The organism is uncultured Psychroserpens sp., from assembly GCF_947501425.1.
Classification (GTDB): Bacteria; Bacteroidota; Bacteroidia; order Flavobacteriales; family Flavobacteriaceae; genus Psychroserpens.
In genome coordinates, this window is sequence record NZ_CANMVN010000007.1 from 115,344 (window position 1) to 285,568 (window position 170,225).

Genomic DNA, 170,225 nt, shown 5'->3' on the forward strand with positions numbered 1-170,225 from the left:
GAAAAACATTTTCCTTGGGATCATAGCGATCTCAACGAACTCTCTAATAAAATCTCTAAAGGATAAATGTTGAAGTTTAAGCACATATTGTTAATTGTTTTTATCAGTTTTTTTAGTGGTTTAACATCTACTATTCAGGCGCAGTATAACATTCCTCCTAAACCAAATAAATTAAAAGATCAAAAAAGTGTTTATGACTATATTGGATTACTATCAAAAAATGATAGTTTAAGTCTAGAGCGCAAACTCATTAGATACTCTGACACAACTTCAACTCAAATTGTTGTTGCTATAGTTAGTACACTCAATAATGATGATATCACTTTAGTTGGTGCTGAATGGGGGCAAAAATGGGGTATTGGTCAAGCTAATGAAGATAATGGCATACTTATTTTACTCGCTAAAGATGATAGAGAAATAGATATAAATACGGGGTACGGAATTGAATACCGTTTGAGTGATATTGATGCTGAACGAATTATCAATAGAATAATCATACCTGAATTTAAGAATGGTAATTTTTATGGTGGTCTCGACAAAGGAACAGATGCTATGTTTCAAATACTCAATGGTGAATTTGAAGGTACAAGCGATCAGTACTCGACCAGATTTCCATTTGAAATCTTCATTTTTTTGATTCTATTTTTCATCATATTCTTTATTGCTTTAACAAAAAATCGAAAAGATGGCGGCAATAATAGACGTGGTGGTGGCCGTACTAATGGTACCAGCCTTCTAGATGCAATTATCCTCAGTAATATGGGTCGTGGAAGCTACGGAGGAGGAAGCTCAACTGGCGGTATCTTCGGTAGCGGAAGTTCTTCTGGTGGTAGCTTTGGCGGCGGCGGATTTAGTGGCGGCTTCGGTGGTGGCGGATTTGGTGGTGGTGGCGCCTCAGGCAGTTGGTAATCCTAAGTCAAAGATTACCATGAAGACTAATCTCTAAATTGAACCAATTAATCTAAGAAAAAGAAATTGTTTTGTTTAGGCTCACCTTTCGATCCAAGACTATTAAATTTCCAACTAAAACTTAGCATAAAGAACTGTTGCAGCACTGTACTTTGTGAATCTTGAATAAAGTTTTGTGTAGCTCTTCGCCTTGCATTCGTATTTTGATTTAGTAAATCATACACTTTTAATGTTAATACAGCATTGTCTTTCATAAACGAATAGGCTAAGGTAGAATTCCAAAACCATGCACTCCGCTGAAAACCTGGTGCAACATTAGGGTTGTATGCAAAATCTATGTTATTGGTCCATTCAAAATGTTTAGGTAGAAAGGTCGTTAAGTTTAAATCTAGATCGTGTCTAACGAAATCAACATCTTCAAACGTATCAATGTCATAACTATTCTTTGTAAATGTCAATCGGTATCTCGGTCTTAATTCTAGTACTTTTTTCCATGTAAAACGCAAACCTGCACTTGGTGTTAATGACGTCACGTTACTTTTGTATTTCACCTCGTTATTAAAGTTGATATTTCGATTTAAACTTGTTGAAAACCCTAGGTCATACTTTATCGTTCTTAAAGAATCTGCTTTAAAGGTTTTACTGTAGTTGATATTTCCGTAGATATTATAATTTCCGCTAACATTAGCATAAGTTGTAGTACGCTTTAATGTTTCAGGATCCACTATGGTTCTTGACACCACTTGATTATTTTCAAAATTAGCACTCAAATAACTGTATACTCCTGTTTTTTTCTGAAAATCAAATGCGTTGTAACCAGCGTAGATTCTATGTCTGTTAGTAGGTTCTAAATTAGGGTTACCAGTTACAGTATTCAATGGGTTAGAGACATCTTCAAAAGGTTGCAACTGTGTTAAGCTAGGTGGCGAATTATTTAAAGAATAACCACTGTAGATTGATGCTTTTTCACTAAATCTGTAGTTGAAATTTGTTCGTAATTCTAAGGCTTGAAAGCTTCGTTTTAAACTGAGTTCTGGTCTTAGAAAATCCTTATTCTCAAGAGTTCGAAACACATATCGCGTAGTAAAGCTTGTTGACCACTTCTCTTTTCTGTAGGTCAGCTTAACCGATGGTGTACTCTCTTGATTTAAATACTCAAAATCTGTACTGAGGTCAAAATTGAAATCATCAAACTCATTGGTATTAGTATCTCTATCAAAGGTACTTCTCAGACTTGTACGTTTATCATCATTATAACTAAACTGAAAATCTAAAAACAATTCTTTAGCTTTGATGGGCAATCGATAAGTAGATGACAATCTCAACCTTCTAAAACTGGTTTCACTATCCGTAAACTGATCTCTTATGATATCATCATCTGTACTATTAAAAAAGTTGGTTTCTGAGTTTAGAAAATCTTCAGACTCAGTGGTATCATAATCATTGTTCATTGAAAACTTAAGAAAAGCGCCATTTGATCCAAACCGTTTTGTCAAATTAATACGATTCCCGAAATTCTTAGCGGTACTCTCTGTAAACGTAGCTAAAACAGATTGGTTGGTTGGATTATTATCTTCATCTCGTGTTTCTTCATTTTGATCGAAGGCTCTTTTAGATGAAGACCATCTAAATGAAGGGTCAATATTGATTAGAAATGTAGAATCAACTTCAATATCAAAACCTACATTAGCACTATGATTTTCACCTTCGCTTAGAGATTTAGATCTGGAGTCTGAAAAGAAACGCGAATCAGGTAAAATATTCTCTCGCTGCGTTACAGTTTCATTCTCAGAATCGCTAGCAGAAAGAAAATAATCTGCATTAACCTCGAGTTTCTCGCCAATTGCATCGGCATAATTTGCACCAACATTTCTTGACGTTGTAATTCCTTGTCCGCCTCCAAATCCGCGACCATCAATTGAAAAGGAGCCATTACTACTTACACTCATACTACTGGCATTACCAAACATGTTTTGGATTTCTCCAAAACTAAATCCGGGAGAATTAATATTGTTGCCTCCTGCGAGCACACTAATGCGTCTATCGTTATTAAAAAAATTGATCATTCCTGCAAACTCATAGCGTTCATCTGTTCCGGCTCCTGCAGCTACACGTCCAAAGACACCTTTATTGTTTTCTTCCTTGATGGTAAGATTGATGGTTTTATTTTCTTTATCACCTTCTTCTCCTGCAAAGGCTTCAGATTTTGTTTTTGTGTCAGTAATCTGAACTTTCTCAATGATATCTTTTGTTAAATTTCGAGTAGTAATGGTTGGATCATCACCAAAAAAGGGTTTACCATTAACCAGAATTTTGCTTACATCTTTACCGTTTATAGTGATCTTCCCTGCTTCATCGACCTCTACACCTGGTAACTGTTTCAGTAAGTCTTCAACATTCGCATCTTTCTTAGTTTTAAAAGAGGCTACATTAAACTCTAATGTATCCTTTTTTACAGTAATAGGTGATCTGGATTTAATGATAACCTCATCTAAGGCATTACTAATTTCCAATTGAATGGTTTTTAAATCAAAATTCTCTTTGTCAATTGTTATTTGTTTGTAGTAAGTTTTATAGCCTACGTAATCTATAAATAAATTGAGTTTATCATCATAAGTTTCATTAATCAATTCAAACTTTCCGTTTTTATCTGAAATGGTGTACGTCACTAAGCTACTATCTTTAATCCGTTCAAGATATATGGTAGCTGACTCTAGAGGTTCCTTATTATCTTCGGAAAGTATTGTTCCAAAAATTTTAAAGGATTTAGATTGTGAAAAGGATAGTGAAACACTGAGAAGTGCGATGAAAAAAACGATTTTCTTCATGAGGTTGATTGATTGATGGATGATTAATAGTTCTTCTAAAAACGCAAGTAAAGCTATTTTCGTATGAATTTTCTTAATTTTTTTATAAAAGACAGCTTATTCTCCTTCTTCTAAAAAGAATAACTCTTCAACAGGCAATTTAAATAGCTTAGCAATTTTAATTGCTAATAATGCTGATGGCACGTACTTACCCTTTTCGATTGCATTAATAGATTGTCTGCTCACACCTATCTTTTCAGCAAGATCACCTTGTGTCATATTGTATCTTGCACGTTCTATTTTGATATTATTCTTCATTGTATGATCTGTATTTTAAAAAGTTAAATCTGACAATAAAAAACAGTAATGGCGTAAACATATTATAAACTAAGACATCAAAAAAGGTAAACTCATAAATGAAAATTATGGCTAACATTAAGATAATATAATTAAAGATTATTGCCCAAACTAAGGAGTCTTTTCTAAGTTTATAAATGAATTCATCCTCAACTTTTTCTTTGGAAAACCCAACCATAAGTCCACCTATAATAATTGCTATGGCAATGATTTCATCTAAAATACTATTCTCAATGATTTTAAAAAATCCTGATTCGTCATCATTTGAGAAAATGGTATTATCGTTGTAAATGGCCAATACATTTGTTTTTAATACCTCTGATTCAAATTCAGACAGCATTAAAAAAACACCTACAACGAGACCAACTATCAATAAAATCCAACCTGGAATCTTGTATTTATTCGATATTAAATAATTTGATTTCATGAGTTTTAAATTAAAATTACATTACAAAAGTAAACAAAAATTTACAAAATGTAAACTTTACTTTACTTTTTGTAAAAAATAATTACTTTTCACATCAAAAAAAATCGAGCTAAAAGGTATAACGATTAGGTCTTATCGCTTTAAAGTGAAGTGATTCTTAAATGTTCTACCATCTTCTAAGGTAGCTGAAAACCAATAGTCGCTGGATGGAAGTGGTTCTCCATTGAAGGTGCCATCCCAAAAATCAAAAGGCGAGTTTAACGTGTAAAGTAATTTTCCGAAGCGATCAAAAATAAAGACTTTACTATTGGGCTGAAATTGTTCTGATAGTCCTTTTAGTTGCCAAGTATCATTAAATCCGTCGCCATTTGGTGTAAAAAACTTGGGATAACCTATTACAGATACATCTTCTGCTACAACTCCACAATCATTTTTAACATCTTTAATATAAACCGTGTAGATTCCAGCATTGATATTTTGGAATGTATTAGATTCCTGATAAGGACCATCACTACTCACATTAGAGTATTCGTATTCACCCTCTCCAGACACCAAAATACTAATGGAGTTGTTAGAGGATACATCTTCAACAATAATATCTTCTACAGTAGCAATATTGGAAGCCTGTACATTAATAATACGTTCATTGGTACAGCCATCAGGCTCTGTTACTTGAACAGTATAAGTACCAACCTCATTAATTTCTATAGTCATCGTGGTTTCTCCAGTAGACCAGTTATAGTAAAAATTATTAGGAATATCATTCACTATGCCACCACTTAGTGTTATGGTTTCAGGAAAAGTGTTCAGGCAATAATAAATGGTTTCAAAAGTATCATTCAATTGTGGTAAGCCTTTAACCCTTAATGTGACTTCGTTAATACCATAACAATCTGAGTCATTATTAACTCTTGCGAAAATAATTTGTTCATTTTGAACTTCATTGAAATACATATCGGGCAAACTATTTTCTTCTAATAAAGCATCTTCATAAGTGGCATAATACGCTACTGAGGCTCCCAAAGGGGCTCCTGACAAGACTTGATTATCTGCCATAGACAGATCAAAGAATACAAATCCGTCCTCAACAAGATCATCACAAGTTTCAATAACTGCGGTACTACTTCCGGAGACAACAACCTCCAGTGTAACCTCTGCTAAATTTATACAACCAGTTTCTGTATCTACAACTTGTGCATAAATAATTTGCGGATTTAAGGTGTTTGTATAATCGCCTGCATTGATTTGAATCGTTAATTCGACATCTTCATAATACTCAATAGTTCTATTTTCAGTTGTACCACCAGAAATCAGTTCGAAAGAATTATTGATATTGAATGAAGTAATTCCATCCTGAACACTATCATCACATTGCACAATAGTAGTATCAATGGCATCTGGAAGATCAGGAACAGTGACTGTTATTGGTGTTCTCGGACCACTAGCACATCCATCAAAAAGCGGCAACACCCAAAAAGTCGTCGTGCTCTCTAGAAAAACATCATAATTGAGGCCTTCATTCAAAAGCTCTGATGATGACGGTGTTTCATACCATTGAACAGTATCGGTATTAGAAGTTAAGCTTACACTTGCACTACCTTCATTACAAATCAGAATATCGTCATATACTAATTTTGGTGTTATTATAATCGAACTTGCCGACAAGTTAACCTCAGGATCTCCGGGCATACCTCCAAATTCAACAAAAAACCCTCTTGGATAATACGGACTGTCAGGACCTCCTGGATCTCCAGCATTCGGGAGGTCGTTCCATGACCCAATATTACCAATACTAGGATCTGTAATATGAGCATAATCCTCATCGCCGAAATTGTTTGGCTCTCCAGCATTCCAAAATGAAAACTCGTCATTAACAGGCTCACCATTTACCGATCCCATCCAAAATATGGTACCAGCCTCAGGACCAGTAACCCATCTCCAGGTCTCCTCTGCTCCAGCATCACTAGCGCCAATCCAACCTGTTCCCGGACTTTGTTCTCCAGCAAATTGCGACTCCTCCTCAGATGTTAAAGTTGCCAAATATCCTTGCAATCCAAAATATGTAAGATCTTCAGCTGCATTGAGAGCTCCTGTCCAGGTAATACCGTCACTAGGAACATACAGATAATAATGCCCAGTAGATGGTAAGTAGTTAGCATCTCCTAGATTGATTGAGAATAATTTGTCCTGCGTAAAATTAGTTTGAGTGGTTTGAAATGTGACATTACTTATTGCATCTGTAAATTCTGTGAAACTCGCAGGACCTGCTAATGTCAATTTACCTTCGGTCACAGACCAACTTGACGTAATGTTAGGATAGGTTCCGTTTAAAACTAAAAGATCTTGATTGATTGTATATCCTTCGGAAATTTGAACAAACACATTCTCCAAAGTGTTGTCACCAGCATCAGGATCAGAAATAGAAACACTGGTTACAATGTTCATTGGAGCACTTCCGCAGAATTCTTGATTCCCTTCTACAGTAATTGCCGGAGGAACGTTTTGGGCGTAGTTATATTCAGAAATACTGAATATAATGACTAACACCAAAAACCACTTCCATTTCATAATTAAACACCGATTATTTTTTTCGCATATATACACTCACAGGAACACCTGTAAAATTAAAATGTTCACGTAAATTGTTTTCTAAAAAACGTTTATAAGGCTCTCTTACGTATTGTGGTAAATTACAAAAAAATGCAAATTGCGGTTGTGGTGTTGGCAATTGCATAATGTATTTGATTTTTACAAATTTACCTTTGTAAGCTGGAGGTGGATAATTTTCTATGATGGGTAGTAAAACTTCATTAAGCTTACTGGTCTTTATCTTCTTAGTTCTGTTTTCATAAACTTCAACTGCAGTTTCAATAGCTTTGAAGATACGTTGCTTATTCAATACTGAAATAAATACAATTGGCACATCTGTGAAAGGTTCAATTTCTTTTCTAATCACACGTTCAAAATCTCTTGTAGATTTTGTGTCTTTTTCAATAAGATCCCATTTGTTTACCAGAATTACTATTCCTTTACGATTTCGCTCAGCTAACCAAAATATGTTTTGAACCTGTCCATCAAAACCACGAGTAGCATCGAGCACTAACAAGCATACATCGCAATGCTCAATAGCTCTAACACTTCTCATTACAGAATAGAACTCCAAATCCTCTTTTACTTTAGATTTACGTCGTATACCAGCAGTATCAACTAAATTAAACTCAAATCCGAAACGATTGTATTTGGTATCTATTGAATCTCTGGTAGTACCAGCAATATCTGTAACTATATAGCGATCTTCACCAATAAGTGCATTGATAAAAGATGATTTTCCTGCATTTGGACGACCAACTACAGCAAATCTAGGTAGCTGATCTTCATCGTTTTCTTCTTCTTCTTTTTCAGGAAGTGCTTCAACCAAAGCATCGAGCAAGTCTCCTGTTCCACTTCCATTTATACTTGCAATCGTGTAGTATTCACCTAAACCTAGAGAATAAAATTCTACAGCGTCTTCAGCACGTTTATTATTATCTACTTTATTGACTGTTAAAAATACTGGTTTATCGACCTTTCTAAGTAGTCGGGCAACATCCTCATCCATACCTGTTACTCCTGTTTCAACATCAACCATAAAAATGATTGCATCGGCTTCATCAATAGCCAATTCGACTTGTTTATCGATTTCGGCTTCAAAGACATCATCGCTACCTTTAACATATCCACCAGTATCAATTAGAGAAAACTCCTTACCGTTCCAATCACTTTTACCGTAATGCCTATCTCTTGTTACACCACTAACGGCATCAACAATAGCCTCTCGACGTTGGATCAAGCGATTAAAAAATGTAGACTTCCCTACGTTTGGACGACCTACTATAGCAACTATATTACTCATAACTTTTATTTTCCTTCAGGAATAGTCTGCAAAAATACTAAATATGACACGATGCAGCGTAAATTTTACGTTAAACATTAGGTTGTATGTCATGTTTGAATAAAAAATAGTAATTTGAGATACTATATCAAAATAAAAAATGTCAACCGCAACTAATGAAATCGTTTTAAGACCTCGCTTTAAATTTAAGGTCAAGCAAGACAATGAAAGTCTTTTAAAAATATTTGAGGACACAAAAAACACACAACAAAACTTTGTTGTATCGCGTGTAGATGATCATGTATTTATAAAAATACCAAAAGCCAAACAGCATTTTTGGTCGCCACAATTGCATTTAGAAATTAATGAAGACGAGGACACAAAAGGCAGTACTATATATGGCCTTTTTGGACCCAATCCAACGGTTTGGACCATGTTTATGTTTTTTCATTTTATTGTAGCTGGATTATTTATTGGCTTTGGCATCTGGACTTATGTCAATTGGTCTTTAGAGACAGACTATGCCATCCAATTATTTGTGACATTACTCATGATAGTACTTTGGTTTGCTCTATATTTTGGTGGCCGATTAGGAAAAAAAACAGGAATGGGTGAAATGCATGAGTTGCATCACTTTATGCGAGATACCTTAAGAAGTAAAGACATTCATGCTATTGAATAAAAACTGGATTCATCAATACAAAAAGGTCTTAGCAAAAAACACTAAGACCTTAAATAGTAAAAAGTCAATTTTTATTCTTCGTTCTCGTAAATAGAGATGGTTCCACTATCTTCATTAGAAATAATCACCAATGGTTTTCCGCTTGGGCTATTTTCTGCTGAAACTGCTAAAACACCTTCAGGTGCATAATCTGTTGCACGTTGTAATATTTGTACATATTGAGGTGACATTGGATTACTAATATCAAATACCATAACTTGGCTATTGCGTTCAAGACCAACAAATAAAATGGTTTTCTCATTAATTTTTATTACTTCTACAGCTTCAGGCTCTGCTCCTTTATCATCGCTTCTTTTATCTGTTTCATTATCTTCCCAATCCCAGTTAAATCGTTCTGGAGTTTGGCTCAATACAATTTCAGAAATATCATTTCCGCTATCATAAAGTAACCCTCCTGTTGTTGACCATATACTAAATGAACGTGCTCCATAATTGTAGATTTCATCTGTATCACCATCGTTATCTGTATCACCTAATGTAGTTGTAATCTTTAATCTACCTAAGTTCACTTCATTTTGATAATCATTAGATTGTGGGAACACTGTTTCATCTAAAGTCAGATCTTCAACACGCTCTTCTTCACTAAATCCATCATAATCTCTGGCATCACCTTCATTAGCAGAAATAATGTACTCAGTGCCATTTATACTTGTATAAGTAATCGCATCTGGTTGATACATCCCAAAGACTGGCCAATTTTTAAGTGTTTCTTCCTGATCTTTGTCTGATGCATCTATAGAATTCATCGGGTTATTATAATCTTTAAAACCTAATGGATAGATTGCTTCTATAGTTTTAGAAACTAGATTAATTCTTGCAATTCCATTATTCTCCTGAAGGGAGACCCAAGCTGTTTGAGAGTCATCAGATACGGCAATGTATTCTGGTTCCACATCAGTAGCTAAATCTGCTCCTGGACCAAATACTCTAAATCCCTGACTTTCGAGAGTTGCTTCCTGAGCATTGAAAGCTGTAAAATCTAATATAGTTACAGAATCATCATTTAAATCGATAATACTGATTGTACCCATAGGATCAACATCATAATCATCATTAGGCTCACCTTCATTAGCTGATAACAACAAATTTCCATCCTTAGAATAGGTTACCATATCTGGAAGCGCACCTACTGTGTATTGATTTATCATCATTCCTGTTTCAGTATTAAAAACAATAATTTGACCAGGATTTTGCTTTACTGGTGCTTCAACAGCTACTGCCAAATTACCTTCATATACCGACACGCTGTTAGGTGTCCCAAAGGCCGAAATGGATAAAGGAGTTAATAAAACTGGGGAATTTAAATTAGATAAATCATACACCGATATTTCATTACTTTCAACGTTCACAGTAAATAATTTATTGGTATCTGGATCAAAGGCCGAAATTTCTGAAGATCCTTCACCTCCAACATTAATTGTGGACTTAAACTGAAAATTAATTGCAGTTGGTGATGGCGTTGATGCTGAATCATCGTCATCTGCACAACTGCATAGTATTGTTATTAAAAATAATGCTAGAAATCTGTTTAAATGTTTCATGTTTTTTTGGTTTGTTAATTGAACCATAAAAATGAAACAAGCATTTTAAATGAAAGTTAACTTAAATACACTAAACCTTTACGATTTACTTCTGATTGTAACCAAAACGTTTCAGCTGTCTTTGATCGCTTCGCCAATTCTTATTGACCTTTACATACAATTCTAAATGCACCTGTTTACCAAAAAATTGTTCTAGGTCTTTTCTAGCTTCAATACCAACACGTTTAAGAGCACTTCCTTTATGACCAATAATGATCCCTTTTTGAGTATCACGCTCTACCATAATTACTGAACGCATTCTAATAATTTGCTCCTCTTCAAAAAACTCTTCAGTATCAATTTCTACAGCATATGGAATCTCTTTTTTGTAGTGCATTAAGATCTTCTCTCGTATGGTCTCGTTTACAAAAAAACGTTCTGGTTTATCTGTTAACTGATCTTTAGGGTAAAATGCAGGAGATTCTGGTAATAACTCGATAATGCGATTAAATACCTCTTTAACATTAAACCCTTCTAATGCTGAAATTGGAAATATTTCAGCATTTGGCACTTTTTCAGACCACAGTTGAACCTGAGCTTCTAATTGCTCCTGATCAGACTTATCAATCTTATTCAACAGTAAAAGTACTGGTATCTTTGAATTGGTAATCTTTTTGAAAAAGGCTTCATCTTTAAGTTCTTTCTCTCCAATTTCAACCATGTAGATAAGTACATCTGCATCTTCAAAAGCCGATTTTACAAAATCCATCATAGACTGTTGCAACTCGTATGCTGGTTTGATTATACCAGGTGTATCACTAAGAATGACTTGAAAATTTTCACCATTAACAATACCTAAGATGCGATGTCTAGTCGTTTGGGCTTTTGAGGTTATGATTGATAACTTCTCACCAATAAACGCATTCATCAATGTAGATTTCCCAACATTAGGGTTACCAATAATATTTACAAAACCTGCTTTGTGCATAATAATACTTTTTGCAAAGTTACAATCTTTAATGCTTAAAGTCTAATACAGTCCAATTACCTCTAACAACATGACAAAAATCAGGCTTTTTGAACTGCAAAAGCCATAATTTTATAGATATATAATTCGTTGCACTTATGACAGATTTACAAATAGCTAAACGTATACAATTAAAGCCTATAAAAGACATTGCTGAAAAATTTGGAGTCGATCCAGATCGTATAGAAATGTATGGAAAAGACAAAGCCAAATTACCATTATCTTGTATCAATAGGAAGAAGGCAAAGCAAAGCAATTTAATCTTAGTATCTGCTATTTCTCCCACTCCTGCTGGTGAGGGAAAAACTACTATTTCTATTGGGCTATCTGAGGCCTTAAATCAACTTCATAAAAAAACTACGGTTGTTTTAAGAGAGCCTTCTTTAGGTCCGGTTTTTGGAATCAAGGGTGGAGCAACAGGTGGTGGATATGCTCAGGTTTTACCATTAGAGGATATTAATTTACATTTTACTGGCGACTTTTCAGCTATTGAGAAAGCGCATAATCTGTTGGCTGCTATTATTGATAACAATCTTCAAAGCAAAACAAATTCATTAGGTCTTGATCCAAGAACCATTACCTGGAAACGTGTTGTTGATATGAATGACCGATCTTTAAGACGAATCATTGTGGGCTTAGGTGGTACCTCCTCAGGTATACCGAGAGAGACAGGCTTTGATATTACAGCAGCCTCAGAAATCATGGCGATTTTGTGTATTACAAAGGATTTAGGTGATCTTAAGAAACGCCTCGGAAATATCTTCATTGGCTATACATTTAATAAAAAACCTATATATGCCAAAGACCTAAAAGTTGCTGGTGCAATGGCGACACTATTACAACATGCTATTAAACCTAACTTAGTTCAAACCATCGAAGGTAATCCAGCTATTATACATGGTGGACCATTCGCAAATATTGCGCAGGGAACCAATTCAGTTATTGGCACATTAATGGGTATGAGTCATTCGGAATATACCGTTACAGAAGCTGGATTTGGATTTGATCTTGGTGCTGAAAAATTCTTTGATATCAAATGTCAAAGTGCAAAGATTTCTCCAAAAGCAGTTGTACTTACCACGACTATTAGAGCGCTTAAATATCATGGTGGTGTTGATCTAAAATCGTTAGACACCCCAAATGTTGGAGCCTTAAGGCAAGGCTTACCTAATCTTGAAAAACATCTTGAAAACATTAAACAGTTTAATGTCACTCCTATTATTGCGATCAATAAATTTAAAACGGATAGCAAAGAAGAAATTCAACTTATTAAAGATCTGGCAAAAATCAAAAATGTAAGAGTTGCTGTTGCTAATGTTTGGGCAAAAGGAGGTAAAGGTGCGATTGAACTTGCGCAACATGTTATTGATGTTTGTGAATCCTGTGATACAAAATTCACTCCTTTATACGATTGGGATATGGATATTGAAACTAAGATTGAAACTATTGCTCAAAAGATTTATGGTGCCGAACATGTGGATTATAATTCCAGCGCAAAACGTCAATTAAAACAGATTAAAGCACTGGGCTTAGATAATCTACCAATATGCATTGCAAAAACTCAAAAGTCCTTATCAGATAACCCGAAGTTATTAGGTAGGCCTAAAGATTTTATCATCACAGTTAGAGAAATTGAAATTGCCTCAGGCGCTGGATTTTTAATTCCAATTACAGGTGAGATAATGCGAATGCCTGGTTTGCCAGCTCATCCTGCTTCAGAAGGTATTGATATTAGTGACAGCGGAGACATATCAGGTTTGTTTTAATTATTGACGAGGCTTACTGATACCTCTATCATACATCACAATACTACCAGCCACTGACACATTTAAACTCAATTCAGATTTGAATTTGACTAAGAAATGGCTTTTGGCAGTCGCTTTATCAGTCAAACCATGATCTTCGGCTCCAAGCAAATATACGCATCGCCTTGGATGGTGAAATGTTTCCAAATTTTCGGCTTCGTCTGTGAGTTCCACACCAACTATACGAGCACCTTTTGGCAAATGCTTGTAGAATTCCTCAAAATTATCGTAATGAAAATAAGGCATTGATTTGACTGCATTATGGGTATCACAAGCTTGTTTTGCATATCTATTTCCGATAGTAAAAATAAAACTAGCTCCAAGATTTTGCGCAGAGCGCCACAACACTCCTAAGTTTTCTGGCGTTTTTCCATTTTGAATTCCGATTCCGAAGAACTCATTTTCGAAGTTATCAATCATACTACAAAAATATAAAACCTCGTACGTTCAGTAAAAATTAAAACACAATACGATAACCCTTTACTGAAATTTTGTATATATATTTGATTATCAGCTATTACCAAAATCAACTTATGATGCTTTCAAAATATTTCTCACTCAAGTTTTTAGGCACATGTATCCTATTTATCGTTTTAACATCCTTCAGTAAATCTGACCTAAAAAATCCAAAAATTTCAATCATAGATCAAGAACCTGAAGAATTAGTGACTGACGGACTTTACTTTGCTGAATTTTATGATTATATCTATAGAGGTCATTTTGAGAACCTCACCATCAAACGTATGGACGTAGAGTTTTTAATGATATTTGAACAATATCTCAGAAGATTTGGCAGACAATGTCCTAAATTTTTACCTACAAATAAAGTTGAAATAACAGAGTTGGTATGTACAGTAGAAAATGTAACCACTAATGGATTAGGTGTAGAGACCAGTAGGTATTGTGTAGAGTGGGAATGGATAGGAACAGGTATTTATGCTAAGCCAGATCTGTACTATGCCAAAAAAGAAGTTGAGAAACTTCATCAGCAAGATGGTCTTCAGGCTGCTTTTAAAATGATAGCTGATCCTAATGCCTTAGGAAATTCTGTTGATGTTATACACAAGGCCAATGGTTTAAAAAATGATATGGCACAAATCTTTAATCTTAATGCCTGTAATGGATCTGCAATAGAACGGTTTGAAAGTAATCTAAGACTATTTGCTCTAGGCAAACCCTCTATACGAATGACTAAACAAAGTAAATATGCTAAAATGAAAACCTCTGGAGGACCTACAGGATTGCATAACTATAACAAACTCATAAATGACCTAGTTTCGGATCAGTCTAAAACATGGAGCTTCAACAGATATATTAGTGGAAGTATTTCTAATCTGACAATCCACTCAAAGGATAGTCAAGGTAGACCTAAAGACCTCAAAGCGAATTATAATTACAAAGGCTTTGGTAATAGTGCCAAAGGATGGGTAAGAGTTACATTTAAAAACGGACTTCCTGATTGTATGTATTTCTTCGACTTTCCTAATAACTGTAAAACACCTAACAGCAGTATTTTGGCGTCTTATGCGAAAGGTGATTATGCTTTGTAGGTGTTTGTTCTGAATAAGCTTAAAAAAAACCAACCACGAAGTTCATGGTTGGCTTGCTATTAATCAAATATTGTAGGGGCAGAAAACGGGACTACTTGATTAACTATAAACTCAATTTAGTTTTTCTCAAAAGTTAACATATCTGTACCACCATTACCTCCACTAATATCTATGAGCTCTATTCTAGTGGATGATGTAGAAACCACATCCCAGTCGTCATTTAAATCTTCAAAATTATTGCTCTCAGGTACAGGAAAGAATATATTGAAATCAATATCATCATCACTACTACTATCATCATTGCTATTACTATCATCTGTAACAGACCAGGTGCCTGTTAGTGTATTAGAACCATTGGTAGCTACCAGTGACCCATCTGTATTGAACGAAAAATCATATCCTGCAAAGTCTGAGGTTTCATTCTGACCAGAATCGTTAAAGTTTGTGATACGCCATGTACCAGATTCAGCGGTGTTTTCAATTTGAGCTATTTCCTGACTATTATCATTTGGATTCACTACGTCATCGTCATCTGAACAATTAAATGACATTAGTGAAAAGCTAATCATTATCAGAATTCCGAAATAAAGTCCTTTTTTCATGATTTTTATGTTTTAAGTTATGTTGTTTTTAAAGTTTTTGCAGTGTTAAGGTATCGGTTCCTCCACCACCTCCGCTTACATCTTGAATAATTACTTCTGTGCTTGATACAGAAATCACGTCCCAATCTTCATCATTAAATTCTTCGAAAGGTAAATCGGTTCCAAAGTTTATAGCCATTTGGTTACCACCACTAAATACAGTCCAGGTTCCGTTATTGATATTATCACCATTGGTTGCAACAACAGTTCCTGCCATATCAAAGTTTAATTCATAACCACTATAAATAGCTGTCTGGTCATCAGCATCTTCAGTATAGGATGCTACAAACCAAAGCCCATCGACTAAAATTGTTGATAAGTCATCGTTCCCATTACCACCATCAAAAGGAGTTCTTTCAAAAGTTAAGAAATCTTCAGAACCGTCACCACCACTGACATCTTTCAATCTTATAATATCGTTGGTCACTTCCAGAACATCCCAATCATCTGCCAATTCATCTAAAGGTATAGAAGTTCCAAAGTTTAAGTTAAGACCAAGAAGTGTATCGTCACCAGAAGTTGTTGACCATAATCCATTAGTCGTTCCGTTCATATCGGTTGCTGTTGCAGTATTATCTGATGCAAAATTGAATACATAATCGGCAAAATCAGAAGTTTCATCTGTGTCATCAAAGAAATAAGTGACATACCAATCACCATTGGTTAGGGCATTAACCAGAGCTGAGTCGTCAACACCACCATCAGTTGAGCAATCACTCTCAAATTCTAAACGGTCATCACCTAACCTCAAATCTACTTCAACTTCACCTGGCTCCTGTTCTATTTCATGAAGATTCCATGTGTCATTAAAGTCTGGTAGACCTGTAATATCGATAGCTACTGAGATTGAGTTACCAGAACCTGAAGCTGACCAAGTCCCACTAAAATTGTTAGTTCCTTGAACTACAGCTATAGTTCCATCTGAGGCAAATGAGAATGTGTATCCTACATAATTATCTTCAAGATCATCATCATTACGTTCTAACTTGTCAACTGTCCATTCAGAACAATCAGCAAAAACAGTATCAAGGTCGCTGGTTGTACAATTATCACAATCATCGTCATCAAAATCATTATCATCATCTTCATCACAACTATCATCAGCGGTTTCAATGGCTAGTGCCAACTCTTGAATATTGTTAATGGTTTGTGTAGAACCATCTGGATAAATCACTGTTAGAGGGAAATTTATAGTCACTGCAACAAACTCATCTAAATCTTCAATAAAATCATGTAAGTCATTATCATTATTAATAGTAATCGTATTGATCAAGTCGTTATTTTCGTCAAATACAGAAGCTGTTATTGGATATTGAAAATCAATACACTCTATATCATCATCAATTTCATTTTCTCCAATACAGTTGGCTGTAAGCGCTGCTAATTCGGCATCAGAATTAACTTCTACAGTTGTAAAATCAACCAGTATCACTGTTATCGGATAAGATATAACGACCGAATCTACATCATCGTCAAAAAGATCTATGATGTCTTCTATATCCTCATAGCCATCATCGTCATTGATTTCTAAAACAATCCCATTTACAGTTACTGTTACAGGTAATTGTACTGCTAGACAATTAGCACCATCAATGATATTATCATAAGAGCCATCATTTAATGCTAAATTACTCATAAGTATTGCTACTTCTGAATTAGGCTCAATAGTTTCCTCTACAGGTGGATCTATAGCTAGATCGTCTTCCGTTCTACAAGAAGTCATGGATAATAAAATACCAAGAACTAGTAGTAAGATTGGTTTTAATGTTTTCATAATGAATGATTTTAATTTTAAATTCGTTTGTCAATCGGCTTTTAATAATCGCCTCTTTATCCTTAAAACAACTCATTAAAAAAATGTCCCAAGAAAAAATAGATTTTTTTTTATTTATCTTTCTTGTGTAAAATCAAAAACTGAATTCTTGCCAAAATCATTGCATCAAGATATCTGCGACAAAATTCGCTTTTCAAAACTGTATGAAAAGTATGCTCAAACCTTGAGCAATATCTTATTTTACAAGTATGGTGAGCTCTTAAACCCGTCAGATAAGGTACAAGAAGCTTTTATTAAACTATGGGAAAACTGTGCTAAAATAAAACCAGAAACTGCAAAATCTTATTTGTACACAACAGCAAATAACATGATGCTTAATGAGGTAAAACATCAAAAAGTAGTTTTAAAATACCAACAAGTAAAACCTAAAGATTATACAAATGAGTCTCCAGAGTTTATGCTACGGAAAAAAGAATTTCTTAAACGTTTTGAAACTGTATTATCTAGTTTAAAAGAGGAAGAGAGATCTGCGTTTCTACTTAACAAGGTTGATGGTAAAACTCATAAGGAAGTTGCTGAAATTTTAAGCATTACAAAAAAAGTTGCTGAACATAGGATTTATGCAGCTTTTAATAAACTTAAAAATGAACTTGAAGAGCTAAATCGAAAATAATTCTGGGACAATTATAATTTAAGTTGTTTTAAATATATAACAGTAAGTTATGAATAAAGAGCAATTAGTAAAAAAGTGGTTAAATAATGATCTTTCCGACACGGAGTCAAAGGCTTTCAATGTGTTGGAAGATGCCGACTTGTATAAAGAAATCATTGAGGAAGCTCAGCGCTTTAGTGGACATACAAATGCCAAAGTTGCATCCTTTGATGCATTGGATAATAAATTAGTATCCAAAAAAAGTACTTCTATACACTGGATAAAAGTCATCTCTGGTTTAGCTGCTATTTTTGTTGTTGGATTTGCATTATTTACACTAATAAATAAAGACCAAATAAGCTCGTTTGATACTGATGTAGCTCAAAATGAAACCATAACCCTACCTGACAACTCAATCGTTAACCTAAACGAGTTATCACAACTAACATACAATAGTTCTAATTGGGATGAGAACAGGTCGTTAGACCTTAATGGTGAAGCTTTTTTTGATGTAGAAAAAGGAAAACGATTCGACGTGAATACAGAATTTGGTAAAGTAAGTGTTCTGGGTACAGAGTTTAATGTGCTATCTAGAGATAGTATCTTCAAAGTATCTTGTTATGAAGGTTTAGTACAAGTTAGATATAAAGATGATGAAATAAAACTACCAGCTGGCACAGAATTTATTGTATCATCAGGAAAAGGCTTAAAGTTAAATATTGTAATCGCTGAACCTTATTGGCTTAATAATATGAGTGTTTTTGACAATACTTCTTTTACAGAAGTCATTGAGGAACTTCAAAAACAATACAATATTAAAGTACAATATCCATCTGATTTAGATATAAAATTCACAGGTGCTTTTGAGCATGACAATCTAGAAAATGCTCTAAAATCTATTTCAAAACCCCTTAATTTGACCTACACAATTCAGAATACTAACGAGGTCATCATTAAGAATGGGCAAGATTAAACTCTACATATTTCTATTTCTCTGCCTGATTGTCTTATCAAAATCACAAGGACAAAATACTAAGCAGAATGTTCCAATTTTGGAAGTTTTGCAGCAAATCAAAAAGACACATTCAATTACATTTAATTATGAGAGTAGTTTACTAAAAGGAATTACAGTTTTACCAGTATCGCAAGATTTAAGCTTATCAGCGAAGATTAAAGATCTCGAAAAGCAAACTAATCTGATTTTTGATAAGGTCAGTAATCTGGTTTATACCATTTCAAAAGCTATACAACTATGCGGTTACATTAAAAGTTCAGACTTACAACAACCTTTAATGAGAGCAACTATAACAAGTAAGTTTGCATATACAGTGTCTGATGAGAATGGCTATTTTGAAATTGAGCTGAAGTCTCAGAATGAAGTATTGACTTTAAGACACATTGGCTTTAAAACCATTGAACGTCAAGTAAAGCATTTTAATTTAGAAGATTGTGACACAATTACAATGCTAGTTCAGGAGGAAGTTATGTCACCCGTTCTTATTGAAACTTACTTAGTTAGAGGAATTGATAAACGTCAAGATTGGACAACCTCAATCGATTACAAACGGTTTAGTCTTTTACCAGGTCTTATTGAATCTGATGTATTACAAACCGTTCAGGCATTGCCAAGTATTTTGAGTGTTGATGAAACCGTTTCTAACATTAACATTAGAGGAGGTTCTAATGATCAAAATCTAATCCTGTGGGATGATATAAAGATGTACCAAACAGGGCATTTCTTTGGTCTCATTTCAAGTTTCAATCCACAAATGACACAAAGTGCTAATATAATTAATAATGGTTCTGATGTATCATTAACCGATGGAATCTCTGGCACAATTCATATGCAAACAGATAAGCAGATTGATTCAAAATTCAATGGTGTTTTGGGAGTTAATTTTTTAAATGCTGAATTATTTTCTAACATTCCCATTAGTGATAAGTCATCACTTCAGATTGCATCAAGAAAGTCTCTAGATAATATTGTTAGAACACCAACTTACGATGTGTATTTCGATAGGATAACCCAAGACACTGAGGCTGAAACCAATGTTTCTAATGTTACTAATTCTAACCAAAAATTTAATTTCTACGATGCGTCAATACGGTGGCTATATCAACCCTCAGAAAAAGATGTTATAAGATTAAATTTTATTCTTATTAATAATGATTTGGGCTTCAATGAAACCGCTATTATTAATGGAACATCAAGAACGAGACGCAGTAATATCTCCCAAAACACTCTTGCGGCTGGACTTAATTATAAAAGACAGTGGAACGACAAACTATCCTCTACAGTAAATGTTTATAATAATGAATATAAGCTTGAAGCCTTAAATGCCGATGTGTTAAATAATCAGCTACAATTACAGGAAAATATAGTTTCAGAGACGAGCATCAAATTAAATAACAGATATATTCAAAATCAATGGCGCTTCAATCTAGGATATCATTTTACAGAAACAGAAATCATTAACTTGAACGATATTGATTTACCGCGATTTGTGAGACGAGATGAAGAAATATTGCGAGAACATGGCGTTTTTGGTCAGGCTTGGTATCAAAATCCCGACCATAATTTTTTAATTCAAGGAGGTATTAGAGCAAATTACCTCACTAGATTTGAAAAAGTGATTATTGAACCTAGATTGAGTGTAAGACAATCGATTGGAGATCATATTGAAATTGAAGCACAAAGTGAGTTTAAACATCAAAGCACCTCACAGATTGTTAATTTCCAAAATGATTTTTTAGGAATTGAAAAAAGGCGTTGGCAACTAACAGATAACGATAGTATTCCAATCATACAAAGCAAACAAGCCTCTGTTGGTATTATGTACAGAAATAGTGGTTGGTTATTGGATGCCAAAGGCTATTACAAAATTGTTGATGGTATCACGACTCAAAGTCAAAGTTTCACTACTAAATATGAATTTGCTAAAGAAAAAGGAAGCTATAATGCCTATGGTTTTGAGTTTTTGTGTAGAAAAAAATTCGGCAATTTCAATAGTTGGTTAAGTTATTCCTACATAAATAATACTTACACTTTTGAAGCTCTTGAAGATATTGAGTTCCCAAGTAATTTTGACATTACACATTCAATAACTTTTGGAACAACCTTTAGCAACAAATCTTGGAATATCTCAGCAGGAATCAATTACAGAACAGGACAACCTACATCGATTCCTGTAGCTGGAAATGAAATCTTTGATGATGATGTGAATTTTGATGAAGCCAATAATGAACGGTTAATGAATTATTTGAGAATTGATGCTTCAGCCATTTATAAATTTAAAATAAGTAACACCTTCAGGTCAGAAATTGGAGCTTCAATTTGGAACCTTTCTAATAGAGATAATGCTATTAATAATTATTACAGAGTTAATGAAAGTGATGTAGTAAACAGGTTTACACGTTTCTCTTTAGGACTAACTACTAATGCTGTTATACGAATTTACTTTTAAATCATTTTAGCTTTACAAAACATCTTTGATCTCCAGACAATTTAAATTAAAAATTATTATTGTCTTCAAAAGAAAAGCTCCTTGATTTCTCAAGGAGCTTCTTTGTAGCGGGAACTGGACTCGAACCAGTGACCTTCGGGTTATGAGCCCGACGAGCTACCTACTGCTCTATCCCGCGATATTGGACTGCAAATATACAACCCTTTTTTAGTTCTGCAATGATAATATCAAAAAAATAACTCCCAACACTAAGGTGCTGAGAGCTACGACTTTCTAATTTAAAACTCTATATAATTAGTTATCATCCTCGTCTTCCTCTTCATCTAAGGTTACGATAACGCCTTCAGACTTGATATTAATAAAATCATATTGCGCCAAGTTTGGTAACTGTTTTTGTAATTCTACTAATTCACCTTTAAAGTCATTATTTCCAATCAATAACACTTTTAAATTAACCAGATTAGCCATCTCGTTTGGCAACTTTCCGTAAAATGCATTATCAGAAATTACTAATTCTTCAAGATGTACTAAGCTACAAATGGAGCTTGGTAAAGTTCCGAAGAAATTATTATCAAACACACTAAGTTTTTTTAAACCTTTAGCATTAGATAATGTGGATGGTAATTTACCTGAGAACTGATTACTACTTAGCAACATTTCTTTTAGGTTGACTAGGTTACCAATAGTAGATGGTAATTCTCCAGTAATTTGATTATTGTATAATTCTAATGTTTTTAAATTTGATAATTGTCCGATCGATGTTGGAAGCTCACCTCCAATTGCATTCATGAACAATTTTAGTTTTCTCAAAGATTCTAATTCTCCTATTTCATTAGGTAAAGGTGCATTCAACATATTGAATGAAATATTCAATGTTTCCAAAGATTTTAAATTTGAAATCGTTGTAGGAATTGCTCCAGTAATCTTATTTCTAAAAAAATTGATATGTTTTAAATGAACTAGGTTTCCTAATTCCTCAGGAAGTTCGCCTCTAAGGTTATTGAATTCTAAATTAAGCTCAATAACTTTATCGTCTTTTACAACAACACCATACCATTCTTGTACAGGTTTTTCTAAATCCCAAGTTGTTCTCCAAAGATTTCCGTTTGTTGAGTTGTATAAGGCTTGTAAAGCTTCTTTTTCTTCTGTAGATACGCTACCAAAGGACAATAAGGCAACGAAACACATTAATAGTGTAATTTTAGCGGTTTTCATAATAATAGATTGTTTAGGGACAACAATTTATAATCACGAATGTAGCAGAATATCGGATATATGACAATTTTTTTCGATGAAATGCATAGCCGTTCATCGAATAAAAATTTAAATATCTGATTAACAGTAGTTTAACATTTGTCTACTGTTCTATGTTTTGGGCTTCAAAACCCGTAATTTCTTGATTTTCTGTAGTTATATGTAATTGAATAGGATTACAACACACTTCGCAATCTTCAATATAAGTTTGTTGAGACTGAGAGATATCTATAAGCATGGATATGGATTCCCAGCAATATGGACATTGAAAAAAATACTCTTCCATGGTCTAACTTATAGTTCTACATTAAGCAATTCTCCGCTCAATTGTAAGACGGTTAGCTCGGCCAATTTCGCATCATATTTGGCTTGATTTCTACTCAATTCAGAATTCAATAAATTGAGTTGCGCTTGTCTAAATTCGATAGACGTTACTTGTCCGATCTTAAATTTCTCTTGAGTTCGATCAAAATTATTCTGAGCGGTTTTGATATTATCTTCTTGTACTTGATAAATGATTAATTTGTTTTGATAATCATCCCAAGCATTATTAAAATTACGTTCAATATCTATAAGCAATTGTTCTTTCTGTAACTTTTGATTCTCGAGATTAATTTTAGAATTCCTGATTCGAGTTAATGTTCCGCCTCCATCAAATAAATTCCATGTTAAATTGAGTCCGCCAGATAATCCAGTATTGGTGGATACCGCTACGAAAGATGCAGCATTGTTATTATTTTTATTCCAACCGTAGGTCCCGTTAAGACTGATAGCAGGCAATATTTGAGTCGCTTTATTTATTTTGACATCCAATGCACTAATGGCTATATTCTTTTCAATTTGAAGTAGCGAGACGTTATTAGCTTTTGTTTTTGCAAGAAGATCTTCTTTATTTAATTGAAATAAAAAATTAACGTCGGTATCAACATCAAAGAGCTCTGAAAGCTGATTACCAATAATCACATTAAGATCACGCTTTGTATTCTTTAATTGTTGCTTTGCATTTATAAGATTAATACTATCGTTGTTGATATCTACTTCAGCATTCAATACTTCCAGTTTGGTGCTTTGTCCGTAATCAAACTGATAACCAGCACGTGTAAGTCTATCTCTTGATATCACTATAGTTTGCTCCAAAGCCTCTGTGTTTTCTGAAAGCTGAGCTACAGTGTAATAGACTGAGAACAGTTGAAGTATCGTGGTCTCAATAGTTTCGCGGGCTTGCAGTTCAGATAATTGGTATTCTTCTTTTAATTGCTTGTAGTTATACTTTCGCCCTAGCCCATCAAAAAGGATGTAGTTCAAATTTAATGACGCATTATACCGATTACTTTCCGCACCATCTAAAACTGCTACCTCTCCGTTTGTAAATTCAGCTTCTGTATTATCGATGTTATAAACTGCACCTGCATTTCCTGTAAGCGTTGGCAAATAACCGGAGTTAAGAATACTGGTATTATTTTCGGCAACTTCAATAGCATTATTAGCTATTTGTATGCCATAGTTATGCTCTAAAGTAAGTTTGACAGCATCTTCAGTGCTCAATACTTGCTGAGCATTGGCATACATTCCGAAGAAAACTAAAGTATATGTGATATAAATTCTAATGTCCATCGTCTTCTTTTATTCTTTTAATTCAGATTCTGATACGTCAGAAACCTTATGACCTTCATCTAATTTCAATGTCGGTTGTTCTTCTATAAAATGACCCTCGTTTTGTTCTTTGATTGCACGTTCTACTTCCTCTTTGCTTACCTCACGATTGGTCCACAACCATTTTATATTTTTCTTTATATCGTTACTAAATGCCAAAAATAGTGGCAATACCAATAAGGTTAAAATGGTGGCATATCCAATCCCAAAAGAAATAGAAATTGCCATTGGTTTTAGAAATTGTGCTTGCCTACTTTTTTCTAACAATAGAGGTGCAAGACCAGCAATTGTTGTCAGTGAGGTTAGAAAAATAGCTCTAAACCTTGACTTACCAGCTTCACTAAGCGCCATGTCAAATTTCATTCCCTCCTTCAAATTACTATTAAATTTACCTATTAGTACAAGGCCATCATTAACCATAATTCCTATAAGTGCAATGATTCCCAAAAGAGATAATATATTTACGGAAAACCCTAAAAGCCAATGTCCCCATGCCACAGCTGTTAAACTAAATGGCACCAGTAACAGTAATAAAATAGGCTGACTATAACTTCGGAATGTAAATGCTATAGTAACATAAATCAACAATAAGATTACTCCTCCTGCAGACTTCAGAGAGCTTGCTAACTTTGAGGCTTCACGATTTTGACCTTCAAAAGAAGCTGTGATTGTTGGGTATTTAGATTGTAAATCTGGAATGGTATTGTTTCTAATATCATCCAGAATATCTGTAGCACTAGAACTCGGATCTTTAAGATCAGCCGAGATACGAATTTCTCTCTGACCTTCAAGGTGATTTACAGCAACATCACCTCTTTCAATAGTATATATTGCAATATCCTTAAGCGTTACACGCTCTCCAGATGGTGTTTGAATACGCATATCATCTAAGTCATTTATTGATGCGCGATTGTTCCTGTCATAACGAACCCAAACACGTATTTCATCCTGTCCTCTCTGAAAACGCTGAGCTTGTGCACCAAAAAACCCAGAACGCACTTGAGTCATGACTGTTCTGAGATCTAAGCCCAGTAAATAAGCACTCTCTTTGAGCTCCAATCGGATTTCTTTAATACCAGCAGGATCATTATCCTCAACATCTTTAAGGAGGGGATTTTCCTGGAGCACCTGTTTTAATTCTTCTTTAGCTGCTTTGAGTTCTTCAATATTATTACCTAACAATGCTACGGAAACAGGACTACCTCCAAAATTTCCACCAGAACCAAAGATCAATCGCTCTGTTCCAATTACTGGTCCAACCAGTTCTCGTAACCTGTTTGCAACTAATGAGGATTTAATTTCATCAGGTCGTTCTTCACCTGGCAACATATTTATTACTAATTGAGCACTAGAACTACTATTTAGTGTTAAAATGGTATTTTCAAATAACTCTTTATCAGTTCCTGATAAGTACTCTTCAGTAAACTCTTTATTGACTATGAATGATTTTTCTTCAATCATAGAAATGATAGAATCTGTGATTTGTACATTGGTTCCATTTGGCATATCCAATTCTATCGATACACGATCACTGGCAATTGATGGAAACAGCGTCACACCAATAATGCCACCACCTATAGAACCAAATGTCAACACTAACAAGGCAATAAAAATACCGAGTGATAACATTTTGAACTTTAAAACAAACCTTAAAACAGGTCCATAGATTTTATCTCTAAGGTAGCCCATTATACGATCACCGAAAGCATTTATCCCTCTCATTTTGGCGAAAAACTGCTTGATCTTTGATGGGTTATCATCTTTTTTCTGTTTCCTAAGAGCTTTAGAATGTGCCAAATGCGCTGGTAAAATAATAAGAGCTTCTACGAGCGACACTGCCAATGTAAGAATCACAATCACTGAAACTTCACTAAAAAACTCTCCAATTCTACTATCCAGGAATAAGAATAGTGAAAATGCCAATAATGTTGTGACAATGGCCGATACTACAGGTGGAATCACTTCCATGGTACCATCTATAGCTGCTTGAATTGGGGTTTTACCCTTTTCATAATGTTGATATATATTTTCGGCAATAACAATACCGTCATCTACCAAGATACCAATAACGATAATCATCCCAAAAAGTGATAATACGTTGATGGTTACATCAAACTGACCTGCAAACATAAACATTCCTAAAAAGGAAATAGGTAACCCAAAAGCTACCCAAAATGCCAATCGGGTATTAAGAAATACAGATAGAAAAATAAGTACCAGAACTATTCCAAAAAAAGCATTCTCAGCAAGTAAAGCAGTACGTTGATTTAAGGTAATTGATAAATCTCTAACAACGTCCAGTCTAATATTTTCATATTTCTGATTATAAGACTCAATGTATTCTTTTACTTTATCTGCTGATGCAATTAAGTCTTCATTATTGGTACTTGTAACCGAAATATTGACAGACAACTGCTGATTAAAGTAGGTTGCATTTGGTGTTTCTGAAAAACGATCACGCACAATAGCTACATCTTTTAATCGCACTGTTTTACCATCAGAAGTAGCTCGAATAATTAAGTTAGACAGTTCATCACCATAGTACGAACGGTTATTTGCTCTAATCAGATACTCTTCAACATCAGTTTTAATATTACCACCAGTAACCAGAATATTAGAAGTACTTACAGCTTGTGCTACATCGTTAAATGTCAAGTTATAGGCAAGTAAATCTGTTTCATTCACTGCAATTTCAATTTCCTCTGCAGGATATCCAGTGACCTGTACTTGAGATATACCTTCAATAGCTCTTAGATCATTCTCTATTTGACGTCCTAATTGTTTAAGAGTAGATAGCGGTATATTATCTCCACTTAGTGCAAACGAAATGGTTTCTCGGATAGCTTCCTGTTTTGCAACCACCAATGGCTCCATTCCAGTAGGAAATGTTGGCACACGGTCTACAGCATTTTTGACTTCAAGGAGCATGAAGTCAATATTTTCACCTTTCTCAATCTCTACTGTTATGGTTCCGCTATTCTCACGAGATGTAGAGGTAACGCGATCTATCCCTTTAAGACCTTTTAAGTTGTCTTCGATTTGTAATACAATTCCTTCCTCAATTTCCTGAGGTGATGCTCCTGGGTACGTAATACTAACATTGATAATCTTTGAATCTACAAGTGGAAAGAAAGACGACTTTAGTGATAAATATCCAAGAATACCAAACACAAAGAATGCAAAAATAAAGACGTTAACAGCAACGTGATAACGAATGAAATAGGCAATTAACTTTCTCATCTCCTATTCGTTTTTGGTTGATTGGTCTTGTTGTTGTTTTGTTTCAAAAGGCTTAACCAACATACCAGCATAAGCTCCCGGAACTGGTTTTGATAACATGATGGTGCCATTAGGCACATTTTTTAATACGACCTTAGTATCAGAAAAATACACAGGTTTAACATTTATGATATCTAAAATACTATCTCTAACTATATAGATTTGCTCTCCATCTAACATCAAATTTCTATCAACCTCAATAGCATTTTGTTCATCTTTTGCGTTGAGATTAGCTTCCAGATACATCCCCTCTTTTAATGTTTCATCTTTAACTTCAATAAAAGCAGTAATGGTTTGCGTAGTAGCATCAATACTACCATTAACACGAGACACAACACCTGAAAAATTTTGAGTTTTTTCCAGATTGTTAAGTGCTACTTTTTCTCCAACCTTTAACAGGCTTGCATAGCTTTTACTTAGAGCAACTTCCATCTCATACACCGAAGGATCAATATATTCCCCTAATTTTTGTCCGTTTCTAATTAAAGACCCTTCAGTAACTAATGCTTCTGTTAGAATACCTGAAAAAGGAGCTCTGATATTATATTTTGACAACCTTTGTTCTAAATTCTTAACATTATAATAATTTGAGACAATACCACGACCTGTAATAAAATAGTTTTCCTTTTCAGAAGTCATTTCAGGTAACTTGGGTGTTGTTTTATTGAGATCAAAATTATTGAGATAGCTTTGCCACTTCGGAAATACTTCAGGAAAATCCAATCGTAAATCTGGCATTATAGCTGCAATTGAATTGTAAAGATTACTTTTTGAGGATTGTACACTCGCATAATATTCGGAAGCATCAATACGAATTAAAGTCTCACCATTACGATATTCCTGACCAGGCTTAAATAGTTTGCCACTTGAATTAAAGACACCTTGAACTTCAGAGAACAATTCAATACGACGTTTTGCCACCAAACTACCGTTTGCTGGAATTACAATTTGAACTGTCGAATTCTGAACAGTATCTGTAAAGACCGTTTTTATGACTTTTTCCGGAACTGGTTTAGGTTTTTTTTTATTCTCAATCAATCGGTTAGCAATGAAAACAGAGCCAGCAATGAGGACAATTCCTAGTACGGAAAGGATAATATTGCGCATAAATTTATGTAATGGTTAGTTAATTACAGTATAAAAAACAATATAAAAAATTGTGGTACAAAAGTATCTAAATACGAATGGATTGCAGTTAAAAAAAACTTAAAAGAGCATCCTCACAATTTAGGATAAGTCTTCCAATTCGTATTGAATGGTTTCCCAATCTAACATTAGCTGTTTAAGTGTTTCTTTTTTAGCTTGGTAGCGATCAAAAAATGTTTCATCTGCAACAGTAGTATCATAGTTGGTAGCTAATTCAACATCATCTTCTTTGATCTGCTTTTCCAACTGACTTATTTTTGATTCTATATTGCTTAGTTTATTATTTAAAGATTTAAGCTTTTTTTGATCTTCATAAGATTGCTTATTACTTGTTTTAGGTGTCTCTTTTATTACTGTTCGTCGTTCTACCTCTCGCAGGTTTTCAACATTTCGTTGATCTAAATAATAATCAATATCTCCTAAATACTCTTTAATCTTTTGGTCTTTAAACTCATAAACAACATTAGCTAAGCCTTGTAGAAAATCTCTATCGTGAGACACCAAAATTAGTGTGCCTTCAAATTTTTTGAGTGCCTCTTTAAGGACATTCTTTGATTTGATATCAAGATGGTTTGTAGGCTCATCCATCACCAACACATTAAGTGGTTGCAACATTAATTTTGCCAAAGCCAAACGATTTCGTTCTCCACCAGAAAGCACGCGAACATATTTCTCTACTTCATCGCCTCGAAACAAAAAAGAACCTAAAATATCACGTACTTTACTTCGGTTACTCTCATTAGCGGCATCGATCATCGTATCCAAAACCGTTTTACTTCCGTCGAGATATTCGGCTTGATTTTGAGCAAAGTAACCAATCTGTACATTATGACCTAACTTCAAATGCCCTTGATATTTGATTTCACCAACAATGATTTTAGCCAATGTCGATTTCCCTTGTCCGTTTTGTCCAACAAAAGCTGTTTTACTATCACGTTCAATCATGAGATTGATATTGGATAACACATGATTATCATCATAGCTTTTAGACACATTTTCAGCTTCTATCACAACCTTTCCTGGTGTGACCGAAACAGGGAAGTTAAGCGTCATTACACTATTATCATCTGCATCAACTTCAATACGTTCCATACGATCAAGCTTTTTGATAAGAGATTGAGCCATCGTAGCCTTACTGGCCTTAGCTCTAAACTTTTCAATCAGTTTCTCTGTTTGCTCAATCTGTTTTTGTTGATTCTTCTGAGAGGCTAACTGTTGTGCTTTAATTTCATTCCGAAGTACTAAAAATTTAGAATACGGTTTTGGATAATCATAGATTCTTCCCAAAGAAATTTCTATAGTACGATTGGTGACATTATCTAAAAACATTTTATCGTGAGATACAATCACCACAGCTCCAGAATAATTTTTCAAGAACCCTTCCAACCAGATAATAGATTCGATATCTAGGTGATTGGTAGGCTCATCAAGTAATAAAATATCGTTATTCTGTAATAATAATTTGGCGAGTTCAATTCGCATTCGCCATCCACCAGAGAAGGTATCTGTTAGCTTGTCAAAATCTTCACGTTTGAATCCAAGCCCTTGTAAGATCTTTTCTGTTTCGCCTTGATAGTTATATCCTCCAATAATCTCATATTGATGCTGCACTTCATTAAGGTCTACCATTAATTGGTGGTATCCTTCACTTTCATAATCTGTACGTTCGGCTAACTGCGTATTCACATCCTCCATCTTAGCCTCTAAAGCTTTTATCTCTTCAAATGCTTCATAAGACTCTTCCAGGACTGTTCTTCCATAAACAAAATCAATATCCTGTTTTAAAAACCCAAAACTCAAATTCTTATCGGCTGCAATTTGCCCTGAATCAGGCTCTAACTCTTTAGATAAAATTTTAAGCATAGTAGACTTTCCTGCTCCATTTTTTCCTATCAAACCAATGCGATCGCCTGGACTCAATTTGAATGTGATATCTTCAAAAAGAAATTCGCCTTGAAATGAAATAGAAAGGTTATGGATATTGAGCATTTGCTACTTTTGTTACAATAAATTATTTATTAAAGCGTAAATTTGTACTTCATACTTAAAGCGCAAAAGTAATCAAATTTATATCATGTTAAAAGGGACTAAAATTTATAGTATTTTCACAGGAGCATGCCCAAAATGTCATCAGGAGTCTATGTATAAAACTAAGAACCCATATGTATTGAATGATGTATTAAAAATTAATGATCATTGTTCTCATTGCGGCACTCGCTATCGTTTAGAACCCTCTTTTTTCTATGGTTCTATGTATGTAAGTTATGGTGTTGGAATAGCATTTGCAGTTGCTGCGTTTATCATTAGCTATCTCATAATTGAAACGTCCTTATTTATAGCTTTTTTATCAATAGTGGGCGCATTAATTCTCTTTGGTCCGATTATTATGAGACTTTCCAGAAATATATGGATCAACATGTTTATGAGTTATGATAAAACTCTAGTGAAGAAATAATCAGTGTTGAAATCTCCTGATATCAATTTCAGAATCAAGCTCGTCACCCGATTCAATATGTTTAAATAATTGTTCAGCAACATAGGGTGAGATCATGACACCTCGAGTTCCTAATCCATTTAAAACGAATACATTTTTATGTTCTGGATGTGAACCTACTAATGGGCGACGATCTTTAGTTGTTGGTCTAATACCTGCTACTTGATTAACAACTTCAAATGAGCAGCTAATGATCTGCTTTACTTTTTCAATAAGTTCTTCTCTTGCTTTTTCAGAAGTATTATGTGTTTTATCTTTTCTTTCATAAGTAGCACCAATCCAATATAAATCATCTCCTAACGGAACTATAAACACAGAGGATTTCAATATAAAATTCATCTTAAGATCTGGTGCTTTGATGGTTAACATTTCGCCTTTAGTGCCATTGAGTGGTAAATGATTAAAGAATGGGTTGTTTGACAAACCATATCCTTCGGCAAAAACAATATGTTTTGAGGCAATATTTTTGTACTGAATACCATCAGGAAAGACCTCTAACAATTCATACTGAAATCTATCCTCACTGATCATACCATTATCCTGGAGGTAATTCTTATATGACTTTACTAATTGTGTTGTTCTGATTCTACCAGAATGTAAAACCTCACCAAAGCCATAATCTGCCCTTATATATGAATTTGTATTCTGTATCAGCTTAGTGGATAAAAAATCACTTAAAACAGGCTTATCTGAAGCAATAAACCATTCATTTTGTTCTTCAATGGAAGCAAACTTTCTATAAACAGGTAATTTATAATCTAGTTTAATATTTAATAGTGTCTCTAAGAGTTTATATTTTGGTAACGCTAATGCCAACTGAGATTTAGCATTCCAAACTTTAGTAAATCGTTTTAAAATAACGGGATTGTATAAACCCGCAGCGACTTGTGAAGAGTGTTGCGACTGGTTATCAAACACAACAAATGATCGATTAGATGCTCTTAACTGTTCACAGAACGCAATTCCAGCCAAACCACAACCTACTACAATATAATCTACCTCTTTCATGACTGCAAAAATACTGTAAATAAAAAACGCTCACTAAAAATTTAGTGAGCGTTTTTTTTAATTTATGTCTTTACTTAGTAAGACCACATATCTTGTTCGAAGTTTCTGATCTTTTCTTTAATTCGATCAGACTCTAATAACTGCATCAAAGCATTGTCTGCAATATATTCTTTCACTTCTCTATCTCCATATACATTTTCTTCTTTGTACATGTAGCCATTGAAACGTCTTGAATTCAACAAATGATCAAATGTGATAGGCATTGCGCTATTCTTGTTATTAAATGCTTTTCCTTCATGCAAGGCTTCTCTAGCCTCTGGGAAAAACACCCAAAACAATGCATTTGGTACTCTATTTGCTTCATCACTAGAATCAATAAAGTTGATATCTGGAGCCGCTGGAGCGATACCAAGAATTCTATACTTTAATTCTCCATGACGCTTATCAAAATACCAAAGTCCTTTAATTAAGTAAGCACTAATATCAAAAGCTTCAATATTTCTGGTAGTGATATATTCAGGATCTACATAGCCATCAGCATTTAATTGATCATACCCGATATCGAGCGTATCAACTTTAGTTGTGATGTCTTTAAGCTCCTTCATTGTACGCTTTTCAGTAAAGTAAGAATCATTATAAACGTTTTTGATTCTTCCATCTTTTACTGCAGCTATCAACGTATGGTAAAGTGATCTACGCTCTTTACCGATATTGTTAGTATCTACAGGAAAGTACAATGGAAAGTTCACACGTTCATCTAAAACTACTTTTTCCCAAGTCATTTTAGAAAACAGTATGTCTCTATCATCAACATAACCGTATTCTAAAGGCTCGTCATTATCTAATGCTAATTGCGCTTCAGTCTTTTTACCAACTTCTTGAGGCGTTTTAGCATTCAATATGTTTGCCTGAGCGAACACACCAGATGTGAAACACACAGTGGCAATGATTGATAATACATATTTATAATTCATCTTTTATAATTTTTAATTTGGGTTACTAGAAGCTACTTAGTTAGATAATTCTATTACAACTGGTGTTGCAGGTTTGATTATCGGACCATTACTTCTCGACTTAATGTCAAATATCTGGATACCTGCACCACGTTTAGCTTTACGTAAAGCTGCTTTTGCTGCACCATTTAATCTGTTACCAGAACAAGACACAGATGGTTGACCAGGTACTTTAATTTTGAAACTAGTTACTGTTAATGGTAAGTCGAAATCAAAACCGTCTAACTCAGCTGAAACTTTTCCAATCTCAACATTGTTTCTAGGTAATTTACCTTCACTTTGTCCATTAATTTTTCCTGTTGGTTTAGGAATATCTTTAATTCTGAATAATGCTTTATCACCTACCGTTGAACCATCATCAAGTGTAGCTGTAACATTAATTGTGACCTCTCTACCAGAAGTTGGCTTCATCACGTATTTACCCATTCCTGAAGCTGGTCTTAATCCAGCAGCTGTTGCACGTACTTTATTATCAGGTACTCCTGCAAAAGAAATGGTCATTGGGTTATCAACACCACGGTAAACAACGTTCATTTTATCTGCTGAAATTGTAGCAGAATTAGGACGTGGCACAACCACATAGTTACCTTTAATTGGAATATCTAATGGCTTTCCGTCTTCTAAAAATGTGAATTTACCATCAATCTCATGTTCTCCAACACCACCAACGTTAAAATCTAAACGAGCTGCACCAGTTGAATCAATAGCGTTTTCCAAATCTACTGCAGAACCAGATATGCTTAACCCAGTAGGGGTTACATTAGCATATTTACCTAATACTACTTTACCTTGAAATTTTTCACCAGCAAAGAAAGCAGATTTATCAGCAATTACAATCGCTGTATAATTTTTTAGAGATACCGCCTCATCTAATGTGTTTCCTAGGAATACATTAAACATGTTAGCTTCAGTTACCTTTACATCATTCTGCATAGCAGTTAACTTTGTAAATGATGCAATAGCTGGGAAACCTTTGAAATGGTAGTCTAACCAATCAATTGGCTTTCCATCTTTATTTGTAACTTGTTCAGTATTGAATCTTTTTTCAAAGTTCTCAATAGCTTTAACGTATTTTACATCATCACCAATGATATCTTTCACCTTAGATTTATAGCTATTAATCTTAGCCATAACCTCTTCACCTTTCTTAGTCAATTTATCACCAGTAAACCAAGCTTCATCTAAAAGATCGGTTTTGTCCATAGCTTCAAAAGGAAGCTTTCCAGTTTCTGGATCAACAGTATACTTTCCTTTCTTAAGAAGATCGTTCTTTAAAGTTTCAATATACTTGTAAAATTCATCAGAAGCTGCACTTATTTGCTTCGCTTTGTTTGCAGCTGTAGCAAATTCAGCTGGTTTCTCTTCTGCTTTAGTTTCTAAGTTAGCTAGTAACTTTTCATTCATGTCTGCAGTTACCACGTTTGCATCTGCAAACTTAGCTTCCATAAGACCAAAAGCGGATAGTACTTCTTTCGACATGTTCATAGCCATCATTGCAATGAAGACTAAGTACATTAAGTTAATCATTTTCTGCCTTGCAGATAATTTTCCTCCTGCCATTTTTAATTAGTTTTTAGTAGTTAATTAATTGTGTAATTATAGTTCAAAAAACCAATTAGTTTTTGTTCATTGCAGATAACATTCCACCATATACTCCATTTAAAGATGATAGGTTTGATGCTAATGATTGCATTTGTTCTTTTAATTTTTCAGCGTTTGCAACTGATTCTTCATTAATAGCAGCTTGACGATTAGCGCTTTCCATTTGCACTTTGTAAAGACTATTTAAAGATTCCATTTGTGCAGCAGCTAAAGACATTTCTTCGCTGTATTTCTTTTGAGCGTTCATTGCATCTACAGTTGGGCTAATTCCTTTAGCAGCACCTTCAAAGTTTTTGATACTGTTTCCTAAGCTAGCCATTAATTCACCGTCAATTTTAGCTTCTTTTAACATGTTGTCTAATTTCTTAGATAATAATCCTTCAGCATCTTTTGGCTCTTCTTTCTTAGCTTTCTTTGCTGAAGTAGCTCCTCCAGCTAATTCTGGATATACTAAAGACCAATCTAAATCTGATTGCTGTCTTTCAAATGCTGAATATGTAAATACCAAGGCCTCTACAATCATACCAATAGTTAAGATCAATGATCCATAAGGCCAGTGCTGAATTTTAAATAAAGCCCCAACAATTACGATTGCTGCTCCTAGTCCATAGACCATGTTTGTGATTGTGATGTTTCCTTTCTGTGCCATAATTTTGTTTTTTTAGTTTTAAGTCGATTAACTTAAGTAGATTAATGTTTATTTAGTTTAGTTAATTGTTTAATTAGTAGCTGCATTTTTAGTGACTTCTGTTCCCATATAATCCTGAACAGTTCTAAATCCGATGTAACTTCTTGCAGAATCAGCGTATTCGTAATCTCTTGAACTTACTTGTAAGAAGTATGCCACATCTTTCCAAGATCCTCCACGAACTACTTTACGTGTGTTTTCAGGGTTATTTACGTTTGGATTGAACGATGCCATATATTCATATGAAGCTGCATCGTAAGATCCTTGTACCCATTCGGATACGTTACCAGCCATATTATATAAATTGAAGTCGTTTGGCTCGTATGAGTCAGCTTCTACTGTATACAATGCTTGATCTGCAGCATAATCTCCACGAAGTGGTTTGAAATTAGCCATAAAACAACCTCTGTCATTTTTAGCATATGGTCCACCCCAAGGGAATGTTGCTCCTTGAAGACCTCCTCTAGCAGCATATTCCCATTCTGCTTCAGATGGTAATCTGTATGAGTTTACAAAATGCCTTCCTTTTTGTTTTCTGTATTCGTTGTGGTGTAAGGTTCTCCACTGGCAAAAAGCCTTTGCTTGTTTCCAAGACACACCTACTACTGGATAATCTCCATAAGCATCGTGCCAGAAATAATCATTGTGCATTGGCTCATTATAAGAGTAAGAGAAATCTCTAATCCAAGCTGTTGTATCTGGATAAACTTCTACCTCTTCTGTAACTATAACATCTTTACGTCTTAAACTACGATCTTTCGCAGCTTTCTGAATGTCCATATACTTATATTGGAACTTGAATTTTTTAACATCCCAAGTTCTCTGTCCGTTATATGACTCTTCAATTGGTAAATACATAGTGTCCATGACCTCAGCATAGTACTCATCTGGGTAATCTGCCGTATCGAAAATTAAATCAACATCTTTGTTTAATTTACGACCTTCATAACCAGTTGGACCTAGACCACTATAGTTATTGTACATGTACTTTTCGTAAACAGACATATTTTCAGGATCTGAATCCTTGAATGCAAATTCACCAATACCTCCATTTCCTGGAGTCTCACCGATTTCATCAGCCAGAATTGCAAGTTTTGTTCTAAGTGTAGAATCTCTTACCCATTCTACAAATTGACGATACTCACTATTAGTGATTTCAGTTTCGTCCATGTAAAAGGCTCTTACTGTTACGGTTCTTGTAGGAGCATCTTGTACTCCTGCTAAATCGTCGTCTGACTTACCCATAATAAATGCTCCACCAGGAACTAGTACCATACCATAAGGTTTTTCTGGGTGCCATTTCTTTCCTTTAACTCCTACAAGTTGTCCTCTGTCACCAGAGTTACAACTGCTGACTAGTAGGGCTAAAACAGCTGTTAATAAAGCAAACTTCTTAATATTCATAGAAACTCGAGGTTAAATTATTTAGTTGTAATTATGTATTAATTAGTGTCTTGATTTTTTTCAAGGCAGTAAACATATATATATATTTAGTAAAAACCAATTTTTTTTTCATCTTTTTTGCACTTTATCCCCAAAAGTTAACATTTCGTCGATTAAAAAAGCGTTAAAATATTCGATGAAATGCATCTAAAAACTGTTCTTCTTATAGGCTTTATACCATCTTTCTGGTATTTTACCATGACTTGCCTCGACATAATCATCATGCGTGCATGGTAATAACGTATGCTTTTTTAATTTATTATTAACATTTGGTAAAAAAGGTATTTCTATCCACCAGCGCCCAGTTTTTATACTTTTATAAAATATCAACTCATCATCTTCTATTAGCACATTGTACTTCTGATGATTAGCTTCATTAGTAAAATCGTCATCATTAATTCTACAATTAACACCTTCGATAAAATACCATATTATTTGGGAGATTAACATTGGTGTTGCATCTAGTTCGTTCGTCGATTTAAATTCATAGACACCAAATGATGACACCTTATTACTTATACCTGCATATCTTGAAATAGCGCATATCTCTTTTCCATTAAAACCATTTGGAGAATATTTTTGTTTAGCACCTACTTCAGCTGCTCTAACAGACTTCATATCCATAGTAACTATATGCGCATCTCGCATTACTGGTTCCACCATATTAATATTGTGCGTCACCTCTCCTAATCGATACGCTTCAAAATAAAGCTTCTCCATAAGGTCTATTTCCTCTTGAGAATTAAAATAGGTTTGATAACCAACGGCTGAGTAATTAAATAGATTATAAGGTTGCTCTAGAATAATTTTACCAAGAAAACTGTTGTTCTTCATTTCAACAGAGGCATCTCCTAGATCAAAGTTACTGTCAACATTTACAATATTGATCATAGGTGCCATTGTATCATAAGCTCTGTAATTAGCATAAGTCAAATCCTGACTTCCTCCAATGATTACAGGTATGACCTTCTTTTCTAATAAAACTGAAATAATTGTACGAACCGCATAATAGGTATCTTCTATTGTTGATCCTGGAGGAATATCACCGAGATCTGCAATTCCAGTGTGCCAATTTCCTGGAAACAATGCATACAATGAAGTTCTAATGGTGTCGAAACCTAGTTCTTCTCCCATATAGTTAACATCATTTCGGTTTTCCTTAACCCCTATGATGGCTAACTTAACTCCATCTAAATCTGGAATTCCATTTTGAGTAGAATGAATTTTTATCTTTTTGCCGAGCGCTTGTTGCGATAGTAGTTCGTTATGAGCTAATACTGCATCTGAAACAGGAGACAAAAAATTAAAATTCATTATTGTTATTTTTTAGTGGTCGCTTTCTTTTTTGTGGTTTTCTTTTTAGCAGCTGTCTTTTTCTTAGGGGATTTCTTTTCAATATGCGCTTTCGCTTCTTCTAAAGTCATTTCTGAAACATCAACTGTTTTTGGAAGCTCAACTTTTATTTTTCCTTTAATAACGTTATGTCTTCCCCATCTTGCTTTTTCAACGCGAATACCTTCCTCTTCCCAATGATGAATAAGCTTATCTTTTTCCTTTTGAATCTTATCCTCAATCAACTCCACAATATCACTATCTGATAAATTATCCCAGTCGTATTTCTTATTGACATTGATAAACATATTGTTCCATTTTATAAATGGTCCAAAACGTCCTTTACCTTTTTGCACAGGTAAATCCTGATACATATATATAGGTGCATCTGCTTTTTGCTTTTCTTTGATAAGTTCTATTGCAAGTTCCATTTCCACATCCATTGGATTTGTACCAGCCGGAAGTGACACGAATTTTTTCCCAAATTTCACATAAGGTCCGAAACGACCATTGTTGACCTCAACAGGCTCACCTTCGTAAGTTCCTAATTGCTTGGGTAACTTAAAGAGATCCATTGCTTCCTCATAAGTAATTGTGGTTAACTGCTGATCTGGAGACAAACTTGCAAATTGAGGTTTTTCTTCGTCATCTACGGTTCCTATTTGAACCATTGGTCCAAACTTCCCTAAACGTACACTCACTTGCTTTCCGGTTTTAGGATCTACACCCAAAATACGTTCTCCAGATTCACGTTCGGCATTTTCAGCAACGTCTTCAACCCTAGGATGAAAGCCTTTGTAAAAATCTTTCATCATTTTAGTCCAGTCTTCTTTACCTTCGGCAATTTCATCAAAATCTGCTTCAACTTTCGCAGTAAAATTATAATCTAAAATACTTCCGAAGTGATTTACAAGAAAATCAGTTACAATCATTCCGATATCTGTAGGCACTAATTTACCTTTATCACTATTCACTTTCTCCGTCAATGTTTTATCAGTAAGCTGCCCTTGCTGAAGTAACAATTGAGAATACTCACGCTCCACACCTTCATTAGAACCTTTTTCTATGTAGTTTCTATTTTGAATTGTTGAAATTGTTGGCGCATATGTTGATGGTCTACCAATACCTAACTCTTCTAACTGTTTTACAAGAGAGGCTTCAGTATATCTATATGGTGCACGTGAAAAACGTTCGGTTGCTGTAATGTAACTATTCAATAAGGTTTCGTTGACTTTCATGGCAGGCAACATTCCTTCTTGCTCAACATCTTCATCGTCTGTTCCTTCAAGGTATACTTTTAAAAATCCTTCAAAAGTAATGACCTCTCCATTAGCTGTAAATGTTTCTTTATGTGTTGTTGCTGCTATCTTTACATTGGTTCGCTCTAATTCTGCATCACTCATTTGAGATGCTATGGCACGCTTCCAGATTAAATCATATAAACGTGCTTGATCTCTTTCTATATTGACAGAATGTCTCTTAAAATCGGTTGGTCTAATTGCTTCGTGAGCTTCTTGTGCGCCTTTAGATTTCCCTTTATAATTTCTTGGTTTACTAAATTTAGAACCATAAGCATCTTCAATCTCGGCTTGCGCTCCTTTACGAGCTTCATCAGAAAGATTGACACTATCTGTTCTCATATAGGTAATTAATCCAGCTTCATATAAACGTTGCGCATTACTCATTGTTCTACTAACTGAAAACCCTAATTTTCTTGAGGCCTCCTGTTGTAGTGTAGAAGTTGTAAATGGTGCTGCAGGTGATTTCTTAGCAGGTTTTTTCTCGAGGTTAGCAACTTTAAAATCGGCATTTGCGTTTGACTCCAGAAATTTATAGGCCTCCTCTTTAGTTGAAAAATTCTTCGGAAGTTTCGCCTTAAATGTTTGTCCGTCCTCATTAGAGAACTCAGCATCAATCCTATAGGATGCCTTCGGCTTGAAATCTTGAATTTCACGTTCGCGTTCCACAATTAATCTAACAGAAACCGATTGCACACGACCTGCAGAAAGACCGCCTTTTACTTTTCTCCATAAGATTGGAGATAATTCATATCCTACTATTCTATCCAGTACACGCCGTGCCTGTTGTGCATCAACCAAATCATAATCTATTCCTCTTGGATTCTCAATGGCTTTCTTAATTGCCGATTTTGTAATCTCATGAAATACGATACGTTTTGTTTTTGCTTTATCTAAACCCAGCGTTTCAGCAAGATGCCATGCAATAGCTTCCCCTTCTCGATCCTCATCACTAGCTAACCAAACCATTTCGGCTTTTTTAGCAAGATCTTTCAGTTTTTTAACAACATCTTTCTTGTCTTTTGAAACCTGATATTTAGGTTTAAAATCTCCATCGACATCAACTCCTAATTCCTTTGAAGGCAAATCTGCAATGTGACCAAAACTAGATTCTACTTTGAAATCTTTTCCAAGAAATTTCTCTATGGTTTTGGCTTTTGCAGGTGACTCTACAATGACTAAATTCTTCGGCATATATGATTTTTTGAGGCTACAAATGTATGTTAAAAATAAATTATCTTCCTAATTTTAATACATTTCGATTGTATTTTATCTGAAAAACAGATGCATTTATCTATGTTTTTGTCATAAAAAAAGCCTGAAATCCTTCAAGCTATTTTTATATTTTCAAAATTAAAATTATTCATTGTGAATTAATTGTTCGTCCCAATCCTCGAGAGAATATATTACGGTTTGGGTTTCATTACCTAAATAAAACTGATAGGTTTTAAGAAACCCTGCTTCACATGGTTCCTGACTCGAAAAATTTAAACGTAGCAATCTATAAGGAGGTGTTGAATCTGTTTGTAATCCGTCGGTAACAAGATCTGCTTGCCATGTGGACATATCACATCCACTAGCAAAAATAGTAATGGCTATACAATCATCTGTAATCTCTGCATCAATGATATCAAAATTACTTGGAGAGTCTAGTTGAAATAACGTTGCATCGATTATAATTGAATCACCGCACACCTCTTCTGCTGTATCATCGTCAGAATTACAACTAAAAAGCAAAAGACTTAGGATGAGATATACAAGGTTCTTCTTTAGCATTATATTTGGTAGTTTAAAACTAGAATTAGTTAATTTAGAATAAGTGTACTTAAGAGTTGAATAGAATTTTCAGCATCATATTCATATTGATATAAAGCATTAGCCGAAATCATAAGTAAACGATCTTCTAAAGGAATAATATCTCTGCCTTCAACATTATCAAATATCTCAAGTAATTCAAGATCTAAAGGATTGGTTTTATCAAAAACTTTTAACCCAGAAGCACCATCACAAACAAATAAGCGATTATCTTTAAATCCAAGACCGTAAGGACTATCCATCATATGCTGTGCAACTAGAGTTGGATAATATTTATCACTCACGTCAATAACTTCTAACACACTTAATTCTTGACCACATTCATTACCACCTCTTAGTGTTAAATACGCATAATCGCCATCAACAACTACTGGATCACATCCTTGCCAATGACTAAACTCAGACAGAAACTGTGGAGCTGCAGGGTTTTCTATACTATGAATAAACATTCCGTTTGACCCTCCCAAATACAAATAACCATCTGCATGGAACATAGTTTCTATCTCCCAACCAGCATAATTGGTCTGAACCAGATTAGGTTGTGACAAACTAGAAATATCAAAAACATTCATCTCATTGACACCTACAGTATATAAGTAGTCTTCTACAATTTGAAAACGCGCTAAAGACCCACCTACTCCAACATCACCGCTTTCAAATGCACCTGCATCATTTGGAAAAAATACATCTACTGAATTGCTTACCTCCTCTCGTCTTTCTTCAATGGACCAGCCAACAATCACTTGGGTTTCTCTGTCGAAATTACTAAAATCAGCACCTGCAGCGTCATTTGGTATTTGATAATCATATACTGTAAACACTTCCTGCAAACGTTCAACTTCAGTAATGGTATTGACATTTGAAATATCAAATACTAATAAATCAATGGCACTATCAGCAAATAAATAATCGTCTTTAACAGAAATATCCTCATTACCAGGAATATTAATAAAACTTACAGCCTGAGGTGATAGCGGATCACTATTATCAAATATATGGACGCCTTTAAATCTTTCATTGATAAAAATCAAATCCTGATAGGCATAAATCTTTCCAACATCTAAAATAGGTTTAGGAGCCTGAACTTCTACTGCTGTTCGCCATTCAACTTTACTCATGGTTTCAGGAATAGCAATGTTAAATGTTTCATATTGCTTATCATCACTGTTACAGGACCAAAGCAGTATTACGGTTAGAAATAAGGTTAATTTTTTCATTTTAACTGATTTAATTGTAGGTATATGTGATAGATTCTGTGAAGCCTTCAATATGTAATATCACCTCATTCTCATCATTAGTTTGCAATGGCGAGAGATCAAATGAACGTTCCTGACCAATTACAGCTAAGCAGTCTTCATCGTTAGTAAACACGAGTTTTAAAAACCGTTGTGGTGGCGATGATTCAGCAATATCACCAGAGTCAACTAACACCATACTCCAGGTATTACCATCACAGCCACTAGCTGAAATATCAATACTTAAACAATTATCGTTGATCACTACATCCACCACACTGAATTCGTCTGATTCAGCCGATTGATAAAAAGCGTTATCTATAATAGCAATTTGATCACAAGGACTATCAATGGTATTATCCTCATCACATTGTGTATTCATTAATAGTAAAGCAAAACAAATACAGGTTGTAACAATTTTAACGGTTCTCATAAAGTGATTCTTTATATGTAGATGCAAAACTCTTGAAATGGTTGCGTCACAGGTCTTGGATTTCTCCTATGTATTGAATTTCATCCTCATCTTCAAAACCTACAACATCACGATATATAAAATACACAGGTAGATAGACTATAGAAATTGTAAATAGTAATCCTATTCCGCAAGCTATTATCCCTAGCATTCCCAATATTCCCGTGACAAACATTGACCCAAAAGTTATAAGCCACTTCTTAGTTCCTAAATTGAAACTTAATTTTACAATCTCAGTCTCAGTCAATTCTGGGTTATTGGCAAAAACAATAGAAAAAAATGACAGCGGAATAAAAGCATATAAATATGGAATCAAAAATAATGCTTGAGCTACAGAAGCTATTAAGGCATAAATGAGTCCAAGTACAAATACTCTTTTGAGGTGTTCACCTCTAAAAAAATAAAACATATCTCCATTTTGCGTTTCCTTTAAATCAACTTGCCTACACATTCTGTAAAATCCTGCTAACATCCCTAAAGAAAAGGGGGTTAAAATTAATGTTTGAAGGATATTATCAATTGCACTGCTTCCGTAAAAACCAAAAAGACTAAACTCCTCATTCAAATTCACATCATAAGGATTTGGAATAAGTCCAATAGTCACAAGTAAAAATGATATTATTCCTCCGAAAATCATTAGAACTAAAATCATCAAAAATCCCTTTAACCACATTTCTTTGAATAACTTAATTGAGAAATCCAGAATTTTTCCAAAATCTAAATGTTGAGCGTTCCTAATTTTATGTTGAATGTTTTGAAAAGTCATATGATTTAATTTATGTATTAATCAAATGTAACTATTCTAATTAAGAAAAATAACACACTGACACTTTGTCAGATTACTTAAAATTATACTATCTTTGTATGCTTATTGATATAATAAGACTTTCTGAGATTTATGGAGAAAACAATAGATGAAAATAAACAAGGTGAAAGCCTAGTATTAGAACAAAAAAAAGGCAATACTCGTAAGTTATTTATAGAAAGCTATGGCTGTGCTATGAATTTTAGCGATAGCGAAATTGTTGCTTCTATACTTTCTAATGAAGGTTTTAATACCACACAAAGTCTTGAAGATGCAGACCTCGTTTTGGTTAACACCTGCTCAATTCGTGATAAAGCCGAACAAACTGTTAGAAAACGTCTTGAAAAATACAATGCTGTAAAACGTATCAACCCAAAAATGAAGGTTGGTGTTCTTGGCTGTATGGCCGAACGATTAAAAACAAAATTCCTAGAAGAAGAAAAGATTGTTGACCTTGTTGTTGGTCCAGACGCTTATAAAGATCTACCAAATCTAATAGCTGAAGTGGATGAAGGTAGAGATGCTATTAATGTTATTCTCTCAAAAGAAGAAACTTATGGCGACATTTCTCCTGTTAGATTAAATAGCAATGGTGTTACTGCATTTGTTTCCATAACCAGAGGCTGTGATAATATGTGTACGTTCTGTGTGGTTCCATTTACACGCGGTCGTGAACGAAGTCGAGATCCGCAAAGTATTATTGAAGAAGTTAATGATTTGTGGGCTAAAGGTTACAAAGAAATCACGCTTTTAGGTCAGAATGTAGATAGCTATTTATGGTATGGTGGCGGACTCAAAAAAGATTTTGTCAATGCCACAGAGATGCAAAAAGCAACTGCAGTTAACTTTGCGCAACTCCTAGAGTTATGCGCCAAGGCACAGCCAAACATGCGCATTCGTTTTTCTACATCTAATCCGCAAGATTTGACACTGGATGTTATTGAAACCATGGCAAAATATGATAATATCTGCAAACATATTCATTTACCTGTGCAAAGCGGAAGCAATCGTATTCTTAAAGAAATGAACCGCTTGCATACGCGAGAAGAATATTTTGAACTTATCGATAATATTAGACGTATCCTTCCAGAATGTGCTATTAGTCAGGATCTAATTGCCGGTTTTCCTACGGAAACGGAAGAAGATCATCAGGATACCTTAAGTTTGATGGACTATGTTAAGTACAATTTCGGGTATATGTTTACCTATTCTGAACGACCAGGAACATTAGCTGGCAGAAAAATGGAAGATGACGTTCCTGAAGAGACTAAGAAACGTCGATTAGCCGAAATCGTCCAACGTCAACGTGATCATAGTGAAATTAGAACCAAAGAATATTTAGACACTATTGTTGAAGTGCTGATCGAGCGTGAGTCAAAAAAATCAGACCAACAATGGTCTGGACGCACCTCACAAAATATAGTTGCAGTATTTCCGAAGGAACACTACAACATAGGCGATCTGGTCAAAGTAAAAGTAACCGATTGCACCAGCGCAACTCTTATTGGTACAGCACTCGGATATTCTAAGGACAATTAATAAAGAAAGAAACACATGGAATCCATTCAAGCCATAAAACAACGTTTCGGAATTATAGGAAACGATCCAAAACTCAACCGAGCCATTGAAAAAGCAATTCAGGTGGCACCAACTGATATTTCAGTATTAGTTACTGGTGAAAGTGGTGTTGGAAAAGAAAGTATTCCGAAGATCATACACCAATTATCTCATCGTAAACACGGCAAGTATATTGCTGTAAACTGTGGTGCGATACCTGAAGGAACGATTGATAGCGAATTATTTGGTCACGAGAAAGGTGCCTTTACAGGAGCCACACAAACGCGTTCGGGCTATTTTGAAGTCGCCGATGGCGGTACCATTTTCTTAGATGAAGTTGGCGAATTACCACTCACCACTCAAGTACGTTTACTACGTGTTCTTGAAAATGGCGAATTTATCAAAGTAGGTTCGAGTAAAGTTCAAAAAACCAATGTAAGAATTGTTGCAGCAACAAACGTTAATATGTTTGACGCCATTAAAAAAGAAAAGTTTCGTGAAGATTTGTATTACAGATTAAGTACTATTGATATCAATCTTCCACCACTTCGGGAACGCAAAGATGATATTCACTTATTATTCAGAAAATTTGCCAGTGACTTTGCGCTTAAATACAAAATGCCAACCATAAAACTCACGGATGATGCTGTTAATATGCTACAAAAACACCGTTGGAATGGAAATATTCGTCAGTTGCGAAATGTAGCAGAGCAAATTTCAGTATTAGAACAAAACCGAACCATTAGCGCTGCAACATTACAAGGTTATCTACCAAGCGGAGGCAGTAATCTTCCAGCTGTGGTCAATGCTTCAAAAGCAGAAAGCGATTTCAGTAATGAACGTGAGATCTTATACAAAGTTCTTTTTGATATGAAAAGTGACCTCAATGACCTTAAGAAACTCACTATGGAATTGATGAAAAGCGGCAATGTTTCAGACGTACAAAAAGACAATGAAGGTTTGATTGAAAAGATATACGGCACACCTCAAAAGGAATCAACTTCAGAATCATTTGAAGATCTAGAAATACTAGCTATTCCTGAGCAAACCGAAGACCATTACGATCCTGAAGATAAAAATCAGGACAAATATCATTTTGCTGAAGAAATAGAGGAAGAAGAAACCCTATCTTTACAAGACAAAGAATTAGAACTGATTAAAAAATCTTTGGAACGCCACCAAGGAAAGCGTAAGTTAGCAGCTGCCGAATTAGGTATAAGCGAACGCACATTATATAGAAAAATTAAACAATACGATCTTTAACAAAAGTTTATGCGAGCAGTAGAAATATTTAGACTGAGAATGACGTTTGGTCCAAACAGCTCTGAAGCTATCAGAAAAGAAGCTGAAGACCTAATAAACGAAAAACACTATCAAGGTTATCGATTAATTACCACATCCTTTACTATTGAAGGTGGAAAAATTTATGCGTTTATTACAATGAAACGTCCTAATACGTATTAAACAATGAAAACTAAATGTCATACTCAGCGCAGTCGAAGCATCTTAAACATGAAATCTCTAAAGCACCTCTTTTTACTAGTTTGCTTTACCATATTTAGTTGTGGGCCATATTCATTTACAGGTGTTCAGAATATTGATGCTGATACGTTTCAAGTAAATTACTTCCAAAACACTGCCAATCTAATTGAACCAGGTTTTGATCGTGATTTCACTATAGCACTTCAGGAACTCATTCAAAATCAAACAAGTTTGAGTCTTACCAACACCAATGGTGATTTGGTTTATGAAGGAGAAATTATTGAGTATCGCATTTCTCCTCAAACTGCTCAGGCCAACAGCAGAGCAGCTCAAAACAGATTAACAGTAGCAGTAAATGTGCGCTTTTATGATAAAAACGAACCTGATGAAGAGTTTGAACAACGCTTCTCTTTTTTCTATGATTACGCTGGAAGTGAGTTGCTAACTGGTGCTCAAAAAGAAACGGCTCACGAAGAGATCTTTGAACGTCTCACTCAGGATATTTTTAATGCAACTTTAGCAAAATGGTAGATGAATAACGCAGATTTCACATACATACTTCAAAACCCTCAAAACATTACTGGTGAGCAAACAACTGCATTGCACAATCTCACACTGAAGTATCCGTATTTTCAATCAGCACGAGCATTATACCTTAAAGGGCTTAAAAGTAAAGAAAGTTATAAGTATAATCAGGAATTAAAAACAACCGCAGCTTATACTACAGATAGAAGTATTCTGTTTGATTATATTACTTCAGAAACATTCAATCAAAATGAGATCTCTCAGGTTATCAAAAAAAACTCTGAACATCTCAAAACCATCACAGTTAATGAGGCTGATGATATTTCGGTAGATAGAAGTGTCACTATTGATGACGCTTTAAAAGAACACATTAAAAATACTGAAGGTGTTCTGGATCCAAATCTATTTGAGCAAAAGATAAAACCTGAAGAAGTAGCGCACTTCTTATCGCTTCCTGATCACACACCTGAGCAAGTCATCATCGATATAGATGCAAAACATATCGAAGAAACTCCTGAAGAAAAACTACAAATTGGAAAACCTCTAGAGTTTGACAAAGAAGAAACGCATTCGTTTTCAGAATGGCTCAAGATCACGAGTTTTAAACCTATAGACCGTAGTGAAACAGAGCCAATTTCCGAAGAGAAGGAAGACACCCATGAGACCAGTTTAAGTACAGTGAACAGGAAATTTGAGCTTATTGATAAGTTTTTAGAAAGCAACCCTAAGATTATACCTTCTAAAGATACACCAAAAGTCAATTTAGAGACTCAGGATAAAGTGGCTCATGACGGACTCATGACAGAGACTTTAGCCAGAATTTACCTAGAGCAACACAATTACGAAAAGGCAATTCAATCTTATAAAGTATTAAGTTTGAAATATCCAGAAAAAAGTGGTTTCTTTGCAGACCAAATTAAAGCGGTAAAAGAATTACAAGAAAATAATACACAGAACTAATGAATACGTTTACTATATTTTTAATCCTAATCGTCATAGTATCTTTTTTACTAGTGGTAGTTGTCATGGTACAAAACCCTAAAGGTGGAGGATTATCTTCATCATTTGGTGGTGGTGGCACACAGCAATTAGGTGGTGTTAAAAAAACAACAGACTTTTTAGATAAAAGTACGTGGGCTCTAGCCACTTTACTATTAGCATTAATATTAGCATCTAACTTTGCTATTCCTGGTGCAGGTGGATCAGCCGAATCTAAAGTGATTAATGGAAATGAAACACAAACAACAACTCCAGCGATTCCTTCAAGTGACAACACACAAGATGCTGCAACACCAATAGACACTATTGGAGGTTAATTTATAGCATACAGATAAACCTATACTAAATGCCAGCTTTAAAGTTGGCATTTTTTATTTCTGCAACTTTGTCAGTCTCAATATAGCTGGCACATTTTTAGCACAACGCTTTAGCGTTAACAATAAATTTTTAATTAAAAACATACATAACAATGAGCTTAAACATTAAACCATTAGCAGATAGAGTTCTTATAGAACCTATGGAAGCTGAAACTAAAACAGCTTCGGGAATTATTATTCCAGACAACGCTAAAGAAAAACCACAAAAAGGAAAAGTTGTTGCTGTTGGTAAAGGCACAAAAGATGAGCCAATGACTGTCAAATCTGGTGACACTGTTCTCTACGGAAAGTATGCAGGAACAGAATTAAAATTAGATGGTAAAGATTACCTCATCATGCGCGAAAGTGACATATTAGCAATTGTATAAACAGTATTAGGCTTCTGGCTATTAGCCTTTAGCTCTATTCATATAAAAACTATTAAATAACTTATTCTTTTAGCTAAAAGCTAAAAGCTAAAACATAAAAATATGGCAAAAGATATAAAATTTGATATTGAAGCACGTGACGGATTAAAACGTGGTGTAGATGCATTAGCTAATGCAGTTAAAGTAACATTAGGACCTAAGGGACGTAATGTAATTATCAGTAAATCATTTGGAGCACCTCAAGTAACTAAAGATGGTGTTTCTGTTGCAAAAGAAATTGAATTAGAAAACGAGCTTGAAAATATGGGAGCCCAAATGGTTAAAGAAGTGGCTTCTAAAACTAATGATCTTGCTGGTGACGGAACAACTACAGCAACTGTATTAGCTCAGTCAATTGTAAAAGAAGGATTGAAAAACGTAGCTGCAGGTGCAAATCCAATGGATTTAAAACGTGGTATTGACAAAGCCGTTGAAGCCATTACTGAAAACTTAGACAAGCAGTCTAAAAAAGTTGGTAACTCTTCTGAAATGATCAAACAGGTCGCTTCAATTTCAGCTAATAATGATGATACTATTGGCGAATTAATCGCACAAGCCTTTGGTAAAGTTGGAAAAGAGGGTGTGATTACTGTAGAGGAAGCTAAAGGAACTGATACTTATGTTGATGTTGTTGAAGGAATGCAGTTTGACAGAGGTTACCTATCACCTTATTTTGTGACAGATTCTGACAAAATGATTGCTGATCTTGAAAATCCATATATTTTATTATTTGACAAAAAGATCTCTAACTTACAAGAGATTCTCCCAATATTAGAGCCAGTAGCACAATCTGGTCGCCCATTGTTAATTGTTGCCGAAGATGTTGAAGGACAAGCCTTAGCAACTTTAGTAGTCAATAAATTACGTGGTGGTTTAAAAATCGCCGCAGTAAAAGCACCTGGATTTGGTGATCGCCGAAAAGCAATGCTTGAAGATATTGCGATATTAACTGGCGGAACAGTGATTTCTGAAGAAAGAGGATTCTCTCTAGAAAATGCTGATCTTTCAATGTTGGGTACTGCTGAATCTGTAATGATCGACAAAGACAATACAACTATTGTAAATGGTTCTGGGAAATCTTCAGATATCAAAGCAAGAGTGAATCAAATCAAAGCTCAAATTGAAACAACAACCAGCGATTACGATAAAGAAAAGCTCCAAGAACGCTTAGCAAAACTAGCTGGAGGTGTTGCTGTACTTTATGTAGGTGCTGCTTCTGAAGTGGAAATGAAAGAGAAAAAAGACAGAGTTGATGATGCTTTACATGCTACAAGAGCAGCAGTTGAAGAAGGTATTGTTGCTGGTGGTGGAGTAGCTTTAGTGAGAGCTAAAAAAGTACTTGAAAAACTAACAACTGATAACTTAGATGAAACTACTGGTGTACAAATCGTAAACCGAGCAATTGAGTCGCCTCTACGTACCATTGTAGAAAATGCTGGTGGTGAGGGTTCTGTAGTAATCAATAAGGTTTTAGAAGGTAAGAAAGACTTTGGTTTTGACGCCAAATCTGAAACTTATGTTGATATGCTAAAAGCTGGAATTATTGACCCTAAGAAAGTAACACGTATTGCTTTAGAAAATGCAGCATCAGTTGCCGGAATGATTCTTACTACTGAATGTGCTTTAGTAGATATTAAAGAAGAAGCTCCTGCAGGTGGTGGAATGCCACCAATGGGAGGCGGAATGCCAGGCATGATGTAATGGCGAGCAACGAGTCGTTGCAGACGAGTTACTCACTCAAGCATAAAATAAATACTTTTATAGAAAGCCTTTGATGTAATTATCAAAGGCTTTTTTATGTTGTGTTAGTTCTTTATCAATTTCTTTACAATAGAAGAATTGCCTGATTTAATCTTGACGAAATAGATGCCTTTACTTAAATCTACTACAGAAAATTCATTAGTAGTTGTAAGGACTTTTATTTGTCTTCCGTTAATATCCGTTATTACAATTGCATCGATAGGCGCAACAGACTTTATGTTAACGATATCCAACGAAGGATTTGGGAACAACACAACATCTTGTATGTCGACATCAGCTACAGAAAGCGCATCAACAACTTCAGTATTTACTGTATTTGTAAAAATTGGTGGATTAAAATCAAAAAATATAGCGGCATCATTAGTAAACACATCTCCAACCATTGCTCCTGCTTTTGGTTTGATCTTATAAGCTATGTAACCTATTGAACCTGCTTCATCCTGAGAAACTCCAGGCAAACCTATATTTTCAAAAACAAATCTGGCCAGAATAGTATCCTCAATTTCGATACGACCAGAGTGACTCAAACTTTCAACTTGCATGGTCAATACATCTAATTTTGGATCAATTATATTAGTTACCTCAACATTGATAGCTTCAGCATTACCCGTATTTTGAAAACGGATGATGTAATGTAAATAATCATCAGCTTGATCTAAAAGAATTTGATCACCTTCTAAAACACTAATATCGTTAGGATCATAAGCTCCAATGACTGTTTCTTCCAAAACAAACGTATTATCATTTTCTGTGACATCGTTTGCAATCGGATTTATAGAGGCTGTTGATACCAAAACATCACCAATATTAGTCACAGGAGGTGCAAACACGTTAAGGATTATACTTATTGATCGACTTTCAAATGGCGTCAAATTGGAATAATCAAAACTGAGATTGCCAGACGATTGCGTAGTTGGACTTTCAGACGTTGACACCAGTTGCATTTTAGAGGCATCATAAGTTAAGGTCACAGCACCAGAAAGTGTTGTTGTTCCAATATTGTTATAAACCAATTCATACGTTGAGTCAAACCCTGGTCGTGGTTCTCCAACAGGATATAGACTCACATTCAAATCATTTGCTGAGGCGTTTGGTGCCACACAAAAGTTTGCGCCGCTGTCAACTTGATTTTCACCATCAAAGCTTGAAAAGTATAATGGAGGAGATACGGTAAAATAACTTGGCAAACTAGGTGACAATACTGTTGTAAAATCTCCCTGATTAACCGTAGTTGCAAATGTTCCATCAGGATTTGTAAATGTAATAAATGACGCTCCAGCTCCTCCTGAACCTACCCATATGTTTGAGATACCATTGTCACTTGGGCCGCAACCATCAGAATCACTATCATAAGTAATTGTTCCACTTATTTGGTTAGTTAGAATACCTAAATTTCTGTACCATGCGATTTTACCATTATCGCTGGTACTTTTCGTGGAGTAAATAATATCGATTAATCCGTTAGCATCAATATCCTCTGAAAAAATAGAACTAATTCTTTGATCGGTTTCGCCAATATTAATGGCTTCTGTAAATACACCCGAATAATTCTTGTAGAGGTTAATATCTTCATTATCCAAAGACGTTGCATAGGTATTTATAATATCTAAATCGCCATCTGCATCTATATCTAAGACCATCATATGATCTGTCGACAATGATTGATCATCAAGTAACTGAAATACGCCAAAACCACCAACTCCATCTTCATTTTCATACCATCCAAATGGGTCGCTAGTAAGTACATCTAAATCTGAATCATTATCTAAATCTGCTAAAATAACAGTACCATCATTTGTAGAAACAAAGGTCTGAGGAGCACCAAAATTCCCTAACCCATCATTCATGACCCAAGATAAAGGTTCATTAAAAATAAGATCTAAATCACCATCATTATCGATATCTCCAATGTCAAAATCTCTGGCATCATCTATATTACCCACAATAATCTGTTCTGTTCCAAAACTACCTTGTCCATCTAAATTTTCGTACCATGCTATATGATTTCCTACTAACTCAAGTTCTATAATATCCATATCATTATCACCATCCAAATCGGCTACCATGATACGATCTACACTCTCTGAAGTAGTAGAGATAGGAACTTGAGATGTAAAATTTCCGAAGCCATCATTTTGTAACCATTCAATTTTATTATCAATAGTTGAAGAGACCACCAGATCTAAAAAGTCATCACCATCTATATCTTTTGCAATGACATTATTAGCTCCAAAACTATTAGCTGATAGGATTTTTTGTGATTCAAAATCCCCAAAAACACCTGTGTTTTCATACCATCCAATCTTATTATGATCATCTGCTGCAAATATAATATCAGTATCCCCATCGTTATCGATATCAGCAGAGATCACACTTCGAACGCCTTTTAAATCATTAATAATTTCTTGAGAAGGTCCAAAGCTTCCAGAACCTGACATATTTTGATTCCAACTAAACTCATAACCATCGAGATAAAAACATACAAGATCGTCGTATCCATCAGCATTAAAATCGGCTATATTAAACCTAAATCCTGGCTTGGTAAAGTTAATGGAACTAATGACCTGTTCGGCACTAAAGGTTCCTTGACCATCAGTATTTTCAAATAAAACGAGCGCTCCAATGTTGGTATCATCTTCATCTTTAACAAAAGCCACAAGATCTTCATCATTATCGTTGTCGATATCCAAAGCTTGAGCAAATCCTATAAATCCGTCGTAAGTAGAATTAAAAGCGTTTCCGTAGCCAGTAAAATTTCCTGAACCATCATTTCTATAGGCAACCAAACCGTCCCATGTGTTCAGACCAAAAAGATCCATATCACCATCATTATCCAAATCTGCTGTTCTTACAAAGAAGAGTCCGCCAAAAATGTCAAAAATTTCCTGCGGACTACTAAATGTCCCGAGTCCATCTGTATTCTCTAATAAATATCCTTTCTCATCAGGACTTCCGTTTGATGCAAATATCAAATCATTATCCATATCACCATCAAAGTCCTCTGCTCTAATCTCGATATATTGTGTTGTAGGACCTGAAGACGCAAAGGCAATAAGCTGTTGTGCTCCAAAAGCGCCTAAACCATCTGTATTTTCATACCAAGCTATTTTACCATCCAAACTCACAGAAATCAAATCCAAATCAGTATCACCATCAACATCAGCAACCTCAAGGCGAGAAGGCGTATTGATATCATTTAAAATGATATGTCTAGTACCAAAAACACCTAAGCCATTGGTGTTTTCATACCAAACGATAAACCCTTCTAATTCTGTACGTTCAGAAGATAAAACATCTATATCGCCATCATTATCTACATCAGCAAAAGTAAGTGCATTTAAACTTATTAGATTAGTTTCTATAATATGTTCAGCATCAAAACTGCCTAAACCATCGGTATTTTCCATCCATTTTAACGGAAGTGCATAAGGAATTAAATCATCATCACCATCATTGTCTATATCAGCAGAATAAGAAGCTTCCAGAATATATGTTGCACTAAGTGGATTACTTGTACTTAATCCAATGGCATTGGTAGAATCAATAACAGTTTCTTGAAAAACAATCTGCCCAAACACCATTGAAGACATTGAGACGAATATAAAAAAAGATAAAAGTAGTTTTTTAGTCATCATACGTTAGGTTTCCTTAAATGTAAGAAATTTAGTCCATAAATGTTTGAATATTAATAGTGAAAGCAGATTCTTAAGAATTTTTTATAATAAATTTTCTTAGCTTTAAGAAAACTAGCTAATTATGAAAAAAAGTCTTCGTTATGCTTTAGGAGAAATACTAATAGTTATTGTTGGAATCTCTATTGCTTTTAGCCTGAATAAATGTGCCGACAACAAAAAAGACGAGGCACTAAAGACCCAATACTTGCAAAGTATAAAAAGTGATATTGAGGTTGACAAGAAAAATCTAGAAGCCAATTATGCAGCTATTGGAGCTAAAATTCAAAACTTAAAAGAAGTTTTACCATTGATTAATACAGACAATCCAAAAAAGATGACATCAATGAATAAACTCTACAGTGTATTTACATCGTCTAATTTTCATCCTAAAGACATCACTTACCAAACTATGATCAATTCAGGGGATTTTAAACTCATTGATGATTTCGATCTGAAAGCTGCTATCGAAACCCATTACTCTGATTACAAGATCATGCTCAAAGACTATGAACGATTAGATATCATTCATAAAGAATACTTGGGTAAATACATCATCAACAATTCTGATTTTGATGCCATGCGCCAAGGCAAATTTGGCTACAGCAATGAAAAGCAGTTAAAAAACATACTACAGAGTATCAATGGCGCTTTGTATATAAAAATTAATGCCACTGAACGTGGCATTAAAAATTGTGATAGTTTGTTAACTATTTTAAAGATGTATTAATTCTCATGATCATCAACCACCTCTTTATCTCTATACTTACAGCAAGGATGAACTGAATTATAAGCTTCCTCTGTAGCTTTTATTGTTTTGGTATCGTGACCTACTGAAGCTATCTTTTTACTTATGGTTTCCAGATTGGTTTTACGTTCATCAAAAATTAATTTAAGTTCGTGTGTTTTTACATTCCAAATAGCAGATTTAACGCCCTTGGTTCTAATTGCCGCTTTCTCAATTCGCTCTTTACACATTAAACAAACACCATCAACCTCCATAGAGGCTTTTGCATTTTTATTTTGAGCAAAAGTGGCTGTTGCCACTAATAACATCAATATTATAATTATTCTTTTCATGATAGTTGTTTTTAATTTGTCATTCTGAATGAAATGAGGAATCTCTAAAAAGATTCTTCGCTCATGCTCTGAATGACAGTTTTATTTTATTTTAAATCGCAATCCTGCGTAATACATACTTCCAAAAATCGGACCATATACAAATGTGGTATCAAAATTAGATCCAAAAGGGTCATTTGCTCCCAAAATAGGATCAGGCTGTCTCACATTTGTTATATTTTCACCTCCTAAATATACTTCAAATTTAGGAGAAAACACTTTAGTCACCTGAGCATTTAATGTCCCTATGGTAGGTGACTCCTCTGGCAATCTAAATTCTATTGGGTTAGATTGGGTAGATGCAAAACGTTGTTCGCTTAACCAATTATAAGTAACATCAAATTTCCATTTCGCAAATTCACCTTCGGAAACTTCTGTTTCATAAGACGCATTAGCAAAAAAGCGATGTCTAGGTATTAACGGTTTAGACAGACGTCCTGAAGTATAGTCGGTTTGAACATCGTAATATTTATATGCCGTTCTGAAATCAAAACGTTCAAACATATTATAGTTTAACTCTATTTGAAAACTGTTTGCAAAGCTATCACCTTCCAGATTATAGAAGTTCACTTCTTGTGGGTTTTCCCAGTCAATCACGACTTGATTCTTAAAATCAGTTCTGTAAAAATCTAGCGTGACATCTGCTTTTCTTCCGAAGAGATTAAAGCCTTGAAGATAGGAAACACCATAATTCCATGCAATTTCAGGATCTAACCCATAGATATTTCCGTTGGTATTCAAAATATTAATCGTTCTGGAAGTAGCAAATATATTTTGATTTTCAGCAAAGATATTCGCACTCCGTTTTCCTCGTCCTACTGAGGCTCGTAAAGCTGATTTTCCCCATGGTGTGTATCGAACATGCAATCGAGGTGTGATAAATTCACCTAGCAAATTATGCGTATCAAAACGCAAGCCTGCTGTTAAGGTTAACTTATCAAGATTGTCATAAGCATACTCAAAAAAAGCACCAGCTGATCGTTCGCTGCGTTCAAATTTAGCATCTAGTGCAAACTCGTCATAATGATCGTAAGTAAACCCAAGACCTGTTTTGATTTTATGTCGCGAATCACTGATAATAGAATTGTAGATGACATTAGAATACACACTGTTGTGATTGCTATTGTATGTGTTTAACCCAAAATAAGAATCCTGACTATGCGTACTAAATGCAAATTGAATTCCGAGACTTTGCCATGGAATTTCTGGGTTAACATAACCAAACTTGGTTGAGATTTCAAAACGTTCGGTATCAATTTCACTTCCCCAGGCATTGGTGGTCAACCGATCTGTATCTGGATTGAAATCGATTTGACCTGCTTGATTTTGATCGTTTAAATAGCGAACATTAATAAAACTCACGAATCCTTTCTCTGGGTTTGTGTATTGCCAACGATTCATCACATTGACTTGTCGTTTAATAGGTACATCAAGGAAAGAATCGCCATTTTTATCAAACTTTTTGTCTCTAAGGTTCCCATGAAGGTATAAACCTGTACTCCACTTTTCATTCACTTTAGTGTTGACATGTGTATTAAGCTCAAGCCTTCCATTTACTGAACCATAAAGATTGACAAAGAGTTGATCATCTGTTGTTGGCTTCTGAAGCTCTGCATTGATTTGTCCTGCAATACTTTCGAAGCCGTTAACAACACTTCCGGCACCTTTGGTAATTTGAATACTCTCCACCCAAGTTCCTGGAATAAAACTTAATCCATAGGCTTGAGATGCCCCTCGTATGGAAGGTATATTCTCTGTGGTAATTAGAATATACTTACTAGTTAATCCCAACATTTTAATTTGTCGGGTTCCCGTTACAGCATCAGAGAAATTAACATCTATGGACGGATTGGTTTCAAAACTTTCCGACAGGTTACAACAGGCTGCTTTGAGCAATTCGGCACTACTAATTGTACTTACATTTTGTGCATTTAAATACGATTTTGAAGTGGTTTGCTTTCGACCTGTAACTGTGATTTCATCCAAACTACTTGTTGGAGTAAGATAATGCGTTATGGGCTTAGGCGAAGTAATGGTTAAGGTGTCTGTTTTATAACCAACATAGCTAATCACTAATTGCTTATAGCTTGGTTGGTAAGACACACTAAACTTTCCATCAAGATCGGTAAAAGTTCCAACTGACGTATTGAGCCAATAGACGTTGGCACCAACAACAGGTAGGGTTTCGTTATTAGTATTTGCTTCCAATACAATACCTTCTAACTTATCTTGAGATATTGAAAACATTGGAAACAGTAATAGTATAATTACTATATATTTCATTGATTTATTTTTAATTTGACCATACATTGGACTGATAAATGCTCAGTCATTATAAATTCTGGAGTGAATTATAAAATCAAATCAAAAATACCTGATCGAGAACCTGTATGTCTTCAATCAAATTAGGAGGAGAATAATCTTTATGTGGGATAATCTGTTTTGGTAAGCTTTCAAACAGATTTTTGTAAGTGAATAAAAAAGAGGTTACTAAAAACTGCTCATTAAAATCAAGGCTTTCTATTGAATTCGATTTTAAATCGTCCTGACCTTCGACAACTTCCACCTCATCTTTACAGCAGCCATTATTTACAGATTTTTCAGTATCAGAAGCCATTTGCATTCCACATTTTTTCACTTCGGAAAATACCGCAACATCCACTAAATGGTTTCCGCAAAAGTGTTTTTCAACTGTAAAAGACATCGTTGACATCAACAAAAGTATCGTCATCGACATGGAGAATAGTTTATGTAACACCTCTTTAAACATACTGCAAAGTTATAAAAAAGGAAATGATAACCATTTTCTTTATGAAAGATTAACATGTTACTGCTTAAGCTTGTAGTAATAGAATGCTGGCACAAGCAGTAATAAAAAAATGGGTTGAATTAAAAACCTTCTAAAATTAAAAAATAAATAATAGTCATCTTGACTTGGATTAATAACAAAATATAAGAAGAATACCATTAAGATAAGATAGGCAATTACATAAACCAATATCGAAAACTTAACTATCGATTTGTCTTTAAAAAACAGGTATATGATCCCTAAAGAGATGACTGAATTTAACACATAACGCAAAGTGGTATACAACGAAAGTTTCAATATTTCACGACGCGGATAATCCATGCTCAAATAATCACTTTGAAAAAACAATAAGTAAGGGTCATAGAAGAGTTCATTCTCAAAAACTCTAATGAGTACCAATAACCCAAATAAAACTAAAAGCAATATGTAGATGATTGGATTACGCATGTTTCTTTTTCAGTTTTGAAAATCGATTAACCCAAAACATCCATAATAGAAACACCATGCCGTAAATAATCAAGGGGAAAATAACGGTATGCAAAATATCACGTCGCCATGGATAATTATACAAACCAACAGACAGAATAGCGATTCGTATCAAATTGACCGTATAAATAAGTACGCTTCCCGATAAAATATAAATTATAGTGTATTTCAGTTTTCCTGCAAATGCAATAATAAATGAGACAAATAAAATAATAACACTTATCGAATTACAACCTTCTACAACTCTGGCGACAAACTTTTCATTCATGATTAATTTCATGGAAGACTCATTTGGATGTGGAACAAGTTCAACACGATAATCCAGGCTATTTAAAAGCAGCTTACTTTGCTGAGCTACTAAATTGGTCACATAATCTGGATAGTATTTTGAACCATCAGAAAAATCTAAATAAAACTTATAGGCAAGTGTTAACACAAAATATACCGAAAGAAAGGTCAGGATAAATGTAACGACCGACTTATATTTTGTTAGAAGTGCTTTCATTGAAGTTAAAATTATATAAAATGAATCTAGAAATGGCACTTTTTAGATACTTTTACCAAAATTTTTGAAACTTATGACATTCGAAGCCCTCAAACCTCAAGTTGAAACTATAATATCTACAACTTCTAAAACAGTAGATGAGCGATTACTTTCAATATGTGAACTTCTTGAAAACCAAATAGATTACTATAATTGGGTTGGTTTTTATTTCAAAAATGGAGACAAGAATGAGTTAAAACTCGGGCCATATGTTGGCGCACCAACAGATCATACCATTATCCCCTTCGGAAAAGGAATTTGTGGACAAGTAGCAGTTTCAAATGAGAATTTTGTTGTTCCAGACGTTTCAGCTCAGGACAATTATATTGCTTGTAGTATTACTGTAAAGGCTGAGATTGTGATTCCAATTTTTGTTAATGGTGAGAATATTGGTCAAATCGATATCGATTCCAATACACCTGATCCTTTTACTTCGGAAGACGAGCGTTTTTTAGAATTTGTTTGTAAAAAAGTAGCAGAAATATTAAGCTAGACTGCTTTATAAGTTACATTCCAGTCCTAATAGCTTCAACAGGATCTAATCTGGAAGCAGAAAATGCAGGAATCACTCCAGACAACAAACCAATAAAGGTAGACAGAGAGAATCCGAGGAAAATATTATAGAACGATAGTATAAATTCAAAATCAGTAACTGCAGCAGTAGCTGCCAGAGACACAAGCCATACCAAAACTATTCCTATCAATCCTCCTAAAACTGAAAGAATTACAGCTTCAAATAAGAACTGGAACAGGATAAATTTATTTTTTGCACCTAAAGATTTTTGAATACCTATTAGGTTAGTTCTTTCTCGCACACTCACAAACATAATATTAGCAATACCAAAACCACCAACAAGTAATGAGAAACCACTAATCACCCAACCTGCACCATTCATAAATCCGATAATTCCATCAATAAAATCAGTTAGCCCAGATAGCTTATTCACGAAAAAATTATCAGGCTCATCAGCTTTTAATCCTCTGTAAGCTCTGTACTTTTGTTTTAATACCGATTCAAACGCATCAAAATCAATATTCTTTTTTGGTTTAATAATAACCGCTCCTGGCAAACCGTCGGCACCACCATTTTTAAAACGTCTAACGAAATTAGCTGGTACATAGGCGCGCTCATCTGGAGAGTCACCCAATCCACTACCAACTTTCTTCAACACACCTATCACCGACATTTTTCTACCATAAACACGAATGGTCTTACCTACAGGATTAATATTATCAAATAAGTTAACAGCTGTTGCACTCCCTAAAACAATTACAGGAGCACCAGAATTAGATTCAGATTCGGTATAAAAACGACCCTTTTCTACTTTGAAATTTTCAATATCGTAAATGCCATTAGAAACTGGAGTTACCGTAACACCAGATACTGTATTTGCTTCGTATTTCAAGTTTTCTGAACCACCAAAAATGACGTAGGCCATTGCATCATAATCTGTAATATTCCTTTGAATGAATTCAAAATCATTATACTCTACCTGAGGAAAATTTTCACGTTGCCATCGAGGAACTTCTGTAGGACCAAAAGAATATTTGGTAAGGTACATTGTGTTTTTATCTAAACCACTTAACTGATCTTTGATACTTCTATCTAGTGAATCTACTGCGGCAAGTACAGCTATAATTGAAAAAATACCTATGGTTATTCCTAGTAGCGATAAGAATGTACGCAATTTGTTATTTCGTAATGCATTAATAGCAAACGAAAAACTCTCCTTAAATAACCTAAGATAAACGAGCATAGCTTGGTTGATATTTGTAAAATTATAATAATATGACGCAATTGCACCATTATTGTTACATCAATAATTCTCTTATTTTTCTTATTAGACTACATTCCAGTCCGTATTGCTTCAACAGGGTCTAAACGAGACGCAGAAATAGCAGGAATCACACCTGAAATTAAACCTATTAGAGTAGATAATCCAAATCCCAAAAATATATTAGTAAATGAGAGGACAAAAGAAAAATCTTCAACAGCCGAATTGGCAATAAGAGAGACTAACCATACCATGATGACACCTATTAATCCTCCTAAAAGGGACAAAATCACCGCTTCGAATAAAAACTGAAACAAAATAAATTTATTCTTGGCGCCTAATGATTTTTGAATGCCGATTAGGTTTGTTCGTTCTCTTACACTTACAAACATAATATTAGCAATACCAAATCCACCAACTAAAAGAGAAAAGCCACTAATGACCCAACCAATAATATTCAGGGTAGAAATAATACCATCTATAGCGTCTTGTAAACCAGAGATGACACTAATAAAGAAGGAATCTATTTCATCGGGTTTCAAACCTCGCCTACTTCTCATTTTTTGAATTACATCTGCTTTTAATTCGGCTACATCAGCATTATCCTTGGGTTTAATAATAACAATATGATTCATGTTTTTATTATTATCACCATACCGATTTCTCACATAATTAGCAGGTAAAAAAATGGAAATATCATTACTATCACCAAATAATCCTGAACCCTGTTTTTTAACAACTCCAATAACTGTGAATTTTTGACCATACAGTCTGACTTTCTTTCCAATAGGCTCTAATTCTCCAAAAAGAGATTTGGCAATTTCATCTCCTATGACAATAACGGGCTTGCCTGTGCTAGATTCTGACTCACTATAAAAACGACCTTTTGAAAACTGTAAAGCTTGGATATCATCAAACTCATCACTTACCACAACCGTATTAACACTACTTACTGATTTTGATTCATATCTTACAGTCTCTCTCCTAACAAATAACTGATAGGCCACATGTTCTGCACCTGATAATGAGGATTTCAAATACTTGTATTCATTATATGACACTTCAGGAAACTGTAAACGCTTCCACCTAGGCACATCTGTTGGTCCAAATGAAAACTTTGCTAAATACATCGTATTACTATCCAAACCACTCAATTGCTCTTTAATATCTCTATCTAAAGAGTCCACAGCGGCTAAAACAGCGATAATTGAAAAAATACCAATAGTAATACCCAGAAGTGATAGAAATGTACGAAGCTTATTATTTCGCAATGCGTTGATAGCAAAGGAAAAGCTTTCTCTAAATAACCTCAGATAAACAAGCATAGAATAAGATTGGTTTTATAAAATTGAAAGATACTAGGTTTTCAACAATTTATTGTTACAAAAAACTTAAATAAACTGCAATTTCAACTCCTAATAACACTCGATATTATGTATTTTTGGGCTTTAATTTTACAACATAGTTCTATCTTTTGGAACAGCAACGACAACAACACAACAATGAGCAACAACAAAACCATTACATCTGCATTAATATCAGTTTTCAGCAAAGACGGATTAGAACCTATCGTTAGGCAACTTAACGAACAAAATGTTACCATATATTCCACTGGTGGCACTGAAAAATTCATCAAAGATCTAGGTATTGATGTGGTACCAGTAGAAGATGTAACGTCATACCCTTCAATTCTTGGTGGACGCGTAAAAACACTTCACCCTAAAGTATTTGGAGGCATTTTAAATCGTCAAAATAACGAAAGTGATGTCGCAGAACTCGTCGATTTTGATATTCCTCAAATCGATTTGGTGATTGTTGATCTATATCCTTTTGAAAAAACAGTTGACTCAGGCGCTTCTAATCAGGATATTATTGAAAAAATTGATATTGGAGGCATTTCTTTAATTAGAGCTGCAGCTAAAAATTATGCCGATGTTATTTGCGTATCTTCTGTAGATGACTACTCTGAGTTTTTAGAACTATTACAATCTAAAAATGGAGTAACTTCCGAAGGCGATAGAAAACGTTTTGCTGCTAAAGCGTTCAACGTATCATCACACTATGACTCGGCTATTTTCAACTATTTCAATTCAGATCATGAGATTGCTGCTCTAAAAGTAAGCGAGACTAATGGTAAAGTTTTACGTTATGGTGAAAATCCACATCAACGCGGATTTTTCTTCGGAAATTTTGACGATATCTTTACTAAACTCCACGGAAAAGAGCTAAGCTACAACAACCTGCTTGATGTGGACGCAGCAGTAAACTTAATGAACGAATTTAAAGGTGAAGCTCCTACATTTGCCATTCTAAAGCACAATAATGCCTGTGGGTTTGCACAACGAGACACAATTCATCAAGCCTATGTTGATGCATTAGCTGGAGATCCTGTTTCAGCTTTTGGTGGTATTTTAATTGCCAATACCGAAATTGATAAAGCCACAGCCGAGGAAATTCATTCCCTGTTCTGCGAAGTAGTTATTGCGCCTTCATTTTCTGAAGAGGCTTTAGAGATACTGAAAGGCAAGAAAAATCGAATATTATTGATTTTACATGATGTAGAATTCCCTCAAACTACTGTAAGAACTTGCCTCAATGGTGTTTTAGTTCAGGATCGGGATAATAAAACTGATAGCCTTACAGATTTATCTCATGCAACAAACAATAAACCAACGCAAAATGAGTTAGAAGATTTAATATTTGCCTCAAAAATTTGCAAGCATACTAAATCTAACACCATCGTTTTAGCAAAAAACAAACAGTTATGCGCTAGCGGAACAGGACAAACAAGCCGTGTTGATGCACTTAACCAAGCCATAAACAAAGCACAGTCATTTAATTTTGACTTAAAAGGAGCAGTTATGGCAAGTGATGCCTTCTTCCCTTTCCCAGATTGTGTAGAAATTGCTGATAAAGCAGGAATTACTGCTGTAATACAACCAGGAGGCTCAATTAAGGACCAATTAACCATAGATTACTGCAATGAAAATAATTTAGCAATGGTAATGACCGGAACACGCCATTTTAAACATTAATTTTATTACATTTACAACACACCAGAAAATATATACAATAACACCCTCATAATATTAGAATAACGAATGGGATTTTTTGATTTCTTAACCGAAGAAATAGCCATAGATTTAGGAACTGCTAACACACTAATCATTCACAACGACAAAGTAGTTGTTGATAGTCCATCCATAGTTGCAAGAGATAGAATTTCAGGCAAAATCATTGCCGTTGGTAAAGAAGCCAACATGATGCAAGGTAAAACACACGAAAACATTAAAACCATCAGACCTTTAAAAGATGGAGTAATTGCCGATTTTGATGCTTCAGAACAAATGATTAGTATGTTTATTAAAAACATACCTGCTCTCAAAAAGAAATTATTCACACCTGCATTAAGAATGGTAGTTTGTATTCCGTCAGGAATTACAGAAGTAGAGATGCGAGCGGTAAAAGAATCTTGCGAACGCGTAAATGGAAAAGAAGTATATCTTATCCATGAACCAATGGCAGCAGCAATTGGTATTGGTATCGATATTATGCAACCTAAAGGGAATATGATCGTGGATATTGGTGGTGGTACAACTGAAATAGCTGTTATCGCACTTGGTGGAATTGTTTGTGACAAATCGGTTAAAGTTGCAGGTGATGTGTTTACCAATGACATCATCTATTACATGCGAACGCAACACAACCTATATGTAGGAGATCGTACTGCGGAAAAGATAAAAATCCAAATCGGTGCAGCTACCGAAGATTTAGATCTTCCTCCTGAAGAAATGAGTGTGCAAGGTCGTGATCTTTTAACTGGTAAGCCAAAACAAGTTCAGATTTCATATCGTGAAATAGCTAAGGCTTTAGATAAATCAATTTTAAGAATTGAAGATTCTGTCATGGAAACTTTATCACAAACACCTCCAGAACTTGCAGCAGATATTTACAATACAGGTATTTATTTAGCTGGTGGAGGATCAATGTTGAGAGGCTTAGATAAACGTTTGTCTCAAAAAACCGATCTACCTGTTTATATTGCAGAAGATCCTTTAAGAGCTGTTGTACGTGGTACTGGAATTACACTTAAGAACTTACCTAAATTTAAAAGTGTATTGATTAAATAACTGAGAATACCTACTTAACATGCAACAGATTATTAACTTTGTCATTAGAAACAAAACTTTCCTCTTGTTTCTACTGTTGTTTGGTGTTTCCTTAGCTTTAACCATTCAATCACATTCTTATCATAAAAGTAAATTTATTAATTCAGCTAATTTTCTAACAGGTGGTATTTATGAAGGCGCTAGTGGCATTTCAAATTATTTCGATTTAAAAGAACAAAATGAGATTCTACTAGAGGAGAATACAAGATTGAGGTCTATAAAACTCAATACAGCAAACTCAATCGCTACAGACGAATTCGTCATAGATTCGAGTTCTTATAATGGAAGATACAAGATTAACAATGCGAAAATCATAAATAACAACTATTCGTCTTCAAAAAATTACTTAACTATCAATAAAGGGGAGAAAAATGGAATCAAAGAAGACCTTGGTGTAATTACTTCAAAAGGAATTGTAGGTATTATTGACAATACATCAAATGGCTATGCAAGAGTGCTTTCAATACTTAATACAAAAAGTAAAATTAATGCTCAATTAAAAGCCTCTAATCATATTGGTACATTAGAATGGAATGGGAAATCATCACCAACAACAGTACAATTAACCGATATTATAAAGTTTGCTCCTGTTAAAAAGGGAGATACTATTGTAACTGGTGGTGAATCATCAATTTTCCCACAAGGTATTCCTATAGGAACCATTGATAGCTTTGTTTTAGATATTACTGGTGACACCTACACCATCGAAGTCAAGCTATTTAATGATATGACCAATTTATCTCATGTTTATATTCTCGAAAATTTAGATACTAAAGAAATTAAACAGTTAGAAAACCCAACTGATGAATAGCATCAATTTTAATAGTATCATTAGGTTTTTTGTGCTCATTTTAGCGCAGGTTTTGATATTTAATAATATCAACTTCTTGGGTTATGTTAATCCGTATCCTTACATATTGTTCATATTGTTGTTTCCAGTAAACAACAATAGATCGCTCTTTATTTTTATGAGCTTTATGCTGGGATTGTTTGTAGATATATTTTCAGACTCTGGAGGTGTTCATGCAGCCGCCTGTGTAACGATTGCATTTATAAGGCCAGCTATTTTGAAATTTGCCTTCGGAATGGTTTACGAACATCAAAATATTAAATTCAATAATACTGAATTTGGCAATCGAGTGATTTATTTTTCAATTCTAATTGCCATTCATCACTTTATCATGTTTTTACTGGAAATTTTTAACATTTCAAACATAATTTTAGTATTCCAAAAAACGTTATTTTCAAGTACTTTTACACTCATATTTTGTATACTAATCTCAATACTTTTCAGTAATAAACAACGATGAGAAAACTTCTACTTTTATTAACTGTAATTACCGTAGGACTTTTATTTATTGCTCGCTTATTTTATTTGCAGGTCTATAAAAAAGAAACTTATAGTTTGTTTGAGGATAATGCCATTAGAAAAGTCTATGACTATCCTAAACGTGGTTATGTTTATGATAGAAATGGAAAATTATTAGTTGCAAATCAGCCGTCTTATGATGTGATGGTGATTCCTAGAGAAGTTGAGCCACTTGATACATTAGAGTTTTGTGCCTTACTTAAGATTACCAAAGAAGAATTCAAAAAAAAATACGATAGAGCTTATAACTATTCACCTCGTTTACCCTCACCCTTTGTACCGCAATTATCTAAAACTGATTACGCTGTACTTCAGGAGAAAATGAGAAAGTTCGAGGGATTTTACATCCAAAAACGATCACTTAGAGATTACCAGACATCTATAGGCGCTAATGTTTTGGGTGATATTGGAGAAGTTAACAGACGCATCATAGAAAAGAAACCTTACTATAAAATGGGTGACCTCATAGGAAAGCAAGGTGTAGAACTTTCATACGAAGATGTCCTAAAAGGTGTCAAAGGGATTAAGTTTATTCAAAAAGACCGATTTAATAAAGATATTGGCCCTTATAAAGAGGGAAAATTTGATACTTTACCTCAACCAGGAAAAGATATTAAAATAACCATCGATTCTAAATTGCAAGAATATGGTGAATTATTAATGACCAACAAGCGCGGTGGAATTGTGGCCATAGATCCAGCAAATGGTGAGATATTGGCGTTAGTAACTGGACCAAGTTACAATCCAAATTTATTGGTAGGTAGAGAACGAAACAAAAACTTCTCAAGGCTGTTTTTAGACACAATCGCCAGACCAACTTGGGATAGAGGTCTTCAAGCACAATATCCTCCAGGTTCACCATTTAAGGTCATTAATGCATTAATTGGACTCCAGGAAGGGGTTGTTGATGCAGATGACAAAGTCACTTGTAGAATGGGCTATTACTACGGAAGTAGACGACTCACAGGTTGTCATCACCATAAGAGTCCAGTAGATATGAATAACGGAATTGCTCAATCATGTAATGCCTATTTTGTTAGCACTTATCGTAAAATTATTGACAAATATGATGACGCTGGTAAGGGAATGAATATTTGGGCAAACCACGCTAAAAGTTTCGGACTTGGAAATTATCTGGGATACGATTTACCTGTTGGACAAAAAGGCCGAATACCAGACGGTGACTACTATGACAGAGCTTATGGCGATAATCGTTGGGGCTCAACCTATATTGTATCAAACGCTATTGGTCAGGGAGAGGTCGAAGCCACACCAATACAATTAGCAAATATGGCCGCAGCTATAGGAAATCGTGGCTACTATTATACACCTCATATTATCAAGGAGATTGAAGGTGACACAATACCAAGCAAGTATACAACGCCAAAATACACAACCATTGATAAACGTCATTTTGAACCTGTAATTGAAGGGATGTTTGACGTATACAATAAAGGTACGGCTGCTACTCTGCGAATTCCAGGAATTGATATCTGCGGAAAAACTGGAACAGCAGAAAACTTTATAAAGATTGATGGTGAAAAAACACAATTAACTGATCATTCCATCTTTGTTGCTTTTGCTCCAAAAGATAATCCAACAATTGCCATTGCTGTATTTGTAGAGAATGGATATTGGGGAAGTCGATTTGCAGGACGAATGGCTAGTTTAATGATCGAGAAATATATAAAAGGTGAGATTACCAGAACAGATATGGAGCACTGGATCCTAACACATAGTTTAGAGAATGAATACGCTAAACCTTATTCTGGTGAACCCTTTAAAATCAATGGAGAAACCACACTTCAAGTTATTGAAAAAGTTCAACCTCCTAAAGATAACGACCTAAATAATTCAATAAAAATAAATGCTAATTCAACCAATCAAAACTAATGAATCGAGAAAGTCATAGAGGTTTGAAATTTGACTGGATCACCATTGTTCTGTTTCTTCTTTTGGTGGGTTTTGGCTGGCTAAATATCATGTCTGCTTCACATGAAGGTGAAATAACAAGCTATTTTGATATGAGTCAACTCTACGGAAAGCAATTGGTATTTCTAGGATTAACTTTTGTTTTAATTATACTCATACTTTCTATTGAAGCTAAGTTTTATGAACGGTTTGCCAGTATAATTTACATCATTGCTATGCTCGCGCTTGTTGGTTTATTTATCTTCGGAAAAGATGTGAATGGTGCACGATCTTGGTATGGCATTGGAAGTATGACCATACAACCCAGTGAATTTGCAAAGTTTGCTACTGCACTTGCTGTTGCCAAGTATATGAGTGATCTTCAAACTGATATGAACACCTTAAAAGATCAATTAAGAGCCGTAGCTATCATCATTGTTCCTGCAATACTGATTTTACTACAAAACGATGCTGGAAGCACTCTAGTATACTCGTCTTTCTTCTTTGTGTTTTACCGTGAAGGCTTACAACAAATTTATTTAGCTATTGCTTTATCAACTATTATTTTAGCAGTTCTAGGATTAAAATTCGGGATTATTATAACCGGAATTATTGCCGCTGTAATGATCTTCGGAATATATTTCTTCCGAAGAAAAAAGAAAGGACTATCAATTGTTCAATCCGTAGTTATTTTATTGGTTTGTGTCTCTTTTTCAGCAGGTGTGAAATTATTCTACCAACATGTTTTAAAACCACACCAACAAAACAGAATAAGTCTTTGGTTACGATTAGAGAAAGATCCTGCCAAGTTAGAACAGATGAAAAAAGAAGAAGCTTATAATCTCATACAATCTGAACAAGCTATAAGTTCTGGTGGATGGACAGGCAAAGGTTTTCTTCAAGGAACTAGAACTACAGGAAAGTTTGTGCCAGAACAAGAGACCGATTATATCTTTAGTACAGTTGGAGAGGAATGGGGCTTCATCGGCAGTTCGGTAGTTGTGTTATTATTTATGGCACTCATAATTCGAATCTTGTATCTAGCAGAATCTCAAAAGTCCCAATTTAGTCGGGTATATGGCTATGGCGTTGCTTCTATTTTCTTTATACATTTTACAATTAACACTGGAATGGTAATGGGTTTAATTCCTACTGTTGGAATACCGCTTCCCTTCTTTAGTTATGGTGGCTCCGGACTTTGGGGCTTTACCATACTACTCTTCATTTTTGTGAAATTAGATAGTAATAAAATTAATGAATGGTAATAAAAAAAGCTGCCCGTTACAGACAGCTTTTTTCTATTTCAAATTAAAATTTATTTCAAACTACTCAAGCTAGCTTTGATAGTTTCAATCTTGGCTAAAGCATCTGCTTCTTTCTTCTTTTCAGCAGCTACCACTTGTTCAGGAGCACCAGCAACAAAGCGTTCGTTAGATAATTTTCGTTGAACAGATTTTAAGAATCCTTCGGTATATTTCAACTCCTCATTCAGCTTATTGATTTCGGCTTCAATATCAATACTTCCTTCCATTGGAATGAAATATTCATTGGATTTAACACGGAATGTTAATGCGCCATCAATAGAATCTTCGATATAATCAAAACTATTCAAATTACCTAGTTTTGATATGACCTCATCAAAAGTTGTTGGTGCTTTTTCATTATTGACTACCGAAAAACCAATGGCATCTTTAAATGCAATGTTCTTTTGTTTTCTGATGTTTCTAATTCCTGAAATCACTTCAGAAGCAAAATCAAATTCAGCGATAAGCTCATTGTCTATTGGTCTCGTTTCAGGCCATTTAGCAATAATCAAAGCTTCCTCAGGACTACGCTCTTTGATGTATTGCCAAATTTCTTCTGTTAAGAAAGGCATGAATGGATGCAATATTTTTAATATATCTTCAAATATTTCGATAATACTATTTAATGTCTTTGCATCAACAGGTTGTTGATAAGCTGGTTTAACGATTTCCAGTAACCATGAAGCAAAATCATCCCATATTAACTTGTAAGTCGCCATAAGCGCATCACTTAATCGGTACTTACTGAAATGATCTTCAATTTCTGTAATCGTCTTTTGAAATTTAGATTCAAACCACTCAATGGCAATTTTACTAGAGTTAGGTTGCTCAATTTTACTATCAACTTCCCACCCTTTTACGAGTCTGAATGCGTTCCATATTTTATTAGCAAACTGTTTTCCTTGCTGACACAAGTCTTCGTCAAACATCAAGTCATTTCCAGCAGCAGAACTCAACAACAAGCCAACACGTACACCATCGGCACCAAATTGCTCAATCAACTTGAGAGCATCAGGTGAATTTCCAAGTTGCTTAGACATTTTACGTCGTTGTTTATCTCTAACCAATCCTGTGAGATAAACATTTTCAAAAGGCTTTTGGTCTTTATATTCATATCCAGCAATAATCATTCTAGCAACCCAGAAAAACAAAATATCTGGACCAGTTACTAAATCGTTGGTTGGATAGTAGTATTTAATATCTTCATTCTCAGGATTGCGTATTCCGTCAAACACACTTATTGGCCATAACCATGAGCTAAACCACGTATCTAAAGCATCTGAATCTTGCTTAAGGTTTTCAGACTTCAAACTTGGATTACCTGTTTTTTCCTGAGCTAAATTAACAGCTGCTTCAATGGTTTCGGCAACAACAAAATCTTCTTTTCCTTCTCCATAATAATAAGCCGGTATCTGTTGTCCCCAGAGTAATTGGCGAGAAATATTCCAATCGCGAATATTCTCCATCCAATGTCTGTAAGTATTCTCAAATTTCTTCGGAAATAACTTGACCTCACCAGTAGTTAAAACAGCATCTAAAGCAGGTTTTGCCAGATCTTCCATTTTAAGGAACCACTGATCACTTAAGCGAGGCTCTATGACAGCTTTAGTACGTTCTGACGTACCAACCTTGTTCATATAATTCTCAGTTTTAACTAAAATCCCAGCAGTTTCTAATTCTTTAGCAATTGCCTTTCTAACTGTAAATCGGTCTTGACCTTCATAATGCATTCCGAAGCTATTCAACGTAGCATCATCATTAAATATATCAACAACTTCAAGATGATGTTTATCACCTAAAACTTTATCATTTTCATCATGAGCTGGAGTGACTTTCAAACAACCAGTACCAAATTCGATATCTACATACGCATCTTCAATAATAGGCACAACTCTTCCGCAGATAGGAACTATAGCTTTCTTACCCTTTAAATGTGAAAAACGTTCATCATCAGGATTAATACAAATAGCAGTATCTCCAAAAATGGTCTCAGGACGTGTGGTTGCAATTGTCAGTTTCTCATCACTACCTTCCACTTGATACTCTAAATAATAAAGCAGTCCTTGTTTTTCGACATGAATAACCTCTTCATCAGACAATGTGGTCTTGGCTTCTGGATCCCAGTTAACCATACGATATCCTCTGTAGATCAAGCCTTTATTATATAAATCAACAAACACTTTGATTACAGCTTCACTCATGTCATCATCCAAAGTAAATTTTGTACGATCCCAATCACAAGAACAACCCAATTTTTTCAACTGTTCTAGGATGACTCCACCATATTCTTCGGTCCAATCCCAAGCATGCTTTAAAAATTCTTCTCTGGTCAAGTCATTTTTATCAATACCTTGAGACTTTAACTTAGCCACAACTTTGGCTTCAGTAGCAATAGATGCGTGGTCAGTTCCTGGAACCCAGCAGGCATTTTTTCCTTTTAATCGCGCACGACGAATCAACACATCTTGAATGGTATTATTCAACATATGTCCCATGTGTAAGACACCTGTCACGTTAGGCGGTGGAATTACAATTGTATATGGCTCTCTCTCATCTGGTGTAGAATGAAAATAATTATGTTTCATCCAGTAGTCGTACCACTTATCCTCTACTTCTTTTGCTGAATATTTTGATGGAATTTCCATGCTTTGGTATTGTTTTTGCTTTATAGCTGACAAAAGTACTTATATTTCTTTTTTTGCGAAATGATTCAGAGAAATAATGACCAACTAAAACGCTAATAGTGTTAATTATGAGGTCATACAACTAATTTATTTTGCAGAATCCTAAAAAGTAAGTAGTTTTGATAGTATCAATTTAAAATTTAAATGATGAAAAATTTAGTAGTAATTTTATGTGTAGCATTCTTAAGTCTTGGAGCTTATGCACAAGAAAAGGTAGCCAAAATAGAATTTAAAACAGACGTAATTGATTACGGAACAATTGAAAAAGGTTCTGATGGTGTGAGAGTATTTGAATTTACTAATACAGGAAATGCACCTCTTATTATTTCTAATGTGAAGTCTACTTGTGGATGTACTGTACCAAAAAAACCTGAAGGTCCTATTTTACCAGGTGAAACTGGAAAAATTGAAGTAAAGTATGACACTAACAGAGTAAATCCTATTAGAAAAACAATTACTGTAACCTCTAATGCTGATACACCAACTGTAGCTTTAAAAATTAAAGGTTTGGTTATCGATCCTAGTAAAACTAGTGTATTAGAAAAGAAAGATAAAAGTGTGATGGAGCAATTGTAAAAGATTATCCTTCATTAAATTATAAAGAACTCTCTATCAAGGGAGTTCTTTTTTTTTAAAGACATCTTCTAGCTTGAATTGAAAATTGAGTATTTTTTTATCACGCTCTACTTTGAGTCTGATCAGTTTTCCTGGTCGATCTCTAAAGTAATTGACAACATCCTGAAGCTTAATTAGGTGAGCTTCTTTTCCGTTGATACTAATAATAACATCATTTATTTTTAAACCTGCCTTTTCGGCTGGAGACCCCTCTCGAAGTAAGACGATAGTATACGCAGGCTTTAATTTGTATTCGTATGATTGAATAAAGTTAATACCAACTTTGTCTTTATTAGACTGACCATAAGAATCTAATATTTTATTTCTGGTTTGCTCTTTAACAACTCTTAACCCTGTTTGCTCCACCACAATACCACTTCTATTATAGTCAAAAGAAGCTTTAAAATTGCTGTTCTTTTTTAATGTAATCTTAGAATTACCATAGTCAACAATAAGATTGAAACGACGCAAAATTTCGGCAGAAATACTACCATTACGACCTTTGAATTTACGAGCAAAACTAATTGAAGTAGAGTCTGGAAATGCAACATTGACATCACTTAGCTTAAAACTCTTAAGATTTAATGATTTGGTAGTAGATCTCAATCCATAGACATTTCCGCTTAAACCACGTCCTAAAAAATCGTGAAAACTATTGTTATATGACGAGGAAATACCTAAACTATCATCCTCAAATAACCATAACGCATCACTACTTCCCGTATCAATTAGAAGCTTAACAGGAATAGTCTTGTTTCCTATTTCAACTTCTGTATCAATGTAGGGTTTACTATTGTAAAATGAAAGGTTAAAAGATTCGCATTTTTTACACGATTTATATTTGTAAGTCTCTCTCCTATTGAGATTAATATACTTTGATTTATAATTGATTTCAACAACAAAATTCTTAAACACATCATAACCGATTATGCCATGTACTGGCACTCCCAACCTTGGTGTAAAATTTATATTTTGATCAAAAACCACATAAATATCCTGATTGATATTTACCGCATTTCCTATTTTAAAAAAATTATTCTTTGACCTTAAAGCCTTTACAGATTCACCACCACCTAGACCTCTTAGAAAAATAGTTTCTACATTATTAATTTGAAGTGAGTCTGTATTAGTGATATTAAACAAAATAGGTTTACTAACCCCCGAATCTAGAATAAAAGACAACTTAACACCGTTTATCTCAACAGGCAAAACAATAAGATTGTTGATAAGTTGGAATCTTACCTTATCACTTTTCTTCTTAGGCAAATTGAAATCTCCCTGAGCCAATGATGAGCTAAAACAAACGAATACCAGCAGTAATGAAATGTATTTTTTTCCAGTTAAGATCATAAGTATTAGTTCTAAGTTACAAATCTTTATCAAACGTTCTATTTTTACCTCACTTTTTTAAATAAAATTTAAGATTATTTTCAGAACTTTACCATCTAAATTTTAGATCATGCCAATAATTTCTAAGAAAGGGGCCTCAATGCCAGAATCTCCGATACGAAAATTAGTTCCATATGCTGAAAAGGCATACAAAGCAGGTAAAACTGTATACCACCTGAATATAGGGCAACCTGATATCAAAACTCCTCAAGTTGCACTTGATGCAGTAAAAATTCATTCGTTAGAAATTCTAGCCTATACACGATCTGAGGGATCTGAGGGGTTTAGAGAAAAACTGGCCAACTATTATGATAAAAACGGAATTCATGTAAACCATGATGATATTATAGTTACAACAGGAGGAAGTGAAGCCTTGATGTTTGCCTTTGGTAGCATTACTGATATTGGCGATGAAGTCATCATACCAGAACCATTCTATGCTAACTATAATGGATTCTCTACAGCGTCTGGAGTTAAGGTAGTACCCGTTATCTCAAAGATTGAAAATAACTTTGCTTTACCTCCAATTGAAGAATTTGAAAAATTAATCACTCCAAAGACCAAAGGGATTCTTATATGTAATCCAGGAAATCCAACTGGATATCTATATTCAAAAGAAGAAATAAAAAAACTAGCTGCCATAGTCAAAAAACATGACTTATTCTTAATTTCAGATGAAGTCTACAGAGAGTTTGCTTATGATGGTGTAAGTCATTATTCCATACTTCAAGAAGAAGGTTTAGAAGAGCACGCTATTGTTATTGATTCTGTTTCCAAACGCTACAGTATGTGTGGTGCTCGCATTGGATGTTTGGTAACAAAAAACAAAGAAGTCATTAAAACAGCCTTAAAATTTGCCCAAGCTCGTTTGAGTCCGCCAACATTAGCTCAAATAGCTAGTGAAGCTGCTTTAGACACACCACAAAGCTACTTTGACGATGTTATAGGCGAATATGTTGAGCGAAGAAATGTATTAATTGAAGAACTCAACAAAATAGAAGGTTTGAAAGTAGCGAACCCTAAGGGCGCCTTCTATTGTATTGCAGAATTGCCTATTAAAAATTCAGATGCTTTTGCTCAATGGTTGCTAGAATCTTTTGATGTTAATGGTGAAACTGTTATGGTTGCACCAGCTGCAGGTTTTTACAGTACACCAGGTGTTGGTTTAAACCAAATTAGAATTGCTTACGTTTTAAACACAGATAGTTTAAAAAAATCTGTAAATATTCTTAAAGAGGCACTTAAAGTATATAAGGACTAGTGCAAATTCAACACAACATATCTTTAAAATCTTTCAATACATTTGGAATAGATGTCAATGCGAAGCATTTTGCCTCTGTAACTTCTGTTAAAGATCTGAAATCTATCTTTTCTTCTGATGAATATCCTCAGAAATTCATTTTAGGAGGAGGAAGTAACATGCTACTCACCAAAGATATCGATGCTCTGGTTATCCATTTGAACTTAAAAGGAAAGACAATAGTCTCACAACTAGACAATGAAGTTCTTATTGAATGTAATGCAGGAGAGAATTGGCATGAGTTTGTATTGTGGACACTAGACAACAACTTTGGCGGACTCGAGAATTTGTCACTCATACCAGGCAATGTAGGAACAAGTCCTATTCAAAATATAGGAGCCTATGGTGTAGAGTTGAAAGATACTTTCGTATCCTGTAAAGCTCTAAATCTAGAAACACTACAAATAGAAACCTTCAGCAATAAAGATTGTAAATTTGGCTATCGGAATTCTATCTTTAAGCAGCACGCCAAAGGTAAATTCATTATTGTAAGTGTTCTTTTTAAATTAACAACCACAAAACACAAACTTCATACTAATTATGGTGCAATATCATCAGAATTAGAAAAAATGAATATAGAACACCCAACCATTCACGATGTTTCTAAAGCCGTTATTGCTATAAGAGAGAGCAAATTGCCCAATCCAAAAGAAATCGGTAATTCAGGAAGTTTCTTCAAAAATCCAATCCTGTCTAAAAAAGCATTTATTAAGCTACAAGAGAATTTTCCAGAAGTGCCTCATTATAACATTTCAGAAACTGAAATAAAAGTTCCTGCTGGTTGGTTAATTGAACACGCTGGTTTTAAAGGAAAAATCTTCGGAAATTATGGTGTACACAAAAAGCAAGCCTTGGTTTTAGTAAATTATGGAGGTGCAAGTGGTCGTGAAATTCTAAAGCTGTCTCAATTGATTCAAAGCACAGTATTAAGAATTTTTGACATTACTATAGAAGCTGAAGTCAACATCATATAAAACAAAAAGCCTCATAAAATGAGGCTCATGTTCACTACAGAATAGGTTTTGAAAAAGCTATTAATCAATTTTCTTTAAGGAAGAAAAAAATTCTATTCCACAGAAATTATATGATAATGGATTAAATTCCTTTGTTGTTTTTATTTTACTAATTTTACTATCTTAATCATATATACGACTGAAATTCATTTTTAGACGTTTTAAAATTCATTTTTTTTAAATTTTTTTAAATCATTAATTTTTGAGCACTCCTCTAGAAAAACAAATAGTAGAATTATTGTCTAAAGGCGATAAAAGGGCATTGAATCTTCTTTATGAAAATTATGCTGACAGCCTATATGGTGTAATTCTAAAAGTTACTATTAATGAAGAATTAGCTCAAGATGCGCTTCAAGAAACATTTGTAAAAGTCTGGAAAAACGCTCAAAAATACGATTCAAAGAAAGCAAAACTCTTTACTTGGCTTTACCGAATTGCTAAAAATACAGCCATAGATAAATTAAGAAGTTTTAATAATAGATTTGAAAAAGAAGTCCAAATTGATAAATCTAACGTATATATCTTACCAACAGCGAGTTTAAACCAAGATGTAATAGATTTAAAAACGCATGTTGCAAGGTTAGACCAAAAGTACCAAATAGTCTTAAAAGCCTTGTTTTTTGAGGGCATGACTCAACAAGAAGCAAGTGATGAACTAGATATTCCATTAGGTACTATTAAGTCTAGATTAAAAATTGGGTTAAGAGAGCTTAAAAAAATCTACGATCCAGAAATTAATTAGATATGGAAAAAAAATTACATACGTTTCTTCAGTCAGGTCTACTTGATAAGTATGTCCTGGATGAAACATCTGCTTCAGAAAGTCTGAAAGTAGAACATTATATTCAGACCTATCCTGAGGTTGAGCAAGAATATTTAAGACTACAAGATAATCTTGAAATATTAGCAAAAGCTCATTCAGTAGAAGCACCTCAGTTTATCTTGGATAATATCCTTGATGACGTTGAAGAAGATGCCACTCCAATAATAAAGGTTAAGCCTTTTAGACGAAAAACGCCTTGGTATAGCATTGCAGCTAGTATTATTGCTCTTGTCTTTGCTGGCTCTACACTATTGATGTATCAGCAAAACCAATTACTTCTTAAAGAAAACCAAGTTGTGGTAGATGAAATTTTTGATCTTAGAAGTGATATTGACGAAAACAACAAAAGACTTGATGATGTCATGCGCAAATTCATGAAACTCAAAAACACTGAAACTGAAAAATATGTTTTAAGAGGAAATGAACGTGCAAAGGACTTAAAAACTGTAGCTTATATAAATGCAGTTGACAAAACATCAATGATTGATGTGATTTCACTGCCTCAATTGCCTAAAAATCACACCTATCAAATCTGGGCAGAAATGCAAGACAGAATGGTTAACTTAGGTATTTTAGATCCTTCTGAAAGAGAGCTACAATCCATTCCATACATGGAAGACGCTCTTGGATTAAGTATTACTATTGAGCCAAGTGGTAATAAAGATAATACTTCTGAAAGCGCAGTAGCTGAAATTGAATTAAAAAATAGAAACAACTAATGACGTTAGTTATAAAAACTAAAGCCACTTTTAAATATTTAAAAGTGGCTTTTTTTATTCCTATGGGTTTCTAGCTATTTTTTATCAAATAGTACTTTATGAATTAAACCAGCAACTATTGCACCTGCAATTGGCGCCAACCAAAACAACCATAACTGCGCTGTAAATTCTCCTCCTGCAAAAAGCGCCTGACTTGTTGAACGTGCTGGATTTACAGAAGTATTTGATATTGGAATACTAATTAAATGAATTAGCGTTAATCCAAGTCCGATAGCAATTGGTGCAAATCCTTTTGGAGCACCAACATTTGTACTTCCTAAAATGATAAGTAAAAAGAACATGGTTAATAAAAATTCTGCAATTAAAACAGACATCATACTATAACCATCAGGTGAAAGTTCACCATAACCATTAGAGGCAAAGCCTCCAACATCTACAAAATCAGATTTACCAGATACAATTAAATACAAAAAACCTGCTGCTGTAACAGCACCAATTACCTGTACCAATATGTAACCTACCAAATCTTTAGCTGGAAACTCTCCAGCTGACCATAAGCCTAAAGAGACTGCAGGATTAAAATGTCCTCCTGATATATGTCCTACAGCATAAGCCATTGTTAAAACTGTTAAACCAAAAGCTAGTGCAACACCAGCAAAACCAATTCCTAATTCTGGATATGCAGCAGCAAAAATTGCACTACCACAACCACCAAATACAAGCCAAAATGTTCCGAAGAACTCTGCAAATAATTTTTTCATAATGATTAATATTAGTTAGTAAAATTTAAATCGTTAATTATTAGACACTTAAATCTAGTACAAAGTCACATGTAGACATCGATTCTAAATAATGTCCAAACATTTAATGATAAAAAACATTCTAAAATCTGTATCTTTGCTTAAAATTTTTCAAATGAAACTTGTTCTAATCACATTAGTGCTATTAGGTTTAGGCGTAGCAGGAATTGCAATCAAAATTTGGGCTAAAAAAGATGGTAAATTTGCTGGCACATGCGCCAGTCAAAATCCAATGCTTAATCAAGATGGTGAAGCTTGTGGTTTCTGTGGAAAAACTCCAGATCAATTCGAAAATTGTAATGAACCTCAACATTCTTAACTGTTGATGTACGTTTTTGAAATTCTTTTCTATTCATTTGTTGTCATTGTTGGAATTCAAATCATATACTACGGATTTATCTTTGGTAAATTTGCAACATTAAAACAAAAAAAGATTTCTCCTAAAAATCTTCCAGTCTCTGTAATTATATGTGCAAAAAATGAAGCTGAAAATTTAAAGGAAAATCTGCCAAGTATTTTATCACAGGCATACCCTAAGTTTGAAATCGTTTTAATCAATGACAACTCTACAGATACTACTCTGGAAGTTATGCAAACGTTTAAGAGTGAGCATGAGCATATTAAAATTGTTAATGTTAAACCTATAGAAGCATTTTGGGGAAATAAGAAATATGCCCTAACACTTGGTATTAAAGCCGCCAAATACGACACCTTATTATTTACAGATGCCGATTGCAAACCTGTTTCAAAACATTGGATTAGCAAAATGACTGCACCATTTGATACCGAAAAAAAGCTAGTCATTGGTTACGGCCCTTATCAGAAAATTAAAGGATCGCTTCTTAATCTGCTTATTAGGTTTGAAACATTTATGACTGCAGTTCAATATTTTTCTTATGTAAAAATAGGACAAACGTATATGGCTGTTGGTAGAAATTTAGCTTACAGGAAAGAATTATTCTTTGAAGCTAATGGCTTTATGAGTCATATGCATGTCAAATCAGGTGATGATGACCTATTTGTAAATCAAGTAGCATCAAAAAAGAATACAACAATTTGTATTGCAAAAGAAAGTTTTACTGAATCAGCTCCTAAAACAACATATAAATCATGGATTCTGCAAAAAAGAAGACATGTTAGTACCGCATCTCATTACAAACTCAGGCATAAAATACTTTTAGCCTTATTTTATTGTTCTCAACTCCTGTTTTGGTTTTTAGCGACCTTACTTATGAGTTTTATGTTTCGTTGGGAAATTGTTATTGGACTAATTGCATTACGATTTATCATTCAGTACACAACGTTATATTCTGCTGCTGCAAAACTAAAAGAAAAAGACTTGATCTTTTTTGTTCCTTTTCTCGAATTATTCTTGATTCTCTTTCAATTCTTTATATTTATAAAAAATCTCTCATCAAAACCTCAGCATTGGAAGTAAAAGACGCGATAGAAAAGGCTAAAAACAATGATCAAATTGCTTTTAATTTTCTATTAGACACCTTTTGGAACAGCGTCTATGGTTTTCAACTGAAACGTACTCAGAATGAAAATGATGCTGAAGACATTACAATACAAACGTTTTCAAAGGCGTTTGATAAGATTCATACTTACAATGATAAATACGAATTTAAAACATGGTTGATTACCATCTCTAAAAATATTCATATTGATCTTGTAAGAAAGCAAAAGTCTACTATTTCCAGTCGTTCCAATATCAGTGAAGATAATGACTATCATTCAATCATTGACGAATCTCCAACACCTGAGGATAAACTTATTACAGAACAAAATCTAGCCAAGCTACTTAGAGATATAAAACAACTGAAACCACATTATCAGGAGGTTATTAATCTGAGATATTTCCAAGAATTATCTTATAAGGAGATATCTGAATCGTTAGATGAATCTATTAATAATGTTAAGGTTAAGCTACTTAGAGCAAAAAAACTGCTTGCTGAGATTATTAAAACTGAATAATGGCATTTAGTTTAAAAAAAATAGGTCCAGGACTATTATTTGCAGGCGCAGCAATTGGCGTGTCACATTTAGTACAATCCACAAGAGCTGGAGCCGATTTCGGATTTGGATTGATTTGGGCGCTGCTGTTAGTCAACATATTTAAATATCCTTTTTTTCAATTTGGCCCACGCTATGCTATTGCCACTGGCGAAACACTTTTAGACGGTTACAAAAAATTAGGAAAAGGTGTATTAATCGTCTACTTCATCTTAACCTTCGCTACAATGTTTACTATTCAAACTGCTGTAACCATTGTAACTGCAGGATTAGCATCATCAATTTTTGGAGATTATATTTCCACCGAATTATGGACAGTGATCATACTGATTATCTGCTTTGTAATTTTAATTATAGGAAAATATAACTTTCTGGATAAACTCATGAAGTTTATCATTATCACGCTTACAATTAGTACTATTGTATCTGTATTTTTTGCACTTAAGAACGCATCTGGACCAACTTCATTAACTCAGGTATTTCCCAATGCTATGGAGTTTGGTTTCTTAATTGCATTTATGGGATGGATGCCAGCCCCTTTAGATATTTCTATCTGGCACTCGCTTTGGGCAATAGAAAAGCAAAAATCAGAAAAAGAGTTTAGTGTCAAATCATCACTTTTTGATTTTAATGTTGGATATCTGGCCACAATTATTTTGGGACTTGGTTTTATGACCTTAGGTGCATTAGTCATGTTTCAAAGCGGAGATAATTTTAGTGAAAAAGCAGGCACGTTTTCCAATCAACTCATTTCGATGTATACTAAAAGTCTAGGCAACTGGTCGTATATTATTATTGGTATAGCTGCGTTTACAACAATGTTTAGCACAACACTTACAACCTTAGACGCCTCGCCAAGAGCAATGGCCAAAACTACACAACTCTTATTTGGAAATATTATAAAACGTTCTTATCTATTTTGGATCTTGATTCTAATCTCTGGAACGATTCTAATCTTCTTATACTTTCAATCTGAAATGGGATTATTGATTAAGATCGCTACTGTATTATCATTTTTAACAGCACCATTTTACGCCATTATAAATTACCGATTAATTAGCAGCAAGCATACACCAAAAGAATGGCAACCCTCTCTAAAGCTTCATGTTTTAAGCTGGTTAGGCATCTTATTTCTGATAGGTTTCAGCGTCTGGTACCTTACAACATTATAACTTATATTTAAGATTTTACTTTGTATCTTTGCATTCTATAATTATTGCTGATGAATACAGACACCAATTCTATACCAGTTGTTGCTCGTCAACCCAAACCGAAATGGCTTCGTGTAAAACTTCCAACCGGAAAAAAATACACCGAACTAAGAGGGCTTGTAGACAAGTATAAACTCAACACAATATGTACCTCAGGAAGTTGTCCGAATATGGGAGAATGTTGGGGAGAAGGAACTGCTACGTTTATGATCTTAGGAAATGTATGTACACGTTCTTGTGGATTCTGTGGTGTAAAAACCGGGAGACCTGAAACTGTAGACTGGGATGAACCAGAAAAAGTGGCTCGATCCATCAAAATTATGGGAATTAAGCATGCTGTTTTAACAAGCGTGGACAGAGATGATCTTAAAGATATGGGAAGTATCATGTGGAGCGAAACTGTAAAAGCAGTACGACGAATGAATCCTGAAACAACTCTAGAAACCCTTATTCCAGATTTTCAAGGTATTGAACACCATATAGACAGAATTATTGATGTTGCGCCAGAAGTAGTATCTCATAATATAGAAACTGTTAGACGCTTAACCAGAGAAGTTCGTATTCAAGCAAAATATGATCGAAGTATGCATGTGCTTAAGTACTTAAAAGCACAAGGTCAACGCCGAACTAAATCTGGAATTATGTTAGGCTTGGGTGAAACTCGTGAAGAAGTTATAGAAACATTACATGACCTTAGAGAAAATGATGTAGATGTAGTAACTATTGGTCAATATTTACAACCAAGCAAAAAACATTTACCTGTGAAGCAATTTATTCAGCCAGACCAATTTGATGAATATAAGCAGATAGGTTTAGATCTAGGGTTTCGCCATGTAGAAAGTAGTGCCTTGGTAAGATCTTCATATAAAGCGCAAAAACACATCAACTAATGATTCGCGTTGCAATTAATGGATTTGGTCGTATCGGTCGTCGAGTATGTCGATTAATACAAGAGAGAGATGATATGTGTGTTGTTGCTGTTAACGATATCGCAAATGCGAAGACACTTGCACATTTACTAAAATATGATAGTATCCACGGTGTATCCAAACACGATATTTCAGCTACTGAAAATGAAATTATTATAAATGGAAAAGTAATCCCACTTCTTAATCAACATCATCCTAAGGACATTGATTGGACTCCTTTTGATGTGGATTTCGTCATCGAAGCTACAGGGAAATTTAAAACTTCCGAAGTGCTAAAACAGCATATAAACAATGGCGCAAAAAAAGTTATTCTCTCTGTTCCTCCAATTGAAGATGATATCAAAACTGTTGTATTAGGAGTAAACGATAACGAAATTGATGGCTCCGAAGTCATTATTTCTAATGCCTCTTGTACAACAAATAATGCTGCTCCTATGATCTCAGTGATCAATAAACTCTGCGGTGTTAAACAAGCTTATATTACAACTGTTCATTCTTACACAACTGATCAAAGTTTACATGATCAACCACATAAAGATTTGCGTCGTGCACGTGCAGCTGGCCAATCAATTGTTCCCACAACAACAGGTGCTGCGAAAGCATTAACAAAAATTTTTCCCGAGCTATCCGATGTTATTGGTGGTTGCGGCATAAGAGTACCTGTTGCTAATGGTTCTTTAACAGACATTACATTCAACGTAGAAAAAACAGTCACTATAGATCAAATTAATACAGCCTTTAAAAATGCTGCTCAGACACATCTAAAAACTATTTTACAATATACCGAAGATCCTATCGTATCTATTGATATTGTTGGTAATACACATTCATGTATCTTCGATGCCCTAATGACATCTGTAATTGGAAACATGATTAAAATTGTAGGTTGGTACGATAATGAAACTGGTTATTCTAGTAGAATTTTGGATTTAATTTGCAATTTATCGATGAAATCATGACTTTTATCGAATAAATATTTATATTTGTTCCATAAAAGTGGCCAAATATGTCCCAAACTAAATACTACATAGTTGCTTTTTTAATATGTTTTACTTGTGCTATATCAGCTCAAACCAGCGGTGTTGAGGATATTGAAGTACAGAAATTACGTATACAAAACACAATCACTCAATCGGAATTTGATTCTGAAAGAGGCGATTATTTTAATGCCAAAGATAATCTTGAGAAAGCTTTAGAACTAGCTATTAGTATTGACGATAAAAAAAGTCAAGGTATCATCCTTGCCAAAATTGGAAAATTACAATTTACTGTAAATGAATTTGATAAGGCTCTTGCATCCTTAATAAAAGCTGCCGATATTCAGAGAGAACTCAATGACTCTCAAAATCTAGCTGTTACTTACAGTATTAAAGGAGTGCTTCATGCAGGAAAAAAGGAATATAAAAACGCCTTAGAATATTTAAATTCTGCTAAAACACTTTTCGAAGAAGAAGGTTTAGAAATTAATATTCCGGGAGTAACATTAAATCAGGCCAAAATCCATCTTAAATTAAAAGACTACAAAACAGCCAAATCACTTCTAGAGCAAACCATCATCTTAGCAAAAAAGAATAATCAAAATGACATTTTAGCTAGTGCTTTAATCTACAGTGGTAAAGCATTAGATAAATTAGGCAATAACGATCAAGGTATTGCACTTGCAAATGAAGGTTTAGAAATAGCAAAAACTAATAATCTGACAGAGCATATCAATGAAGGCTATTTGACACTGAGTAATATCTACGAAAATGATAAAAACTATCAACAAGCATATGTAAATCTTCAAAGACATGTAAAACTATCTGATTCTATTCTAAATATTGAACGTGTAAATCTATCACCAGAAAAAAGAGCTGAATATTTAGAAACATACAGTGCAGAAGAAATTAAGAAACTACAAACCAAAGTAGAAGAACAAGAATCTGATAGTAACCTCGCAAAGATTACTACCATATTAAGTATAGCTTTAATTACAATATTATCATTGTTAACCTTATCATTATATAAGAACAATAACATTAGATTAAAGTCTAACAACATGCTTCAAGAGAAAAATGATGATTTAATTGAAGCCATGAAACGAGCAGAACTAGCCTCAAAAACAAAAGCTAATTTCTTATCTACAGTAACCCATGAGTTAAGAACACCACTATACGCTGTAACGGGTCTTACTAATATGCTGCTAGAGGAAGAGCCTAACGAAAAACAAATTCCACATTTAAAATCTTTAAAGTTCTCTGGTGATTACCTATTGACTTTTATCAATGATATTCTCCAGATTAATAAAATTGAGGCCAATAAAGTTGAATTAGATCCTGTATTGTTTAATCTTAAAACAAAGGTTGAAAATGTGTGCTCCGCACTTAACAATTCTGCATTAGACAACAATGTCAAAATGCATTACGATTATCAAAAAAATCTACCTGAAACATTTATTGGTGATAACTTAAAAATATCTCAGATACTTATCAATCTCATCGGCAACTCCATTAAGTTCACTAAAGATGGTGATATTTGGGTGAGAGTATATAGTATCTCTAATAAAGGAGATGACTATACTTTGCGCTTTGAAATAGAAGATAATGGTATTGGTATCTCTAAAGAAAAGCAAGACAATATGTTTGAGAGCTTCTCCCAAGGCTCGATACAAATCAATAGAAAATACGGTGGAACAGGTTTAGGTCTATCCATTGTAAAAGGTCTAATTGAAATATTGAAAGGAAAAATCTACCTTAAAAGTGAACTCGGAAAAGGCACAACGTTCTTTTTTGAAATCCCATTAACCTACGCTCCAGAAACTGTTAAAATCGAAAAAGAAGATTATTCTAAAAACATTAGCAAATTGGACATTAGCAACATTAAGATCTTGATTGTTGAGGACAATAAGATCAACCAAATGATCACCAAAAAGATTCTAAATAAAATGAATCTTCAGTGTGATATTGTAGACAATGGAGAAGCAGCTGTAGAAAAAGTCAGAGAGAACACTTATAATGTCGTTCTGATGGATATACATATGCCAGGAATTAGCGGACTTGAGGCCACTAAAATTATCAGAACTTTTGATAAGGAACTGACCATCTTTGCACTTACTGCGGTAACACTTGAAGACAAAATGCATGAATTTGATGAAGCTGGATTTGATGATATCATCTCAAAACCATTTAAGCAGGAAGACTTTGAAAAGAAACTTTACGAAGTATTAGCTACAAATCAAAACTCAACTGCATCTATAAACTAGAACTCAAATACGACAATAGAATCGCATCAAATTCATCTTCCTCGTCTATTTCAAATGAAATAGGCAAATAAAACAATTGTGATGAATGAGATGTAAACTCACTCTGTAATCTTACATAATCCTTTTCGGTAGTTAAAATAACCTCTTTCTCTCTTAAAACTGCAATCTCTGAATTTGAGAATGTATGGTGGTCCTTAAAATTTAAATGCTCAAAATCAATAGATTTCGATTTTAGATATTCTATTAAAGGTAACGGATTTGCAATTCCGGTTACCAAAGTCACTGCTTTCCCTTTTAAATGTTCTAAGGGTAAGCGTTCATTGGCACTACATATCGTTTCAGAATAGGAAATAGCACTAAAAAAAACCCATTGACCCTCTAATGGTTGTAACTTACTTATAATATGATTTTTTTCCGAAGCAGATAATCGATTGGGACACTTGGTTACTAAAATAATATTTGCACGCTTTGCTCCTGCTCTAGGTTCTCTAAGGTTTCCTGTTGGCAAAACTATATCATCACTATATAAATTGTCGTAAACAGTGAGCAAAATATTGAATCCCGCTTTTACTTTTCTATGTTGAAAGGCATCATCTAATAAAATAAGATCAGGTTGCTTATGTTCAATCAATTTTGAAATTCCACGTTGACGATTAGCATCCACACTTACAATCACATCATCAAATTTGTTGTAGAACTGAAATGGCTCATCTCCAATGGTTTTAGCTGTAGCTTGATCATTAGCAATAATAAAACCCGAAGTTTCCCGTTTATAGCCACGACTCAAAATAGCTACTTTATACTGATCTTTAATTAGACGAACTAAATACTCAATGGTAGGTGTTTTACCTGTACCACCAACACTTAAATTACCAACACAAATAACTGGAAGTTCATAAGACTTAGATGATTTCCAACCTAAGTCATAGAATACATTACGTAACCAGGTCACGAAGTAATAAAGAGGAACTATAGGAAAAAGTATTTTTCTGAGTAGCTTCATTAGAACGAAGTTAATATTTTATATTTGTTTTTAAACTTAACACCTAATAAAAATGATTGTTCAAGATGTCATCAATTACCTCGAAGAGCTAGCACCATTACAGTATGCTGAAGACTTTGATAATGTCGGCCTACTTGTTGGCGATAAAAATAATGAAGTCTCAGGTGTTTTAGTTACACTTGATACTTTGGAAGCTGTTGTTGATGAAGCTATTCAAAATAACTGTAACCTCATTGTTAGCTTCCATCCAATTATTTTTAAAGGCTTAAAATCATTAACCGGTAAAAACTATGTGGAGCGAACTGTTCTCAAAGCAATTAAGAATGACATTGCAATCTATGCCATTCATACGGCTCTTGATAATGCATTAAGAGGAGTTAATGATATCATATGTGATACGCTTGGATTGGTCAATAAAAAAATTCTAATCCCGCAAAAAGGCACTATTAAAAAGTTAACCACCTATATTCCCTCTAAAAATGCTAATGCTTTAAGATCTCAACTTTTTAAAGCTGGTGCTGGTAATATTGGAAATTATGACAACTGTAGTTTTAACACAGAAGGTACAGGGACTTATAGAGGAAATGAAAATTCAAATCCTACTCTTGGAAACAAAGGAGAATTACATGAAGAAAATGAAATTCAAATATCAGTAACTTTTAATAAACACATCGAATCTAAACTGCTCAATGCTCTATTTGAACATCATCCTTATGAAGAAGTAGCCTTTGAAGTTACAACATTAGACAACTACAACCAAAATATTGGAATAGGTATGGTTGGTGAGCTTGAAGAAGGGATGCCTACCGAAACATTTTTAGAGTTTGTTAAATCTAAAATGAATGTATCCTGTATCAGACATTCTGAAATCTCTACTAGTTCAATTAAAAAAGTAGCAGTATTAGGAGGATCTGGAAGTTTTGCTATTTCAGCAGCAAAACGTTCAGGAGCCGATATTTTAGTTACTTCCGACTTAAAATATCATGATTTCTTTTCAGCTGAAAACAACATCATATTAGCAGATATTGGTCATTATGAAAGCGAACAGTTCACAAAAAACTTTTTAGTAGACTATCTCTCGAAAAAAATTACTAATTTTGCAGTCGTTTTATCAACGACGAATACAAATCCGGTAAAGTATTTATAATTATGGCAAAAAAAGCTGAAGCATCTGTTGAAGATAGATTAAGAGCACTCTATGATTTACAATTAATCGATTCTAGAGTAGATGAAATAAGAAACGTAAGAGGAGAATTACCTCTTGAGGTTCAAGATTTAGAAGATGAAGTTGAAGGTTTAAATACGAGACTTGAAAAGTTGGCAACTAATCTAGAATTAATTGACGACCAGATTAAATCAAAAAAGAATTTAATTGAAGAAGCTAAAGCACTTATCAAAAAGTACACTGAGCAACAAAAGAATGTTAGAAATAACAGAGAATACAATTCTTTAACAAAAGAAGTTGAGTTTCAGGAATTAGAAATTCAATTGGCTGAAAAACACATCAAAGAATTCAAAGTTCAAATCGAACAAAAGAAAGAAGTCATTGATGAAACAAAAGATCGTCTTAAAGATCGTAAAACACATTTAAAGCATAAACGTGGTGAGCTAGACGCTATTTTAGCTGAAACTCAAAAAGAAGAAGAAGCATTGATCAAAAAATCTGAAGATTTCCAAAAGAAATTAGATGAGCGTTTAGTTAATGCTTATTTACGCATCAGAAATAATGTGAAAAATGGATTAGCTGTTGTACCAATCGAAAGAGGTGCTTCTGGAGGTTCATTCTTTACTATTCCACCTCAGATTCAAGTAGAGATCGCATCTCGTAAAAAAGTAATTACAGATGAGCACAGTGGAAGAATTCTTGTTGATGCACAATTAGCACAAGAGGAAAAAGAGAAAATGGAGAAAATGTTTGCAAAACTATAATCCAAATTCCAATGCATACAAAAGCCTTTATCGTTATTGATAAAGGCTTTTTCATTTTAATAAAACTTTCACAAAGTTGATATTAAGGTTTCTTATCTTTATTCGACCTATTGAAAAAGAAAAAAAAAGATGAAACGATTATTATTTACATTGGCAATAGCCATGCTATTTAGCTGCCAAAACAATGCACAAATTAACGACAAACAACTAGCAGTTATCAATGCAGATCCCATTGAGGTCCCTTTAAAAAACGGTAAGGCAAGAGCCTATTTCGCAAGTGGTTGTTTTTGGTGCGTTGAAGCTATTTATGAAAGTGTAAAAGGTGTAGACGAAGTAATAAATGGCTATTCTGGTGGTTTTACCAAAAATCCCACCTACAAACTTAGCAATACTGGCGCCACTGGACATGCTGAAGCTGTTGAAGTAATATATGATCCAAAGGTTGTAAGTTTTGAAACTTTAGTTGATGTATATTTTGCTTCGCAAGACCCAACTCAGGTTAATGGCCAAGGTCCAGATAGAGGCTCGCAATATCGGTCAATTATATTTTATCAGAACGAAGCTCAAAAAAAGATTATAGAAAACAAAAAAGCACTGTTAGCCAAAGCTTTAGATGCTAAAATCGCTGCCGAAGTCTATCCATTTCAAAAATTTTGGGTTGGTGAAGACTATCACCAAAATTATGAAAGACTAAATCCTGGAAACCCTTACATACGTAATGTTTCAATTCCTAGACTAAATCGGTTTAAAGCAAAAATGCCAAAAGTTCTGAAAGATAATTCTCACTAAATTTTTCTCTTTATCGATAATATTTGGTTATTAATCGACAATAAGTGTATTTTAGCCATTCAGTCATTACTGATTGCCCAAAACTAAAATACATTTATGATGAAAAAAATTACGTACCTACTATGTTTTGTTTTGTTATCTAGCTTTGTAAATGCTCAAACACCAGGTGTTTCGATTTTCAGTAGTTTTCAAAATGAATATATTGAATACATTCCAGGAAACTTACCTATAATTATATCTGTTCCACATGGTGGCGTGCTCCAATCTGGTGAAACTATTGGAGGTGTTTTCTATCCTGATGATGATGCCAACTTACCAGATCGCACATGCAATAACGCAAATACTCAAAGAGATCTCAATACTGTTATACTCGCGCGACGAATTCAAGATGAAATATATGCTCAAACCGGAGGATATGCACATATGATTCTCAATAACTTACATCGATCAAAAATGGATGCAAACATGTCTGTTAGTCAAGGGTCCTGCGGAAATAGTCATGCCGCATCTTATTGGAGTGATTTCCAAAATTTTATTAATGATGCTAGTCAAGCTGTTGAAGCCAACTGGGGAAAAGGTCTATACATTGATTTACATTGTCATGACCATACCGTTCCCAGAATTGAAATAGGGTATAATATTTCAGCTGCCGAACTTAATTCAAGTGATCTTAATGGCACTGCAATCATTGACAAATCAACCATTAAAAACTTAGTGTCAACCAATTTAAACGCTCTTAACCATGAAGAATTGATTAGAGGTGTTAATAGTCTAGGACAATTATTTCAGAACGCTCCCGGAACCTTTTATAACTCCATTGATCCATCAGGTTCGACAACCAGCTATCCTGGTTGTGGCGTATCTTCAGGATATAGAGCCGTACCAAGCAATTCAGATTATGGTGACACCAGTTGTGACGACACGAGACCTTACAGTAATTCTTATTTTGATGGCAACTATTATAATAATCGTAGACACGGTTCTGGAGATGGAACAGGTGGTCCTGCAAGTATTGGTGGCAGTGGGAACATTGATGGTGTGATGCTTGAAGTTAATAGCCGATTAACAGATTTAGGTGCTCCTTATGATTCAAGACCTAATACATTAGAACCATTTGCAATAGATTATGCTAATGTGGTTTTAGAATACCTAAACATACACTATGACAATTTTTCTGAATTTGAATATGCGTCAGCCACCTATGACATCGCAGATACTGATCCTACACCTTCCCTAACCAACGGAATTTCAGGAGGAATGTATTTAAGCTCACCTGCTGGATTAATAATTGATCAAAACACAGGTACAATTGATGTGTCTGCCTCTGCTGTAGGAAATTATACAGTAACATATTCTGTAGGTCCTATATCTGCAATGAGCAGTCCAAATGGATTGTATAATTCTTCACGATCTATTGAAATAACAGATGATAGCTTAAGTGTTTCAGAAGAAGAATCTTTGTCAGTTAGATTATACCCTAATCCAACAACGGGAATTGTAAATTTTGAATCCAACACTCAAATATCTCAAGTAAAAGTATATAGCGTTCTTGGTCAGCGTTTAATGACAAAAGCTATCAATAGCAATCAATCAAACGTTGATTTATCAAACTTAAGAAGTGGATCTTACTTACTGACTTTCTTTATTGACGGACAATCAGCAGGATCAAAGCTAATCGTAAAAAACTAGAGTTTAGTCGCTTTAATTTCAAAAATAAGAGGATACAATTGATCCTTTGTTACATAATTGCCAGATTTGGTTTCTTCCAGGTCTGGCAATACGTTATAGGGACTTTCATCGTATTCATTTAAATACTCTATTTGTAATCCAGCCTCAATAAGTGCATTGATTACTTCACTTAAACCATGATTCCAACCATATTCCTTACTAATCATTTTTGATTCCTGATTAGCATAGGTGCCTTCATACTCTTCATAGATGGCCTCATCTTGCATATATCCATATCGCATTACAGATTTCCCGTCTAGATAATCAAACATCCAAACGATAGGATGAAACTCTACCATATAAAATGTACCTCCTTTTTTTAATCGCTCACCAATCATTTGTCCCCAGGGTTTTAAATCGGGCAACCAACCAATAACACCATAACTGGTAAATACAATATCAAAAGTGTCTTTTATATATGTAGAAGTATCTAATACGTTACATTGTACAAACTCAGCATCGAGATTGAGCTCTGTATTTAATGAATTGGCAAGTGCAATACCCTCATCACTCAAATCTACTCCTGTGCATTTAGCACCTAACCTACTCCAACTCAATGTATCTTGTCCAAAATGACACTGTAAGTGCAATAAAGATTTTCCTTTTACATCTTTTAAAGCATTTAATTCATACGGCATCAATGACGACTTTCCGTTTTTAAAAGCTTCCAAATCGTACATATCACTTTCTGAATGAATTTTTACTTTCTCATTCCATGTTTGTCTATTGACTTCAAAATGATTCTTGCTCATAATTTAAATGTTTATGGCTCTAAAGTAATAATAACTTCGGAAATGTAAAGATTGTCATACCTTTGCAAAAAAACTAATGAAACAACTTCTTACTATTCTATGTCTAGCTACTTTGATGATAGCTTGTAAATCTGAAACAAAAGACCAAAACACAATTTCTGAGACCATTTCCGAAGAAAAAAAGGAATTGACAACACCTGAAAAAATTGCTAAAGCTCATGGTTTTGACTCGTGGAAAGACGTCAACACCATTGAATTTACATTTAATGTAGACAGAGGCGACAATCATTTTGAGCGTAGTTGGTCATGGGAGCCTAAAGAGAATCGTATCAGTTTTTCAAATTCGAAAGACTCAATAATTACGTTTAAAAGAAGTCAGGTAGACCCTATAAATTTAGACTATGATCAGGCATTTATTAATGACAAATACTGGCTACTTGTCCCATTTCAATTAATTTGGGATGAAGGAATAACTATTTCAGATGCCGTAAAAGAAAAGGCTCCTATCTCAAATTCTGAATTAAATAAAATCACATTAACCTACGGAAATGAAGGTGGTTATACACCAGGCGATGCCTATGACATTTATTTTGATAATGATCACATCATCAGAGAATGGATCTACAGAAAAGGGAATAGCAAAGAACCGTCTATGACCACCACTTTTGAAAATTATGAAGACTTCAACGGATTAAAAATTGCTAAAGACCATAAAACAGCTGAAGGAAACTTCAATCTTTACTTTTCAAACATCAAAGTAAATTAAAACAAAATTGATCTAAATCTTAAAAAAATATTAAAGTTAGATATCTCTTGTAATGAGAACATCTAACTCTCGACAAAAGACGTATAACATATAGAATATTCCGCAATTGCGTCCATATATATTCAAGGCGCTTGAACTTTAGAGTTGAAGCGCCTTTTACTTTTTAGTCATACTACAAAAATCAGCCTTTAAACCCATCATTGACATGAGTACCATCGCAATATGGCTTATTGTGAGAAGCACCACATCTGCAAAACGCTGTAGTTTTGTTCTTAGTTTCCTCTTTTCCATCCTTATACGTCACTTTTAAAGTGCCGTAGACTAAAAGCGGTCCATCAGCTAATACCTCCACTTTTGTTTCAAGAGATTCGGCTTCTTTATTCTCTTCGCCATTCATATAATACCCTAAAGCTCCTGAAGGGCAAGCTTTAACTTGTTTTACCAAGGCTTCGGTTGAAGCAGCATCAATCTTAATCCACGGACGCTCTTTTGGCTGAAACACATCGCCTAATCCTTTAACACAAATTCCAGAATGGATACAGGCATCAGGTTTCCAAACTATCGTAACCTCACCGTTAGTATATTCTTTTGTCTTTCCCATATGTTTGTGATTTCTTCTAAAGATACTAAAAAAAGTATTTGTTTTTCATCCCAAAAATGCAGCTTTCAACAGTTTATTACTAGCATAATTATTCTTATTTTTGTTAGACAACATAAAACCAACAGCCTTGTCAAACTATCAATTAGGTCTTGAATTTGCAAAACAACAAGATCAAAATGACGAACTTTCATCATTCAGAACTCAGTTTCATATACCAAAGGATAGCAATGGAAACGAGCTCATATACATGACAGGTAATTCACTTGGTTTACAACCAAAGATCACTAAAGACTACATTGATCAGGAACTTAAAGATTGGGCAAATCTTGGTGTTGAAGGTCATGTTCATGGTTCGCATCCTTGGTTACATTACCATGAGTTTCTTAATGAAACCATGGCCAATATTGTCGGCGCAAAACCTTTAGAAGTTGTGGTAATGAATTCGTTAACAGCTAACCTTCATTTTATGATGGTAAGTTTTTACCAACCTACACCAAAACGCTATAAGATTTTAATTGAAGCTGATGCGTTTCCAAGTGACAAATATGCTGTAGAATCTCAATTACGTCATCATGGTTATGATGACAAAGAAGGCTTGATCTTGTGGAAAGCCAGAGACGGTGAGGAGCTGGCAAACTATGACGACCTCGAATCAATTCTTAAAGACCATGGTGATGAGATTGCGCTTATCATGATTGGTGGTGTCAATTATTATACAGGTCAGTTTTTCGACTTAAAACGCATTACAGATTTAGGACATGCTCATGGCTGTGTTGTTGGATTTGATTGTGCTCATGGTGCTGGTAATGTACAACTCAACCTTCACGACTCTGGAGCAGATTTTGCCGTTTGGTGTACCTATAAATACTTAAATTCGGGTCCTGGAAGTCTGTCTGGCGCATTTGTACATGAGCGACATGCTAACAGAAAAGATCTCAATAGATTTACAGGATGGTGGTCACATAACAAACAAACACGTTTTAGAATGCGTGATGAATTTGATCAATTACCAGGAGCAGAAGGTTGGCAATTAAGTAATCCTCCTATCTTATCTATGGCTGCTATTAGAGCCGCTTTAGATGTTTTTAAATCTGCTGGATTTGATAAACTTTGTAAAAAATCTAAACATCTAACAGGTTACTTTGAGTTTTTAATCAATGCTTTAAACCATAAAGACATAAAGATCATCACACCTGATAACCCAAAAGAACGTGGGTGCCAACTCTCTATTCAAGTCAAAAATGCAGATAAAAGTTTACATAATAAGTTAACTGAAGCTGGTATTATTACCGACTGGAGAGAACCAGATGTTATACGATGTGCACCTGTGCCTTTATACAATTCGTTCATAGATGTTTATGAATTTGTAGAACGTTTGAAAAAGATTCTAAATTAATATGAAACAACAAAATATACTAATCATTGGTGCAGGACTCTGTGGAAGCTTACTTGCTTTGCGTCTAGGTCAACGTGGCTATAACGTCAATGTTTATGAGATGCGTCCAGACTTGCGTAAAACAGATATTTCAGCAGGACGTTCCATTAATCTCGCATTTTCAGATCGTGGAAACAAAGGCATGAAACTCGTAGGCATGGAAGAAAAAGTCAAGGCACTATGCATTCCAATGAATGGTCGTATGCTTCATGACAAAGAAGGAAATACCTTCTTATCAAACTATAGTGGTCGTGAACACGAATACATCAACTCTATATCTCGAGGAGGATTGAATGCTTTACTTTTGGACGAAGCAGAAACACACGAAAATGTCAGTATTCATTTTAATAAAAAATGTTTATCGGTCGATTTTGAACATACTACAGCGCGATTTCAAGACTACGACACCAAAGACGAGTTTATAGAAGATGCAGATGCTATTATAGCAACTGATGGAGCTGGTTCGGCTTTACGAAGAAGCTACTATTTAGAGCGTAAATTTTTATTTAGTTTTTCTCAAAACTATTTAACTCATGGCTATAAAGAGCTTACTATTTTACCTGCGGAAAATGGCGATTATAAAACCTACAAAAACGCCTTACACATATGGCCACGTGGTGATTTTATGGTAATTGCCTTACCTAATTTAGATGGCAGTTTTACAGTAACCTTGTTTTTAAGTTATGATGAAGGAGAATACAACTTCAACAATCTCACAACACCAGAGATTGTTACGGAGTTCTTCCAAAAAGAATTTCCAGATGCCTTAGCTTTAATGCCAAATCTGATTGATGATTTCTTTGATAATCCAACTGCTCCTCTAGGAACCGTTAAATGTTCCCCATGGCATTACAAAGGCAACACATTACTTATGGGTGATTCTGCTCATGCCATTGTGCCTTTTTATGGTCAAGGGATGAATGCCTCCTTTGAAGATGTGGTTGAGTTTGATGCGGTTTTAGACAAGTACGAAGGTGATTGGGAGCGAATATTTCATGAATATGAAAAGACAAGAAAAAAAGATACCGACGCTATTGCAGATCTGGCCATTGATAATTTCCATGAAATGAAAGATCATGTTGCAAATCCAATATTTCAGGAAAAGCGTAAAATTGAAATGGCATTAGAGAAAGCATTTCCAGATGAATACTCTTCAAAATATAGCCTAGTCACATTTAATGAACACATTGGTTACAGAGAAGCCATGTTGAGAGGACGCGCACAAGACAAAGCGATTTTAAATATGCTGGATGATGGTGTGATCTCACCTTCTGATGATTTGAAAGAGCTCCTAGAGACAGTAAAAAAAGAAACCGAAGCAATTTTAGAAGATGACAGAGTTGCTGGATTGAAGTGATTAGTTGTTAGAGAAAAATAATTATTGAAAAAAATGAGATTCTGAAACAAGTTCAGAATGACAAAAAAACAAAGTATGAGTGAAAAAATAGTTACACCAAGAGGTGCCTATCCACATGTAAAACAAGTAGGCGATTTTATTTTTGTCTCAGGAACGAGTTCACGCAGACCAGATAATACAATTGCTGGCGTAGATATTATAGATGACATGGGAACCAAACGCCTCAATATAGAGACACAGACTCGTGAGGTTCTAAAAAATATAGAAAAGAATCTAGCTAAAGTTGGTGCATCACTTAAAGATGTGGTAGATGTCACTTCATTTTTAGTTAATATGAATGATTTCGCGGGATACAACAAGGCTTACGCTGAGTTTTTTGACAAATCAACAGGACCAACACGTACAACGGTTGCGGTACATCAATTACCTCATCCCGATCTGGTGGTTGAAATTAAAGTGATGGCTTACAAAAAATAACAATGGAAGAGCTACGTAAGCTTAAAAATTATGATTTCCATTTTATATAATCAATTAGAATCACTAGACCTTTATTTCGAATAAATGAACATTCAAAACTACATCAACGGCAACTTTCATGATCCTATTCAGGATGATTGGTTAGATAATTACAATCCATCTATTGGCGAAGTATATAGTCAAATTCCTAATTCTTCAAAAGCCGATGTTGAGAATGCTTATATCGCCGCGAAATCAGCTTTCCCTAGTTGGTCAAAAACCACCTTAGAAGAACGAAGTCGTATTCTGATTAAAATTTCAGAATTAATAGAAGCCAACCTTGATCGTTTTGCTCAAGCCGAAAGTAAAGACAACGGAAAGCCTGTCGCTTTAGCCAAAAGTGTTGATATTCCCAGAGCTGCAAGTAATTTTCGTTTCTTTGGAAATGCCATTACTCAGTTTGCCAGTGAAAGTCATGAAAGTGTTGGAATGCAAGCCATCAATTACACCTTGCGTCAACCTATTGGAGTTGTTGGTTGTATTTCGCCATGGAATCTTCCGCTCTATTTATTTACTTGGAAAATTGCACCAGCATTAGCCACAGGAAATTGTGTAGTTGCTAAACCTAGTGAAGTCACACCAATGACAGCATACCTTTTGGGTGAAATTTGTAACCAAGCTGGTTTACCTAAAGGTGTTTTGAATATTGTTCACGGGCTTGGCAGTTCAACAGGTCAGGCCATTATTGAGCATCACGACATCAAAGCCATTTCGTTTACAGGTGGTACAGCTACAGGAGCTCATATTGCTAAAGTTGCAGCTCCGATGTTTAAAAAGTTATCATTAGAGCTTGGTGGAAAAAATCCAAATATCATTTTTGCCGATTGTGATTATGACGATATGTTAAATACAACTTTACGCTCGTCTTTTGCCAATCAAGGTCAGATTTGTCTCTGCGGAAGTCGGATCTTCGTAGAAGCCAGTATTTATGATAAATTTAAAACTGATTTTGTAACTAGAGTGAAACAACTTAAAGTAGGTCATCCCTCTGAAAGCGACACCAATATTGGTGCTTTGGTTTCTGAGCCTCATTTAGAAAAAGTAAAAGACTATATTCAAATTGCTAAAGACGAAAATGGCACCATTCTATGTGGTGGAAACGAAGTTACAGTTAAAGGCTATGAAAACGGTTACTATCTTGAACCTACAGTAATTGAAGTGCCAACAGACGAATGTCGTGTCAATCAGGAAGAAATTTTTGGTCCTGTGGTAACCATCATGCCGTTTAGTAATGAAGACCATGTGTTACAAATGGCTAATAAGGTAAAATACGGCTTGTCGGCAACGCTCTGGACGAATAATCTCAAACGTACGATGCGTATGAGTAACCAACTACAGGCTGGTATTGTTTGGGTCAACACCTGGATGATGAGAGATCTAAGAACACCTTTTGGAGGTGTTAAAGCTTCTGGTGTTGGGCGTGAAGGAGGTTTTGAAGCTTTACGCTTTTTTACAGAAGCTAAAAATGTATGTATTAAATATTAATTTGTGTAATTGACCATATCGTTTACACACTATAACTTTATCATGAAAAAACTAATTACAATTATTGCATTACTGATTATTAACTATAACTACAGCCAAGAAGAGTGGATCAATTTTAAAGGGGACAGTTATACTATAGAGCATCCTAAAAATTGGGAAGTAAATACCAGCGGTGACTATAGCACAAGCTTATTGATATCCTCTGAATTAAAAGAAGATGATCTCTTTAGAGAAAATATCAATTTAATTATTCAGGACCTAAATAAGCTGAATATGAAAATGACCATGGCTGAGTTTGTTGACATCACTAAAAGTCAGTTATCATCCTCTCTCAATGATGGTGAAATTATATCAAGTGAAGGAAATAAAGAACGCCACACTATGGTTGTCAAAGGGAAAATGAACGATACCAAACTAAAATTCAAACAGGTTTATATCTTAAAAAATAACACATTTTACATCCTAACTTTTACAGCATTAGAAGACACTTACGATGATTTCATTACAAGAGGTGACAAAATCATTAATAGCTTCACAATCAAATAATTAATACTCATGAAGGCGACTTTAAAACTTTTATTGATTCTTTACATATGTGTGTCATCAGGTATCACTTTGGCACAGGAGGGCATTTGGTACAAAGCAGATGTTGATTTTAACGAACGCTTGATATTTTCTAAAGACAGTATTTCTGCAGAACGTTACAAAACTTACGGTGTAGACACACCATATTGGGAAAGCAATAGAGCTCTTAAAATAAGTAAGACACTCATTGAAGACAACAGCTCATACATGGTATTTGATCTTCCAGAAGGAGACAAAGCTGGTGGTGTCTTTACAATGATAGATAACAAATATCTTATCGTGCATACACCAAACGAAAAATACGGAACTATTGATATTCTCAAAGAACTACCTGGCCAACAAATACCCCATCGTGTGTACCTTTCTGAACAAGAAGTTAAAAATATAGATAGCTATAAAGGTATAGCAGAACTTACTAAAGAAGATCTTGTGAGCGCTATAAAATTTGTGCAATCTTACGATGCTGATTTTGAAAAAATGCTCGAAAAAAACCCAGGTCTTAAATCGTTTTCACTGTCTAGAATGGCTCAAAATTTATACCATCTAAAACTATATCAATTAGGTTATAACCCTTATGATCTTCCAGTTGAAGGAAATTATTTAGAACAATTTGAAGGAGATGAAGATCTAAAGACCCTTTTTGAAAATAATACGTATTTCCAACTAAGATTTTAAACAACACATATGAACCTAGAACTCAATAATAAATATGCATTAGTTTGTGGTAGTACAGCTGGTATTGGCAAAGCTACAGCTTTGGCCTTTGCAGAAGAAGGTGTACAAGTTACTTTAATAGCCAGAAATGAAGACAAATTAAAAGCTACACTTGCCGAATTACCGCAACATAGGAACCATGATTATATTGTTGCCGATTTTTCTAATCCGATTGAACTGAAAGAGAAAGTTAGCGCGTATATCGCTAATCACCATGGCTTTCATGTATTGGTCAATAATACTGGCGGACCAAAAGGCGGACCAGTTTTTTCTGCGGAAATTGAAGAATTTGAGAACGCCTTTACGCAACATTTAAAATGCAACCACGTATTGGCACAATCTGTTGTTCCATTTATGAAGTCTGAAGGCTACGGTCGTATTATTAATGTCATTTCAACTTCGGTAAAGCAACCTTTAGACGGACTAGGTGTAAGTAACACCATTAGAGGAGCTGTAGCTAACTGGAGTAAAACTCTGGCTAATGAATTGGGACAATTTGGAATTACAGTTAACAATGTACTTCCTGGAGCTACAGGCACTGAACGCCTGACTGAAATCATAAAAAACAAGTCGGTTAAAACTGGTAAAACTCAAGAGGAAGCTGCCAACGCTATGAAAAATGCAGTACCAGCAAAGCGTTTTGCTAAACCTGAAGAGCTTGCTGATGCCATTACATTTTTAGCTAGTGAACGCGCTGCTTATATCAATGGGATCAATCTTCCTGTAGATGGCGGACGAACAAAGTCATTATAAGTCTGAAATTCCATATTTTATTATTAATTTTATTGAATTGACGAATCTGCGTTAAGGATTGAGGTATTGTTGGAGCTCCTTGAAAAGAGCGACTACCGAAAGCCTGATTCTCTGAAACTTTTCGGCCTACGTAGCCACTATGGCGAAGGAGTCTAGTGAAGGAGAAAACGCCCAAAACCATACATTATGAGCAAATTATATCCACCTATAAATTTTAAAGCTTGGATCGAAGAAAACAGACATCTACTTAAACCACCCGTTGGCAACAAAGTGGTATGGAAAGATGGCGACTTTATTGTGATGGTTGTTGGAGGACCGAACAGTCGTAAAGATTATCATTATAATGAAACACCAGAATTTTTCTATCAGATTGAAGGTGATATTACACTAAAAGTCATCGACAAGGGGACACCTAAAGACATTCACATTAAGGAAGGTGAGATCTTTTTATTACCACCAAAAGTACCACATTCACCTCAGCGAGGTGCCAATACTGTTGGATTAGTTATTGAATACCCAAGAGAAAAAGGTGTTCAAGACGCGTTATTATGGTTTTGTGAAAACTGTACAACCAAACTTTACGAAGAAGATTTTACATTAGACAATATTGAAACTGATATGCCTGCCATTTTTGACAAGTACTATGGTGACAAAGACAAACGCAGTTGTCCAAACTGTGGAGAAGTCATGCAACCACCAAAAAAAGTGCAGCTTGAAGACAATTAAAGGTCAAAAAGAATTAAAGCCATCTTTTTAAGGAAGTTATTACTATGGAAAAACGAAAACTACGAATAAACGGTCACTCGCATTTATTACCTTATCCTGAGGAAATACCGCAATTCATGAAAGATAAGGGAATTTTCTGGGTGGATAAAGACCGTAAATTCATGCTTCAAAAAGATTGGAACCGTCCCATTACAGATTCCAGTTTCTTTTTAAATGAAAAGTTGGCCTGGATGGAGCGCTTTAATATTGACCATGCTGTAGTTTTAAATCTGTCACAGCTTTACGGAAATGGCTTACGGGTTGAAGAAATGAAGCAAGCGCTGCGCTTTCAGAATGATTTTAATGCAAAGATCCAACATGATAATCCGAGTAAATTTACTTGTGGTTTTGTAGTACATCCTGGTTTTGTTCGTGGAGCATGTTGGGAAATTGAACGTTGTGTCGAAGAACTTGGCATGCAATTATTATGCTTACCTACGCATTACATGGATACTATTGGCACTTGGCGTTGTATTTTTGACGAAGAAAATGAACCCATTTTTGAATTGGCTAACAAGTACAATTTGGCTGTTGAGGTTCACCCTTATGATGGCGAAAAATTTATTAAACTGGAAAATACATCTTGGCGTTTTCATTTGATATGGATGTTAGCGCAATGTGCAGATGCCTATCACTTTTTAACCCTTAATGGGTATCAGGAAAAATATCCAAATATGCGTACATGTTTTGCTCATGGCGGACAGTTAGCTCAGATTAATCTGGGACGACGTATCCAAGGCTTTGATGGCCGTCCAGATCTTTTTGAAGGCAAGACACATCCAAGGAAAGCCGTTGGGCATCCAAACATATTTTTTGACACCTTAGTTCATGATACTGGTGGTTTACAGCTTTTAATAAAAAACCAAACCTCTAAACAAGTCTTAATGGGATTAGATGATCCTTATCCTTTAGGTGAAATGGAAAGTGAGAAACAATCATCTTATCCTGGAAAAATTTTGGACCTTGCTATTGAACGTGATATTATTACAGAATCTGAACGTGATGCCATCTGGGAAGATAATGTGATTCAATGGCTTTGCGGTAATGATCAGGATGCAAAAGACAAATTAGTAAAGCGTATTTTAGGATAATGTACTTTTTACCTGAAAAATTAGACGACTATGTAGTTGCACATTCTGAAGAAGAACCAGAATTGCTTCAGCAGCTCACCAGAGAGACCTATCAAAAAATATTGCAACCCATAATGCTTAGCGGTCCATATCAAGGTCGAGTGCTTAGCATGATCTCTAAATTGATTCATCCTAAAACCATATTAGAATTAGGAACCTTTACTGGCTATGCCACGTTGTGTTTAGCGGAAGGTTTGCAAAATAATGGGGAAATCCACACAATAGATGTTAACGAAGAGCTTATTGATTTTCAACGAAAATATTTTGATAAATCAGATTATGGAACACAAATACATCAACATTTGGGAAGTGCAATTGATATCATACCAACATTAGATATGACTTTTGATCTGGTATTTATTGATGCTGATAAACCAAATTATTCTAATTATTTTCATTTGATCATTGATAAATTAAATTCGGGTGGTATTATATTATCAGATAATGTCTTGTGGCATGGTAAAGTTGTAGAACCTTTAAAGGATAAAGACATCTCAACTAAGGCAGTATTAGACTACAATACACTCTTAAGGAACGATAAGAGAATAGAAACCGTCTTATTACCCATAAGAGATGGATTAACTATTAGTAGAAAACTTTAAATCTAAGATACCTTAACCAGCTTCATTTCTGGTTTGTTCTCTAAAGACTTTGTTCTTTGTATGTGTTCAGATATGGTTTGAAAAAACTCGTAATTATCAAAAGGCTTGGTCATTACATCATTAAAAGCACCCTTTTTAGGTTGAAATTCACAAAACCAACTCAATTACCAATAAAATGCACTCTAAATCCTACTATTTTAAATAATAAGTCCTCTTCAAAATTTGAAGAGGACTTGCTAAGATATATCATAATATAAGCTTATTGAACCGCTTGCCAAGCATCAATATTACCATAACCAAAACTACTGTTTTTGTATGGATAGAAATCGGCAGATTGCTTCAATCTATTTAACACCTGAGTTCTACTCCAATTAGGATGTCTAGACCAAACTAAAGCAGCTATTCCAGCTGTTGTAGCAGTTGCTACAGACGATCCACCTGTATAACGTCTTTGTCCGTTATAAAACCCAAGAACTGGAGGTGCTTTACTGGTATTATTATCGCCTTCCATTATAATTGTAAAGTCTATTTTGCTTCCACTATGGCAAGTATCACAACGATCGTAATTACTACCATCATCTACTCCTGTTACAGCAACAGTTTCGCTCATAGTGGCAGGAAAAATAACACCAAAGCCGTTGGTAAAGCTTGTAGATGTTCCTCCTGCTGCAAATATTAGTTTGCCTTTACTGTAAGCATATCTCACAGCATCCTTTATATTTCCTATAGACCATACATATCCAATTGACATTGAAATGATTTTAACGTCACTTCTGTTTCCCAATTGCGTTAATGCCTTTGAGACACCTTTTCGCTCGTGATAATCGTTTAATAACACGTCCTCAGTTGCTCTATAGGCAACTAAATTTGCATTGTAAGCTACACCAACAGGCATACCGTTATCATTTCGTGGTGATGCCATTGTAGATCCCATAGCAGTTCCGTGACCACATTTATCATGCGGACCATCATAATTACTGGACCACCACCAATTAGAATCTATAAACGTCCCATACTTTTGAACAAATCTCCCGTTTGAATAGCCATCATTGATTCCTGATGAATTCAATAAACTCTGAGATTGAGATACACCTGTATCAATTAATCCAATTGTTACTCCAGAACCTGTTGATAATCCCCAAGCTTGCTGAATGTTGTGCTCATTAAAATGCCATGATACTTGTGCGTTATTTGGACTTGTGGTCGTATAATGCGCTGGATTGATATAATCAGCATTTTTATCACATCCTGAACTCGATCGTTCACGAACTTCGTCATAGGTAAACAGGTTATATCCATTTGGTTCTAAATAACGAACATCCTTGTGTGATCTTAATGCAATAATGGTTTCTATGTTTTCAACTCCAACATCAATAACCGTTAGAATATCCTGCTCTACAATTTTTAAATCACTTTTACTGATCTTTTCTTTGTCAACAATCAGATCTATCAAGGTGTTCTTTTTTGCTTCTAAAACTGGATCTCTGGTTTCACTAAAACTTTGACCTTCGTTTCCATACCCAATAGTCAAGACTTTTTGACCATGAACTACAGCGCTCCACAAAAAATGAGCATCTTCTTTACTCCAGTCGAAATCACCAGTTGCTCTAATGGTTTCACTAATACGATTATTAATTTGTTGAACTGTTAGGGGTTCTTTTGGAAATTGGTGATCTTGAGATTCGGTTTCAATAATAGCGTCCTCTTTGGCACAAGACACAATGGTAATTGCCATAAGAAGCAATACCTTTAAGTACATTTTTTTCATTTAATATGATTTAGATGGTTAATGATTTTCTAAATATATTAAATTATTAAAATTTAATCGCATTAAAAAATACGATTTCGATAAAATAACAAAGTAAAATGTAAGAATATAATAATTAATGATCTCTACTTATCGAACCTGTAAAATCCTCTAAGTCGTCTTTAACTTTTTTGATTTCTTTAGTAATATCTTTAGTCACATCGGTATTAATCCCTTGTTTTTCTGCACTTTTAGTAATTTCAGTTTTAATATCAGATGAAGCATCTTTAAGCATACGCATACCTTTACCGAGACCTCTTGCGATTTCTGGTATTTTATCTGCACCAAAAACCATTACCACAATAAAGAGTATGAATACCACTTCTGGAGCACCAATGAATAAAAAAGTTGTTAACTGTATCACATTGCAAATATAATGAGATGTTTTGACATTAATTACACAATTAACGATATAAAAAAAGCCGATCTCACAATCGGCTTTTATCTGTTTTGAATCTATAAATTATCCTTTGACTTTATTTTTAAACTTATCAAAGTCACTCTCTTTAACCTCTCTCGGCCAAGAGTTGTTTGATGTATCAATATCAGCAGTTTCCAGTTTAGGATCAACAGTGATAGAGATAATCTCTTTTTCAGATGCTATAGCTTTGCTCACCTCATTGTCATTAAACCTCCATATTTGAGCAGGATAGGTTTCGGTTTTTGAAGTTCCGTCAGCATAAGTAAATTCCACAATTATTGGCATAACCAATCCACCTGGCTTTTCAAATGTAAGGTTATAGAAATACTTAGGCTGCTTGATGTTTTTACGCTCTTCAGGAGTAAAATTATCCATCATGTATTCTTTTAGTGTAGGTGAGTTATCTGCCGATGTCCCTTTGCGTAACTTGTCGTCAAATTCTTCGCTACCTTCTTCAACCAGATATACCAGATCTAAGTCATCTAAGCTTAAATTTCTACTTTCAGCATAGTTTTTTGCATATTGGTTTGGTTCTGAAGACACATAATATTTCTTCACATCTTTTAATCCTATATCTACCCAATCAGTTGTGTAGAACCATCCTCTCCAGTACCAATCAAGGTCAAATGCAGAGGCATCTTCCATAGTACGGAAAAAATCTTCTGGTGTAGGGTGTTTAAACATCCAACGTTGAGCATATTCTTTAAATGCGTAATCAAACAACTCACGCCCCATAACCGTTTCTCTTAGGATATTCAATGCTGTTGCAGGTTTTCCGTAAGCGTTATTTCCAAACTGATATGTGTTTAATCCTTTGGTCATGATAGGAGCAATATAATCTTGATTTCCTCCCATGTACCTTGTTATGTTCTTTGCTGGTCCTCGACGTGAAGGGTATTTATCATCGCCTGGTGATAGAGCATCTGGATACCACTCTCCAAAATCTTGCTCAGCTACATATTGCATGAATGTATTTAATCCTTCATCCATCCATGTCCATTGACGTTCATCACTGTTAACAATCATAGGAAAGAAATTATGACCAACTTCATGAATGATTACACTCATCATTCCATATTTTGTACGATCACTATACTTACCGTTTTCATCAGGCCTACCATAGTTCCAGCAAATCATAGGATACTCCATTCCCTGACGTCTAGCGTGAACAGATATCGCTTTATGATAAGGATAATCAAAGGTCATACGAGAGTATGATTTTAAAGTACTAGCTACAGCTTTTGTCGACCACTGTTCCCATAGCGGATTACCTTCTTTTGAGTATAAAGACACAGCCAAAACATCTTTGTTACCAATTTTTACAGCCATCATATCCCAAATATATTTTCTCGAAGTGGCAAAACCAAAGTCTCTTACATTTTCAGCATATAGTTTCCAAGTTTTCTTTTTGTTAGAGCGTTTTTTCTCTCTGGCTTCTGCTTCTGCCTGAGTTGATATAACTACTGGCTCATCGTATGATTTTTTCGCTTTTTCGTAGCGTTTCATCATCTCACTAGAGAATACTTCCTTTCTGTTTGTTAATTTCCCAGTACCATCTAAAAGATGATCTGCAGGTACAGTGATATTGACTTCAAAATTCCCAAATGGTAATGCAAACTCATCACGACCCCAGAACTGAGAATTCTGCCAACCTTCAACATCATTATACACTGCCATTCTTGGATAGAACTGAGCTATCACATAGTTTCTATTTCCGTCAGGAAATAATTCAAACCCTGAACGTCCACCATCTGTAACGTGGTTATTTATTTGATACCACCATTTGATCTTGAAGGAAAACTTATCACCAGTTTTCATTGGTTGAGGCAACTCAACACGCATCATTGTCTGGTTTATCATATGTGGAAGAGCCTTCCCATCTGTTGTTGTAACAGATTCTACATTAAAACCGCCATCAAAACGCTCACTCATGTATGATGATGCAAATCTTGAAGGTGACAAAGCTGGAGTCACTCTGCTTGAATTAATATCTTTTGAGGGTGAATCTTTTTGTCTCACATTTTGATCCAATTGTACCCATAAATAACTTAACTCATCTGGAGAATTATTGGTGTAAGTGATGGTCTCGTTTCCACTTAAAACAGCTGTTTCATCGTTTATTTCGATATCCATCTTATAATCTGCTTGTTGCTGGTAATAAGCTGGACCAGGAGCACCAGAACCTGTTCTATACATATTAGGGGTAGCAAACTCATCATAGAGTTGCTTAAACTTATTCTGGTTTGTATGACCAGGCTTACGCTCTTGATCTTGAGCCATTGCACTGAAGGATATAAATGCAATAGACAAACAAAGGTATTTTACTAGTTTCATAAACATTATTAAAGGGTTGATTATTTAAAATTTAAATATTGATTTCTGTCTTCTGTTGTAAAAATCAAATTATTAGTTTTTGAGTTTATTTTAGTTTTTACAACATTTTTTTGCTTCGGAAATAGATCAAAAAGAACACTGTTACTTATTTCGATGGTATTAACAGCTTTTATATTTTCTATTTCCAGATAACACACTACGAGATCATTTTCGTATTCTTTTCCTATGAAATTAAATGGTGTGTCTTGAGTATTAATTTTGATTTCAATTTTTTGATTCAGATATTTTTTAATGTATTCATCAACCATTGGATGTTCGTTGATATCTGTAAGTGTGATCTTTTTATCATAGCGTTCTTGAAGTGTATACTCCAAATCTGCTACATCTATTCTTGAAATCATCTGTACTGATTGCTTGTCTTCAACATAGGTTAATTGCATCACACTCACATAATATTTGTGGGCAGATGACAAAAACAAAGGAAACATTAAAGCTAGAAAAGCGACTTTAAAAAATTTCATAACAATCATTAATTCGTAAAAATAGCTTTTTTGATAAAAAACATACTCTAAAAAAATGTTAATAAAATTGATAAAGTTTTTGACAATCAATCTTCCGATAATGGTTCTTCACCATTGTAGAAATATAATTTCTTGAGTAAGAATTCGTAGGTTGTAAAGCTATCATCGCTTTGGCAGAGCTCTTGGAATTTTTGGTCTTCAGCAACATAATAGAAAAAATCTATTTTTAAATGTTCTTCAATTTCCATATTCTCAAAGAGCAAGTCTGAAAACTCAGATTTCATTTTATTCATACAATCAATCTGTTTTTCTAGCATTACAGCTTTCTTGAGCTTTTTAGTTCGTCCTGAAATTTTATTCAAAATCTTATGGATATTAATCCCAACAAATAATGGCGCAATAACAATAGATTTTCCAGCGTCGGCTTCATACAACCTACGTTCTTTTTGTGTCTTAGGTTTTCCTGTATAACCAGGTATTCCTACATCATAAAAATTGATGTCGCGTTTGGCATCACTATTCTCGATATCTGTTAGCAAATTTCCTGTTAACACTTTCCCTACGACTACTTCGTCTAACTCATTAACTCTATCAGTAAGTGTTATGGCTATAAACTTTGAAGCTAAAATAGTTTTAGATACAATAACATTTTTTGGAGTGTATTGTATACTAGAAATAAGTATGGTGTCATTTAATCTGGCAAGTACCTCAAATTCTCCTTTATCGTTAGTAATTGTAAACTCTTGTGCTGTTAGGTTTAACACGTGTATCCCGTCAAGGTCTGAACTTGCAGAGATTTCACCTTTAAGTTCAATGGTTTGGGCATTATAAATTACACAGCTAAGGACTGCAAAAAGAAAGCATAATATGTTTTTAGTCGTCTTCAATTTGGATTTTGAATGCTTTTAGTTTCTCATGTAAGAACTCTAGCATAGCCATTTCTGTTTTTGTGTTACTATACACTACAAAATTTGGATCGTGAGATGCAAAGTAAAAAAATTCTAAGTGTAGTGACTCATCTAATGTATCATTCTCAAAAAGCATTTCAGAATATTTAGATCTTACGGCGTCTAAAGCTTTTAAACGTTTTTCTAGTTTCACTTGTGCTTTTAAACGTTTTGTCCGACCTGTAATCCAATTAATCAAAGGGTTAAGTGGCAATATGCCTCCACCACTATTTGCCTCATACAATCGTCTTTCACTTTGTGTCTTGCGTGGCCCTGTATATCCTGGAATACCAACATCATAAAAATTAATATCACGCTTGACGTCACTGTTTTCAATATCTGATAATAAGTCCCCAGTTAACATTTTACCTACTACTACCTCATCAAGCTCATTGATCTTGTCTTCCAAATAAACGGTCATGGTTTTAGCTTGTAAGATACTATCAGTGATTACAATGTCTTTAGTCTTATATTGAACTGCTGACACTGTAATTGTGTCATTAAGATGCACTGGAATCTCAAACCTACCATAGTCGTCAGTAATGGTGTACTTTAATGCCGTAATATTGATAACATGTATCCCAACAACATCATTACTTGCAACAACTTTACCTGTAATATCTGTAGTTTGTGTAAAAACTTCAGTGGTAAATAGTAACACAAAAAAACATGTAAACCACTTAATTCTTGCCACGTTTCTCTTTTAAGAATGCTTTACTTTTCACATAAAGTACTTCAAGAAACTCTAGCTCTTTTCCATAATTGAGTAGTGACATATCAAAATTTTCGTCATCTTCGACATATCTTATGAACTCCTCGACACGATGCTCGGGAATATCAAAATTATCTATAATAAACTCTGACCCGAAATAATATTTAACTGAACTTACTGGAACATCAGGAACACCTGAAGATTTCTTATCTTTTACTTCACTTCTAAACAATGGAAGCAATAATTGATCTACTACATTAACAATGTTAAGTCCATTTACCATGGTTTGAGATTGGTAATGAATACCCTGATTTTTTATCTTAGATCGATCATCATCTGGAAATTCATATTCATCACTCCTTTTTATACCAAAATAAAGTGCATCTAGTTTAGGGTTAAAGGTTTTTACTGTACCGATATCTGTATTTAAATCTCCCGACAACCCTTTGGTTAACACCAAAATCTCATCTAGTTTATTAATCTCTTCTATCAAAAATACTCGTATACGTTTTGATTCAATAATAGCCTTGTTGACTTGTAAATCAAAGTTTTGATATTGCAAAGCTCTAAACTCAATAAAATCATTAAGTGCCACTTCTATGGTAAACTCCCCCTTTTCATTAGTAATCACGCCTTTGTTTGAAGACGTATTAAATACTGTTATCCCCTCAACATCATTACCTTCAACAATAATTTTACCATCAACCTTTATACGTTGAAATGTCTGAGATGTTACTGTGTAAGACGATAATATTATAAACAGAAGTAGTAGTTTTTTCATAGATGAAATTTTAGTTTAGTAAAGTAAAGACTTGAAAACTTAATTTATTAATAAAGCCTAACTAAACTTTTGTTAAATTAAAGCTTTACCTAAATTTACAATAAATTATAACCAATGAAAAATATTCTTATAGCCAGTACGACAACCATTCATGGTGGTGCTCCACTTGATTATTTATTAGATGAATTAAAAGTTTTTTTTCAAAATACTTCGGAAATTCTCTTTATCCCTTATGCCAGACCTAGTGGAATAACACATGATGAATATACTTCAAAAGTAAATTTGGCTTTTGATAAAATTGGAAAAAAAGTTATTGGAATCCACGAATTTGATGACCCGAAAAAAGCTATAGAAAATGCTGGAGGACTATTTACAGGTGGCGGAAACACTTTTGTTCTGGTAAATCAACTCTATAAAAAAGATCTTATTGAAACTATTAAAGCTACAGTCAAGAATGGTACACCTTACCTTGGTACAAGTGCTGGAAGCAATATTTGTGGTCTAACAATTAATACAACCAACGATATGCCAATTGTATATCCTCCAAGTTTTAAAACATTTGGCTTTGTTCCTTTTAATATCAATCCGCATTATCTTGATCCTGATCCAACAAGCAAACACATGGGTGAAACTAGAGAAACCAGAATTAAGGAATTCCATAAATTCAACACCCAACCTGTAGTTGGTATAAGAGAAGGCAGTTGGCTTGAAGTTAAAGGAGAGACAATTACATTGAGAGGATCATTAGATGCCAGAATTTTCGAATATGATCAAACTCCCTATGAAATAAAATCTGGCTCAGATCTTAGTAATTTAAAATAAAAAAACCTCGTCAATTATGACGAGGCCTTTGAGCGAGAGACCGGGTTTACTTCGACTACGCTCAGCATAAACTTCTCAGCACTATTCCAGAATATTAAACCCATTTTAAACTAAAAAACCTCGTCAATTATGACGAGGCCTTTGAGCGAGAGACCGGGTTCGAACCGGCGACATTCAGCTTGGAAGGCTGACGCTCTACCAACTGAGCTACTCTCGCATTCCGAACGCAAATATAAATATCTTTTTGCTTTAAGTAGCATAGGAATTCATAACTTTTTTAAAAAGTGATAGCCTAAAATCTCAAAGCCTTCATTATAGTAAAACTTATGCGATGGATAGTTTTGAACATAAGTATTCAGCTCAGCAGTATTACAACCTTTGGTTTTGACATATTCATAAATCCAACTCAAAAACTGTTTTCCTAGACCTTTGCTTCGGTAAATATCTTCGATGTAAACATGATCGATCTCCACAGTTTTTCCTGCATAATGTCTAGTACAAAACCACATCCCTGTGACTCCAATAAGCTGGTCATCATCATATATTACAGCACATTCATAGTTTTGAGAGGACATTTCTGTAAAACGTTCTTTTAGTAGATCGTCTGAAAATTTGTAATTGGTTAGTTTTTGAATGAGTGGTATTACACTATGAATTTCCGAAGCTGCTAACACTTTAAATTGAAATGGCATGACTAACTATTTTAAGTGAAGATAAATATTTTGGTTAAGTTTGACGTGAACAGAGCTTCAAAATTACAATGGCTCATCACTTAGAAAAGATTGGCACATATTATGTATTAGTTACTACCTTATGAACAGACAACATTTTATAAAAATAGCATCTTTGGCAGGTGTAGGAATATCGGTTTTTCCGCAGTTAGCTTTTCAAAACTCTGATACCATTATACCTTATGAGGAACTTATTGGAAAAGGCAAACCAAAACTTTTTGGAGATAGTTTTAAACTTAGAAAAGAAGCGTATGATGCGTTTTTAAGACTATCTGCCGATGCTTTAAAAAGTGACATTCGGGTTCAAGTTGTGTCTAGTTATAGAAGCTTTGATCACCAAAATAGAATTTGGGAACGTAAATACAAGAACTATATCGACAGAGGTTTGACTTCAAAAGAAAGTATAAAGAAGATTATAGAATATTCAACAATTCCAGGGACATCTCGCCATCATTGGGCTACAGATTTAGATCTTATTGATGCTAATGTATCTCGACCTCAAAATGTTCTCAATCCCAATCATTTTGAAAATGATGGTTGCTTTTCAAAATTTAAACTTTGGATGGATGAGTATGCCAATGATTATGGATTTTACTTAGTATATACCAAAAAAGAAGGTCGTAAAGGATTTAAATATGAACCTTGGCACTATAGTTACAAACCACTTTCAAAACCATACCTAGACGCCTATCAAAAATTAAATATAAGAGACATTATTACATCTGAACAATTAATGGGATACCATAATTTTTCTGAGGTATTCATCTCTAACTATCTAAACGAAAATATTTTAGATATAAATCCAGAACTTTTGTAAATTTAAACCACACTAATTAACACAATCATGAGAGGAAGATCGTTCAAAATCAGACTTTTAATCGCAGTAGCTGTAATTGCCTTTGCATTTGTAAGGCGCTGTAGCCAACAAGAGGTAAACCCATATACTGGTCGTACACAGGCAATTTCGCTATCCCCTGAGCAAGAAATTGCTATTGGTTTACAAAGTGCTCCAAACATGGCACAACAACATGGTGGATTACACCCTAACAATCAATACCAAGCCACAGTCGATAATGTAGGACAAAAATTGGTCAATAATAGCATTGCTAAGGACACGCCATACAAATACGAATTTCATCTACTAAGAGATCCTAACACTATTAATGCCTTTGCATTACCTGGCGGACAAATATTTATCACTTATGCCTTATTCTCTAAACTAGAAAATGAATCTCAACTTGCTGGAGTTTTAGGTCATGAAATTGGGCATGTTTTAGGAAAACATTCTAATGAACGTATCACAGATTCTAAATTCTGGCAAATTCTAACAATGGGTGCATCTTCTATAGACTTAGGAAGTGTGGCACAACAAGTGGGCCAGGGAACATTACTGAAAAATGGAAGAGAAGATGAACTTGAAAGTGACGAATTAGGAGTTATTTTTATGATTGAGGCAGGATATGATCCAGAGGAAATGATTGGTGTTATGGAAATATTGAAATCGGCCGCTGGTCCTAATCGTGTTCCTGAATTCCAAAGTACGCATCCAGACCCTGAAAACCGTATGGAAAAAATCAGAGAAGTTATAAGAGATTACAAAAAAAACGCATCTTAAAAGATGCGTTTTCATTAACTAACTAACTCAAATAATTGTCTTTTCTATCAGACATTTCTCTTATTTACTTTTTTAAATCGCTTCAAAAACAGTGCTGCTTCATTAGCGTTTGACTTTTCGGCATGTCTTAATGCTGTTAAGCCTTTATCGCAAACCGTATGTATTTCAGAACCTGCTGTTATTAAAACTTTAATAATATCAACTCTGTTGAATTTCGCTGCGTAATGTATTGGTAGCATTCCATTTGATTTTTTGTTGATGTCTACTCCTGTTTTAATGAGTCTCTTGACTTCTGCTAAATTACCAGTGGCAACTGCTTTACAAAGTGGACTTACCTCATTAACATAAACAGTTACTTCATCTGTATTAGAATGTAAGGTTTCGGTTGTTGCATTTAAATTACAAATTGAAAAGCCTAATGCTAAGGCTAAAATTACTGCTGATTTTTTCATGATGAAAGATTTAATTAATTGATTTTTGTTTTTTGATTACACTAAAGAGACGACTTAATTTTCAATGTGTTACATGAAATTTCTTTAATAACATATATTTAACTATTTGTAAACAAATGTGTTAATAGTATCCTAAATTGAATATTCTCATTAACATCTAATATCCATTGACTTAAAAAAATAGTAATTCAAAGTATTTTGTATTGTCAATTTCAAATAAACAGCTTTAAACTTTTATCTTTGATTTTTAATACCATTCAAATGAACAAAAAAGTTATTTTAATGATCCTTGATGGTTGGGGAATGTCTCCTGACCCAAAGGTCTCTGCCATTGATAATGCAAAAACACCTTTTATAGATTCTCTATATCACAACTATTCTAATGCAACCTTAAGAACAGATGGACTCCATGTTGGTCTACCCGAAGGTCAAATGGGAAATAGTGAAGTTGGGCATATGAATCTAGGTGCAGGACGTATTGTTTATCAGGATCTGGTCAAAATAAATCTTGCTGTAAAAAATAACACCCTTAAAGATGAGCAAGTACTTATCGATGCATTTCAGTATGCAAAAGACAATCAAAAACCTATTCACTTTTTAGGTTTGGTTAGTGATGGTGGTGTCCACTCTCACATTAATCATCTATTTGGATTAATTGAAGCAGCTAATAACTTTGGAGTTCAAAACTCGTATGTTCATGCCTTTACAGACGGAAGAGACGTAGATCCAAAATCTGGATTTGGGTTCATTACCTCTTTAGAAACGCATATCAAAGAGACAAATACTAAGCTTGCTTCTATTACTGGAAGGTATTTTGCAATGGATAGAGATAAACGTTGGGAACGTATCAAACTTGCTTATGATGCTCTGGTAAATGGTATAGGTGAACATTCTAACTCAGCAACAGAATCTATAGAAAACAGTTACAACAACAATGTCACAGACGAATTTATAAAACCAATCGTCATGGTAGATAAAGATGAGCAACCTGTGGCACAAATACAAGATGGAGATGTAGTTATTTTCTTTAATTTTAGAACAGACCGCGGACGTGAATTAACCGAAGCCTTATCTCAAAACGACTTCCATGAACAAAATATGCATAAGCTCAACTTGCATTATGTAACCTTAACTAATTATGATGATTCATACCATGGAATTAATGTTGTGTTTAATAAGGACAACTTAACTGAAACATTAGGAGAGGTTTTAGAAAAAAATAATCGAACTCAAATACGAATAGCAGAAACTGAGAAATATCCTCATGTTACTTTTTTCTTCTCTGGTGGACAAGAAAAACCTTTCAAAGGCGAAACCAGAATATTAAGAAATTCGCCTAAGGTTGCCACTTACGATCTAAAACCAGAAATGAGTGCTTACGAATTGAAAGATGCTTTGGTTCCTGAACTAAAAAAAGGAGATGTAGACTTTGTATGTCTCAACTTTGCTAATGGTGATATGGTAGGACATACTGGAGTTATGGAAGCTGCCATAAAAGCATGTGAAGCTGTTGACGAATGTGTGAAAGATGTTATAGAAGCCGCATTAGATAATGGCTATAGTACCATCCTAATTGCAGATCATGGTAATTGCGAAACTATGATTAATGCTGATGGAACACCTCATACAGCACATACTACAAATCCAGTGCCTGTAATTTTGATTGATAATGATAAACCAACAATAAAATCTGGTATTTTAGGTGACATTGCTCCTACTATTTTAAAACTTATGGGCATTGAACAACCCGAAGCTATGACCCAACATTCACTTGTCTAAATAATTTTTAAAAATTGTACATTTACCTTTTTACAACAATTAACTTATGAATTTTCAGGATAAACTTGTCATAGCCATAGATTTTGATGGTACTATTGTTGAAGATGCTTTCCCAAAAGTAGGGAAACCAAGAATCTTTGCCTTCGAAACAATGAAGCGTTTACAACAAGATGGACATCGTCTTATTCTTTGGACTTACAGAAGTGGCTCCAAACTTGACGAAGCTGTTGCATTTTGTAAAGAAAATGGTATTACTTTTTATGCTGTAAATCAAAGTTTTCCTGAGGAAAAATACGACAACTCTGTTAGTCGAAAAATCTATGCCGACATCTATATTGATGACAGAAATATTGGAGGCATTCTAGGTTGGGGAGAGGTTTATCAACTTATTACCAATGAGTCTCCTGACATGTCTTCAGTAAAACAAAAAAAAGGGTTATTTTCTTTTTTTAAGCGTTAATGATTATTATTTCCGGTTAAATCATAATAGGATTTAGCAAGATACTCCTGATGGTCAGGATGAGCAATTTCAACAAGTGCTTTAACTCGTTCCTTAATTGTTCTTCCATAAAGATTCGCCACACCATATTCAGTAACTACATAATGTACATGAGATCTGGTAGTAACAACTCCAGCACCTGGCTTAAGAGATGGCACAAGCCTACTAATACCTTTTCTTGTTGTAGATGGCAATGCGATAATGGCCTTTCCTCCCTCACTTAAAGATGCACCTCTAATAAAATCCATTTGTCCACCAACTCCAGAGTACATTCGTGCACCAATAGAATCGGCACATACCTGACCTGTAAGATCCACTTCAATAGCTGAATTAATAGCTACCATTTTAGGATTTAATTTGATAATTGAAACATCGTTCACAAAATCAGATGAACGCATTTCAACAAAAGGGTTATCATCTACATAATCATATAAACGTTGAGAGCCCATTAAGAACGTGGCCATAGCTCGCCCAGGGTTAACGCCTTTATAATTACCATTAATCACATCCTTTAAAATTAAATCAATGACACCATCAGAAAACATCTCAGTATGCAATCCTAAATCCTTGTGGTTATGTAATCGTGATAATACTGCATTAGGAATATTTCCAATTCCCATTTGTAGCGTACTCCTATCTTCTATTAAATTTGCTACATTATCGCCAATTTGAGTTTCAATAGCTGTTGGTTTTGTAACCGGATGTACTGGCAGAGGCTCGTCACATTCTACAAAAGCATCAATTTCAGTGACATGTATAATACCATCGCCAAATGTTCTTGGCATTTGTTTATTGACCTGAGCAATCACATGGTCTGCATTATCAATGGCAGCTAAGGTGGCTTCAACAGAAACACCTAATGAACAATAACCGTGTTGATCTGGTACAGAGACATGTATTAAGGCTACTTTTATATCAACAATATTTCGTTTAAATAATAATGGAAGTTCACTTAAAAACACAGGTGTATATGAACCATTTCCTGCCTCTAGAGTATGCCTTACGTTTTTTCCGATAAAAAATGAATTGACATGAAAACTATCTGCTAACTTAGGATCTGCGTATGGCGCTTCACCTTCGGTATGCAATTGGCATATTTCTACATTTCGCAATTCTTCATGTCTTGCTGTAAGAGCATTTACAAGAACACTAGGAACAGCTGCTGCTGCATGAATATAAATTTTATCATTAGACTTTACAACTTTTAAGGCTTCTTCGGCACTAACTACTTTATACATTTGGTCATAATTTAGATTACAAAATTACAACAGAAATAGGCTTGAAAAACTGTCTTATATCATATTTTTATAAAATTTTAGAATTATTATAATTAGCTATCTTTGCCACACAATATTTTGAATAATGATTATAGTAAAAACTAAAGAAGAAATTGAACTAATGCGCCAAAGTGCATTAGTCGTTTCAAAAACCTTAGGTATGCTTGCCAAAGAGGTTAAGGAAGGTGTAACAACGATGCAATTAGATAAGCTTGCCGAGGATTTTATTCGTGCTCAAGGCGCAGTGCCAGGATTTTTAGGCTTGTACGATTGTCCGTCTACCTTGCTGTGTAGTGTCAACGAAGCTGTTGTCCATGGTCTTCCTACAGATATTCCTCTTAAAGATGGAGATATTGTTTCTGTAGATTGTGGTGCATTGATGAATGGTTTTTATGGAGATCATGCCTATACATTTGAAATTGGAGATGTAAATCCTGAAACCAAAAAACTTGTTCAGGTAACTAAAGAATCACTCTATGTTGGGATTCGTGAATTTAAACTTGGGAATCGGGTTGGTGATGTTGGTTATGCTATTCAAAATCATTGTGAAGCTCACGGCTATGGTGTAGTAAGAGAATTAGTTGGTCATGGAATAGGTCGTAAAATGCATGAAGATCCTGAAATGCCAAACTACGGTAGAAGAGGTCGTGGCAAGAAATTTATTGAAGGCATGGTAGTGGCCATTGAGCCTATGATTAATGGCGGTACACATCGTGTCAAACAACTTAAAGATGGCTGGACCATTGTTACTCAAGACGGAAAACCTAGCGTTCATTTTGAACATGACGTAGCACTTATTGACGGTAAACCAGAAATCTTATCCACCTTTGCTTATGTGCATGAAGCCCTAGGTATTACATCAGATGAAGAGGATGAATTTAGAAAAGAGGCTTTAGTGCTCTAAAATGAAACGTCTTTTTAAACTTATATTAAATACCATCCCCAGACCTTTATTGATAAGGTTAAGCTACGTTGCTCGACCTATTCTGGCTTTTTTTTTAAGAGGACGTCGATTTACTGACCCGATTGACGGTAGACATTTCAGAAGTTTCCTCCCATATGGTTATGGAGATCAACGCAATAATGTATTGTCACCTTCAACACTCAGTTTAGAACGTCATAGGTTATTGTGGTTGTATTTGAAAAACGAAACAGATTTCTTTTCTGCGGAAAAAAAAGTGTTACATTTTGCTCCAGAACAATGTTTTTTAAAACGGTTCAAAGCACTTAAGCATATTGATTATACCACAACCGATTTGGAATCTCCCATTGCAGATGTAAAAGCAGATATTTGTAATTTACCTTTTGAAGACAACAGTTATGATATTATTTTATGTAACCATGTGTTAGAACACATTCCAAATGATACCAAAGCCATGCATGAATTATATCGAGTACTAAAACCTGAAGGTTATGGCATCTTTCAAATTCCGCAAGACCTTTCTAGAGCGGAAACTTTTGAAGATGATAGTATTACTGATCGTAAAGAACGTGCAAAGATTTTTGGACAATACGATCATGTTCGTGTCTATGGTCGTGATTATTTTGACAAACTCCGTAGTATCGGATTTAAAGTTGAAGAAGTAGACTATACAGATCAACTTTCCGAAGAAGAAATTGACAAGTATTGTCTGGCTAAAGGTGAAATTATTCCTGTAGTTTTTAAGTCTTAACTTTTAGGGAATTCATTTAAATTAAGTGTCTCAAACTCCTTATTCTCATTTTCAAAAATGATGAAAACCTTCAATTCTGGATGCGACTGAAGAAAATGTGACACCTTATCAATTCCCATGGCTTGAAACGCTGTAGCATAGGCATCTGCTGTCATACAATCTTTGGCAATTACAGACACACTAAGAATATTGGTTTTTGTAGGATAGCCTGTTTTTGTATTGATGATGTGAGCGTAGCGATTTCCACTGGCATCAGTTTTAAACTTTCTGTAAGTTCCTGAAGTTGCCATGGCCTCATCAGTCAAACTAATAGCTTTATACACTGATTGCCCACCATCAAAACGCGGTTCGTCTAGTCCGACTCGCCAAGATGTTCCTTTCTCCATATTTTTACCTCGAACACGAATCTCACCGCCTATTTCAACTAAATAGTTCTGAATGCCCTTGCTCTCCAAAAACTCTCCAATGACGTCAACTCCGTAGCCTTTAGCAATAGCATTAAAATCAATAAACGTGTTTTCAGGTTTTTTGATGTTATAAACTGATGTCAATTCCACTTTATGCAATCCAACCGATTTCATTAATTCATTGATTTTTAAACTATCGAGATCTACAACTTCACCTTTCGGACCAAAACTCCAGGCATTTACAACAGCACCAATAGTAGGATCAAATACACCATTAGTCTTACCATAAATATCTTTCGATCTCATTAATACTCTTTTAAAATGATCGTCAATCAAAGTGCTCTCATTCCGGTTGATCCTCGAAATATCAGAATCTGTTATATAGGTTGACATGGATTGATTGATGACATTAAACAAACTATCAAATTGCTTAGTATAGTCTGTTTCAGAAGCATAGATTGTTGAAAATGACGTTCCAAAAACAGGACCAGATATTTTTGTATTCTTTACCTCTTGGATATTACTTTTAGGTGCTTCTTTACAAGAAAAAAGAATGCATAGGATAAGAATGTATGATAGTTGTTTCATCTAATTGAGATTAGTTTCAATGACTTGTATTCCATTATACTCTATAAGATACTCTTCATTAAGGTAAACAGGTAGCTCCTCTCCTTTTGGGTTCCCTAAACCAACACCAGCATATAACACTTTTGCATCTTTTTCCAGAGCGTGTTTTTTGAAAGTCTCCATCCAAATCACATCATAATTATTAGGATTCTGAGGTAACTTTACAGCTCTAACAATTACAAAAAAATACTGACTATTTTTATCTATACAGACAAATTGCGGATGGCGTTTTAATTTACTATTGATAGCCACAAACTCAAAACCACGTTGCTCTAAATCCTTTCCAACATGATTCATTGCCAGGTTATGAAGTTCTTGATCTGATAATGGTTTACTCATATTGCAAAGATACAAACTTGCTACTTAAACCGCACAAATTTTGAACTGCTAAACGTATAGTTGGAAACTGGTATTACAACATCTTTTTTTAGCTGATACCATGGTGAAATTTCTGAATTTTCAAGATTCTTCACAAGGTGTACACTTTGCGCTGGTGTATTCCCTTGAAATAGTAAAAACAACTTCTCCCCTTTATCGTTAACAATCTCATCGCATATCATAACTATGTGACCAGGAGAACCGCCTCTGATGAGCATATCACCAATTTTCAAATCTTTATCATCAATAGATTTGAGTTCATTGAATAAAGACAAAGTTCCTGAGTACATATAGATTAAATTCAAATACTTATAAAAATTAGCTTTTGAATGATCTTTAGATGCTGTTTTATTGAAAGCAACCTTATTACCATTTATTTTTGGACGATAACCTTCAGCATATTTTTGCCACGAGCAATAATGTCCAGAAGTAAAATTAAAGCCTATTTCATTCTTTCTGTTGTTATCCCAAAGGTATTCACTTCTAATTCTAATTAAGGCATCAGCACATTGTTGCAACCCATTTTCAGGAACTGGAACTTCCAGAATTCCTATGTGACCACCTTGCCAGAAATATTCAGAACTGTCATAGTTGATAATTTTACTCCCAAAAGGCTTTAAGTCATAATTCCGCAGGTAAGTTTCAAAACTTCCCTCAGGGTAGGAAACGCGTTTATAGCCTTCAGGTACTTTTACTCGAGATTTGATTGTTACACTATCCTTATTGATTAAACTAGGTGTTTCAAGACTAACTGTAACCACATGCACTGCTTTTTTAACTGGTTTAAGCTGAAATGCTAAAACAACAAGAGACGTCAGAATTAAAAGGATAAATATTGTTTTTTTCATAATTAACTAAACGTCAAAAATATCAGGTTTGTTATACAGTCGACAAAAAAGTGTACATTTAAACTCCCATTCTATCACTTCAACTGCTCTAAATTATCTATCTACTAACAATAGATTGAATTCAATAAAAATTCTAAATATGAAATTGAAAGTAATAATTTTTAATGTAATAACATTAGCATGTACTGTTTCTCTGTTTGCACAAACTGAAGAAGCAAAAGCAATTGAAACCACAAATAAAGCTACCATTGAAGGGCACATCTACTTTTTAGCTGATGATCTACTCAAAGGTCGGGAAACAGGCACACCAGAAAATAAAATAGCAGCTTCATATTTGGCAAATACAATGCGTAGTTATGGTGTAAAACCAAATCCTAAAACTGGAAATTACTTCCAGGAAGTCAATCTGAAACGTGTGTCTCCTCCATCTGAAATAGGTATTGAGATTAATGGTCAGAATATCAAAGATCTTGCTTTAGTAGTGGCTGACCCTATAGTTACTGAAACTGAAGCGGTATATCTAAACTATGGAATGGAGGAGGATTACAAAGGAAAAAATCTCACAGGAAAAGTAATTGTTATTAAAGCAGGAAGCGCAGACACAAAAGATACACGTGCAGCTTTTAGATTACGTAGAGAAAAGCAAAAAATAGCTGAAGAGTATGGTGTTATAGCTATTCTAGAACTATTAAATACTGATGACAATATGTGGAGTTATATTGATCACAATTTCAATACATCAAAACTTACGATTGCCGAAAATGAAGAAAAAGCCAATGATAATAGTAACAAAGTTCCACATGTTTGGATTTTAGATAAAAATGGAATAATGGCTAATGAGCTTAGCACTTCAAAGCAAATTAACACTAAAGTCTCTATTGGAAAAAATATGGAAGAAGCTGTGACCTCATACAACGTTGTTGGTATGGTAGAAGGTACAGACCCTAAACTTAAAGATGAGTTTATTATTTATTCGGCACACTACGATCATGTTGGTATTGGTACACCAGATGCAACAGGAGACACTATTTACAATGGTGCGAGAGACAATGCTGTTGGGACTACAACTGTACTCAGTATGGCAGAAAACCTAGCAAAATACCCAACAAAACGTTCTGCATTATTCATTCTGTTTACAGGAGAAGAAAAAGGACTTTTAGGTAGTAAGTTTTATGTAGAAAATCCCGTACTACCGCTTAAGCAAATGGTCTACTGTTTTAATAGTGATAATGCAGGTTATAATGACACCTCATTAGCAACTATTATAGGATTACCAAGAACAACAGCAGCACAACATATTAAAGATGCTGCTACAACTTTTGGTTTAACTGCTATTGATGATCCAGCGCCAGAGCAAGGCTTATTTGACCGAAGTGATAATGTTCACTTTGCCAGAAAAGGAATTCCTGCACCAACATTTTCCTTAGGATTCTCAGCTTTTAACGGTACAGTCACAAAATACTATCACAGACCAGGGGACGAACCTGAAAGCTTAGATTACGACTACCTATTGAAGTTTTTTAGAGCTTATGTCATGTCTGGTCGACTCATTGGCAATGATTCAAAAACACCTGTATGGACTTCTGGTGATAAATATGAAGCAGCAGGTAAAGCCCTTTATGGAAATTAATGACGTCTAACTTCATGTCGATTATCACACACATTAAAAAGAATAACCTATTTGAACTTGTAACGTTTCTATTAATTATTCTACCTATAGTTAGCTGTAAGCATCAAAACACATTACCAGATCCTCTCGAAGCTGGCTGGAACAACAAAGCAGTTTGTGAAGTCTTAGAAGATAATGACAACATCAGAGTTTTAAAATGTTCCTTTCCTCCTGGTATTGGTCATGAAAAACATTATCACAATCCACATTTTGGTTATACATTAGCAGGTAGTACATTTAAGATTAAGGACACTACTGGGATAAGAGAAGTTCATGTTCCAACAGATTATAGTTTCAGCAAAGATGAAATTAGCACACATGAAGTACTCAACATTGGTGATAGTACAGCTGTATTTTTAATTATTGAATATAAATAATATATGAGCGGATTTGACATTGTAATGGTCATTGCTATCATCCTTTTTGCACGATTAGGTATGCGATTAGTTACAGGCTATATTAAAATGAAAAAGGAGCAAAAAGAAGACGCTCATGAAGATAGCTGATTTCAAATAGCTTTTAAACTATTTACTTTTTTTGTATCTTTTACTTCGGAAAAAGAAAACATCATATCATGCAAACGCCTCAACGCTTAGAAAACGCGATTAAAAAATTATATGTCGCTTTTCATAAAAACGAACTCCATCCTGAATGTTGTAAAAGTTGCGCTGTTGGAAACATCCTCGATTGTACAGATGCTTGGAGACATTTATCAGATGCTCATGGCTCGTTAGAGCTCAATTATATTGGAAAAGTACACCAAGGTTTTGGAAGACGATTTAATGGTTATACGCCTTATGAATTGCTGCAAATTGAAGCAACATTTCTTGAGGCCTGTGGCTACGAATTACCGTTTCATAGGAATAACAAAAGACCTGAAAACCCAAAAGACAAAGACCTACTGTTTAAAGGTCTGTGTCATGTTGTGACATTCCTGTGTCAATTAGACCATGTGCCTAATGTTATGGATTACACAAAACTTTTTGAAGTTGAGAATAACCAACCAAAATATGAGATTGCCTATTAAAATTTAGAAAACATAGATAACAAAAAACCAACTCAATTGAGTTGGTTTTTTATTATCTGAGATTCGTCGCCTACGCTCGGAATGACAATTATAATTAAATGTCACTTAATGAACAACTAGCCCCCGAAATCATCGAATCTAATGTGTTCATCTGGAATACCAAAATCCTCTCCCATTTTTTGAACGGCTTGGTTCATTAATGGAGGACCACAGAAATATAACTCGATATCCTCAGGAGCATCGTGATGGTTCAGGTAATTATCAATTACACAATTGTGAATAAAACCAACAAAACCATCTCCTGCTTCATCATTAATATCTGTTTTAACTTTCCAGTTATCTTCTTCTAACGGTTCAGAAAGCGCCATGTAAAATTTAAAATTAGGGAAGTCTCTTTCCAATTCTCTAAAGTGATCAATATAGAACAACTCACGTTTAGAACGTCCACCATACCAATAGGTTACTTTACGACCCGTTTTTAAGGTTTTGAATAAGTGGTATAAGTGAGAACGCATTGGAGCCATACCAGCACCACCACCAACGTATAACATTTCGCTTTCAGACTCATTGATGAAGAATTCACCATAAGGTCCTGAAATTACAACTTTGTCTCCTGGTTTCTGTGCAAAAATATAAGATGATGCTACTCCTGGATTGACATCCATCCAAGCGTTTTTTGCACGATCCCATGGTGGAGTTGCAATACGAACATTCAACATGATCTCTCGTCCTTCAGCAGGATAAGAGGCCATAGAATAAGCTCTTTCCACTGTTTCATCATTCTTCATCACTAATGGCCAAAGACCAAACTTATCCCACTCTGCCTGAAACTTATCTGGTGTTTCATGCTCTTCTGGGTGAGCAGTGATATCTATATCAGAATATTTTATCTCACATGGAGGAATTTCAATTTGAATATATCCTCCAGCTTTGTAGTTCATATCCTCAGGAATTTCAACTACAAATTCTTTAATGAATGATGCCACATTATAATTACGCACAACAACGGCATCCCATTTTTTAATTCCGAAGACTTCTTCAGGAATGGTGATCTCCATATCTTGTTTTACTTTAACCTGACAAGATAATCGTGCGCCATGTTGTAATTCTTTTCTACTGAAATGGGGTGTTTCTGTAGGCAATGCTTCACCACCTCCTGAAAGGACATGGCATTCACATTGAATACAAGTTCCACCACCACCACATGCAGATGGTAAGAATATTTTTTCAGCTCCTAAGGTCGATAATAAAGTTCCACCAGAAGCTACCTGTATTTCCTTTTCACCATTGATTTTAATGGTCACAGGACCTGATGGTGATAATTTTTGTTTCACAAACAATAATAGTGCTACTAATACCAATGTCACTAGTAAAAAAGCTGCTACTGTTGCTACTACTGTTCCTATTGTACCTGCTGCTAATATCATACTACTCTTCTATTTTAGTGTTGTTAGCTAATTCTTTATTGTTTTCAGTAGGTGTAATAACCTCTACTGTTGTATCTTCTTTGGCTTCTTCGTCACCTCCAGTTAACATTCCACCAAAGCTCATAAACCCAATAGCCATAAGACCTGTGATGATAAAAGTGATTCCTAAACCTCTTAATGCAGGTGGAACACTTGAATATCTGATCTTTTCACGAATGGCAGCAATTGCAAGAATTGCAAGGAACCATCCGATACCTGAACCTATTCCGTAGTTTAATGCTAAACCTAAAGTTGCAATTTCTCGTGATTGCATGAATAATGAACCACCCAAAATTGCACAGTTTACAGCAATTAATGGTAAAAAGATACCTAGTGAATTGTATAATGATGGTGAGAATTTCTCAACCACTATTTCAACTAATTGTACCATGGTTGCGATAGTTGCAATAAACATGATAAATGATAAGAAACTTAAGTCATAATCTGCATACTCAGGTCCTAACCAAGTTAACGCTCCAGGCTGTAACACATACTGATCCAATAACCAGTTAAGTGGTACTGTAATAGCTAAAACGAAAATTACAGCTGCTCCTAAACCTACTGCAGTTGACACTTTTTTAGATACCGCTAAGTAAGAACACATCCCAAGGAATGTTGCAAATACCATGTTATCTATAAATATCGATTTGAAAAATAATTCTACGTGTTCCATATGATATGTATTGATGTAATTCTGAAATGAATACAGAATAACAATTCACTTTTTAATCTTCTACTAATGCTTTATTTCTTGTACGTTGTACCCAAATAATGATACCTACTACTATCAATGCCATTGGTGATAATAACATAAATCCGTTATTCTCATAACCAATAGAATACAACCCTGTTTTTTCAATAGGATCTCCTAATACCGGAATACCTAGTAAGGTACCTGATCCTAATAATTCTCTGAAAAATCCAACGATGATCAATATTACTGCATATCCTAAAGCGTTACCAATACCATCAAGGAATGATCGCCATGGACCGTTACCTAAAGCAAAAGCTTCAAAACGTCCCATAATGATACAGTTGGTAATAATTAAACCTACAAATACAGAAAGTGTTTTACTCAATTCGTAAGCAAAAGCTTTAAGCACTAAATCAACTATAATTACAAGTGTTGCTACAACGATAAGTTGAGCAATAATTCTAATTTTTGAAGGAATGATATTACGCATTAATGAAATAACAACGTTACCAACACCCATTACAAATAGAACTGATATTGACATCACGATTGAAGCTTCAAGCTCTGCTGTAATCGCTAAAGCCGAACATATACCAAGTACCTGAATTGTAATTGGGTTATTATCTGCTAATGGATCTGTAATTAACTTCGCGTCTTTTTTTGAAAGTAGTCCCATATTAATTAGCTTGTTTTTTTAAGTTATCAAAGAAAGGTTTATACAATTTAAGGTCATTCTTAATCATTGCTGACACACCATCACCTGTAATTGTTGCACCTGCAATAGCATCTACCTCATTATCTGTTTTATCGTTATTCTTTGGATCTGCATTTCCTTTTGCTACAGTAATACCTTTAAAGGCACCATTTTCTGTAAGCAAATGTTCACCGTAGAAATCATCCATAAAATAGCGTTGCTTAATGTTTGCTCCTAAACCAGGAGTTTCTCCTTTGTGATCAAAATAAGCACCTTGTACAACCATATTTTCATCCATAGCTACATAACCCCAAATCGCATCCCAAAGTCCTTTTCCGTATATTGGTGCAACGTACACCATTTTACCATCTTTGTTTTTTCCAACAAACAGCGGTAATTTTCTTTCTCCACCATCTTTAGCACTAGCCTGTTGTTTTTTAACATCAATCAGGTAAGGTTCTTGATTTGTTTCGTTGAAATATTCATCACGAGTTTGCTCTTTTAAGACCTTTCCGTTAGAATCAATCGTGATCACTATTTGGTCTTGTACATTAGATGTGAACGCCTCAGGTGCTTTCTCTGTAGAAATGAAAACTGCACTTGTCTCGTCATTATCGTTAATACCCATAGCATACAGAATATTCTGTTGCTTCTCTAATCGTTGATTTTCACTAATTCTAGGTTTTAATGTGGACGCTAAGTAGGCCAACAGTGACCCTACAACCAACACCATACCTATGGCGAAAATTACAGTATATGAATTTTTATCTGTTCTCTTTTCCATCGTTAAGCAGTTTTAACTTTTAGACGTTTCATTCGACGTTTTACATTTCCTTGAACAACATAATGGTCAATGGTTGGTGCGAAAACGTTCATTAATAATATAGCTAAGAATACACCTTCTGGGTAAGCTGGATTAAATACACGAATCATGATAGATATAAAACCTATTAAGAATCCATAGATCCACTTTCCTTTATTGGTTTGTGATGCCGTTACAGGATCTGTAGCCATGTATACCGCACCAAATAAAATACTTCCTATTATTAAATGTTGCCAGAAAGGAACATTCATTAATCCGTAGAATTTGCTTGACTCTCCAATCCATCCTGCATCTACAACACCGTTGAAGATTAATCCCATCACCAAAGCACCTATTAAGGTAGAGACAATAATTCTCCAGCTTCCGATTTTAGTAAAAATCAAGAATAAGGCTCCAATAATAATTAAGAACTTTGATGTTTCTCCAACAGATCCTGGAATTAATCCCCAGAACATGTCCCAATAATCATAAACTACTGAATTGTTTTGAGCATAAGATCCCAAAATCGTTTCTCCTGAAATCGCATCCAGATTTTCTCCAGCTGCAATTGCCTGATCTCTTGCTACAGCACCATGAACCCATACTTTATCACCTGACATCCAGGTTGGGTAAGCAAAGAATAAAAAGGCTCTAATGGTTAATGCAGGATTTAAGATGTTCATTCCTGTTCCACCAAATACTTCTTTTCCAATGACAACACCAAACACAACTGCTACAGCAAGCATCCATAACGGGATATCTACAGGAACAATTAATGGTACTAACATACCAGTAACTAAGTAGCCTTCTTCTACTTCGTGTCCTTTAATTACTGCGAACAAAAACTCTACAGCAAGACCAACACCATAAGAAACAATTACTAATGGTAATACTTGCCATAGTCCGACAATTAAATTATCCAGTGTCCAAAATGTAGACCCTAAAAATCCTGAAGATCTTTCAATCTCTCCTAAAGCTACGTAATGTTGATATCCAGCATTGAACATTCCGAAAATCAAACAAGGCACTAATGCCATGATTACGGTATTCATAGTACGCTTAAGATCATCAGCCGCTTTTATATGAGTTCCATTGTGAGTGGTCTCATTTGGTAAATATAAAAAGGTATGGAGTGCGTTGAACGCAGGTGCCATTTTTTTTCCTTTATACTTTTCTTTTAAATTATGTAAATTACTTTTTAAACCCATTATCCTATCTCTTTAAGCATTAAGTCTAAACCTTTTCTAATAATATCTTGATGTGGCTGTTTAGACACACATATAAATTCTGTTAGTGCAAAATCTTCAGGAGCAACTTCGTACATTCCTAAGGCTTCCATTTCGTCAAGATCCTCATACATACATGCCTTTAGAATTTGCATTGGATAAATATCTAATGGGAATACTTGCTCATAGGAACCAGTAACCACAAAAGCGCGATGCTCTCCATTAGTATTCGTATTTAAATCGTATTTTTTCTTAGGTTGCATCCAAGAGAATGTCAATGCTCTTGAGGTTGATATTTTATCAAAAACAGGTTTGTTCCAACCGAAAAACTCGTAATCGTCACCTTCAGGAATTACAGTAATAACATTATCATAGAATCCAAGACTACCATCTGGCTTTAATTGTTTTCCTGATAATACATTACCTGATATGATACGATCATTACCATCTTTCTCAACACCTTTGTCATAAATCATTGTAGCAACTTCACTACCAATTTTGGTTTTGAAGTATCTTGGTTTCTCTACAGATGAGCCAACTAAAGCCACAATTCGTTCTGAATTAAATTTACCTGTCAATAACAGCTCACCAATTACAACTAAGTCTTGTGCATTGATTGTCCATACAACTTCTCCTTTATTAACCGGATCAATTTTGTTGATATGTGTTCCAACGTTTCCAGCAGGATGCGGACCAGACACTTTATGGATAATTGCATCATTCATACCAGAAAGAGGCGAATTATTAGAACCAATACCAATGTGCACTTTGCCGTCAGTCAATTTAGCTAGTGCAGAAACAGCAGCTTGCAATTCAGCTTCTTTACCTTGTAACACAAAATCAAGATCAGCCGCTAAAGGTGCTGTATCATGTCCTGAAATAAAAATAGCTTTTGGTGACTTTTCAGTGTTAGCAATAACATCGTAAGGTCTTTGCTTGATAAAAGGCCAACATCCTGATGCTAACAAATGAGCTTTAGTAGCTTCAGCATCTGAATTCATATTAAACTTCCCAAAATCTTTATGGGATTGCTGTTTATCTGCCTGAATCTTAATAGCATCGATACGACGCTTAGGACCTCTTAATACTTCTACCACAGTTCCTGAAACAGGTGATACAAACTTTACATCTTCATTTGACTTATCGTAAAAGATAACATCTCCTGCTTGTAAAGTAGAACCTTCTTTTGCTACAAGTTTCGGAATAACGCTGTGAAAATCTTCAGGTCTGATAGTGCAGAAATTACTTATAATGGCTTGTTCAACTGTTTTACCAGCTTCACCAACAAGTTTTATATCCAGACCTTTTTTAATTTTAATGTCTTTTGACATACGCTTTATATTGAAATTAGTTGTCTAAAAATCCGTGCAAATTTACGAATTAATTGAGTAATAAAACAGCATATTAACGAAGTTTGTTATTTTTAAGGGTTCTAAATAAGCTACACAATATTAAGGCATAGATTTTGTTTATCTTTGTACATCAAACTATTATAATGATTAAGAACATCTATTTTTTCCTGTTAGCAATTCTAATCTCATTTCAGGGATTCTCTCAAGTTGAAGAAGTTAATCCACCAAGCTATATCAAAACCATTACTTTCAAAAGTAGAAGTTCTGCACAAGGACAACTGCCTATCTTAAGACTTGGTGAAGAATTTTATCTTGAATTTGATGTCTTAACAACTGATGAGCCAGATTTTTATTACACCATAGAACATTACAATTATGATTGGACAAAATCCAATTTAGTAAAGATGGAATATATGCAAGGATTTGATAATTTTAGAATTGTAGATTATCAAAATTCATTTAATGCATTTCAATTGTATTCACACTATAGACTTCCAATCCCAAACAGGCAAACACGAGCCCTAACAAAAACAGGTAATTATATCATCTCTGTTTTTAATGAGAATGAAGAGCTAATGTTTACCAGAAAATTTATGATATATAAAGATCTTCTTGGTGTTGGTGTAGATATTAAGAGAAAGCGTGATGTACGTTTTATAAATGAAAAGCAAACTGTTGACATTGTTATTAATTCTGGAAGTCTCAATTTAAATAACCCAAAAGAAACAGTTAAAACTTTAATCATACAGAATAACAATCTACACACAGCGATAAAAAATGTTAAACCTCAATACACCATTGGAAAAGAACTCATATATAGATATGTCAATGAAACATCATTTTGGGGTAGCAATGAATTCCTCTTTTTTGAAAATAAAGATGTACGGGCAGCTAATGTTGGTGTTCAATTCATAGACCTTAAAGACATCTATCACAATTATCTGTTTACAGCAAGATCAAGACACGATCAGCCTTACACTTATAATCCAGATATTAATGGTAATTTTTTAATCACAGCAATTGACGCTGACAACGTCGATATTGAAGCAGATTACACAATGATCCACTTCTCATTAGATTATCCTAGACTCACTGATGGTAGTGAAATTTATGTTTATGGTAATTATAACAACTATGCACTTGATGAAGAAAACAAACTCACATTCAATAGTGAAAGTGGGTTATACGAAGTAGCATTTAAACTCAAACAAGGATTTTACAATTATAAGTATGTTGTAGTTGATGCGCAGGGAAATTTAGATGAAGGTAAAATTAGTGGCGACTTTTGGCAAACTGAAAACAACTACAAAGTATTGGTATATTACAGAGATCTTGGAGCTCGTTTTGATCAACTTATTGGTTTTGGAGAAGCTACGTCTGTAGACATTTCTAATTAATCTTTGCACACAACTTGTTGGTAGGTATCATAATTCAGTTTCGTTTTTATAAAACGTCCTGAGGTGTCATCAAACGAACGACAATGCTCAATAGGTTTCGCGTATAAGTGTAAACTTATTGAACGGCCTTGATTAACATTCTTAAGTTTATGAAATCCTATTTTATCATTCATGAATGATATTTGCTTAGGTGCTAATCTTTGAGAGCGCTCTTCTCTTAAATAATTTTGAGTATCTATAGTGTAATACACTTCCTGTAATTCACCTTTCATCATGTACACCCAACAATCTTCACCATCATGACCATGGATTGGCGTTTCTTGTCCAGCTTCCCAACATAATAAAATAAGTTCAAAAACATCATCTCTGTAGATACAGTTTCTCGTATATTTTTCTGAAGACCAACTTTCAACAGGTTGAAAGTCGATACCATCTAATCCAAAACTTCGTAACAAAATACTGTAATCTTCTTTAGAAGATTTCGACAATACATCTATTAAATCTTGAATGTGCTTTGGAGATTTCAATATGAACTATTGATATTTGAGGGTATTTTCATAATTTATCGGAAAATAGGAATAAATTTACAAAACGCCAAAATTTCAGAATTACCACATTTTATGCAAAACGACTTAAACTTGTTTACCGAACTTGTTGAACTCCTGATTTCCGAAGAAAAAAACAATCCAGTAGCAACTCCAATTGATACCAATAAACTTTATAGCACTTTAGATCTTCAACTCAATGATGAACCAAGTATTGATAAAGATTTTATTAGCACATTAAAAGATATCATTAAATCGACCCCAAAAACAGCATCTACCTCATTTTTTAATCAATTATTTGGAGGACGAATAGGTAGAGCAACCTTAGGCGATCTTTTAGCAGTTATGCTGAATAATAGCATGTATACTTACAAGGTAGCTGGACCTCAAGTTGGTATTGAAAAAATTATTCTCAGAACTATTTGCGATATGATCAAATATCCCGAATCTGCAGATGGCACTTTTGCCCCAGGCGGCTCCATGAGTAATTATATGGCAGTTTTAATGGCTCGGGATAAGTACAATCCATTAGCGAGAACCAAAGGTATTTCAAATACAATGACCCTTTACACTTCGGAAGTTTCGCATTACTCAATTGCAAAAAACGCCTCTTTTATTGGCGTTGGAAGACACCAGGTTAGAACAGTAAAAACAAACCTTAAAGGGGAAATGCTAGTCGAAGATTTAGATGCTAAAATCTCTAAAGATATCGAAAACGGATATCAACCGTTTTTTGTTAATGCTACTGCCGGAACTACAGTTTTAGGCGCTTTTGATAATGTAGAAGCCATAAGTAAGGTCTGTAAAAAACACGATGTATGGCTTCATTTAGATGGTGCTTATTGCGGTGCAGTGATTTTTAGTGACACCTATAAACACTTGGTTAAAGGGATTGAACATACAGATTCATTTAGTGTTAATGCTCACAAAATGTTAGGCACACCTTTAAGTTGCTCTATTATTGTAACAAAAGATAAAAAGCATCTTTATGAATCGTTTTCAAATGAAGCAGAATACCTTTATCAAACTAATGATGACGATTTTAACTTAGGAAAAACATCGCTTCAGTGTGGTCGTAGAAATGATGCTTTAAAACTATGGACACTTTGGAAATCGGTTGGAAGTAAAGGATTGAAAACTATCGTTGACCATCAGTTTAAATTAGCAGAGATAGCCCGCAATTACATCAATAATCATCCTGATTACACCTTGTATAGTTTTGAAAACTCTATTTCTGTATGCTTTAACTATAAAAATATTTCAGCTAAAACCTTATGCACGTCTTTGTATGAAGCCTCTAGGCTTATGGTTGGCTTCGGAAATTTTAAAGACCAAAACTTTGTAAGAATGGTGACCATTAATACCGTTTTAAAGGAGAAAGATATCTTAAACTTCTTTAAAACCATTGAAAATTTTGCAAGTTCAACCGATTTATGAAACCATTAATCGTTTAGTATACTTAAATTATGTTAAAAATTTGCTTAATTTTAAAAAAGCAATAAAAATAGAAGGAAAATTAGTTATTTTTGTATGCTATTATTGAGAATACCCCATGGTTCAACAGGTTACAAGCGGCATAAAAATTTCGGTGGAAACATCATTTGAGGGTACATTTTATAAAAACTATAAAGTGCACTTCGCCTTTGGCTATAAAGTAACCATTGAAAATCAAAGTAAAGACTCTGTTCAATTAAATTCGAGATACTGGAGAATTCTTGACGCACTCAACAATGTTGACATTGTAGAAGGCGAAGGTGTTATCGGTAAAAAGCCTGTATTAAAACCAGGAGAATCCCACACTTATAATTCTGGATGTTTATTAACATCTCCATTTGGTGCCATGCAAGGACATTATAATATGGTAAACTTCACGAATACCAATAAGTTTAAAGTCATTATTCCTTCATTTAAATTAAGTGCACCTTTTGCTCTCAATTAATATTAATCATAGTTTCCTAAATATTCAAATCTAAATGTGTCATTCTTTTGATTGATATGAAAGAATTGACAGTTTGAATAGTGAATGAATTGATAAGTGTCGTCAAACTCAAACCCTTTTGATGAGATTTTGTAAACACCATCGCAATCCACATTTCCGTAGGGAGAAATTCGTCTGAAACGAAATTCCTCATGACTTCCAATATGATGTAACTCAAACCAGGCTCCTGCAGCAATTCCACTTAACCATTGTGCATGATCATTTTTTATATCGTTGTGTTTTGGCTCCAACGTTCCAACTAAGCTTGGATTATAATCGGTAAGTGTATCTAAAAATAAGCGTCTATTCTCTTTACTAACCGTTGAATCAAATTCAGAAATCGCTCCTTTATCAGACACGAGATACACATGATCTTCTGTATCTGCAATAACAACATTACCTATAGTGCTTGGCGTAAAACTCTTAGACTTGATAAGTTTAGATTTAATATCGGCATTTGTAACGCTAGCAATAAGACTATCCGTTACAAATCTTGCACAATTACAAGCCTCTTTGATAAAAGCAGCATACCTTATAAATCCTAAATTCTGCATTTTAGTAATATGAGTTCTTGCTTTTTTATAGTCAATAGCATTACAAACTGAAGCATACAAATCGCCATCACCATGAGTAAGTTTTGGATGTGTTCCTAAAAACTTTAGAATCTTATCCAAATTTTTGATCTGATCATTTTCAATTTCAGCTTTCAATGGAAAATTCAACTCAAAATCAGTCTCTCTACCTCTAACACGACCATTAGGTGAGGAAGTTATATATCTACCAAAATCGTGATATTCTAAAACTCCTGTAGACTTATTGATTAAAACCAAAGCTGCATGACCTGCTCTGACATGCTTCTTATTTCCAACAAATAAAAACCTCAGAAAAGGAGAATACCATTCTTCTGCATGAGAGACAATAGTTTCAGGGTAAGCAAGTGTTAGGATTATTCCGTCGTTCATAAAAAAAATATTGACAGCAACTTACAAAAAATTACGCAGTATTTTAACCTTGTTTTAATAGTCCTTTGTCTATTAGTCATCAAAAAATCGTACCTTTGCAGCTTCAAAAGAATAACCAATTTTTAAACTAAAATTTAAGATGGGAAAAGGATTTTTCAACGTACCAGTAGCTATAAATGAGCCTGTAAAATCTTATGCTCCAGGAAGTCCTGAGCGTGATGCAGTTTTAGAGGCCTACCAAACCATGTGGAATACTAAAACTGATGTTCCACTGTATATCAACGGTAAAGATGTTAAGACAGACAATACGAATACCATGTCTGCACCTCACGACCACCAACATGTTGTTGGAACATATCATTTAGCTGAAAAATCTCATGTTGAAGATGCTATTTCCACAGCATTAGAAGCAAGAAAAACGTGGTCTCAGTTACCATGGGAACAACGCGCTGGAATTTTCTTAAAAGCAGCAGAATTAATTGCCGGACCATATAGAGCAAAAATTAATGCTGCAACTATGATTGCTCAATCAAAAACAGTACATCAAGCAGAAATTGATGCTGCTTGTGAGTTGATAGATTTCTTACGTTTCAATGTTCAGTTCATGACAGATATCTATCATGAACAACCAGAAAGCACAAGTGATGCTTGGAATAGATTAGAGTACAGACCATTAGAAGGATTTACCTATGCTGTAACACCTTTTAACTTTACAGCTATAGCTGCAAACTTACCTGCTTGTATGGCAATGATGGGGAATGTAGTAGTTTGGAAACCGAGTGACAGTCAGATTTTCTCTGCAAAAGTCATCATGGATGTATTCAAAGAGGCTGGAGTCCCTCCGGGAGTTGTAAACGTCGTTTTTGGTGATCCTGTTATGATTACTGATACTGTAATGGATAGTCCAGACTTTTCAGGTCTACATTTCACAGGGTCAACATTTATCTTCAAAGAACTTTGGAAAAAAATAGGAAATAACATCCACAACTATAAGACTTATCCAAGAATTGTTGGAGAAACTGGTGGTAAAGATTTTATCGTTGCACATAAATCTGCTAACCCTATACAAGTAGCTACTGCTATTTCAAGAGGAGCTTTTGAATTTCAAGGACAAAAATGTAGTGCTGCCTCAAGAGCCTATATTCCATCAAATCTTTGGGACACAGTGAAATCTCGTGTTATTGAAGATGTAAAATCATTTAAAATGGGTTCCCCAGAAGATTTAAGTAATTTTATAACTGCAGTAATTCATGAAGGTTCGTTTGACAAATTAGCTAAATACATTGATCAGGCTAAAAGTGATGCTGATGCTGAAATCATCATAGGAGGAAATTACGATAAGAGTAAAGGTTATTTTATTGAACCTACAGTTATTGTAACAAAAGATCCAAAATACACGACGATGTGTACAGAGTTATTTGGACCAGTAATCACAATATATGTATATGACGAGGACCAATATTCTGAGACTTTAAAACTTGTTGATGAAACCAGTGAATATGCTCTAACTGGAGCTATCTTGGCAACCGATAGATATGCCATACAGGAAGCGACCAAGGCACTTCAAAATTGTGCAGGGAATTTTTACATCAATGACAAACCTACTGGAGCTGTTGTTGGACAGCAACCATTTGGTGGTGCCAGAGCCTCTGGAACTAATGACAAAGCGGGAAGCGCCCTTAACCTATTGCGTTGGGTGTCGCCAAGAATGATTAAAGAGACCTTTGTAACTCCAACAGACTATCGCTATCCGTTCTTAGGTTAAAATAATTAATAACGATTAAAAAAACCCTCTTACTTAACAGTTTGAGGATTTTTTTTGCTTTTCATCCTAAAACATTCAATAACACTTAATTAACTAAGTGAAACTTTGTATCTTGTTTGTCATAACTATTAATTAATCGATTATGATAAAAAAATACACTTTATTTTTTCTAACCCTCCCTCTTTTCATGCAAGCACAAATTGTAGAATTTGAATCTACTGTTGCAGCTGATTTGAGTGCTTATACAGCAATCGATAATACTGTGACAAGTTTTGCTGGTCTTGGGGAATATGAAATTTTCCTCGATACTGATACTGGCGTCTTAGATAAGCCAATCATTCTTGTGGATGGATTTGACCCAGGAGACACTAGAACTATTCCTGGACTTTATAGTTTATTAGATTTTACTGGATCTCAAGGCAACCAAAATCTTGCCGATCTTGTTAGAGCTCAAGGATTTGATGTGGTAATCTTAAATTTCCCATCTTACTTTAGGCTCAGTGACAATACATTATTAAATATTGATGATGCTACAGATGTTAATGCTGATACTGTTATTGATGAAGCAGATTATCCTGGTAGTACTCTTGTTAATGGTGGAGCTGATTTTATAGAACGAAACTCCATGCTTCTCATTGATCTAATCAACACATTGAATGCAGATAAAGTAGGAGATGAAGAACTCGTTATTATTGGCCCAAGTATGGGAGGTTTGATTTCTCGATATGCTCTGAATTTTATGGAAGAAGACAGTCAAGATCCTGAAACAAGATTATGGATTTCTTTTGACTCACCTCATCTTGGCGCTAATGTGCCTATTGGATTTCAACATCAATTTAATTTTCTAGGTTTTGGCTTAGGTGAAGACCTAAACGTTACAGAGCTTCAAGGTATTGTAAACGGACTTTTGAAGTCGCCAGCTGCAAGACAATTATTGGTAGATCACTTTGAAACCCATTTAGCGTCTGGAAGTGAAGTCTCCTTTGATCCTACGAAATTATTACCTGAGGCGCATCCTTACAGAGGTGTTTTTGATGCAGACATCAATTCGTTGACACCAACAGGATTTCCACAGAGTACAAGAAATGTATCTATAATAAATGGTAGTGGAATTGGTAATGCTTATCAATCAATTGCCGGAACTGATGTTACGTCAGGATTTCCTGTAATATCAGGCACCTTTCAAGACGTTGGACCATCTACTGATGCTACAATTGAAATCAACCTTACACCATCTATTGGATCAACTGCTCAGGTGAGTAGAGTACTAGTTCAGTTTTTAGGATTCATAACACTTTTTGATGAGATAGCTTTCTCTGAAGCACCTACATTTACAAATGGTGTTGATGCCGCTTCAGGAGGACTTTTTGATCTGGGTGCATTTACTTCAGGTCTTGGAGGAGATCCATTAATTGATAATTTCTTATCTGCTTTAATGCTAGATAAATTTAGTTTTATTCCTTCAGTAAGTGGTATGGCTTTAGAGTCTGTTCCTAATGGTGAAGTGAACTGGTTTCACAATATTAATTTGGGTGATCCAGGTAGTTCTGGAGATACAGTAAACAGCACGCCTTTTGTTAACTGGTATATGCCTGATGACAATGAAAATCATGTCTTACTCACAGAACAAAATGTTGCTTTTGCGCTAAGTGAAATTATTCCAGAAACATTATCTAATACTGATTTTGAGAATATCACTTCAATTAAAATTGAACGAAACCCAATTGAAGACGAATTAGCTATACTTAGTAATAAAGTACTTGATAATGTGAATATTGCTTTAGTTGATATTACAGGTAAAATTGTATTCAACTCCAATCAAACATTGGAAAGCCGAACAACACTTCCGTTAAATTTAGATACTGGAATGTATATTCTCAATTTACAAACCAAAGACAATTATAACTACCGAACCAAGATTATCGTAAAATAATCACATAAGCCCTAATGATTTCGTTAGGGCTTTTTTTTTATTCTTTTTTCACTGTAAGTTTTACTGGCGTTTTTCTACAAACAAGTTATGATTATTTCATTTTTCATAATTGGTGTAATTGCTAGTACTGTTGGAGCACTGCCTTTAGGCGCGTCAAATATAGCTGTAATCAATACAACCATTAAAGAGAATACTAAGCAAGCATTTAAAATAGCAATTACTGCTGGTATATCTGAGGTCATACTCTCTTACTATGCATTGCATTGCAATATGGCCGTTAAAGATTTCTTTGACAGAAACATGTGGATTCAAATTGTAATTGTGATCATTTTAATGGTTATTGGCAGCTATCTTATCTTCAAAAGCAAGAAAGAAGAACGCGTTAAGCCTAGCAGACTTTCAAGATCTAAATATGCTACAGGCTTTCTATTAGGTATTTTAAATCCTCCTGTCTTAATTTACTGGATTGTAGCTTTTGGCACCATCAACAATAATAACTTAATACTTTCATTGAGTTCTTCGTTATTTGTACTATTCTTATTTTTTGCAGGTGTTTACACAGGAAAGGTTGCTACTCTATATTTGTATAGTAAGTTTAGTTTGGCTATTAAGAACAGAGTTCAGAATATAACGCTTGTCATTAATAAAGTAACTGGTGTATTACTAATAATCATTGGTTTAGCACAAGCCATAAAACTGAGTTTTTAATAATTTACCTATAGTTTTCCATTCTACCAATTGGGTGATCTTCGTAATAATCCTCAAACGTTTTCTCAGTTGTATAATTATCGGTAAGCACCTTATACACCATAATAACGACAAAAACCTGACCCAAACAAGTTAAGTAAAACACCCAATTTAAGGGCATATCTAAGGCAGCTGCAATTGTTATAGTTATCAATAGCATTGTGGTTAAAACCACATAAAACATCACTGGAAACTTCATAGCATTTTTATTTACAAGATACTAAATAACAGCTATTTGAGAAGTCTGATAAATTATAAAATAAAGTTAATCTTTAGCCAATTGAGAACTTAATCACCAGGCCTTCATTCCCACGAATGTTAAAAACAGTATCATCTTCGAAAATCAGATATTGTCCTTTAATACCAGTAAGTTTTCCTGTATATCGCTGTGCTTTTATGATATTAAGACTTTTGGGTTTTTCAGGGTATTTATGTACAGGAAACACAAGATTAGTTTCAGTGTTTGAGGCTATATAATACTCTAAGGCTTCTTCAGGAATATATTCTTTAAGTCGTTCGCGCCATTCAACCAAGTTTTCATCTTCTATATCATTCTTTAACATTTTTCTCCAATTGGTTTTATCTGCTACGTGATCTTTGAGTGCCACTTCTGTAATTCCTGCAAGATATCGGTTGGGAACTTCAACTATTTCAATAGCTTCATGTGCGCCTTGGTCTATCCACCGGGTTGGCACTTGAGATTTTCGTGTCACACCAACTTTAACATTACTAGAATTAGCCAGATAAACAATATGAGGTTGTAGTTGCACTTTTTTCTCATACTCTAAATCTCTATCTTCTTTATCTAAATGTGCAGTACTTAATTCAGGTCGCATGATCCAGTCTCCAGCTTGAGGAATATCAAAAAAATCGTCTTTACAAAAGCCTTGACGATAAATTGGTTTATCTAATCCACATTTTAAACATTGGTATTTCACAAATTCCATAGTTATCGTTTTATCTAATAACTGATTCATATTCAGGAAATCATTTTCGAGTATTAGATAATATTGGATAGGTTCTGAAAACTCGGTTTCCATTTTTGTTAAAACACCTTGATAAAACATATTAAAAAAAGTATTATTTTTAGTGCTTAAAGATACTATAAAAATGCCGATTCCATTAGTAAATTCTATAGCTTCGTGGTTTTTAAAAAAGCGATTTCATCAAATCGAATTATTTTTAAAATACCCAAATGAAGTTCAAAATGAATTACTATTTCAACTTCTTTCAACTGCAAAGGATACTGAAATTGGTAGGATGTATGACTTTAATTCCATCTCCAGCTATGAGATCTTTTCTGAACGTATTCCAATTTCATCCTATGAGGATTGTCAGGAAATGATTGAGCGATCGCGTCGTGGTGAGCACAATATTTTTTGGCCTAATCCCATAAAATGGTTTGCTAAATCCAGCGGAACTACCAATGCAAAAAGCAAATTTATTCCTGTGAGCACAGAATCTCTTGAAGACTGTCATTATGCGGCAAGCAAAGATTTGTTATGCATGTACCTTAACAACAATGAAGACTCTCAATTATTTACAGGTAAGAGCTTACGTTTAGGAGGTAGTAAAGAACTTTACAAAGAAAACGGAACTGTCTTTGGAGACCTGTCTGCTATATTGATTGACAATATGCCGTTTTGGGCAGAGTTTAGCAGCACACCAAGTAGCAAGGTCTCTTTAATGAGTGATTGGGAAGTAAAGATGCAAGCTATTGTAGAAGAAACGCGTAATGAAAATGTGACCAGTTTAGCAGGAGTTCCATCCTGGATGTTGGTATTACTTAACAATATTCTGGATAGTACAGGAAAAGATAACCTTTTTGACATATGGCCTAATCTGGAAGTCTATTTTCACGGAGGTGTTAGTTTTGTACCCTATGTAGACCAATATAAAACCATATTGCCAAAGTCAGATTTTAAGTATTATGAAATATATAATGCTTCGGAAGGGTTTTTCGCTATTCAAGATCAAAACAACAGTAGCGAGCTTCTACTTATGCTTGATTACGGGATATTCTATGAATTTATTCCAATGGATCATTACGGAACACCTCAGCAAAAAGTTATCCCATTAAGTGAAGTTGAAATTGGTAAAAATTATGCTGTTATCATTACCACAAATGCAGGGCTTTGGAGATACAAAATTGGAGACACTGTAAGATTCACATCTACAAACCCTTATCGAATTAAAGTTTCTGGACGAACCAAACACCATATTAATGCTTTTGGAGAAGAACTAATCATAGAAAATGCTGAAGATGCACTTCGTGAGGTGTGTTGTTCGACAAAGGCTGAAATTGTTGACTATACAGCTGCACCGATTTTCATGAACGGAAAAAACAAAGGGTCTCATGAATGGCTTATAGAGTTCAAAAAACCACCACAGGATATTACAGTATTCAACAAGTTATTAGATGACAAACTAAAATCTTTAAATTCAGATTATGAAGCAAAACGTCTCAATAACATGACATTAAATATGCCTACAGTTCATGTGGCTAGAGAGCGTTTGTTTTATGATTGGCTTAAGCATCACGATAAGCTTGGTGGCCAACATAAGATCCCAAGATTATCAAATAGTAGAGAGTATATTGATGAGTTACTCAACTTAAATTCAATATCCTAGTCCATTCGTCGGTAAAATTCGCAGTATCCCTAAACTTGTCGGATTTACAATCAATTTCATCTAAAAAACATAATAAAAGAAGCCTTTCTAGGTTCTAGGTAATAATTTTAATACATAATTAATCCCAAAATCCCTCACAATGAAAACGCCTATCCTCACGGTGTTTACCCTACTTTTTTGTATGGTATACTCCCCTTCGATTACAAACTTACATTTTAATGGCAATGACCCTAAGCGAGTTGATGAACTCAACAAAAGCGGAATGGAATTTTATGTTTATGATGCTGAAATAAACACCAAGTACTCTGAAATACCTTCAGCTATATTCAGAAATAAGTTAATTATGGTGTCCTCCAAAAAAATTGGTGGATTAGGTAATGGTATTGATAAGTATACCAACGAACCATACACAGAGTTATTTTGCTTAGATGTTGATGCTTATGGTGCTGCAAAAAACCCACTCTTCTTTTCAAGAATCATCAACACGAAGGACAATGAAGGTCAGGTAGCATTCTCACCAGATGAGCAAACCATGTATTTTACCAGAAGTAGTAGAGCGAATTCAAACAATTATCAATTATATAAAGCAGTACTGGAAGAAGATTCTAATGGAAATTGGATCAATGAAACCAAATTACCAATTAGTGATGCCAATTACTCTATAGAGAATCCATATGTATCATTTGATGGCTCAGAGCTTTACTTTTCATCAAATATGTCTGGTACATTTGGAGGATATGACCTCTATGTCGCTCATATTAATCCTGATGGAACTTTAGGACAACCTATGAATCTTGGTCCGAAGATCAACACAAGATTTGATGATAAATTTCCACATCTGTCTAAGGACGGCAAAAAACTATTTTTCTCCTCTAAAGGACATAATGCTATTGGAGGCTTTGATATTTTTGTAAGTTCTATTTCCGAAGATATTAAAACCCCAAGAAATTTAGGTAGCCAGGTCAATTCAAAATCTGACGAGATTGGATTCATGTTTATTAATGACGATCAAGGGTTTTTCTCTTCAAACAAAAAAGATGGTAAAGGTGGTTTTGACATGTATCGTTTTAAAGCGAATGTTATATACCAACAGTTACAAGGAATTGTTGTAAACGACAAAAATGAACCACTGCCAAATACTACTGTTGTATTATTAGATCAAGAAGGTCATGAAATTGAAAGACAAACTACAGGAATAGACGCATTTTACAGTTTCAAAGTTAAAGCTTATGAAAACTATTCTATCAAAGCACTAAAGCGAGGTTTCTCAACTTTCGAATCTAGGTTTTCATCTTATCAAACCGATGCTATTATCTACAAGGAAGTTCTAAAGTTATCGTCTAAAGTGACTTCCGTTGAACGTTAAGAGTTATTATTAAATTAAAAATCCGATGAACTACAAACTACAAATCCACACAACGAGTATTTGTTAGTGTTCATCCAAAACAGGCCTAAGTCATTTTTATTCTGAAATTAATGCAGCTATATTTACGTTGTCTTAAAAAAACATAGAGCTATGTTTCAATTCTGACTCAAACTTGATAAAAATATTCAAAATATTGTTTAGCAATATTAGTTTTTAAATCCAACTAAAAAACCACTCTCGGGAAAGAGTGGTTTCTTATTTTATAAGTATTTTGAAATTCTAGACTAAGACACAGCTTTCAACTTCTTTAGTTTTGTTTTAGTCAATTTACTTTCAGCATAAGCTTTAGTAACATTCAATTTTTTATCATCTGAACTTGGCATTTCAAACATAGCATCAGTTAAGATCTCTTCACATAGTGATCGTAACCCTCTTGCTCCCAATTTGTATTCTATAGCTTTTGTTACAATGTAGTCTAATGCACCTTCAGTAATCGCAAATTCGATCTCATCCATAGAAAACAGCTTTTTATACTGTTTGATAATGGCATTTTTAGGCTCTGTTAGAATTGCTCTTAATGTGTTAGCATCTAAAGGATCCATATAGGTTAATACAGGAAGACGACCAATAATTTCAGGAATTAATCCAAAGTCTTTTAAATCCTTAGGAATAATATACTGCAGCATATTATCAGGATCGGCTATTTCATCATCATGTGATGCTTTAAAACCGATAGCTGCCATGTTCAATCGTTTAGAAATCACTCGCTCAATACCATCAAATGCACCACCAGCAATAAATAAAATATGTTCTGTATTGACTTCAATAAATTTTTGATCAGGATGCTTGCGGCCGCCTTTTGGAGGCACATTAACGGTTGTACCTTCAAGAAGTTTCAATAAAGCCTGCTGCACCCCTTCACCAGATACATCTCTTGTAATTGATGGATTATCACTTTTACGAGCAATTTTATCGATCTCATCAATAAATACAATACCTTTTTCTGCTTTCTCTAGATTATAATCTGCAGCTTGTAGTAATCGTGTCAAAATACTCTCTACATCCTCTCCTACATAACCTGCTTCAGTTAACACAGTAGCGTCAACAATGGCTAAAGGCACGTTAAGCATTCTAGCTACAGTTTTGGCCATTAAGGTTTTACCTGTTCCAGTTTGACCAACCATGATGATGTTTGATTTCTGAATTTCAATATCATCATCCGTTGGTGGTTGTAATAATCGTTTATAATGGTTATAGACAGCAACAGACATCACTTTTTTAGTGTACTCTTGTCCAATAATATATTCATCGAGGAATGCTTTGATCTGTTGTGGTTTTTTGAGCATCAATTCTGAAGATAATTCTGCATTATCAGATTGTTTAGATTCTTCTAAAACAATACCGTGAGCCTGCTCAATGCATCGATCACATATGTGTGCATCCAGACCTGCAATCAACAGATTGGTTTCAGGTTTTTTTCTTCCACAAAACGAACATTCTAATTCTTCCTTTGCCATATATCAATTTAAATTCTATTCAGAAAACTCAACAATGAGATTTCTCGACTTCGCTCGAAATGACAGCAGCTATTTTTCATTTATGAAATTGTATTCACTCCTGTAATTTTCGATATAATTTTTATCCTCGTGATAGCACTTCGTCTATCATTCCGTATTCTTTAGCTTTATCAGCTTTCATCCAGTAATCACGATCACTGTCTTCATAGATTTTGTCGTAATCCTGACCTGAATGCTTACTTATTATTTTATATAACTCTTCTTTAAGCGTCAATATTTCACGTGCTGTAATTTCAATATCGCTCGCCTGACCTTGAGCACCTCCTAAGGGTTGGTGAATCATCACACGAGAATGTGTTAAACCGCTACGCTTTCCTTTTTCACCTGCACATAATAATACAGCTCCCATTGAGGCTGCCATACCTGTACAAATTGTAGCTACATCAGGTTTGATCAATTGCATGGTATCATAGATTCCTAAACCTGCGTAAACACTCCCTCCTGGAGAATTGATATATATTTGAATGTCTTTAGAAGCATCTGTACTTTCCAAAAACAGTAGTTGTGCCTGGATGATATTTGCTACCTGATCATTAATAGCAGTACCCATAAAAATAATACGATCCATCATTAAACGTGAGAATACATCAAAAATAGCAATGTTCATTTGACGTTCTTCAATAATATTAGGTGTTAAAGCGGTAGGATACATACTACTAATAATCTTGTTGTAATATGTACTGCTTATGCCTTGATCTTTTATCGCGAATTTTTCAAATTCTTTTCCGTAATCCATATAATATTTTCAATTTTTTTTAGTGTGAACAAAAAAGCGTAAGACCTATCAGTCTTACGCTCAAATATACTAATTTATACTGTAAACGATTAACTGTAGAACTCTTTTACAAAATTGTCGTAAGTTATTTCTTTTGTCTTTAAGTTAGCTTCAGATTTGTAAAGGTTTAACAATTTTGTACTCATCAATTGTTCTGATAAACGCTTCACCTCATCTTTGTTTGACAAGATACGTGCAGCAATTCCATCTAACTCTTCGTCTGAAGGATCCATTTGACCAAATTGTGCCATTTGCATTTTGATCATCTCTTTAGCATGTGCCTGTAGATCTTCAAACTTCACTTGTAAGTCATGCTTCTCAATTAACTTTCCTTCAATTAATTGGTAACGCATACTCTTCTCTGACTTTTCATATTCTTCTTTAGCTTGCTCTGCATCCATTTCAGTTTCACCTGCAGTTTGCATCCACTTCTGTAAGAATTCTGCTGGCAAATCAAATTTTGTGTTTTCTACTAAATACTCAGTAACATCATTTAATAGTTTTTGATCGCCTTGTTGTGCAAATTGCTTTTCAGAATCTTCTTTGATCTTCGCTTTTAACTCTGTTACAGAAGTTACTACTTTAGGACCAAATAATTTATCAAACAATTCCTGATCTAGATCTGCTAATTCTCTTGAATTGATCTCGTTTATTGTAAACGTCACCTCGATATCTAATCCATGAGCATCCTCATGAGACACTTTTAAAAATGTCATAAGGTCATGATCGTCACTAAATAAACCCTTTGTCTTTAATGTGATTTCATCTCCAACTTTAGCACCAATAAATTTCTTTTCAGTGGCTTTTCCTTTAAATTTATCTAAAGTGATAGTCGTTGAGTTTTCAATTCCTTTCTCTTCATTTTTGAAAACACCAGTAATTTCAGAATCTTTAGCCACTTCAGTTTCAGAAACAATCTTTCCGTATTGTTTTCTGATGTGTTCAACCTGATTGTCTAGCATTTTATCATCAGCAACAATATTATAATGTGTGATTGCTTTTTTACTTTTTAAGTTCACTTCAAACTCAGGCGCTAATCCTAATTCGAACTCAAAAGAAAAGGCATCGGAGTCCCAGTCTAAATCATCTTGAGGTTTTGGTAATGGGTTACCTAAAACGTCTAATTTCTCTTCAGTTAGATATTTACCTAAAGCATCTTGTAAAAGCTTATTCACCTCATCTACTAAAACCGCTTTACCATATTGCTTTTTTACCAGTGTCATTGGCACATGACCTTTTCTGAATCCTGGGATATTAGCCGATTTACGGTAATCGCTTAATATTTTTTCTACTTTATCGCTGTAATCTTCTTTAGCGATGTCTACTTTTACCACGGCATTTAATGCATCGATGTTTTCTCTTGTAATATTCATTGTATCTACTCTTAACCCAAAAGGGCATTTACTTTTATACGTTAAAAAGGGCTGCAAAAATACGACTTTTTTTGCAACCCAACAACAGTTTAAGTGATTGTGTTTGAGTTATTAATTTACCACCAAAGATTATCAACTTGTGAAAAGTATTCCCATTGAGATTTATCATTCTTCGCAAACACGAATAGCGTCTTAGTTCCTCTAAAACGATGTAACACTAATGCATATTTATTATCTTTTCTGTAGTAAGGCTTAGAAATTAAATTTGATAAATAATAGGTCTCTACAAATTTCACATTTGTCACATTTATACTATTCTTTTTCCAATACGATATCTTTCTGCGAGGTTTGATAAACGTTTCGATATCATTTTTTGAAAATAAGCTATCAATTACTTTACATTTTTTATCCCATTTTAAATTACGTTGTGTTCGTATCTCTTTATTATCATTATCAATAAAAGCAGAGTCTTTCTCTTTATCATAAACAAATTTGGAATAAAAAGGTCTATCAAAGAATCTATAATCATAATAATCTTTTAAAAAGTTCTCAGTATTTACCTTTTCATTTAAGTTGTATAATATATCTGTTCCTTCTTTCGTAAGCTCAATGACTTTATTTAATAAAATATAGTCATTCTTATTAGCTTGAGAGTAACTGTTAAAAATCATTAACAGAAACAACATTAATGTACTAATTACAAGTTTTTTGACTTTTTGCATGTTGTGTATGATTAAAGTTTTCATATGCTAATTTTTCTTGAGCTTCATCTTGTTCAGGTTGTGTTAAACTATTCTCAAATATATCATAACCATTTAAGCCTCCCCAAACTAATTTCTTGGCATAAACTAGATTTACTCCCGAAATGTTATTTACATTGCAATATTCAACCAAACTATCTGCAAGGTCATCAATAAAATCGGCATAAATATTATGCATTTCTTGATCAGCTATTTCTTTTTTAGTTGTATCACTGGGGTTGGCAAACCAATCATCTAGTGCGGCATTTAATGTGGTGTAATTAGGATACTCATCTAGTAATGCGTCGTCATGGTATAAGTGGTAAATATGAGCATGTAGTAATTCATGATAAAAAGTCGCAACATAACCAAGATCAGTGGATTGATTTAAATAAGTTTTGTTAAACTCAACATAAATAATGTCTGCATCTGTAACAGCATTTGTATCTGGATTAGGATCAGTTCTAGCACCTGTCTCAGCAGTCATTAAAGGGTTACCCTCACCTATCGCTAAATCCCTCAATATAATGTCATTGGCGCTTGTTTTTAGATATTTAACCTTAATCATATTTGTAAAAGTTGAATTTACTTTTATTAATGATCGAAACAAAACTAATGCTTGACATTCTTTATCCATTCCATTGTAAATAGTCACTAAGGATTCAAAGTCAAGCTCATCATCTTCCTCCAAAGCCTCCAAAGCCTCCTCAGCAAAATCCAAAGCCTCTTGATCAATATCCCCTTGGGCATCAACATTCTCTTGTAAAAATAAGTGAATACTAATTGCCTCTTGAAAATTATTTGATAACCAGCTTATTTCATTAGTAGAAAGATTTAAAACAATATCAAGTTCATCAATAAGATTTGCAGGAATTGTTGAAGTACTCGCACCAGTGTTAACACCGTTTGTTGCTCCTCCACCTCCACCTAAAGGACCTAATGGTGGCTCTATAGTTTCTGAACCCGAATCAAACCCATCATTAGTTTCATAATAAAAATGGTAGGTCTCGGTCCACATATATGAGGGCGTACATTCTTGACCTGCTAGGTGCGTTTCTCCTCCCCAATTACAATAAGTTACACTAATGCTTGTACCTAGCATTCTCGCATGCAGACCATCCAAACTCCCATCATAATCTAAAGGCTCATAGGTGACTTCACCAGAAAACGCGGTACGATTATCTAATGCATAGTCATCTAAATAACCAGGGTTTGGATAGTAAGTTAATATATAGGCACTGGTTGAATCTGATGCTACACTAAATTGTACCACCAGATTACTAAAAGTATCTTCTTGCTGCTGAAACTTAACAATTGGAATGGTATACGTACTAAAGTCATCACCATTGTGAATCGCCATATCTTGATGCTCTAGAATAATAAAATTGTTTGAGGTTTCTAAGGATGATCTCAAAGCAAAATCACTGCTAGGCTTTGAGTTTTTGAGAGATTTCACAAAATCTTTAACCTCACTGTAATCTGAAAGCTTCCCTTTTCTAAACAAGTCGTTGCCTGTGTCTTGAAGATGTTCAGGATTGGAGTCGTCAAAATTATCGTTTTGACAACCATAGATCATAAGCATAATGCCCAATACTAAATAGGTACATTTCAATAGGTGTTTCATAAGTATAAATAGTTTTAAAAATGACACGTTTGTAAATCGAGTTATTTCAACTATTAATTATTAGGGATTATAAATATATAGAATATAATCGACAAGCACCTTGTGTTTGAAAATTATTTTAAAAAAAGAATAGAGACTATTTTTTCTTCTCTTCCTTTAATAAGGAATACGCAATAGATTGTGATATAGATAACAAGATACTAAACAGAAGCGCTGTCCAAAATCCATTGACTGCAAAACCATCTATAAATTGATCGGCTAACAATATAATACAAGCATTGATCACAAATAGAAATAAGCCTAAGGTTAATATTGTAATAGGAATGGTTAAGATGATCAAAATAGGTTTTACAACAGCATTGAGTAATGCCAAAACGATAGCTACAATAAATGCAGCAGTATAACCACTCACAGCAACACCTGATAAAAAATGCGATAGCAACATCACAATTCCTGCGGTAACTAAAAGTCTGATTAATAGATTCATAATACTGTGTTTTTATTTTTGAACTTGAAATAATATAGGTAACGAGTAAGGCACAATTACTGGTTTTCCTCTTTGATATCCAGGTTTAAATGTTGGCAATAGTTTAATGATTCGTTTTGCCTCCTCTTCTAAAGCTGGATGTGCCGCTCTGGTCTGAATAGCGAAAACCTCCCCGTCTTTCCCTATTTTAAAAATAACATAAATACGTTGTCTTCCTGTTAAATTCTTTTGCTTAGCGATATTAGTATTAAAATTAGAACTTACAAATCTGGAGATTGCAATGCTCATACATTTCTTTCTAGCCTTATTACCATAGACTTCTTCACATCCAGGATAAATGGGTACGCGCTCTAATACACCATCAGGAACCTCAGTTTTAGTAAGCACTAAATTTACTTCAGGCTGCTCAGAATTGTCACTTTTAAATTTGAGCTTTTCCACCTTTTTCCCTTTAGCATCATACCTTACCCAAGTTTTATCAAAATTATCATTATCATACGAACCTTTCCATTCTAAATCACCGTTTTCAGTATAGCGCTTTTCTTCACCTTTCTTTATATCATTTAAAATGACACCTTCCAACTGTAATTGACCATTGTCATAATATTGCCTATACTTACCGTTTCTGTAGCCTTTATAATAATTAACTTCCCAAGCTATTTTACCATTAGGATGGTAAGTTTTCCAGAGACCTGATAATTCATTTTCTATATAGTTAGCTTCAATCTTTAGCTGACCATCTTGGGTATACTCTTCATAAAAGCCGTCACCCAACTGCCTCTTATACTTTACGTTTCCGGTTTCGTAGTATCCAATACCAATACTATTGCCTCCTTCTTTTTTAGTTTCATATCTCAATGTACCATCTTCGTAATAGGATTTAGAATTGAGAAGATAGGTTCCATTTGCATATTCGTATTCTTGTAATATTTGTCCGTTTTTATAATAATCCACCCATTTCCCATCACGCTTTTTATTGACATACTGCCCTTCGGTTCTTAGCTCTCCTGTTTTGTAATAATCTTTAAAAGGTCCATCATTGGGTTGAGCATACGACAATTGGCATGCTATTAAAAAAGCACTTAGAGTAAGAATAAATTTCATAAAATTTTAAATGTTAGGTTAAGTTAAAGATATCAGATTTTTATTTAGATACGAAATTTATCACAGCATCATAAAAATCAGATGGATTCTCAGCATGCAACCAATGCCCTGCATTTGATATTGTTTCTATGTCTGCAAGCGGAAAATGCTGTTTGATAAGTTTTTCGTCGGAAGGCATGACGTATTCACTTTTATCGCCTCTTAAAAATAAGGTTGGTTTTTCAAATTTTGAATGTAGTGGCAAGGCTTCACCAACTTCGGAAACGTTTTCTTTCAATGTATCCAGATTGATTCTTAGTGCGAGTTGTCCTTTTTCAATCCAATACAAATTCTTCAGCAAGAACATACGCGTACCCATTTCAGGAACATATTTCGACAATAATTTATCGGCTTCACCTCGACTTTTAATTTCCGAAAAATCTAAAGCACTCAATCCTGAAAGTATGGCATCATGATGCACTGGATAGAATCGCGGACTGATATCTGCCACCATCAATTTTGACACAAGATTAGGATATTCAGAAGCAAAGAGCATGGCTGTTTTTCCTCCCATGGAATGTCCAAGAAGATTTATGTTTTCAAGGTTATGTGCATCACAATACTTTATGAGATCTTCGGCTAAAACTTCGTAATTAAATTGATCATCATGAAAACTCCTACCGTGATTTCGTTGATCTACCAAATGCATTTGAAATCCGGCTTCAGCAAACTTATTTCCCAACGTTTTCCAGTTATCAGACATACCAAGAAAACCGTGAAGTATAATAAAAGGATGACCTTCGCCTATAATTTTTGAATGTAATGTCATTTTATTTTGAATTTAGAAGACCTCTCGACAGCCCTCGATGCAACAGCAAACTTACTTTAAACGTTGTAGATACATTTGAATTACATTTTCGACCCCTAAATATAGACTTTCAGAAACAAGAGCGTGACCAATAGACACTTCTAATAATCCCGGAACATTCTGTTTAAAAAATTGAATATTATCTAAGGATAGATCATGTCCTGCATTGACACCCAGACCTATATCATTAGCTAATTGAGCCGCTTCAGTAAACGGTTCTATAGCCTTTTTATTTCCTAAGCCGTATTGATGAGCAAATGTTTCGGTGTATAATTCGATACGATCTGTTCCTGTAGCTTTTGCACCTTCAATCATGTCTAGAACTGGATCTACAAATATAGAGGTTCGAATACCATTAGATTTAAATTCTGAAATCACCTCAGTAAGAAACAATTTATGAGTAATCGTATCCCAACCTGCATTTGAGGTTAGCGCATCAACAGCGTCAGGAACCAAAGTAACCTGAGTAGGCTTGACTTCTAAAACCAAATCCATAAAGGATTGGATGGGATTTCCTTCCACATTAAATTCGGTATATACCACTGGCTTTAGATCTCTTGTATCCTGATATCTGATATGGCGTTCATCAGGTCTTGGATGAACAGTAACACCTTCGGCTCCAAAACGCTGAACATCTTTAGCAAACTGAACTACATTAGGTGTATTTCCACCTCTTGAATTTCTTAGCGTAGCTATCTTATTAATATTTACACTTAACTTTGTCATAACTTGTATTTGTCTCACAAAAATACAAACAAGTTCATGCATTTTTATGGTTATTTTTAATTAATTTGCACAAGAATTTTAGATCATTATGCCTTTAAGAGAATACATTATTAACGACATCAAACCACTTAACATAAACGATATGGTAAGTGATGTTCAAATGATATTTAACGAGTTGACTTATTCGCACATACCTGTCGAAAATAATGGTACGTATCAAGGTTGCATTTCGGAAACTGATGCGCACTGTTTTGAAGCCACAAAAACGATTGCTGACTGTAACTATGTTCTCGAAGCTTTTTTTGTAAGACCTCATACTAATTGGTTAGATGTTCTTGAGACATTTGCACAAAATAATTGTAATATCATGCCTGTGCTTGATGAACGTAACAATTATTTAGGATATTATGAATTAAGTGATATTATTGGTCTATTTAATGAGACACCATTTTTTGCTGAACCAGGTGGCATTCTAATAGTTGAAAAAGGTGTTCAGGACTACTCCTTCAGTGAGATAAGTCAGATTGTAGAATCTAATGATGCTAAAATTCTTGGTGCTTTTATTTCTAAAATGGAAAGCGATGTGGTACAGATCACTTTAAAAATTGGAAACTCAGGACTTAATGATGTCATACAAACATTTAGACGTTACAGTTATAATATCATATCTGGACATGAGGAAGACACTTATGTTGAAAGCTTAAAAGAACGTTCTGAATATCTCAAGAAATACCTGGACATCTAATTATGAAGGTAGCTATTTATAGTCAATATTATGAAGGAAAATCTTTAAATTCTTTTGAAGATCTTATTGATGTGCTTCAAAAACATGAGGTTGATATATATATAGAGTCAGATTTTTTTAAACAGGCTTGTACCAGTCTAGAAATATCTGAATCTACCAGTACTTTTTCAGAATTAGATGAAAGCTTTGATCTACTGATTAGTGTTGGAGGAGATGGTACGATCTTAAGAGCTGTGACCTATGTTAGAGCATTATCAATTCCTATGGTTGGTATCAATACAGGAAGATTGGGGTTTTTGGCTACTATTCAAACTGATGAAATAGAAACAGCAATAACTCATGTTTTAAACGGAAATTACAAAACCTCTGAACGCACACTACTTAGTGTTGAAACCAATCCTGGAAACAGCGAACTAAAAGAAACAAATTTTGCACTCAACGAAATTGCTGTAAGCCGAAAGAACACGACATCTATGATTACTGTCGAAACACATCTAAACGATGAATACCTTACATCATATTGGGCTGACGGATTAATCATTTCCACACCTACTGGCTCTACTGGCTACTCTTTGAGTTGTGGAGGACCAGTTATAACTCCAGAAGCTAATAGTTTTGTGTTAACACCTATTGCACCACATAATTTAAATGCCAGACCTCTTGTCATTCCAGATGACACCATCATAAAGTTAAAAGTAGACGGCAGAGAAGATCAACATCTCATGTCTTTAGATTCTAGAATAGTTACGCTATCAAATGCCACACTCATTACCATAAAAAAAGCGAGTTTTAATGTGAAACTGGTTGAACTTCTCGACGAAAGTTTTATAGACACATTGAGAAAGAAAATGCTTTGGGGAGAAGACAAGCGTAATTAAGCAGCAAATATGCAATAAAACCTTACAAAATCTGTTTTCTGTAAGACTATTTGCCACAAATTACCGTAGGCAATTCATATTTATTATATTTGCAAACTTTTAAAAATTTATGAGGTATTTAATCTTATTTTTATTGAGTATATGTTTTGCCCAAACTAGCCACTCTCAAATATACGAAGTTGGTGTGTTTGCTGGTGGAAGTAATTTAATTGGTGATGTAGGCCCAACAACCTATATCAATCCAAATACAGCTACTTTAGGTTTATTATTGAAATGGAATCGTAGTCCGAGACATTCATGGAGAGTTTCTGTAATGTATTCAGATTTAAAAGGATATGATGAAAATTCTGATGATCCTAGACGAATTGCTCGTGATTATAGTTTTGATTCTAACCTGCTTGAGATTTCAGCTGGAATGGAATTTACCTTTTTTGATTTTGATTTACACTCAGGAGGATTGAAAGTGACTCCATATTTATTTTCAGGAGTAAGCACTGCCAGACATCCAAATTATTTTTTTGATAATGCTGGTGAATACACTTCTGAAAACACTCATAGTTGGGCTTTTGGAATTCCGATGGTCTTAGGAATCAAATCAAATATCACAAATCATCTCATCTTGGGCTTTGAAATCGGAGCACGTTATACATTCTCTGATGAATTAGATGGAAGCGTTCCCGATGCCGACTTTAGAGAACAATTTAGTTTTGGAAATATTAATAGTAATGACTGGTATGTATTTACCGGTTTTACACTAACTTACACCTTTGGTCAAAGACCTTGTTATTGTAATTTTTAAATGAACCTGAAAGATCAAATACTCCCAAAAAAGTTACCACATCATGTTGCAATCATAATGGATGGTAATGGTCGTTGGGCTAAGCAAAAAGGAATGCTTAGAGTTATTGGTCATGAAAATGGAACCAAATCTGTAAGAGATGTTGTAGAGGCCAGTGCAGAAATTGGTATTAAAAACCTAACACTCTACGCTTTTTCCACTGAAAACTGGAAACGTCCTAAACTAGAAGTACAAACACTTATGAAACTTCTGGTAAAATCTTTGAAGAAAGAGATTAAAACACTTCAAGACAATAATATTCGCTTATTAGCTATTGGAAATCTTAAAGATTTACCAAAAAAAGCCTACCAAGAGCTATTAGAAGTCATTGACAAAACAAAAAACAATACCCACATGACCCTGACTTTAGCGCTTAGTTACGGCTCTAGAGAGGAGATTGTTAAGGTTATAAAAGAATTAACAGATAAAGTTAAAAATAATATAATTTCCGTTGAAAGTATTGACGAATCAATTATAAATAAGCATCTTTACACGCATGATTTACCAGATGTTGATTTGTTAATCAGAACTAGTGGTGAACAAAGGATAAGTAATTTTTTATTATGGCAAATTGCTTATGCAGAATTATATTTTACAGACATTCTTTGGCCTGATTTTAAGAAAAAGGACCTTTATGAAGCTTTGATTAATTATCAAAATAGAGAACGACGATTTGGAAAAACAAGTGAACAACTTAGCTAACTACTTACTTTTGAAAACATATATTAAGTCACTACTTACAGTATTAATTTTTATTACTTCTATTGTTGTGACTGCTCAGCAATCCGATTTTAACCGAGGACAGAAATACATCCTTGAAGACATCCAAATTACAGGTAACACCAATTTTAATCCTTCAACAATTATTTCTTTTTCACGATTGAAAGTTGGAGAAGAGATCATTATTCCCGGAGAACAAATTAGTAATGCCATAAAAAAACTTTGGGATTCTAACCTGTTTAGTAGTATAGATGTCTATCTGGCAAAAACTGAAGGTAATAAAGCCTATCTTGAAATCAACCTATTTGATCTTCCAGAACTTAATGAACTGAACATTCAGGGTGTAAAAAAAGGAAAGGTAGAAGAACTTAAAAAGGAAAATGACCTACGTCAAGGTAGAAAAGTTACAGAAAACTTAATTACTACAACACGCAATTACATCACCAATAAGTATAAGAAAAAAGGCTTCTTAAATACTAAAGTTACGGTCAATACCAAAGAGGTTAAAAACGACTCTATCGAAAAAAGCAGAGTTGACATGCTTATCTATATTGATAGAGGTGAAAAAGTAAAAATCAATAAAATCAACTTTAATGGCAATGATAAAGTTTCTGATAAGAAACTAAGAAAAGCCATGAAGAACACAAAACAAAAAAATCCGATACGTATCTTAAAACGCTCTAAATACATTGAAGAAGATTTCCAAGAAGATTTAGTAAGCATTGTTGACGCTTACAAAGAGAGAGGATATCGAGATGCCAGAGTGATTTCAGACTCAATTGTCTACAAAGACGACAAAACCATTACGCTTTTTATCAATGTTGAGGAAGGAGAACAGTACAAATTTGGTAAGATTAAGTTTGTAGGTAATACTGTATACTCTGATAAATATTTAGAAAGCTATCTCAAAATAAAGGAAGGTTCTACATACAATGGTGTTGAATTACGCAAACGTATTGCAGATGATAGCAGACCAGACGCACAAGATTTGACCAACTTATATCAAGATAGTGGCTATTTGTTCTCAACTATTAACCCAGTAGAGACTAGTGCTGAAGGAAATGTGATTGACATGGAGATTAGAATTTCCGAAGGAAAACCAGCCTATTTCAATAACGTGACTGTTTCTGGTAATGATAAAACAAATGACCATGTTATCTACAGAGAGTTAAGAACAAAACCAGGTCAGTTGTACCGTAAGAGTAATGTTGTTAGAACATTGAGAGAACTTGGTCAATTGGGTTTCTTTGATGCTCAGCAATTAACACCAAACATGAAAAATTTCAATACTCAGGATGGTACTGTTGATATTGAATATCAAGTTGTAGAACGTGGTTCTAGCCAAATTGAACTCCAAGGAGGATATGGTGGTGGAGGTTTTATTGGAACTCTAGGATTGTCGTTCAATAATTTTGCCATCAAAGACCTATTTAAAAAAGAAGCGTATACGCCAATTCCTTCAGGAGATGGTCAAAGTTTGGCATTGCGTTTACAAGCATCGCAATTCTTTCAAACCTATAGCTTCTCTTTTTCAGAACCATGGCTTGGAGGCAAACGTCCTGTACAATTATCGACGTCTTTGTCACATACAAGACAATTTTTATTTGACCCTCTAACTAGAAGAGCTGATAAAAGTAGACGTTTCAATATTACAGGTATTACTGTAGGAATTGCTAAACGATTAAAAGAACCAGATGATTATTTCCAGCTATCACAGGCATTGAGTTTTCAACATTATGACCTAAAGAATTACAATACAGGTCTATTTACTTTTGGAGATGGATACTCAAATAACTTAGCATATACTATTGGTTTAACCAGAAATAATTTATACACTGACCCAATTTATCCAATGGGTGGATCAAGTTTTGCTATTTCTGCTAAAATGTCTTTACCGTATTCATTATTTAATGATGTAGATTATAAAGCATTGGCTGATGAGCGTGATTCGTTAGATCCAACAAATGCAGATGATGTTCAAAGAATTGGTGAAATTGATCAGGAACGTTTTAATTGGTTAGAGTTTTATAAAGTTAAATTTAAAGGTGATTGGTATACAAGAATTGTTGACAAACTGGTCTTTAAATCTGGTTTTGAGTTTGGTTTTTTGGGTGCTTACAATCAGGATCGAGGTGTTATCCCATTTGAACGTTTCTTCTTAGGAGGTGATGGTTTAGGAAACTTTGCCCTTGATGGTAGAGAGGTGATTCAACTACGTGGTTATCCAAACCAATCATTATCTTCTCAAGATGGTGGTTCTATTTACAATAAATTCTCTCTTGAATTGCGTTATCCAATTACTTTAGGAGCACAGGCAAAAATTTATGCACTAACGTTTTTAGAAGCAGGTGCATCGTTTGATAATTTTAGAGACTATAATCCATTTAACGTGAATCGTTCTGCTGGTGCAGGTATTAGAGTATTCATGCCAGCATTTGGATTATTAGGTATTGATTTTGGTTATGGTTTTGACGCTCTACCAGGGCAAACTGTAAGAAACGGACTAGAAACTCACTTTATTATCGGACAACAATTTTAATTTTGGCACGATATTTTCTATTAACAAAATAACGATTTAAGGCGTGTGTTAAAATTTTTCAGAATTTATTTCGTTAATTTGAAAAACTAAACACAATGACAGAATCGTAAAATTAGTCTGTCGTTTTAAAGTTTATAGACCATATCATAAATCATAAAATATTACAGATGAAAAGTAAAGTTCTTTTTTTAGTGACCATAATAAGTCTAATGAGCTTTGTTTCCAATGCACAACGTGGTGTTAGAATAGGTTATATCGATACAGAATATATCTTAGAAAACATCCCAGAATACCAGGAAGCTTCCGCACAATTAGAACAAAAAGTTCAACAATGGAAGACAGAAATTGAGCAACGACTGGCAGATATTGATTCTAAAAAGAAACAATTAAACAGCGAAAGTGTTTTGTTAACCAAAGAATTATACGAAGAACGCCTGGAAGATATATCGTTTGAAGAAGCTGAAATTCTTGACTATCAACAAAAACGTTTTGGACCAAATGGTGATTTGATGATACAAAAGCAACAGTTGATTCAGCCTATTCAAGACCAGATTTTTGCAGCTGTTCAGGAAATTGCAGACGGTAAAAAATACGATTTCATTTTTGATAAATCTGCAGATGTAGTCATGTTGTTTTCTGCTGAACGTTTTGATCTTAGTGAACTAGTAATCAGAAGTATTACGCGTTCGGCTAAACGAACACAAGCTAAATCCAGAGCTGATCGTAAGAAAGCGGCAAAAGAAGATGTTGTACCTGTAGCAAACAAAGAATTAGACGAGCGCCAAAAGGCCATAGATGATAAAAAAGCAGCTCGTGAAGCGCAGATTGCCGAGCGACAAGCCGCTCAATTAAAGCGAAGAGATTCTTTAAAAGCTGCAGCTGCTGCTAGACGACAAAAGATTATAGACGAGAGAGCTAAGGCTAAAGCAGAAAGAGATAGTGCGAATACCGCAAAAAATACTCCAACTGCTGAAAGAGCTAAAAACACTAAAGAACAAGATTCGACTAAAGCAAAAACAAACACAGGTACTAAAACGCCTGCACAAATTGCTGAAGAGAAAAGACAACAAAAAATTAAAGATCGTGAAGAACGTAAAAAAGCGCTCGAAGAACGAAAAAGAAAAATATTAGAAGCTAGAAAAAAAGCAAAAGAAGAACGTGAGGCTCAAAAGAAAAAAACAGACTCCGTTCCTGATGATAACTAAAAACAATAATTATAACACGTAACAATTTTTAAAATGAAACACTTAAAAACCCTATTATTTGCAGCTATACTATTTGTTGGTACAACAAGTCTTGCAACAGCACAAAGTAAAGTTGCTCATATAAACACTACTGAACTTGTGCAGGCAATGCCAGAGATGAAAGCTGCACAGGCTGAGATCGAGAAGTTATCTAAAACCTACGATGTACAATACAAAGAAATGGTGACGACACTTCAAAATAAAGTTACTCAATATAGAGCTGAAGTTGAGACTAAGACAGAAGAAGAAAATAACAAGCGTGCTCAAGAAGTACAGCAAATGGAGCAAGGTATTCGTGAATTTCAAGCTCAGGCTCAAGAAGATTTAGGAAAGAAAGAAGCTGCTTTATTAAAGCCTATCTTTGAAAAAGCTAAAGCTGCAATTGATAAAGTTGCTAAAGCTCAAGGATTTCAATATGTATTAGATTCTACTCAAGGTGGAGGTGTGCTTGTTGCTGCAGGAACAGATTTAATGGCTGATGTAAAGAAAGAATTAGGATTCTAATTAAAAGAATACTCAAAATAAATAATCGAAGAAGCCACTTTTACTAAGTGGCTTTTTTATTTTTGTAAGTAGCATGTAACATGAGCACACAATCTATTGGCATATTTGATTCTGGAATAGGAGGCACATCTATCTTCAAAGAGATACATGCGCAACTACCTAATGAGCACACCATCTATTTAGCCGATAGCAAAAATGCTCCTTATGGCAACAAAAGTAATACTGAGATTATTGAGCTTAGTATTAAAAACACAGAACTACTTCTTGAGAAAAACTGTAAGCTGATTGTAGTAGCTTGTAATACAGCGACAACAAATGCTGTGAAATTATTGAGAGAGACCTACGATGTCCCTTTTATTGGTATCGAACCAGCAATTAAACCTGCTGCTTTAAATACGAAAACAAAAGCGGTAGGTATTCTTGCTACAAAAGGAACTTTAAGCAGTGAGTTATTTCATAATACTACAGATCTATACGCTAATGGTATCAAAATCATTGAACAGATTGGCGAAGGTATTGTTCCGTTAATAGAAACGGGGAAAACCAATAGTGATGAAATGAAAGCACTTTTACAAACCTATATGAAACCTATGCTTGAGGCCAATATAGATTATTTGGTTTTGGGTTGTACACACTATCCTTATCTCATACCTATGCTTTTAGAATTACTTCCTAAACACATCAAGATCATTGATTCAGGATTAGCTGTTGCGAAACAAACTCACGCTGTTTTAAAGTTTCATAATCTTTTAAACACAAGCAACAAAACACCTGAGAACACATTTTATTCCAACGGAAATGTAGCAATCCTGAAAGCTATTTTAAATGATAGATTTTCCGTGAAGTACTTGGACTTTTAAAAATCTCCCTTTCCGAAGAAATTATTTATACCAACCAGAATATTTGACGTAGTTATTGGCTATTCGGTCTATCTCACCCGAAATTAACGCCTCACTAATATCTTTTACTTTTTTTGCAGGAACACCAGCATATATACTTCCAGATTCAATATGTGTGTTTTTAGTAACCACAGCTCCAGCAGCTATAATACTATTACTCTCCACCACACAATCATCCATAACAATACTTCCCATTCCAATTAATACATTATCATGAATGGTACAACCATGAACAAGTGCATTATGACCAATAGACACATTATTTCCAATAGTAGTTGGCGATTTTTGATAAGTTGCATGAATCACTGCACCATCTTGCACATTGACCTTATTACCCATTTTTATAAAATGGACATCGCCACGTATAACAGCATTAAACCATACGCTACAATGATTCCCCATGGTGACTTCTCCTACTATGGTTGCGTTTTCGGCTACAAAACAATCCTCTGGGATTTGTGGATGTTTGCCATTGACTGGCTTTATTATTGGCACGTGTTAGTTTTTAGTTGAATTCAATTTTTATATTGTTTATACCATAATGCTACTCTGGTAGAAAAATTCCTGTATTAAAAAAAAGATTACTTAAAGTAAGACAACAGATCAGATTTTTTAGAGGCAGACACCATGACTTCTTTACCATTACTTAAAATCACACTTCCTCCTTTACCTTTCACGTATTTCCTTACCTCATTTACATTGACTAAATAACTTTTATGAACTCTCGCAAAACTACTATCTCTTAGTGCTTCTTCAAAATACTTTAATGTTTTACTCACTAACTTCTTTTTGTTGTTGTTAAGATAGATCTCAGTATAGTTATCATCTGCTTTACAATATAAGATGTCTGCTGTTTCTAGAATCTCAAACCCATCTTGCTGCGGAATGGTGATTTTTCCATTAACTGTATTTGTTTTTGGAACCAATACCTGATCTTGTAATGCGTCTTCTTTTGTTTTAATTTCGGTAACATAATCTACAGCTTTAATAAGTTCATCTATGGATATAGGTTTCATCAAATAATACGACGCATGAGCATTTAAAGCATCTATTGCATAGTGGTTGTACGCAGTTACAAAAATGGTTTCAAAGTCTATGTCTCCAACCTTTTCCAGCAAATCAAAAGCATTACCGTAAGGCATCTCAACATCAAGAAAAACAAGATCTAACTCATTATTTCTTATGAGTACTAAAGCCTCTTCAATATTAGAAGCTTCTCCCAACACTTCAACATTAGGACAATACTTATTGAGGTAATTTTTCAGTATTGCTCTACTAGTTTCTTCGTCTTCTACAATTATGGATCTTAGTTTCATTTAGTCTTTTTTTAATGTTACAACAACTTTGGTACCGACATCTTCAGCGTCCTGGTAATCGTCAATAAATACGTCAACTTTATCTTTGTACATATCGTTAAGAATAGCAACACGCTTTTTGATATTACCCATTCCTTTAGATTTTTGTTTTTGCTGATTAGCTGTTTTTAAATCTTTAGATCGTGTTCTTCCAATTCCGTCATCTGCTACAGTTATACTTATTTCGGTGTCACTTTTCTTTGAAATAGTGATCTGTAAGTGTCCTTTTTCAGTTTTATAACGCAGTCCGTGCCATACCGCATTTTCTATATAGGGTTGTAATAGCATTGGCGGAATTTGATATTCACCAACCATTACATCGTCATCCACTTTTATATTGTAGTCAAACTTATCCTGGAATCTAAAATGCTCTAGCTTGGTATAAAGATCAAGTAACTCAATTTCTTTTTCCAGTGGAATAAAATCCTCCTCACTGTTCTCTAAAACCGCCCTCATTAAATGTGAGAAATCTGATAAATATTTATTAGCAGTGCGTTCGTCATTAGTCGCAATAAAACTATTAACAGAGTTCAAAGCATTAAATATAAAGTGAGGATTCATCTGACTTCTCAATGATTTTAAAGCCAGCAAGTTATTAGCCAATCGTTGTTGTTTGATATATTTGAACATAAAAAACCCTGTAATTAGAAGTAATACCATTCCTGTGATCAAGGAATAGATGATAAGCTTCTGATTTTTATTTCGTTCACTAGCTAAACTTGTAATAAGTTTACGGTCGCCTACTAAACTTGTAATACGGTTTTGTTGCTCTATAATATTTCGTCTAAAAATATCTGCTTGTGATAGTTCTTGTTCTCGCTTGATATACAACTCGTCAACAACATTTTTATACTCTTCAAAAGCTAGTCTCGCTTTATCAAAATCGCCAGCATCTGCATATACATCAGATATTTTCTTTGTGGCATCTTTTTTAACTACCAAATCTCCTTTAGCATCGGCTTCATCCCTACTTTTTTCAAGATAAGGGATAGCATTAACGTAGTCTTTCTGTAAAAAGTAAGCATTACCAATCTTATAATTTTGCTTCTGTAAAGTTAGAGGACTTTCATTCTCCATTACTGAGTCTCGCTCCACTTCTTTCACATCTTCAATAATCTGCTTTCTAAGTTCTATTTCTTCGGAATAATTACGACTTGTATTTTGAAAATCAGCAACTGTGACTTTCTCTTCTAAGGCTCTTTTTTTTGTTTCTTTTTCTGCCAGATTAAGTGAATTATTAAAAAAGCCTTTTGCTTTATCTATTCGTCCATCACTATTGTAAGCTTGAGCAATTTTAGAGTTAAGATCTACAATTTTGGGTTTAATTAGGTGTTTGTTTGCAATATCTAATCCTGTCTTATAAGCATCTACTGAAGATTCGTAGTTTTTGATTCTAAAATAAGTATCTCCAAGTCCTTCATATAGCATAACTTTTTGATAATTATTCAGCGATTCGTTTTTAAGCGCATTATAGGTCTCTATACTTTCTTGATAGTTTTTATTACGTCCGTAAGCCTCTGCTAAGGCTAATTTGGTTTCATTGGTTTCTACATTTTGCAAACTCAATCTGTAATTGACAACCGCCAAATCATATTGTTTCCAATGCATGTATACATCGCCTAAGATAACATAAGCTTCTGCATTCTCTTTTTGAGAAGTACTCTTTGACAAAGCCTCACCAACAAACATAATACTTTTATCTACATCTACTTTTTTATACTTTCCAACCGAATCTATCAGAGCATTAAAAGCTTTCGTATCTTTTTTAAAACTCGTTTGCTTTGGTTTTGCTTCGGCAGGTTCTACCACTACATTAATAATATCATTATCAACAATAATGTAGTAGAGTGTTTCAAAATCTTTATGCCTAACAATCAATTCGTCTCCTATACGAGCTTTAATAATAAAAGAGCCATTAGCATCAGTCATTGTGTAAGCACCACCATTGATTTCAATATTTACCTTTGGAATGGCTTTATACGTATCATTTTCTCTTACCGAACCTTTAATGGACAAAAAAGGGTTTTTCAACTCTTCTTTATCTACACGATTTTGTTGTGCTATTACATTTCCGAAAGAAAAAAATAATAGAAAGAACAGACTATATGTTAGTATTTTATTCATTAATAGGTTTTCAATGGATTAAACTTACACACTTTAATTGATTAAATAAAATGGACAACTGCTACACGTCTTGAAGTTTCTGCCTTAATGTAGGTGTTTACTAAGCTAAAACCTCTTTTCACGCATTCATAATACACACTCACTCATTATTCATTTTTATTAAAAAAAGATCCTATTAGGTTTACCCTGTTAATCAAAAATCGAAAAAAATAATGAAAAATTATGCCCTAAGCATACTACTAGTCGTTTTATGTACTTTAATGACAAATGCGCAACACAAAGGAAACTATGATCAAATATCAAGACAGAATATTTTACATTCTGGCAATGCTACAATCTATAATCCTACAGTTCAGCAACAAATCAACAAGGTATTAAGCCCATCAACCTCAGTATTCATCGATGTAAAAGCACTTCAAAATGTAGAAGCTACAACTTACACTGCAATCTTTAATGTATCGCAAATTGGTGCAACTGCAGATAGTACTAATTTATTAATGAATGAACGTATAGATAAAGTCAAAAACCAATTAAAATCTTTAGGCATTACAGAAGATAACTTTGCTATTGATGTGATTTCTTTTGTTCCTAATTATGAGATCGAAATTCAAAAAAAACTGTTCAGTAAAACCTATACTGAAGTGCCTAACGGGTTCGAGTTACAACAAAATCTACACATTCAGTTTACAAAAACCAATCAGTTTGAAAGTATTTTAACTGCTTGTGCGAAAAGTGAAATTTACAATCTGATAAAGGTTGATTACTACATTGAAAATATAGCTGAAGTGTATAAAAATCTTCAAACAAAACTTTTAAAGCTTATCGAAGAAAAGAAAGCCTATTATAAAGTTTTAGGCTTTGATTTGGCCAATTATAATGTTGCAATAGCAGACGATCAATATTGTTATTTTCCAAAAGACTTTTATCAAAGCTATCAAGCCTTTAACAGCGTGTCATTTGAAGCTATTAAGAAGAAAAAAGGAGTTACATCAGCCAAAAAGCAAACCTCATATTATTACCAACCGCTATCCTATGAAAACTACGATGTTGTTGTAAATCCTTCCATTTTAGAACCTGTGGTACAAATTGGAATGAATATTAGACTTCAATATACACCTAAACCAATAGAAGAAGGACCAAAACCTATTGTTAAAACTGAAATAAAGCACAAATACTACGTCGTATCTCCTAATGGAACACTAGATATAAAAGCATTAAATACCAATAATTAATAGTATGAAAACAACTGCATTATTCTTGTTTATGTTCATCATGATGAACTCAACAACAGATCAAAGACCTGCCGAATTTAAAAAGGCTAAAGTGAGCTATTCTGATTTTGAAACTTTAGTGAAAAAGGTAAAAAAACATCGTAAAAACAGATTGATTAGCTGTGCGGAATTCGTAAAGAAAAGCCAAATGGATGGTGTTGTTATTTTAGATACACGTTCTAAACAAATGTATGATAGAAAACATATTAAGGGAGCTATTCATTTAAATTTTTCCGACTTCACTCAGGATAATCTTGCTGAACTAATTCCTGATGAAAACACAACCATACTAATTTACTGCAACAATAATTTCAGTGGAGATGAAATTAATTTTGCAAGTAAAGTCGCTTTACCAAAAAGTAAGCAAAAACAAATCGAAAAAGAGAAAAAAAGAGCCATTACTCTGGCACTAAACATTCCAACCTATATCAATTTATATGGATATGGTTATCAAAATGTATACGAATTAGCAGAACTCATATCAATTTATGATCAAAGAATAACCTATGAAGGTTCTACGATACAACAAAAGACCGTTAATAATTAAATATAAACCCATGAAAACAATACTTAAAACATTCGCAATCTCATTGTTCATGATTAGTTTTTTATCATGCAACGCCAATGATAAAAAGACAACTAAGGACATGGCTATGGCCGAAACTAAAACTCATCATCCTAATAAACAATTTATCAAAGTAGCCTTATTACTGGATACTAGTAATAGTATGGACGGACTTATTGACCAAGCTAAAGCACAACTCTGGGATATTGTTAATGAATTATCATATGCCAAGTGCGGAACGAATAAACCTAACCTCCAAATTGCACTTTATGAATACGGAAACGATAACCTTAATGGAGAGGAAGGATTTATAAGACAAGTACTTGCTTTTAGTGATGACCTTGATGAAATCTCTAAACAGTTGTTTTCATTAACAACTAATGGTGGAAATGAATACTGTGGTCAAGTCATTCAAACGTCGTTAAATCAATTAAATTGGGGAAAGAATGAAGATGACCTAAAGCTCATTTTTATAGCAGGAAACGAACCTTTTTCACAAGGAAAAATAAACTATCAGGATGCAGCTAAACAAGCGCATAAAAATGATGTTAGTGTCAATACAATATTTTGTGGCGATTACAATCAAGGCATAGCAACCTATTGGAAAGATGGTGCAGATTTATCACATGGTGATTATATGGCTATTAACCATAATCATTCAACCACTTATGTAGCGACACCATATGATGACAAAATTTTGAAGCTTAACCAAAACCTAAACAAAACCTATGTAGCCTATGGTAGTGCTGGACGAAAAAAAATGGAGCTGCAAGCAGAACAAGATGCCAATGCTATGGGTTACAGCGAAGAAAATGCCGTAAGTAGAACCGTAAGTAAAAGTTCTCATTTGTATAAAAACTCAACATGGGACCTAGTAGATGCTACAAAAGATAAAACGTTCAAATATCAAGACTTAAAAAAAGAAGAGTTACCACAAGAACTCAAAGACAAAAGCGTTTCAGAAATAAAACAATACATTAGCTATAAACGTAAAGAGCGTCAACAAATACAAAATGAAATTCAGCAATTGAATGAAAAACGCAGATTGTATTTAAAGTCCCAAGAAACAGAACGTAATAACGGATTAGAAAACGCTATGATCAAAGCCATTAAAACGCAAGCCAAACAAAAGAAATACACTTGGTAATATTAACTGGGCGTTACACTCTTTAAATCTAACTCATTTAAAGAGTGTCGCGCTCTCGGTAGTCGCTTCCAAACAAAACAGTTTGGAGAGCTTCAACAATACCTCCATCGCTAACGCAAAAAGTCTCGATACTATCGAGACTTTTATGTTATATTTTAAATACTTGACTTAGTTAACTGCCGGACAGTTACACTCATACTTCTCTCGTCTACAATTGAAGTTATACCCAAGTGTGATTTGATGGAAACCACCATTGTTAAACACAACAGAATTGGCTTGATAAGAATAGGTGTAAGCAAAAACAAAATTGTTGTAATCTACACCAACAAAAGGAGTAAAGTACTGTAGTTTTTGACTGCTTACTCCAGAACCATCTAAAAACTCTGCACCATCTAAACTTCTTCTGTAAGATAATCCACCCCAAAGTTTACCAAAATCCATAGTTTTATAAGCCTTCGCATTGATATCAATTGAAGCCTCTTCTGTAGCATCACGATACATAAACATGATAGAAGGTTCAAAACTCCAATCGCTATTATACTTACTAAACGTATTTCCTGCAGAAAACAAATAGGTTCTTAAGTTATCATAACTTAATCCTTGCTCATTAAAGTTGATTCCATCATTATTTAAAACATTCTTAACAGTTGCGTGTGCATAGAAATCAATTAAGTGATATGAAAATCCAAAATCGACATTAAAGTTGGTAGCACTTTGTTCTATTCCTGCAATAATTGGGTCAAAACCGTCAGCTAAAAATTCGGTTTCATCTAATTTATACTGAATGAATCCAGCACTTAATCCAAACGATAACATATTAAGATCGATTTCATTTCTTGAAAACATCAAATGGTGTGCATAAGTTAAATATGCACCAGTTTGTGAATGGTATCCATTTTTATCATTATACACTATAGCACCTAGGGCAGATGGAGAATCTCCTAGCCTACTATTAATACTTAGCGTTTGTAGATTAGGCGCTTCCTCTTGACCAAACCACTGAGCCCTAGCAGTCAATCTAACTTTAGCACAATTTGCTACTCCAGCCATAGATGGATGAATGAGATAATAATTATCTGTTAAATAATCTGAATAAATGGGTAATCCTTCTTGAGCTGTCCCAATAAATGAGAACAGTGCCATACTTGCTATTAAGCAATACTTTTTTAGATTCATATTGATTTTATCTTTTCAGGGTAAAATGGGCTTTAAATTCTTTACGTGTACCAGTATTAGGTTCATTATACTCTACTACAAACC

General features: G+C 34.4%; 159 protein-coding genes and 2 tRNA genes (1 of these 161 only partly in view). 82 read left to right on the forward strand and 79 right to left on the reverse strand.

Translation table 11 applies throughout. From position 1 onward, the window contains the following. On the forward strand, nt 1-66 hold the final stretch of the coding sequence (locus Q0951_RS11895; RefSeq protein WP_299337147.1) for a TPM domain-containing protein. The gene continues 372 nt to the left of window position 1, outside the view; only the last 66 of its 438 coding nucleotides appear in the window; its start codon lies beyond the left edge, outside the window; it ends in the stop codon at nt 64-66. Next, a complete protein-coding gene (locus Q0951_RS11900) occupies nt 67-909 on the forward strand; it encodes a YgcG family protein (RefSeq protein ID WP_299337149.1) in 843 nt (280 codons plus the stop codon). It begins immediately after the preceding gene. Between the two features lie 47 nt (nt 910-956). Here the strand turns inward: Q0951_RS11900 and Q0951_RS11905 are convergent, their stop codons facing one another. The 5 genes from Q0951_RS11905 to der form a co-directional block, all read right to left on the reverse strand. Further along, nucleotides 957-3,737 carry an outer membrane beta-barrel protein gene (locus Q0951_RS11905; RefSeq protein WP_299337151.1) on the reverse strand — a complete coding sequence of 927 codons (2,781 nt, stop codon included), beginning with the start codon at nt 3,735-3,737 and terminating at the stop codon, nt 957-959. A 96-nt stretch (nt 3,738-3,833) separates the two neighbouring features. Next, nucleotides 3,834-4,034 (reverse strand): helix-turn-helix transcriptional regulator, encoded by a 201-nt coding sequence (locus Q0951_RS11910; protein ID WP_262910634.1) that lies wholly within the window; start codon nt 4,032-4,034, stop codon nt 3,834-3,836. After that, on the reverse strand, nt 4,024-4,500 hold the full coding sequence (locus Q0951_RS11915) for a hypothetical protein (protein WP_299337153.1): 477 nt from the start codon (nt 4,498-4,500) through the stop codon (nt 4,024-4,026). The genes Q0951_RS11910 and Q0951_RS11915 overlap by 11 nt, the downstream gene beginning before the upstream one ends. A gap of 132 nt (nt 4,501-4,632) precedes the next feature. Continuing rightward, complete coding sequence (locus tag Q0951_RS11920) at nt 4,633-7,068, reverse strand: T9SS type B sorting domain-containing protein (RefSeq protein ID WP_299337155.1); 2,436 nt, start codon at nt 7,066-7,068, stop codon at nt 4,633-4,635. A gap of 13 nt (nt 7,069-7,081) precedes the next feature. After that, a complete protein-coding gene (der, locus tag Q0951_RS11925) occupies nt 7,082-8,392 on the reverse strand; it encodes a ribosome biogenesis GTPase Der (protein WP_299337157.1) in 1,311 nt (436 codons plus the stop codon). 139 nt (nt 8,393-8,531) lie between these two features. Between der and Q0951_RS11930 the strand changes: the two genes are divergently transcribed. Then, a complete protein-coding gene (locus Q0951_RS11930; protein ID WP_299337159.1) occupies nt 8,532-9,053 on the forward strand; it encodes a GTP-binding protein in 522 nt (173 codons plus the stop codon). Nucleotides 9,054-9,124: 71 nt separating this feature from the next. Here Q0951_RS11930 and Q0951_RS11935 read toward each other — a convergent pair whose 3' ends face one another. Further along, complete coding sequence (locus tag Q0951_RS11935) at nt 9,125-10,654, reverse strand: choice-of-anchor I family protein (protein WP_299337161.1); 1,530 nt, start codon at nt 10,652-10,654, stop codon at nt 9,125-9,127. Nucleotides 10,655-10,739: 85 nt separating this feature from the next. After that, a complete protein-coding gene (gene era / locus Q0951_RS11940; RefSeq protein WP_299337384.1) occupies nt 10,740-11,624 on the reverse strand; it encodes a GTPase Era in 885 nt (294 codons plus the stop codon). Nucleotides 11,625-11,758: 134 nt separating this feature from the next. Here era and Q0951_RS11945 point away from each other — a divergent pair, with 134 nt between their 5' ends. After that, the gene (locus tag Q0951_RS11945; protein WP_299337162.1) at nt 11,759-13,426 is read left to right on the forward strand and encodes a formate--tetrahydrofolate ligase; all 1,668 of its coding nucleotides are present in this window, start codon (nt 11,759-11,761) and stop codon (nt 13,424-13,426) included. On the opposite strand, the gene Q0951_RS11950 is transcribed toward Q0951_RS11945, so the two are convergent. Further along, the gene (locus Q0951_RS11950) at nt 13,427-13,885 is read right to left on the reverse strand and encodes an RNA methyltransferase (RefSeq protein ID WP_299337163.1); all 459 of its coding nucleotides are present in this window, start codon (nt 13,883-13,885) and stop codon (nt 13,427-13,429) included. 113 nt (nt 13,886-13,998) lie between these two features. On the opposite strand from Q0951_RS11950, the gene Q0951_RS11955 reads away from it, so the two are divergent. Continuing rightward, on the forward strand, nt 13,999-15,015 hold the full coding sequence (locus tag Q0951_RS11955; protein ID WP_299337165.1) for a hypothetical protein: 1,017 nt from the start codon (nt 13,999-14,001) through the stop codon (nt 15,013-15,015). Nucleotides 15,016-15,131: 116 nt separating this feature from the next. Here the strand turns inward: Q0951_RS11955 and Q0951_RS11960 are convergent, their stop codons facing one another. Together Q0951_RS11960 and Q0951_RS11965 are read right to left on the reverse strand one after the other, a co-directional pair. Further along, a complete protein-coding gene (locus Q0951_RS11960; RefSeq protein ID WP_299337167.1) occupies nt 15,132-15,617 on the reverse strand; it encodes a hypothetical protein in 486 nt (161 codons plus the stop codon). Nucleotides 15,618-15,645: 28 nt separating this feature from the next. Then, nucleotides 15,646-17,430, reverse strand: coding sequence for a hypothetical protein (locus tag Q0951_RS11965; RefSeq protein ID WP_299337169.1), 1,785 nt, complete (start codon nt 17,428-17,430; stop codon nt 15,646-15,648). 148 nt (nt 17,431-17,578) lie between these two features. Between Q0951_RS11965 and Q0951_RS11970 the strand changes: the two genes are divergently transcribed. From Q0951_RS11970 to Q0951_RS11980, 3 genes are read left to right on the forward strand one after another with little or no spacing between them, the layout of a single operon-like run. Next, a complete protein-coding gene (locus tag Q0951_RS11970) occupies nt 17,579-18,103 on the forward strand; it encodes a sigma-70 family RNA polymerase sigma factor (protein ID WP_299337171.1) in 525 nt (174 codons plus the stop codon). 49 nt (nt 18,104-18,152) lie between these two features. Continuing rightward, entirely contained in the window at nt 18,153-19,055 is a 903-nt protein-coding gene (locus tag Q0951_RS11975) for a FecR family protein (RefSeq protein WP_299337172.1), read from the forward strand. Beyond that, nucleotides 19,042-21,546, forward strand: a complete 2,505-nt coding sequence (locus Q0951_RS11980; RefSeq protein WP_299337174.1) for a TonB-dependent receptor plug domain-containing protein — start codon at nt 19,042-19,044, stop codon at nt 21,544-21,546. Before Q0951_RS11975 ends, Q0951_RS11980 begins: the two co-directional genes overlap by 14 nt. Before the next feature lie 105 nt (nt 21,547-21,651). On the opposite strand, the gene Q0951_RS11985 is transcribed toward Q0951_RS11980, so the two are convergent. The 7 genes from Q0951_RS11985 to Q0951_RS12015 form a co-directional block, all read right to left on the reverse strand. Further along, nucleotides 21,652-21,724, reverse strand: a tRNA-Met gene (locus Q0951_RS11985). 116 nt (nt 21,725-21,840) lie between these two features. After that, nucleotides 21,841-22,761 (reverse strand): Two component regulator three Y domain protein, encoded by a 921-nt coding sequence (locus Q0951_RS11990; protein ID WP_299337176.1) that lies wholly within the window; start codon nt 22,759-22,761, stop codon nt 21,841-21,843. 142 nt (nt 22,762-22,903) lie between these two features. Continuing rightward, nucleotides 22,904-23,086, reverse strand: a complete 183-nt coding sequence (locus tag Q0951_RS11995) for a CPXCG motif-containing cysteine-rich protein (protein WP_299337177.1) — start codon at nt 23,084-23,086, stop codon at nt 22,904-22,906. A gap of 8 nt (nt 23,087-23,094) precedes the next feature. Beyond that, nucleotides 23,095-24,414 carry a TolC family protein gene (locus tag Q0951_RS12000; protein WP_299337178.1) on the reverse strand — a complete coding sequence of 440 codons (1,320 nt, stop codon included), beginning with the start codon at nt 24,412-24,414 and terminating at the stop codon, nt 23,095-23,097. Between the two features lie 9 nt (nt 24,415-24,423). Beyond that, on the reverse strand, nt 24,424-27,693 hold the full coding sequence (locus tag Q0951_RS12005) for an efflux RND transporter permease subunit (RefSeq protein WP_299337179.1): 3,270 nt from the start codon (nt 27,691-27,693) through the stop codon (nt 24,424-24,426). Nucleotides 27,694-27,696: 3 nt separating this feature from the next. After that, nucleotides 27,697-28,839, reverse strand: coding sequence for an HlyD family efflux transporter periplasmic adaptor subunit (locus Q0951_RS12010; protein WP_299337180.1), 1,143 nt, complete (start codon nt 28,837-28,839; stop codon nt 27,697-27,699). Between the two features lie 120 nt (nt 28,840-28,959). Next, nucleotides 28,960-30,867 (reverse strand): ABC-F family ATP-binding cassette domain-containing protein, encoded by a 1,908-nt coding sequence (locus Q0951_RS12015; protein WP_299337181.1) that lies wholly within the window; start codon nt 30,865-30,867, stop codon nt 28,960-28,962. Nucleotides 30,868-30,949: 82 nt separating this feature from the next. Here Q0951_RS12015 and Q0951_RS12020 point away from each other — a divergent pair, with 82 nt between their 5' ends. After that, the gene (locus Q0951_RS12020; protein WP_299337385.1) at nt 30,950-31,333 is read left to right on the forward strand and encodes a DUF983 domain-containing protein; all 384 of its coding nucleotides are present in this window, start codon (nt 30,950-30,952) and stop codon (nt 31,331-31,333) included. Here the strand turns inward: Q0951_RS12020 and Q0951_RS12025 are convergent, their stop codons facing one another. The 11 genes from Q0951_RS12025 to Q0951_RS12075 form a co-directional block, all read right to left on the reverse strand. Beyond that, the gene (locus Q0951_RS12025) at nt 31,334-32,380 is read right to left on the reverse strand and encodes an FAD-binding oxidoreductase (RefSeq protein WP_299337182.1); all 1,047 of its coding nucleotides are present in this window, start codon (nt 32,378-32,380) and stop codon (nt 31,334-31,336) included. Between the two features lie 74 nt (nt 32,381-32,454). Next, complete coding sequence (gldN, locus tag Q0951_RS12030; RefSeq protein WP_299337183.1) at nt 32,455-33,354, reverse strand: gliding motility protein GldN; 900 nt, start codon at nt 33,352-33,354, stop codon at nt 32,455-32,457. A gap of 36 nt (nt 33,355-33,390) precedes the next feature. Next, a complete protein-coding gene (gldM, locus tag Q0951_RS12035) occupies nt 33,391-34,953 on the reverse strand; it encodes a gliding motility protein GldM (protein ID WP_299337184.1) in 1,563 nt (520 codons plus the stop codon). A gap of 55 nt (nt 34,954-35,008) precedes the next feature. Beyond that, on the reverse strand, nt 35,009-35,644 hold the full coding sequence (gene gldL, locus Q0951_RS12040) for a gliding motility protein GldL (RefSeq protein WP_299337185.1): 636 nt from the start codon (nt 35,642-35,644) through the stop codon (nt 35,009-35,011). 69 nt (nt 35,645-35,713) lie between these two features. Continuing rightward, complete coding sequence (gene gldK / locus Q0951_RS12045) at nt 35,714-37,087, reverse strand: gliding motility lipoprotein GldK (RefSeq protein WP_299337186.1); 1,374 nt, start codon at nt 37,085-37,087, stop codon at nt 35,714-35,716. A 186-nt stretch (nt 37,088-37,273) separates the two neighbouring features. Beyond that, nucleotides 37,274-38,440 carry a formimidoylglutamase gene (locus Q0951_RS12050; RefSeq protein ID WP_299337187.1) on the reverse strand — a complete coding sequence of 389 codons (1,167 nt, stop codon included), beginning with the start codon at nt 38,438-38,440 and terminating at the stop codon, nt 37,274-37,276. Nucleotides 38,441-38,445: 5 nt separating this feature from the next. Then, complete coding sequence (gene topA, locus Q0951_RS12055; protein WP_299337188.1) at nt 38,446-40,950, reverse strand: type I DNA topoisomerase; 2,505 nt, start codon at nt 40,948-40,950, stop codon at nt 38,446-38,448. 165 nt (nt 40,951-41,115) lie between these two features. Continuing rightward, the gene (locus Q0951_RS12060; RefSeq protein ID WP_299337189.1) at nt 41,116-41,532 is read right to left on the reverse strand and encodes a hypothetical protein; all 417 of its coding nucleotides are present in this window, start codon (nt 41,530-41,532) and stop codon (nt 41,116-41,118) included. A 29-nt stretch (nt 41,533-41,561) separates the two neighbouring features. Continuing rightward, the gene (locus Q0951_RS12065; RefSeq protein ID WP_299337190.1) at nt 41,562-42,788 is read right to left on the reverse strand and encodes a hypothetical protein; all 1,227 of its coding nucleotides are present in this window, start codon (nt 42,786-42,788) and stop codon (nt 41,562-41,564) included. Nucleotides 42,789-42,798: 10 nt separating this feature from the next. Continuing rightward, entirely contained in the window at nt 42,799-43,239 is a 441-nt protein-coding gene (locus Q0951_RS12070; RefSeq protein ID WP_299337191.1) for a hypothetical protein, read from the reverse strand. Between the two features lie 46 nt (nt 43,240-43,285). Continuing rightward, on the reverse strand, nt 43,286-44,044 hold the full coding sequence (locus Q0951_RS12075) for a hypothetical protein (protein WP_299337192.1): 759 nt from the start codon (nt 44,042-44,044) through the stop codon (nt 43,286-43,288). A 132-nt stretch (nt 44,045-44,176) separates the two neighbouring features. Between Q0951_RS12075 and miaB the strand changes: the two genes are divergently transcribed. From miaB to groL, 8 genes are all read left to right on the forward strand, one after another. Next, on the forward strand, nt 44,177-45,622 hold the full coding sequence (gene miaB, locus Q0951_RS12080) for a tRNA (N6-isopentenyl adenosine(37)-C2)-methylthiotransferase MiaB (protein ID WP_299337193.1): 1,446 nt from the start codon (nt 44,177-44,179) through the stop codon (nt 45,620-45,622). 15 nt (nt 45,623-45,637) lie between these two features. Continuing rightward, nucleotides 45,638-46,903, forward strand: coding sequence for a sigma-54-dependent Fis family transcriptional regulator (locus Q0951_RS12085; RefSeq protein WP_299337194.1), 1,266 nt, complete (start codon nt 45,638-45,640; stop codon nt 46,901-46,903). Nucleotides 46,904-46,912: 9 nt separating this feature from the next. Next, nucleotides 46,913-47,104: a hypothetical protein gene (locus Q0951_RS12090; protein ID WP_299337195.1), complete on the forward strand. Its 192-nt coding sequence runs from the start codon at nt 46,913-46,915 to the stop codon at nt 47,102-47,104. A gap of 48 nt (nt 47,105-47,152) precedes the next feature. Then, nucleotides 47,153-47,653: an LptE family protein gene (locus tag Q0951_RS12095; RefSeq protein ID WP_299337196.1), complete on the forward strand. Its 501-nt coding sequence runs from the start codon at nt 47,153-47,155 to the stop codon at nt 47,651-47,653. After that, nucleotides 47,654-48,607 carry a hypothetical protein gene (locus tag Q0951_RS12100; RefSeq protein ID WP_299337197.1) on the forward strand — a complete coding sequence of 318 codons (954 nt, stop codon included), beginning with the start codon at nt 47,654-47,656 and terminating at the stop codon, nt 48,605-48,607. Then, nucleotides 48,607-48,963 carry a preprotein translocase subunit SecG gene (gene secG / locus Q0951_RS12105; protein WP_299337198.1) on the forward strand — a complete coding sequence of 119 codons (357 nt, stop codon included), beginning with the start codon at nt 48,607-48,609 and terminating at the stop codon, nt 48,961-48,963. Before Q0951_RS12100 ends, secG begins: the two co-directional genes overlap by 1 nt. A gap of 152 nt (nt 48,964-49,115) precedes the next feature. Next, entirely contained in the window at nt 49,116-49,391 is a 276-nt protein-coding gene (groES, locus tag Q0951_RS12110; RefSeq protein WP_299337199.1) for a co-chaperone GroES, read from the forward strand. 102 nt (nt 49,392-49,493) lie between these two features. Next, nucleotides 49,494-51,131 (forward strand): chaperonin GroEL, encoded by a 1,638-nt coding sequence (gene groL, locus Q0951_RS12115; protein WP_299337200.1) that lies wholly within the window; start codon nt 49,494-49,496, stop codon nt 51,129-51,131. Nucleotides 51,132-51,235: 104 nt separating this feature from the next. Here the strand turns inward: groL and Q0951_RS12120 are convergent, their stop codons facing one another. Further along, a complete protein-coding gene (locus Q0951_RS12120; protein WP_299337201.1) occupies nt 51,236-54,826 on the reverse strand; it encodes a T9SS type A sorting domain-containing protein in 3,591 nt (1,196 codons plus the stop codon). A 121-nt stretch (nt 54,827-54,947) separates the two neighbouring features. Between Q0951_RS12120 and Q0951_RS12125 the strand changes: the two genes are divergently transcribed. Next, nucleotides 54,948-55,592, forward strand: a complete 645-nt coding sequence (locus Q0951_RS12125) for a DUF6090 family protein (protein WP_299337202.1) — start codon at nt 54,948-54,950, stop codon at nt 55,590-55,592. Here Q0951_RS12125 and Q0951_RS12130 read toward each other — a convergent pair. The 5 genes from Q0951_RS12130 to xrtF all read right to left on the reverse strand — a co-directional run bounded on the left by Q0951_RS12130 (nt 55,589) and on the right by xrtF (nt 59,781). Next, on the reverse strand, nt 55,589-55,942 hold the full coding sequence (locus Q0951_RS12130) for a heavy-metal-associated domain-containing protein (RefSeq protein ID WP_299337203.1): 354 nt from the start codon (nt 55,940-55,942) through the stop codon (nt 55,589-55,591). The two genes, Q0951_RS12125 and Q0951_RS12130, sit on opposite strands and share 4 nt — an antisense overlap. An 81-nt stretch (nt 55,943-56,023) precedes the next feature. Then, entirely contained in the window at nt 56,024-58,264 is a 2,241-nt protein-coding gene (locus Q0951_RS12135) for a TonB-dependent siderophore receptor (protein WP_299337205.1), read from the reverse strand. 76 nt (nt 58,265-58,340) lie between these two features. Beyond that, complete coding sequence (locus Q0951_RS12140) at nt 58,341-58,712, reverse strand: hypothetical protein (protein WP_299337207.1); 372 nt, start codon at nt 58,710-58,712, stop codon at nt 58,341-58,343. Between the two features lie 96 nt (nt 58,713-58,808). Beyond that, nucleotides 58,809-59,237 (reverse strand): exosortase F system-associated protein, encoded by a 429-nt coding sequence (locus Q0951_RS12145; protein ID WP_299337208.1) that lies wholly within the window; start codon nt 59,235-59,237, stop codon nt 58,809-58,811. After that, nucleotides 59,230-59,781 carry an exosortase family protein XrtF gene (xrtF, locus tag Q0951_RS12150; protein ID WP_367179761.1) on the reverse strand — a complete coding sequence of 184 codons (552 nt, stop codon included), beginning with the start codon at nt 59,779-59,781 and terminating at the stop codon, nt 59,230-59,232. The genes Q0951_RS12145 and xrtF overlap by 8 nt, the downstream gene beginning before the upstream one ends. Before the next feature lie 73 nt (nt 59,782-59,854). On the opposite strand from xrtF, the gene Q0951_RS12155 reads away from it, so the two are divergent. Beyond that, the gene (locus Q0951_RS12155) at nt 59,855-60,313 is read left to right on the forward strand and encodes a GAF domain-containing protein (RefSeq protein WP_299337210.1); all 459 of its coding nucleotides are present in this window, start codon (nt 59,855-59,857) and stop codon (nt 60,311-60,313) included. A 13-nt stretch (nt 60,314-60,326) separates the two neighbouring features. On the opposite strand, the gene Q0951_RS12160 is transcribed toward Q0951_RS12155, so the two are convergent. Both Q0951_RS12160 and Q0951_RS12165 read right to left on the reverse strand, forming a co-directional pair. Continuing rightward, nucleotides 60,327-61,577 carry an ABC transporter permease gene (locus Q0951_RS12160; protein ID WP_299337212.1) on the reverse strand — a complete coding sequence of 417 codons (1,251 nt, stop codon included), beginning with the start codon at nt 61,575-61,577 and terminating at the stop codon, nt 60,327-60,329. 89 nt (nt 61,578-61,666) lie between these two features. Continuing rightward, the gene (locus Q0951_RS12165; protein WP_299337214.1) at nt 61,667-62,920 is read right to left on the reverse strand and encodes an ABC transporter permease; all 1,254 of its coding nucleotides are present in this window, start codon (nt 62,918-62,920) and stop codon (nt 61,667-61,669) included. Nucleotides 62,921-63,097: 177 nt separating this feature from the next. Between Q0951_RS12165 and purH the strand changes: the two genes are divergently transcribed. The 6 genes from purH (at nt 63,098) to rodA (ending at nt 70,309) form a co-directional block, all read left to right on the forward strand. Further along, on the forward strand, nt 63,098-64,630 hold the full coding sequence (gene purH / locus Q0951_RS12170) for a bifunctional phosphoribosylaminoimidazolecarboxamide formyltransferase/IMP cyclohydrolase (RefSeq protein WP_299337215.1): 1,533 nt from the start codon (nt 63,098-63,100) through the stop codon (nt 64,628-64,630). A 66-nt stretch (nt 64,631-64,696) separates the two neighbouring features. Beyond that, on the forward strand, nt 64,697-65,725 hold the full coding sequence (locus Q0951_RS12175; RefSeq protein ID WP_033960946.1) for a rod shape-determining protein: 1,029 nt from the start codon (nt 64,697-64,699) through the stop codon (nt 65,723-65,725). Nucleotides 65,726-65,744: 19 nt separating this feature from the next. Next, nucleotides 65,745-66,575, forward strand: a complete 831-nt coding sequence (mreC, locus tag Q0951_RS12180) for a rod shape-determining protein MreC (RefSeq protein ID WP_299337217.1) — start codon at nt 65,745-65,747, stop codon at nt 66,573-66,575. After that, nucleotides 66,568-67,074, forward strand: a complete 507-nt coding sequence (locus Q0951_RS12185; RefSeq protein ID WP_299337218.1) for a rod shape-determining protein MreD — start codon at nt 66,568-66,570, stop codon at nt 67,072-67,074. Before mreC ends, Q0951_RS12185 begins: the two co-directional genes overlap by 8 nt. Continuing rightward, the gene (locus Q0951_RS12190; RefSeq protein WP_299337220.1) at nt 67,071-69,026 is read left to right on the forward strand and encodes a penicillin-binding protein 2; all 1,956 of its coding nucleotides are present in this window, start codon (nt 67,071-67,073) and stop codon (nt 69,024-69,026) included. Before Q0951_RS12185 ends, Q0951_RS12190 begins: the two co-directional genes overlap by 4 nt. Continuing rightward, a complete protein-coding gene (rodA, locus tag Q0951_RS12195) occupies nt 69,026-70,309 on the forward strand; it encodes a rod shape-determining protein RodA (RefSeq protein ID WP_299337221.1) in 1,284 nt (427 codons plus the stop codon). Before Q0951_RS12190 ends, rodA begins: the two co-directional genes overlap by 1 nt. A gap of 50 nt (nt 70,310-70,359) precedes the next feature. On the opposite strand, the gene Q0951_RS12200 is transcribed toward rodA, so the two are convergent. Beyond that, nucleotides 70,360-72,993 carry a valine--tRNA ligase gene (locus Q0951_RS12200; RefSeq protein WP_299337223.1) on the reverse strand — a complete coding sequence of 878 codons (2,634 nt, stop codon included), beginning with the start codon at nt 72,991-72,993 and terminating at the stop codon, nt 70,360-70,362. Between the two features lie 186 nt (nt 72,994-73,179). On the opposite strand from Q0951_RS12200, the gene Q0951_RS12205 reads away from it, so the two are divergent. Next, nucleotides 73,180-73,608 carry a DUF1573 domain-containing protein gene (locus Q0951_RS12205; protein ID WP_299337225.1) on the forward strand — a complete coding sequence of 143 codons (429 nt, stop codon included), beginning with the start codon at nt 73,180-73,182 and terminating at the stop codon, nt 73,606-73,608. Between the two features lie 36 nt (nt 73,609-73,644). Here the strand turns inward: Q0951_RS12205 and Q0951_RS12210 are convergent, their stop codons facing one another. Beyond that, a complete protein-coding gene (locus Q0951_RS12210) occupies nt 73,645-74,997 on the reverse strand; it encodes an aspartyl protease family protein (RefSeq protein ID WP_299337227.1) in 1,353 nt (450 codons plus the stop codon). A 109-nt stretch (nt 74,998-75,106) separates the two neighbouring features. Between Q0951_RS12210 and Q0951_RS12215 the strand changes: the two genes are divergently transcribed. The 4 genes from Q0951_RS12215 (at nt 75,107) to Q0951_RS12230 (ending at nt 78,891) form a co-directional block, all read left to right on the forward strand. Beyond that, nucleotides 75,107-76,297, forward strand: coding sequence for a pyridoxal phosphate-dependent aminotransferase (locus tag Q0951_RS12215; RefSeq protein WP_299337228.1), 1,191 nt, complete (start codon nt 75,107-75,109; stop codon nt 76,295-76,297). Next, nucleotides 76,297-77,310 (forward strand): UDP-N-acetylmuramate dehydrogenase, encoded by a 1,014-nt coding sequence (murB, locus tag Q0951_RS12220; RefSeq protein WP_299337230.1) that lies wholly within the window; start codon nt 76,297-76,299, stop codon nt 77,308-77,310. The genes Q0951_RS12215 and murB overlap by 1 nt, the downstream gene beginning before the upstream one ends. Nucleotides 77,311-77,551: 241 nt before the next feature. Beyond that, nucleotides 77,552-78,091, forward strand: coding sequence for an RNA polymerase sigma factor (locus Q0951_RS12225; RefSeq protein WP_299337232.1), 540 nt, complete (start codon nt 77,552-77,554; stop codon nt 78,089-78,091). Between the two features lie 2 nt (nt 78,092-78,093). Beyond that, nucleotides 78,094-78,891, forward strand: coding sequence for an anti-sigma factor (locus tag Q0951_RS12230; RefSeq protein ID WP_299337234.1), 798 nt, complete (start codon nt 78,094-78,096; stop codon nt 78,889-78,891). 74 nt (nt 78,892-78,965) lie between these two features. Here the strand turns inward: Q0951_RS12230 and aqpZ are convergent, their stop codons facing one another. After that, on the reverse strand, nt 78,966-79,652 hold the full coding sequence (aqpZ, locus tag Q0951_RS12235) for an aquaporin Z (RefSeq protein WP_299337236.1): 687 nt from the start codon (nt 79,650-79,652) through the stop codon (nt 78,966-78,968). A gap of 154 nt (nt 79,653-79,806) precedes the next feature. Here aqpZ and Q0951_RS12240 point away from each other — a divergent pair, with 154 nt between their 5' ends. From Q0951_RS12240 to Q0951_RS12270, 7 genes are read left to right on the forward strand one after another with little or no spacing between them, the layout of a single operon-like run. Then, on the forward strand, nt 79,807-80,010 hold the full coding sequence (locus Q0951_RS12240; RefSeq protein WP_299337238.1) for a membrane or secreted protein: 204 nt from the start codon (nt 79,807-79,809) through the stop codon (nt 80,008-80,010). 6 nt (nt 80,011-80,016) lie between these two features. After that, nucleotides 80,017-81,129 (forward strand): glycosyltransferase, encoded by a 1,113-nt coding sequence (locus Q0951_RS12245; RefSeq protein WP_299337239.1) that lies wholly within the window; start codon nt 80,017-80,019, stop codon nt 81,127-81,129. Then, nucleotides 81,120-81,668 carry a sigma-70 family RNA polymerase sigma factor gene (locus Q0951_RS12250; protein ID WP_299337241.1) on the forward strand — a complete coding sequence of 183 codons (549 nt, stop codon included), beginning with the start codon at nt 81,120-81,122 and terminating at the stop codon, nt 81,666-81,668. The genes Q0951_RS12245 and Q0951_RS12250 overlap by 10 nt, the downstream gene beginning before the upstream one ends. Then, the gene (locus Q0951_RS12255) at nt 81,668-82,879 is read left to right on the forward strand and encodes an Nramp family divalent metal transporter (protein WP_299337243.1); all 1,212 of its coding nucleotides are present in this window, start codon (nt 81,668-81,670) and stop codon (nt 82,877-82,879) included. Before Q0951_RS12250 ends, Q0951_RS12255 begins: the two co-directional genes overlap by 1 nt. A gap of 50 nt (nt 82,880-82,929) precedes the next feature. Then, complete coding sequence (gene lipA, locus Q0951_RS12260) at nt 82,930-83,808, forward strand: lipoyl synthase (protein WP_299337245.1); 879 nt, start codon at nt 82,930-82,932, stop codon at nt 83,806-83,808. After that, on the forward strand, nt 83,808-84,806 hold the full coding sequence (gene gap, locus Q0951_RS12265) for a type I glyceraldehyde-3-phosphate dehydrogenase (protein ID WP_299337247.1): 999 nt from the start codon (nt 83,808-83,810) through the stop codon (nt 84,804-84,806). The genes lipA and gap overlap by 1 nt, the downstream gene beginning before the upstream one ends. Nucleotides 84,807-84,853: 47 nt before the next feature. Beyond that, entirely contained in the window at nt 84,854-87,088 is a 2,235-nt protein-coding gene (locus tag Q0951_RS12270) for an ATP-binding protein (RefSeq protein WP_299337249.1), read from the forward strand. Here Q0951_RS12270 and lpxK read toward each other — a convergent pair. Beyond that, nucleotides 87,078-88,091 (reverse strand): tetraacyldisaccharide 4'-kinase, encoded by a 1,014-nt coding sequence (gene lpxK, locus Q0951_RS12275; RefSeq protein WP_299337251.1) that lies wholly within the window; start codon nt 88,089-88,091, stop codon nt 87,078-87,080. The two genes, Q0951_RS12270 and lpxK, sit on opposite strands and share 11 nt — an antisense overlap. Nucleotides 88,092-88,143: 52 nt before the next feature. On the opposite strand from lpxK, the gene Q0951_RS12280 reads away from it, so the two are divergent. From Q0951_RS12280 to Q0951_RS12295, 4 genes are all read left to right on the forward strand, one after another. Continuing rightward, on the forward strand, nt 88,144-89,238 hold the full coding sequence (locus Q0951_RS12280) for a Nif3-like dinuclear metal center hexameric protein (RefSeq protein WP_299337252.1): 1,095 nt from the start codon (nt 88,144-88,146) through the stop codon (nt 89,236-89,238). A gap of 2 nt (nt 89,239-89,240) precedes the next feature. Beyond that, nucleotides 89,241-90,020 carry a C4-type zinc ribbon domain-containing protein gene (locus Q0951_RS12285; RefSeq protein WP_299337253.1) on the forward strand — a complete coding sequence of 260 codons (780 nt, stop codon included), beginning with the start codon at nt 89,241-89,243 and terminating at the stop codon, nt 90,018-90,020. A 129-nt stretch (nt 90,021-90,149) separates the two neighbouring features. Then, nucleotides 90,150-90,809, forward strand: coding sequence for a peptide-methionine (S)-S-oxide reductase MsrA (gene msrA / locus Q0951_RS12290; protein WP_299337255.1), 660 nt, complete (start codon nt 90,150-90,152; stop codon nt 90,807-90,809). 96 nt (nt 90,810-90,905) lie between these two features. Continuing rightward, complete coding sequence (locus tag Q0951_RS12295) at nt 90,906-92,498, forward strand: T9SS type A sorting domain-containing protein (protein WP_299337257.1); 1,593 nt, start codon at nt 90,906-90,908, stop codon at nt 92,496-92,498. Here Q0951_RS12295 and Q0951_RS12300 read toward each other — a convergent pair. Continuing rightward, the gene (locus Q0951_RS12300) at nt 92,495-93,289 is read right to left on the reverse strand and encodes a class I SAM-dependent methyltransferase (RefSeq protein ID WP_299337259.1); all 795 of its coding nucleotides are present in this window, start codon (nt 93,287-93,289) and stop codon (nt 92,495-92,497) included. The genes Q0951_RS12295 and Q0951_RS12300 overlap by 4 nt on opposite strands. 76 nt (nt 93,290-93,365) lie before the next feature. On the opposite strand from Q0951_RS12300, the gene Q0951_RS12305 reads away from it, so the two are divergent. Beyond that, the gene (locus Q0951_RS12305; protein ID WP_299337261.1) at nt 93,366-94,055 is read left to right on the forward strand and encodes a hypothetical protein; all 690 of its coding nucleotides are present in this window, start codon (nt 93,366-93,368) and stop codon (nt 94,053-94,055) included. Nucleotides 94,056-94,236: 181 nt separating this feature from the next. Here Q0951_RS12305 and Q0951_RS12310 read toward each other — a convergent pair whose 3' ends face one another. Then, a complete protein-coding gene (locus Q0951_RS12310) occupies nt 94,237-94,656 on the reverse strand; it encodes a (4Fe-4S)-binding protein (RefSeq protein WP_299337263.1) in 420 nt (139 codons plus the stop codon). A 127-nt stretch (nt 94,657-94,783) separates the two neighbouring features. Between Q0951_RS12310 and kynU the strand changes: the two genes are divergently transcribed. The 10 genes from kynU to Q0951_RS12360 all read left to right on the forward strand — a co-directional run bounded on the left by kynU (nt 94,784) and on the right by Q0951_RS12360 (nt 103,998). Continuing rightward, on the forward strand, nt 94,784-96,052 hold the full coding sequence (kynU, locus tag Q0951_RS12315) for a kynureninase (RefSeq protein WP_299337265.1): 1,269 nt from the start codon (nt 94,784-94,786) through the stop codon (nt 96,050-96,052). Between the two features lies 1 nt (nt 96,053). Next, complete coding sequence (locus Q0951_RS12320; protein WP_299337267.1) at nt 96,054-97,448, forward strand: NAD(P)/FAD-dependent oxidoreductase; 1,395 nt, start codon at nt 96,054-96,056, stop codon at nt 97,446-97,448. Between the two features lie 75 nt (nt 97,449-97,523). After that, entirely contained in the window at nt 97,524-97,925 is a 402-nt protein-coding gene (locus tag Q0951_RS12325; RefSeq protein WP_299337388.1) for a RidA family protein, read from the forward strand. Nucleotides 97,926-98,009: 84 nt separating this feature from the next. Continuing rightward, on the forward strand, nt 98,010-99,449 hold the full coding sequence (locus Q0951_RS12330) for an aldehyde dehydrogenase (protein WP_299337269.1): 1,440 nt from the start codon (nt 98,010-98,012) through the stop codon (nt 99,447-99,449). Between the two features lie 42 nt (nt 99,450-99,491). Beyond that, the gene (locus Q0951_RS12335) at nt 99,492-99,995 is read left to right on the forward strand and encodes a hypothetical protein (protein ID WP_299337271.1); all 504 of its coding nucleotides are present in this window, start codon (nt 99,492-99,494) and stop codon (nt 99,993-99,995) included. Between the two features lie 9 nt (nt 99,996-100,004). Continuing rightward, entirely contained in the window at nt 100,005-100,709 is a 705-nt protein-coding gene (locus Q0951_RS12340; protein WP_299337273.1) for a hypothetical protein, read from the forward strand. 9 nt (nt 100,710-100,718) lie between these two features. Beyond that, the gene (locus Q0951_RS12345) at nt 100,719-101,501 is read left to right on the forward strand and encodes an SDR family oxidoreductase (RefSeq protein ID WP_299337274.1); all 783 of its coding nucleotides are present in this window, start codon (nt 100,719-100,721) and stop codon (nt 101,499-101,501) included. Nucleotides 101,502-101,687: 186 nt separating this feature from the next. Continuing rightward, the gene (locus tag Q0951_RS12350) at nt 101,688-102,227 is read left to right on the forward strand and encodes a 3-hydroxyanthranilate 3,4-dioxygenase (protein WP_299337276.1); all 540 of its coding nucleotides are present in this window, start codon (nt 101,688-101,690) and stop codon (nt 102,225-102,227) included. A gap of 44 nt (nt 102,228-102,271) precedes the next feature. Next, entirely contained in the window at nt 102,272-103,357 is a 1,086-nt protein-coding gene (locus Q0951_RS12355) for an amidohydrolase family protein (RefSeq protein WP_299337278.1), read from the forward strand. Further along, entirely contained in the window at nt 103,357-103,998 is a 642-nt protein-coding gene (locus Q0951_RS12360) for an O-methyltransferase (RefSeq protein WP_299337280.1), read from the forward strand. The genes Q0951_RS12355 and Q0951_RS12360 overlap by 1 nt, the downstream gene beginning before the upstream one ends. Nucleotides 103,999-104,257: 259 nt before the next feature. Here the strand turns inward: Q0951_RS12360 and Q0951_RS12365 are convergent, their stop codons facing one another. From Q0951_RS12365 to Q0951_RS12395, 7 genes are all read right to left on the reverse strand, one after another. Then, nucleotides 104,258-105,766: a S8/S53 family peptidase gene (locus Q0951_RS12365; RefSeq protein ID WP_299337282.1), complete on the reverse strand. Its 1,509-nt coding sequence runs from the start codon at nt 105,764-105,766 to the stop codon at nt 104,258-104,260. 115 nt (nt 105,767-105,881) lie between these two features. Then, nucleotides 105,882-106,169 carry a twin-arginine translocase TatA/TatE family subunit gene (locus Q0951_RS12370; protein WP_299337284.1) on the reverse strand — a complete coding sequence of 96 codons (288 nt, stop codon included), beginning with the start codon at nt 106,167-106,169 and terminating at the stop codon, nt 105,882-105,884. 99 nt (nt 106,170-106,268) lie between these two features. After that, nucleotides 106,269-108,560 carry a M1 family metallopeptidase gene (locus Q0951_RS12375; RefSeq protein WP_299337286.1) on the reverse strand — a complete coding sequence of 764 codons (2,292 nt, stop codon included), beginning with the start codon at nt 108,558-108,560 and terminating at the stop codon, nt 106,269-106,271. Nucleotides 108,561-108,580: 20 nt separating this feature from the next. Then, nucleotides 108,581-109,081 carry a DUF6702 family protein gene (locus Q0951_RS12380; RefSeq protein ID WP_299337288.1) on the reverse strand — a complete coding sequence of 167 codons (501 nt, stop codon included), beginning with the start codon at nt 109,079-109,081 and terminating at the stop codon, nt 108,581-108,583. An 86-nt stretch (nt 109,082-109,167) separates the two neighbouring features. Further along, nucleotides 109,168-109,968 carry a hypothetical protein gene (locus Q0951_RS12385; RefSeq protein ID WP_299337290.1) on the reverse strand — a complete coding sequence of 267 codons (801 nt, stop codon included), beginning with the start codon at nt 109,966-109,968 and terminating at the stop codon, nt 109,168-109,170. Then, nucleotides 109,955-110,722, reverse strand: a complete 768-nt coding sequence (locus Q0951_RS12390) for a carboxypeptidase-like regulatory domain-containing protein (RefSeq protein ID WP_299337292.1) — start codon at nt 110,720-110,722, stop codon at nt 109,955-109,957. Before Q0951_RS12390 ends, Q0951_RS12385 begins: the two co-directional genes overlap by 14 nt. Further along, the gene (locus Q0951_RS12395) at nt 110,709-111,521 is read right to left on the reverse strand and encodes a carboxypeptidase-like regulatory domain-containing protein (protein ID WP_299337294.1); all 813 of its coding nucleotides are present in this window, start codon (nt 111,519-111,521) and stop codon (nt 110,709-110,711) included. The genes Q0951_RS12390 and Q0951_RS12395 overlap by 14 nt, the downstream gene beginning before the upstream one ends. 114 nt (nt 111,522-111,635) lie before the next feature. Here Q0951_RS12395 and pepE point away from each other — a divergent pair, with 114 nt between their 5' ends. Further along, the gene (gene pepE / locus Q0951_RS12400; RefSeq protein ID WP_299337296.1) at nt 111,636-112,343 is read left to right on the forward strand and encodes a dipeptidase PepE; all 708 of its coding nucleotides are present in this window, start codon (nt 111,636-111,638) and stop codon (nt 112,341-112,343) included. A 144-nt stretch (nt 112,344-112,487) separates the two neighbouring features. Here pepE and Q0951_RS12405 read toward each other — a convergent pair. Both Q0951_RS12405 and Q0951_RS12410 read right to left on the reverse strand, forming a co-directional pair. Then, nucleotides 112,488-112,560: transfer RNA gene (locus Q0951_RS12405), tRNA-Gly, on the reverse strand. A gap of 49 nt (nt 112,561-112,609) precedes the next feature. Beyond that, nucleotides 112,610-113,035, reverse strand: a complete 426-nt coding sequence (locus Q0951_RS12410) for a GNAT family N-acetyltransferase (RefSeq protein ID WP_299337298.1) — start codon at nt 113,033-113,035, stop codon at nt 112,610-112,612. Between the two features lie 121 nt (nt 113,036-113,156). On the opposite strand from Q0951_RS12410, the gene Q0951_RS12415 reads away from it, so the two are divergent. After that, nucleotides 113,157-113,891: a M15 family metallopeptidase gene (locus tag Q0951_RS12415; protein ID WP_299337300.1), complete on the forward strand. Its 735-nt coding sequence runs from the start codon at nt 113,157-113,159 to the stop codon at nt 113,889-113,891. A gap of 27 nt (nt 113,892-113,918) precedes the next feature. After that, nucleotides 113,919-114,689 carry a M48 family metalloprotease gene (locus tag Q0951_RS12420; RefSeq protein WP_299337302.1) on the forward strand — a complete coding sequence of 257 codons (771 nt, stop codon included), beginning with the start codon at nt 113,919-113,921 and terminating at the stop codon, nt 114,687-114,689. Nucleotides 114,690-114,736: 47 nt separating this feature from the next. Here Q0951_RS12420 and Q0951_RS12425 read toward each other — a convergent pair whose 3' ends face one another. Beyond that, complete coding sequence (locus tag Q0951_RS12425) at nt 114,737-115,141, reverse strand: ankyrin repeat domain-containing protein (protein ID WP_299337304.1); 405 nt, start codon at nt 115,139-115,141, stop codon at nt 114,737-114,739. A gap of 261 nt (nt 115,142-115,402) precedes the next feature. Here Q0951_RS12425 and gpmI point away from each other — a divergent pair, with 261 nt between their 5' ends. Together gpmI and Q0951_RS12435 are read left to right on the forward strand one after the other, a co-directional pair. Next, nucleotides 115,403-116,920, forward strand: coding sequence for a 2,3-bisphosphoglycerate-independent phosphoglycerate mutase (gene gpmI / locus Q0951_RS12430; protein ID WP_299337306.1), 1,518 nt, complete (start codon nt 115,403-115,405; stop codon nt 116,918-116,920). A 46-nt stretch (nt 116,921-116,966) separates the two neighbouring features. After that, a complete protein-coding gene (locus Q0951_RS12435; protein WP_299337308.1) occupies nt 116,967-117,380 on the forward strand; it encodes a BT0820 family HAD-type phosphatase in 414 nt (137 codons plus the stop codon). On the opposite strand, the gene Q0951_RS12440 is transcribed toward Q0951_RS12435, so the two are convergent. Next, nucleotides 117,377-118,657, reverse strand: coding sequence for an acetyl-CoA hydrolase/transferase C-terminal domain-containing protein (locus Q0951_RS12440; RefSeq protein ID WP_299337310.1), 1,281 nt, complete (start codon nt 118,655-118,657; stop codon nt 117,377-117,379). The two genes, Q0951_RS12435 and Q0951_RS12440, sit on opposite strands and share 4 nt — an antisense overlap. Nucleotides 118,658-118,781: 124 nt before the next feature. Between Q0951_RS12440 and map the strand changes: the two genes are divergently transcribed. Continuing rightward, a complete protein-coding gene (gene map / locus Q0951_RS12445; RefSeq protein WP_299337312.1) occupies nt 118,782-119,600 on the forward strand; it encodes a type I methionyl aminopeptidase in 819 nt (272 codons plus the stop codon). 1 nt (nt 119,601) lies between these two features. Further along, nucleotides 119,602-120,369, forward strand: coding sequence for a class I SAM-dependent methyltransferase (locus tag Q0951_RS12450; protein ID WP_299337314.1), 768 nt, complete (start codon nt 119,602-119,604; stop codon nt 120,367-120,369). Here Q0951_RS12450 and Q0951_RS12455 read toward each other — a convergent pair. From Q0951_RS12455 to Q0951_RS12465, 3 genes are read right to left on the reverse strand one after another with little or no spacing between them, the layout of a single operon-like run. After that, the gene (locus Q0951_RS12455) at nt 120,366-121,364 is read right to left on the reverse strand and encodes an FAD:protein FMN transferase (protein ID WP_299337316.1); all 999 of its coding nucleotides are present in this window, start codon (nt 121,362-121,364) and stop codon (nt 120,366-120,368) included. The genes Q0951_RS12450 and Q0951_RS12455 overlap by 4 nt on opposite strands. Beyond that, nucleotides 121,365-121,742: a Na(+)-translocating NADH-quinone reductase subunit F gene (locus Q0951_RS12460; RefSeq protein WP_299337318.1), complete on the reverse strand. Its 378-nt coding sequence runs from the start codon at nt 121,740-121,742 to the stop codon at nt 121,365-121,367. It abuts the gene before it with no gap. 20 nt (nt 121,743-121,762) lie between these two features. Further along, nucleotides 121,763-122,629 carry a DUF4846 domain-containing protein gene (locus tag Q0951_RS12465; RefSeq protein WP_299337320.1) on the reverse strand — a complete coding sequence of 289 codons (867 nt, stop codon included), beginning with the start codon at nt 122,627-122,629 and terminating at the stop codon, nt 121,763-121,765. 139 nt (nt 122,630-122,768) lie between these two features. Between Q0951_RS12465 and Q0951_RS12470 the strand changes: the two genes are divergently transcribed. The 4 genes from Q0951_RS12470 (at nt 122,769) to Q0951_RS12485 (ending at nt 125,325) form a co-directional block, all read left to right on the forward strand. Beyond that, nucleotides 122,769-124,259, forward strand: a complete 1,491-nt coding sequence (locus Q0951_RS12470; RefSeq protein ID WP_299337322.1) for a M28 family peptidase — start codon at nt 122,769-122,771, stop codon at nt 124,257-124,259. A 14-nt stretch (nt 124,260-124,273) separates the two neighbouring features. After that, nucleotides 124,274-124,675 carry a cupin domain-containing protein gene (locus tag Q0951_RS12475; RefSeq protein WP_299337324.1) on the forward strand — a complete coding sequence of 134 codons (402 nt, stop codon included), beginning with the start codon at nt 124,274-124,276 and terminating at the stop codon, nt 124,673-124,675. Between the two features lie 3 nt (nt 124,676-124,678). Next, nucleotides 124,679-124,804, forward strand: coding sequence for a hypothetical protein (locus tag Q0951_RS12480; protein ID WP_299337326.1), 126 nt, complete (start codon nt 124,679-124,681; stop codon nt 124,802-124,804). A gap of 68 nt (nt 124,805-124,872) precedes the next feature. After that, entirely contained in the window at nt 124,873-125,325 is a 453-nt protein-coding gene (locus tag Q0951_RS12485; protein ID WP_299337328.1) for a Na(+)-translocating NADH-quinone reductase subunit F, read from the forward strand. A 116-nt stretch (nt 125,326-125,441) separates the two neighbouring features. Here the strand turns inward: Q0951_RS12485 and nqrF are convergent, their stop codons facing one another. From nqrF to Q0951_RS12515, 6 genes are read right to left on the reverse strand one after another with little or no spacing between them, the layout of a single operon-like run. Then, nucleotides 125,442-126,752, reverse strand: coding sequence for an NADH:ubiquinone reductase (Na(+)-transporting) subunit F (nqrF, locus tag Q0951_RS12490; RefSeq protein WP_299337330.1), 1,311 nt, complete (start codon nt 126,750-126,752; stop codon nt 125,442-125,444). A 1-nt stretch (nt 126,753) separates the two neighbouring features. Then, a complete protein-coding gene (gene nqrE / locus Q0951_RS12495; protein ID WP_299337332.1) occupies nt 126,754-127,464 on the reverse strand; it encodes an NADH:ubiquinone reductase (Na(+)-transporting) subunit E in 711 nt (236 codons plus the stop codon). A gap of 52 nt (nt 127,465-127,516) precedes the next feature. Beyond that, nucleotides 127,517-128,161, reverse strand: a complete 645-nt coding sequence (locus tag Q0951_RS12500; protein WP_299337334.1) for an NADH:ubiquinone reductase (Na(+)-transporting) subunit D — start codon at nt 128,159-128,161, stop codon at nt 127,517-127,519. A 1-nt stretch (nt 128,162) separates the two neighbouring features. After that, nucleotides 128,163-128,963: a Na(+)-translocating NADH-quinone reductase subunit C gene (locus tag Q0951_RS12505; protein ID WP_299337336.1), complete on the reverse strand. Its 801-nt coding sequence runs from the start codon at nt 128,961-128,963 to the stop codon at nt 128,163-128,165. A 2-nt stretch (nt 128,964-128,965) separates the two neighbouring features. Beyond that, nucleotides 128,966-130,189 carry an NADH:ubiquinone reductase (Na(+)-transporting) subunit B gene (locus tag Q0951_RS12510; RefSeq protein ID WP_299337338.1) on the reverse strand — a complete coding sequence of 408 codons (1,224 nt, stop codon included), beginning with the start codon at nt 130,187-130,189 and terminating at the stop codon, nt 128,966-128,968. Further along, the gene (locus Q0951_RS12515) at nt 130,189-131,538 is read right to left on the reverse strand and encodes a Na(+)-translocating NADH-quinone reductase subunit A (protein ID WP_299337339.1); all 1,350 of its coding nucleotides are present in this window, start codon (nt 131,536-131,538) and stop codon (nt 130,189-130,191) included. Before Q0951_RS12515 ends, Q0951_RS12510 begins: the two co-directional genes overlap by 1 nt. Nucleotides 131,539-131,702: 164 nt before the next feature. Between Q0951_RS12515 and Q0951_RS12520 the strand changes: the two genes are divergently transcribed. Continuing rightward, the gene (locus Q0951_RS12520; protein WP_299337341.1) at nt 131,703-132,956 is read left to right on the forward strand and encodes a DUF5103 domain-containing protein; all 1,254 of its coding nucleotides are present in this window, start codon (nt 131,703-131,705) and stop codon (nt 132,954-132,956) included. On the opposite strand, the gene Q0951_RS12525 is transcribed toward Q0951_RS12520, so the two are convergent. Further along, nucleotides 132,953-133,483, reverse strand: a complete 531-nt coding sequence (locus Q0951_RS12525) for a cysteine dioxygenase family protein (RefSeq protein WP_299337342.1) — start codon at nt 133,481-133,483, stop codon at nt 132,953-132,955. The two genes, Q0951_RS12520 and Q0951_RS12525, sit on opposite strands and share 4 nt — an antisense overlap. Before the next feature lie 93 nt (nt 133,484-133,576). On the opposite strand from Q0951_RS12525, the gene Q0951_RS12530 reads away from it, so the two are divergent. Then, a complete protein-coding gene (locus Q0951_RS12530) occupies nt 133,577-134,938 on the forward strand; it encodes an aminotransferase class V-fold PLP-dependent enzyme (RefSeq protein ID WP_299337343.1) in 1,362 nt (453 codons plus the stop codon). Nucleotides 134,939-135,053: 115 nt separating this feature from the next. Beyond that, nucleotides 135,054-135,440 (forward strand): Co2+/Mg2+ efflux protein ApaG, encoded by a 387-nt coding sequence (apaG, locus tag Q0951_RS12535; protein ID WP_230936663.1) that lies wholly within the window; start codon nt 135,054-135,056, stop codon nt 135,438-135,440. A gap of 2 nt (nt 135,441-135,442) precedes the next feature. On the opposite strand, the gene Q0951_RS12540 is transcribed toward apaG, so the two are convergent. Next, complete coding sequence (locus Q0951_RS12540; RefSeq protein ID WP_299337344.1) at nt 135,443-136,441, reverse strand: DUF6695 family protein; 999 nt, start codon at nt 136,439-136,441, stop codon at nt 135,443-135,445. A gap of 139 nt (nt 136,442-136,580) precedes the next feature. Here Q0951_RS12540 and pruA point away from each other — a divergent pair, with 139 nt between their 5' ends. The 3 genes from pruA to Q0951_RS12555 all read left to right on the forward strand — a co-directional run bounded on the left by pruA (nt 136,581) and on the right by Q0951_RS12555 (nt 140,847). After that, entirely contained in the window at nt 136,581-138,206 is a 1,626-nt protein-coding gene (pruA, locus tag Q0951_RS12545) for an L-glutamate gamma-semialdehyde dehydrogenase (RefSeq protein ID WP_299337345.1), read from the forward strand. A 187-nt stretch (nt 138,207-138,393) separates the two neighbouring features. Beyond that, nucleotides 138,394-140,139 (forward strand): T9SS type A sorting domain-containing protein, encoded by a 1,746-nt coding sequence (locus tag Q0951_RS12550; protein ID WP_299337346.1) that lies wholly within the window; start codon nt 138,394-138,396, stop codon nt 140,137-140,139. 87 nt (nt 140,140-140,226) lie between these two features. After that, on the forward strand, nt 140,227-140,847 hold the full coding sequence (locus tag Q0951_RS12555; protein WP_299337347.1) for a LysE family transporter: 621 nt from the start codon (nt 140,227-140,229) through the stop codon (nt 140,845-140,847). 4 nt (nt 140,848-140,851) lie between these two features. Here Q0951_RS12555 and Q0951_RS12560 read toward each other — a convergent pair whose 3' ends face one another. Further along, the gene (locus Q0951_RS12560; protein ID WP_299337348.1) at nt 140,852-141,085 is read right to left on the reverse strand and encodes a hypothetical protein; all 234 of its coding nucleotides are present in this window, start codon (nt 141,083-141,085) and stop codon (nt 140,852-140,854) included. A 73-nt stretch (nt 141,086-141,158) separates the two neighbouring features. After that, on the reverse strand, nt 141,159-141,953 hold the full coding sequence (locus Q0951_RS12565; protein ID WP_299337349.1) for a DUF2797 domain-containing protein: 795 nt from the start codon (nt 141,951-141,953) through the stop codon (nt 141,159-141,161). A 43-nt stretch (nt 141,954-141,996) separates the two neighbouring features. On the opposite strand from Q0951_RS12565, the gene Q0951_RS12570 reads away from it, so the two are divergent. Further along, on the forward strand, nt 141,997-143,517 hold the full coding sequence (locus Q0951_RS12570; protein WP_299337350.1) for a GH3 auxin-responsive promoter family protein: 1,521 nt from the start codon (nt 141,997-141,999) through the stop codon (nt 143,515-143,517). 139 nt (nt 143,518-143,656) lie between these two features. After that, nucleotides 143,657-144,883: a hypothetical protein gene (locus Q0951_RS12575; RefSeq protein ID WP_299337351.1), complete on the forward strand. Its 1,227-nt coding sequence runs from the start codon at nt 143,657-143,659 to the stop codon at nt 144,881-144,883. A gap of 284 nt (nt 144,884-145,167) precedes the next feature. Here Q0951_RS12575 and clpX read toward each other — a convergent pair whose 3' ends face one another. The 9 genes from clpX to Q0951_RS12620 form a co-directional block, all read right to left on the reverse strand. Further along, nucleotides 145,168-146,400 carry an ATP-dependent Clp protease ATP-binding subunit ClpX gene (clpX, locus tag Q0951_RS12580; protein ID WP_299337352.1) on the reverse strand — a complete coding sequence of 411 codons (1,233 nt, stop codon included), beginning with the start codon at nt 146,398-146,400 and terminating at the stop codon, nt 145,168-145,170. A 121-nt stretch (nt 146,401-146,521) separates the two neighbouring features. Continuing rightward, nucleotides 146,522-147,196, reverse strand: coding sequence for an ATP-dependent Clp endopeptidase proteolytic subunit ClpP (clpP, locus tag Q0951_RS12585; protein WP_230936673.1), 675 nt, complete (start codon nt 147,194-147,196; stop codon nt 146,522-146,524). Nucleotides 147,197-147,285: 89 nt separating this feature from the next. Beyond that, nucleotides 147,286-148,608: a trigger factor gene (tig, locus tag Q0951_RS12590; protein WP_299337353.1), complete on the reverse strand. Its 1,323-nt coding sequence runs from the start codon at nt 148,606-148,608 to the stop codon at nt 147,286-147,288. A gap of 116 nt (nt 148,609-148,724) precedes the next feature. Beyond that, nucleotides 148,725-149,330 (reverse strand): hypothetical protein, encoded by a 606-nt coding sequence (locus tag Q0951_RS12595; RefSeq protein WP_299337354.1) that lies wholly within the window; start codon nt 149,328-149,330, stop codon nt 148,725-148,727. Then, nucleotides 149,302-150,972, reverse strand: a complete 1,671-nt coding sequence (locus tag Q0951_RS12600) for a hypothetical protein (RefSeq protein ID WP_299337355.1) — start codon at nt 150,970-150,972, stop codon at nt 149,302-149,304. Before Q0951_RS12600 ends, Q0951_RS12595 begins: the two co-directional genes overlap by 29 nt. A gap of 136 nt (nt 150,973-151,108) precedes the next feature. Further along, nucleotides 151,109-151,459: a phage holin family protein gene (locus Q0951_RS12605; RefSeq protein WP_299337356.1), complete on the reverse strand. Its 351-nt coding sequence runs from the start codon at nt 151,457-151,459 to the stop codon at nt 151,109-151,111. Between the two features lie 12 nt (nt 151,460-151,471). After that, nucleotides 151,472-152,563, reverse strand: a complete 1,092-nt coding sequence (locus Q0951_RS12610; protein WP_299337357.1) for an energy transducer TonB — start codon at nt 152,561-152,563, stop codon at nt 151,472-151,474. Nucleotides 152,564-152,603: 40 nt separating this feature from the next. After that, nucleotides 152,604-153,371, reverse strand: a complete 768-nt coding sequence (locus Q0951_RS12615) for an alpha/beta fold hydrolase (RefSeq protein WP_299337358.1) — start codon at nt 153,369-153,371, stop codon at nt 152,604-152,606. A 51-nt stretch (nt 153,372-153,422) separates the two neighbouring features. After that, complete coding sequence (locus Q0951_RS12620) at nt 153,423-154,136, reverse strand: pyridoxine 5'-phosphate synthase (RefSeq protein WP_299337359.1); 714 nt, start codon at nt 154,134-154,136, stop codon at nt 153,423-153,425. Nucleotides 154,137-154,224: 88 nt separating this feature from the next. Between Q0951_RS12620 and Q0951_RS12625 the strand changes: the two genes are divergently transcribed. The 8 genes from Q0951_RS12625 to murI all read left to right on the forward strand — a co-directional run bounded on the left by Q0951_RS12625 (nt 154,225) and on the right by murI (nt 162,464). After that, nucleotides 154,225-154,881, forward strand: a complete 657-nt coding sequence (locus Q0951_RS12625) for a CBS domain-containing protein (protein WP_299337360.1) — start codon at nt 154,225-154,227, stop codon at nt 154,879-154,881. A 2-nt stretch (nt 154,882-154,883) separates the two neighbouring features. After that, a complete protein-coding gene (locus Q0951_RS12630) occupies nt 154,884-155,759 on the forward strand; it encodes an NAD kinase (RefSeq protein ID WP_299337361.1) in 876 nt (291 codons plus the stop codon). Between the two features lie 109 nt (nt 155,760-155,868). Next, entirely contained in the window at nt 155,869-156,558 is a 690-nt protein-coding gene (locus Q0951_RS12635; RefSeq protein WP_299337362.1) for a DUF6089 family protein, read from the forward strand. Further along, complete coding sequence (locus tag Q0951_RS12640; RefSeq protein WP_299337363.1) at nt 156,559-157,299, forward strand: isoprenyl transferase; 741 nt, start codon at nt 156,559-156,561, stop codon at nt 157,297-157,299. A 10-nt stretch (nt 157,300-157,309) separates the two neighbouring features. Then, the gene (bamA, locus tag Q0951_RS12645) at nt 157,310-159,856 is read left to right on the forward strand and encodes an outer membrane protein assembly factor BamA (protein ID WP_299337365.1); all 2,547 of its coding nucleotides are present in this window, start codon (nt 157,310-157,312) and stop codon (nt 159,854-159,856) included. Nucleotides 159,857-160,065: 209 nt separating this feature from the next. Continuing rightward, nucleotides 160,066-161,061 carry an OmpH family outer membrane protein gene (locus Q0951_RS12650; RefSeq protein WP_299337367.1) on the forward strand — a complete coding sequence of 332 codons (996 nt, stop codon included), beginning with the start codon at nt 160,066-160,068 and terminating at the stop codon, nt 161,059-161,061. Between the two features lie 33 nt (nt 161,062-161,094). Further along, nucleotides 161,095-161,604 (forward strand): OmpH family outer membrane protein, encoded by a 510-nt coding sequence (locus Q0951_RS12655; protein WP_299337369.1) that lies wholly within the window; start codon nt 161,095-161,097, stop codon nt 161,602-161,604. An 80-nt stretch (nt 161,605-161,684) separates the two neighbouring features. Further along, nucleotides 161,685-162,464: a glutamate racemase gene (murI, locus tag Q0951_RS12660; protein WP_299337371.1), complete on the forward strand. Its 780-nt coding sequence runs from the start codon at nt 161,685-161,687 to the stop codon at nt 162,462-162,464. A 21-nt stretch (nt 162,465-162,485) separates the two neighbouring features. On the opposite strand, the gene Q0951_RS12665 is transcribed toward murI, so the two are convergent. From Q0951_RS12665 to Q0951_RS12675, 3 genes are all read right to left on the reverse strand, one after another. Beyond that, nucleotides 162,486-162,998 (reverse strand): gamma carbonic anhydrase family protein, encoded by a 513-nt coding sequence (locus tag Q0951_RS12665; protein WP_299337372.1) that lies wholly within the window; start codon nt 162,996-162,998, stop codon nt 162,486-162,488. A gap of 86 nt (nt 162,999-163,084) precedes the next feature. Then, on the reverse strand, nt 163,085-163,819 hold the full coding sequence (locus Q0951_RS12670; RefSeq protein WP_299337374.1) for a LytTR family DNA-binding domain-containing protein: 735 nt from the start codon (nt 163,817-163,819) through the stop codon (nt 163,085-163,087). Beyond that, entirely contained in the window at nt 163,820-165,982 is a 2,163-nt protein-coding gene (locus tag Q0951_RS12675; protein WP_299337376.1) for a histidine kinase, read from the reverse strand. Between the two features lie 212 nt (nt 165,983-166,194). Here Q0951_RS12675 and Q0951_RS12680 point away from each other — a divergent pair, with 212 nt between their 5' ends. Genes Q0951_RS12680 through Q0951_RS12690 form a run of 3 tightly spaced genes read left to right on the forward strand, consistent with a single transcriptional unit; the run spans nt 166,195 to nt 168,965 of the window. Next, the gene (locus Q0951_RS12680; RefSeq protein ID WP_299337378.1) at nt 166,195-167,214 is read left to right on the forward strand and encodes an SIMPL domain-containing protein; all 1,020 of its coding nucleotides are present in this window, start codon (nt 166,195-166,197) and stop codon (nt 167,212-167,214) included. Nucleotides 167,215-167,218: 4 nt separating this feature from the next. After that, nucleotides 167,219-167,800, forward strand: coding sequence for a rhodanese-like domain-containing protein (locus Q0951_RS12685; protein WP_299337380.1), 582 nt, complete (start codon nt 167,219-167,221; stop codon nt 167,798-167,800). A 10-nt stretch (nt 167,801-167,810) separates the two neighbouring features. Next, the gene (locus Q0951_RS12690) at nt 167,811-168,965 is read left to right on the forward strand and encodes a VWA domain-containing protein (RefSeq protein WP_299337382.1); all 1,155 of its coding nucleotides are present in this window, start codon (nt 167,811-167,813) and stop codon (nt 168,963-168,965) included. 168 nt (nt 168,966-169,133) lie between these two features. Here the strand turns inward: Q0951_RS12690 and Q0951_RS12695 are convergent, their stop codons facing one another. Beyond that, a complete protein-coding gene (locus Q0951_RS12695) occupies nt 169,134-170,141 on the reverse strand; it encodes a type IX secretion system membrane protein PorP/SprF (protein ID WP_299337383.1) in 1,008 nt (335 codons plus the stop codon). Between the last annotated feature and the right edge of the window lie 84 nt (nt 170,142-170,225).

Coding starts and splice junctions, on each gene's coding strand:
- Q0951_RS12175 (WP_033960946.1), top strand. CDS start 64,697: ATGGGATTTTTTGATTTCTTAACCGAAGAAATAGCCATAGATTTAGGA.
- Q0951_RS12380 (WP_299337288.1), bottom strand. CDS start 109,081: ATGAAATTTTTTAAAGTCGCTTTTCTAGCTTTAATGTTTCCTTTGTTT.
- apaG (WP_230936663.1), top strand. CDS start 135,054: ATGGTTCAACAGGTTACAAGCGGCATAAAAATTTCGGTGGAAACATCA.
- Q0951_RS12375 (WP_299337286.1), bottom strand. CDS start 108,560: ATGAAACTAGTAAAATACCTTTGTTTGTCTATTGCATTTATATCCTTC.
- Q0951_RS12095 (WP_299337196.1), top strand. CDS start 47,153: ATGAAATCTCTAAAGCACCTCTTTTTACTAGTTTGCTTTACCATATTT.
- Q0951_RS12065 (WP_299337190.1), bottom strand. CDS start 42,788: ATGAAAAAATTAACCTTATTTCTAACCGTAATACTGCTTTGGTCCTGT.
- Q0951_RS12090 (WP_299337195.1), top strand. CDS start 46,913: ATGCGAGCAGTAGAAATATTTAGACTGAGAATGACGTTTGGTCCAAAC.
- Q0951_RS11920 (WP_299337155.1), bottom strand. CDS start 7,068: ATGAAATGGAAGTGGTTTTTGGTGTTAGTCATTATATTCAGTATTTCT.
- Q0951_RS12140 (WP_299337207.1), bottom strand. CDS start 58,712: ATGACGATACTTTTGTTGATGTCAACGATGTCTTTTACAGTTGAAAAA.
- tig (WP_299337353.1), bottom strand. CDS start 148,608: ATGAATATTACAAGAGAAAACATCGATGCATTAAATGCCGTGGTAAAA.
- msrA (WP_299337255.1), top strand. CDS start 90,150: ATGAAACGATTATTATTTACATTGGCAATAGCCATGCTATTTAGCTGC.
- gldL (WP_299337185.1), bottom strand. CDS start 35,644: ATGGCACAGAAAGGAAACATCACAATCACAAACATGGTCTATGGACTA.
- Q0951_RS12515 (WP_299337339.1), bottom strand. CDS start 131,538: ATGTCAAAAGACATTAAAATTAAAAAAGGTCTGGATATAAAACTTGTT.
- Q0951_RS12475 (WP_299337324.1), top strand. CDS start 124,274: ATGTCGATTATCACACACATTAAAAAGAATAACCTATTTGAACTTGTA.
- aqpZ (WP_299337236.1), bottom strand. CDS start 79,652: ATGAAAAAATTATTTGCAGAGTTCTTCGGAACATTTTGGCTTGTATTT.
- Q0951_RS12455 (WP_299337316.1), bottom strand. CDS start 121,364: ATGAAACAACTATCATACATTCTTATCCTATGCATTCTTTTTTCTTGT.
- Q0951_RS12505 (WP_299337336.1), bottom strand. CDS start 128,963: ATGGAAAAGAGAACAGATAAAAATTCATATACTGTAATTTTCGCCATA.
- gpmI (WP_299337306.1), top strand. CDS start 115,403: ATGAACAAAAAAGTTATTTTAATGATCCTTGATGGTTGGGGAATGTCT.
- Q0951_RS12340 (WP_299337273.1), top strand. CDS start 100,005: ATGAAGGCGACTTTAAAACTTTTATTGATTCTTTACATATGTGTGTCA.
- Q0951_RS12200 (WP_299337223.1), bottom strand. CDS start 72,993: ATGGAAATTCCATCAAAATATTCAGCAAAAGAAGTAGAGGATAAGTGG.
- Q0951_RS12510 (WP_299337338.1), bottom strand. CDS start 130,189: ATGGGTTTAAAAAGTAATTTACATAATTTAAAAGAAAAGTATAAAGGA.
- Q0951_RS12485 (WP_299337328.1), top strand. CDS start 124,873: ATGCAAACGCCTCAACGCTTAGAAAACGCGATTAAAAAATTATATGTC.
- Q0951_RS11950 (WP_299337163.1), bottom strand. CDS start 13,885: ATGATTGATAACTTCGAAAATGAGTTCTTCGGAATCGGAATTCAAAAT.
- Q0951_RS12025 (WP_299337182.1), bottom strand. CDS start 32,380: ATGAAAGAGGTAGATTATATTGTAGTAGGTTGTGGTTTGGCTGGAATT.
- Q0951_RS12480 (WP_299337326.1), top strand. CDS start 124,679: ATGAGCGGATTTGACATTGTAATGGTCATTGCTATCATCCTTTTTGCA.
- Q0951_RS12625 (WP_299337360.1), top strand. CDS start 154,225: ATGCCTTTAAGAGAATACATTATTAACGACATCAAACCACTTAACATA.
- gap (WP_299337247.1), top strand. CDS start 83,808: ATGATTCGCGTTGCAATTAATGGATTTGGTCGTATCGGTCGTCGAGTA.
- clpX (WP_299337352.1), bottom strand. CDS start 146,400: ATGGCAAAGGAAGAATTAGAATGTTCGTTTTGTGGAAGAAAAAAACCT.
- Q0951_RS12165 (WP_299337214.1), bottom strand. CDS start 62,920: ATGCTTGTTTATCTGAGGTTATTTAGAGAAAGCTTTTCCTTTGCTATC.
- Q0951_RS11975 (WP_299337172.1), top strand. CDS start 18,153: ATGAATAAAGAGCAATTAGTAAAAAAGTGGTTAAATAATGATCTTTCC.
- Q0951_RS12255 (WP_299337243.1), top strand. CDS start 81,668: ATGGCATTTAGTTTAAAAAAAATAGGTCCAGGACTATTATTTGCAGGC.
- Q0951_RS12640 (WP_299337363.1), top strand. CDS start 156,559: ATGAACCTGAAAGATCAAATACTCCCAAAAAAGTTACCACATCATGTT.
- Q0951_RS12530 (WP_299337343.1), top strand. CDS start 133,577: ATGCAAAACGACTTAAACTTGTTTACCGAACTTGTTGAACTCCTGATT.
- Q0951_RS11945 (WP_299337162.1), top strand. CDS start 11,759: ATGACAGATTTACAAATAGCTAAACGTATACAATTAAAGCCTATAAAA.
- rodA (WP_299337221.1), top strand. CDS start 69,026: ATGAATCGAGAAAGTCATAGAGGTTTGAAATTTGACTGGATCACCATT.
- Q0951_RS12425 (WP_299337304.1), bottom strand. CDS start 115,141: ATGAAAAAATCAGCAGTAATTTTAGCCTTAGCATTAGGCTTTTCAATT.
- Q0951_RS11915 (WP_299337153.1), bottom strand. CDS start 4,500: ATGAAATCAAATTATTTAATATCGAATAAATACAAGATTCCAGGTTGG.
- Q0951_RS12185 (WP_299337218.1), top strand. CDS start 66,568: ATGAATAGCATCAATTTTAATAGTATCATTAGGTTTTTTGTGCTCATT.
- Q0951_RS11905 (WP_299337151.1), bottom strand. CDS start 3,737: ATGAAGAAAATCGTTTTTTTCATCGCACTTCTCAGTGTTTCACTATCC.
- groL (WP_299337200.1), top strand. CDS start 49,494: ATGGCAAAAGATATAAAATTTGATATTGAAGCACGTGACGGATTAAAA.
- xrtF (WP_367179761.1), bottom strand. CDS start 59,781: ATGAAAGCACTTCTAACAAAATATAAGTCGGTCGTTACATTTATCCTG.
- purH (WP_299337215.1), top strand. CDS start 63,098: ATGAGCAACAACAAAACCATTACATCTGCATTAATATCAGTTTTCAGC.
- miaB (WP_299337193.1), top strand. CDS start 44,177: ATGGAGAAAACAATAGATGAAAATAAACAAGGTGAAAGCCTAGTATTA.
- Q0951_RS12415 (WP_299337300.1), top strand. CDS start 113,157: ATGAACAGACAACATTTTATAAAAATAGCATCTTTGGCAGGTGTAGGA.
- lipA (WP_299337245.1), top strand. CDS start 82,930: ATGAATACAGACACCAATTCTATACCAGTTGTTGCTCGTCAACCCAAA.
- Q0951_RS12100 (WP_299337197.1), top strand. CDS start 47,654: ATGAATAACGCAGATTTCACATACATACTTCAAAACCCTCAAAACATT.
- Q0951_RS12060 (WP_299337189.1), bottom strand. CDS start 41,532: ATGCTAAAGAAGAACCTTGTATATCTCATCCTAAGTCTTTTGCTTTTT.
- Q0951_RS12595 (WP_299337354.1), bottom strand. CDS start 149,330: ATGCAAAAAGTCAAAAAACTTGTAATTAGTACATTAATGTTGTTTCTG.
- Q0951_RS12205 (WP_299337225.1), top strand. CDS start 73,180: ATGAAAAATTTAGTAGTAATTTTATGTGTAGCATTCTTAAGTCTTGGA.
- Q0951_RS12520 (WP_299337341.1), top strand. CDS start 131,703: ATGATTAAGAACATCTATTTTTTCCTGTTAGCAATTCTAATCTCATTT.
- Q0951_RS12190 (WP_299337220.1), top strand. CDS start 67,071: ATGAGAAAACTTCTACTTTTATTAACTGTAATTACCGTAGGACTTTTA.
- mreC (WP_299337217.1), top strand. CDS start 65,745: ATGCAACAGATTATTAACTTTGTCATTAGAAACAAAACTTTCCTCTTG.
- Q0951_RS12230 (WP_299337234.1), top strand. CDS start 78,094: ATGGAAAAAAAATTACATACGTTTCTTCAGTCAGGTCTACTTGATAAG.
- Q0951_RS12160 (WP_299337212.1), bottom strand. CDS start 61,577: ATGCTCGTTTATCTTAGGTTATTTAAGGAGAGTTTTTCGTTTGCTATT.
- Q0951_RS11980 (WP_299337174.1), top strand. CDS start 19,042: ATGGGCAAGATTAAACTCTACATATTTCTATTTCTCTGCCTGATTGTC.
- Q0951_RS12270 (WP_299337249.1), top strand. CDS start 84,854: ATGTCCCAAACTAAATACTACATAGTTGCTTTTTTAATATGTTTTACT.
- Q0951_RS12550 (WP_299337346.1), top strand. CDS start 138,394: ATGCAAGCACAAATTGTAGAATTTGAATCTACTGTTGCAGCTGATTTG.
- Q0951_RS12615 (WP_299337358.1), bottom strand. CDS start 153,371: ATGACATTACATTCAAAAATTATAGGCGAAGGTCATCCTTTTATTATA.
- Q0951_RS12070 (WP_299337191.1), bottom strand. CDS start 43,239: ATGAGAACCGTTAAAATTGTTACAACCTGTATTTGTTTTGCTTTACTA.
- Q0951_RS11955 (WP_299337165.1), top strand. CDS start 13,999: ATGATGCTTTCAAAATATTTCTCACTCAAGTTTTTAGGCACATGTATC.
- Q0951_RS12350 (WP_299337276.1), top strand. CDS start 101,688: ATGAGCAAATTATATCCACCTATAAATTTTAAAGCTTGGATCGAAGAA.
- Q0951_RS12690 (WP_299337382.1), top strand. CDS start 167,811: ATGAAAACAATACTTAAAACATTCGCAATCTCATTGTTCATGATTAGT.
- Q0951_RS12330 (WP_299337269.1), top strand. CDS start 98,010: ATGAACATTCAAAACTACATCAACGGCAACTTTCATGATCCTATTCAG.
- Q0951_RS12215 (WP_299337228.1), top strand. CDS start 75,107: ATGCCAATAATTTCTAAGAAAGGGGCCTCAATGCCAGAATCTCCGATA.
- Q0951_RS12410 (WP_299337298.1), bottom strand. CDS start 113,035: ATGCCATTTCAATTTAAAGTGTTAGCAGCTTCGGAAATTCATAGTGTA.
- Q0951_RS12470 (WP_299337322.1), top strand. CDS start 122,769: ATGAAATTGAAAGTAATAATTTTTAATGTAATAACATTAGCATGTACT.
- nqrF (WP_299337330.1), bottom strand. CDS start 126,752: ATGATATTAGCAGCAGGTACAATAGGAACAGTAGTAGCAACAGTAGCA.
- Q0951_RS12335 (WP_299337271.1), top strand. CDS start 99,492: ATGAAAAAACTAATTACAATTATTGCATTACTGATTATTAACTATAAC.
- Q0951_RS11930 (WP_299337159.1), top strand. CDS start 8,532: ATGTCAACCGCAACTAATGAAATCGTTTTAAGACCTCGCTTTAAATTT.
- Q0951_RS12285 (WP_299337253.1), top strand. CDS start 89,241: ATGGCAAAAAAAGCTGAAGCATCTGTTGAAGATAGATTAAGAGCACTC.
- clpP (WP_230936673.1), bottom strand. CDS start 147,196: ATGGATTACGGAAAAGAATTTGAAAAATTCGCGATAAAAGATCAAGGC.
- Q0951_RS12145 (WP_299337208.1), bottom strand. CDS start 59,237: ATGCGTAATCCAATCATCTACATATTGCTTTTAGTTTTATTTGGGTTA.
- lpxK (WP_299337251.1), bottom strand. CDS start 88,091: ATGAAGCTACTCAGAAAAATACTTTTTCCTATAGTTCCTCTTTATTAC.
- Q0951_RS12620 (WP_299337359.1), bottom strand. CDS start 154,136: ATGACAAAGTTAAGTGTAAATATTAATAAGATAGCTACGCTAAGAAAT.
- Q0951_RS12460 (WP_299337318.1), bottom strand. CDS start 121,742: ATGAGTAAACCATTATCAGATCAAGAACTTCATAACCTGGCAATGAAT.
- Q0951_RS12450 (WP_299337314.1), top strand. CDS start 119,602: ATGAAACGTCTTTTTAAACTTATATTAAATACCATCCCCAGACCTTTA.
- Q0951_RS12280 (WP_299337252.1), top strand. CDS start 88,144: ATGATTGTTCAAGATGTCATCAATTACCTCGAAGAGCTAGCACCATTA.
- Q0951_RS12570 (WP_299337350.1), top strand. CDS start 141,997: ATGCCGATTCCATTAGTAAATTCTATAGCTTCGTGGTTTTTAAAAAAG.
- Q0951_RS12565 (WP_299337349.1), bottom strand. CDS start 141,953: ATGTTTTATCAAGGTGTTTTAACAAAAATGGAAACCGAGTTTTCAGAA.
- topA (WP_299337188.1), bottom strand. CDS start 40,950: ATGCCGAAGAATTTAGTCATTGTAGAGTCACCTGCAAAAGCCAAAACC.
- Q0951_RS12555 (WP_299337347.1), top strand. CDS start 140,227: ATGATTATTTCATTTTTCATAATTGGTGTAATTGCTAGTACTGTTGGA.
- Q0951_RS11995 (WP_299337177.1), bottom strand. CDS start 23,086: ATGGAAGAGTATTTTTTTCAATGTCCATATTGCTGGGAATCCATATCC.
- Q0951_RS11910 (WP_262910634.1), bottom strand. CDS start 4,034: ATGAAGAATAATATCAAAATAGAACGTGCAAGATACAATATGACACAA.
- Q0951_RS12120 (WP_299337201.1), bottom strand. CDS start 54,826: ATGATGACTAAAAAACTACTTTTATCTTTTTTTATATTCGTCTCAATG.
- Q0951_RS12605 (WP_299337356.1), bottom strand. CDS start 151,459: ATGAATCTATTAATCAGACTTTTAGTTACCGCAGGAATTGTGATGTTG.
- pruA (WP_299337345.1), top strand. CDS start 136,581: ATGGGAAAAGGATTTTTCAACGTACCAGTAGCTATAAATGAGCCTGTA.
- Q0951_RS12000 (WP_299337178.1), bottom strand. CDS start 24,414: ATGGACATTAGAATTTATATCACATATACTTTAGTTTTCTTCGGAATG.
- Q0951_RS12500 (WP_299337334.1), bottom strand. CDS start 128,161: ATGGGACTACTTTCAAAAAAAGACGCGAAGTTAATTACAGATCCATTA.
- Q0951_RS12005 (WP_299337179.1), bottom strand. CDS start 27,693: ATGAGAAAGTTAATTGCCTATTTCATTCGTTATCACGTTGCTGTTAAC.
- Q0951_RS12365 (WP_299337282.1), bottom strand. CDS start 105,766: ATGAAAAAAATGTACTTAAAGGTATTGCTTCTTATGGCAATTACCATT.
- Q0951_RS12300 (WP_299337259.1), bottom strand. CDS start 93,289: ATGAGCAAGAATCATTTTGAAGTCAATAGACAAACATGGAATGAGAAA.
- Q0951_RS12680 (WP_299337378.1), top strand. CDS start 166,195: ATGAAAAATTATGCCCTAAGCATACTACTAGTCGTTTTATGTACTTTA.
- Q0951_RS12010 (WP_299337180.1), bottom strand. CDS start 28,839: ATGCGCAATATTATCCTTTCCGTACTAGGAATTGTCCTCATTGCTGGC.
- Q0951_RS12015 (WP_299337181.1), bottom strand. CDS start 30,867: ATGCTCAATATCCATAACCTTTCTATTTCATTTCAAGGCGAATTTCTT.
- Q0951_RS12420 (WP_299337302.1), top strand. CDS start 113,919: ATGAGAGGAAGATCGTTCAAAATCAGACTTTTAATCGCAGTAGCTGTA.
- groES (WP_299337199.1), top strand. CDS start 49,116: ATGAGCTTAAACATTAAACCATTAGCAGATAGAGTTCTTATAGAACCT.
- Q0951_RS12310 (WP_299337263.1), bottom strand. CDS start 94,656: ATGGGAAAGACAAAAGAATATACTAACGGTGAGGTTACGATAGTTTGG.
- Q0951_RS11965 (WP_299337169.1), bottom strand. CDS start 17,430: ATGAAAACATTAAAACCAATCTTACTACTAGTTCTTGGTATTTTATTA.
- Q0951_RS12635 (WP_299337362.1), top strand. CDS start 155,869: ATGAGGTATTTAATCTTATTTTTATTGAGTATATGTTTTGCCCAAACT.
- Q0951_RS12560 (WP_299337348.1), bottom strand. CDS start 141,085: ATGAAGTTTCCAGTGATGTTTTATGTGGTTTTAACCACAATGCTATTG.
- Q0951_RS12355 (WP_299337278.1), top strand. CDS start 102,272: ATGGAAAAACGAAAACTACGAATAAACGGTCACTCGCATTTATTACCT.
- Q0951_RS12345 (WP_299337274.1), top strand. CDS start 100,719: ATGAACCTAGAACTCAATAATAAATATGCATTAGTTTGTGGTAGTACA.
- Q0951_RS12245 (WP_299337239.1), top strand. CDS start 80,017: ATGTACGTTTTTGAAATTCTTTTCTATTCATTTGTTGTCATTGTTGGA.
- Q0951_RS12435 (WP_299337308.1), top strand. CDS start 116,967: ATGAATTTTCAGGATAAACTTGTCATAGCCATAGATTTTGATGGTACT.
- Q0951_RS12610 (WP_299337357.1), bottom strand. CDS start 152,563: ATGAAATTTATTCTTACTCTAAGTGCTTTTTTAATAGCATGCCAATTG.
- secG (WP_299337198.1), top strand. CDS start 48,607: ATGAATACGTTTACTATATTTTTAATCCTAATCGTCATAGTATCTTTT.
- pepE (WP_299337296.1), top strand. CDS start 111,636: ATGAAAAATATTCTTATAGCCAGTACGACAACCATTCATGGTGGTGCT.
- Q0951_RS12465 (WP_299337320.1), bottom strand. CDS start 122,629: ATGAAAAAAACAATATTTATCCTTTTAATTCTGACGTCTCTTGTTGTT.
- Q0951_RS12540 (WP_299337344.1), bottom strand. CDS start 136,441: ATGAACGACGGAATAATCCTAACACTTGCTTACCCTGAAACTATTGTC.
- Q0951_RS12630 (WP_299337361.1), top strand. CDS start 154,884: ATGAAGGTAGCTATTTATAGTCAATATTATGAAGGAAAATCTTTAAAT.
- Q0951_RS12325 (WP_299337388.1), top strand. CDS start 97,524: ATGAGTGAAAAAATAGTTACACCAAGAGGTGCCTATCCACATGTAAAA.
- Q0951_RS12130 (WP_299337203.1), bottom strand. CDS start 55,942: ATGAAAAGAATAATTATAATATTGATGTTATTAGTGGCAACAGCCACT.
- Q0951_RS12240 (WP_299337238.1), top strand. CDS start 79,807: ATGAAACTTGTTCTAATCACATTAGTGCTATTAGGTTTAGGCGTAGCA.
- Q0951_RS12600 (WP_299337355.1), bottom strand. CDS start 150,972: ATGAAACACCTATTGAAATGTACCTATTTAGTATTGGGCATTATGCTT.
- Q0951_RS12320 (WP_299337267.1), top strand. CDS start 96,054: ATGAAACAACAAAATATACTAATCATTGGTGCAGGACTCTGTGGAAGC.
- nqrE (WP_299337332.1), bottom strand. CDS start 127,464: ATGGAACACGTAGAATTATTTTTCAAATCGATATTTATAGATAACATG.
- murI (WP_299337371.1), top strand. CDS start 161,685: ATGAGCACACAATCTATTGGCATATTTGATTCTGGAATAGGAGGCACA.
- gldN (WP_299337183.1), bottom strand. CDS start 33,354: ATGAATTATAAATATGTATTATCAATCATTGCCACTGTGTGTTTCACA.
- Q0951_RS11990 (WP_299337176.1), bottom strand. CDS start 22,761: ATGAAAACCGCTAAAATTACACTATTAATGTGTTTCGTTGCCTTATTG.
- Q0951_RS12575 (WP_299337351.1), top strand. CDS start 143,657: ATGAAAACGCCTATCCTCACGGTGTTTACCCTACTTTTTTGTATGGTA.
- Q0951_RS11900 (WP_299337149.1), top strand. CDS start 67: ATGTTGAAGTTTAAGCACATATTGTTAATTGTTTTTATCAGTTTTTTT.
- map (WP_299337312.1), top strand. CDS start 118,782: ATGATTATAGTAAAAACTAAAGAAGAAATTGAACTAATGCGCCAAAGT.
- Q0951_RS12085 (WP_299337194.1), top strand. CDS start 45,638: ATGGAATCCATTCAAGCCATAAAACAACGTTTCGGAATTATAGGAAAC.
- Q0951_RS12360 (WP_299337280.1), top strand. CDS start 103,357: ATGTACTTTTTACCTGAAAAATTAGACGACTATGTAGTTGCACATTCT.
- gldK (WP_299337186.1), bottom strand. CDS start 37,087: ATGAATATTAAGAAGTTTGCTTTATTAACAGCTGTTTTAGCCCTACTA.
- Q0951_RS12695 (WP_299337383.1), bottom strand. CDS start 170,141: ATGAATCTAAAAAAGTATTGCTTAATAGCAAGTATGGCACTGTTCTCA.
- Q0951_RS12050 (WP_299337187.1), bottom strand. CDS start 38,440: ATGAATTTTAATTTTTTGTCTCCTGTTTCAGATGCAGTATTAGCTCAT.
- Q0951_RS12305 (WP_299337261.1), top strand. CDS start 93,366: ATGAAACAACTTCTTACTATTCTATGTCTAGCTACTTTGATGATAGCT.
- Q0951_RS12395 (WP_299337294.1), bottom strand. CDS start 111,521: ATGAAAAAACTACTACTTCTGTTTATAATATTATCGTCTTACACAGTA.
- gldM (WP_299337184.1), bottom strand. CDS start 34,953: ATGGCAGGAGGAAAATTATCTGCAAGGCAGAAAATGATTAACTTAATG.
- Q0951_RS12295 (WP_299337257.1), top strand. CDS start 90,906: ATGATGAAAAAAATTACGTACCTACTATGTTTTGTTTTGTTATCTAGC.
- der (WP_299337157.1), bottom strand. CDS start 8,392: ATGAGTAATATAGTTGCTATAGTAGGTCGTCCAAACGTAGGGAAGTCT.
- Q0951_RS12125 (WP_299337202.1), top strand. CDS start 54,948: ATGAAAAAAAGTCTTCGTTATGCTTTAGGAGAAATACTAATAGTTATT.
- Q0951_RS12655 (WP_299337369.1), top strand. CDS start 161,095: ATGAAACACTTAAAAACCCTATTATTTGCAGCTATACTATTTGTTGGT.
- Q0951_RS12210 (WP_299337227.1), bottom strand. CDS start 74,997: ATGATCTTAACTGGAAAAAAATACATTTCATTACTGCTGGTATTCGTT.
- Q0951_RS12670 (WP_299337374.1), bottom strand. CDS start 163,819: ATGAAACTAAGATCCATAATTGTAGAAGACGAAGAAACTAGTAGAGCA.
- Q0951_RS12675 (WP_299337376.1), bottom strand. CDS start 165,982: ATGAATAAAATACTAACATATAGTCTGTTCTTTCTATTATTTTTTTCT.
- Q0951_RS12685 (WP_299337380.1), top strand. CDS start 167,219: ATGAAAACAACTGCATTATTCTTGTTTATGTTCATCATGATGAACTCA.
- Q0951_RS11935 (WP_299337161.1), bottom strand. CDS start 10,654: ATGAAACATTTAAACAGATTTCTAGCATTATTTTTAATAACAATACTA.
- Q0951_RS12440 (WP_299337310.1), bottom strand. CDS start 118,657: ATGTATAAAGTAGTTAGTGCCGAAGAAGCCTTAAAAGTTGTAAAGTCT.
- Q0951_RS12135 (WP_299337205.1), bottom strand. CDS start 58,264: ATGAAATATATAGTAATTATACTATTACTGTTTCCAATGTTTTCAATA.
- Q0951_RS12650 (WP_299337367.1), top strand. CDS start 160,066: ATGAGCTTTGTTTCCAATGCACAACGTGGTGTTAGAATAGGTTATATC.
- Q0951_RS12075 (WP_299337192.1), bottom strand. CDS start 44,044: ATGACTTTTCAAAACATTCAACATAAAATTAGGAACGCTCAACATTTA.
- Q0951_RS12155 (WP_299337210.1), top strand. CDS start 59,855: ATGACATTCGAAGCCCTCAAACCTCAAGTTGAAACTATAATATCTACA.
- Q0951_RS11960 (WP_299337167.1), bottom strand. CDS start 15,617: ATGAAAAAAGGACTTTATTTCGGAATTCTGATAATGATTAGCTTTTCA.